201 protein-coding genes and 4 tRNA genes (2 of these 205 only partly in view) are annotated in these 226,064 nt (G+C 62.0%); 124 read left to right on the plus strand and 81 right to left on the minus strand.

Annotated features, from left to right (window positions below):
* The 4 genes from Q0X18_RS06665 to Q0X18_RS06680 form a co-directional block, all read left to right on the plus strand.
* Window positions 1–1,183, plus strand: the 3' portion of a protein-coding gene (locus Q0X18_RS06665) for a DEAD/DEAH box helicase (RefSeq protein ID WP_297560084.1). 1,124 nt of this gene lie to the left of the window's left edge; 1,183 of the gene's 2,307 nt are visible here — the last part of the coding sequence; its start codon lies off the left edge, out of view; it ends in the stop codon at window positions 1,181–1,183.
* Window positions 1,184–1,259: 76 nt separating this feature from the next.
* Entirely contained in the window at window positions 1,260–2,573 is a 1,314-nt protein-coding gene (gene mnmE, locus Q0X18_RS06670) for a tRNA uridine-5-carboxymethylaminomethyl(34) synthesis GTPase MnmE (protein WP_297560087.1), read from the plus strand.
* A 69-nt stretch (window positions 2,574–2,642) separates the two neighbouring features.
* A complete protein-coding gene (locus Q0X18_RS06675; RefSeq protein WP_297560089.1) occupies window positions 2,643–3,158 on the plus strand; it encodes an amino acid ABC transporter permease in 516 nt (171 codons plus the stop codon).
* Window positions 3,159–3,216: 58 nt separating this feature from the next.
* On the plus strand, window positions 3,217–4,794 hold the full coding sequence (locus tag Q0X18_RS06680; protein ID WP_297560092.1) for a cation:proton antiporter family protein: 1,578 nt from the start codon (window positions 3,217–3,219) through the stop codon (window positions 4,792–4,794).
* Between the two features lie 2 nt (window positions 4,795–4,796).
* Here the strand turns inward: Q0X18_RS06680 and mnmD are convergent, their stop codons facing one another.
* Window positions 4,797–5,474, minus strand: a complete 678-nt coding sequence (mnmD, locus tag Q0X18_RS06685) for a tRNA (5-methylaminomethyl-2-thiouridine)(34)-methyltransferase MnmD (protein WP_297560096.1) — start codon at window positions 5,472–5,474, stop codon at window positions 4,797–4,799.
* Window positions 5,464–6,888 carry a pyridoxal-dependent decarboxylase gene (locus tag Q0X18_RS06690; RefSeq protein ID WP_297560099.1) on the minus strand — a complete coding sequence of 475 codons (1,425 nt, stop codon included), beginning with the start codon at window positions 6,886–6,888 and terminating at the stop codon, window positions 5,464–5,466. The genes mnmD and Q0X18_RS06690 overlap by 11 nt, the downstream gene beginning before the upstream one ends.
* Window positions 6,889–7,068: 180 nt before the next feature.
* Here Q0X18_RS06690 and Q0X18_RS06695 point away from each other — a divergent pair, with 180 nt between their 5' ends.
* The 6 genes from Q0X18_RS06695 (at window position 7,069) to Q0X18_RS06720 (ending at window position 13,995) form a co-directional block, all read left to right on the plus strand.
* Window positions 7,069–8,709: a S8 family serine peptidase gene (locus Q0X18_RS06695; protein ID WP_297560102.1), complete on the plus strand. Its 1,641-nt coding sequence runs from the start codon at window positions 7,069–7,071 to the stop codon at window positions 8,707–8,709.
* Window positions 8,710–8,725: 16 nt separating this feature from the next.
* Window positions 8,726–9,442, plus strand: a complete 717-nt coding sequence (locus Q0X18_RS06700) for a bifunctional 2-polyprenyl-6-hydroxyphenol methylase/3-demethylubiquinol 3-O-methyltransferase UbiG (protein WP_297560105.1) — start codon at window positions 8,726–8,728, stop codon at window positions 9,440–9,442.
* Between the two features lie 93 nt (window positions 9,443–9,535).
* Window positions 9,536–10,651 carry an o-succinylbenzoate synthase gene (gene menC, locus Q0X18_RS06705; RefSeq protein ID WP_297560107.1) on the plus strand — a complete coding sequence of 372 codons (1,116 nt, stop codon included), beginning with the start codon at window positions 9,536–9,538 and terminating at the stop codon, window positions 10,649–10,651.
* A gap of 5 nt (window positions 10,652–10,656) precedes the next feature.
* Entirely contained in the window at window positions 10,657–11,457 is an 801-nt protein-coding gene (locus Q0X18_RS06710) for a GNAT family N-acetyltransferase (RefSeq protein ID WP_297560110.1), read from the plus strand.
* 118 nt (window positions 11,458–11,575) lie between these two features.
* A complete protein-coding gene (locus Q0X18_RS06715; RefSeq protein WP_297563031.1) occupies window positions 11,576–12,625 on the plus strand; it encodes an amidohydrolase family protein in 1,050 nt (349 codons plus the stop codon).
* A 38-nt stretch (window positions 12,626–12,663) separates the two neighbouring features.
* On the plus strand, window positions 12,664–13,995 hold the full coding sequence (locus tag Q0X18_RS06720; RefSeq protein WP_374707525.1) for a chloride channel protein: 1,332 nt from the start codon (window positions 12,664–12,666) through the stop codon (window positions 13,993–13,995).
* Here the strand turns inward: Q0X18_RS06720 and Q0X18_RS06725 are convergent.
* The gene (locus Q0X18_RS06725) at window positions 13,898–14,563 is read right to left on the minus strand and encodes a PIG-L deacetylase family protein (protein ID WP_297560115.1); all 666 of its coding nucleotides are present in this window, start codon (window positions 14,561–14,563) and stop codon (window positions 13,898–13,900) included. The genes Q0X18_RS06720 and Q0X18_RS06725 overlap by 98 nt on opposite strands.
* 83 nt (window positions 14,564–14,646) lie before the next feature.
* Between Q0X18_RS06725 and Q0X18_RS06730 the strand changes: the two genes are divergently transcribed.
* Window positions 14,647–14,737, plus strand: a tRNA-Ser gene (locus tag Q0X18_RS06730).
* A 149-nt stretch (window positions 14,738–14,886) separates the two neighbouring features.
* Here the strand turns inward: Q0X18_RS06730 and Q0X18_RS06735 are convergent.
* The 4 genes from Q0X18_RS06735 to Q0X18_RS06750 are packed head-to-tail and all read right to left on the minus strand — an operon-like array spanning window position 14,887 to window position 18,930.
* Window positions 14,887–16,116, minus strand: coding sequence for an aminotransferase class V-fold PLP-dependent enzyme (locus tag Q0X18_RS06735; RefSeq protein WP_297560117.1), 1,230 nt, complete (start codon window positions 16,114–16,116; stop codon window positions 14,887–14,889).
* A 41-nt stretch (window positions 16,117–16,157) separates the two neighbouring features.
* Window positions 16,158–16,649, minus strand: a complete 492-nt coding sequence (locus Q0X18_RS06740) for a heme-degrading domain-containing protein (RefSeq protein WP_297560120.1) — start codon at window positions 16,647–16,649, stop codon at window positions 16,158–16,160.
* Window positions 16,646–17,686 (minus strand): oxidoreductase, encoded by a 1,041-nt coding sequence (locus Q0X18_RS06745; RefSeq protein WP_297560123.1) that lies wholly within the window; start codon window positions 17,684–17,686, stop codon window positions 16,646–16,648. The genes Q0X18_RS06740 and Q0X18_RS06745 overlap by 4 nt, the downstream gene beginning before the upstream one ends.
* Before the next feature lie 32 nt (window positions 17,687–17,718).
* A complete protein-coding gene (locus tag Q0X18_RS06750) occupies window positions 17,719–18,930 on the minus strand; it encodes a vanadium-dependent haloperoxidase (protein ID WP_297560125.1) in 1,212 nt (403 codons plus the stop codon).
* 113 nt (window positions 18,931–19,043) lie between these two features.
* Here Q0X18_RS06750 and Q0X18_RS06755 point away from each other — a divergent pair, with 113 nt between their 5' ends.
* The 6 genes from Q0X18_RS06755 (at window position 19,044) to Q0X18_RS06780 (ending at window position 27,474) form a co-directional block, all read left to right on the plus strand.
* On the plus strand, window positions 19,044–20,633 hold the full coding sequence (locus Q0X18_RS06755; RefSeq protein ID WP_297560126.1) for a CRTAC1 family protein: 1,590 nt from the start codon (window positions 19,044–19,046) through the stop codon (window positions 20,631–20,633).
* A gap of 96 nt (window positions 20,634–20,729) precedes the next feature.
* Window positions 20,730–21,767: a D-xylose ABC transporter substrate-binding protein gene (gene xylF, locus Q0X18_RS06760; protein ID WP_297560129.1), complete on the plus strand. Its 1,038-nt coding sequence runs from the start codon at window positions 20,730–20,732 to the stop codon at window positions 21,765–21,767.
* 111 nt (window positions 21,768–21,878) lie between these two features.
* Window positions 21,879–23,099, plus strand: coding sequence for a sugar ABC transporter permease (locus tag Q0X18_RS06765; protein ID WP_297560132.1), 1,221 nt, complete (start codon window positions 21,879–21,881; stop codon window positions 23,097–23,099).
* A gap of 2 nt (window positions 23,100–23,101) precedes the next feature.
* The gene (locus Q0X18_RS06770; RefSeq protein ID WP_297560135.1) at window positions 23,102–23,875 is read left to right on the plus strand and encodes an ATP-binding cassette domain-containing protein; all 774 of its coding nucleotides are present in this window, start codon (window positions 23,102–23,104) and stop codon (window positions 23,873–23,875) included.
* A gap of 121 nt (window positions 23,876–23,996) precedes the next feature.
* A complete protein-coding gene (locus Q0X18_RS06775; RefSeq protein ID WP_297560138.1) occupies window positions 23,997–25,040 on the plus strand; it encodes a Gfo/Idh/MocA family protein in 1,044 nt (347 codons plus the stop codon).
* A 58-nt stretch (window positions 25,041–25,098) separates the two neighbouring features.
* Entirely contained in the window at window positions 25,099–27,474 is a 2,376-nt protein-coding gene (locus Q0X18_RS06780; RefSeq protein ID WP_297560142.1) for a glutamine--tRNA ligase/YqeY domain fusion protein, read from the plus strand.
* 32 nt (window positions 27,475–27,506) lie between these two features.
* Here Q0X18_RS06780 and Q0X18_RS06785 read toward each other — a convergent pair whose 3' ends face one another.
* The gene (locus Q0X18_RS06785; RefSeq protein ID WP_297560145.1) at window positions 27,507–28,721 is read right to left on the minus strand and encodes a sorbosone dehydrogenase family protein; all 1,215 of its coding nucleotides are present in this window, start codon (window positions 28,719–28,721) and stop codon (window positions 27,507–27,509) included.
* A gap of 128 nt (window positions 28,722–28,849) precedes the next feature.
* Here Q0X18_RS06785 and Q0X18_RS06790 point away from each other — a divergent pair, with 128 nt between their 5' ends.
* Window positions 28,850–29,506, plus strand: a complete 657-nt coding sequence (locus tag Q0X18_RS06790; protein WP_297560148.1) for a hemolysin III family protein — start codon at window positions 28,850–28,852, stop codon at window positions 29,504–29,506.
* Between the two features lie 291 nt (window positions 29,507–29,797).
* On the opposite strand, the gene Q0X18_RS06795 is transcribed toward Q0X18_RS06790, so the two are convergent.
* Window positions 29,798–30,007, minus strand: a complete 210-nt coding sequence (locus Q0X18_RS06795; RefSeq protein WP_297560151.1) for a hypothetical protein — start codon at window positions 30,005–30,007, stop codon at window positions 29,798–29,800.
* Window positions 30,008–30,034: 27 nt separating this feature from the next.
* Window positions 30,035–30,583, minus strand: coding sequence for a hypothetical protein (locus tag Q0X18_RS06800; RefSeq protein WP_297560154.1), 549 nt, complete (start codon window positions 30,581–30,583; stop codon window positions 30,035–30,037).
* Between the two features lie 121 nt (window positions 30,584–30,704).
* On the opposite strand from Q0X18_RS06800, the gene Q0X18_RS06805 reads away from it, so the two are divergent.
* From Q0X18_RS06805 to Q0X18_RS06820, 4 genes are all read left to right on the plus strand, one after another.
* Window positions 30,705–31,472 carry a metallophosphoesterase gene (locus tag Q0X18_RS06805; protein WP_297560165.1) on the plus strand — a complete coding sequence of 256 codons (768 nt, stop codon included), beginning with the start codon at window positions 30,705–30,707 and terminating at the stop codon, window positions 31,470–31,472.
* 67 nt (window positions 31,473–31,539) lie between these two features.
* A complete protein-coding gene (locus Q0X18_RS06810) occupies window positions 31,540–32,421 on the plus strand; it encodes a hypothetical protein (RefSeq protein ID WP_297560168.1) in 882 nt (293 codons plus the stop codon).
* A 325-nt stretch (window positions 32,422–32,746) separates the two neighbouring features.
* The gene (locus Q0X18_RS06815; protein ID WP_297560170.1) at window positions 32,747–33,526 is read left to right on the plus strand and encodes a regulatory iron-sulfur-containing complex subunit RicT; all 780 of its coding nucleotides are present in this window, start codon (window positions 32,747–32,749) and stop codon (window positions 33,524–33,526) included.
* A gap of 170 nt (window positions 33,527–33,696) precedes the next feature.
* Complete coding sequence (locus tag Q0X18_RS06820) at window positions 33,697–34,194, plus strand: hypothetical protein (RefSeq protein WP_297560174.1); 498 nt, start codon at window positions 33,697–33,699, stop codon at window positions 34,192–34,194.
* Between the two features lie 15 nt (window positions 34,195–34,209).
* On the opposite strand, the gene Q0X18_RS06825 is transcribed toward Q0X18_RS06820, so the two are convergent.
* Together Q0X18_RS06825 and Q0X18_RS06830 are read right to left on the minus strand one after the other, a co-directional pair.
* A complete protein-coding gene (locus tag Q0X18_RS06825; protein WP_297560176.1) occupies window positions 34,210–35,121 on the minus strand; it encodes an ABC transporter permease in 912 nt (303 codons plus the stop codon).
* A 3-nt stretch (window positions 35,122–35,124) separates the two neighbouring features.
* Window positions 35,125–36,999, minus strand: a complete 1,875-nt coding sequence (locus tag Q0X18_RS06830; RefSeq protein WP_297560180.1) for an ABC transporter permease — start codon at window positions 36,997–36,999, stop codon at window positions 35,125–35,127.
* Window positions 37,000–37,182: 183 nt separating this feature from the next.
* On the opposite strand from Q0X18_RS06830, the gene ubiE reads away from it, so the two are divergent.
* Together ubiE and Q0X18_RS06840 are read left to right on the plus strand one after the other, a co-directional pair.
* A complete protein-coding gene (gene ubiE, locus Q0X18_RS06835) occupies window positions 37,183–37,893 on the plus strand; it encodes a bifunctional demethylmenaquinone methyltransferase/2-methoxy-6-polyprenyl-1,4-benzoquinol methylase UbiE (RefSeq protein WP_374707526.1) in 711 nt (236 codons plus the stop codon).
* Window positions 37,894–37,902: 9 nt separating this feature from the next.
* A complete protein-coding gene (locus tag Q0X18_RS06840) occupies window positions 37,903–38,448 on the plus strand; it encodes a hypothetical protein (RefSeq protein ID WP_297560184.1) in 546 nt (181 codons plus the stop codon).
* 85 nt (window positions 38,449–38,533) lie between these two features.
* Here Q0X18_RS06840 and Q0X18_RS06845 read toward each other — a convergent pair whose 3' ends face one another.
* Window positions 38,534–39,004 (minus strand): peptidylprolyl isomerase, encoded by a 471-nt coding sequence (locus tag Q0X18_RS06845; protein WP_297560187.1) that lies wholly within the window; start codon window positions 39,002–39,004, stop codon window positions 38,534–38,536.
* 129 nt (window positions 39,005–39,133) lie between these two features.
* Here Q0X18_RS06845 and cysK point away from each other — a divergent pair, with 129 nt between their 5' ends.
* From cysK to Q0X18_RS06865, 4 genes are all read left to right on the plus strand, one after another.
* Window positions 39,134–40,069, plus strand: coding sequence for a cysteine synthase A (gene cysK / locus Q0X18_RS06850; protein ID WP_297560189.1), 936 nt, complete (start codon window positions 39,134–39,136; stop codon window positions 40,067–40,069).
* Between the two features lie 53 nt (window positions 40,070–40,122).
* A complete protein-coding gene (gene radA / locus Q0X18_RS06855) occupies window positions 40,123–41,439 on the plus strand; it encodes a DNA repair protein RadA (RefSeq protein ID WP_297560191.1) in 1,317 nt (438 codons plus the stop codon).
* Entirely contained in the window at window positions 41,436–42,503 is a 1,068-nt protein-coding gene (locus Q0X18_RS06860) for a PIN/TRAM domain-containing protein (RefSeq protein ID WP_297560193.1), read from the plus strand. Before radA ends, Q0X18_RS06860 begins: the two co-directional genes overlap by 4 nt.
* Window positions 42,504–42,600: 97 nt before the next feature.
* Window positions 42,601–45,213: a hypothetical protein gene (locus Q0X18_RS06865; RefSeq protein WP_297560196.1), complete on the plus strand. Its 2,613-nt coding sequence runs from the start codon at window positions 42,601–42,603 to the stop codon at window positions 45,211–45,213.
* A gap of 566 nt (window positions 45,214–45,779) precedes the next feature.
* Here Q0X18_RS06865 and Q0X18_RS06870 read toward each other — a convergent pair.
* Together Q0X18_RS06870 and nifJ are read right to left on the minus strand one after the other, a co-directional pair.
* Window positions 45,780–46,805, minus strand: a complete 1,026-nt coding sequence (locus tag Q0X18_RS06870) for a dihydroorotate dehydrogenase-like protein (RefSeq protein ID WP_297560199.1) — start codon at window positions 46,803–46,805, stop codon at window positions 45,780–45,782.
* On the minus strand, window positions 46,802–50,398 hold the full coding sequence (nifJ, locus tag Q0X18_RS06875; RefSeq protein WP_297560201.1) for a pyruvate:ferredoxin (flavodoxin) oxidoreductase: 3,597 nt from the start codon (window positions 50,396–50,398) through the stop codon (window positions 46,802–46,804). The genes Q0X18_RS06870 and nifJ overlap by 4 nt, the downstream gene beginning before the upstream one ends.
* A 132-nt stretch (window positions 50,399–50,530) precedes the next feature.
* Here nifJ and Q0X18_RS06880 point away from each other — a divergent pair, with 132 nt between their 5' ends.
* Together Q0X18_RS06880 and Q0X18_RS06885 are read left to right on the plus strand one after the other, a co-directional pair.
* Window positions 50,531–50,899, plus strand: a complete 369-nt coding sequence (locus tag Q0X18_RS06880) for a hypothetical protein (RefSeq protein WP_297560203.1) — start codon at window positions 50,531–50,533, stop codon at window positions 50,897–50,899.
* Window positions 50,889–51,644 (plus strand): hypothetical protein, encoded by a 756-nt coding sequence (locus tag Q0X18_RS06885; RefSeq protein ID WP_297560206.1) that lies wholly within the window; start codon window positions 50,889–50,891, stop codon window positions 51,642–51,644. The genes Q0X18_RS06880 and Q0X18_RS06885 overlap by 11 nt, the downstream gene beginning before the upstream one ends.
* Before the next feature lie 217 nt (window positions 51,645–51,861).
* Here Q0X18_RS06885 and Q0X18_RS06890 read toward each other — a convergent pair whose 3' ends face one another.
* From Q0X18_RS06890 to Q0X18_RS06900, 3 genes are all read right to left on the minus strand, one after another.
* Window positions 51,862–52,944 carry an ABC transporter permease gene (locus Q0X18_RS06890; RefSeq protein WP_297560210.1) on the minus strand — a complete coding sequence of 361 codons (1,083 nt, stop codon included), beginning with the start codon at window positions 52,942–52,944 and terminating at the stop codon, window positions 51,862–51,864.
* A gap of 4 nt (window positions 52,945–52,948) precedes the next feature.
* A complete protein-coding gene (locus tag Q0X18_RS06895; RefSeq protein ID WP_297560212.1) occupies window positions 52,949–53,917 on the minus strand; it encodes an ABC transporter permease in 969 nt (322 codons plus the stop codon).
* Between the two features lie 75 nt (window positions 53,918–53,992).
* Window positions 53,993–55,729: an ABC transporter substrate-binding protein gene (locus tag Q0X18_RS06900; RefSeq protein WP_297560215.1), complete on the minus strand. Its 1,737-nt coding sequence runs from the start codon at window positions 55,727–55,729 to the stop codon at window positions 53,993–53,995.
* A 109-nt stretch (window positions 55,730–55,838) separates the two neighbouring features.
* On the opposite strand from Q0X18_RS06900, the gene Q0X18_RS06905 reads away from it, so the two are divergent.
* The 4 genes from Q0X18_RS06905 (at window position 55,839) to Q0X18_RS06920 (ending at window position 59,241) form a co-directional block, all read left to right on the plus strand.
* Window positions 55,839–56,567 carry a GntR family transcriptional regulator gene (locus Q0X18_RS06905; protein ID WP_297560218.1) on the plus strand — a complete coding sequence of 243 codons (729 nt, stop codon included), beginning with the start codon at window positions 55,839–55,841 and terminating at the stop codon, window positions 56,565–56,567.
* Between the two features lie 195 nt (window positions 56,568–56,762).
* Entirely contained in the window at window positions 56,763–57,332 is a 570-nt protein-coding gene (locus Q0X18_RS06910) for a hypothetical protein (protein ID WP_297560221.1), read from the plus strand.
* The gene (locus Q0X18_RS06915; RefSeq protein WP_297560223.1) at window positions 57,329–58,243 is read left to right on the plus strand and encodes an LptA/OstA family protein; all 915 of its coding nucleotides are present in this window, start codon (window positions 57,329–57,331) and stop codon (window positions 58,241–58,243) included. The genes Q0X18_RS06910 and Q0X18_RS06915 overlap by 4 nt, the downstream gene beginning before the upstream one ends.
* Before the next feature lie 8 nt (window positions 58,244–58,251).
* On the plus strand, window positions 58,252–59,241 hold the full coding sequence (locus Q0X18_RS06920; protein WP_297560225.1) for a DUF5666 domain-containing protein: 990 nt from the start codon (window positions 58,252–58,254) through the stop codon (window positions 59,239–59,241).
* Here Q0X18_RS06920 and Q0X18_RS06925 read toward each other — a convergent pair.
* Complete coding sequence (locus Q0X18_RS06925) at window positions 59,229–60,791, minus strand: ABC transporter ATP-binding protein (protein WP_297560228.1); 1,563 nt, start codon at window positions 60,789–60,791, stop codon at window positions 59,229–59,231. The genes Q0X18_RS06920 and Q0X18_RS06925 overlap by 13 nt on opposite strands.
* Window positions 60,792–60,879: 88 nt before the next feature.
* A complete protein-coding gene (locus tag Q0X18_RS06930) occupies window positions 60,880–62,013 on the minus strand; it encodes a BMP family protein (protein ID WP_297560231.1) in 1,134 nt (377 codons plus the stop codon).
* Window positions 62,014–62,196: 183 nt separating this feature from the next.
* Here Q0X18_RS06930 and ligA point away from each other — a divergent pair, with 183 nt between their 5' ends.
* The gene (gene ligA, locus Q0X18_RS06935) at window positions 62,197–64,197 is read left to right on the plus strand and encodes an NAD-dependent DNA ligase LigA (RefSeq protein ID WP_297560233.1); all 2,001 of its coding nucleotides are present in this window, start codon (window positions 62,197–62,199) and stop codon (window positions 64,195–64,197) included.
* 14 nt (window positions 64,198–64,211) lie between these two features.
* Here the strand turns inward: ligA and hpaR are convergent, their stop codons facing one another.
* A complete protein-coding gene (gene hpaR / locus Q0X18_RS06940; protein WP_297560236.1) occupies window positions 64,212–64,691 on the minus strand; it encodes a homoprotocatechuate degradation operon regulator HpaR in 480 nt (159 codons plus the stop codon).
* Window positions 64,692–64,808: 117 nt separating this feature from the next.
* Between hpaR and hpaI the strand changes: the two genes are divergently transcribed.
* The 17 genes from hpaI to Q0X18_RS07025 all read left to right on the plus strand — a co-directional run bounded on the left by hpaI (window position 64,809) and on the right by Q0X18_RS07025 (window position 82,447).
* A complete protein-coding gene (gene hpaI, locus Q0X18_RS06945) occupies window positions 64,809–65,750 on the plus strand; it encodes a 2,4-dihydroxyhept-2-ene-1,7-dioic acid aldolase (RefSeq protein ID WP_297560239.1) in 942 nt (313 codons plus the stop codon).
* A 23-nt stretch (window positions 65,751–65,773) separates the two neighbouring features.
* A complete protein-coding gene (locus Q0X18_RS06950; RefSeq protein ID WP_297560241.1) occupies window positions 65,774–66,568 on the plus strand; it encodes a fumarylacetoacetate hydrolase family protein in 795 nt (264 codons plus the stop codon).
* A complete protein-coding gene (hpaE, locus tag Q0X18_RS06955; RefSeq protein ID WP_297560243.1) occupies window positions 66,565–68,082 on the plus strand; it encodes a 5-carboxymethyl-2-hydroxymuconate semialdehyde dehydrogenase in 1,518 nt (505 codons plus the stop codon). The genes Q0X18_RS06950 and hpaE overlap by 4 nt, the downstream gene beginning before the upstream one ends.
* 11 nt (window positions 68,083–68,093) lie before the next feature.
* The gene (hpaB, locus tag Q0X18_RS06960) at window positions 68,094–69,551 is read left to right on the plus strand and encodes a 4-hydroxyphenylacetate 3-monooxygenase, oxygenase component (protein ID WP_297560245.1); all 1,458 of its coding nucleotides are present in this window, start codon (window positions 68,094–68,096) and stop codon (window positions 69,549–69,551) included.
* 39 nt (window positions 69,552–69,590) lie between these two features.
* Complete coding sequence (hpaC, locus tag Q0X18_RS06965; RefSeq protein WP_297563033.1) at window positions 69,591–70,043, plus strand: 4-hydroxyphenylacetate 3-monooxygenase reductase subunit; 453 nt, start codon at window positions 69,591–69,593, stop codon at window positions 70,041–70,043.
* Between the two features lie 12 nt (window positions 70,044–70,055).
* Complete coding sequence (hpaD, locus tag Q0X18_RS06970) at window positions 70,056–71,027, plus strand: 3,4-dihydroxyphenylacetate 2,3-dioxygenase (protein WP_297560248.1); 972 nt, start codon at window positions 70,056–70,058, stop codon at window positions 71,025–71,027.
* A 156-nt stretch (window positions 71,028–71,183) separates the two neighbouring features.
* On the plus strand, window positions 71,184–72,761 hold the full coding sequence (locus tag Q0X18_RS06975; RefSeq protein ID WP_297560250.1) for a 3-hydroxyacyl-CoA dehydrogenase NAD-binding domain-containing protein: 1,578 nt from the start codon (window positions 71,184–71,186) through the stop codon (window positions 72,759–72,761).
* A complete protein-coding gene (locus Q0X18_RS06980; RefSeq protein ID WP_297560252.1) occupies window positions 72,758–73,951 on the plus strand; it encodes an ABC transporter substrate-binding protein in 1,194 nt (397 codons plus the stop codon). The genes Q0X18_RS06975 and Q0X18_RS06980 overlap by 4 nt, the downstream gene beginning before the upstream one ends.
* A 59-nt stretch (window positions 73,952–74,010) precedes the next feature.
* Complete coding sequence (locus Q0X18_RS06985) at window positions 74,011–75,042, plus strand: branched-chain amino acid ABC transporter permease (protein ID WP_297560254.1); 1,032 nt, start codon at window positions 74,011–74,013, stop codon at window positions 75,040–75,042.
* Entirely contained in the window at window positions 75,042–76,814 is a 1,773-nt protein-coding gene (locus Q0X18_RS06990) for an ATP-binding cassette domain-containing protein (RefSeq protein WP_297560256.1), read from the plus strand. The genes Q0X18_RS06985 and Q0X18_RS06990 overlap by 1 nt, the downstream gene beginning before the upstream one ends.
* Complete coding sequence (locus Q0X18_RS06995; protein WP_297560258.1) at window positions 76,811–77,542, plus strand: ABC transporter ATP-binding protein; 732 nt, start codon at window positions 76,811–76,813, stop codon at window positions 77,540–77,542. The genes Q0X18_RS06990 and Q0X18_RS06995 overlap by 4 nt, the downstream gene beginning before the upstream one ends.
* Before the next feature lie 2 nt (window positions 77,543–77,544).
* On the plus strand, window positions 77,545–77,919 hold the full coding sequence (gene paaI / locus Q0X18_RS07000; RefSeq protein WP_297560261.1) for a hydroxyphenylacetyl-CoA thioesterase PaaI: 375 nt from the start codon (window positions 77,545–77,547) through the stop codon (window positions 77,917–77,919).
* A gap of 52 nt (window positions 77,920–77,971) precedes the next feature.
* Window positions 77,972–79,180 (plus strand): 3-oxoadipyl-CoA thiolase, encoded by a 1,209-nt coding sequence (gene pcaF / locus Q0X18_RS07005; RefSeq protein ID WP_297560263.1) that lies wholly within the window; start codon window positions 77,972–77,974, stop codon window positions 79,178–79,180.
* Complete coding sequence (locus Q0X18_RS07010) at window positions 79,177–79,926, plus strand: SDR family oxidoreductase (RefSeq protein WP_297560265.1); 750 nt, start codon at window positions 79,177–79,179, stop codon at window positions 79,924–79,926. The genes pcaF and Q0X18_RS07010 overlap by 4 nt, the downstream gene beginning before the upstream one ends.
* 94 nt (window positions 79,927–80,020) lie before the next feature.
* Window positions 80,021–81,361, plus strand: coding sequence for a phenylacetate--CoA ligase family protein (locus tag Q0X18_RS07015; RefSeq protein WP_297563034.1), 1,341 nt, complete (start codon window positions 80,021–80,023; stop codon window positions 81,359–81,361).
* Window positions 81,358–81,792 (plus strand): thioesterase family protein, encoded by a 435-nt coding sequence (locus Q0X18_RS07020; RefSeq protein WP_297560267.1) that lies wholly within the window; start codon window positions 81,358–81,360, stop codon window positions 81,790–81,792. The genes Q0X18_RS07015 and Q0X18_RS07020 overlap by 4 nt, the downstream gene beginning before the upstream one ends.
* A gap of 46 nt (window positions 81,793–81,838) precedes the next feature.
* Window positions 81,839–82,447: an LON peptidase substrate-binding domain-containing protein gene (locus Q0X18_RS07025; RefSeq protein WP_297560269.1), complete on the plus strand. Its 609-nt coding sequence runs from the start codon at window positions 81,839–81,841 to the stop codon at window positions 82,445–82,447.
* A gap of 1 nt (window position 82,448) precedes the next feature.
* On the opposite strand, the gene Q0X18_RS07030 is transcribed toward Q0X18_RS07025, so the two are convergent.
* The 10 genes from Q0X18_RS07030 to Q0X18_RS07075 all read right to left on the minus strand — a co-directional run bounded on the left by Q0X18_RS07030 (window position 82,449) and on the right by Q0X18_RS07075 (window position 93,756).
* Complete coding sequence (locus Q0X18_RS07030; RefSeq protein ID WP_297560271.1) at window positions 82,449–83,408, minus strand: VWA domain-containing protein; 960 nt, start codon at window positions 83,406–83,408, stop codon at window positions 82,449–82,451.
* The gene (locus Q0X18_RS07035; protein WP_297560274.1) at window positions 83,409–84,305 is read right to left on the minus strand and encodes a VWA domain-containing protein; all 897 of its coding nucleotides are present in this window, start codon (window positions 84,303–84,305) and stop codon (window positions 83,409–83,411) included. It abuts the gene before it with no gap.
* 13 nt (window positions 84,306–84,318) lie between these two features.
* Entirely contained in the window at window positions 84,319–85,380 is a 1,062-nt protein-coding gene (locus Q0X18_RS07040) for a VWA domain-containing protein (RefSeq protein WP_297560276.1), read from the minus strand.
* Complete coding sequence (locus Q0X18_RS07045) at window positions 85,377–86,384, minus strand: DUF58 domain-containing protein (RefSeq protein WP_297560278.1); 1,008 nt, start codon at window positions 86,382–86,384, stop codon at window positions 85,377–85,379. Before Q0X18_RS07045 ends, Q0X18_RS07040 begins: the two co-directional genes overlap by 4 nt.
* Before the next feature lie 12 nt (window positions 86,385–86,396).
* Entirely contained in the window at window positions 86,397–87,407 is a 1,011-nt protein-coding gene (locus Q0X18_RS07050) for an AAA family ATPase (protein ID WP_374707527.1), read from the minus strand.
* 82 nt (window positions 87,408–87,489) lie between these two features.
* The gene (locus Q0X18_RS07055; protein WP_297560282.1) at window positions 87,490–87,993 is read right to left on the minus strand and encodes a hypothetical protein; all 504 of its coding nucleotides are present in this window, start codon (window positions 87,991–87,993) and stop codon (window positions 87,490–87,492) included.
* An 88-nt stretch (window positions 87,994–88,081) separates the two neighbouring features.
* Entirely contained in the window at window positions 88,082–88,954 is an 873-nt protein-coding gene (locus Q0X18_RS07060) for an NAD(P)-dependent oxidoreductase (protein WP_297560285.1), read from the minus strand.
* A gap of 249 nt (window positions 88,955–89,203) precedes the next feature.
* Window positions 89,204–90,262 carry a glycoside hydrolase family 26 protein gene (locus tag Q0X18_RS07065; protein WP_297560288.1) on the minus strand — a complete coding sequence of 353 codons (1,059 nt, stop codon included), beginning with the start codon at window positions 90,260–90,262 and terminating at the stop codon, window positions 89,204–89,206.
* Window positions 90,263–90,271: 9 nt separating this feature from the next.
* Window positions 90,272–92,083 (minus strand): polysaccharide deacetylase family protein, encoded by a 1,812-nt coding sequence (locus Q0X18_RS07070; RefSeq protein ID WP_297560290.1) that lies wholly within the window; start codon window positions 92,081–92,083, stop codon window positions 90,272–90,274.
* Between the two features lie 38 nt (window positions 92,084–92,121).
* Complete coding sequence (locus tag Q0X18_RS07075) at window positions 92,122–93,756, minus strand: glycosyl transferase family protein (RefSeq protein ID WP_297560293.1); 1,635 nt, start codon at window positions 93,754–93,756, stop codon at window positions 92,122–92,124.
* A 486-nt stretch (window positions 93,757–94,242) separates the two neighbouring features.
* Between Q0X18_RS07075 and Q0X18_RS07080 the strand changes: the two genes are divergently transcribed.
* Window positions 94,243–94,328: transfer RNA gene (locus Q0X18_RS07080), tRNA-Leu, on the plus strand.
* A 17-nt stretch (window positions 94,329–94,345) separates the two neighbouring features.
* Here Q0X18_RS07080 and acpS read toward each other — a convergent pair.
* Entirely contained in the window at window positions 94,346–94,729 is a 384-nt protein-coding gene (acpS, locus tag Q0X18_RS07085) for a holo-ACP synthase (RefSeq protein WP_297560296.1), read from the minus strand.
* A gap of 20 nt (window positions 94,730–94,749) precedes the next feature.
* Between acpS and rsmF the strand changes: the two genes are divergently transcribed.
* Complete coding sequence (gene rsmF, locus Q0X18_RS07090) at window positions 94,750–96,123, plus strand: 16S rRNA (cytosine(1407)-C(5))-methyltransferase RsmF (protein ID WP_297560298.1); 1,374 nt, start codon at window positions 94,750–94,752, stop codon at window positions 96,121–96,123.
* Between the two features lie 8 nt (window positions 96,124–96,131).
* On the opposite strand, the gene Q0X18_RS07095 is transcribed toward rsmF, so the two are convergent.
* Window positions 96,132–96,353: a transcriptional regulator gene (locus tag Q0X18_RS07095; RefSeq protein ID WP_297560301.1), complete on the minus strand. Its 222-nt coding sequence runs from the start codon at window positions 96,351–96,353 to the stop codon at window positions 96,132–96,134.
* Between the two features lie 162 nt (window positions 96,354–96,515).
* Here Q0X18_RS07095 and murA point away from each other — a divergent pair, with 162 nt between their 5' ends.
* The gene (murA, locus tag Q0X18_RS07100; protein WP_297560304.1) at window positions 96,516–97,799 is read left to right on the plus strand and encodes a UDP-N-acetylglucosamine 1-carboxyvinyltransferase; all 1,284 of its coding nucleotides are present in this window, start codon (window positions 96,516–96,518) and stop codon (window positions 97,797–97,799) included.
* A gap of 192 nt (window positions 97,800–97,991) precedes the next feature.
* Here murA and Q0X18_RS07105 read toward each other — a convergent pair whose 3' ends face one another.
* Window positions 97,992–98,777: a hypothetical protein gene (locus tag Q0X18_RS07105; protein WP_297560307.1), complete on the minus strand. Its 786-nt coding sequence runs from the start codon at window positions 98,775–98,777 to the stop codon at window positions 97,992–97,994.
* A gap of 85 nt (window positions 98,778–98,862) precedes the next feature.
* On the opposite strand from Q0X18_RS07105, the gene Q0X18_RS07110 reads away from it, so the two are divergent.
* Genes Q0X18_RS07110 through Q0X18_RS07120 form a run of 3 tightly spaced genes read left to right on the plus strand, consistent with a single transcriptional unit; the run spans window position 98,863 to window position 101,314 of the window.
* Window positions 98,863–99,906 carry a Xaa-Pro peptidase family protein gene (locus tag Q0X18_RS07110; protein WP_297560310.1) on the plus strand — a complete coding sequence of 348 codons (1,044 nt, stop codon included), beginning with the start codon at window positions 98,863–98,865 and terminating at the stop codon, window positions 99,904–99,906.
* Window positions 99,903–100,502 carry a septal ring lytic transglycosylase RlpA family protein gene (locus Q0X18_RS07115; protein WP_297560312.1) on the plus strand — a complete coding sequence of 200 codons (600 nt, stop codon included), beginning with the start codon at window positions 99,903–99,905 and terminating at the stop codon, window positions 100,500–100,502. The genes Q0X18_RS07110 and Q0X18_RS07115 overlap by 4 nt, the downstream gene beginning before the upstream one ends.
* Window positions 100,499–101,314 carry a deoxyribonuclease IV gene (locus Q0X18_RS07120; RefSeq protein ID WP_297560315.1) on the plus strand — a complete coding sequence of 272 codons (816 nt, stop codon included), beginning with the start codon at window positions 100,499–100,501 and terminating at the stop codon, window positions 101,312–101,314. Before Q0X18_RS07115 ends, Q0X18_RS07120 begins: the two co-directional genes overlap by 4 nt.
* On the opposite strand, the gene miaA is transcribed toward Q0X18_RS07120, so the two are convergent.
* Window positions 101,311–102,240 carry a tRNA (adenosine(37)-N6)-dimethylallyltransferase MiaA gene (miaA, locus tag Q0X18_RS07125; protein WP_297563035.1) on the minus strand — a complete coding sequence of 310 codons (930 nt, stop codon included), beginning with the start codon at window positions 102,238–102,240 and terminating at the stop codon, window positions 101,311–101,313. The genes Q0X18_RS07120 and miaA overlap by 4 nt on opposite strands.
* A 50-nt stretch (window positions 102,241–102,290) precedes the next feature.
* Here miaA and Q0X18_RS07130 point away from each other — a divergent pair, with 50 nt between their 5' ends.
* Window positions 102,291–102,695 (plus strand): Hsp20/alpha crystallin family protein, encoded by a 405-nt coding sequence (locus Q0X18_RS07130; protein WP_297560318.1) that lies wholly within the window; start codon window positions 102,291–102,293, stop codon window positions 102,693–102,695.
* 73 nt (window positions 102,696–102,768) lie between these two features.
* Here the strand turns inward: Q0X18_RS07130 and Q0X18_RS07135 are convergent, their stop codons facing one another.
* Together Q0X18_RS07135 and rpmE are read right to left on the minus strand one after the other, a co-directional pair.
* A complete protein-coding gene (locus Q0X18_RS07135; protein WP_374707505.1) occupies window positions 102,769–103,377 on the minus strand; it encodes a thymidine kinase in 609 nt (202 codons plus the stop codon).
* Window positions 103,378–103,538: 161 nt separating this feature from the next.
* Window positions 103,539–103,763, minus strand: a complete 225-nt coding sequence (rpmE, locus tag Q0X18_RS07140) for a 50S ribosomal protein L31 (protein WP_297560320.1) — start codon at window positions 103,761–103,763, stop codon at window positions 103,539–103,541.
* A 95-nt stretch (window positions 103,764–103,858) separates the two neighbouring features.
* On the opposite strand from rpmE, the gene aroH reads away from it, so the two are divergent.
* Window positions 103,859–104,227, plus strand: a complete 369-nt coding sequence (aroH, locus tag Q0X18_RS07145) for a chorismate mutase (RefSeq protein ID WP_297560322.1) — start codon at window positions 103,859–103,861, stop codon at window positions 104,225–104,227.
* A gap of 9 nt (window positions 104,228–104,236) precedes the next feature.
* On the opposite strand, the gene metG is transcribed toward aroH, so the two are convergent.
* The 6 genes from metG to proC form a co-directional block, all read right to left on the minus strand.
* Entirely contained in the window at window positions 104,237–106,132 is a 1,896-nt protein-coding gene (gene metG, locus Q0X18_RS07150) for a methionine--tRNA ligase (protein ID WP_297560325.1), read from the minus strand.
* A gap of 219 nt (window positions 106,133–106,351) precedes the next feature.
* On the minus strand, window positions 106,352–107,038 hold the full coding sequence (gene rpiA / locus Q0X18_RS07155) for a ribose-5-phosphate isomerase RpiA (protein WP_297560327.1): 687 nt from the start codon (window positions 107,036–107,038) through the stop codon (window positions 106,352–106,354).
* A gap of 149 nt (window positions 107,039–107,187) precedes the next feature.
* On the minus strand, window positions 107,188–107,664 hold the full coding sequence (gene bcp / locus Q0X18_RS07160; protein WP_297560329.1) for a thioredoxin-dependent thiol peroxidase: 477 nt from the start codon (window positions 107,662–107,664) through the stop codon (window positions 107,188–107,190).
* 235 nt (window positions 107,665–107,899) lie between these two features.
* On the minus strand, window positions 107,900–108,388 hold the full coding sequence (locus tag Q0X18_RS07165; protein ID WP_297560332.1) for an adenosine-specific kinase: 489 nt from the start codon (window positions 108,386–108,388) through the stop codon (window positions 107,900–107,902).
* A 3-nt stretch (window positions 108,389–108,391) separates the two neighbouring features.
* Entirely contained in the window at window positions 108,392–108,940 is a 549-nt protein-coding gene (locus Q0X18_RS07170; RefSeq protein WP_297560334.1) for a hypothetical protein, read from the minus strand.
* A 68-nt stretch (window positions 108,941–109,008) separates the two neighbouring features.
* Window positions 109,009–109,791 (minus strand): pyrroline-5-carboxylate reductase, encoded by a 783-nt coding sequence (gene proC, locus Q0X18_RS07175; RefSeq protein WP_297560336.1) that lies wholly within the window; start codon window positions 109,789–109,791, stop codon window positions 109,009–109,011.
* 73 nt (window positions 109,792–109,864) lie between these two features.
* Here proC and tsaB point away from each other — a divergent pair, with 73 nt between their 5' ends.
* Together tsaB and Q0X18_RS07185 are read left to right on the plus strand one after the other, a co-directional pair.
* Complete coding sequence (gene tsaB, locus Q0X18_RS07180; RefSeq protein ID WP_297560339.1) at window positions 109,865–110,395, plus strand: tRNA (adenosine(37)-N6)-threonylcarbamoyltransferase complex dimerization subunit type 1 TsaB; 531 nt, start codon at window positions 109,865–109,867, stop codon at window positions 110,393–110,395.
* Entirely contained in the window at window positions 110,392–111,492 is a 1,101-nt protein-coding gene (locus Q0X18_RS07185; RefSeq protein ID WP_297560343.1) for a methyltransferase, read from the plus strand. Before tsaB ends, Q0X18_RS07185 begins: the two co-directional genes overlap by 4 nt.
* Before the next feature lie 162 nt (window positions 111,493–111,654).
* Here the strand turns inward: Q0X18_RS07185 and Q0X18_RS07190 are convergent, their stop codons facing one another.
* Entirely contained in the window at window positions 111,655–111,855 is a 201-nt protein-coding gene (locus tag Q0X18_RS07190) for a hypothetical protein (protein WP_297560346.1), read from the minus strand.
* On the opposite strand from Q0X18_RS07190, the gene rpoD reads away from it, so the two are divergent.
* The 4 genes from rpoD (at window position 111,848) to Q0X18_RS07210 (ending at window position 115,138) form a co-directional block, all read left to right on the plus strand.
* Window positions 111,848–113,392 carry an RNA polymerase sigma factor RpoD gene (gene rpoD, locus Q0X18_RS07195; protein ID WP_297560350.1) on the plus strand — a complete coding sequence of 515 codons (1,545 nt, stop codon included), beginning with the start codon at window positions 111,848–111,850 and terminating at the stop codon, window positions 113,390–113,392. The two genes, Q0X18_RS07190 and rpoD, sit on opposite strands and share 8 nt — an antisense overlap.
* Window positions 113,393–113,659: 267 nt before the next feature.
* Window positions 113,660–114,337, plus strand: coding sequence for a hypothetical protein (locus Q0X18_RS07200; protein ID WP_297560359.1), 678 nt, complete (start codon window positions 113,660–113,662; stop codon window positions 114,335–114,337).
* A gap of 40 nt (window positions 114,338–114,377) precedes the next feature.
* On the plus strand, window positions 114,378–114,641 hold the full coding sequence (locus Q0X18_RS07205; RefSeq protein ID WP_297560361.1) for a DUF1871 domain-containing protein: 264 nt from the start codon (window positions 114,378–114,380) through the stop codon (window positions 114,639–114,641).
* A 59-nt stretch (window positions 114,642–114,700) separates the two neighbouring features.
* Window positions 114,701–115,138, plus strand: coding sequence for a SufE family protein (locus tag Q0X18_RS07210; protein ID WP_297560363.1), 438 nt, complete (start codon window positions 114,701–114,703; stop codon window positions 115,136–115,138).
* Between the two features lie 3 nt (window positions 115,139–115,141).
* Here the strand turns inward: Q0X18_RS07210 and Q0X18_RS07215 are convergent, their stop codons facing one another.
* The gene (locus Q0X18_RS07215; RefSeq protein ID WP_297560364.1) at window positions 115,142–117,217 is read right to left on the minus strand and encodes an ABC-F family ATP-binding cassette domain-containing protein; all 2,076 of its coding nucleotides are present in this window, start codon (window positions 117,215–117,217) and stop codon (window positions 115,142–115,144) included.
* Between the two features lie 165 nt (window positions 117,218–117,382).
* On the opposite strand from Q0X18_RS07215, the gene Q0X18_RS07220 reads away from it, so the two are divergent.
* The 11 genes from Q0X18_RS07220 (at window position 117,383) to Q0X18_RS07270 (ending at window position 127,259) form a co-directional block, all read left to right on the plus strand.
* Window positions 117,383–117,958, plus strand: a complete 576-nt coding sequence (locus Q0X18_RS07220; protein ID WP_297560366.1) for a GNAT family N-acetyltransferase — start codon at window positions 117,383–117,385, stop codon at window positions 117,956–117,958.
* Window positions 117,959–118,281: 323 nt separating this feature from the next.
* On the plus strand, window positions 118,282–119,295 hold the full coding sequence (locus tag Q0X18_RS07225; RefSeq protein WP_297560368.1) for a 3-oxoacyl-ACP synthase: 1,014 nt from the start codon (window positions 118,282–118,284) through the stop codon (window positions 119,293–119,295).
* Window positions 119,286–120,761 (plus strand): class I adenylate-forming enzyme family protein, encoded by a 1,476-nt coding sequence (locus Q0X18_RS07230; RefSeq protein WP_297560371.1) that lies wholly within the window; start codon window positions 119,286–119,288, stop codon window positions 120,759–120,761. Before Q0X18_RS07225 ends, Q0X18_RS07230 begins: the two co-directional genes overlap by 10 nt.
* Window positions 120,754–121,557, plus strand: a complete 804-nt coding sequence (locus Q0X18_RS07235; protein WP_297560374.1) for an alpha/beta fold hydrolase — start codon at window positions 120,754–120,756, stop codon at window positions 121,555–121,557. The genes Q0X18_RS07230 and Q0X18_RS07235 overlap by 8 nt, the downstream gene beginning before the upstream one ends.
* Window positions 121,554–121,958: a MaoC family dehydratase gene (locus Q0X18_RS07240; protein ID WP_297560376.1), complete on the plus strand. Its 405-nt coding sequence runs from the start codon at window positions 121,554–121,556 to the stop codon at window positions 121,956–121,958. Before Q0X18_RS07235 ends, Q0X18_RS07240 begins: the two co-directional genes overlap by 4 nt.
* Before the next feature lie 19 nt (window positions 121,959–121,977).
* Window positions 121,978–123,141 carry an ABC transporter substrate-binding protein gene (locus Q0X18_RS07245; RefSeq protein ID WP_297560378.1) on the plus strand — a complete coding sequence of 388 codons (1,164 nt, stop codon included), beginning with the start codon at window positions 121,978–121,980 and terminating at the stop codon, window positions 123,139–123,141.
* Window positions 123,142–123,302: 161 nt separating this feature from the next.
* The gene (locus Q0X18_RS07250) at window positions 123,303–124,160 is read left to right on the plus strand and encodes a branched-chain amino acid ABC transporter permease (RefSeq protein WP_297560380.1); all 858 of its coding nucleotides are present in this window, start codon (window positions 123,303–123,305) and stop codon (window positions 124,158–124,160) included.
* Window positions 124,157–125,065, plus strand: a complete 909-nt coding sequence (locus Q0X18_RS07255; RefSeq protein WP_297560383.1) for a branched-chain amino acid ABC transporter permease — start codon at window positions 124,157–124,159, stop codon at window positions 125,063–125,065. Before Q0X18_RS07250 ends, Q0X18_RS07255 begins: the two co-directional genes overlap by 4 nt.
* On the plus strand, window positions 125,058–125,774 hold the full coding sequence (locus Q0X18_RS07260) for an ABC transporter ATP-binding protein (RefSeq protein ID WP_297560385.1): 717 nt from the start codon (window positions 125,058–125,060) through the stop codon (window positions 125,772–125,774). The genes Q0X18_RS07255 and Q0X18_RS07260 overlap by 8 nt, the downstream gene beginning before the upstream one ends.
* Window positions 125,771–126,475, plus strand: coding sequence for an ABC transporter ATP-binding protein (locus tag Q0X18_RS07265; RefSeq protein WP_297560388.1), 705 nt, complete (start codon window positions 125,771–125,773; stop codon window positions 126,473–126,475). The genes Q0X18_RS07260 and Q0X18_RS07265 overlap by 4 nt, the downstream gene beginning before the upstream one ends.
* 25 nt (window positions 126,476–126,500) lie before the next feature.
* Window positions 126,501–127,259, plus strand: coding sequence for a 3-hydroxybutyrate dehydrogenase (locus Q0X18_RS07270; RefSeq protein WP_297560390.1), 759 nt, complete (start codon window positions 126,501–126,503; stop codon window positions 127,257–127,259).
* Here the strand turns inward: Q0X18_RS07270 and dnaG are convergent.
* The 5 genes from dnaG to Q0X18_RS07295 all read right to left on the minus strand — a co-directional run bounded on the left by dnaG (window position 127,256) and on the right by Q0X18_RS07295 (window position 144,552).
* Window positions 127,256–129,034, minus strand: coding sequence for a DNA primase (gene dnaG, locus Q0X18_RS07275; protein WP_297560392.1), 1,779 nt, complete (start codon window positions 129,032–129,034; stop codon window positions 127,256–127,258). The two genes, Q0X18_RS07270 and dnaG, sit on opposite strands and share 4 nt — an antisense overlap.
* A gap of 282 nt (window positions 129,035–129,316) precedes the next feature.
* Complete coding sequence (locus tag Q0X18_RS07280; protein ID WP_297560394.1) at window positions 129,317–132,361, minus strand: adenylate/guanylate cyclase domain-containing protein; 3,045 nt, start codon at window positions 132,359–132,361, stop codon at window positions 129,317–129,319.
* 352 nt (window positions 132,362–132,713) lie between these two features.
* Window positions 132,714–133,178, minus strand: coding sequence for a hypothetical protein (locus Q0X18_RS07285; RefSeq protein WP_297560396.1), 465 nt, complete (start codon window positions 133,176–133,178; stop codon window positions 132,714–132,716).
* 251 nt (window positions 133,179–133,429) lie between these two features.
* A complete protein-coding gene (locus tag Q0X18_RS07290) occupies window positions 133,430–136,006 on the minus strand; it encodes an outer membrane protein assembly factor (protein WP_297560398.1) in 2,577 nt (858 codons plus the stop codon).
* 149 nt (window positions 136,007–136,155) lie between these two features.
* Window positions 136,156–144,552 carry a translocation/assembly module TamB domain-containing protein gene (locus Q0X18_RS07295; protein WP_297560400.1) on the minus strand — a complete coding sequence of 2,799 codons (8,397 nt, stop codon included), beginning with the start codon at window positions 144,550–144,552 and terminating at the stop codon, window positions 136,156–136,158.
* Window positions 144,553–144,838: 286 nt separating this feature from the next.
* Between Q0X18_RS07295 and Q0X18_RS07300 the strand changes: the two genes are divergently transcribed.
* Window positions 144,839–145,105, plus strand: a complete 267-nt coding sequence (locus Q0X18_RS07300) for an acylphosphatase (protein ID WP_297560403.1) — start codon at window positions 144,839–144,841, stop codon at window positions 145,103–145,105.
* Between the two features lie 7 nt (window positions 145,106–145,112).
* Here the strand turns inward: Q0X18_RS07300 and hflX are convergent, their stop codons facing one another.
* A complete protein-coding gene (gene hflX, locus Q0X18_RS07305) occupies window positions 145,113–146,795 on the minus strand; it encodes a GTPase HflX (RefSeq protein WP_297560405.1) in 1,683 nt (560 codons plus the stop codon).
* A 191-nt stretch (window positions 146,796–146,986) separates the two neighbouring features.
* On the opposite strand from hflX, the gene Q0X18_RS07310 reads away from it, so the two are divergent.
* Together Q0X18_RS07310 and Q0X18_RS07315 are read left to right on the plus strand one after the other, a co-directional pair.
* Window positions 146,987–147,568, plus strand: a complete 582-nt coding sequence (locus Q0X18_RS07310) for an HAD family hydrolase (RefSeq protein ID WP_297560408.1) — start codon at window positions 146,987–146,989, stop codon at window positions 147,566–147,568.
* A 5-nt stretch (window positions 147,569–147,573) separates the two neighbouring features.
* On the plus strand, window positions 147,574–148,104 hold the full coding sequence (locus tag Q0X18_RS07315; RefSeq protein ID WP_297560410.1) for a YdcF family protein: 531 nt from the start codon (window positions 147,574–147,576) through the stop codon (window positions 148,102–148,104).
* Between the two features lie 76 nt (window positions 148,105–148,180).
* Here the strand turns inward: Q0X18_RS07315 and Q0X18_RS07320 are convergent, their stop codons facing one another.
* From Q0X18_RS07320 to Q0X18_RS07335, 4 genes are all read right to left on the minus strand, one after another.
* Window positions 148,181–148,663, minus strand: coding sequence for a DivIVA domain-containing protein (locus Q0X18_RS07320; RefSeq protein WP_297563037.1), 483 nt, complete (start codon window positions 148,661–148,663; stop codon window positions 148,181–148,183).
* Between the two features lie 135 nt (window positions 148,664–148,798).
* On the minus strand, window positions 148,799–149,443 hold the full coding sequence (locus tag Q0X18_RS07325; protein ID WP_297560412.1) for a YggS family pyridoxal phosphate-dependent enzyme: 645 nt from the start codon (window positions 149,441–149,443) through the stop codon (window positions 148,799–148,801).
* Between the two features lie 104 nt (window positions 149,444–149,547).
* Window positions 149,548–150,369: a purine-nucleoside phosphorylase gene (locus Q0X18_RS07330; RefSeq protein WP_297560414.1), complete on the minus strand. Its 822-nt coding sequence runs from the start codon at window positions 150,367–150,369 to the stop codon at window positions 149,548–149,550.
* 1,177 nt (window positions 150,370–151,546) lie between these two features.
* Window positions 151,547–152,725, minus strand: coding sequence for an IS256 family transposase (locus Q0X18_RS07335; protein ID WP_297559156.1), 1,179 nt, complete (start codon window positions 152,723–152,725; stop codon window positions 151,547–151,549).
* Window positions 152,726–152,743: 18 nt separating this feature from the next.
* On the opposite strand from Q0X18_RS07335, the gene Q0X18_RS16170 reads away from it, so the two are divergent.
* The 10 genes from Q0X18_RS16170 (at window position 152,744) to Q0X18_RS07380 (ending at window position 159,469) form a co-directional block, all read left to right on the plus strand.
* Window positions 152,744–152,962: a helix-turn-helix domain-containing protein gene (locus Q0X18_RS16170; protein WP_374707506.1), complete on the plus strand. Its 219-nt coding sequence runs from the start codon at window positions 152,744–152,746 to the stop codon at window positions 152,960–152,962.
* A gap of 10 nt (window positions 152,963–152,972) precedes the next feature.
* Window positions 152,973–153,428, plus strand: a complete 456-nt coding sequence (locus Q0X18_RS07340) for a hypothetical protein (protein WP_297560416.1) — start codon at window positions 152,973–152,975, stop codon at window positions 153,426–153,428.
* A complete protein-coding gene (locus Q0X18_RS07345; RefSeq protein ID WP_297560418.1) occupies window positions 153,421–154,359 on the plus strand; it encodes a DNA primase in 939 nt (312 codons plus the stop codon). The genes Q0X18_RS07340 and Q0X18_RS07345 overlap by 8 nt, the downstream gene beginning before the upstream one ends.
* Entirely contained in the window at window positions 154,356–156,080 is a 1,725-nt protein-coding gene (locus Q0X18_RS07350; protein WP_297560420.1) for a hypothetical protein, read from the plus strand. Before Q0X18_RS07345 ends, Q0X18_RS07350 begins: the two co-directional genes overlap by 4 nt.
* A 225-nt stretch (window positions 156,081–156,305) precedes the next feature.
* Window positions 156,306–156,842 (plus strand): hypothetical protein, encoded by a 537-nt coding sequence (locus tag Q0X18_RS07355; protein ID WP_297560423.1) that lies wholly within the window; start codon window positions 156,306–156,308, stop codon window positions 156,840–156,842.
* Window positions 156,839–157,402 (plus strand): hypothetical protein, encoded by a 564-nt coding sequence (locus tag Q0X18_RS07360; protein ID WP_297560425.1) that lies wholly within the window; start codon window positions 156,839–156,841, stop codon window positions 157,400–157,402. Before Q0X18_RS07355 ends, Q0X18_RS07360 begins: the two co-directional genes overlap by 4 nt.
* A complete protein-coding gene (locus Q0X18_RS07365) occupies window positions 157,389–157,772 on the plus strand; it encodes a hypothetical protein (protein WP_013015020.1) in 384 nt (127 codons plus the stop codon). The genes Q0X18_RS07360 and Q0X18_RS07365 overlap by 14 nt, the downstream gene beginning before the upstream one ends.
* Complete coding sequence (locus tag Q0X18_RS07370; RefSeq protein ID WP_297560435.1) at window positions 157,751–158,014, plus strand: hypothetical protein; 264 nt, start codon at window positions 157,751–157,753, stop codon at window positions 158,012–158,014. The genes Q0X18_RS07365 and Q0X18_RS07370 overlap by 22 nt, the downstream gene beginning before the upstream one ends.
* 107 nt (window positions 158,015–158,121) lie before the next feature.
* A complete protein-coding gene (locus Q0X18_RS07375) occupies window positions 158,122–158,334 on the plus strand; it encodes a hypothetical protein (protein ID WP_297560437.1) in 213 nt (70 codons plus the stop codon).
* Window positions 158,315–159,469 (plus strand): site-specific integrase, encoded by a 1,155-nt coding sequence (locus tag Q0X18_RS07380; RefSeq protein WP_297560440.1) that lies wholly within the window; start codon window positions 158,315–158,317, stop codon window positions 159,467–159,469. The genes Q0X18_RS07375 and Q0X18_RS07380 overlap by 20 nt, the downstream gene beginning before the upstream one ends.
* Window positions 159,470–159,553: 84 nt before the next feature.
* Here the strand turns inward: Q0X18_RS07380 and Q0X18_RS07385 are convergent.
* The 3 genes from Q0X18_RS07385 to Q0X18_RS07395 form a co-directional block, all read right to left on the minus strand.
* A tRNA-Met gene (locus Q0X18_RS07385) sits at window positions 159,554–159,630 on the minus strand.
* Between the two features lies 1 nt (window position 159,631).
* Window positions 159,632–159,708 (minus strand) — tRNA-Met (locus Q0X18_RS07390).
* A gap of 72 nt (window positions 159,709–159,780) precedes the next feature.
* Complete coding sequence (locus Q0X18_RS07395; RefSeq protein WP_297560443.1) at window positions 159,781–160,869, minus strand: XdhC family protein; 1,089 nt, start codon at window positions 160,867–160,869, stop codon at window positions 159,781–159,783.
* 447 nt (window positions 160,870–161,316) lie between these two features.
* Between Q0X18_RS07395 and Q0X18_RS07400 the strand changes: the two genes are divergently transcribed.
* The 6 genes from Q0X18_RS07400 (at window position 161,317) to Q0X18_RS07425 (ending at window position 168,359) form a co-directional block, all read left to right on the plus strand.
* A complete protein-coding gene (locus Q0X18_RS07400; RefSeq protein WP_297560446.1) occupies window positions 161,317–161,817 on the plus strand; it encodes a (2Fe-2S)-binding protein in 501 nt (166 codons plus the stop codon).
* A 46-nt stretch (window positions 161,818–161,863) separates the two neighbouring features.
* Window positions 161,864–164,230: a xanthine dehydrogenase family protein molybdopterin-binding subunit gene (locus Q0X18_RS07405; RefSeq protein WP_297560448.1), complete on the plus strand. Its 2,367-nt coding sequence runs from the start codon at window positions 161,864–161,866 to the stop codon at window positions 164,228–164,230.
* 22 nt (window positions 164,231–164,252) lie between these two features.
* Entirely contained in the window at window positions 164,253–165,110 is an 858-nt protein-coding gene (locus tag Q0X18_RS07410) for a xanthine dehydrogenase family protein subunit M (RefSeq protein ID WP_297560451.1), read from the plus strand.
* Window positions 165,111–165,174: 64 nt separating this feature from the next.
* Complete coding sequence (locus Q0X18_RS07415; protein ID WP_297560453.1) at window positions 165,175–166,074, plus strand: MoxR family ATPase; 900 nt, start codon at window positions 165,175–165,177, stop codon at window positions 166,072–166,074.
* Window positions 166,071–167,243 carry a VWA domain-containing protein gene (locus Q0X18_RS07420; RefSeq protein WP_297560455.1) on the plus strand — a complete coding sequence of 391 codons (1,173 nt, stop codon included), beginning with the start codon at window positions 166,071–166,073 and terminating at the stop codon, window positions 167,241–167,243. Before Q0X18_RS07415 ends, Q0X18_RS07420 begins: the two co-directional genes overlap by 4 nt.
* Before the next feature lie 244 nt (window positions 167,244–167,487).
* A protein-coding gene (locus Q0X18_RS07425; protein ID WP_297560458.1) for an IS5 family transposase occupies window positions 167,488–168,359 on the plus strand; the annotation gives its coding sequence in 2 pieces (ribosomal slippage) (window positions 167,488–167,836 and window positions 167,836–168,359; 873 coding nt in all).
* A gap of 19 nt (window positions 168,360–168,378) precedes the next feature.
* Here the strand turns inward: Q0X18_RS07425 and Q0X18_RS07430 are convergent.
* Both Q0X18_RS07430 and Q0X18_RS07435 read right to left on the minus strand, forming a co-directional pair.
* Window positions 168,379–169,590 (minus strand): S8 family peptidase, encoded by a 1,212-nt coding sequence (locus tag Q0X18_RS07430; protein ID WP_297560461.1) that lies wholly within the window; start codon window positions 169,588–169,590, stop codon window positions 168,379–168,381.
* A 199-nt stretch (window positions 169,591–169,789) separates the two neighbouring features.
* Window positions 169,790–171,451 carry an acyl-CoA carboxylase subunit beta gene (locus Q0X18_RS07435; RefSeq protein WP_297560465.1) on the minus strand — a complete coding sequence of 554 codons (1,662 nt, stop codon included), beginning with the start codon at window positions 171,449–171,451 and terminating at the stop codon, window positions 169,790–169,792.
* 107 nt (window positions 171,452–171,558) lie between these two features.
* Here Q0X18_RS07435 and tpiA point away from each other — a divergent pair, with 107 nt between their 5' ends.
* The 5 genes from tpiA (at window position 171,559) to Q0X18_RS07460 (ending at window position 175,903) form a co-directional block, all read left to right on the plus strand.
* Window positions 171,559–172,305 carry a triose-phosphate isomerase gene (tpiA, locus tag Q0X18_RS07440; protein WP_297560468.1) on the plus strand — a complete coding sequence of 249 codons (747 nt, stop codon included), beginning with the start codon at window positions 171,559–171,561 and terminating at the stop codon, window positions 172,303–172,305.
* 10 nt (window positions 172,306–172,315) lie between these two features.
* Window positions 172,316–172,636: an MliC family protein gene (locus tag Q0X18_RS07445; RefSeq protein WP_297560474.1), complete on the plus strand. Its 321-nt coding sequence runs from the start codon at window positions 172,316–172,318 to the stop codon at window positions 172,634–172,636.
* Window positions 172,637–172,707: 71 nt separating this feature from the next.
* Window positions 172,708–173,829, plus strand: coding sequence for a pyridoxal phosphate-dependent aminotransferase (locus Q0X18_RS07450; RefSeq protein WP_297560480.1), 1,122 nt, complete (start codon window positions 172,708–172,710; stop codon window positions 173,827–173,829).
* Between the two features lie 38 nt (window positions 173,830–173,867).
* Complete coding sequence (gene pdhA / locus Q0X18_RS07455) at window positions 173,868–174,908, plus strand: pyruvate dehydrogenase (acetyl-transferring) E1 component subunit alpha (RefSeq protein WP_297560483.1); 1,041 nt, start codon at window positions 173,868–173,870, stop codon at window positions 174,906–174,908.
* Window positions 174,905–175,903 (plus strand): alpha-ketoacid dehydrogenase subunit beta, encoded by a 999-nt coding sequence (locus Q0X18_RS07460; RefSeq protein WP_297560485.1) that lies wholly within the window; start codon window positions 174,905–174,907, stop codon window positions 175,901–175,903. Before pdhA ends, Q0X18_RS07460 begins: the two co-directional genes overlap by 4 nt.
* 112 nt (window positions 175,904–176,015) lie before the next feature.
* On the opposite strand, the gene Q0X18_RS07465 is transcribed toward Q0X18_RS07460, so the two are convergent.
* Entirely contained in the window at window positions 176,016–176,564 is a 549-nt protein-coding gene (locus Q0X18_RS07465; protein ID WP_297560488.1) for a Uma2 family endonuclease, read from the minus strand.
* Window positions 176,565–176,675: 111 nt separating this feature from the next.
* On the opposite strand from Q0X18_RS07465, the gene Q0X18_RS07470 reads away from it, so the two are divergent.
* The 4 genes from Q0X18_RS07470 to Q0X18_RS07485 all read left to right on the plus strand — a co-directional run bounded on the left by Q0X18_RS07470 (window position 176,676) and on the right by Q0X18_RS07485 (window position 181,178).
* Window positions 176,676–176,849 carry a hypothetical protein gene (locus Q0X18_RS07470; protein WP_297560497.1) on the plus strand — a complete coding sequence of 58 codons (174 nt, stop codon included), beginning with the start codon at window positions 176,676–176,678 and terminating at the stop codon, window positions 176,847–176,849.
* Window positions 176,850–176,906: 57 nt separating this feature from the next.
* Window positions 176,907–178,433 carry a glycine--tRNA ligase gene (locus Q0X18_RS07475; RefSeq protein WP_297560500.1) on the plus strand — a complete coding sequence of 509 codons (1,527 nt, stop codon included), beginning with the start codon at window positions 176,907–176,909 and terminating at the stop codon, window positions 178,431–178,433.
* Window positions 178,433–178,696, plus strand: coding sequence for a hypothetical protein (locus Q0X18_RS07480; RefSeq protein ID WP_297560503.1), 264 nt, complete (start codon window positions 178,433–178,435; stop codon window positions 178,694–178,696). The genes Q0X18_RS07475 and Q0X18_RS07480 overlap by 1 nt, the downstream gene beginning before the upstream one ends.
* A 94-nt stretch (window positions 178,697–178,790) precedes the next feature.
* Entirely contained in the window at window positions 178,791–181,178 is a 2,388-nt protein-coding gene (locus Q0X18_RS07485) for a chromosome condensation regulator RCC1 (protein WP_297560508.1), read from the plus strand.
* 406 nt (window positions 181,179–181,584) lie between these two features.
* Here Q0X18_RS07485 and Q0X18_RS07490 read toward each other — a convergent pair.
* The 11 genes from Q0X18_RS07490 to Q0X18_RS07540 form a co-directional block, all read right to left on the minus strand.
* A protein-coding gene (locus Q0X18_RS07490; RefSeq protein WP_297560511.1) for an IS5 family transposase occupies window positions 181,585–182,456 on the minus strand; the annotation gives its coding sequence in 2 pieces (ribosomal slippage) (window positions 181,585–182,108 and window positions 182,108–182,456; 873 coding nt in all).
* A gap of 133 nt (window positions 182,457–182,589) precedes the next feature.
* Entirely contained in the window at window positions 182,590–183,957 is a 1,368-nt protein-coding gene (gene hemG, locus Q0X18_RS07495; RefSeq protein WP_297560514.1) for a protoporphyrinogen oxidase, read from the minus strand.
* Window positions 183,950–184,936: a ferrochelatase gene (gene hemH, locus Q0X18_RS07500; RefSeq protein WP_297560517.1), complete on the minus strand. Its 987-nt coding sequence runs from the start codon at window positions 184,934–184,936 to the stop codon at window positions 183,950–183,952. The genes hemG and hemH overlap by 8 nt, the downstream gene beginning before the upstream one ends.
* 23 nt (window positions 184,937–184,959) lie before the next feature.
* Window positions 184,960–185,742 (minus strand): chlorite dismutase family protein, encoded by a 783-nt coding sequence (locus Q0X18_RS07505; protein WP_297560520.1) that lies wholly within the window; start codon window positions 185,740–185,742, stop codon window positions 184,960–184,962.
* The gene (gene hemE / locus Q0X18_RS07510) at window positions 185,739–186,797 is read right to left on the minus strand and encodes a uroporphyrinogen decarboxylase (RefSeq protein WP_297560523.1); all 1,059 of its coding nucleotides are present in this window, start codon (window positions 186,795–186,797) and stop codon (window positions 185,739–185,741) included. The genes Q0X18_RS07505 and hemE overlap by 4 nt, the downstream gene beginning before the upstream one ends.
* The gene (locus Q0X18_RS07515) at window positions 186,794–187,513 is read right to left on the minus strand and encodes a response regulator transcription factor (RefSeq protein WP_297560525.1); all 720 of its coding nucleotides are present in this window, start codon (window positions 187,511–187,513) and stop codon (window positions 186,794–186,796) included. Before Q0X18_RS07515 ends, hemE begins: the two co-directional genes overlap by 4 nt.
* Window positions 187,510–188,649 (minus strand): sensor histidine kinase KdpD, encoded by a 1,140-nt coding sequence (locus Q0X18_RS07520; protein WP_297560527.1) that lies wholly within the window; start codon window positions 188,647–188,649, stop codon window positions 187,510–187,512. The genes Q0X18_RS07515 and Q0X18_RS07520 overlap by 4 nt, the downstream gene beginning before the upstream one ends.
* Window positions 188,650–188,659: 10 nt before the next feature.
* Complete coding sequence (gene hemB, locus Q0X18_RS07525) at window positions 188,660–189,682, minus strand: porphobilinogen synthase (RefSeq protein ID WP_297560530.1); 1,023 nt, start codon at window positions 189,680–189,682, stop codon at window positions 188,660–188,662.
* Window positions 189,670–190,350, minus strand: coding sequence for a uroporphyrinogen-III synthase (locus tag Q0X18_RS07530; RefSeq protein ID WP_297560532.1), 681 nt, complete (start codon window positions 190,348–190,350; stop codon window positions 189,670–189,672). The genes hemB and Q0X18_RS07530 overlap by 13 nt, the downstream gene beginning before the upstream one ends.
* Complete coding sequence (gene hemC / locus Q0X18_RS07535; RefSeq protein WP_297560534.1) at window positions 190,335–191,237, minus strand: hydroxymethylbilane synthase; 903 nt, start codon at window positions 191,235–191,237, stop codon at window positions 190,335–190,337. Before hemC ends, Q0X18_RS07530 begins: the two co-directional genes overlap by 16 nt.
* Window positions 191,230–192,399: a glutamyl-tRNA reductase gene (locus Q0X18_RS07540; protein WP_297560537.1), complete on the minus strand. Its 1,170-nt coding sequence runs from the start codon at window positions 192,397–192,399 to the stop codon at window positions 191,230–191,232. Before Q0X18_RS07540 ends, hemC begins: the two co-directional genes overlap by 8 nt.
* A gap of 169 nt (window positions 192,400–192,568) precedes the next feature.
* On the opposite strand from Q0X18_RS07540, the gene hemL reads away from it, so the two are divergent.
* From hemL to Q0X18_RS07595, 11 genes are all read left to right on the plus strand, one after another.
* Window positions 192,569–193,891, plus strand: a complete 1,323-nt coding sequence (gene hemL, locus Q0X18_RS07545) for a glutamate-1-semialdehyde 2,1-aminomutase (protein ID WP_297560540.1) — start codon at window positions 192,569–192,571, stop codon at window positions 193,889–193,891.
* Between the two features lie 186 nt (window positions 193,892–194,077).
* On the plus strand, window positions 194,078–195,097 hold the full coding sequence (locus Q0X18_RS07550) for an ABC transporter substrate-binding protein (RefSeq protein ID WP_297560541.1): 1,020 nt from the start codon (window positions 194,078–194,080) through the stop codon (window positions 195,095–195,097).
* Between the two features lie 54 nt (window positions 195,098–195,151).
* Entirely contained in the window at window positions 195,152–195,955 is an 804-nt protein-coding gene (locus Q0X18_RS07555; protein WP_297560544.1) for an ABC transporter ATP-binding protein, read from the plus strand.
* On the plus strand, window positions 195,952–196,716 hold the full coding sequence (locus Q0X18_RS07560) for an ABC transporter permease (protein WP_297560546.1): 765 nt from the start codon (window positions 195,952–195,954) through the stop codon (window positions 196,714–196,716). Before Q0X18_RS07555 ends, Q0X18_RS07560 begins: the two co-directional genes overlap by 4 nt.
* A 2-nt stretch (window positions 196,717–196,718) precedes the next feature.
* Entirely contained in the window at window positions 196,719–197,216 is a 498-nt protein-coding gene (gene uraD, locus Q0X18_RS07565) for a 2-oxo-4-hydroxy-4-carboxy-5-ureidoimidazoline decarboxylase (protein ID WP_297560549.1), read from the plus strand.
* 55 nt (window positions 197,217–197,271) lie between these two features.
* Window positions 197,272–198,588: a urate hydroxylase PuuD gene (locus Q0X18_RS07570; RefSeq protein WP_297560551.1), complete on the plus strand. Its 1,317-nt coding sequence runs from the start codon at window positions 197,272–197,274 to the stop codon at window positions 198,586–198,588.
* 9 nt (window positions 198,589–198,597) lie between these two features.
* A complete protein-coding gene (uraH, locus tag Q0X18_RS07575) occupies window positions 198,598–198,954 on the plus strand; it encodes a hydroxyisourate hydrolase (protein ID WP_297560553.1) in 357 nt (118 codons plus the stop codon).
* A gap of 142 nt (window positions 198,955–199,096) precedes the next feature.
* Window positions 199,097–200,344 carry an allantoate amidohydrolase gene (locus tag Q0X18_RS07580; protein ID WP_297560556.1) on the plus strand — a complete coding sequence of 416 codons (1,248 nt, stop codon included), beginning with the start codon at window positions 199,097–199,099 and terminating at the stop codon, window positions 200,342–200,344.
* 9 nt (window positions 200,345–200,353) lie between these two features.
* Complete coding sequence (locus tag Q0X18_RS07585; protein ID WP_297560559.1) at window positions 200,354–201,718, plus strand: allantoinase; 1,365 nt, start codon at window positions 200,354–200,356, stop codon at window positions 201,716–201,718.
* Window positions 201,719–201,743: 25 nt separating this feature from the next.
* Complete coding sequence (gene allE / locus Q0X18_RS07590) at window positions 201,744–202,493, plus strand: (S)-ureidoglycine aminohydrolase (protein ID WP_297560562.1); 750 nt, start codon at window positions 201,744–201,746, stop codon at window positions 202,491–202,493.
* A gap of 124 nt (window positions 202,494–202,617) precedes the next feature.
* Window positions 202,618–203,910, plus strand: coding sequence for a M20 family metallo-hydrolase (locus tag Q0X18_RS07595; protein ID WP_297560564.1), 1,293 nt, complete (start codon window positions 202,618–202,620; stop codon window positions 203,908–203,910).
* A gap of 436 nt (window positions 203,911–204,346) precedes the next feature.
* On the opposite strand, the gene rplT is transcribed toward Q0X18_RS07595, so the two are convergent.
* The 6 genes from rplT to Q0X18_RS07625 form a co-directional block, all read right to left on the minus strand.
* A complete protein-coding gene (rplT, locus tag Q0X18_RS07600) occupies window positions 204,347–204,694 on the minus strand; it encodes a 50S ribosomal protein L20 (protein ID WP_119339499.1) in 348 nt (115 codons plus the stop codon).
* A gap of 16 nt (window positions 204,695–204,710) precedes the next feature.
* Complete coding sequence (gene rpmI / locus Q0X18_RS07605) at window positions 204,711–204,911, minus strand: 50S ribosomal protein L35 (protein ID WP_297560567.1); 201 nt, start codon at window positions 204,909–204,911, stop codon at window positions 204,711–204,713.
* Between the two features lie 94 nt (window positions 204,912–205,005).
* Entirely contained in the window at window positions 205,006–206,142 is a 1,137-nt protein-coding gene (locus tag Q0X18_RS07610) for an FAD-binding oxidoreductase (RefSeq protein WP_297560569.1), read from the minus strand.
* A 52-nt stretch (window positions 206,143–206,194) separates the two neighbouring features.
* Window positions 206,195–207,262, minus strand: a complete 1,068-nt coding sequence (locus Q0X18_RS07615; RefSeq protein ID WP_297560571.1) for an ABC transporter ATP-binding protein — start codon at window positions 207,260–207,262, stop codon at window positions 206,195–206,197.
* A 7-nt stretch (window positions 207,263–207,269) separates the two neighbouring features.
* A complete protein-coding gene (locus Q0X18_RS07620; RefSeq protein WP_297560573.1) occupies window positions 207,270–209,492 on the minus strand; it encodes an iron ABC transporter permease in 2,223 nt (740 codons plus the stop codon).
* A gap of 107 nt (window positions 209,493–209,599) precedes the next feature.
* Entirely contained in the window at window positions 209,600–210,589 is a 990-nt protein-coding gene (locus Q0X18_RS07625) for an ABC transporter substrate-binding protein (RefSeq protein ID WP_297560576.1), read from the minus strand.
* A 278-nt stretch (window positions 210,590–210,867) separates the two neighbouring features.
* Between Q0X18_RS07625 and Q0X18_RS07630 the strand changes: the two genes are divergently transcribed.
* A complete protein-coding gene (locus Q0X18_RS07630; protein ID WP_297560578.1) occupies window positions 210,868–212,460 on the plus strand; it encodes a Na/Pi cotransporter family protein in 1,593 nt (530 codons plus the stop codon).
* Between the two features lie 243 nt (window positions 212,461–212,703).
* On the opposite strand, the gene Q0X18_RS07635 is transcribed toward Q0X18_RS07630, so the two are convergent.
* Window positions 212,704–215,340: an HD domain-containing phosphohydrolase gene (locus Q0X18_RS07635; protein ID WP_374707507.1), complete on the minus strand. Its 2,637-nt coding sequence runs from the start codon at window positions 215,338–215,340 to the stop codon at window positions 212,704–212,706.
* A 502-nt stretch (window positions 215,341–215,842) separates the two neighbouring features.
* Complete coding sequence (locus Q0X18_RS07640) at window positions 215,843–216,733, minus strand: nucleotidyltransferase family protein (protein ID WP_297560581.1); 891 nt, start codon at window positions 216,731–216,733, stop codon at window positions 215,843–215,845.
* A gap of 113 nt (window positions 216,734–216,846) precedes the next feature.
* On the opposite strand from Q0X18_RS07640, the gene Q0X18_RS07645 reads away from it, so the two are divergent.
* The 7 genes from Q0X18_RS07645 to Q0X18_RS07675 all read left to right on the plus strand — a co-directional run bounded on the left by Q0X18_RS07645 (window position 216,847) and on the right by Q0X18_RS07675 (window position 224,728).
* Window positions 216,847–217,725 (plus strand): xanthine dehydrogenase family protein subunit M, encoded by an 879-nt coding sequence (locus tag Q0X18_RS07645; RefSeq protein ID WP_297560584.1) that lies wholly within the window; start codon window positions 216,847–216,849, stop codon window positions 217,723–217,725.
* 29 nt (window positions 217,726–217,754) lie between these two features.
* Window positions 217,755–218,243 carry a (2Fe-2S)-binding protein gene (locus Q0X18_RS07650; RefSeq protein ID WP_297560586.1) on the plus strand — a complete coding sequence of 163 codons (489 nt, stop codon included), beginning with the start codon at window positions 217,755–217,757 and terminating at the stop codon, window positions 218,241–218,243.
* 64 nt (window positions 218,244–218,307) lie between these two features.
* Entirely contained in the window at window positions 218,308–220,707 is a 2,400-nt protein-coding gene (locus Q0X18_RS07655; protein ID WP_297560588.1) for an aerobic carbon-monoxide dehydrogenase large subunit, read from the plus strand.
* Between the two features lie 216 nt (window positions 220,708–220,923).
* Entirely contained in the window at window positions 220,924–221,373 is a 450-nt protein-coding gene (locus tag Q0X18_RS07660; RefSeq protein WP_297560590.1) for a carbon monoxide dehydrogenase subunit G, read from the plus strand.
* 159 nt (window positions 221,374–221,532) lie between these two features.
* Window positions 221,533–222,597 carry an XdhC family protein gene (locus Q0X18_RS07665; RefSeq protein ID WP_297560592.1) on the plus strand — a complete coding sequence of 355 codons (1,065 nt, stop codon included), beginning with the start codon at window positions 221,533–221,535 and terminating at the stop codon, window positions 222,595–222,597.
* Window positions 222,594–223,490 (plus strand): MoxR family ATPase, encoded by an 897-nt coding sequence (locus Q0X18_RS07670; RefSeq protein WP_297560594.1) that lies wholly within the window; start codon window positions 222,594–222,596, stop codon window positions 223,488–223,490. The genes Q0X18_RS07665 and Q0X18_RS07670 overlap by 4 nt, the downstream gene beginning before the upstream one ends.
* A gap of 32 nt (window positions 223,491–223,522) precedes the next feature.
* Complete coding sequence (locus tag Q0X18_RS07675; RefSeq protein WP_297560597.1) at window positions 223,523–224,728, plus strand: VWA domain-containing protein; 1,206 nt, start codon at window positions 223,523–223,525, stop codon at window positions 224,726–224,728.
* A 3-nt stretch (window positions 224,729–224,731) separates the two neighbouring features.
* Here Q0X18_RS07675 and Q0X18_RS07680 read toward each other — a convergent pair whose 3' ends face one another.
* Window positions 224,732–226,064, minus strand: the 3' portion of a protein-coding gene (locus Q0X18_RS07680) for an aldehyde dehydrogenase family protein (RefSeq protein ID WP_297560600.1). It continues 257 nt past the right edge of the window; only the last 1,333 of its 1,590 coding nucleotides appear in the window; the start codon falls outside the window, past its right edge — the gene reads right to left on this strand; it ends in the stop codon at window positions 224,732–224,734.

A 226,064-nucleotide genomic window follows, 5' to 3' on the forward strand; every position in this document is an offset into this window, starting at 1 on the left:
TCGGGCCGGGCGCGGACGACAGCGTTCGCTGGTGCTCTGGATACCCCGCGAAGACCCCATGGACGCCTACTTCGAGCAGCACCCCGAGCTGCTCCTGACCAGCGCCCCGGAGTCGGCCATCGCCGACCCCGATAACCCCACACTCTTCCCGCTGCACGCCCACTGCGCCGCGCGGGAGCTGCCCATCGCCTTACCTGCGGAAACCAGGAACCAGCCCCTCGACCCCTTTTACAAGCCCTGGCACAACATCCAACCCCCCCTCATCGAAAAGCACCGGCGGCTTTTCTCCATCGTGCGCAACCCCCACCAGGCCCTGATCCTGCGCGGCTTTGGCAAAACCTTTAGCCTGCGCGACAACACCGGGAAACTGCTGGGCACCCTGGACGAACGCCAGGCCTACTGGGAGACCCATCCGGGCGCGGTCTATCTGCACCAGGGCGAGAGTTATCTGGTGCGCAACCTCGACCCCGAGCGGCGGGAAATTGTGCTGTTGCCGGGCCTCGAGGACTACTACACCCAGCCCCGGGCCGAGACCGAGATCGAGGTGTTGCAAGGTGAGGAAGTGCTTGAAGGGGTCTGGGTGGGGTCGGTGCTGCTGCGCGAGCGGGTGATTGGGTACGTCAAAAAGCGCTTCGTGAGTGAGGTGGTGCTGGAGGAAGTCCCGCTCCTGATGCCGGAGCTCACCTTCCAGACCGAGGCCGTCTGGTTCCACCCCTGCCTGGGCCTGGCGGTATTGCCAACAGCGGAGACCGGCAACCCGGTGGAGCCACGCTGGCCCGACCAGACCCCCCTCACCGAGGCCCTGGTGCCCTCGGCCATCCACGCCCTCGAGCACACCCTGATTGGCCTACTGCCCCTCTTCGTGCTGGCCGAACGGCAGGACATTGGAGGGGTCTCGTACCCCTTTTACCCCCGGCCCCTGCCCTCGGGCAGCGGCCCCACCATCTTCATCTACGACGGCTATCCGGGGGGGGTGGGGTATGTTCGCGCGGCGGCGCGGCAGTTTCCCCGCTGGATACGGGCCGCCCGCGACCTGCTACAGCACTGCCCATGCGAGGAGGGCTGTCCGCGTTGCATCCTCTCGCCCAAGTGCGGCAACGGCAACCAGTTTTTGCACAAACAAAGCGCGCTGTGGCTGGCGGAGGCCCTCAGCACGCGCTACCATATCGGGGAACCCAACTGACCTGGGCTTTGGCTGTCACAGAAAAACTGCCCTAACCCCCATTGACCCGGCCCTGCCCTGCCTAAACTAAATGCCTGTGGGTCTGCCTTCGCTCAACGACGTAATTGCGGCCATCGCCACACCGCCCGGTAAAGGTGCGGTGGGAATTGTGCGGGTCTCGGGCAACGGTGCGCTGGAGCTGGTCTCGAGGCTCTGGAAGGGCAAAAACCCCAGCAAACTGCCAGGTGGGCGCTTTACCTACGGAAAAATCTGCGACCCAGACACCCAGGAAGTGCTGGACGAGGCGCTCTTGCTGGTGTTTCGCAGGCCCCACTCCTACACCGGTCAGGACAGCGCCGAGCTACACACCCACGGCTCGCCGGCGGTGCTGCGCAGGGTGTTGCAAGTTTTGCTCGAGCAGGGGGCCCGCCCCGCCCAGCCCGGCGAGTTCACGCTGCGCGCCTACCTGAACGGGAAGATAGATCTGGCCCAGGCCGAGTCGGTGCTGAGCCTGATTGAGGCCGAGTCGGACGCGGCCCGGCGGCAGGCCCTGCGCGGCTTGAGCGCAGGTTTATCGCAAAAAATCAGTCGGCTTTCGGAGCAGCTCTTCGACCTGCTGGCCCATATTCAGGCCTGGCTCGACTACCCCGAGGAAGGGGTGGAGCCGGCTCAGATTCAGGCCGGCCTCGAGCCGGTTTTGCAGGAGATAACCCACCTGCTGGCTACCGCCCCCGCCGGGCGCATTGCCCAGAAAGGGGCCCGCATCGCCCTGGTAGGCGCGCCCAATGCGGGCAAGTCCAGCCTGCTCAACGCCCTGCTGGGCTACGAGCGGGCCATCGTCACCCCCATCCCCGGCACCACCCGCGACTACCTCGAGGCCCCCCTGGAGATTGCCGGGGTGCCCATCGTGGCGGTGGACACCGCCGGGGTTCGGGAAACCGACGACGTAATCGAGAAAAGCGGGGTGGAACGGGCCCTGGCCATTGCCCAGGAGGCCGACCTGGTGCTCTACCTGGCCGACCAGAGCCAGCCCCACCCCACCCCGCCCCCGCTGCCCTGGGAACGCACCCTGAAGGTGGCCACCAAAGCCGACCTGGCCCCGGCCTGGAGCGACGCGGCCTACCTGAGGGTCTCGAGCCAGACCGGTCTGGGCCTGCAGGAGCTGCGCCAGCAGATTCACCACCGGCTCCTGGGAGAAGCCCCCGAGGGGGAGCTTTGGATCAGCAACGAGCGCCACGTGGAGGCCCTGCGCCGCGCCCAGGCCCACCTCCAGGAAGCTCGGCAGGCCCCCGAAGACCTGGCCGCCCTCTCCATTGAGCAGGCTCTGGACGCACTGGCCGAAATACTGGGTAAAGACGTCTCGGAAGAGGTGATTGACCGGGTCTTCCGCAATTTTTGCGTAGGAAAGTAGCCCTCGAGCCAGCCCGGCGGGTGCCCGACACCCTTGTAGCGGAGGCCAGACCCACATAAACTTGCCGCCATGGAATCGCCTGCTGTCGTCTCGAAGCGCAGCGTGCAAACCTACCTGGTTGCGCTGGGGCTGATGGTTATGGGCCTGGCGCTGACGGCTTTGTGCGCTGCCGCCTGGATGCAGGGGGTGGAGCCGCGCTGGTCGGTGATTTTGTTTGGGCTGCTGGGGATCCACATGGTGCTGCTGGGGATTGACGAGGGCTGGTTGAGCGGGCTCGAGGTCACCCCCACCCACCTGCGCATTCGGAGTTTTGGCCGCTGGGAAGAGCATCCACTACCCCGCGTCGAAGCGGTGGATGGCCTGCGCGACCTGCTGGGTGGGGGGTTACAGCTCGTGCTCATCGCCGCCGAAGGCCAGGCCATCCGTGTACCGCTCCGGCGCTATGCTAACGCTGGCCCTTTAGCGCAGGCCCTGCTGGATGCACTCTGGCTCCACAACAAAGACCTGATCCTCATGCCCCGGCTTGCGCGGCGGCTGGGTCGGCCCCCTTTCGGGGTCTTCGCCACAAAGAAGCCCCGGCGCTGAGCCAAAAAAACGATTCGGGCCTGCATGAGTAGCCGGAATCGTCCCCTATTATTGAGGCATGGAGCTGGCATGGGTTGGAGCCGCCTATGGGTTGGGCTTGCTGGCAAGCCGTTTTGGACTTCCACCGCTGGTGGGCTACCTCGGGGCAGGCTTCACGCTGTGGGGCCTAGGTTACCAAAACAGCCCCCTTCTGGAGCAAATAGCCGACGTGGGCGTATTGCTGCTGCTGTTCACGGTCGGCTTGAAACTGCGTTTTGCCAGCCTGGTGCGCCTGGAGGTACTGGGCGTGGGGGGCCTTCATCTGGTGCTTTTTGGCCTGCTCTTAGGTCTTATTGGCCTCGCGCTGGGAATAAGCCCCAACGCCGCACTTTTTTTGGGGGTTGGACTGGCCTTCTCCAGTACGGTGCTGGCCGTGAAGCTGCTCGACGACCGCCGGGAGCTTTCCACCTTTCACGGGCGGGTAGCGGTTGGGATTCTGGTCTTACAAGACCTGGTCGCGGTGGGTCTGCTGGCCTACGCAGGGGTCAAAAACCCCACACCCTGGGCCCTGCTGCTGCTGGCTTTGCCCTTGCTGCGACCCTTGGTGGGCTGGATTCTGGAAAAAAGCGGTCACGACGAGTTGCTGTTGCTCTACGGCCTGGGCCTGGCCCTGGGGGGGGCCAGCCTAGCCCAAAACCTGGGGGTCTCCCCCGAACTGGGCGCTTTGCTGATAGGCGCGGCCCTGGCCGGGCATCCGCAAACCTCGGAGTTGTCGCGCACCCTGTGGGGCCTGAAAGAAGCCTTCCTGGTGGCTTTTTTCCTGCAAATTGGGCTGATGGGTCTGCCCTCCCCCTCAGCGCTCCCCTTGGCGCTGGTGTTTATACTCCTGCTCCCCCTCAAAGCCGCCCTTTTCTTTGTGTTGTTCATCCTCTTCGGCCTGCGGGCCCGCACCGCTTTCGTGACCAGCGTATCCCTGGGTAGCTACAGCGAGTTTGCCCTGATCACCAGCGTGGCCGCGGTGGAAGGAGGGCTGCTACCGGAGTCCTGGGGCCAGCTAGTAGGCCTGGTGGTGGCGGTCTCGCTGGCCCTGGCAGCTCCACTCAATCGTTCGGTGCACACCCTGTTTCAGCGCTACGAACGGTTCTTACTGCGCTTCGAGCGCAAAGGCTTGCACGCCGACGACGAGCCCACCAGCCTGGGCGGGGCCGAATGGCTGGTGGTGGGCATGGGCCGCACGGGTGGGGCGGCCTACAAGATGCTGGCCGGGCAGGGCTACCGGGTGCTGGGGCTCGATGCCGACGAGGGCAAGCTCGAGTTCCACCGGGCTAAAAAGCGCCAGGTGCGCTACGGTGATGCCGAAGACCCCGAGCTGTGGGAGCGTCTAGATCTGACAGGGCTCAGAGGCGTGCTGCTAACCCTACCCGACCTCGAGGCCAAGCTTCGGGCAGCCCGTGGCCTCAAGCAACGAGGTTTTTCAGGTGTGATTGCCGCAACCAGCTATCACCGCGAGGAGGATCCGCTCCTGCAAGAAGCCGGCGCAACCCTCATCTCGCGCCCCTTTGCCGAGGCTGGGGAACGGCTGGCCGAGCGGGCTTTGGGCATCAACCTTGTTGAGGAAGTCGAAGATCCCAAGTCGGCCGAAACTGCACCGAGCTAACGCTAGACCTCGGGGCGCTCAGCTACCGTCCAGGCCTTCTTTCCTATGCCGGAAACCCTCCTCACCACAAAGCCGGAAGCAGCCAGCGCGCGGCGAAAGCCCCCCGCCACCGAGTAAGTAGCCAGTCGCGCACCCTTGCTAGTAGCCAGAAACAGCTTTTTTAGGACGTGGGGCTGCCAGGGCTCGGGGTTTACCTTAGGGCTAAACGGATCGAAGTAGATCGCGGTGGCCCATTCAGCGGGGAAAAAAGCCTGTGTAGCATCTTCAAAGCGAACCTCGAGCCGCCCCCAAGCGCCCTCCAGGCACAAAGGCCTATGGGGCTCTGCCGGCCAGTCCCCGAGCACACCGGCCCAAATCTTCTGGGCCAAAGCCGAAAGCGGCAGCTCTACCGAGTTCAATACCTCCCTCGAGACCGGAAAAGCCTCGTAGCTTAGGTATTCTAGATACACCCCGTGCTGCAGGCAGCTCTCCAGCGTCGCCCTAAAGTTAACCCCGAGTCCAAAACCCACCTCGAGCACCCTGGGAGATGGGTGCAGGTGGGTCTGGGTCAGCTTCAGGTACAGCTCATTGGCCTGCATCCAGGCCCCATAGCGGGAACTGTAGGCTTCACCAAATGCTGGGTGTAGCAGCGTAGGCGAGCCGTCTGCGGTGGGCAGGGGCTCGAAGGATTCAGCTTTCAATTTGCACCTTCTGGGCTTCCTGTTGCATCAGGTTCCACAGGGCCTCGACATGGCTACGTTCGGTGCTTTCGGCCCCAATCGAAACCCGCGCCATCCAGCGCCCTTTGAGCTGGGCTGGGGTCAGGAAAGCCCGGCCCGACTGGTTAGTACGGGTCACCCAGTCCTGGGTATGCCGGTCGAGCTGCTCGGGCGTAAGGTGGCCTGGGTTATAGCGCACGCAGACCGTCTGGAGCGGCACCGGGGCCAGCAGCTCCCAGCCGGGAGTCTGGCGAACCTGGGCCTCGAGCCAGCGGGCGTTGGCAATGTCGCGCCGAAGACGGGCCTGCAGACCCTCCACGCCCTGATCGCGCAGGGTGAACCAGATCTTGAGAGCCCGAAAGCGGCGCCCCAAGGGAATCCCCCAGTCTTTGTAGTTCTTTACCTGACCATCCGCCGCCGAATGGAGGTAGGAGGGGTTGGTGGACATGGCCCGGATCAGGTGCTCAGGCTCCCGCACGTAGTAAAGCGAGCAGTCGAAAGCCACCCCCAGCCACTTGTGGGGGTTGATCACAATTGAATCGGCGTGCTCGATGCCATCCCACAGGCCCCGGCATTCCGGCAGGATCATGGCTGCTCCGGCCATGGCCGCGTCCACGTGCAGCCAGAGGCCATACCGCTGGCAAAGTTCGGCAATTGGGCGCACGGGATCAATAGCAGTGGTATTGGTTGTTCCTACCGCCGCCACTACTGCACAGGGCTTGCGCCCCTCGGCCAGGTCGCGCTGTATGGCGGCCTCGAGCGCGTCCAGGCGCATGGCGTGATCTTGATCGGTCTCAATAAGGCGCAGGTTCTCGCGCCCAAAACCAGCCAGTAAAACTGCCTTGGGCACCGAGCTGTGGGCCTGGTCGGAGACGTACACGGTAAGAGGCCTGGCCTCGGCTTGCAGCCCACCTCGATCCTGGGACTGGCCGGTCGCCCACTCCCGGGCGGTGAGCAGCGCCACCAGAGTACCGGTGGAAGCGGTGTCCTGAATAACCCCCTGGAAATAGTCGGGCAGGCCGAACATCTGGCGCAGCCAGTCGGTCATGACCTCCTCTACTTCGGTCAGCGCCGGGCTGGCCTGCCAGGTGATACCGGTCTGCCCCAGCCCGGTTGCTACCAGGTCGGCCAGTACCGAAGAAAGTGGGGCATTGGAGGGAAACCAGGCGAAAAAATTGGGGCTTTGCCAGTGGGTCAGGCCAGGGAAAAGGGCCTTGAGGTCTTCCTGTACTCCCTCGAACCCCATAGCCTGTGCGGGCGGAGTGGGGGGAAACAGGGCTTTGATGGCCCCAGGCTGAACCCGCGACATCACCGGCTGGGCCTCGAGGCCAGCGCGGTATTCTGCGATAAAGTCGATGAGCTGGTAACCCAAGCGTCTAAACTCTTCCGGCGACATATACCAAAGACTACTTCCAGCACAGTATGTGGTAAAGCCATCCAATCGGCCTTTTGCGGCCCGAGTCTGGCGTCGAATAGCGCTTGGCTTGGGCAAGATAAAGCCTGGCTCAATGCCAACCCCAAGATTTCTTTAGGCACTGCTCAAAAACTGGTTGGTGTGGCCATCTAGCCTGTAAACATGGTGTTTTACCGGCTGCTCATCCTGTTATTTCTTGCTTTGCTAGCCCCATCGTCGCTGGCCCAGCCCGCCATGGTCGAGGTCATTGTAGAACTCGATGAGCCACATTTGCCCAAAGGGAAAGCTCGTGCCGAGCTCACCCGGTTGCTCAAAGCCCATCTAGGACAGATGCAGGGCCGCCTAAAGGTGAGGGCCGAAAGAGGCTTCTGGGCCAGTCAGAGCTTTCTGGTGCGCCTGCCCGAGTCGCAGGTAGGGCGTCTGGCTCAGATTCCTGGCGTAAAGCGGGTCTACCCAAACCGTACGGTGCGCGTGAATCAGCCCGTGGCCTCGGCCTATTCCATCCCGGTCAATAGCGGCAGCAATTGGGCCTTGCAGCACATCGGCGCACCCGGCCTGTGGGCGACCGGGCTACGTGGCCAGGGCATCCGCATCGGACACCTGGACACCGGGGTAGATGCATCCCACCCCGATCTGCGCGGGAAAATAGTGGCTTTTGCAGAAATCAGTCCCGAGGGCACACCCCATCCCACCAACCCCTACGACTCCTCGCTACATGGAACCCACACCGCCGGTCTGCTGGTGGCAAATAACCTGGGTGTGGCTCCGGATGCGCGCCTGGTTTCGGCGCTGGTTCTGCCGGGCGGTTATGGCACGCTGGCCCAGGTGCTGGGCGGCCTGGACTGGGTACTCGAGCAGAACGTACAGATCGTTTCTATGTCGCTGGGCCTCGAGGGGAACTGGAGCGAGTTTGTACCGGTCGTCGAGCGCATGAAGCAAATGGGTATATTGCCGGTCTTTGCCGTTGGCAATTCCGGCGGGACGCCAGCCTCTCCTGGCAGTATGCCCGGTGTGCTGGGCGTGGGCGCGTCGAACCCTTCTAATCAGGTGGCAGGCTTCAGCAGCCGTGGCGAGGTACGCTGGGGCGCCCCTTACAACACCGTGGTGAGCAAGCCCGACCTGGTTGCTCCGGGGGTAGATGTGCTCTCCACCATCCCCGGTGGGCGGTACATGGCCATGAGTGGAACCTCGGTCAGCACAGCGATTGTTGCCGGTAGCGCGGCCTTGTTGATGTCCGGGGGCTTCTCAGCCGAGCAAGTACGGCAGGCCCTGCTCAACTCGACGCTGGCGCTATCCGCTGTTGGTGGTGGAAAGGGCGTTATTCGGCTGGGCGAAGCACTGGCTATGCTGAAGCTCACGCCGCCTAGCAGTCCTCAGGCTGGTCAGCCCGCTCAATCTGCATCACCCGCACAAAAAGCTGCTTTGCTGGTAGTCGAAGTCTCCAACGCAGATGCGGTCAAAAAGGCCCTGGATGGTTTGGGGTTTAACAGCGCAGTGGTGCAGGCCAGCCCCGACAAGCGGCCACAGGCTGGGACAATTTCGGAATACCCGCTGGTGGTCTGGGTTTTGCCGCCCGACTGGAGCAACCATTGGCCGGAAGTCCAGCGCAAAATGCTGCGGGCCTACGTGGAGCAAGGGGGCCGATTGATGCTTATAGCCAGCAACCCCGGTCAGCGCCCACTGGCTGAGTCCAGCACCTTTGGCAGGGGCAAGGCCAGCTTTGTTAGTGGTGATCTCGATATCATTGGCCTCGAGCAACGCACCCAGGTATTGCAGGCAGCTATCCAGCAGCTTCTGCGCTGAGGCTTATGATTCTGCAATGGATTACTCCCCTATCGCGCAGTTTTACCAGCTACAGTACGAACACTACACCGACGACCTCGAGTTCTACACCCGCCTGGCCCGCGACTACGGCGGCCCGGTGCTGGAGCTGGGGGCCGGTACCGGGCGGGTAGCCCGCGCCATTGCACGGCTGGGCGTGGAGGTGTGGGCCCTGGAACCCGCCCGGGAGATGCGGAAGCTGGGGGCCAGGCACACCCAAGGTTTGGGCGTGAAGTGGCTGGCGGGCGATATGCGTTCCCTCGAGCTGGAGCGGCAGTTCCCCCTCGTTATCGCGCCTTTCAACGCCCTCATGCACCTCTATACCCTGGACGAGCAAGACCGGGCACTCGAGGGTGTCCGGGCGCACCTGGAAAAGGGCGGACGCTTCGCCTTCGACCTCTACAACCCAGCCCACATCGGGCCGCAGGGGGTTCTACAACACGAGGGCAGCTATGGCCGCACCGATGTTTTCCTGTTTCAGGAGCACCATACCAGCGTCCAGGCCCTGCTAACCCATTACCTGGTGGATACCGTAACGCCTCGCGGCAGCCTTCGTCGCGAGCGCCACACCCTGACCCAGCGCTACTACACCCGCTATGAGCTCGAACGCTGGCTTCGGGCTTTTGGGTTCGATTACCGGTTGTTTGGCGGCTTCCACAAAGAACCCCTAACCCCCGATAGTCCGGTTTTCGTGTTCGAGGCATGGAAAAAGTGAGATATGTGCTTTATTTCACGATACACTGTTCGTGAATACTTTCTTTGGTGGAGCGCACTGGGCTTTTAACCGCTCGAGCGTTAGCATACGGGCATGAAAATTGAAGCCGCCGAGCTCCGCCTTATCTCCCTACCGCTCAAGTTTCGCTTCGAGACTTCCTTTGGGGTGCAGACCCAGCGCCACATCATCGTGCTCACCCTGTATGGCGAGGGCCTCGAGGGTTATGCCGAGACCGTGATGGAGTTCACCCCCCACTACCGGGAGGAGACCATCCCGGGGGCCTGGGCGCTTTTGGAGGAGCTTCTGATCCCCAAGGTGCTGGGCAAAGACTTTGCCAACCCCGAGCAGCTCTGGGGCGAGATTGCCGGCTTCAGGGGCAACAAGATGACCAAGGCCGCCCTCGAGATGGCCTTCTGGGATCTGTGGTGCAAAAGCCTGGGGCAGCCCCTCTGGAAGGTGCTGGGCGGGGTGCGCACGGAGATTCCGGTGGGCATCAGCCTGGGCATCGAGCCCAGCCTCGAGGCCACCCTCGAGAAGGTGGGCAAGGGGCTGGCCGATGGCTACAGGCGCATCAAGCTCAAAATCAAGCCCGGCTGGGACGTCAAGCTGGCCCTGGCGGTGCGCGAGGCCTACCCCGAGGCCAACCTCACCGTGGACGCCAACTCGGCCTACAGCCTCAACGACATCGCCACCTTTAAGGCCCTGGATGCCGCCCGGCTCGACTACATCGAACAGCCCCTGGCCTTCGACGATATCCTCGACCACGCCAAGCTACAGGCAGCCATCTCCACCTCCATCTGCCTGGACGAGTCCATCACCTCGCCCGAGGACGCCCGCAAAGCCCTGGAGATTGGGGCCGGGCGGGTGATCAACCTCAAGCCGGGGCGGGTGGGGGGCATTCTGGCCAGCCGCAAAATTCACGACATCACCCAGAGCTACGGCCTGCCGGTCTGGATGGGCGGGATGCTGGAGGCCGGCATTGGCCGGGCCGCCAACATCCACGTAGCCACCCTGCCCATGTTTATCAAGCCCGGCGATACCAGCAGCGCCAGCCGCTACTGGCAGGAGGACATCATCGAAGAGCTGCTCGAGGCCACCAGCGGTCTGATGCCCGTACCGCAGGGGCCCGGCCTGGGTGTGACCCTCAAGCGCGACCTGATTCAGAACCTGACCGAGAAATCGGCGTATCTATCGGCCAACCGTTCGTAGTGGGTATGAAGATCGTCATCCGTGAACTGCACGAACCCGAGGAAATCATGCAAATTCCCCGGCTCGAGCAGGCCATCTGGAACGACCCCAACGACACCATCCGCAGCGGCACCCTGATGGCCCTGGTGCATGAGGGGGCCTTGCTGGCGGGGGCCTATCTCCAGGAGCCCAACGCCCCCGAACGGCTGGTGGGCTTTATCTTCGGCTTTCCCACCGACCGCCCCACCGACCACCACTCGCACATGGCCGGGGTGTTGCCGGAGTTCCAGGGCAGCCAGATTGGGCTGCTGCTAAAGCGGTACCAGCGCGACTGGGCCCTCAGCAAGGGCTACGAGCGGGTGGTCTGGACCTTCGACCCGCTCCGGGGCCTCAACGCCCATTTCAACCTGCGCAAACTGGGGGCCACCTTCCATCGCTACATCCCCAACTGCTATGGCCCTATGGGCGGCATCAACGCCGGGGCCCCCTCCGACCGGGCCTATGCGGTGTGGGAGTTGCGCGCCCCCAGGGTGTTTCAGCGGATCTATGCCCCCGCGCCCATCCCGGAGGTAGCGGGCCTTCCACTCGCCAACCGCCTCGAGCAGCAGGTGCCCGTGGAGGTTCATCGGGGCCTGAGTGACCCAAGAATCCTGGTGCAGATCCCCGAAGACTGGGGCCATATTTTGCAGACCGACCCCGCGCTGGCCCAGGCGTGGCGGATGCACAGCCGTGAAGTTTTCGGGCATTACTTTGCCCAGGGCTACCGCGCCGTAGACTTTGTGCGCAGCCCCAACCGCTACCTGCTGGAGCGGGTGGAGGGCCAATGACCCAAGGCGACGAAAAGACCCTGCAGAAGCCCGCCGGGCGCTTTACTGGGAGGCAACCCTGACCCTTAAACCGGAAATCTGGACAGCCGATGTGGTGTATGTGGGTTTTGGCACCCCCATGCTCGAGGGGGGCCTGGTGGTGGTGGGCGGCCACGTGACCGCTGTAGGCCCCCTAGCAGAGTTGCAGCAGAGCTATCCCGATGCGCCGCTTGTGCACAAAGGCAAAGCCCTCACACCCCCGGTGGTCAATGCCCACACCCACCTGGACTTATCCACGGTTCCCTACTTTCGCGGGGCCTACCCCAACTTCATCCAGCACGTGATTGAGCATGGCCCCTGGCGCACCGTGGAGGCGGCTGCACGGGGCCTGGATGAGCTTCGGGCGCTGGGGGTGGGTGGCTTTGGGGATATCGCCTACAAGCCGGAGGTTGTGGAGTGGCTGGTGGCGCATAGCTCCCTGCCGGGGGTGGTGTATCTGGAGGTGATCAACCGCAACCCCGATCAGGCCGACCCGCTGGCGAGCAAGATAGCCGCCCAGTTGTCGAGCTGGCGCGAGCGAAACAGCCTGATCCGGGTAGGCATCTCACCCCACACGCCCTACAACGTGAGCGCTGGCCTGCTCAAGAAGCTGGTCGAGATCGCCAGGCTCGAGGGCTTTCCTATGCAGATGCACGTGGCCGAGAGCCCTGAGGAAACGGTTTTGCTGACGCAGGGCAGTGGGGCGCTACAGGAAATCCCCTTGCGGTATGGCTTTCCGGCCTACCAGGAGGTTCCCGGCCTGACCCCTGTGCGCCACCTGGCCGAACTGGGGGTGCTGGGGCCGCACCTGACGATTGTGCACGGCGTGCAGGTGGACGAGGAAGAGGTGCAGATGCTGGCCCAATCGGGCACCCGCATCGTCGCCTGTCCGCGCAGCAACCAGGGGCTGGCGTGCGGCCAGATGCCCTGGGAACTGTATCTGAAGCACCGCCTCGAGCCCGCCCTGGGCACCGACTCGCGCGCCAGCAGCCCCGACTTGGACGTGCGCAACGAGGCCCTTTTCCTGTGGAACCGGATAGACCCCAGGGTGCTGGTGCGGGCCGCCACCCGCAACGGCTACCGGGTGCTGGGGCTCGAGCCGCCCCGCATCACCCGCGGAACGCCCGTTTCACAGGTACAATCCTGGTAGTGGCCCCGCCGGCCATACCGCCCAACGCGCAGTGCACTATGCAGATTGGTTCGCTCATCCTATACAGCGCCTTCGTCGGAGCACTCACCGGTGTATTCGCCGCTGGGTTCGTGTCCCTGCTAAAGCTCTTCGAACAATACTTGATGGGCGAAACCCTGGGCTACCTGCCGCCCGGCCTGCCCGGCGAGGGCGGGTTGTCGCAGGTTTTTCGCGGGCCGAGCTACTGGTGGCTGGCCTTGCTGCTGCCACTCTTGTTCGCGGCCTCGAGCTACCTGGGCTCGGGCCGGGGGCTGGGCTGGCTGCTGGCCGCATACCGCGCGGGCCAGCCGGTGCGGGCCAGCGAGTATTTTCGGGGCATCATCGGCTCCCTGGTGCAGCTTGGGGCGGGTTCTCCGCTGGGCCGCGAGGGGCCCATGGCCGCCCTGGGCCTGTGGGTAGGAGGCGCCCTGGGGCGACGCATCCCCCTGGGGGAGTCGAGCCGGTTTCTGCCATTCGCCGGGATGGCCGCCGGCTTTGCCTCGGCCTTTCACGCGCCCATGGCCGGTGCGCTTTTAGCCAGCGAGATCGTCTACCGGGGGCTGGCCCTCGAGGTCGGTGCGCTGGCCCCTGCTTTGATTGGGGCCCTGGCCGGTTTTACCGTTTATGGCCTTTTTCACGGGTACGGGCCGCTGCTCGAGCTACCCCCAGGGCCGCTGGAATGGCCGCAGCTTATCTTTGGGCTGGCCATTGGACTGGTGTGCGCTGGGGTAGGTACGCTCTGGCTCGAGGCCGAGCGGTTCTTACAGCGATGGTCGCGCCGGCTGACCTTTGGGTTTCGACACGCGCTATTTGGCCTGGTGCTGGCCGGGGTCTTGCTGCTGATGCCTGAGGCCATCGGCAATGGGCTGCCCTGGGTGCAGCTTGGCACCTCCCCCATCCTCACCCTGCCCTTTTTGGGCGGGCTCTTCCTGGTGCAGTTGGCCCTGCTAATCCTGGGCGGCGGGGTGCGGGCCTACGGCGGGCAACTCACCCCGGCCCTAACCCTGGGCGGCCTGAGCGGGCTGATTCTGGCCCAGCTTTTGGGTGAGGTGTGGCCTTCCATCGCCCCCTCGCCCCAGAGCGCTGCCCTGGTGGGCATGGCCTCGTTGCTGGCCGGTATCGCCCGTGCTCCCTTTGCGGCCGTGGTGCTGGCAGGCGAAATTGGCGGGTATAGCCTGCTGCCCCTCACCCTGATTGGGGCCTTTGCGGCCTACACCTTCACCAGCCCGCGCGGCAGCTTTGAGGTTGGGGAGATCAACCCAGATAAGAATGGGCCAGAGGAGCCTCCGACTGAAACCGCTCTGCAAACTTCGCGCCTGCCTCAGCCCCCAGCCTCGAGCGATTCGCCCTGAAGGCCTCGAGGCTGTACTCCCACTTATAAAAATCGCGGTAGAAGCTGAAGACCTTTTCGGCCACCGCCTGCCCTTCCTCGCCCACGTCCACATACACCGCCGGACGGGGAATATCGCCGCGGTGGTAGTGCAAGAGCCGCACCGACTGGCGGTGGGCCTCCCCCACCAGCTTGGGAATCCGGCAGAACTTGAGCGCCGAGAGCGTGGCCCAGTAGGAAGCCCGGTGATCGGGGTGTACATCATGGGGGTTCCAGGTGATTACCACATCCGGCTTCCAGGACGCCACCACCTGGGCGATGGCCAGGGCTTCGTCGCGTCCACCGGTGAGACTCGAGTCGGCGAAGTCCAGGAACTGCGCCTCGGCTCCAATCATCTGGGCCACGGTGTGCCCGTGTTCTTCTCGGATGCGGGCCACTTCGTCCGGGGGCATCTCGCCAAACTGGCTGGCCAGTTCGCCCCTGGTGAGCCAGAGAATTTTGGCGGCGTCACCCCGCAGCACATGCTTGGCCAAAGTACCGGAAACCCCTATTTCGTCGTCTGGATGTGGAAAGACAGCGAGTAAGCGCACGCCTTTGAGTATACGCCACCCAGCTTGACGCTCTATTTGCTGCCCTGTACACTCAACCTTGCCTGCATGGGCAGGCCAAAACTGGAGTGGTGCCCGAGTGGTTGAAGGGGCACGCCTGGAGAGCGTGTATACGGGTTCTCCGTATCGAGGGTTCGAATCCCTCCCACTCCGCCAAGAAGTCACCCGCAACCGGGTGGCTTTTTTTATCCAAAGCTCTCATACCGCTTCCGCTTGAATCCTTCACTGTGGGGCGTAGTCAAAGGTGAAGGATTCAAGCCGACCGAAGGGAGTAGAAAAGCATTTCGGCAGTATCGTTTAGGCTTTCAAAAATGAACGATACTGACGAAATGCGTATCAATGGCCTGGGCCAGGGCCTCTATGTCCTCCAGGGTGTTGTAGACCTGGGCCGAGATGCGCACCCATAAGCGGCCGCCCAGGCAGAGGATGGGGGCTTCGATGCGGTGCTGGTACAGCAGAGCGTACTGCAGGCGCACGGCGTCTTCGCGGGTGCTGCCCAGCGAGGCCGGCAGGGGCAGGGTCGCCATACAGCCCAGCATGGCCCTGGGCGCTGGCAGTTCAAATCCCCAGCGCGCGGTCAGCCAGACTGCGGCCTGCCAGGCCAGGTGGTGGTTATAGGCCTGCATGGCGTCTGGGCCCCAGGCTTGCATGAGCTCCAGCGCCGCCGGCGCGGCCAGAAAGGGGGTGGGGTCTTTGGTGCCCACCCAGTCGAACTCCTGCACAAAACCCTGCCCCAGGCCCCAGGAGATCACCGGTGGGTGCAGGCTTTGCTGCCGCTCGGGGGCCGCCCACAAAAAACCGCAGCCTTTGGGGGCCAGGGCCCACTTGTGCAGGTTGCCGGTGTAGTAGTCCACCCCCAGGCGGGGGATATCTAAGGGAATGGCCCCTGGGGCGTGGGCCCCATCTACCAGCACCGGCACCCCCGCCGCCCGGCAGCAGGCGGCCATCTCGGCCAGGGGCAGCACCAGCGCGGTCTCAGAGGTGATGTGGTCGAGGATCGCCAGGCGGGTGCGGGGGGAGAGGGCCTGGGCCAGCCGGTTCACGTAGTCCGCCGGACTGGACACCGGAAAGGGCAACTGTACCATCACCAGCCTGGCTCCAGCGGCCTGGGCTACAAAGCCCGCCGCATTCACCACCGCTCCGTAGGCCAGATTGGTAATAAGAATTTCGTCACCAGGCTGCAAATCCAGTGAGCGCAAGACAGCATTGACCCCGGTGGTGGCATTGTCCACAAAAACCAGATCCTGCCCTTCGGCCCCCATAAACCGGGCCACCGCCTGGGCCGCCTCCCGCAGCCGGGGCAGGGCGCGGTCGGAAGGGCCCGAGAGGGCCGAAAGCTCCCGCAGTAAAAAGCGGGCCGGCTGCTGCTCCATTTCCTCACGCAGGGCCTGCTGTGCGGCCAGCACCTGCTTTGGGGTGGCGCCAACCGTCCCGTGGTTCAGGTAGATGATGGTGGGGTCGAGGAGCCAGTGGGCGCGCATGGCCCGGCCAAAGGGGCCCGGCTCGAGCGCTTTGGTGTCCTGGTCAAAATCCATCTCGGGCTCCGCTATCCACACGCCGGGATACCGCGCGCTGTTCAGGGATCCAGGGCCAGCTCCTCGTAGGGCAGGCCCAGGTAGCCTGCCAGCACCTCCACCACCAGCTCGTGGTCTTCGCGCTGGGGCAGCCCCGAGACCGTGATGGCCCCAATGCACCCCACCCCCTGCACGAAGATGGGGAAACTCCCTCCGTGGGCCGCGTAGTCCTGGAGGTTCAGACCCCGCGCCTCCAGGCTGCTCTCCTTTTGCTTGAGCATCAGGCCCACCGCATAGGAGCTGCGGTGAAAACGCTGCACCACGTTGCGCTTGCGCCGGATCCAGTCGGCGTTGTCGGGGGTGGCGCCGGGCATTGCGTAGAAGAAGAGCGCCTGCCCAAACAGGCTAATATCCATGGAAATGGCGCTGTGCAGGCCCTCGGCAGCCTCTTTGAGCCGGGCGCCCAGCTCCCAGGCCACGGCGGCATCGAAGCGCTCAAAGCGCAGGCGGGCCTCCTGCTCGGCAATCACCTTCAGGTCTTGTTCGGTGTTCATGTCTCACCCCCTAAAGCAATCTCGCGGCGCTCGAGCGCGCTCTTCTGGGCGGCCTCGAGCAGCTCCATCAGCCGCACCGCCTGCTCGGGTGGCACCGGGTTGGGCCCCTTGCCCTGGATGGCATCCCGCACCCCCTCGTAAAAGCGCCGGTAGTCGCCCGGCGCCACCACAACGGGCTCGGGGGCCTGTTCGGGCCGGTGCAGCCAGGCTTCGCATGGGTCTGGATTCCAGTTGGGCTCCCCCGGACGCAAGCCCACCCGCAGGGCTTTTTCCTGGGTATCCAGGCCAAAGTGCACCAGGCTGGCCTGGGTTCCATGCACCACAAAGCGCGGGCTGCCCCCCGGCACCAGGGCGCTGGCATGCAGCACCACCCGGAGCCGGGGATAGCGCAGCAGCACGTGAAAGTAATCGTCGGCCTGGGCGCCGTACCGCTGCATCCCGATATCGGCGTAGAGGGCCTGAGGCCAGCCAAAAAGCAGCAGGGCCTGGTCGGCCAGGTGGGGGCCCAGGTCGTACCAGAGGCCGCTGCCAGGGCCGGGCTGCTCGCGCCAGCGGTTCTGCACCACCGGGCGGTAGCGGTCGAAGTGCGACTCGAAGTAGATTACCTCCCCCAGGGTGCCGGCCTCCACAATTTTTTGCAGGGTCATGAAGTCGCCGTCCCAGCGCCGGTTCTGGAAGACCGCGAGCACCCGCCCCTGGGCCTGGGCCAGCGCCTGGAGCGCCCGGGCTTCGTGGGCAAAAAGCGTGAAGGGTTTGTCCACCACCACGTGTTTGCCGGCCTCCAGGGCCCGCCGGGCCAGCTCGTAGTGGGTGGGGTTGGGGGTGGCGATCACCACCAGGTCAATCTGGGGGCTCTCGATCACCTCCTCGAAGGTGGTGCTCACCCAGACCTCAGGCCAGTCTGAGTGCACCTTCTGGGGCTGGCTGCTCTGGATGGTCACCAGGTGCAGGCCCGGCACCGCCTGAATAACGGGGGCGTGAAAGACTTTTCCGGCCATGCCATAGCCGATCAGTGCAACGTGAATGGGTAGGGTCACAAGGCCTCCTGGAATGCAAGGCTACCAATAGTCTAGGGTTTTTGCAGCGCTTCCAGCACCTGACGGGCGACCTGGCGGCCCTGCTCGAGCCCGCCGCTGCCATCCACAAACCAGTGAATCCCGGCGATGACCCTCGAGTACGAGGCTTCCCTGGCCAGGGCCTCCCAGGTCGGGGCCTCCTCGGGGAAGAAGTGCGTCAGTACCGTTGCCGCCGCCCCGCTCATGACCGAGTGGCCCGAGGGGTAGGAAGGGTGCTTGGGGGTGCGCAGGTAGGGCTGCCAGCGCCGGTCGAAGCTCCGTACCCACTGCTCGGGCCGGGCTACGTAGTAGGTGAACTTATCGCGCCAGCAAGCGATGTTGGCGTTGTGCATGGCGATATTGAGCACGGCCAGTATCGCAACGGCTTGTGTGGCCTCGAGCCGGCGCTGGCGCAGAATCTCCAGGGCCGCCTCCTGCCAGAGGCCCGCCGGGGTGACGGTGCCAGGGTCACCGGCCCACTTATCGGCAATCTGCCGCCCAGCCTCGTCTAGTTTGGCCTGCTCCTCCCAGAACAGAGCCCGCTCACGGGCGAACGCGGGCGAGTCCCAGGCCGGGGGCGGCGGGGCTTTGGCCAGGGCCTCGGGGGCCACCCCAATGGGCCGCACCCCACCCCAGCCCGGCTCCACCGCAGGCCGGCCCAGGGGCAGCACCCAGACCCCAGGGGCCGGGGCCGGGTAGGTTGGGATAATCTGGCGGGCGGCCCCATCCTGGCGGCCCCAGGCCACCACCTGCAACCCCACCTGGCGGCCCAGGGCCTGGCTGATCTTGAGGTTGGGTTCCGGCCAGCCCTGGGCCTGGGCCTGGCGGTAGATGGCCTGGGCGGTCTGGCGCACGGCATCCTTGAGGTTGGGAAAGGTGGGGTGCAGGTAGAGCATCACCTCCTGGGCGGCATAAGCCGCCAGCACGTTGGCCTCGACAGGCCGACCCTGGGTTAGGTAAAGCGCATCGTGGATGGCTACGGTGAGCAAGGCCAGCGCCCGGGCGGTGCGCAGGGGGGAGAACATCTGGGTCTGGATGCCCAGAAGCTCGAGGCGCTGCAGCTCGTCCAAAGTCTCCCAGCTCAGTGAATTCGCCGGCTGGCCCTCCACCGGCTTGAGTTGCTCCAGCAGCCCGCGCAGGGCCGGGGTAGGGGTCGCAATCCAGGCCCTGGACTGGCCCAGGCCCCAGCAGCCCACCAGCACCAGTACCCAAAGCAGTATGCGCATACTTTCAGTCTATCGCTGCGTGCACAAATTTATCGAGGAGGCGCAGGCCCAATCGCGCCGGACTGCGAAGCGGTCTGGCTTCTTTTCTGCAAAAGCACTCTATACTGCAATTCATGCCCTGGATATACCGGGTGTGGGCTTTACTGGGTATCTGGCTGGGCTCGTGGGCGCTGGCCCAGGTAACGCCCATTTTTGCCGAGGAAACCCAGAGCTCTGGCCTGCAAAGCCGCTTCGAGGGCGACTATGTGGTGGGGGGCGGGCTGGCTGCTTTCGACTGCAACGGCGATGGCCTGCCCGAACTGGTGCTGGCGGGGGGCGCGCAACGGGCCAAGCTCTACCTGAACCAGAGCCCTGTGGGAGGGCCGCTGCGCTTTCGGGAAGCGAGCGCGGGGGTGGAGCTCGAGGGGGTGATGGGGGCTTACCCCCTCGACATTGACAGCGACGGCCTCCCCGACCTGGCCCTGCTGCGCGACGGCGAGGACGTTTTGCTGCGCGGGCTGGGCAATTGCCGCTTCGAGAACGCCAACCGTCGGTGGGGCTTCCAGGGGGGGAGCACCTGGACAACCGCTTTTTCGGCAACCTGGGAACAGGGCCAACTCTGGCCCACCCTGGCCACGGGCGCTTACGTCAAGCGCAACACCACCTTCCCCTGGGGCACCTGCCGGGGCAACGCGCTGTACCGGCCTGCCCCAGGGGGTAAGGGCTTCGCACCCCCCTGGCCGCTCGAGCCCAGCTACTGCGCGCTCTCCATGTTGTTTTCCGACTGGAACCGCTCGGGCCGCCCGGCCCTGCGGGTCTCCAACGACCGCGAGTACTACCAGGGCAAAGGCCAGGAGCAGCTCTGGCAGCTCAGCCCCGGCCAGCCCCCACGGCTCTATACCGAGGCCGAGGGCTGGAAGCGCCTGCAAATCTGGGGCATGGGCATCGCCAGCTACGACCTCACGGGCTCGGGCTACCCGGTCTACTACCTCACCAGCATGGGCGACAACAAGCTGCAGATGCTCGAGTCGCCCGAGAGGCCCAGCTACGTGGACATCGCCTTCCGCCGCAACGCCACCGCCCACCGCCCCTACACCGGCGGCGATGTGCATATGTCCACCGCCTGGCACGCCCAGTTCGAGGATGTCAACAACGACGGCCTGATTGATCTGTTTGTCAGCAAGGGCAACGTGGGTTTCATGCGCGAGGCGGCAGCCCGCGACCCCAACAACCTGATGCTCGGCAGGCCGGACGGCACCTTTGTCGAAGTGGGGGACAAGGCCGGGATGGCCAGCTTTTTGCGGGGGCGGGGGGCCCAGGTGGTGGATCTGAACGCCGACGGCCGCCTGGACATCGTGGTGGTCAACCGGCTCGACCGGGCCCAGGTCTGGCGCAACCTGGGGGGGGCCAGCGGCCAGCCCCTGGGCAACTGGCTGCAGGTAAAGCTCCAGCAGCCGGGCCCCAACCCCGATGCCGTGGGGGCCTGGCTCGAGGTCGAGCTACCCGGCCGAGTCCTGCGGCGCGAGCTAACGGTGGGCGGCGGCCACCTGAGCGGCAGCCTGGGCTTCGTGCACTTTGGGCTGGGCCCGGCCGAGCGGGTGCGCCTGCGGGTGCGCTGGCCCGACGGCCAGCAGGGGGACTGGCTCGAGGCCCCCAGCAACCGCTTCGTGGTGCTGACCCGAAACCAGGAACTCCGCAGCTACACACCGGGCGGCGGTTATTGACATGTCTCTTGCACAGTGGTACTTTTTTTTGAGTCGAAAAAACCAGGGTCTTTCTATGCTCCTTTGGTCCATCGGCTCAGCTTAGGAGGAGGAAACATGAAGCCATTCACCAAAGTGATGGTGTTGTTGTGGTTTGCACTGGCTGTACCAGCTTTTGCCCAGCAGATCATCGTGGGGGTGAGCTGGGCCAACTTCCAGGAGGAACGCTGGAAGATTGACGAGCGGGCCATCCGCGAGCAGTTGGGCCGCATGGGCGCGACCTATATCAGCGCCGACGCCCAAAGCTCGTCCGAGAAGCAGCTCAACGACATTGACGCCCTGATTGCGCGCGGGGCCAAGGCCCTGATCATCCTGGCCTGGGACAAAGACGCCATCCTGCCCGCCATTGACAAAGCCAAGGCCGCGGGCATCCCGGTGGTGGCCTACGACCGCCTCATCGAAAACGACTACGCCTACTACATCACCTTCGACAACGTGGAGGTAGGCCGCATGCAGGCCCGCGAGGTCTATAAGGTTCGGCCCAAGGGCAATTACGCCTTCATCCTGGGGGCCAACACCGACCCCAACGCCGACTTCCTGCATAAGGGGCAGCTCGAGGTGCTCGATGCCGCCATCAAGCGCGGCGACATCAAGGTGGTGGGCAAGCAGTACACCGAAGGCTGGAAGCCCGAGGTAGCCCAGCGCAACATGGAGCAGATCCTCACCGCCAACGGCAACAAAGTGGACGCCGTGGTGGCCTCCAACGACGGCACCGCCGGGGGTGTGGTGGCCGCACTGGCCGCGGTAGGTCTGGCCGGCAAGGTGCCGGTCTCGGGCCAGGACGGCGACCAGGCCGCCCTCAACCGGGTGGCGCGTGGGCTGCAAACCGTTAGCGTCTGGAAGGACGCCCGCGAGCTGGGCCGCCGTGCTGCCGAGGCCGCAGTGCTCATGGCCCGTGGCACCCCCATGGACAAACTGCCGGGCCGCACCATTTTTGCCGATGGGCCCAACAAAGTCCGCATGAACGCCCTGCTGCTCAAACCCATCCCCATCACCCGCCAGAACCTGGATGTGGTGCTGCGGGCCGGCTGGATCACCAAGCAAGCCCTCTGCCAGGGGGTGAGCGGCGCCAGCGCCCCGGCGGCCTGCCGGTAGCACGAGTTGTCTGTTAAGGGTGGGCGTGTTGCCCACCCTTTTTATAAGCCAAACAAGCCTTGAATTGCACGGTATAATCGGGTTCAACAAAAAAAGAGCGGAGGACTTTTCATGCAGATGCAAAGCACAGCAAGGGCCCGCACAAGCCTGGTGCAAAGCCTGGGGGTGGATGGCCGTATCCTGACCATGCTCATCGTGCTGGCAGTGGTCTGGACGGTATTCCAGCTTCTCACCATGCAGCAGCCGGGCCAGTTTTTGAGTCCGCAGAACCTCTGGAACCTCTCGGTGCAGACCGCGGTGGTGGGCATCATGGTGGGGGGTATGGTCATGGTGATCGTAACCCGCCAGATCGACCTTTCGGTGGGCTCAATTCTGGGCTTCACCGGGATGATCATGGCCCTCATCCAGACCGTTCCCCCGCTGGGCTGGGGCGGCCACTGGCTCCTGGCGCTGCTGGCCGGGCTGGTGCTGGGCGCGCTGATTGGGGCCTTTCAGGGCTACTGGGTGGCCTACTGGGGGGTGCCGGCCTTCGTGGTCACCCTGGCTGGGCTGCTCATCTTTCGCAACGCCACCTTTATCGTAGCCAGCGGGCGCACCATCGGCCCCTTAGACGACAACTTTAAGGTGCTGGGTGGCGGGCTCAACGGCTCCATCGGGGAGTTCTGGACCTGGGTGGTAGGGCTGGTGGTCATGGCTTTTGTGGTTTATCAGGCCCTCTCCAACCGCAGCCGCCGCCTCAAAAACGGCCTGCCGGTGCGCCCGGTCTGGGCCGAGGGGCTGGTCACCGGCACCCTGCTAGTCCTGATTCTGGCTTTCGTGCTGGTCATGAACGCCTTCCCCTACCCCGGCACCAATGTCCCTCGAGGCATGCCGGTACCGGTGCTGATTACCCTGGTGGTGCTGTTCGTGCTCAACTGGGTAGCCCTCAACACCCGCTTCGGCCGCTACGTCTTTGCCATTGGGGGCAACCCCGAGGCCGCGCTGCTAGCCGGCATCAACGTCAAGCGCATGCTGGTGGCGGTTTTTGCCCTGATGGGCATGCTGGCAGCCCTGGCCGGCGCGGTGCAGGCGGCCCGGCTCAACTTTGTGACCAACAGCATGGGCAACCTGCTCGAGCTCGACGTGATCGCCGCGGCGGTCATCGGCGGCACCGCCCTCTCCGGCGGCAGCGGCACCATCGTGGGGGCAGCCCTGGGGGCCCTGCTGATGTCTTCCCTGCGCAGCGGGATGGTGCTGATGGGCCTCCCGACCGAGTGGCAGAACGTGGTGCTGGGCCTGGTGCTGCTGGCCGCAGTCATCTGGAACACGGTCTACCTGAGGAACCGGAGGTAAGCATGACCCCGCTGGTCGAAATGCGCAACATCAGCCTGCGCTTTGGGGGCAACCAGGCGCTGGACAACGTGTCGGTCAACCTCTACCCCGGCGAGGTGGTGGGCCTGCTGGGCCACAACGGGGCGGGCAAGTCCACCCTGATCAAGGTGCTCTCGGGGGCCTACCAGGCCGACGCGGGCCAGATTTTCGTGAACGGGCAGGAGGTCACCATCCGCACCCCCCAGGACGCCCAGGCCCTGGGCATCGAGACCATCTACCAGACCCTGGCCCTGGCCGACAACCTCGACGCCGTAGCCAACGTTTTTCTGGGGCGCGAGAAGGTGCGGGGCGTGGTGCTGGACGAAGACTTCATGGAGCTCGAGGCCCGCAAAACCCTGGATCGGCTCAAGGTCAAGATTCCCTCCTTGCGGCTGCCGGTAGCCCAGATGTCCGGCGGCCAGCGCCAGACCGTGGCCATTGGCCGGGCCATCTACTTCAAGGCCCGCTGCCTGATTATGGACGAGCCCACCGCCGCGCTGGGGCCGGAGGAAACCGCCAAGGTGGGCGAGCTGATCAAAGCCCTCAAGGCCGAGGGGGTGGGCATCTTCCTGATTAGCCACGACCTGCACGACGTCTTCGACCTGGCCGACCGCCTCACGGTGATGAAAAACGGGCGGGTGGTGGGCACCGTCTACACCCAGGACGTGAGCCACGACGACGTACTGGGCATGATTATCGGCGGGGTGATGCCCAAAAACGCCCGGCCCGCCCAGGTACCCTTGCCCCAAAGGGAGTAGTGCGTTGGCCGTCCCGTGTCGTTCAAGGGCTATTGGACAGAAAGGTGCCGGCTAAGGGAGAGCCACGATTCTCAAGACATCCCTAGTCTCTTTAGTAGAGCTTCCTTAGAAAGGAATCCATATGCGAATCGGAATCGTAGGTGCAGGCTGGTGGGCCGGGTTTGCCCACCTGCCCGCTTTCAAGGAGGCCGGGGCCCAGATCGCCGGCATTTACAGCCGCACCCCGGCCCATGCGCAAAAACTGGCCAGCGCCCACGGAACCCAGGCCTTCGAGCGGTACGAAGACCTGCTGCAACACTGCGACGCCGTGGCCATCTCCACCACCGACGACACCCACGCCCCCCTGGGCCTGATGGCCCTGCAGGCCGGCAAGCACCTCTTCATGGACAAGCCCCTGGCCCGCACCCTGGCCGAAGCCCAGGCCCTGGTCGAGGCCGCCCGGCAGCAAGGGCGCATCGGCCTGACCGCCTTCACCAGCCGGGGCGACCTGGCCGCCGAGACCGCCCAGGCCCTGGTGCGCGCGGGCGAGATTGGGGAGGTGCTCTACCTGCGGGGCTCCTTCCATGGCGGCTACATGGGCGACCCGGCCGGCCCCACCACCTGGCGGGCCAAAGCCGAGACCGGCGGGGCCGGGGGTGCGGTGGCCGACCTGGGGGCCCACCTTTTCGACCTGGTGCGCATGGTCACGGGCCTCGAGTTCACCCAGGTGATGGCCCAGGCCCGGATTCACCTGCAGCGGCCCGACCCGGTCACCAACTACGACGAAGGCGCGGTGCTGGCCCGGCTGGGCGGCGCAACCGGGGCTTTCTCGCTCTCGAGGGTGCACATCGGCGCCGACCAGCGGCTCGAGCTGGAAATTCAGGGCAGCAAAGGTGCCCTCAAGCTCTCCCCGGCCCTGTGGGGCCAGGGCAAAAGCGCACAGCTCTGGCTGGCCCCGCGCCCCGGCTTTTACCGGCCCGTCCCCCCCGACCCGGGCTTCCTGCGGGGGCGCAACCCCGAGACCACCTGGGGGCATTTCCAGTTCACCGAGCTGGCCCGGCGCTTCCTCGAGGGCATCGCCCAGAACCGCCTGCCCACCCCGAGCCTCGAGGACGGCCTCGCCACCCAGCGGGTCATCGAGGCCGCGGTCGTAAGCAGCCAGCAAAACGCCTGGGTCTCGGTCTAGAACCCGGCCCCCACCCTTGGGCCTTATACGGGATGCGGTGTATTCTTTGCATATTGGCATGAGCACCTCAACGCCCAAACCCCGTCTGGTAAGTCCCAACTTCATCACCGAGATCATTGATGAAGACCTGAAGGCCGGTCGTTACAAAAAGATCGTGACCCGCTTCCCCCCCGAGCCCAACGGCTACGCCCACCTGGGGCACGCCATCGCCAGCTACATAGACTTTGGCATCGCCCACGACTACGGCGGGGAGTGCCGGCTGCGCATGGACGACACCAACCCCGAGGCCGAGAAAGCCGAGTACGCCGAAGCTCTGATTGCCGATATGCGCTGGCTGGGCTGGGACTGGGGGCCCAGGGTTCGCTACGCCTCCGACTACTTCGAGCTTTTGTACCAGATGGCCGAGCGCCTCATCCAGAAGGGCCTGGCCTACGTGGACAGCGTCTCGCCCGAGGAGATGGCCCGGCTGCGCGGCACAGTGGACCAGCCCGGCACCCCCAGCCCCTACCGCGAGCGCAGCGTGGAAGAAAACCTGGATCTGTTCCGGCGCATGCGGGCCGGGGAGTTCCCCAATGGCGCCCACGTGCTGCGGGCCAAAATTGACCTTGCAAGCCCCAACATGAAGCTGCGCGACCCGGTGCTCTACCGCATCGTGCACGCCGAGCACTACCGCACCGGCCAAAAGTGGTGCATCTACCCCTCCTACGACTTCGCCCAGGCCACCACCGACGCCCTGGACGGGGTCACGCACAGCCTGTGCAGCCTCGAGTTCGTGGACAACCGGGCCATCTACGACTGGCTGATGGATCATCTATGGGGCGAACCCCCCCTCGACCAGACCCCCCGCCCCCACCAGTACGAGTTTGGCCGCCGGAGCCTGGAGTACACCGTGGTCTCCAAGCGCAAACTTCGCAAGCTGGTGGAAGGGGGCTATGTGCGGGGCTGGGACGACCCCCGCATGCCCACCCTGGCCGGCCAGCGGCGCCGGGGGGTGCGGCCCGAGGCCATCCGCCGGTTTGCGGGCCAGGTCGGCATCTCGCGCACCAACCGCACGGTGGACATCGCCCTGCTGGAAGGGGCCATCCGCGACGACCTGAACACCACCGCCCCCCGGGTAATGGCGGTGCTGCGACCCCTCAAGGTGGTGCTCACCAACCTCAGCGAACCCCGAACCGTGACCCTCCCCTACTGGCCCCACGACGTAATCCGGGAGTCCCCCGACGGCCTGGTGCCCCTGCCCGATGGGCGGCGGGTAAAGCCCGAGCAGGCGGTGCGCCCGGTGACCCTTACCCGCGAACTCTACATCGAGCAGGACGACTTCGCCCTGAACCCGCCCAAAGGCTTCAAGCGGCTGACCCCGGGCGGCACCGTGCGCCTGAAAATGGCCGGGGTGATCCGCTGCGATGGCTACCAAACCGACGCCCAGGGCCGGGTGACCGAGCTCCACTGCACCCTGCTGCCCGAGGAGGCCCGGGCCGCCGGGGTGATTCACTGGGTGAGCGCCAGCGAGGCCGTGCCCGCCGAGTTTCGCCTTTATGACCGGCTTTTTACCGTACCCCACCCCGAGGCCGAGGCCAGGGAGCTGGAAGATGAGGAGACCCCCGACGACCACGACTTCCTCCGCTTTGTGAATCCCAAGAGCCTCGAGGTCGTGCAGGGCTACATCGAGCCCAGCGTGCTGGCCGACCCCAAGGAAACCCGCTACCAGCTCGAGCGCAACGGTTACTTCTGGCAAGACCCCCTCGACTCCCGGCCCGGGGCGCTGGTCTTCAACCGTATCGTGACGCTCAAGGACACCTGGGCGCGCACCGCCCAGGAAAGCGAGCCGGAGGCCCGGCGCGCCGCTCCCAAAGCTAAAACTAACGAAGGCTCAATCAAAACCCAGGGGGCCCCGTCCGAACCCCCGCTCACCCCCGAGCAGCAGGCCCAGCTCGAGCACTTTTTAGCCCAGGGCATCCACGAAGCCGAGGCCCGGGTGCTGGCCCGCGAGCCCCGGCTGGCCGAGTTTCTCATGCAGGCCGCGCAAAAAGCCCCCATGGCCCTGCTCGCCAACTGGGTCGTCAACGACCTGGGCGCCGCCCTCCGCTCCGGCCAAGCCAAAATTACGCCCGCCGGGCTGGCCGGGCTGGTGCGGCTTCTGGAGGCCGGGGAGATCAGCACCCGCATCGCCAAAGATGTGCTGGCCGAGGCTCTGCAAACCGGCCAGGATCCCGCAGCAATCGTGCGCGAGAAGGGCTTGAAGCAGGTCAGCGACGCGGGGGCCCTCGAGCCCATCGTAGAGCGCATCCTGGCCGAGCACCCCGACAAAGTAGCGGCCTACCGCGCCGGCAAAACCGGTCTGCTGGGCTTCTTTGTGGGCCAGGTCATGCGCGAAACCCAGGGGCAGGCCAACCCACAACGGGTGCAGGAGCTGGTAAGGCAGAAGCTGGGCTAGCTCGCAGCAACAAACGCTCTGGTGTTCAGCGTCTACCGGCCCCGGTACCAGATGCGGTAAACGCGCCCCCCCTGGGCATCCGAGACATACATCGCCCCATCGGCCCCAATCACCAGCCCCACCGGGCGGCCCCAGGCATCGCGGCACATCTGCCCGGGCAATCGCCAGCCGGTGGCAAACGTTTCCGAGCGTACCGGCAGGCCGTTTTGCATTACGAAGCGCTCAATCTTGCAGTCGCGGTACTTGGCCGGATCTTGCACGCCCAACGAGCCGTGGTAGGCAATATACAGGCTATCGCGGTAGGCCGGTGGGAAATGGCTGTTACGGGCCCAGGTCATGCCCAGAGGGGCCGAATGGGCCGGGGCCGTGAAGAGGGCCGGAACGGCTTTTCGGCAGTCGAAGCCCTGGGTGCGGGGGTCGGGCACCTCGCTGCGTTCGGCCTTCAGGTTCAGACCCAAACCCGGCGTGTAGCAGTAGGGCCAGCCATGAAAACCTCCGGGTTGCACCGCTACAATCACCTCTTCTGGGGGAAGGTCGTCGCCGAGGTGATCGGTGCCGTTGTGGGTGGCCCAGAGTTCGCCCCTGGGCGTCCAGGTAAAGTCCACGCTGTTCTTGAGGCCCTCCGCCCAGATCACCCGGCGGCGGGGGTCGGGGTCGCTGGCAAAGGGGTTATCTTCGGGCAGACTGCCGTCGGGGTTAAAACGCAGGATGGCCGCGCGGCGGGGGTCGCGTTCAGGGCCGAAGTTGGTCTCGGAGCCCACCGAAACATAAAGCTTGCCATCCGGCCCGAAGTGCAGCGTGCGGGTGAAATGCCCCGAGGGGCCGGGGATGTCGGTGAGAACGGTTTCCCGTTCCCACCCGCTTCGCCCTGGCCGCAATCGAATCACTGCCGTACTTACAGCCACATACAGCCAGCCCCGGTGCCACTCGAGGCCGTGCGGCAGTTCCAGGCCGTCCGCCACCACCTCCACCCGGTCGGCCCGGCCATCGCGGTTGTGGTCGGGTAGCCGCGCTAGCTGGCCTCCATACATCAGGGTTACGTAGAGCTGTCCGTCGGGCCCTACGCTCATCATGCGGGGGGCGCCCTCGAGGTTCTCGGCAAAAATTCGAACAGCAAAACCCGGCGGTAGCTGAATGCGACGGCTGGCCTCGTCGGTTGTGGGTGGCGGTGATGGTTGGGGCGCAAACCAAATAGCTCCAGCCACAGCCAGCACAACCAACAAACCCACCCTGCCCAGGTTGTCCATCTGATGCCCAGGCTAGCAAAGTATCCGCAGGTTCAATGTGAGTCTTTCCTGCTCAAAATTACCCTTGTGGCCTGCACACATCTCATCACCTGGGTGCTACACTTTATTCGGGCGCTATACCCAAAGCTATGAAAAACACCTCCCTTGTACTCCGCATTGCTGTTCGCGAGCCCTTTAATACCTATTCCCACGCCATTGGGGTAATTCTGGGCCTCATCGGAACAGTCGCGCTGCTAATTTTTTCCCAGGGCAACCCGGCCAAAATCGCAGGCGCGCTGGTATTCGGCCTGACCATGACCTTGATGTACGCCTCCTCGGCGCTGTATCACGCCCTTCAGGTTTCGGAGCGGGCCCTGCTCTGGCTACGCAAGCTCGATCACGCCGCCATTTTTCTCTTTATTGCCGGAACCTATACCCCCGTACTCATACAGGCATTAGAGCCTAGCTGGCGACCTTGGGCGCTTGGGTTGGTCTGGACGCTCGCCGCCCTAGGGGTCGGTCTCAAACTTGTTACACTCAAAGCCCCGCGCTGGCTTTACACCGCCACCTACCTGGGCATGGGCTGGCTTGCGGTATTTTTCCTGCCCAAGCTGGCTCTAAATCCCTGGGCGCTGGGCTTCCTAATTGCAGGTGGGGTAGCCTATAGTCTGGGTGCAGTAATCTATGCTGCCAAGTGGCCCAACCTGCTGCCCGAGCGGGTAGGTTTTCATGGCATCTGGCATGTCTTCGTATTACTGGGCAGCCTGGGCATGTACTTTGCAGTTTTTTCTTTGTATCTCAACTGACCCCAGCTTTTTTGCACATTGCAAACCAGATTCGGTTGATTCACCACCAAGCAATGGGAGTGATGGCGAGCTAACCCGGTAGAAGTGATCCGCATAGCGGAGGGCGGCAGCGCCCCTTGGGAAGTGATACGCTTTCTTTGCCGGGCTGGACGAGGGGTATGCCACCAGGCTCAGCAGTCGCGAGATTCAAAAAGATAGCCTCTTGAGGTTTTTGTGGCTATCTTTTGGAGTCCGGTATGACTCTGCCCAGTACAACAGCCTAGGTCGTACTGGGCAGGACGGGGTGTTGCGCTAAAAACTAATATTGACCTTATCTAGCTTGCCCAAAATCAACATGGCAGCTACGGTCGTCGCGGTCAGGATGATGAGTATCAGGGCCATCCCGATGTAGCGGAGGTCGGCCGCTTCGCTCTCAACCTCGAGGGTGCGAGGGCGCAGGGCCAGGTACAAAAGCCAGGTGACCAGAATCGAGCCGATGGTGAACAAGATCGCAAACAGCACTTTCCTACCTCCTATACCACCTACCGGTTAGCACATACGCCATACTTCCAGTAGGGTTTGCAAACTCCTATCTAAGCCTACCAAACCTAAGCCATATGTGGGTATACCTTGCTGCCAGCCCACGGCCCCCACAGCCGGCCCCTCAATTGTGGGGAGCGGTGCCGGGGCCGGGACGTTCCAGGGTGCGTAAGCTCTGTGCTCGAGGTAGCTAAACTCCGGCCTGGGTACGACCTCGAGCTGTCGAGCCTCACGGGGGTCATCCCAGGACACCCATTCCCCCTCGGCCACCTCTTTTCGACCAGGGTAGGCCAGACCCAACCCTTCTCCTGGACTAATCACCAAGGCCCATCGGGGGTTAGCCCAATACAGAGCCCGCGCAAACGGCGCAGCGTAGCCCTCAGAGGCATCCAGGCCCAGCACGATACGGCCTTTAAATTGCCTGGGGAGCTGGGGCAATACCTCTTCCAACCAGGTGCTTTTCATCCACAGCAGCAGCGTACCGCCACCATATGAACCCTCGAGCCAAGCATAAAAACTACCAAACTCGTCCACCAATGTCCGGGTGCGTTCTGCCAACAAAGGCTCCAACCAAGGGGTACTCGAGGTTAGGGTCTGCACGGTAGTAGAATAACGTTTTTGCTTGCAAATTATGCGTTAACAAGACTTATCCATGCTGGCTGAGTATGATAGGGGGGCTGTGCGCTATCTGATTGTTTCGGATCTTCATGGTAACTGGCCCGCCCTCGAGGCTGTCCTCAAGGAGGCTAGGGGCTACGACCAGGTGCTCTTCCTGGGCGATGCCGTAGGCTATTACCCCGATGCCAACCGAGTCTTGGACTGGCTACGCTCGGTAAACGCCCGGGGCGTGATGGGCAACCACGACATCTGGTTGCTAGAAATCAATGCCATGCAAATTGACGGGCCAGTATTGGAAATTTTGTCCTGGCAAGCCGAGCGGATCAGTCCCGAGAACCGGGCGTATCTATCGGGCCTACCCTGGACCCTCGAGGTCGAAGGGGCTCTGTTGGTGCACGGCAGTCCCCTCGATCCGCTGGCCTATCTGGAAGAAATTGAGCAGGCCCGTGAAGTGTTTGACAAGGTTAAGCACCGCTGGATTTTTCACGGGCATACCCACCTGGCCGGAAGCTATCTTACCCTTGAAGCCCCCTCTGGACGGGGCCAGGCCACCCTCGAGGGAAGCGCTCAAGGGCGCTGGGTGCGCTACAACCGCTACGCCAATGGCGGCGAGCTGATCGTTGCCCCTAAGGCTCGGGCAATTGTAAACCCAGGCTCTACCGGCCAGCCCCGAGACGGGGTGGTTGGCGCTGCCTACGCTATCTGGGACTCCGATGAAGACACCGTGGAGTTTTACCGGGCCAAATATAACCTCGAGCACGTGCTGGCCCGCCTGCACCACGAGCAGTTTCCCATGTGGCTCTACGAACGACTGGTGTTGGGAAAGTAGCTCATAAGTTATCCGGCCATGTATAGCTGGGGGTTATCTTGGTCGTTTAGAGTCGCAAGTCAGCGTTATGCAAATACTCGGACACGAAAGAATCCTCGAGCTCTTACCCAGGCTACAGGCCCAGGCTTTTTTGTTCACCGGGCCTGAAAGTGTGGGCCGCCGGCAGGTGGCCCGCTGGTTTACTGCCGGCCTTAACTGTGAAAAGGGGTTCCCTCCTTGTGGCCAGTGCGCTTCGTGCCGGCCAGAAGCACACCCAGATTATCTGGAGATCGCGCCAGAGTACGAGACCAAAACCGGCAGAAAAGCCCGCGCACCCCAGATTCGCCTCGAGCAAATTGCGCCACGCGACGGCACCGAGACCCAGAGCCTGCTGGACTGGATTGTCACCTATCCTCGTTTCAAGTCCAAGGTGGCCGTGATCGACGGGGCGCACTTCCTGGGAGAAGCCGCTGCCAACGCTCTGCTGAAGGTGCTGGAAGAACCGCCCTCCTTTGCCCGTATCATCCTGATAGCCCCCAGCCGCGAACTGGTTCTGCCTACCCTGGTAAGCCGCAGCCTCGAGGTAAGCTTCGCGCCCGTCCCGCAGGCTTTATTACAGACACTCACCACCGATCCCGAGGTGCTGGCGTTTGCTCAGGGGGCTCCGGGCAAGGTACGCTGGGCCCTGGAACACCCTGCCGAGTTTGGTCGGTTGGTTGGCCGTACCCAGGGTGTGCTGGAAGCCCTGCAGTCCGGGCCCGCTCAAACCCTCGAGGCCCTCAAGCTGCTCGGCGAATTGGAGGAGGCCCTTCCCTACCTGGGTCGACAACTCAAGCAGCGCTTTGCTGTAGATAGCCCAGCCTATAAAGCTGCCCTCGAGGCCATTACTCGTGCGCAAGAAGCTCATGCAGCCTATGTGGGTGAGGATCTGGTGCAAACCTGGCTGGCCCTTAAACTCTCCCAACTCTAGATTTCCCACTACACTTTGCTTTAGGCTTAGGTAGGGTTGTAAGCTTTTACAATCCCTGCTATGTGGGTTTTGGTTGTGTCTACACCATCGGGTAAGTTTTCCAGCCAAAGTTACCCGCGTAGCGGAGGACGATACCGCCCTATAGAAAGCGAAAGCTTTCTTGGAGGAGTAAAGCAAAGGGTGTCCTCCAGGATTCAACTGGTTGGCCGCCTGGCGTTTTTGTTTAGCAACTATCTGTTGAGTCCGGTACTGTCCGCTTCGCTTTCGATAAGCTTTGCGCCTCGGCAAGATGGGAGAACTCCCTGCGCTATTTTAGGAGGTTTACATGGTGTGCGTAGGCGTGCGATTTGTGCATAGCCCTAAAATTTACGACTATCGGTTCAGCAACCAGGCTCCACCTGTAGATAGCTGGGTGGTGGTTAGAACGGCGCGTGGGCTGGAGTTAGCTAAAGTACGTACCGAGCCTCGTCCGGGCAGTGCGGTCGGCGAGGTGGTACGCATAGCTACCCCGGAGGATCTAGATCAACACAGCAAGCTCAAAAATCGAGCTGAGGAAATCCACTGGTGGCTCAAAGCACGCTTGCGGCGGGAGGGTGTGCGGGCCAAGGTCTTGGGCTGCGAATTTACCCTGGATGGCAATCACATCGCAGTGCATTACTCTGCCGAACAGCGCATCGACCTGCGCCGCTGGGTCAGCGAGTTAAGTAAGCTGGCCGGGGCTCGAGTGGAGTTCGTAGCCCTGGGCCCCCGCGACCAGACCGCCTTCCTGGGGGCTCTTGGGGCCTGCGGTATGGAGTCATGTTGCTCAAAGTGGCTGCAGGACTTTGCTCAGGTCTCTATCAAAATGGCTCGAGACCAGCAGCTTCCTCTCTCGCCCGAAAAAATATCCGGCCCATGTGGACGTCTGCTGTGTTGCTTGCAGTACGAGCACGAGCAGTACCAGGAGCTCCTGGCCGAACTTCCCCGCAAAAACAGCAAGGCCTGCAGTATTCAGGGTACCTGTGGGAAGGTAACCAAGCTTAATCCTCTAGCTGGAACGGTGGAGTTGGCGACCGAGGAAGGCAGTACCGTAACGGTACACAAAAGTGAGCTTCGGTGGGATTAAATGCTCGCTATTCTTGTGGATCCGTCGATAGTTCTCTTTGCCGGGAGTAACGGGTGCTGAACATTGTTCAGGTTCTTAGCCGAAGCGTTGGTTTATTGGCACAACATCCTGTCGGCATCGTCTGGTTACTGGTTCAAGCGCTCCTGGTTAGCGTATTTACCCTGGGCCTCATGGCCGGGCCTATGCAGGTTGGCATCTATACAGTTCTGGTTCGCTATGCCCGCACCGGACTCTGGAACCCCGAGGCCCTTTGGGGCCACACCAATGCCCACAACATTGGGGCCGGCATCGTATTTGTAGCCAGTACCCTGGCCGCATTTGTGGTAGGCTTACCCATTGCGGTACCCAATACCTTGCTAGCTGCCGTACTTAGCTACCTTGGCCTGGCTGCTATCAATCTGCTCTGGTTTTACACCTTCCAGATCATGGTAGATGACGATCAGGCCTGGCCCGGGGCCATCCGTAAAGGGTGGGACTTAATGCAGCAGGGTGGGCTGTTAAACCACCTCGTACTGATTGCCATTCTGGAGTCGCTGGTACTGGTCTCAACCCTCTCCACCTGGATTCCATTTCAGATAGTGGTGTACTTGCTTTTGCTAGGGTTCTCCACAGTAGCCCGGGCCGTTGCCTATACGCAGCTGGTTCCCACTCGAGCCTTTGAGCCATAGACCAGCGCGCTGCACTTACTTGTCATAGGGCTTACCAACCGCCGCAGGTGGACGGCTGCGTCCAATAAAGCCAGCCAGCACCAGCATGGTAAGAACAAAGGGCAATGCTTGCACGATGGTTGCAGGCAAAATGTCTCCGCCCTGGAGCTGGATAGCCAGCGCCTGGGCAAACCCAAACAGCAGGGTGGCCCCCAGCACCCCAAACGGATGCCATTTGCCAAAAATGAGCGCAGCCAGGGCAATAAAGCCTGCCCCGGCGCTCATCGCCCGGATGAACTGGTTGAGGAAGCCAATTGAAAGATACGCACCCGCGATACCTGCTAGCACGCCCGACAAAATAACCGCGGTGTAGCGCATGCGTATCACATTCACACCCATGGTCTCGGCAGCCTGAGGGTGCTCCCCCACCGCTCGCAGGCGCAGACCCCAGGGGGTTTGGAACAGAACCCACCAGACCACGGGCACCAAAAGGAAAGCCCCCAGCACCAGGACAGAGACCTCGCCAAAACCAAAGGATATCAACGGCAATCGGTTCTTGACCTCCTGCGAGGTAGAGGTATTGTTGTACAGCACCTGCAACAAAATGGAGGGAGCGCCCAGCGCAGCGATGTTGATGGCCGTACCCGAAACAATTTGATCGGCACGGTATTTGATGGAGGCAATCGCGTGTATCAAACCCACCAGCCCACCCACCAGAGCGCCAACCAGCACACCCACCCAAGGAATCCAGAGGGCCTCGAGGCCCCCGCTAGCTACCTCGATTCGGTTCACGGTAATCGCTGCCGCCGCCGCACCGAACAGAATCATGCCCTCGAGGGCGATATTAACTACCCCGCTTCGCTCGGAGAACAATCCACCCAGTGCGGTGAGCAACAATGGCGCGGCCTGGCGCAGCGTTGAAAAAAAGAGCGCAACGACAATCTCCATAGGCTAATCTCCTGCCGCCGGCGAAGACTTGGCCTGGCGGGCTTCTTGCTCGGCTTTAGCTTCGGTCTCGACCTGGGCCGCACGAAGCGGGTCGGTAAAGTAGCGCGGCAAAAAGCCGCCTACTGCAATAAACAAAATGATCAGGGCTTGCAAAACCTGGATGATTTGGTTGCTGATGCCGAGTTGGGCATTAAGCGAGACCCCACCCGCCAGCAGCACGCCAAAGAGGGTTGCCGAGAGGAAAATGCCCAGAGGCATGTTCTGACCCATCAGAGCTACCGCAATCCCATCGAAGCCGACGCTCGAGGGAATAGAGGTTTTGAGTCGGTAGGTGCCGTCCATACCAGCCCCTAAGACATAATGGGTTGCGGCCAGCCCCGCCAGAGCCCCTGAGATAATCATGGCCATAATCATTTTTCGCTTGAGGTTGACCCCCGCGTACTCCGCCGCCTTAGGCGCCAGACCGGTTGCCCGCAGCTCGTAGCCTCCTGCCGTGCGAAAAAGGTAAAAGTTATAAAAAAGCAAAGCCAACACGGCTACCAGAAAAGAACCGTTCAGAAGCTGCGAGGACAGGGCCGAACTGATGGTAACCGGGATACCCGGCACTAAGCCCCCCAGCACAAACCCCGCTACCATGGCCCCGAGGGCAGCCAACAGGCGCTTCCCCAGCTCGAGCCGCCGCAAAGCGTAATACACCCCCAGAGCCGCCACTACCGCTAGAGGTAGCGCCCAGGAAAAAGTGCTGTTGGGAGCGAGGATATCGATCATGTGGGGGATCCGGGCCTCCTCCTGCATCTCCTCGCTACGCCCCTCGAAGCCCTCAGCCTTGAAGGGCAAGGTCACTTTGTTTCCGAAAAAACTGTATTCGTTGGCGGCCAGCATAAAAAGCAGCACCGAGGCGGCGATGTAGTTCATCATGATGGTGTTGATCACCTCATTGGCCCCAAAGCGGGCCTTGAGCCAACCCACAATGCCACCCCACAAAGCCCCTCCCAAAGCGGCGGCCAGTATGGCTGTAGGCAGCAGCAGCCAGCCCGGCAGGGGTAGATATACCCCGACCAGCATGGCAAACAACGCACCAATGGTAAGCTGCCCCGGTGCTCCAATGTTGAACAAACCCGCCCGAAAACCGAAGGCCACGGCCAATCCGGTGAAAATAAGTGGGGTAGCAAAACTTAGGCTGTTAAAGATACCGGCCAGGCTGAGAATAGGGCTAAACAAAATTTGAAAGGTATAGGTGACCAGGTCGAGCTTTCCAGCAATTAGCTCGCGCAAGCCCAAGTCCTCGACCCCTTGGGTGCCAAGCCCCGGTCGCAAAACAGCCACCACCCCGGCCCCAACCACCACTGCCAGCAAGAGTGAAACGACCGGAACGACCACCCCGCGCAGACGTACCAGAAAAGCCAGACCACCCGGCAGTTGCATTCGAGCCAAAAGCAATAACCCCAAGGCGTAAAACAGCCCTGCATACGCCCCAAGGGATAGTGCGAAACGGCGTAGCGGGGGCCGACGGGCGCCTGCTGCCAGCGCGGCATCGTTGGCGGCTGCAATGGCCTGGTAGAACAAATAGGCCTCGAGGGCAAACAACAACACACCTACCCCACCCAGCACATAAAGTACTCTGGCGCGCATCTGGGCACCCGGTAAAAACATAACCAGGCTGGCAGTCAGCAACAGCACCGCCCAAAGCCCAAAAAAAAGCCCAAGCCAGCCAAAGCTTAGCCCCTCGGGCAAAGCAAGACCTTTGGGGTTCATGGCGCCCAGCGGGTTTAGCAGGTAGCCAGTACCGTCGAACTCTCGCATCGGCACAGCCCAAGGGGACAAGATCATCAAGACCAACGTGATCGCCCCCGCAATTAAAAACAGGTACCTACCCATAAGTTCCTCAGAGCGGATTCTACACTGCGAAGCCATTTTGCGTACTCCGAACCGGCTATTATACCCATGCGCCTTCTTGCTGGTGCCCCCAGCCCGGGATCCCCTCCTGTCTTGCAACAAACAGAGTGGTAAACTTGCTCCGTGCAAGATTCGACGGAGACCCGAGCAAAGGTTATTCAACAAATGTTCTCGGAGATAGCACCCCGCTACGACTTGCTAAATCGGGTGCTGTCTGCAGGTGTGGATCGTGTTTGGCGTGTAGCGGCTGTCAAAGCCGCATTGGAGAAAAAACCTTCTCGTATCCTCGACCTAGCCACCGGTACCGGCGACATCGCGCTGTTGCTCAAGAAGATAGCCCCAGAAGTTGAGGTTATCGGTGGTGATTTTGCACCCCCCATGCTCGAGCTAGCCCGTCAAAAAGCCCAGCGGGCCGGGCTCGAGATCCCCTTTGTTGAAGCGGACGCCCTAAACCTGCCCTTCCCTGATCAGCACTTCGATGCAGTAATCATCGCTTTCGGATTTCGCAATTTTGCCGACTACAACAAGGCCCTGGACGAGCTTTATAGGGTAATTGCACCAGGCGGACGGTTGTGCATTCTGGAGTTTCCCCCTCCACCCCGCGGTGGCCTGGGCCGGCTATACCGCTTCTATTTCACCCGTATTCTGCCCCTAATCGGGGGGTTGATTTCCGGCAACGCCTCGGCCTACCGCTATCTTCCCGATTCGGTGGAGCGCTTCCCAGATCCAATCACACTCGTTACCATGATGAGCCTGGCAGGCTTTAGCACCCGGTATCAGCTTTTTACCGGCGGCATTGCTGCCCTTCACGTTGGCGACAAACCCGAGCTTGCCCAGCCAATCCAAGCCCTCCGAACCGGAGAGTTCGAATCCTAAACAACCCCCATGAACCGCCCCGACCCAACCATCGAAGTTGACCCGCAACGATTGCTGCTGGAGAGCATGGAAACTGGTGCACCACCCGACCTGAGACCGCTCGAGCTCGCGCGCGAGTATGCCCAGGAGCTAGCCCAGGGCAACGCCGGCGAAAACGAAATCGTGCGCTGGTGGCATAGCCCAACCGGGTTTTATTACGAGTTTAAGCAGTTTCCTGCCGCTTTTTATGGGCGTTCGGGCCTGGTGCACGGTCAGTATCTCACGCCGCAAGAAGCACAGGAGCTGGTCTGGGACGCCCTAACTCGAGCTGAAAAAGAGCAGGCCGACCTCACTCTTTTCTACACTGCCAACCTGATGCAAAGCGACCAGGATTTCTTCATGATCTACTCCCTTGGAGAAACGCGTATCGAGCGGGGTGAGGCTCGCTACGCCCTTCCGCTATTCATGCGCCTGAAGCTGCCACAATACCTGCTAGTAATGTTTCGCTCAAAGGGTGAGTACCTGGTGTTTAGGCTTCCCCAAGGACAGCCGGTGCTATCCGAGATACTGGCTTAGTCATCGCCTCAACAAAATCAACCGTCTTCGCAGCAACATAAAAAGGCAGGGGATCGATCCCCTGCCCATGCAGCTCTAAAGGGGCTTAGTGGCTGTGTTCTCGCGCGCTGTGGACATGACCGTGCTCGAGCTCTTCCGGCGTTGCAGGACGAACATCCGTAACGGTGACTTCGAAGTTGAGGGTCTCGCCCGCCAGAGCGTGATTGAAGTCGATGGTCACTTCCTTGTCGTCTACGTTGAGAACCGTAAACGGCATGGGGTTACCCTGGGAATCTTCGGCATAAAACATGGCCCCTTCCACAACCTCGGCGTCTGCCGGGAAGGCCGCACGATCTACCACCTGCACGCCTTCGGGGTCGTAAAGGCCGTAGCCCTTTTCCGGGGGCACGGAAACCACCACCTGCTCACCAGCAGCCTTGCCCTCGAGGGCTTCTTCCAGGCCGGGCACAATGTTACGATGGCCGTGCAGGTAATCCAGCTCACCCTGGTCAATCAGCTCGTTTTCAACGTGCAGGGTATACCGAATGGAAACCACATTGTCTTTGCTTACTGTCATAACTACTCCTCTCCATTCACAGAAACCTTCTGTTGTTTCCGCGAGACATCCGAGTATAAAACATGCAGATGAAACAATCGTAAACCAAAACCGGTTATTCCAACAATGCCATGCCCTATGCTGGTAGCCATGAATGTGGAAGACGTGATTGGGAAGACCCCGGTGGTTCGCCTGAAGCGCATAGTAGCGCCAGATATGGCGGAGGTTTGGGTGAAGCTCGAAGGCAACAACCCCGGTGGCTCCATCAAAGATCGCACCGCCTGGTATCTGATCAAGGACGCTGAAGAGCGCGGCATTTTGAAGCCAGGCTCGGGCCAGCTCATCGTAGAGCCAACCAGCGGTAATACCGGCATTGGGCTGGCCATGGTAGCGGCCAGTCGGGGTTATAAACTGATTCTGACCATGCCCGCTCAGATGTCGGAAGAGCGTAAGCGCATCCTCCGAGCTTATGGAGCCGAGTTGGTGCTAACCGATCCCAGCCGCCGCATGTTGGCTGCCATCGAGGAGGCTAACCGTATCGTGGCCGAGCGAGGCGCTTTTATGCCCAACCAGTTCGACAACCCAGCCAATCCCAGGGCCCATTACGAGACCACCGGCCCGGAAATTTTCGAGCAAATGAAGGGTCGCCTTGATGCCTTTGTGTACGGTTCGGGCACCGGGGGCACCATCATGGGCGTTGGCCGGTACCTGCGCGAGCGCCTGCCCGATATCCAGATAATTGCCTGCGAACCCCGCCGAAGCAATGTGCTCTCGGGCGGCCAGATGGGTTCGCACCAGTTCCAGGGCATGGGGCCAGGGTTCATTCCGCCCAACCTCGATGTAAAGATGCTGGATCGGGTGATTCAGGTGCTGGAGGAAGACGCTTTCCCCCTGGCCAAGCCGCTGGCCCGCGAAGAAGGGCTTTTTGTTGGAATGAGTGCCTGCGGAATGATCTGGGCCGCCCTGCAAGTAGCCCGTGAACTCGGGCCTGGCAAAAGGGTTCTAACCATCGCCTGCGACTCGGGTATGAAGTACCTCTCGACCCAACTGTTTGCGGATGCCCAGGCTGAAACCAGCACGCTTTGAAGGTGCGTCAACACCTGTAGTTTGCACGATTTGTAGGCTAAACTTGCTCTCAGATGGCTAGGGCGTCTATCCAGTTTCGCTGTACCGAGTGCGGATACAAGTCGGTCAAGGCACTCGGGCGCTGCCCCAACTGTGGGGCATGGGACAGCTTCGAAGAAGAAGCGCCTTCGCTTAAATCTGTGGGCACTGGTAAGGCCGGGGTAGTGAGGCCCCGCCCCGTGCCCAATCCAGCGGCGTTGACCCGCCTCGAGGATGTGCCGGAAGGCGGCGAGGTGCGGTTCTCGAGTCGGATCGGGGAGCTTGACCGGGTGCTGGGCGGGGGGTTTGTGCCAGGCGAGGTGCTGTTGCTGGGTGGGGAGCCAGGGGTCGGTAAGAGCACCCTTCTGCTGCAGGTAGCCCAGCAGATGCTGGAAGCGGGCAGGCGCGTGGTTTATCTGGCCGGGGAGGAGTCGCCTGGGCAAATTCGCCTGCGGGCTAAGCGGCTGGGTATTTCGGGGGGGCTCGAGCTGCTCCGGGAAACCGAGCTGGGGGCTATGCTGGCTACCCTCGAGGCCGCCCCCCCCGAGTTTCTGGTAGTAGACTCCATTCAAACCATTGAAACCACCGCCTCGCCAGGCTCGTTGGTAGCTGTGCGTGACGCCACCGCGGCCCTAACCCGCTTTGCCAAGCATCATCAGGTCACCACCGTGTTGGTTGGGCATGTGACCAAAGAGGGCTTCGTGGCCGGGCCTAAGGTGATTGAGCACGTAGTAGACGCTACTTTGTACCTGGAAACCGCCGGCAACTTTAGAGTGCTGCGTTCCAGCAAAAACCGCTTCGGGCCGGTAGGCGAAATGGGCGTTTTTAGCATGTTGCACGAGGGAATGGAGGAAGTGGCTAACCCATCGGCAGCGTTTCTGGCTGAGCGGCCGTTGGGAGCGCCGGGTTCGGTGGTGGCCTTGAGCCTTTCAGGCGAGCGCGCACTGGCCCTGGAGGTGCAGGCCCTGGCAGCCCGCACGCCTTTCCCGGCCCCTCGCCGGGTTTCGCAGGGACTGGACAGCCGCCGGGTAGACGTGGTGCTGGCGGTGCTGGAGCGAAGGCTCAACCTGCCCCTGGGCAATCTGGATATCTACGTCAATCTGGCCGGTGGGCTGCGGGTTTTCGATCCGGGGTTGGATCTGGCCGTGGGGCTGGCGGTGTATTCTGCTGTGGTAGGCCGTCCGCTTCCCCAAGATGTGGCGGTAGTGGGCGAGGTAGGGTTGGCCGGGGAGTTGCGCAGCGTGGAGGGCCTCGAGCGCCGCCTGCGGGAAGGCCAGCGGGCAGGTTTTGAACGTCTGGTGCACCCACCCCAGTTCAAAAGCCTCGAGGCCGCGGTAAGCAAGTTTTTATGAGCATGACTCGGTGGATTCTGTACGGACTATTTGCCTATCTGGGCTACCAGGCAGGGGTCTGGCTCGAGGCCAACGGTCTTATCGGAAGCAGCCCCCTGGGCAGTCTGACCAGCCTCAACCGCCTATACCTGGGTGTGGTGGGCTTGCTGGTGGGCTTCCTGCTGGTACCTCGTCTGATGGATTGGGCTCTGCAGCGCTGGGAGCACGCCCAGCACTGGCTCAAGCAGCTCCCACCCGAGATTCCGGTAGCCATCACCACGGCTTCCGGTCTAGGGCTTTTGCTGGCGGTACTGCTGACCAACTTGCTCAATCAAATTCCTGGCTTCTCTGCGATTCACTCTCTAGTCATCGCAGCAGTGCTGGTTACATCACTCTCGGCTTTTGCCATCGCCAACCGCGAGTATTTTCGCCCGTCCCGTCCTGCGGCACATCCCAGCAAACCCAGGGGGGGTAAGGTGCTCGATACCTCGGTGTTGATCGATGGGCGCATTGGGGATGTCGCCGAAATGGGTTTTCTAGAAGGTCCCCTTTTTGTACCACGGCAGGTATTGCGTGAGTTGCAACAGTTCGCCGATTCTTCCGATGCCCAAAAACGCGCCAAAGGGCGCCGGGGTCTGGATACCCTCGAGCGGCTCAAGCTGAGTGTGGAGCTTGAGGTGCTCGATAGCTTCGAAAGCGACGAGCCTGTGGACGACCAGATACTGGCTGAAGCCAAGCGGATGGGCTCGGCCTTGGTCACCAACGATCACGCCTTAGCCCAGCTTTCCCGTATTTACGGGGTCAAAACCCTCTCTATTCAGGCTTTAGCCTCGGCCCTGCGATCCCCGCTACAGCAAGGCGATACCCTGAGCATCACCATCGTCAAAGAGGGCAAAGAGCCCGGCCAAGGCGTTGGCTACCTGGAAGACGGCACCATGGTTGTAGTGGACGACGCCATCCCTTTCAAAGGTAAAGAAGTGGGGGTGGTCATCACCCAGGCCATTCAGACCCAGGTGGGTCGTTTGCTGTTTGGAAAGCTCCAGGCCGAGCCAGTCGACCGCCCGGCTTATAAAGCCGAGCGATAGTCGCCTTTTTTGTTATCGAAGCCGCAATAACACGCTTAACAGGCTCGAGAAGAAATCTTGTAAGAGAGCACGGCCAGGGCACGATAAACTATAGCCAATGCCCTACCGTGTGGCCAAAAGCCGCCTCTTACCTCCACGCACGGCGCGGGAGGTAGAGCGTTTGCGACTTTTGGAGCGGCTGCGGCTAGGTTTTGCCAAAAGCCCGGTGCTGGTACTGGCTGCGGGGGCCGGGTATGGCAAATCCACCCTGCTCTCGAGCCTTCCGTCCTTGTGGCTTACCCTGGGCGAGGACTGCTCCGACCCGGTGGTGCTGGGCTGGCACCTGGTCGAGATCTACCGGCCCCGCCTGGGAAATAAGCTGGATGGCGTGGTCGGTGCGCTCGAGCGGGGTGCCTGGGCCGTAGCCGGTGATCTCTTGCTCGAGCAATTAGCTAGCCAACCCGCCCATACCCTGGTGCTCGACGAGGCACAGCGGGTTACAAGTCGCGAGGCTGTGGTGCTATTGCGTACCCTGAGCCAGGTACCGGGTTTACATATGGCCGTGCTGACCCGCCGGGCTGCACCATGGGAGGTTTTGGGCCAGGTACTCGGCGAAAGCGAGTTGGCCTTCGATTCTGCCGAGGCTCTACAGCTCGGCCAGGCTATCGCCCCTGAGTTGAGCGCTTTTGAAGTAGAGCAGGCCCATAGTCTGGTGCGGGGCTGGCCTTTAGGGCTGCGCCTTTTGCTCCGGGCTATGCGGCGTGGGGCCAAGCCAGAGGAAGCTTTCTACGCACACCCTGACCCGGCAGGCTTGCTGGTCTATCTACTCCCCGCCTTACCCGATGCGGTGCTCAGTCTGGCGGCGCGGGCCAGCGTGCTGGGCGAGGTTGGGCCCGAGGAGGCCGCCTGGGTAGGTGGACTGGAAATACTACAGCCCTATGCACCAGACCTGCTGTTAGAGCAAGTAGGAGGACGCATCCGCTTCCACCCCCTGGTGCGGGCCGCCCTGATGAGCCTGCTCGAGCCCAGCGAGGTGCGGGGACTGCTGACCAAGGCTGCAGATTTGGCTTTGCAGCGGGGAGAAGAGGTACAGGCAGCAGGCTATCTGTTGGAAGCCGGGCGGCTGGGGCACGCGGCCGACCTGCTTCAGCGCCAGGGCCAGGCCTGGCTGGCTCGAGGGCTTACTTACACCGTGCTGGCCCTGCTCGAACGCCTACCCGAAACCATGCGGGCCACCCGACCCGATCTGCGCTTCCTGCATGGAGAAGCTCTGCGCCAGGCTGGGCGCTACACCGAGGCCGAGGCAGTATATCAGCAAGCCCTGGACGCCGGTGCAGATCAGGCCCTGCTGGGCCTATCGAGGTTGTATCTCGACACGGTGGAGCCAGCCAAGGCCCAGGGCTATCTGCTGGCGGCCCGTATGCGCTTTCCCATCGAGGTTGAAAGGCTTTGGGCCGAGAACCTGCTCAACTCGGGGCGAATCGAGGAAGCCATGGCGCTTGGTCTGGAGGGCCCCCGGGTCTGGCTGCGCAGCGGCCAGCCCGAGCGGGCGCTGGCTGAACTGCGCCGGTTGGAAGGGGATGCCACCGCACGCGCCCCGCAAAACCACCGCGAGGGAACCCTGCTGCTGGCCCTGCTGGAGGCCATCGCTGGCGACGCGTTGGTGGCCGAGCAGGCCGCCCACCGGGGCCGCCGCGAGGGCGAGACGCTGGGCAGCCCCTTTGTGGTGGCGCTGGCCGAGGCCCGGCTTGGGCATGCCTTGCTGGCCCAAAACCGCTGGGCCGAGGCCGGCGAAGCCTACCGAAGGGCGCTTTCCCTCTCGCAGGGTGGGCCGGCTCGCTTGCGGGTGGAGCCCCTCGGAGGGCTGGCCGCGCTTGGCGAAGCCCGCGCCTTTGAAGAGGTGGTGCGTCAAGCTCGCGAAGCCGGGGATGCCTGGGTCGAGGCCTTCATGACCCTGGTGGCTGCCCAGGCCCACCTGCGGCGGGGCTTGCCCTTCAACCTGCCCGCACTGCCAGGGCTGCAAGACCCATTTTTGCGCGCACTGGCTGCCAGCTACCCCTGGGCCGCCGACCCGGAGGGTATGCTGGCGCGCTATCCCTTCCTCAGCCAGCCTACCCTCTTTGCCCCGCCTTTGCACCGCAGCCGCCGGCTTTTGTGGGAGGCTGGAAAGCTGGACGTAGCCTATCATCCCGGTGTGAGCGTTGAAATTCGCGCTCGAGGCCCGTTTCAGGTCTGGGTCAATCACCAGGAAGTGCGCTTTAAGCGCGAGAAAACCCGCACCCTGCTGGCCTTGCTGCTCATCAAGGACTGGAATAAAGAGGCCCTGGTGGAGGCCCTCGAGGTCTCCAACGGCGAGTTCAGGGTGCTGTGGTCGGAGCTGCTGGGCGCCCTCGAGCCCGGACGCCCGCCCCGCGCGCCGGGATACTTCCTCAGGCCCTACGCCCTGTGCAGGGTTCCCGAGCTTCGGGTGGATTTATGGGAAGACATCCGCAGTAAAGACGGCCCCTTCGAGGAGCTGGATCACCCGGTGCTCGAGCGCTACCGCGCGGCCTGGCTGCAGGATGTTCTGCGGGCCTGCCGCCAGAGCGATGCCCCGGAGGAATGGCTCTTTGGGCTCCGCCTCGACCCGCTAGACGAAGAGTTGCTGGCCCGCCTCGAGCACACCGAGCTGGCCGCCCTGGCCCGGCGCATTCGCCAGGAAGCCCTAGAGGAGCTCGAGCTAGAAAGCTAAATTGGGGCGCGGATAGAACCTGTGGAGACAGTCTGCGCTAGTCGCCTCATCTTGGCCGGCAGGCCGGCGGTCGGGTTTACACGGTGTGCCTGCAGCCCGCGCCACCCTGCCCTTGGTGCTTGGAAACTGGAGATGTAATACGCATTCCAGCGGTATCGTTCACTTTTGAAAGCTTAAACGATACTGCCGAAATGCTTTTCTACTCCCTTCGGTCGGCTTGAATCCTTCACCTCTGACTGCACATGGCGGTGAATGATTCAAGCGGAAACGGTATGCTACCAGATTCGGTTAGTTCGTCACCGAACGGTGGCGAACTAACCCGACCGAAGTTATCCGCGTAGCGGAGGGCGATACCGCCCCTTGGAACGGGAGTGCTCTAGGATTCAAAAAGATGGCCACTCAAAGCCTATTGTTCGATGACTATCTTTTTGAATCCGGTATGAGGGGGTGCTCTGCTTCAGCAAGACTTCGGCGTGAGCTCAGTCGAACGCTCGGAGCCGTGCTTCGACAGGCTCAGCAAACGTAGGATTCGACAGGATGGCTGCTCGAGGTTTTTTGTTGGCAGGCTATTTGATGAGCCTGCCGGTGGGGTCGGGCCGCCAGGAGCGGAGTACCTTCATGTAGTTGCCCCGCTCGAAAGCGTCGGGGTTGGCGACATGCTTCTGGCTCATGCTGCCCTGCATCTGCCGGATAGATTCGTATTCGTGCTCCTGCATCCAGGTTTGCAGGTCTTGCAAAATGGCTCCTACCCGCTCCACGCCATTTTTCAGCAACTCCGAGGCCATCATGGCCACCTTAGCCCCCGCCATCATGCCCTTGAGCACCTCGAGGTGCGAGTGTACCCCACTGGTAATGGCAAAGTCGGCCTGGATACGCCCGTACAGAATGGCGATCCAGGTCAGCGGCAGGCGCAACTCATCGGCACGGCTCAGTACCAGGTTGGGGGTTACCTCCAGATGCTCCAGGTCAAAATCCGGCTGGTAAAAGCGGTTGAAGAGCACCAGTCCCGAGGCGCCGGCCTGCACAAAACGAGCGGCCATGTGGGTAAAGTTGCTGAAGTAAGGCCCCACCTTTACCGCAATCGGGATGGTAACGCTCTGGCGGACGTCCCGCACCACATCCAGATACATTTCTTCCACCTCGAGGCCGGTCAGGGTGGGGTCGGTAGGAAGGTAATATAGGTTCAGTTCGATGGCATCGGCCCCGGCTTCTTGCATCATTCGGGCATACTCGATCCAGCCCCCCGACGAGACCCCATTCAGGCTGCCCATGATGGGAATTTGGGTGGCCTCCTTGGCTTTGCGAAGAAGCTCCAAATACTCGTGTGGCCCCACATTGAACTGGTCTGGCTGGGGAAAGTAGTCCAGCGCTTCGGCGTAGCTATGGGTGCCATATTCCAGATAGTGATGCAGCGCATGGCTTTCCTGCTCAATCTGCTCCTCGAAAAGCGAGTACATCACCACCGCTGCGACGCCTGCATCCTCGAGCCTGCGAATTCCATCCAGGGTATAAGAGAGGGGCGAGGCCGAGGCGACCAGTGGATGGGCTAGCTTAATCCCCAGGTAGCTAGTGCTCAGGTCAGGCTTGCTCATACTTCCTCCCTTGCCGCAGCCGGTGATGCAGTGGAAGGGCTCGGTTGAGTGGTTCCTTCTTCTGCCGCAACCCCGGCCATTTGTTCATAGTCCCTCCAGCGGGCCAAGATGGCCTCCTGGGCAGCCTGAAACATCTGCTCGGCCGCTTGTGGGTTGATCTGCCGCAGCATGCGGTAGCGGTTTTCATGCAGCGCGTAGTCCTTGAAGCCAATCTTGGGCGGCCTGGAGTCGAGTTGGAAGGGGTTCTTGCCCTGGGCTTTCAGGCGGGGGTCGTAGCGAAAGAGCGGCCAGTAAGCCGATTCGGCGGCCAGTTTTTGTTGTTCCATGCCTTTGGCCATATCAATGCCGTGGGCGATGCAGTGGCTATAGGCAATAATCAGGGCCGGGCCGGGGTAACTCTCGGCCTCCAAAAAAGCTTTCACGGTCTGGGCATCGTTGGCGCCCATGGCCACCTGGGCTACGTAGACATAGCCATAGCTCATGGCGATGCGCCCCAGGTCTTTCTTGGGGGTGGATTTACCACCGGAAGCAAACTTCGCCACCGCTCCCAGCGAGGTAGCCTTAGAGGACTGACCACCGGTATTGGAGTACACCTCGGTGTCGAGCACTAGGAGCTTAACGTTGCGTCCGCTGGCCAGGACATGATCCAGCCCCCCAAAGCCAATGTCGTAAGCCCAGCCATCGCCTCCTACAATCCATACCGACTTGCGCACCAGGACATCCGCCAGGCTCAGCAGATCCTTGGCCTTTGCGTCCTCCTGGCCCTCTAGTCTGGATTTCAAGAGCGCAACGCGCTCACGCTGGGCATCTATGCCGGCCTCGTCGGACTGATCGGCCTGCAGCAGCGCATCCACGAGTTCAGCGCCCAGCTTTTCCCGCATCTGGCCAAGTAGTTCCCTTGCATACTGGTTTTGTTTATCCAGGGTAAGGCGCATTCCCAGGCCAAACTCGGCGTTGTCTTCAAACAGGGAGTTGCTCCAGGCGGGGCCGCGCCCCGCGCGGTTTTTGGTCCAGGGGGTGGTGGGGAGGTTTCCCCCGTAGATGCTCGAGCAACCGGTGGCGTTGGCAATTAGACAGCGATCGCCGAAGAGCTGGCTCAAAAGTTTCAAGTAGGGGGTTTCGCCACAGCCTGCACAGGCTCCCGAGAACTCGAACAACGGTTGCAGCAGTTGTACGTTTTTGACCATGCTGAAGTTTAGGCTGTCGTGACGTGGGTAATCGGGCAGGTTCAGGAAGAACTCCCAGTGTTCGCGGCCCTGGGCCCGCAGGGGTAGTTGGGGTTCCATGTTGATGGCTTTGCGACCGACCTGGCTTTTGTTCTTGGCCGGGCAAACCTCCACACACAGCGAGCAACCCGTGCAGTCCTCCACCGCAACCTGTAGGGTGTAGCGCTGGTCTTCCAATCCCTTCCACATCGCTTTAGCCGTCTGGAAGCCTGCCGGTGCTTGAGCAAAGGCTTCGGGTGGGGCTACCTTGGCCCGAATAACCGCGTGGGGGCAGACCAGCACGCACTTACCACACTGAATGCAGACCGCGGGATCCCAGACCGGCACCTCCTGGGCAATGTTGCGCTTCTCCCACTGGCTGGTGCCGGTTGGATAGGTGCCATCTGCGGGAAGGGCGCTTACCGGAAGGGTATCGCCTTTACCGGCCAGCATGGGTGCGGTGACGGTCTGCACGAAGGCGGGGGCTTGGGGCGAGACCACCGGGGGCATCCGAAGGGTGCTGGTGGGGGCTGCGGGTACCTCGATGGGGTACAGGTGGGACAGAGCAGCGTCTACGGCGGCAAAGTTCTTGCGAACCACTGCCTCTCCGCGTTTTCCATAGGTTTTGCGGATGGCCTCCTTGATTTTCCCAATGGCCTCTTCGCGCGGCAGTACGCCAGAGAGGGCAAAGAAACAGACCTGCATCACCGTATTCATCAGGTTGCCCAGCCCCACATCCCTGGCGACCTTATAGGCGTTGATGGTGTAGACGGCCAGCTTCTTCTCGATGATTCGGGCCTGCACTTCGTAGGGCAGGTGGTTCCAGGTCTCGGCTGGGTCGTAGGGGCTGTTGATGAGCAGGGTAGCCCCCTCCCGTGCAGTTTCCAGCACGTTGTAGCGCTCGAGGAAACCGAACTGGTGCACCGCTATGAAATCGGCCTCCTGAATCAGGTAGGTGCTGCGGATGGGTTTGGGGCCAAAACGCAGGTGGCTGATGGTGCGTGCCCCCGACTTTTTGGAGTCGTAGACGAAATAGCCCTGGGCGTAGAAATCGGTCTCCTCGCCGATAATTTTGATGGAGTTTTTGTTGGCCCCCACCGTCCCATCCGACCCCAGGCCCCAGAACACCGAACGCTTGACTTCGGGGGGTTCGATGCACAGGTTGGGGTCGTAGGGCAGACTGGTATGGGATACGTCGTCGTGGATGCCCAGGGTGAAATGGTTTTTGGGGGAGGGCTTTTTCATTTCCTCGAATAGGCCGATGAGCATGGCGGGCGTAAACTCTTTTGAAGAAAGCCCGTACCGACCCCCAACAACCAGCGGACGGTTCTGGGAAAGGCCCTCGGCCACGGCGGTGACCACGTCCTGATAAAGCGGTTCGCCTGCGCCGCCGGGCTCTTTGGTGCGGTCGAGTACGGCAATAACCCGTACGCTGGACGGAAGGGCCCCGATAAAAGCCTCAACGCTGAAAGGGCGGTAGAGCCGCACCTTCACGAGCCCAACCTTTTCACCCTGGGCTTGCAGGTACTCGATTGTTTCCTGGGCGGTCTCGGCCCCCGAGCCCATGAGTACCACAACCCGTTCGGCATCGGGTGCGCCATAGTAGTCGAATAGCCTGTACTGCCGCCCGGTGCGCTCGGCAAAGTGGTTCATGTAATCTTGCACGATGCCTGGAACCCTCTGGTAATAGGGATTGACGGTCTCTCGAGCCTGAAAATACACATCCGGGTTTTGGGCGGTTCCGCGCAGCACAGGGCGGTCGGGGGAAAGGGCCCTGGCCCGGTGCGCCCGGATCAAATCTTCGTTGACCAGTGCGCGGAGGTCTTCATCGTCGAGTGCTTCAATCTTCATCACCTCGTGGGAGGTGCGGAATCCATCCATGATGTGCAAAAAGGGTATGCGGCTCTCGAGGGTGCTGGCCTGGGCAATTAGCGCGAAGTCTTGAGCTTCCTGTACCGAACCTGCAAACAGCATGGCCCAGCCGGTAGCCCGCGTGGCCATCACATCCGAGTGGTCGCCAAAGATGGAAAGCCCCTGGGCGGCGATCGAGCGAGCTGCAATGTGAAAGACCGTGCTGGTCAGCTCTCCCGCAATTTTATACATATTGGGGATCATGAGCAGCAGGCCCTGGCTGGCGGTGAAGGTGGTGGTGAGGGCTCCGGTTTGCAGGGCCCCGTGTACAGCCCCGGCAGCCCCTCCCTCGGACTGCATTTCCTGAACCAGAGGTACCGTACCCCAAAGGTTGGGGCTGCCCTGGGCGCTCCACTGGTCGGCAAACTCGCCCATGGGCGAGGAAGGGGTGATGGGGTAGATGGCAATAACTTCGTTGAGCTTATGGGCGACTCTGGCAACCGCCTCATTCCCATCTACGGTGATTACCTGGCGCATGGTGGCCTCCTGAAAAGAACCTAGTCTTAATCTAGTCTTTTCCCCAGGGACACATTGCCCTTCGATTGCTTTGGGTCAGGCTCAGAACATTTCAATGCCGGGCCCTGCCAGGGCGAGATAAACTATGTCCTAATGCCCTACCGAGTGCCCAAAAGTCGGTTGCTCCCTCCCCGCACCGCGCGGGAGGTGGAGCGGCAACGCCTGAGCGAGCTGCTGCATCGGGGCTTTGCCAAAAGCCCGCTAATGGTGCTGGCGGCAGGGGCTGGGTATGGCAAGTCCACGCTGCTCTCGGCCCGCCCCGCGGTCTGGCTTACCCTGGGGGAGGACTGCTCAGATCCGGTGGTGCTGGGCTGGCACCTGCTGGAGGCGTATAGGCCGCGGTGGGGCCAGGGCTTGGACGGGGTTTCTTCGGCCCTCGAGCGCAGGGCCTGGGCTAGCGCCGGCGAGGCCATGCTCGAGGCCCCTGAGCGCGGGGCCTCCCCACCTGCTGGTGCTGGATGAGGCGCAGCGGGCCGCTAGCCGGGAGAATGTGGCCCTGCTGCGAATGCTGATGCAGATTCCGGGTTTACACATTGCCGTGCTAACCCGTCGGGCCGCCCCCTGGGAGGTGTTGGGGCGGGTGCTGGGCGAGGGCGAGCTGGCCTTCGACGCGGCGGAGGCTTTGCAGTTGGCCGAGGCCATTGCCCCCGAGCTACCGGTTTTCGAGGTCGAGCAGGCCCACAGCCTGGTGCGGAGCTGGCCTCTGGGGTTGCGCTTGTTGTTGCGGGCCATGCAGCGGGGGGCCAAACCAGAACAAGCCTTTTATGCCCATCCCGACCCCGCGGGCCTGCTGGCCTATCTGGTGCCTGCACTGCCGGGCGAGGTGCAACAACTGGCTGCCAGGGCCAGCGTGCTGGGGGAGCTGGGGCCGGAGGAGACGGCCTGGGTAGGCGACCTGGGGTTGCTCGAGCGCTACGCAGCAAACTTACTGCTGGAAAGTGTGGGCAGCCGCATTCGCTTTCATCCTTTGGTACGCCAGGCGCTCATGGCCCTGCTTCAGCCCGAGGAGGTGCGGAACCTGCTTTCCAGGGCCGCCGATGCTGTTTTGCAGCGGGGCGAGGATGTGCGTGCGGGCGGCGGGGTATTTGCTCGAAGCCGGGCGCATGGGCCATGCCGCAGACCTGGTGCTGAGCAAAGGCCAGGCCTGGCTCTCCGAAGGGCTTACCTATACGGTGCTTGCGATGCTCGAGCGGCTACCAGAGTGTAATACGCATTCCAGCGGTATCGTTCACTTTTGAAAGCTTAAACGATACTGCCGAAATGCTTTTCTACTCCCTTCGGTCGGCTTGAATCCTTCACCTTTGGCTACGCCCCACGGTGAAGGATTCAAGCGGAAATGGTATAAGGGGTGAAAAAGGTCGGCTTGAAGCACACCCCAGCACGACCTGCCCCAAAGTCTTCCACCTTTCAAACTTCGTTCTTTTCTAGTCACTCGAGCGCACATCCGCGGCGTCCCGCAGCGCGTCGCCGAAAAAGTTGTAGGCCAGCACCGAGATAAATATCAGGATGCCGGGGGTTAGCAGCCAGGGATACAGGCTCAGCGACTGGAAGTTTTGCGCGTCCTTCAAGAGCAGGCCCCAGCTAGCCATGGGTTCCTTAATGCCCAGCCCCAAAAACGACAGCGCCGACTCGCCGATGATGTAACCGGGCAGGGCCAGGGTTGCGGTCACGATCAGGTAGCTGCTCAGGTTGGGCACGATGTGCCGCAGAATGATGCGCAGGTTGGACGCCCCCTGGGCCACCGCGGCGGTCACGTAGTCCACCTCGCGCAGGGCCAGCACCTGCCCCCGCACCACCCTTGCCAGCCCCGCCCAGCCGATAAACGAGAGCACCGCAATAATCCCCAGATACACGTAGGTGCTGGGCCAACTGGCCGGAATCACCGTGGAGAGAGTCATCAGGATGGGCAGCCGGGGAATCGAGAGCAGCACCTCGGTGATGCGCTGGATGAGGGTATCCACCCAGCCACCAAAGTAGCCCGAGATGCCCCCCAACAAAATCCCGATGACAAAGGAGATCAGCACCCCGACCACCCCCACCGTGAGCGAGACCTGCGACCCTACCAGGATGCGCGAGAAGAGGCAGCGGCCAAACTGGTCGGTGCCCAGAGGGAAAAAGTACCCCTCGCGCTCGGCCACCCCAAACAGGTGCCAGTTGGTTTTGAACCCCAAAAAGCGGTAGGGCTCGCCCTGGGCGATCAAAAAGCGGATGGGGGTGGGCCGGGTGCGGTCTTCCCTGTAGGTGCTGATGAAGGTAACCGGGTCGCGCTCGCGCTTGAGCTGGTACACGTAGGGCCGCACGGGCCGGCCATCGCGGAAGAAGTAGACCCGCTGGGGGGGTTGGTAGATGGCATCGGGGTGTTGCACGGTCAGGTTGTTGGGGGCCAGGAAGCCGGCCAGGAAGGCCACCAGGTACAGCACCAGCAGAACTACGCCGCTGATGACCCCCGGCTTGGAGCGCAAAAAGCGCCGCCAGGCCAGGTAGAGGGGGTTATTGCGCTTGTCCATGGGCCTACTCGTAACGGATGCGGGGGTCTACCCGGGCCAGCAACACGTCGGCCAGCAGGTTGCCCACCATCAGCAGTACCGCCGAAAGCATCAAGAGGGCCATCACCACGTACTGGTCTTTGTTTAAGAGGGAGTCGTACAGGAAGGGCCCAATGGTGGGCAGACTCAGCACGATGGAGGCGATGATGGTGCTCGAGATCAGGGTGGGGAGCTGTAATCCGGCCAGGCTGATGAGCGGGTTAATGGCGTTTCGCACCGCGTGCTTCCAGAGCACCACCCGCTCGGCCAGCCCCTTGGCGCGGGCGGTGCGGATATAGTCCTGCGAGAGCACGTCCAGCAGGTTGGCCCGCATCTGCCGCATGATGGTCGCGGTGCCGTCCAGGCCAATCACAATCAGGGGAATCCAGAGGTGGGCCAGCATGTCCTGGAACTTAGCCCAGCTCCAGGGCGCATCAATGTACTGTGGGCTGAAAAGGCCCCCCACGGCAGTTCCACCGCTTTGCAGCACCAGGAAGATGAGCAGAAGGGCCACCAGAAAGTCCGGCGTAGCCAGCCCAAAGTAGCCCACAAAGTTGAGTGCTGTGGATGTGGGGCCGTAGCGGTTGAGGGCGGTGTAGATGCCGAGGGGAATGGCAATCACCCAGGTAGCCAAGATGGTCAGAGCGGCCAGGAAAACCGTCCAGCCCATGCGCTCCCAGATTAGCTCCGAGACGGGGCGGCTGTTGAGGAAGGAGTAGCCAAAATCTCCGCGTACGATACCCCCCAGCCAGTGGAGGTACTGCACCCAGACCGGCTGGTCGAGCAGGTACTGCCGCCGGATGTTCTCTACGGTCTCGTGGCTAACGCGGGGGTCTTCCAGCAGGTTCTCCAGGAAGCCCCCTGGCTGGAGCTGGATGACGGCAAACACCAGTACTGAGATCAGCAGCAGGGTGGGGATGGCCACCAGAATGCGGCGCAGAAGATAGCTGCCCATTCTTTCCTCCAAGCAACGTGTGGAACTCCCTGCCGGTTTCCGGTTATGGCCACCCCCAGGGTAAGCTGCTGACCCTTACCGCTGGAACATCAGTGGCATGGGGTTGAAGCCAGGGATCACGCCCAGGCTGTAGATGTAGTTGCCGTAGCGGTTGGAGACTGCCCCTACCGCATACTCTTTGGCAATCATAATGACCTGGGCTTCACGGGCCACGATGGCCTGCCAGCGGTCGTAGAGGGCTTTGCGCTGGGTGAAGTTGGTGGTGCTGGCCGCCCGCTCCCACAGGTCGTAGATTTCACGTTCCCAGGGCAGGAAGTTGTTGAACTGGGGCTGGCCGGTGGGGGTGGTGGGTTGGGTGGCCTGGTGCCAGTAGTACAGGGCCCCGCCCGGCTTCCAGATGGGGGTGCGCAGCTCGGGGTCGGGCTGGTCGCCCAGAGCCAGCAGGATGGCCTCCCAATCGGCGCCCCGGCCTGTACCCAGCAGGTTGGCGGCCAGGATGCCTTGCAGGTTGACCTTGACCCCTACCCGCTGGAAGTCGCTTTGCAGGATGGTGGCGATGGCGGTAAAGACTGCGGAGTTGGAGCCATAGGTGAGGGTGAACTCGAGCGGCCTTCCACTGGGCAGGCGCCGGATGCCGTTCGGGCCCCGTTGCAGTCCCAGCCGATCCAGAGCGGCGTTGGCCGCATTCAGGTCAAACCGGCCTTGCAGACGGGCCACTTCCGGGTAGTACCACTCGGAAAGCGGGGCCACCCCATAGCTGGCTCGTTCGGCCAGACCGTTGTACACATCCTCGATGATGCGCTCACGGTTGACGGCGAACTGTAGCGCACGACGGAAGTCGCTGTTTTTGAACAGGTTTGCCAGCTCGGCGTTCTTGGCATTGTAGTTGAAGCCGATGTGCGGCGGCGAGCCAAACAGCGCGCGAAACTGCACTACCCGGAACGGGGCCCCCTGGGTTTCGCGCCGTTTGAGGTCGGGGAACTCGGCCCCGGTGATGTTGATCTGACCGATGTTACCCGCTAAAAACTGGGCCACCCGCGCCTGGGAGTCGGTGATGATCAGGTACTGCAACTGATCGAGGTAAGGCAGGGGGTTGCCAGCGGCATCGCGCTTCCAGTAGTTGGGGTTCTTGACCAGGGTAACCTGCTGCCCGGCAGTGTAGCTGCGCAGGCGGAAGGGGCCGGTGCCCACCACTTCCTCGGGGTTGACGTTGGTGGGCCAGGCCGTGTTGATTTCGGCGCGGGACTTGCCCCCTTCCTGGCTGAAGGGTAACAGCTTGTGCTTGGGCATGATGGGCAGGCGCATGTAGTGAATAAAAGCAGGTGCCGGTTTGGGCAGGGTAAAGCGCACCCGGAAATCGCCCAGCTTTTCAATTTTCACGCCCTCAAAGTTGGCCGCGTCGCCGCCACGGGCCTCGGGGTTGGCCACAATCTGGGTGTAGGTAAAAACCACATCGTCGGCGGTGAAGGGGCGGCCATCGTGCCAGCGCACATCCCGGCGCAGGTCGAAGGTGTAAACCCGGCTATTGGTGATAGTCCACCGCGTGGCCAGGGCCGGTTCGATCTGGTAATTGGCCAGGTTGTACTCGATCAGGCCGTCGAACATCTGGTTGGCCAGGTTCTGGATGGCCGAATCGATTGCTCCGTAGTAAAAAAACGTCTGCGGGGCGCTGGCCAGCGACAAGGTGAGGCTCCCCCCAGCTTTGCCAGTTGTCACACCCAAACTGGTATAGGCCGGCAGTACCTTGGGCTGAGCAAAGCCCAGACCCGAAATCAGCAAAACCACAGCTATAAGCCAAAAACGTCTTTTCATCTTAACTCCTCCATCTGGTGCCTTAGCCCCTGGGCCCCACACGCATTGGTTCGGCTGAAGTATACGTCAGACGTTATTGGTATTCAAGTGGTATAATATCTGGCAATCTATGGAATCCAAGCTGGATCCTCACTCCACCACCCCGCTTTATTTGCAACTCGAGGCCCTCTTGCGGGAAGCCCTGGCCTCCAACACCTGGAAAGCCGGCGAAGCCCTGCCCCCTGAGCGAACCCTGGCAGAGCAGTTCGGGGTCTCGAGGCTCACACTCCGCAAGGCCCTCGAGCGCCTCGAGGCGCAGGGCCTGGTACAGCGCCGTCAGGGGTCGGGCACCTATGTGGCTCCCCGCCTCGAGCAGCCCCTCTCGGCGCTAACCAGCTTCAGCGAGGACATGCGGGCCCGTGGCCTCGAGCCCAGCACGCGCTGGCTCAAGCGGGGGTTGTTCACCGCCTCCCCCGAGGAGGTGCTGGCCCTATCGCTCTCACCTGGCGAGAAAGTGGCCCGGCTCGAGCGCGTGCGCAGCGCCCAGGGTGAACCAATGGCTGTCGAACGGGCAGCTTTGCCGGCCCACCTGCTCCCCCACCCCGAGCAGGTCAAAGAATCCCTGTACGCCTATCTGGAAAGCAAAGGCTTACGGCCGGTTCGGGCTCTACAACGCCTGCGCTCGGTTGCTGCCAGCCGCCAGGAAGCCGAGCTTTTGGGTCTTCGGGCAGGCGAGCCGGTACTGTACATCGAGCGGCTTAGCTACCTGGCCGATGGCAGCGTGCTGGAATTTACCCGCAGCCACTACCGGGGCGATCGCTACGATTTTGTAGCCGAGTTACGCAGCAATGCTGGCTAATAAGTGGATCAACTGTTGTGAAACATCGGGGCTGCTGTCCAGGTGCCCCATGGGAAACTTCGCCCCCTGGCCCATCAATGCAAGCCGCGTATATGCACTTCCCATGAGCCAGGATGAGGAAAAATCGGTGGTAGCGCACTCGGTGTTTAGCCCAAAGTTCACGCTTCTAAGCTACCTTGCTTCTAACCTCGAGCTGTGGTTCGAACCGCACTCGTCGCTCTAGTGGCCATTGTTGTACTTTCGGTTTTTTTAGTCACCCGTCCCACGCCAAGTCCGGCCACGCCCAATCGGGGGGTGAGGCTCGAGGACGTCCACCTGACCCTCTACCCAGAGCAAGACCCCAAGGCCCGTTGGGAGTTTGCTGCAATTCAGGTCGAACAAGACCCCAGTACACGAGAAGCCAGAGTTATCGGCCTGCAATCAGGCGAGCGCTATGTGGAAGGTCAGTTAGACCTGCGGCTCTTCGCTCCCGAAGTAGTCATCGATCGCGTCGATAACCTTCGGCTTCCCTACGCCAGAGTGGAAATTCTTAAGGGCTGCTACACGGTCAACCTTGGCAAGCCCGGTGAAATGCCGGTTACCATAGACCAGCGCGAGGGGTTCCGGGCCCCCAGCGTTCACATTACCGCGCCCAGTTTGGAGGTGCAGGGCAAGGATTTCAGAAGCGATTTTGGTATCGAGAATCCCAGCTGGCGGGATCCCATCGAGAAATTTATCTCTGGCGGAGAACAGCCGCCCTGTCCCATCGAAGGTGGTAGCTCATGAAACGTTTAGCATGGCTTTTTCTTCTTCTGGCACTGGTTGTACTGGCCCAAGGCAAAGAGCAGCGCATCATCACCATCGAGGCACCCGGTGGGCAGCGTTCGGGCAACTTGCGCAATGGCCCCTGGGTCTACGAAGCAGGTAAGCCTGGCGGGGTTATTGGTAAAGTTAAGGACTTGGAAATCAATGCAACCCGTGCAACCTTAGAAGCACCCCAGGGCAAAACCATGCAGGAAGCCGAAGGCGAGCGGGTGGCCTCTTTCGAGGGCAGCGTAGTGGTCAAGCGCGACCGAATGACCGCTACCGGCCCCAGGCTGATTTACCGCGAGTCCAGTGGACGTGGCACCCTCGAGGGCAATGCCCGCATGCGCCAGGAACCCAAAGATAAAAATAGCGATCCAGTAGAGGTGTTGGCTCCACGTATGACTTTTGAGGTCGACACCAACATCTCTACCAGCGAAGGTGGCGTCACTCTAAAGAATGGCCGCCAAGAAGGGCGCTCCGATGCGGTCTATTACGAGGAAGATAGAGGGCTGGCGGTTTTCAGCGACGCCAAGGAGGTTGTGCTGCTGCGCAAGCGCGAGGGCAAGGGCGATCTGGTAATCCGCGCTAAGGAAGTACGTAGTCTGACCGACGAAAAGCGTTTGCTGGCAACCGGCGGGGTAACCCTGGTGGACGGTGACATTACCACTACCGGGGCCAGCCTGATCTACAACGACAATACCGGTGAGGCCACCATCGTGGCAGGCAGGGTAGGAAATCAAAACGTGCCTGCCCGGAGCGTGAACGCCAAGGAGCGGGCCACTTTGTCGGGCAACTCGCTGCTGCACAACGTTAATCGTTCGCAGGTGCGGGTGCTGGCCCAGGCACCCCGGCTACCGGTCAGCGATTTTCGCAAATTGAGTGAGCAATAATAAGCGCCATGCGCTGGTTTTGGTTGCTTCTGGGGCTGTTGCTGGTAGCCATAGCCCAGCAGGAGCCCGAGCCCTCGTTTCAGACCACTGCCGAGATCGAGCGGCGGGGCAAGAAAATTGTGGTGGTCAAAACCGGGCCGGATAATCCCCCGGCCATCATCGAGCTGCGCGACCTGTATGGCGGGGTTATCACAGCATTGGACGCCGAAAAGAAGTCCCTTCGCCTGGGCGCGCGAGAATTTACCACTGATACACTGACCCGTTTCTGGCTCGAGGGTAAACCGGTACAGTTTACCGACTTGAAGGTGGGCCAGCAGGTTCGACTCGAGGCTGCCGAGCAGAACGATGGCAGCCTCAGGGCCTTTGACGTGCAGATTGGCGGTAAGCCCGAAGGCCCCTCCCTTAGCCGTTCGCTTTTTGCCGATCCACCCCCCTATCGTGTCCAGATTACCTTTGGTGAGGATGCCAGGGCCTTCGGGGCCATTGCCCGAGTGGAGCAAATCCGCGAAGTGAACGATTTTGTGTTCATGACCGGGGGCACTGCTAGGTACATCGAGGAAGAGGATCGCCTCGAGCTTGAGCTCAAACCAGCACCGAGGGCGGTTGAAGTTCAGCAAGGCAAGAGCAAGGCCTGGGGCAGCCGCCTCGACTACGATAATCAGAGCGGCGACGCGCGAGTAACGGGGCCTATCGAGCTCGAGCGTACCGGAGAAAAGCCCTTGCAGGGCAGCGCCCAACGCATGATCTATAACGTAGACGACGAAATTCTGCGCCTATTCGGCGAGATTAAGCTGGTGCAGGATGGCCGCACCTCCACAGCAGAAAGCGCGGTGGTACGTGAGAAAGATCGTATCGCCTACCTGTACGGTAGGAAGGACAAGCCGGTACGCAGCCAGAATAAGGATGGCTTCGTGCAGGGCACCAAAGTTCTGTACCACCTTGATAGCGGCGATGTGGTGGTGCTAGAGGGGGTGCAGGGGGAGTTTCAGGAACCTTGAGCGGCGCTAAGGGTGATGCCTGCCATCAAAAGCCCTAATTTTTCTTCTGTAGCTTCAGTGGGCTTAAGTTCACCCATGATGCGCCCTTCGAACATCACCAAAATGCGGTCGGAAAGCGAGCGCACCTCGTTGAGGTCGGCGGAGACCAGTAGAACGGCCATACCCGCATCCCTGGCTTTTACAATGTTCTCGTGAATAAACTCAATGGCCCCAATGTCCACCCCGCGGGTAGGTTGAGCAGCAACCAACACCTTGGGCTTTCGGCTTAGCTCTCGCCCCACGATAATTTTCTGCGCATTACCCCCCGAGTAGCGACGGGCCGCCAACTCGGTACTGCGGGGCCGGACATCGTAGGTCTCGACCACCTCCTGTGCATGGGCTTCCATTTGATCCGCATTCAGAAAACCCAGAAAACCTGCGTAGGGCGGTCGGTAATGGTCACCCAGAATCAGGTTCTCGCGGGTGGTGAAGTCCAGCACCAGCCCTCTGGCGTTGCGGTCTTCGGGGATATGCGAGACCCCCCATTCGCGTACTGTGCGGGCACTGGGCTTGAGGGCCTGGCCGTGGTACAGGATGGTTCCCTCGAAGGGTCGAAGTCCAGTAATAGCCTCTACTAGCTCGGTCTGGCCGTTGCCCTCAACGCCCGCAATGCCCACAATCTCACCCGCCCGCACCTGAAATGACACCCCGTTAAGCCGGTGTTTTTTGTCTTTTCCGGGGATTCGTAGGTCGCTGACCTCCAGCACAGCCTCGGCAGGCTTAGCCTCCGACTTGTCTACCGAAAGAATAACCTCGCGACCTACCATCATACGGGCCAGCTCGTTTACGCTGGTTTCGGGTGTATTCACAGTACCCACCACCCTCCCGTCGCGAATGACCGTCACACGGTGGGAGAGCTTGATGACCTCGGCAAGCTTGTGGCTGATAAAAATTACCGCATTGCCTTGCTCCACGTAGCGGTGCAGGAAGTCGAACAGTTCATCGGCCTCCTGCGGGGTTAGTACGGCGGTTGGCTCGTCCAGAATAAGAATTTTGGCCTTGCGGTAAAGCGCCTTGAGGATCTCTACCCGTTGCTGCAAGCCCACTGGCAGCTCCTCTACCGGCGTATCTAGCGGCAGATCGAACTCGAGGTCCCTCATCAAAGCCTCGACCTCGGCCCGGGCCTGAGCCAGGTTGAGCTGTCCCCCCTGCGTGGGCTCAGAACCCAGAATCACATTCTCCAGCACTGTAAAGGGGTCTACCAGCATAAAGTGCTGGTGCACCATCCCGATCCCCTGGGCAATGGCATCGCCCGGCTCGGTAATGTTTACCTTCTGGCCGTTGATCCATATCTCACCCTGGTCGGGCTTGACCAGACCATACACAATTTTCATCAGGGTAGACTTCCCCGCCCCGTTCTCCCCTACCACTGCCAACACCTCACCCCAGCGAACATCGAGGGAAATACGGTCATTTGCTAACACCAGGGGATAGCGTTTGGTGATGTTCTTGAGCTCGAGAGCCACCGCACCCTTTGCGGAGGTCTTAGAGTCGGAAACAGAAATATCCATGCTCACAATCATACAAGCTATAACCCCAACACCTCGAGCAAAATAGCGCCCAAAGGAAAACCCCTGGGCGCTTGTAGAAAAGCAGAGCTTAACGCTTATCGGGCACCTTGATGGCGCCGGAGATGATCTGGCTGCGCAAAACCGCCAGTCGGTTGATAACGGCCTGCGGGATCAGGGCCTTATTGTACTCGTCGAGGGCAAAGCCCACACCGTTGTTGTTCAGGCCAAACTCGCGCACCCCACCCTTGAAGGTGCCATCCTTGACCGACTTGATGACATCGTAGGTAGCAACATCTACGCGCTTGAGCATGGAGGTGAGCACGTGGTTGAGGGTGTTGGGGTTGTTGTCAGTGTCACCCAGGTAGTTTTGGTTGGCATCCACGCCAATCATGAACATGGGGCGGGTGGTCGCTGCCGGGCAGGACTGGTTGTAAGCGGCATAGCGCGGCACATTAGAACCGTTATTGGAGATAAAGCGCACGCCCGAGGGCAGCTCGTTTTGCTTCAAGCACTTCTGCTGCTTGACATAGTCCAGCACGCCCAGGCCCGATGCACCAGCAGCGGCATAGATGATGTCGGCGCCCTGTTTAGCCTGTGCGGTGGCAATTTCCTTGGCTTTACCGGGATCGTTCCAGGCAGCAGGGGTGTTACCCACGTAGTTGATGAGCACGCGGGGGTTGGAGATGCCCCGCTCACGCATACCTGCAATCGCCCCGGCCCGGTAGCCCTGCTCAAACTTGTGAATCAGAGGGATGTCCATGCCCCCCACAAAGCCCACAACACCAGTGTTGGTCATGCGGCCTGCAATGTAGCCAACCAGGTAGCTGCCCTCGTGCTCCCGGAAAACCAGGCCCACTGCATTGGGGCACTTGCCCTCGCAAGGCACCGAGTCAATTACAGCAAACTTAACGTCTTTGAACTCCTGGGCATTCTTGGTAATTGAGGGTTCGTTGGCAAAGCCCACACCCACAATTAGGTCAAAACCTTCCTCCGCAAAGCGGCGGATACCCTGGCCCACCTGACCGGGGTCGCCGGGCTCAAAGTCGAAGACCTTTACGCCAAGCTCCTTGGCTGCCCGTTGGGCCCCTTCGAACGTGGACTGGTTGAAGCTGCGGTCGTTCTTACCACCTGCATCGAAAGCCATGCCCACGCGAATCTCCTGGGCCAGGCCCAGGCCTAGCGCGGTCGCTACGGCAACACCGAGCACTACGAGTTTCTTCATGTGATTCGCCTCCATTTCACTTGTGCGCACCACAAGTGCTTAACTGGCTGTTAGCCTCAGGCATTATAGAGCACAAGACATGAGGCTTGAAAGGGGCTTGACAAAAGGATGAAGCATCCTTAAGGCCAACCGAGCAGGCGAAAAGTGGTTTGCAGTCGACCCCTTAGCTGTTAGCATCTTGGCATGTCTACACCCAAGCAGCGAATCGCGGAATTGCGGGAGCTGATTCGTTACCACAATTACCGTTACTACGTGCTGGACAAACCCGAGATTTCCGATGCCGAGTACGACCGATTGATGCGCGAGCTAAAAGAGCTGGAGGAGGCCCATCCCGAACTCGTTACCCCCGATTCGCCCACACAAACCGTGGGAAGCGCCATCCTCGAGACCCCCTTCACCCCTGTACCCCACCCCACCCGCATGTACTCGCTGGGGAATGCCTTTTCCAAAACCGATATCGCCGACTTCGAGGCCAGCATCAACCGCTTCCTAGGCCGTGAAGAGTCGCATGAATATGTGCTCGAGTACAAGATTGATGGGCTGTCAGTCAACCTCATCTACGAAGATGGGGTGTTTCGCCAGGGGCTCACCCGTGGTGACGGACAGACTGGCGAGGACGTAACACCAAATCTGCTGGCGATTCCCGACATCCCCAGGCGGCTACCGAAACCCCTCGACCTCGAGGTGCGGGGGGAGATTTACCTACCCATCCAGACTTTTTTAGAGTTGAACGCGCAGCTCGAGGAGGAAGGAGAGCCACCCTTCAAAAACCCACGCAATGCCGCAGCGGGCAGCCTGCGACAAAAAGACCCCAGAATCAGTGCCAGCCGGGGGTTGCGGGGTTTGTTTTACGGTCTGGGAAAACCGGAAAACCTGGGGGTAAAAACCCAGCTGGAGTTACTACAAAAGCTGGGCCAGCTTGGTTTCTCAGTAGAGCCGCATTACCGGGTTGTGCAGGGGGTGGAAGGCATCGAGCAAGGTTATCAGGCCATGCTGGCAGAGCGCAGAACCCTGCCATTTGAAGCCGATGGTGTGACGGTCAAACTTAATAATCTGTCCCTATGGAACGAACTAGGCTACACCGCAAAAACCCCTCGCTTTGCCATTGCCTACAAGTTCCCCGCCGAAGAGAAGACGACACGTGTGCTGCAGGTGATCTTTCAGGTAGGGCGCACCGGCCGGATCACGCCGGTGGCCGAGCTCGAGCCGGTCTCCCTGGACGGATCTACCGTGAGCAGGGTCACCCTGCACAACGAAAGTTACGTGCAGGAGTTGGGCCTGCGCATCGGGGATACCGTGCTGGTGCACAAGTCGGGCGGGGTGATTCCCGAGGTGTTGCGGGTGGTCACCGAGGCCCCCAGGGGTGATGCACCTGTAGAGTGGCCCAGCCACTGCCCCGAGTGTGGTACAGCCCTCGAGCTATCGGGCAAAATTCACCTCTGCCCCAACCCCCTATGCCCGGCTAAAGCCTTTGAGTCCATCCGGCATTTTGCCAGCCGTAGGGCCATGGATATCCAGGGCCTGGGCGAGAAGCTGATTGAGCAACTCCTGGAAGCCGGTCTGGTGCGGGATGCTGCCGACCTGTACAACCTAAAAAAGGAGGACATCGCCAGACTCGAGCGCATGGGGGACAAAAGTGCCCAAAACCTTATCGAGCAGATAGAGGCCAGCAAAAGCCGGGGCTTGGAGCGATTGCTCTTTGCCTTGGGCATTCCACAGGTGGGCGAGGCCACAGCCCGTGCCCTGGCCAAGCGTTTTGGGCACCTCGACAATATCCTCAAGGCCACAGTAGAAGACCTGGATGCTGTGCCGGACATTGCCGAGACCACCGCCCAGGCCATCCACCAGGCCCTAGCCAGGCCACAGATGCGCCGCTTCATCGAGCGCCTGCGGGCCGCGGGTGTAGTGTTCGAGGCCAGGGAAAAGCAGCAAAGCCACGCCCTCGAGGGCCTCACTTTCGTGCTAACCGGCGAGCTGTCCTTACCCAGAGAAGAAGTGGCGCGGCGGCTCGAGGCCCACGGGGGCAAAATTTCGGGCTCTGTAAGCAAGAAAACCAGCTACGTGGTGGCCGGGCCGGGTGCAGGCTCCAAGCTAACGAAAGCCAAGGAGCTAGGCGTCCCCATTCTGGACGAGGTCGGGCTTAAGGCGTTACTGGAACAAAAGGTGGGAACAGGCGTGCTTTAGTCCAGTTCACGGCGCTATGTTGTGTCTTTGCCCTCGAGCAATCCAGCTTCCAGCTCCTCGAGCAGGGCGTAGAGCTGTTCCAGCTTGCCCTTACCCAGAATGCGCTCAATCTCGGCGTAAACCCCCACCACCTCGGGCTTGATCTCTTCCACCAGGGCCTGCGCGGTCTCGGTCAGGCGCACCCGAATGCTGCGGCCATCGGCCTGGTTGGCATAGCGGCGCACCAGGCCCCGCTGTTCCATGCGCCGCAAGATGCCGGTCATGCTGGGCAAAAGAATCCGGCACTGCTCGGCCAGCAGGGATATCTCCAGCCCTTCGTGCCCATCCAGCGCCCGCAAAATACGCCACTGTTGCTCGGTGAGGCCATGCCGGCTGAGTACGGTGCGGAACCGCTGCACCACCGCCTCGCGGGTGCGTAACAGGGCCATAGGCAGCGAGTGGGTAAGGTCGCGCAGCAGCCGATTGGAGGGGTCTTTGGGTGCGGGAAGCGACATATCTTTACTCGGGACAATTGTACCTTGGGTTTCAAAGTACAATTGTGGTTTTACTTAATATATTAACTAACTCAGACGCTTTTTATAGCCTGGCTCACATATCAGTAAAGGAGCGCAATGGTCGAGTTCAAAGGCAGCATCGTACCCCTGGTGACACCGTTCAAGAACGGTGCAATAGACGAAGCCGCGCTCGAGCGGCTCATCGAGCGGCAGATCGAAGCGGGCTCCCACGCCCTGAGCGTGGGCGGCACCACCGGCGAGCCGGGCACCCTCAGCGTAGAGGAGCGCAAGTACCTGATCGAGCTGGCCCTGCGGTTTATACGGGGGCGTGTGCCCCTGCTGGCTGGAACCGGAACCCTGCGGCTCGACGAAACCCTGGAGATCACCCAGGCGGCCTACAAGATGGGGGCGCAGGGGGCGCTGGTCATCACGCCTTACTACATCAAGCCCAACCAGGAGGGGCTCTACCGGTTTTTCGGCCAGGTGGCCCAGGCCGTGCCGGAGATGCCCATCGTGCTCTACAACATTCCAGGCCGGGCCGGGGTCGAGATTAAGGTCGAGACGGTGGCCCGCCTGCGGCGGGACTTCAAGAACGTGGTGGGCCTCAAGCACTCCTCCAAGGACGTGGAGTACGTCTCGGAGCTGCTTCGCAGGGTGGGGCGGGACTTTAACGTGTACTGCGGCCTCGAGGCCCTCACCTTCCCCATGATGTGCGTGGGGGCGGTGGGCACCATCGCCGCCACGGCCAACTGGCTGCCCAAGGAGACCGCCCGGATGTGCCAGCTCACCCTGGACGGCCGGTTTAAGGAGGCGCTCGAGCTGCACTACTACGGCCTCGAGGCCAACGACGCGGTCTTCTGGGACACCAACCCCATCCCCCTCAAAACCGTGCTGTCCTGGATGGGCCTGTGCGAAAAGGAGTGGCGCGAACCCCTGGGCCCCACCACCCCCGAGGTCGAGGCCCGGCTGCGCCGCATGGCCGAGTCGTATGGCCTGATCGCCTCGGAGCAAAAAGGCCGTGAAGTGCTGCCCGATCCATCGGGCAAGCAGTACGTGTGAGCCTACTGTTGCTGTGGTGATTCATGAAACGCGCACGCTTTATCTCCAAAGGCCGCACCCTGGAAGGGTATCTCCAGGACGGGATGCTGCTCGACCACGCCGGTGAGGCCCACCACCCCGATGCGGTGCAGTGGTTGCTCCCGGTTGAGCCCGGCAAGGTGATCGCCCTGGCCCTGAACTTTGCCGAACACGCCGACGAGTTTGGCCTCAAGCGCCCTAGCGAGCCGGCTTTGTTCTGGAAGCCCAACACCAGCCTGCTGCCCCACAAGGGCACGGTCATCTACCCCCAGGGGGCCCGGTTCATGCACTTCGAGTGCGAGCTGGCGGTGATTATGGGACGCCACGCCCGCCGGGTCAAGGCCAAAGACGCCCTGGACTACGTGGGGGGCTATACCATCGCCAACGACCTGGTGGTGCGCGACTACGTGACCAACACCTTCCGCCCGCCCATCCGGGGCAAGGGCTGGGACACCTTCGGCCCGCTGGGGCCCTTCTACGTCACCGCCGACGAAATTCCCGACCCCCACAACCTGCGCATGCGGGCCTATGTCAACAACGAGCTGCGCCAGGAGGCCACCACCCAGGGCATGATTTTCTCTATACCGGAGATTATCGAGTTCATCAGCCGCTTCATGACCCTGGAGCCGGGCGACGTGCTGCTCACCGGCACGCCCAAGGGCATCTCCCAGGTGCACCCCGGCGACCTCATGCGCATGGAGATTGAAGGGCTGGGGGCGCTGGAAAACCCCATCGAGTGGGAGACCGAGGAGGCCGAGCCGATTATTTCGCAGGAAGGGGACAGGTCGGTGGTGCTATGAAGGTATCGGAAAAAACCCAGGCCATCCGCCCTGAGTTTATCGCGCAGGTGCGGAACAAAATTGCCACCCACACCGTAACGCACTTCATCAACGGGGTTTTTGTGCCGGGGGTGCGGGGCGAGCTGTTCGAAAGCCTCGAGCCCTCCAACAACCAGGTGCTGGCCTACGCCTATAAGGGCCACGCCGAGGACGTGGACAAGGCCGCCAAAGCCGCCAAGGCGGCGTTTCCCCGGTGGAAACAGAGCGCCAAAACCCGCAAGAAATACCTGCTCAAGATTGCCGAGGTGCTGGAGAAGCACGGCGACGAGCTGGCGGTGATGGAGTGCCTGGACGCCGGGCAGGCCCTGCGGATTGTGCGGGCCCAGGTGGCGCGGGCCGCCGAGAACTTTAGCTTTTACGCCGAGTACGCCGAGCGGGCCATGGACGGGCGCAGCTACCCGGTGGACGGCGAGTGGCTCAACTACAGCATCCGCGTACCGGTCGGGGTTTGCGGCATCATCACCCCCTGGAACGCCCCCATGATGCTCTCCACCTGGCGCATTGCCCCGGCCCTGGCTTTCGGCAACACGGTGGTCTTGAAGCCCGCCGAGTGGTCGCCCCTGACCGCCTGGAAGCTGGCGGAAATCATGCAGGAAGCCGACCTGCCGCCGGGGGTCTTCAATGTGGTACAGGGCTTCGGCGAGGAGGCCGGCGACGCGGTGGTGCGCCACCCAGACATCCCCCTAATCGCCTTCACCGGGGAGACCACCACCGGCAGCCTCATCACCCGCAACAGCGCGGAGCACCTCAAGCGGCTCTCCCTCGAGCTCGGCGGAAAATCCCCCGCCATCATCTTCGAGGACGCCGACCTCGAGCGGGCCCTGGACGCTACCGTCTTCCAGATTTACAGCTTCAACGGCGAGCGCTGCACCGCCAACTCGCGGGCGCTGGTGCAGGAAAGCATCTTCGAAGAGTTCGTGCAACGGGTGGCCGAACGGGCCGCCCGGATTAAGGTGGGGCACCCCCTCGAGCCCGACACCGAGGTGGGCCCCCTGATCCACCCCGAGCACCTGCAGCGCGTGCTGGGCTACGTGGAAATTGGCAAGCAGGAGTCCCAGCACATCTTCGGCGGTGAGCGGGTGGGCACCGAGGGCAACTATGTGCGACCCGGCCTGTTTGTGGCCGAAAACCACCACCGCATCGCCCAGGAGGAGATTTTTGGCCCCATCCTGACCGTCATCCCCTTCAAGGACGAGGCCGACGCCCTGCAAAAGGCCAACGACTCCAAGTACGGCCTGGCCTCCTACGTCTGGACGCGGGACGTGGCCCAGGCGCACCGCCTGGCCCTGCACCTGGAGGCCGGTATGACCTGGATCAACTCGCACAACGTGCGGCACCTGCCCACCCCCTTTGGCGGGGTCAAGATGAGCGGCACCCACCGCGAGGGCGGCGAGCACAGCCTGGAGTTCTACACCGAGCTGAAGCACATCGCCCTGCCGCTCACCGAGCACGCAATTCCGAAGTTTGGGAAGTGAAGGAGGCACCCATGGCACGCAGCGGCAAGGAGTATCTACAAGCCCTCAGAGAGAACCCGCCCAACCTCTGGTACAAGGGCCAGAAGGTTGAAGACCCCACCACCCACCCGGTCTTCAAGGGCATCACCCACGCCCTGGCCGAGCTGTACGACATGCAGCACGACCCGCGCTACCGCGACATCCTGACCTATGAAGAGGGCGGTAAGCGCTACGCCATGAGCCTGCTACCGGCCCGAACCAGGGAAGACCTGGCCCGGCGCAGCGCGGCCTACAAGCTCTGGGCCGATGTCAACCTGGGCATGATGGGGCGCTGCCCGGACTACCTGAATGCGGTGCTGATGGCTTTCGAGCAGAGCGCCGAGTTTTTTGGGGCCTATGCCGACAACGTGCGCCGCTACGTGCAGTACGTGCGCGAAAACGACCTCGCCACCACCCACTGCCTTACCAACCCCCAGGTCAACCGGGCCAAGAGCAACCTCGAGCAGCCCGACCCCTACATCCCTTTGGGGGTGGTGAGCGAAAACGAAAAAGGCATCGTGGTGCGGGGGGCCCGCATGCTCTCCACCCTGCCCACCGCCGATGAGCTGCTGGTCTTCCCTTCCACCCTGCTCAAGGAAGGGCCGGGGGCCGACAAGTACGCGGTGGCTTTTGCCATCCCCACCAACACCCCAGGGCTGCACTTCATCAGCCGCGAAAGCATGGCCGTGGGGGACTCGAGCTTCGACTACCCCCTCGGCAGCCGGCTGGAGGAGATGGACTGCCTCACGGTCTTCGACGATGTGTTTGTGCCGTGGGAGCGGGTCTTCATCTACAAAGACCTGCAGCGCTGCAACACCGCCTACGCCGAGACCGGGGCCCTGATGCACATGGCCCATCAGGTGGTGGTGCTCAAAAACGCCAAAACCGAGGCCTTTTTGGGGCTGGTTTCCCTGATAGGTGAGGCCATCGGGGCCGACACCTTCCCCCACGTGCAGGAAAAAATCGCCGAGATTATCGTGTATCTGGAGGCCATGAAGGGTTTCTGGGCCCGGGCCGAGCGGGACGCCCGAGCCAACAAATACGGCCTGGTCTGCCCCGATCGGGGGGCCCTGGATGGGGCGCGCAACCTGTATCCCCGGCTTTATCCCCGCATCAACGAGATCGTCCAGCAGATAGCAGCCTCGGGCCTGATCACCCTACCCTCCGAACACGATTTCAACTCCCCCCTGGCCCCTTACCTGGAAAAGTTCCTGCAATCGGCCACCCTGCCGGCCAGAGAGCGCGTGCAGCTCTTCCGCCTGGCCTGGGACATGACCACCAGCGGCTTTGGCGCGCGCCAGACCCTCTACGAGCGCTTCTTCTTCGGCGACCCGGTGCGCATGTACCAGACCCTCTACGCGGTCTACGACAAAGAGCCCTTCAAAGAGCGCATCCGGCAGTATCTGGGCTGGAAAACCCAGGCCCAGCCGGAGGTGGTCGCGGGCGACTAAGGCCGCCCCCTTTCAGCTATGGAAACCACCCAACCCACCCTGCAAGACCAGCTCCGCCAGGTCATGCGCTACTGGCCCAGTGGGGTCACGGTGATTGCCGCCCGCTTTGAGGGGGAGGCTCGAGGCATGACCGCCAGCAGCTTTACCAGCGTGAGCCTGGAGCCGCCCCTCATCCTGGTCTGCATCAACCAGACGGCCCAGCTCTGGCCCGTTCTGGAGCGCGCGGGGCAGTTTTCCGTGAACCTCCTGCCCGAGGGGCACGAACACATCTCCGACCACTTTGCCGGGCGCCCCATCGAGGGCTACGAACCCCTCACCGCCGAAGACCCCCCGGCCCTCGAGGGGGCTCTGGCTACGCTCTTCTGCCGAACCTGGGCGGTCTATCCGGGGGGAACTCACAAGATTGTGGTGGGGCAGGTGGAACGCGTGACACTGGGCAGCGGGGCCCGGCCCTTGCTGTACTGGAACCGGGGCTACCGGCAACTGCCCTGAAGCGAGGTGACTATGACCCAGACTCCCAACATCATCCGCATCGGCCACGGGGTGTTCTACGTGACCGATCTGGAGCGTTCGCGCCACTTCTACGTAGATTTACTTGGCCTGAACGTGCTGCACGAAAGCCAGAGCGCTCTGTACCTGCGCGGTACCGAGGACCGCGAGTGGACCCTCAAGCTCGAGCTGGCCCCCGAACCCGGCGTCAAGCATCTGGGCTACCGGGTGGCCGGCGAACTGGATTTGCAACTCCTGGCCGAGCTGGCCCAGGCCCTGGGCCTCCCCCACCGCTGGGAGAGCGAGCAGGATCGGCCCAGAATGCTGCGCCTGCAAGACCCCTTTGGGGTTCCGGTGGCCTTCTATGCCGAAAGCCAGAAGTACCCCTGGCTCCTGCAACGCTACGACCTGCACAAAGGCCCCGGCATCCAGCGCATTGACCACATCAACGTGATGACGCCGCAGGTGGAGGCCATGACCCGCTGGTACATGGATAAGCTGGCCTTCCGCCTCTCGGAGTACACCGAGGGCGACGACGGCCGAATCTGGGCGGCCTGGATTCACCGCAAGGGCAACGTACACGACCTGGCCCTCACCAACGGCACCGGCCCCCGGCTGCACCACTTCGCCTACTGGATGCCCGACGCCATGAGCATCATCCGGGCCTGCGACATTCTGGCCGGGGCCCGAGAAACCGAGGCCATCGAGCGCGGGCCGGGACGCCACGGCGTCTCCAACGCCTTCTTCCTGTACCTGCGCGACCCCGACGGCCACCGCATCGAGCTGTATACCTCCGACTACAGCACGGTAGACCCCGATTTCGAGCCCATCCGCTGGAGCCTGAACGACCCCCGCCGCCAGACCCTGTGGGGGGCCAAAACCCCCAAGAGCTGGTTCCTTGAGGGCTCGCTTTTAGAGGCCTTCGAGGGGGGTTGGGTGCAGCCGCAGGAGTCGGAGTTACAGGGGCTACCGCAGCACGTCATCTGAAGAGGCCCACCCTCGCCCAACCGGCTGACCTGAAATAGCCCAAATGGTGGAACTCAGGCCCGATTCAACGTTCTTGACAGCAAGAAAGCCTGCGTTTAGACTGACGCCCAACACAAAGGTAAACAAACAAGTGTTTGTTTGGTAAAGGGAGGCTTGGTGAAGGAAACTGTGGCGATTCTGGGGGCAGGTACGATGGGCCGGGGCATCGCCGAGGTAGCGGCTTTGGCCGGCCACGCTGTCTGGCTCTACGACCCCCTCGTTGCCGCCCTCGAGCGCGCCCTGGCCGAAATTCGCACCGACCTGCAAAAGCTGGCCGAGAAAGGCAGCCTGGTAGGTACGGTGGACGAGGTTCTGGCCCGCATACAGCCCACCCAGTCGCTGGAGGACTGCGCGAAGGCCGCCTGGGTTATCGAAGCAGCGCCGGAGCAGCTCGAACTCAAGCAAGAGCTGCTGGGCAAACTGGGCGAACTCAACCCCAACAACACCCTGGCCAGCAACACCTCGACCTTTTCCATCTCGGCCATCGCCGCCAGGGTCAAGCACCCCGAGCGGGTGCTGGGGCTGCATTTCTTCAACCCCGCCCAGCGCATGAAGCTGGTGGAGGTGGTGGGGGGGCTACAGACCGCTCCGACACTGCTGGAGCGCGCGCTGGAGCTGATGCAAAGCTGGGGCAAGGAGCCCGTACAGGTGGTGGATGCCCCCGGCTTCCTGGTGAACCGGGTGGCCCGGCCCTTTTACGGCGAGGCCCTGAGGCTGCACGGCGAGGGTATCGCTAAAGAGCACATAGACTGGATTCTGCGCGGCCTGGGCTTCCCCATGGGGCCCTTCGAGCTAATGGACTTAATCGGGCTCGATGTCAACTATGCCGCCTCCACCTCGGTCTATCAGGCTTTCTACGGCGAACCCCGCTACCGGCCCCACCCTTTGCAGTACCAGCGGGTGGCCGCGGGCATGCTGGGCCGTAAAACCGGCCAGGGCTGGTACACCTACCCCCCCGGCCCGCCCAAGCCGCCCGCCCCGCCCCCGGTGCAAACCCAGGACACCCCCCTTCCCCTGATTGTGGGGCCCAACCCGCTGGCCCAGGAGCTTCGGGCCCGCTTCCGACACACCGAAAATGCCGCTGAGGCGCGGTTTGTGCTGGACTGCCGGGTCAAGCTCGAGCGCAAACACGACTTTTTCGAGAATCTGCCGGTGGTCTCGCTGGTCTGGGGACACTCGGCCAGCAGCGTGCAGGCCGAGTTCCGGGGGCGCCCGGTGGCAGGTTTCAGCCTGGTGCCGCCCATCGGGGAACAGGCCATCGTTGAACTCTTTGCGCCCCTGAGCGGAGCCAACCAGGCCCTCGAGCTGGCCCAAACCTACTTCCGCGCCCACGGACACCACACCCTACTTCTGCCCGACCAGCCCGGCGGGGTAGGATTCCGCATCCTGGCCCTGCTCATCAACGAGGCCGTCTCGGCCCTGGCCGAAGGGGTGGCCAGCCCCGCCGACCTGAACCGCGCCATGCGGCTGGGCACGGGCTACCCGCTGGGGCCCCTGGAGTGGGCCGAGCGGCTCTGGCTTAAGCCGGTGCTGCGGGCCCTGGAAGGGCTCCAGGCTGAGCTGGGCGAGGATCGCTACCGTCCACACCCCTTGCTGCGCCGGATGGTGGCCGCAGGTCTGGAAACTTTCGGAAATCTATCCTTGGCCCCACATGCCAAGGGAGATTTGCAAACCCGCGAGGAGGAGGCAGTATGAAGCGAGTTTTGGTAGGACTACTGGCCCTTGGACTGGGGCTGGGCTTAGCCCAGCAAGCCCCCCTGAAGATTGGGGTGGTGGTCTCGGCCACCGGCCCCGCCGCCAGCCTGGGCATCCCCGAGCGTAACACCCTGGTGCTCCTGGAAGAGCAGGTCAACCGCCGGGGCGGGGTGGCAGGCCGTCCGGTGCAGTTCGTGATTATTGACGACGCCTCGGACACCACCCAGGCAGTGCGGGCTGTCCGGCGGCTGATCCAGGAAGAGCAGGTGTTGGCCATTATTGGCACCACAACCACCCCGGCCAGCCTGGGCATGATTGACCCCGTGGCCGAGGCCGGTGTGCCCAAAATTTCCCTGGCGGCCAACCTCGAGATCGTCTTCCCGGTGGATGAAAAGCGGCGCTGGGTGTTCAAAACCCCCCAGACCGAGCAGCAGATGAGCCAGCCCATCGTGCGGGACATGGCCGCTTCCGGGGTCAAGACCGCAGCCTACATCGGCTTTAACGACGCCTACGGCGAGGGCTGGGCCCGGGCCTTCGAGGCAGCAGCCCGCGAGGCCGGCATCCAGGTGGTGGCCTCCGAGCGCTTCGCCCGCACCGACACCTCGGTGGCCGGTCAGGTGCTGCGCATCCTGTCCCGCAACCCCGATGCAGTTCTGATCGGCGGCTCGGGCACCGCGCCGGTGCTGCCCCAGCGCACCCTGCGCGAGCGCGGCTACCGGGGCCTCATCTACCAGACCCACGGCGTGGCCAACCCCGACTTCCTGCGGGTGGGCGGCGATGTGGTGGTAGGTACCCGCCTGCCCGCCGGCCCGGTGCTGGTCTTCGATCAGCTCCCCCCCAACTTCCCCAACCGGCAGGTAGCCACCAGCTATGTGCAGCAATACGAAGCCCGCTTCGGCATCGGCAGCTACTCCACCTTTGGCGGCCACGCCTACGATGCCTGGGCCATTTTGCGCCCGGCCCTCGAGCGCGCCCTGCGCCGCGAGCAGACCACCAACCTAGCCGCCTTCCGGCGGGTGCTGCGCGACGAGCTCGAGGCCACCCGCAACGTGGTGGGTACCCACGGTATCTTCAACATGTCCCCCACCGACCACCTGGGCCTGCGCTTCAACGAGGCCGCGGTGATGGTCGAGGTCGTTAAGACGCCTGCCGGCAAGCTAGACTGGAAGCTTCTGCGCACCTTCAGGTAATGGGCCTGGGGGTGGGGAGGATTTCGATACCTCCCCACCCCCTCCCCCGCTCTTTTCTTATGGATTGGACCATCCTATCTTTCCTCACCGCCGACGCACTGCAAAACGGCACCATCTACGCGCTGCTGGCGCTCTCGCTGGTGCTGGTTTTTGCGGTAACAAGGGTCATCCTTGTGCCGTTGGGCGAGTTTTTGGTCTATGCCCCACTCACCTATGTGTGGTTTTTGCCTGCCGAGGTGAGCGGGCTTAACCTGCAGGGCCAGATCCCTGGAACAGCCTGGCTGGCGGCAGCCATGCTGCTCTGGTGGGCCATTTTAGATCGTACAAATCTCAGACGTGCCGGTTTGTTGGCTTTGATTGCGCTGGGGGTGTTGGGTCTGGCCTGGTGGGGGGCCCAGGGGGTACCGCTGTGGCTGGGCTGGTTGCTGGCAATCCTGGTGGTGCTGCCCATTGGCCCGGCCTCCTATCGGCTGTTTTTTGAGCCGGCCAAGAACGCCAGCGTGCTTACCTATCTGATTATTGCGGTGGGCCTGCACTTTGCCTTTATGGGCCTGGGGCTGGTGTTTTTTGGCCCCGAGCAGTTCCGCCTGCCCGCCATCCTGGGGGGGCAGACCACCATTGGGCTGGTGCCGGTGAACAACCAGGCCTTCCTGGTCTACGGCTTCGCGCTTCTGGCCATGGTGGGCCTGTTTCTGTTTTTCACTAAAAGCATCTACGGCAAAGCCCTGCGGGCCTGTGCGGTCAACCGCTACGGAGCCCGGCTCCTGGGCATCAGCCCCAGCCAGGCTGGCTATGTTTCGTTTGGCATTGCCACCCTCATCGCCTGTGTGAGCGGGATGCTGCTGGCCCCCCTTATCTCCCCGGCCTACTTCCAGGGTTTCTTGCTGGGGCTCAAGGGCTTTGTGGCCGGAATTCTGGGCGGCCTTATCAGCTATCCGCTGGCGGTGGTGGGGGCCCTGCTGGTGGGGGCCATGGAGTCCTGGGCCTCGTTTCAGGCCAGCGCCTATAAGGACGCCATCGTGTTCGCTCTGCTGCTGCCCATCCTCTTGTGGCGCAGCCTGCAAAGCCACGAGCTGGGGGAGGAGGACTGATGCGGCTTCAGCTATCCCCCATCACCCTGGTGGCCGTGGGGCTGCTGCTGTTGCTGCCGCTCTTGCTACCCCCATCCTCGTTTTATCTGACGGTGGGCAACTACATCGCCTTTGGCGCCCTGGTTACGCTGGGGCTGTACCTGCTCACCGGCCTATCGGGCATGACCAGTTTCGGCCAGGCGGCCTTCATGGGGCTGGCCGCTTACACCAGCGCCCTCCTGACCATCGGTCAGGGCTTGAGCCCCTGGCTGACCCTGCCGCTGGGGGTGCTGGCTGCAGTGGTGGGCGCGGTGGTGCTGGGCGGCATCACCGCCCGGCTCAAGGGCCACTACCTGCCCCTTTCCACCATCGCCTGGTGTATGGCCCTGTACATCGTGATGGGGAGCTGGATCGGCCTCACTGGCGGGCACACAGGCCTGCGCGGGGTTCCATCAATTTCAGTGTTGGACTGGAGCCTGAACGACAGCAGAAGCTACTTTTACCTGGCCTGGCTTTTTGTGCTGCTGGGCGCCTGGACAGCCTGGAACCTGACCAACAGCCGCGTTGGGCGGGCCATGCGGGCTTCCAAAGGAGATGCCGTGGCAGCGGCCAGCTTTGGGGTAAACCCGGCGGTGCTCAAGTTGCAGGTCTTCGTACTCTCGGCCATCTACGCCGGCGTGGCCGGCTGGCTCTACGTGCACTATCAGAAGTTTATCAACCCCACGCCCTTCAGCCTGGACGCCTCCATTAAGTACCTGATTGCGGCGGTGGCCGGGGGCGTGGGCAGCATTCCGGGGGTCATTCTGGGCTCGGGGTTGGTGACGGGCCTCGAGGAGGTGCTTAAGGGCCTGCTGCCGCGCATTTTCGGCCGCACCGGCAACTACGAGATCATCGCCTATGGCCTGATTCTGGTGCTCATTCTGATGTTCGCCCCCAAGGGGCTGTGGCCCTTCCTCGAGCGCTACCTACCCAAAGCCCGCCCGCAAAACCCCACTGGCAGCGGCCTGCCGGGCCGGCTGGCTGCGGGCAAGCCCGGTGAGGTGGTGCTCGAGGTTGAAAATCTGAGCAAAAGCTTTGGCGGTCTGCTGGCGGTCAACGGCATCAGCTTCCAGCTTCGGCGGGGCGAGATTCTGGCCCTGATCGGCCCCAACGGGGCGGGCAAGTCCACCTGCTTCAACATGATTACCTCGGTCTATGCGCCCAGCAAAGGCACAGTGCGCTTCAAAGGCCAGCCCATCGCAGGCCGGATGCCCTACGAGGTGCACCGGCTGGGCATTGCCCGTACCTTTCAGCACCCCCACCTCTTCCCCGAGATGACCGTGCTGGAAAACGCCGCCCTGGGCACCTACGCCCGCACCCAGCGGGGCCTGCTGGCCTCCATGCTGGGGCTCAACCGGGCCGAGGAGGCGGCGGCCCTGGCCGAGGCCTACCGGGCGCTGGAGCGGGTGGGTCTGGCCCATCTGGCCCACCAGAAAGCCGATGGGCTGGCCATCGGTCAGCTCAGGCTGCTGGAGATTGCCCGCGCCCTGGCCTCGGGGCCCGAGGTACTGCTCCTGGACGAGCCGGCGGCAGGGTTACGGGCAGGGGAAAAGCGCCAGTTTGCCGCCCTGATTCGCAAGCTGGTGAACGAAGGAGTAACGGTGCTTCTGGTAGACCACGACATGGATCTGGTGATGGGGCTGGTAGACCGGGTGGTGGTGATGCATTATGGGGAAAAGCTGGCCGAAGGCACCCCCGCCGAAGTACAGCGCAATCCCAGGGTGATCGAGGCCTACCTGGGGGAGGCCGCATGAGCGTGCTGGAAGTGCAAAACCTCACCGTGCGCTACGGGGCCGTGGAGGCCGTGCGCAACCTGTCCCTCACCGTAGGGACGGGCGAGGCCATCACCCTCATCGGCCCCAACGGGGCCGGCAAGAGCAGCACCCTCAAGGGGATTGTGGGGCTGGTAAGCGCCAGCGGCACGGTGCGCTACCAGGGGCAGGCCCAGGGCCAGCGCAGCCCGGAAGCCCTGGCCGCCCAGGGCCTGGTGATGGTGCCCGAGAAGCGGGAACTCTTCGCCTCGATGGAGGTAGAGGACAACCTGCTGCTGGGGGCCTTTACCCGCTTCCAGCGCCGCGAGAAAGGCATCCGGGAAGACCTCGAGCGCGTCTATACCCTCTTCCCCCGCCTGCGTGAGCGCCGCAAGCAACTGGCCGGCACTATGTCCGGGGGTGAGCAGCAGATGCTGGCGATTGGGCGGGCCCTGATGGCCCGCCCCAAGCTGCTGCTGCTCGACGAGCCCAGCCTGGGGCTGGCCCCCCTGATTGTGCAGGAGATTTTTCACATCCTGGGCGAACTCAAAGCCCAGGGCACCCCCATCCTGGTAGTGGAGCAGAACGCCCGCATGGCCCTCAAGCTGGCCGACCGGGGGTACGTGCTCGAGGCTGGCGAGCTGGTGATGGAAGGCCGCGGCCAGGACCTGCTGCACGACCCGCGGGTCATCGAGTCGTACCTGGGCATCCGCACCAAGACCGAAGCCTGACCATGCACGCCCTCACCGACCCTTATATGCAGCTTTTGGGCCTGGAAACCCGGCTGGTGGAGCCCGGCCGGGCCGTGGTGGCCGCCCAGGTCAAGCCCGAGCACCTCAACATCCACGGGGCCTGCCACGGCGGCTTCCTGTACAGCCTGGCCGATGCGGCTTTTGCCCTGGCCTCCAACTCGCACGGCACCGCCGCGGTGGCCCTCACCACCCAGATGCAGTACTTCAAGGCCGTGCAGGCCGGTGAGCACCTCGAGGCCCACGCCAGCGAGGAGAACCTGGGCCGGCGCACCGCCACCTACCGCATCGAGGTTCGCAGCAATGGGCGCGTGGTAGCCCTCTTTACCGGCACGGTCTTCCGCTTTGCCGAAGGCTAGCCTGTTCGCAAAAGGCGCTTGTGGATACGACCCCGATAGGATAAAACACCTTATGACCATGGAAGCCTACATTCTGGACGCTGTTCGCACACCGGTTGGCAAGCATGGGGGCGCCCTTTCCTCGGTGCGCCCCGACGATCTGGGAGCCATCCCGCTCAAGGCCCTGCTGGAGCGCACCGGCATCCCCGGTAGCGACGTAGAGGACGTGTATATGGGCTGTGCCAACCAGGCCGGCGAGGACAACCGCAACGTGGCCCGCATGTCCTTGCTGCTGGCCGGGCTGCCCATCAGCGTGGGCGGCTCCACCATCAACCGCCTGTGCGGGAGCGGGCTGGACGCTGTAGCCAGCGCCGCCCGGGCCATCTGGGCTGGGGAGGGCCAGGTGTACCTGGGGGGTGGGGTGGAAAGCATGAGCCGCGCGCCCTGGGTGATGCCCAAGGCCGAAAAGGGCTTCGCCACCGGCAACGTCACCCTCTACGACACCACCCTGGGCTGGCGGCTGGTGAACCCCCGGATGAAGGAGCTCTACGGCACCGACTCGATGGGCGAGACCGCCGAAAACCTGGCCGAGCAGTACAAAATTAGCCGCGAGGCCCAGGACAGGTTTGCCCTGCACTCGCACCAAAAGGCCATCCGGGCCCAGCAGAGCGGGGCCTACGCCAGCCAGTTGGTGCCGGTGGAGGTCAAAGACCGCAAAGGCCACGCCACCCTGGTGCAAACCGACGAGGGCCCCCGGGCCGACACCAGCCTCGAGGCCCTGGCCCAGCTCAAACCGGTCTTCCGGGCCGGGGGCAGCGTGACCGCCGGTAACTCTTCTTCGCTCAACGACGGGGCCGCAGCCGTTTTGCTGGTGGCCGACGCCTACGCCAAGGCCCACGGACTCAAGCCCATGGCCCGGGTGCGGGCCATCGCGGTGGCGGGGGTGGAGCCGCGCATTATGGGCATCGGGCCGGTGCCCGCAACCCAGAAAGCCCTGCAACGGGCCGGCCTCACCCTGCAAGACATCGGCCTGATTGAGCTAAACGAGGCCTTTGCCGCCCAGAGCCTGGCCGTGCTGCAGGAGTGGGGCCTCGAGCCCGAGGACGAGCGGCTGAACGTCAACGGCGGGGCCATCGCCATCGGCCACCCCCTGGGCTGCTCGGGGGCCCGCATCCTGACCAACCTGGTGCACGAGATGCAGCGCCGCCAGGTGCAGTTTGGGCTGGCTACCATGTGCATTGGGGTGGGACAGGGCATCGCCATGGTGGTGGAGCGGGTATGAAGGTGCTCGAGCAGTTCAACCTGAATGGCAAAACCGCCCTGGTGACCGGGGGCTCGAGGGGCCTGGGCCTGGAGATTGCCTGCGGCTTGCGCGAGGCCGGGGCCCGGGTGGCCCTGCTGGCCCGGCGCGAAAGCTTCTTTGCGGAGGCCCTGAAGCTCATCCCCGATGCGATACCCATTGTGGGCAACGTGCAGGACGAAGCGAGCCTCGAGGCCGCTTTTGCCCGGGTGGGCCCGGTGGACATCCTGGTCAACGCCGCCGGGGTGACCTGGGGCCAGGACGCCCTGGAAGTGCCGGTGGAGAAGATCCGCGAGGTGCTGGACATCAACGTAACCGGGGCTTTTCTGGCCTCGAGGATCGCCGCCCGCGGCATGAAGGCCCGCGGCTACGGCAAAATCCTCAACATCGCCTCGGTCGCGGGCCTGGCCGGCAGCCCCAGTGAGGTGATGGACGCCGCTGCCTACTCGGCCTCTAAAGGTGCGCTCATCGCTCTGACGCGCGACCTGGCGGTCAAGTGGGGGCCCTTTGGTATCCGCGTGAACGCCCTGGCGCCGGGGTTCTTCCCTACCCGCATGACCGAAAAACTGCTGGCCCGCACCGAGCAGCTCGTGCGCGAGCGCACACCGCTGGGTCGCATCGGAAAAACCGGCGAGCTGGCCGCTGCCGCCCTGTACCTGTGCAGCCCGGCCTCGGACTACGTAACCGGGCAGGTGCTGGCGGTGGATGGGGGGATGACCGCGCTATGAGCGTAGCTTCGATCCGCCGGTGCAGCAAAACACAACCCTACCACAGGTGTAAACTGTCGTTCTGAAGCCAATAGACCTCGAGGTGCCTATGCCCATGTTCCAGCCCGAACTCGAGACCCTTCCCCGCCCTAAGCTCACCGAACTGCAAAACCAGCGCTTGCGCGAGCAGGTCGCCTATGTGTATGAGCGGGTGCCCTTCTACCGGCAGGCCCTGGACGAGAAGGGGCTCAAACCCAGTGACATCCGGAGTGTAGAGGATCTGCATAAGCTCCCCTTTACCAAAAAGAAAGACCTGCGCGACACCTACCCCTTCGGGATGTTTGCTGTACCCCGCCAGGAGCTCGCCCGCATCCACGCCTCCAGCGGCACCACCGGCAAGCCTACCGTGGTGGGTTATACCAAAGGCGACCTGGAGATTTTTGCCGAGGTGGTGGCCCGCTCGCTGGCGGCAGCAGGAGGCCGGCCCGGCATGATGCTACACAACGCCTACGGCTACGGGCTTTTTACCGGCGGGCTGGGCCTGCACGGCGGCGCGGAGAAACTGGGTATGGTGGTGGTGCCCATCTCGGGCGGCATGACCGATCGGCAGATTATGCTCATCCAGGACTTCAAGCCCGAGATGATCGCCTGCACCCCCTCCTATGCCCAGACCCTGGCCGAGGAGTTCAAAAGGCGCGGCATTGCACCCGAGGAGATCAGCCTGCAGTACGCCATCCTGGGGGCCGAGCCCTGGACCGAGGCCATCCGTAAAAGCGTGGACGAGGGGCTGGGGGTCAGGGCCACCAACATCTATGGCCTCTCGGAGATCATCGGGCCGGGGGTTTCCAACGAGGACGTGAACGAGCGCGAAGGGCTCAGCTACATCTGGGAAGACCATTTCTACCCCGAGGTAGTAGACCCCGAGACCGGCGATCCCCTGCCCGACGGCGAGGTGGGGGTGCTGGTCTTCACCACCCTGACCAAGAAGGCCATGCCCATCTTGCGCTACTGGACGGGCGACCTGACCTACATCACCCGTGAACCCGGCCCCTCGGGGCGTACCCACGCCCGCATGGCCCAGATCCGGGGCCGCACCGACGACATGCTGATCGTGCGGGGGGTGAACGTCTATCCCACCCAGATCGAGGCGGTGCTGAAGGAGATTCCCGAGGTGGTGCCGCACTATCAGATTGTGCTTACCCGCGAGGGCCCCATGGACGAGGTGGAGCTGAAGCTCGAGGTTGCCGAGCCTTTCTTCCGTGAAATCGGGCAGAAGGTGCTTTCCGACGAGGTTATTGAAGCCGACCACCGGCTGGCCCACCTGCGCGAGAAAGTGGCCCGGAAAATCAAGGATAACGTGGGCATCTCGGTGAAGGTCTCGCTCATCAACCCCGGCACGGCCCCCCGCAGCGAGGGCGGCAAGCTCAAGCGGGTGGCCGACCTGCGTAAACTATGAAGCCCATACCCCCCGGCTACCAGGCCAGCTTCGAAACGGTGGTCACCGACGAGATGACCGTGGACTTCGAGCACCCCGACGACCCCCAACTGGGCAAGCTGCACCCGGTCTACGCCACCTACTGGATGGCCAAGCACATGGAACTGGCCGGGCGCAAGATCATCCTGCCTTTCCTGGAAGAGGGCGAGGAGGGCATTGGCTCCAAGGTGAGCGTGGATCACCTGGCCTCGGCCCTGCCCGGCATGAAGGTGCGCATTGTGGCTGAGCACCTGCGCACCGAAGGCAACCGGGTGCACGCCCAGTGCACCGCCTGGAACGAGCTGGGCGACCAGATTGGCGTGGGCTACACCGAGCAGGTGATCCTGCCCAGGGCCAGGCTGCTACGAATTTTCGAGAAACTCCAGGAGCGCTGGCAGGAACAGCGCAAGTGAAACAGCACCTTTGCACACCGCCGTCTGTACCCCTTAACCTGATACCGTGAAGCGCCTCCCCCTCTTCCCCCTGCCCGAGACCGTGGTTTTTCCAGGGCTGCTGATTCCGCTGTACATCTTCGAGGAACGCTACAAGCAGATGGTGCGGGACTTGCTGGCCCAGAGCGAAGACCAGCGGCGGTTTGTGATTACCCTGGCCACCGCGCAGGGCTTCCGGGAGGTGGGGGGGTATGTGGACTTACTGGCGGCCTCGGAAAACCCGGACGGCACCTTCAACATTGTCTGCCGGGGTGGGGAGCGCTGCCGGGTGGAGGGGGTGGGGGTTTTTGAAAAGAACCTGTACCAGACCACCCTGGACATCCCCTGGCCCCTCGAGCGCAGCGCCCGCAGCGAGGAAATCGTGGCAGCCTGGGATGCCATGGAGGTTTTCCGCAGCTACATGGCCGGAGTCGCCGACCCCAGCGCCCTGGAAGAGGCCATCGCCAACCTGCCCGACGACCCCCTTTACCAGGCCTCTTTTCTGTGCGTGAACCTGCGGGTCTCGGCGCTGGATCGGCAGGCTTTGCTCGAGGCCCCCTCCCTTATTGCCCGGCTCGAGCTGGCCCAGACCCTCATGCGACAGGGTTCAATGGCCGGCAGCGGCGCCGAGGCCTGATTCATACCACTCGGCGCCGCAACTGGCCTATCCCCAGACTGAGCACCAGCGCCAGGGCCGACAGCAAAGCAAACACCGCCGATACCTCGTCCTGGCGCACGCGCCAGGTCATCTGACGGGACAGCTTGCGGTAGGCCTCCTTGAGCTTAGCCGCCGAGTCTACAAAGTAGTACTGGCCATCGCCCATCCTGGCAATCTCTTTGAGGGTCTCCTCATCGAACTGAGCCGCCAGGGCATACTGCTCGGGCAGGCCCGGCACCGGGCCATCCGAGGCTCGGCCAATGCCAATAGCGTGCACCCGAACTTGCAGACGGGCCGCCTCCTTCACGGCCTCTACCGGGTCTACCCCGCCCAGGCTGCGTCCATCGGTGAGCAGAATGATGGTGGCAAGGCTCTTGGGATCGGGGGCTTCGGCGCGTTCGGAAAGGGGGGGTAAGGCCTCAATACTCTCCAGGATAGCATCGCCGATGGCCGTACCCAGGTTGAGCTCTAAAAAGTCTACCGCCTCCAACAAGCGCCCCCGGTCGGTGGTGAGGGGCACCACCAGGTGTGCGTCGCGGGAAAAGGTCACCAGGGCCACCCGGATACCTTCTGGCAGTTCGCGGATGAAGGTGCGCAGGGCCGCCCGGGCCGCCTCGAAGCGGCTGGGCTTTACATCGGTGGCCCGCATCGAAAGGCTGATGTCCACCGTCAGCACCACCGCTGCCTTGGGGTCGGCCTGCAAGACTGGCAGGGTGGGCCGGGCCAGGGCCAGTACTGCCCCTACCAAGGCCAGCAGATATAGCCCTGCCGAAAGGTGCTGCCGCCAGGTGTTGTTTCGCCTCAAGGCCCGCGCCAGCACCGCAATCTCGGGGTATAGCACCACCGACTCGGCGGGCGGTCGCAGGTTGCGCCGGTACAGCCAAATGAGCAGTGGAACTAAGAGCAAGAAGCCCAGCGCCCAGGGCCACAGAAACGCCATTCAGATCACCCGTCGCCGCAAAGCCGACCAGCCCATGCTAAAGCCCAGCACTAGCGCTGCCAGCAGGCTCAAAATACCGCTTATCTCGGTGGTCTGGGGGCGCCAGGCCAGCACCCGTCCCAGGTCGGTATGGACTTTGCTCAGATCGCTGGCCGAGAAGATGGGGTAGTAGCGGCCCCCAGTTCGGTCGGCCACCTTTTTGAGCATCTCCTCGTCGAAGTTGTGGCCGTGGGTGCCTACCCCAATGGCGTGCACCTTGATACCCCGCCTGCGCGCTTCTTCGGCAATTTTGAGCGGGTCGTTGCCGGAGACGTCGTGGCCGTGCGAGAAGAGCACAATCACCCCAGGGCTCATGCCCTCGGGCGGGCTTTCCGGGAGGGCTTCCAGGGCGGCCAGCAGCCCGTAAGTAAAGGAGAACCCTCCACCCAGGTCGAGGCTGTCAATGGCTGATCGAAACGCCGCGCGGTCGGTGGTAGGCGGTAGCAGCAAGGTTCCGTAACCGGAAAAGGTTGCAACGCCCACCTTGATGTGCTTGGGGAGCTTCTCCACCAGCGCCTTGGCGGCCATCTGGGTGGCCACCATGCGGTTGGGCGTGATATCGGTCTGGCGCATCGACCAGCCGTTTTCGATAGCCAGAATCACCCCGGCCAAGTTCTCGGGCATCATCAGCCGGAGGGTGGGGCGGGCCGTGGCGATGAGGGCGGCCACCAGGGCCAGAAAAAAGCCAATGGCAGGCAGGTAAACCCAGATGGAATTTTGCACCACATGACCCATCGGGCCTATCCCCGGATACCAGACATAACTGCTGGAGCGCCCGCTTTGCATGCGCCAGTACAGCACAGCCAGCAGCACCAGAACTAGCAGGCTTAGCAGGTTCCAGGGCGCGAGAAAACCCATGGTCTGGCCCCCTTTACGGCACCCGTCGCTGCCAGCGCAGGCTCAGCCCAGCCGCCATAATCATCAACACGGCGGCCAGGGCCGAAAGCAGCGAGGAAATCTCGGTCTTGGTGCCCTCCCAGCGGATCACCACGCCCAGCTCCTGTACAATCGCCCGCAGGGCTTCCTCGGTAGGGGGGTAGGTATTCTTGCCGCCGGTAGCTTGGGCAAGCTGCTCGAGGTTCCGGGACTCGAAGGGGATGTAGTAGTTCCGGCCCTCGATCTGGGCTACTGCGCCGCCGGGCTGGCCCATGGGAAAGGTGTAAAGCCGGACGTTGGCGTTATTGGCAAACCGCGCCGCAATCTCGAGGCTGTTGCGGGTGGGCAGGCCGGGGTTGGTGCTCACGTTGGAAGCCCCGTCCGACAGGATTACCACGCTACCGGGCAGCAGGTCCTGGGGGGGCTGGGTCTGGGGGGTGGGGAGATCGGGCACCCCCTGCAAGGGATCGGGCTGCTGCAAACCGGGCGGCTGGAGCTCGGCGGGGGGTTTGAGGTTTTTGCGCCCCGGCAGCATCCGCACCCCGGTGATGATGGCGTTCTCGATGGAGGTGTTCTGGGCCGGTTTAAGCCGCTCGATGGCCTCCAGAAGTTTCTGGCGGTCGGTGGTGGGCATCACCAGGGCCGAGGCCGAGTCGGAAAAGCTCACCAGGCCAATCTGGGTGGTGGGCGGGGCCAGCTCGATAAACTTGCGGGCCGTGGCCTTGGCGGCTTCCAGGCGGCTGGGGTTCAGGTCGGCGGCCAGCATCGAGCGCGAGGTATCCACCGCCAGCACCACCGCCGCTTTGTTGGTGGGTAAGGGTGGGCTGGCCACCGGGCGGGCCGCCGCCAGCAAGAGCAGAAACAGGGCCAGCAGTTGCAAAGCCAGCGGCCAGCGCACGTGGGCTTTGGGCGGCTGGTGTACTACCACCCTGCGCAAACGCTCATCGGCAAAAGCCTCGGCAGTGCGCTCGCGCCGTCTTTTAGCCCAGACCAAAAACCCTAGCAGCAGCGGTAATAGCAGCAGCAACCATAAGAAAACCGGCCAGGTAAAGCTCATCTTCGCCCCCTTCTGCGTAGGGTGAACTTGAGGAGTGGCTCCACAATTTCCTGTGCGGTGGACAGGCTGAGCACATCCACCTGAGCAGCCCGCAGGGTACGTTCTAGCATTGCTTCGCGGGCCTGCACCAAGGCCGCGTAGGCCCGACGTACCCTGGGGTCGCTGGTATCTATCCAGATTTCCTCACCGCTCTCGGGGTCGCGCAGGCGCAGCTCACCCGCGTTGGGCAGCTCTTTTTCCGCGGGATCGAAGATGCGCACAGCCACCACATCGTGCCGGTAAGCCAGCCGCCGGAGCCCCTGGGCCCATGGGGGCTCTTGCTCGGGCTGGGGATTGAGAAAGTCGGAGACCACAAACAGGAGGGCCCGGCGCTTGAGGGTTTTGGCCACGTGCTCGAGGGCATCTTCCAGCGAGCCTGTCTCCACAGGTTTCGACCGCGGTTTTGTGACTGGAACAGCCTCGCTCTGTGACGCCATAAGCCCGTACAGCTCGTGCAGAATCCGCAGCGCCTGCCTGCGGCCGGTACCCGGCGGTATCACCCGCATCCCGGCCTCGGAAAACCCGATTGCGCCCACCTTGTCGCCGTGCCGCCCTACTATGGCCGCCGCCGTGCCCACAAACTCCAGGGCCTCCTCGAGCTTGAGCACCCGCCGGGTGCCAAAGCGCATCGAGGCGGAGAGATCCACCATCAGCCAGACCGTGACCTCTTTTTCTTCGCGGTACTGTCGGATGTGGATCTTGCCGGTGCGGGCGGTTACGTTCCAGTCAATGCGGCGCACCTCGTCGCCAGGCTGGTACTCCCGCACCTCGGCCAGATCCAGGCTGGGGCCGTAGAAAAAGCCGGTGTAGTCGCCAAACAAAAACCCGTCCAGCCGCTTCAAGACCCTGAACTCGAGCCTGCGCAACAGCTCGGCAGGCAGCTCGCGCGGGCGGGGTGGGGCCGCCTTGGGCTCGGCCTCGAGGGCCACCTCTATCTGGCTTTTGCGTGATCGTCGCAGCAGCATAGGTGGTTCTGCTCAGGCCGAGGGGTTCTCGGCGGGGGGGCGGGTGTCGCGGTAGGGATCGCCGATGTGCACCTTGGGCAGGGGGGTGGCGGCAATGATCTTCTGCACCACCTCCTCGAGCTTCACCTCGTCGGCCAGGGCCTCGTAGGACAGGATGATGCGGTGGCGCAGCACCTCCGGGGCCAGGTCGCGCACGTCCTCGGGCAGGGCGTACTCGCGGCCCCGCACGATGGCCAGGGCTTTGGCTCCCAGAATCAGGTTGACGCTGGCGCGCGGGCTGCCCCCAAAGCTGATGTACTTCTTCAGGTTCGAAAGACCCACCTCGCCGGGGTCGCGGGTGGCACGGGCCAGCCGCACCGCGTACTCGGTGACGGCCTGGTGCACGTGCACCTTGTCGGCCATAGCCTGCAAGTAGCGCAGCTCGTCGCCCGAGAGCACCTCGGCCACCCGCTCGAACTTGGTAGAGACCCGGTCTACCACCGTCATCTCCTCGTAGAAGGCAGGGTAGTCAATCCAGACCTTAAACATGAAGCGGTCTACCTGGGCCTCGGGCAGGAAGTAGGTGCCCTCCGACTCGATGGGGTTCTGCGTAGCCAGCACCAGGAAGGGGTCGGGCAGCTTGAAGGTCTCGTGGCCGATGGTGACCTGGCGCTCCTGCATGGCCTCGAGCAGGGCCGACTGGATCTTGGCCGGGGCCCGGTTTATCTCGTCGGCCAGAATCAGGTTGGCAAAGATGGGGCCAAGCTCCACCTCGAAGCTGGCCTCTTTGGGGTTGTAGATGCGGGTGCCTACCAGGTCGGCGGGCACCAGGTCGGGGGTGAACTGGATGCGCTTGAAGCTGGCCCCGATGGCCTCGGCCATGGTCTTGATGGCCAGGGTTTTAGCCAGGCCCGGCACCCCCTCAATCAGGATGTGGCCCCGCGCCAGCAGCGCAACCAGCATACGCTCCAGCATCAGATCCTGCCCCACAATCACCTTCTTGACTTCCAGCAGCAGGCTTCGCAGCTTGGCGGCAGCGTCCATTACGGCCTGGGGCTCGAGGGTAGGTTTCGGCGCTTCGTTCATAACAACCTCTCTTATGGCGGGATGCAAGGGGTTGACGGGTTCAGATACTCTGGTCGGGGTTGCTGTCGGGAGGGGTGGGTGCAGGCGCAGGGGTGGGTTGCGAGGGAGGGCTGGGCAACGCGGGTGCGTTGGGGTCGAGCGGGATCAGCTCCGGCGAGCCCCCCGGCATCCCAGGCCCCGGCAGCGGGCCTCCGGGCCCCGGTAGGGGTTGTCCGGGCAGGTCGAAGCGGAACAACTGGCCATCCTGGTAAATCAGAAGGGGGCACTCCTCCCCCTGTCCCTGTCCAGGCTGCGGCTGGCCAGGCCCCTGACCTGGGCCTGGCTGTAGTGGGATAAGCTCGCGCGGGTCGGGCGCAGGTGTGGGCTGCTGTTGCTGATCGAACTGCACCAACTCAAACTGCCCTGTGTGCTGCCCTGAGCCCACCGACCCCTGGATACCCGATACCGAGCGCAGGCCTGCCCAATAGCCAGCGCCAAAGGTCGCCAGTACCAGCAAGGCCATTACAGCCGGTTTGCGCAGCCAATTCAGCCTGAGCTGTTCCATGCCTTACTTTATGACGCAATACTGGGTTCAATCTGAGAATGTCCTACGTTTAGGCCCACAATCTCTCATCCCTGCCGAGGAATGTTTCTTATTTGATTTCGACACCCGACCAGCGCTCGAGCAGCCGGGCTACCGCGGTGTGATCGACCTCGGTATTGCCTACCTCGCGCTTGGCAACCTCGAAGAACTCCCGCACCTGCCGCAGCATGGGGGCCGGGGTTCCGGCGGCCTCGAGCACCTTGGCACAGATGCCCACATCTTTAGCCAGCAGTCCCAGGGCAAAGGTATTGGGGAATTGGCGCGAAACCACCCGCTGACCAAACAGATTCTCGCTCACGTTGGAACGCCCCGAAGAGGCGTTGATGACCTCGAGGGCCAGCCTAGCATCCACTCCTTGCTTGACCAGGGCCACCATCCCTTCGCTCAGGGCCCACAGGTTGACCGCCAGCAGGGCGTTGTTCACCGCTTTGACCGCATGCCCCGAGCCCAGCGGCCCCACGTGCACAATCTTGGCAGCATAAACCTCCATCACCGGCCTGGCACGGGCAAAGTCCTCGGCTGAACCTCCGGCCATCACGGTGGCCCTGGCCTGCACCGCGCCAGCCACACCGCCGGATAAACAAGCATCGAGGTAGGAAACCCCTTTCTCTTGAAGCATCCGGGCGGTCTTCCGGGCCAGCTCGGGCTCGCCCGAGGTGTGATCCACCCAGAGCGTACCGGGGCGCAGGTAGGGCAGCAGCTTATGGGCGATCTCGTCCACCTCGAGGGAGGTGGGCAGGCAGGTGAACAGAATATCGGCCTGCGCCACCTCGGGCAGCTCCACGGCCCTCGAGCCAAACTCTTTGGCATGGGCTTCGGCCTTGGCAAAGGTACGATTCCAGACCAGGGTCTCGTGGTGTTGTGCCAGGTGACCGGCAATCGGATACCCCATCGCGCCAAGTCCGATAAAGGCAACTTTCATGCCCAAATAATAACCGATGTTTATCGGCTAATTTGTCTATAGAGGCCATAATACCAGCTTCGGTCAGTTCGCCACCGAGCGGTAGCAAGCTAACCCAGCCGAAGTTATCCGCGTGGCGGAGGGCAATACCCGTCTCTTGGAACGGGATGCGCTTTCTTCGCTAAGCAGAGCGAGGGATGTACTCAAGAATTCAAAAAGATAATCTCACAAGGTTTATGTTCTAGCTTTTTTGAATCCGACATCGACCGTTCAAAGTGGATGATCCACTATCTGCGGTGAAGCCAGTTTCTGGCGAAATACTTCTTTGAGGCCCGGTATGGCTTGAACCCGCATCTCTGTCTGGTCAAAAGCCTCATTCCACCATGCAAATCCGCGAACTTGCGGCCACCGGTTAGATAGAATCTCGGCAAGAGCGGCCTCGGCCCACTTCACCGCACTCACTCCGGGATTGCCCGCGGTAACGCCAAATTCTGCCACTACCACGGGCTTGGTTGGGGCCAGTTGTGCCAGGCGGAGCATAACTGCATTCATTCCATCGGCAAAGGTCTGGGGATTGTTCTCAGTGGGTTCCTGGGCCCCATAAACAGAAACACCAATCCAGTCCACCACGTCGTCACCCGGGTAGTAATTTTCCAGGCGGTTCCACTCAGTAGCGGGGTCGTCGTAGGCATCGACGTGCCAAACCCAGGTCAGGTTGTCTGCCCCGCTCGATCGAATGGTCTGAACAATATGGCGGTAAGTGTCGCGAAAGCGCTTGGGGCCCAGGACTGAGCCTCCGTTCCACTTGCCATTCCAGGAGAACCATTGGCCGTTAGCCTCTGTACCCCATTCAACCAGCACCGGTGTACCAAAAGCCTTGGCAGCCTGACCCCAGGCTCTGAGATCAGCGTCAAAATCGCCTCGCAGAATGGCCTCGAGGCTATACAACGGCTCGGTCACGTATGTCTCGCTACTGCTGCGCAGCATTAGCCGGATATACGGAACTGCACCTTTGGCGCGTATCCATTCTGCAGTTGCCTTGGGGAAGGCCCGGCTGGCAAACCAATCGTTGGAGAAGTATACCCAAGCCACCTTGCGCCCAACTGCTTCTGTATACGCATCCAGCGCAGCCGGTGTAACCTGGTACTCTTCCAGATTTTTTTGCCCAGGGTAGACCCCATGGTAATACGAGCCTGGGGGAGGAATCCCTATCTGTTTAGCCAATGGTGGGCTGGGGTCAACCGGTGGTACTGGGAAGGTAAAATCTTGACACCCTCCCAGCATCAGCACCACCAGCAAGAAACTTTTATGGGGCATAGCGTAGCGCATCTACTGGGTCTACTGGGTTGAAACCGTAGTGGGGTCTACGTAAGTATAGCCCAGGGTATTGCGAACATAGCGCAAAAAGCCCTCGAATTGTGCTGCCGAGTAAGCATTGGGGCCATCGTACTGGGGGTTAATCGTGTAAGCGTGGAAAAAGTGGCCTGCCCAAGGACAGCGCAGCACTCGGTTGGCTCGAGCCGCCTCTTCTACCATAGGCAATAAATAATTAGGCTGCACGCTGCCCAGGTTTTCAGGCAACATTAAGGTACCATTTACATCCCGCACTGGATAAGGGAAGAACTGGCCTGCAATTACCGAGCCTACTCGGTAAATGCGTCGCTCCATAACCCGGCTGTAAGTCTGGTTGAAGGTAGCATAGTAGCTGGGATCGGCCTCGTAGTGGGGCGTTGTCCAGCCTACAGGCGTGAGGTTGGCGGTGGACGTGCTCAGGTTTACCAGGATTGAGCGCCCAGTCAGAATGCGTTGCAGCGCGCTGCTGGCTGTCATCCCAGGGATTGGTGTGCTGGTAATGCGGTTACCGTTAGAATCCAGCTCGACCCGCCAGAATTCCCAGTCATCGCCCGAAATACCCGAGGGATTTTTCAGGTTTTCAAATTGGTGGGTGTAACCATGCTGGAAGATTTTGCCACGGATTCTGGGGATGCGGCGAAGCTGGGTGAGGGCTCCGCTGTTTTGCGTCCATTGAATCTGGGTAACCGGAACGGTATTGTTGTCCACGTACAGCGGTATTGCGGTCGCAAGGAACGGAATCCCCACCTTATTGATGATGTCCAGCATCCGCTTGAGGTCTGCTCCTGCATCATTGGGGCTCAAGTCCTCCATCCGGGCCAGCGCCCTGGGGGTGCAGGTCACATCCCGACCCATCATGGGCGCAATCAGGTCTGCAAAAATCAGATAGCGATCCTGCTCGTGAATATATGTGAAGGGATTGTCAGCTATATACCAGAAGTTGCCGCTTTGTAGGGCATAAGGAATCTGCCGTCCTGCACTATTTTTAGCCCAGGCGTGCACCACAACGCTCGGGGCGTCTGCAGCAACTTCAATCATTTCGATCGGCACTTCCAGCAACCCTGGTATGTATTTCTTGAAGGTATAGCCCCGGTAGTCGATTTTGTTGAAGCCTGTCGCAAACTCGGATGGCTGGTACTCTGGGTACAGCGCCACATAGCGCAGACCCAGTTGGCTCAGGCTGGCTCCGATGGCCGTGTTGTCCAGACGCCAGATGTTGTAGTTGAGCCAAGTCACCTTGGCTCCAGCCATAATGTCGGTGATAAAAGCTGGGGGAATGGGATCTTCGTAGGTGCTGCCAATATAAAAGGTACGGTAGTACTGGTTGGCCTCCCCGGGCGTATAGGCAGATATTGGCTTGCGGGTTACGGTTACATCGGCATAGCGACCCAGCAAGTTGGTAAGCATGATGGCATAAATCTGAGCTGCATCGGGATAAGAGAAAGCTTGAGCCTGGATCTCGCCCAGTGCTTGCGCCCCGGCCTGGTCGCCCTTGCCTTTGCCTCCTTTTTTGGGTTTTGTCGAATCGTCGTAGGCTAGGCCCGGTTTGAGTTGTATAGAACCAATTTTGGATTTTCCTTGCAAAGAAACCCCGTCGGATTCAGCAAATGTACCCGGCCCATCAGGATAAAGAATCAGTACCGCGGTAACGGCTTGCGCATTGACACCGTTGCCCTGATTGTCTTGCACGCCTGGGTTTGGAGAGCTACCACAAGCTGCAAAAATTAGTACCCCAACCAATAAGAGCAGAATCTTGCTGAAGTTGTTAACCGCCTCGAGCCACTTTGTTACGTTCATACGACCACCTCTTTGACCAACTAAGCGCAATAAGCCATTTAATCGCTGTAATCCACAGCTAAGGCCGATACTTTGGGTTCGTTCTGTAGGCGTTCTTGGGTTTCGGTAATGCGCAGCCTGAGGCGATCGGGATCAAGAGTTTGGTTGCGCAATAAAATTTCACCCAATGGCACCCCTGAAGGCTTTGTGCGCAGGGCTAAAGCCAGCTCTTGGGGGCTGACATCACCGTAAAAGAGCAGCACATCCCCCAAGCGGCGGCGGACGGACTCGAGCACCTCAGTAGGCACATAGCTCTTCCGCTCGGTTTTATCCCAGACCGGGGCCGTACCTTTGCGGGCTCCTCGAGCGGGCCAGAAGTACATGCGCCAGGCCCTCGCAGTAGCCAAAGCATTAATGATGTTTCCTACAAACCACCTCAAGGGAAACAATGGCAGCACCAAAGTTGCCTGTAGCGCTTCGGCTACCCCATATACAGACTTGATTGCAGCAAAGCGCATCAGGAGGCGCTCGAGGGTGATCAGCATAACACCCCCACTGAGCACCAGCATTAACCTGGGATCTGCATGAGGCCAGCCAAGAAAGTAGGCCAGCACGGAGTACAAGGCCAGCGGATAACCCACAAAATGAATCAGGTTGGTGTATTTCCCTTTCCGGTCGCGCCAGAGCACCAATCGATCTTTTAAGGAGAGCCTTTTTGGTTTGATCTCCTTGGGGCTCTGCATGGTAATTCCGTAAATCCAGCGAGCCTTTTGCTTTACAGCAGTCCGTATTTCAGAAGGAAAGTACTCCTTAATTCCCACCACCTCGTTGCAAACCCGACCCCGATCATCTATGCGCTTAAGACGCTGCACGTGGAAGTGTACCCGAAAGCCTTTTTGCCACAGCCGCAAAGACATGTCGTAGTCCTCTGTCAGGCTTCCCTCACGAAAAACCGGGCCTTCGGCTGCCAAAAAGCTCACCACTTCTCGCCGCAAAGCGAAGCCCGTACCAGCGCTGGGCACAAACAAGCCAAACGACTCGCGTACCAGCATGTGATGAAGGTGGCTCTCTGCAAACTCGTCGGCATAAGTACCAGCAACGATGCGATTTAGCCACCGCCACCGAGGCAGCTTGGGAAACATGGCAATCACTGGCAACTGCACCATGTCTTTGCGACTGAGTAAGGCACTGTAGAAGCGGAATGCATAAGGGTGAATCACATCCTCTGCGTCATGTATGGCGATAACATCGAACACCTGATTCCGGATATTCTCGAGGTCTTGAATAAAAGCAAAAACTTCATTAAGGTTCTGGCTCTTACTTGTTGGCCCCGGTCTTTGATTAACCACGCAGTGTACACGAGGGTTGCTCTTGGACAGCTCGCGCACTTCACGCAATGTGGCCTCATCGTTGGGGTATACCCCAATAAAGAACTCGACCCGATCCTCCGGATAGCGCATTAAACGATACGTGGCCTTAACCATCTCGGCCACGACCCCAGCTTCCTGCCAGGCTGCCACCATAACTGCGATACGTTTGGGGCTGTCGCTTTCGAGTTCCTCCTTCGAGAGACCAGTCTGCCGAAAACGGCCTCTTCGAAATAGATAGGTCAAGTCGAAAATCAAGTCGTCGAAGATGGCAACGAGGTACCCAAAGCAGACCAGCACCAACATTGCTCCAATAAATTCGGACATATTTCTCCCTCCTTAGGGGAATGTCGAGTGAAAGGTTTTATCCGGGTTAATTACGTTAATTACCAAGGGCCGCCAACACCGCATCGAGGGTTCGTGGCCGCTAGCCAAGCCAACAGGTTATTATTGGGGAGACCAGCAGTATTTATTTGGTTTATTGTTTGAAAGCTACTGCGAGCAGACCAACCACCTAGGTAGGGTGGTTCGGCCCCAAAGGTAGAGCAAGATACGCTGGTTCAAGCTTCGCCAGTTTGCCCCTTGAAAGAATCCTCTTTTCACTGCATTCCAATAGTGCATAAATTTTCCCCCCGCTTCATTTGGCATTAATGTTTTTTTATGATAATACGCTAATTGCTCTCGCGAATGAGTAACGCGTGAGTATCAGCTGAGGTAACAAGCTGCATTAGAACCCAAAGCAGTATTCACCGCTGTATCGCTGCGTTTTATCTTGCCAGATTGCGTATAACGGCTAAACTAAGGGACGGGTCTGCCGGGATGGCGGAATGGTAGACGCTACGGACTTAAAATCCGTTGCCCGCAAGGGCGTGTGGGTTCGAGTCCCATTCCCGGCACCATCTTGAACAAGCTGTGCCTATTGCTCACCGAGAAGTACAGCTCTCTCCAGAAGCACTATGGCCAAGGCGTAGTGTCTCTCGTGAGAAAGCGACAGGTGGGCTCTTAATCGGCCTGCTTCCATCTGGGTTTGGAGCTTTGGGCCAAAGTTCAGTATGGGTTTGCGACCCTCTATCTCCACCCAGACCTCGAGCCAGCCAAAACTATCTGGCCAGCATTTCTGGAAAGCCTCCTTAGCCGCAAAGCGTACCGCCAGCGAAGGCAACGGATCGGACTTGGCCAGACAGTACTCAATCTCGGCAGGCACAAAGTGGCGCTCCAAAAAACGCCGAGGGTGCCGTTCCCACACCCGGCGTAGGCGTGCAAGTTCTACGATATCGGTTCCAATGGCTACAACAGACATCGGTTAGCATTGTAAGCGCTGTGTTGCCTAAAGCCTTCCTGAACCGAATGTCCGACCTGCTCGGCGAGGCCTTTCCCCATTTTTTGCAGGCTCTTACTACAGCCGACCGGAGCTATGGCCTGCGGGTGAACACCCTCAAGCTGAGCCCCGAGCAATTCCGGCAGATTAGCCCCTGGGAACTAGAGCCCATCCCCTGGTCGCCCGAGGGCTTCTACTACCCAAGCGCGGCCCGCCCCGGCCCACATCCCTACTTCTACGCTGGGCTCTACTACATCCAGGAACCCTCGGCCCAGGCGGTAGGGGTGCTGGCCGACCCCCAGCCGGGCGAGCGGGTGCTGGATCTGGCCGCTGCACCGGGCGGCAAAACCACCCACCTGGCCGCCCGAATGAAGAGCCAGGGCTTGCTGGTCTCCAACGAAATTGATGGAAAGCGGATGCGGGGACTCCTGGAGAATGTGGAGCGCTGGGGGGCCAATCTGGCGGTGGTATCGGCTTCCATCGAGAAACTGGCCCGTCGGTGGGGAGCTTACTTCGACCGGGTGGTGCTGGACGCACCCTGCTCGGGCGAGGGGATGTTTCGCAAAGATCCCGAGGTGGTAGCGCACTGGGGGCCAAGCGCACCGGCCCGTGCCGCTCGAGTGCAGAAGTCGCTTATTGCTGCTGCTGCCGAGCTGGTACGCCCTGGAGGGGTGTTGGTTTACTCGACCTGTACCTTTGCCCCAGAAGAAAACGAGCAAGTTATTGCGGAGTTCTTGCGCAATCCAGGCTGGGAGATTATAGATGCTCACATCTCCCCTCTTTTTGCCGCTGGGGTTCCGGCCTGGGGGGACGGCAACCCGGCCCTGGCCCAAACTGCCCGGCTATGGCCCCACAAACTGCGCGGGGAGGGGCATTTCCTGGCCAGGCTGCGCAAAACCGACGGGGAGGAGCATCATCCCACCCTCGAGCATATCCCTCCGCTATCCCGTGAGACTCGGGCGTTGTGGCAGGCCTGGTGCGAGGAGCACTTGCAGATAAATCTCGATGGGCAGATCCTTGAACGCGCCGGGCATCTCTATCTGCTACCCCCAAGGCTGCCCAGCCTCGAGGGCATCAAAGCGCCCGCACCCGGCCTCTACCTGGGCGAAACCAGAACTGGTCATCGCAAGGACTCCGGGCGCTTTCTGCCGGGTAAACCCCTGGCACACTACCTGCGACCTAGCCAGGCACAGCACGTCCTCCCCTTACAGGCCGAAGACCCCCATACCCTGGCCTTTGCCATGGGGCAGCCCATCCCCGCCGAGGGAACCGACGGCTGGAAGCTGGTTGCACTAGAAACCGCCGTTGGTTCGTTTAGCCTGGGTTGGGGCAGACTGAAGGGGGGCATTCTGCGGCCAGGGAAAACCGGGCTTTGAGGCAAGCCTTACTCTTCTTCGGCCTCGAGCCGCTTCAAAAGCGCCTTTAATTCGTCCTTCTGCTGGCCTTCTTCCATCCCATCGGCCAGCTTCTCGATGGCCAGGCGCACCACCTCCGACTTGGAAACCAGTTGCTCGGGGCTGGAAAGCTCGTAAGCCAGTTTGGTCAGGAGGGCGTCCTGGTCGTCACTGATGACAACTTGAAGGCGTTTCTTTTCCTTTTTGGGCATATCCGATAGGGTAACGCGAAAAACTCGCTTGCGTTTCTGACTACAGATTATCACGTTACATTTGTGCTTGACAATACGATTTCTACTTATTATGCTCAAGGTAAGTATGATGTGTAACATGCACAAGCATACTCAGAACTGCCCAGGAGATGAGTCCTGACTATGAATAGAACCCTGATCATTCGCGGTGGTGTCCCACTGAGCGGTGAACTACGCATTTTTCCAGCCAAAAATTCGGCCCTCAAACTCATGGCTGCTAGCATTTTAACGGCGGAGCCCGTAACCCTCACAGAGGTTCCCCGCCTGCGCGATATCGATGTTTTGCTCGAGCTCCTGGGCCACCTGGGCACCCGCCACGCCTGGGAGGGCCGTACCCTGCACCTCCATACCCCCGAAATTCGCTCCACCCAGGCCCCTTTCGAGCTGGTTAGCAAAATGCGGGCCAGCTTCAACGTTTTGGGCGCTTTGGCTGCTCGAGCTGGCGAAGGTACTGTTCCCCTACCGGGAGGCTGCAATTTCGCCGAACGTCCGGTTGATCAGCACATCAAGGCCTTGCGCAGCCTGGGCTTCGAGGTCACCACCGAAATTACTGAGCAGGGGGTCGCCTATACCGCCCGCCGCCACAAGCCCGCCGCTGGCCGGGTGGTCTACGACCTCCCAACCCTGGGCGGCACCGAGCAAGCCCTGATGGCCGCAGCCCTGGGGGGCGAAGCCGTATTGGTAAACACCCCGCAGGAACCCGAGATTGTTGATTTGTGCAACTTCCTGACCATGATGGGGGCCGAGATTAAGGGCATTGGAAGCAGCATCCTGCACATCAAGGGCAAGCCCAGCCTGCGCGGCGGACGCTACAGCGTCATCCCCGACCGCATCGAGGCCGGCACCTACCTGTTTGCTACCGCCGCTACCAAAGGCTCCATTACCCTGACCAACGTGGAGCCGTTCCACATGGATGCCGTACTTGACAAGCTCATCCAGTCGGGCCACCACATTACCACCGGTAAAGACTGGATCCGCCTGGAAGCCACCCCCAACCCCCAGCCCTTCAACCTCGAGGCCCGCGAATACCCCGGCTTCGTCACCGACCTGCAGCCCCCGGCCACAGCCTACCTGGCCACCGTACACGGCACCTCGCTGGTCTCGGATCGGGTCTACCCCGATCGCTTTACCCACGCCAGCGAACTTGCCCGTATGGGGGCCGATGTCACCCTGAAAGATCGCACCCTGGTAATCCAGGGCCGCCAGTTAACCGGGGCTGCCGTCGAGGCCCGCGATATACGTGCCGGTGGAGGTTTGATTATCGCCGCTCTGGCCGCTGAGGGCGAGAGTCACATCAGCGGAATGCAGTACATCGAGCGCGGCTACGACGACATCGAGAATCGCCTACGAAGCCTGGGGGCCCAGGTCGGGATACAGCACCCTGAGCTGGCTCTGGCCGCCGACTAATACCAGATTCGGTTTGTTGATCACCGAATGGTGACCAACAAACCTGATCAATGGAAATGCTCTAGGAATTAAAAAGATAGCCTCTTGAGGTTTGATGACTATCTTTTTGAATCCGGTATAACCCAGCCTTCCACCAGCAAACAGGCCCGTAGGGGCTCTGTCTCGAGGAGGGTCGTCGGGCCAAACCCAGCGCTAGCGGACGGGTTTGAAAAAGTCGGTGTCGGTAAAAATGGGGTTAATTTCCACTTCGATCACTTCGCCCCGCGCAGCGAGTACGCCGCCCACGAAGTTTTCCCACTTTTGCGGTAGCCGCACTCCCTGTACCACTCGGTAATTGGAGAAAAAGGTGATGCTCTCCCCTATCCCTGGGATGTTAAGGCGCTCACCTAGCAACAAGCCATCGGCGTTGAACAAATAGGTGCTCACCCAGCCCTGGGTGCTAACCGTAAGGAGCTGTCCGGTCTGATTGCGCAGACTGCCCTGTGCAACGTTGGCCCGCTCTCGGTTACTGCTACCGTATTTCAGCCCCAACCAGCCCGTATAGAGGCTCGAGCGTAGGATCTCCCGCTGATCTTTTGGCAGAGGGCGTAAAGAAGTTTCACGGCTCCAAAAAAAGCTTTCCTGAGGGCTATACTGCTGCAGCGCCAGAGGAATGGGGTTGGAACCATTCACGCTTTCGGGGTCGTAGAGTTCAAGTCTTACACGGCTGTTAGCAAAATCTATGAGCAGTAAGGTTACGATGCGACTTTCTTCTTTACCATCGGGCAGGTAGTAGATGTTGGTGGTTACCTCGCGGTAGGTTTTGAGGTTAGTAAGGGCCGGCCCGCCCAGCACATTTCTCGCACGCTCGAGGAGCTGGGCCGCCTCAGTCGAAACCTGGGCCCAGCCCCAACCAACACAAGTCATCAAGCACAACGAAGCAACCGTACGCACAATCATCCTGGGGATGACCTTAGCACGGGCAGGTTGTGATTCCATGAGCCCTAGTGTAGATTTTCACGATGTAACTTTTTGTGAAGAAAATACCCGCTAGAAGTTGGGTCGATAAGGTAAAGTTCCTCACGTGGACTTTGCACGCTTGCTTGACGAGTACAACCTCGATGCGCTTTTTGTCTCCAATCCCCACAACGTTCGCTATCTATCCGGTTTCGTTGAGGGCAAAGACGCCCGAATTGTCATTACCAGGAACGGCCCTACGCTCATCACCGATGGTCGTTACCTGGTAGAAGCCGCCCAGCAGCGCTTCCCATATCGCATCCTGCTTAACCGCACCGAGACGAACAAGCTTTTGGCCGAGTTTTTTCGGGGCCGGGTGGGCATCGAAGCCGAGCACCTGAGCGTTGCCGCTCTTGAGGGCTTTCAACAGGACTTTCCGAATCTCGAGTTTGTCTCTACCAGGGGTATTTTCGAGAAGCTGCGCCGCAAGAAAAGCCCGGAGGAAATTGCACTCATCCGGCGAGCGGCCGAGTTAGCCGATCAGGGCTTTAGGCACATCCTGTCTTTCATAAAGCCGGGTGTGCGGGAGATCGAGGTGGCCCTCGAGCTGGAGTATTTCCTGCGGAAAAACGGCTCGGAGGGGCTGGCCTTTAGTACCACGGTGGCTTCAGGCGAACGCAGCGCCATGCCCCACGGGGGTGCCAGCAACCGCACGATACAAGCAGGAGAATTGGTCACGCTGGATTTTGGCTGTGTGGTGGGGGGCTACTGCTCTGATATGACCCGTACGGTGGCAGTGGGCCAGGTTTCAGGTGAGCTACGAAGCATCTATCAGGCCGTGCTGGAGGCCCAGACCCTGGCACTGGAAGCCGTTGCGCCTGGCAAAACCGGTCGCGAACTGGATACGCTGGCTCGAGACCACCTTACCCGCCTTGGCTACGGCGCGCACTTTACCCACGGGCTGGGGCATGGGGTGGGCTTGTTTATTCACGAAGCGCCCAGTCTGAGTCAGGCTTCTGAGGATATTCTCGAGGCCAGCAATGTGGTAACTATCGAGCCCGGTGTCTACATTCCAAACCTCGGCGGCTGCCGCATCGAAGACCTGGTTTTAGTAACCGAACAGGGGCATGAGGTACTGTCCCACAGCCCTAAGCATCTGATTGAGCTATGAAGCGTTGGCTATCGCTGCTGCTTTTCTGTTCACTGGCCGGGGCCCAGGGCTACGTAGTGCAGCCGGGCGATACCCTCGAGCGCATCGCGCGGCTTTTTCAGGTTAGTGTCTCCGATATCATGCTGCTCAACGGCCTCATGGAAGACCCTTTGCCAGCAGGTCTACAGATAGCAATTCCCCCCTCAGACTGGGATCCCATGAACCTGGAGGTGCTACCCTTAGCTGAGTCTGCCGAAGAGCCTCCAGCCTGGGTCTTTATTCGGCCCCCCTTAGCCCCGCCGGAGCCACAAAAACCACCTGTGCAAGTGTATCAGCAGGGCCTGGCCTCCTGGTACGGGGCCCGGTTTCATGGGCGCCGCACGGCCAATGGTGAGCGCTTTAACAAGCATTATTTAACCGCTGCCCATCGTAGCCTGCCCTTTAACACCCGAGTGCGGGTAACCAATCTGAAAAACGGTAAGAGCGTGGTGGTTCGGATCAACGACCGAGGCCCGTATATTCGTGGCCGTATAATCGATTTGTCGTTTGCTGCTGCGCAAATGCTTGGAATGCACCCCCATGGGGTAGTGATGGTGAAATTGGAGCTGCTCAAGTGAAGTACGGCTTTCACATGTCCATTGCGGGCAAGCTCGGAATCGCCGGAGCCGCAGAGGAAGCCGAGCTACTCGGGTTGAGCGCCATCCAAATTTTCGCCAAAAGCCCGCGCAGTTGGAAAACCCGTGGCCTCAAAGCGGGAGAAGTGGAAGAGTTCAGGGCTCGGAAGGAAAACCTGGGGGGCCTGCCTACGGTGATTCATGCGTCGTACTTGGTTAACCTGGCCGCCGAAGGCGAGCTTAGAGAGAAAAGCATCTTTAGTCTGGCCGACGACTTAGCCAAGGCGCAGGTGCTGGGCATTGAGTACGTGGTGGTGCACCCAGGTTCAGGGCCTGCAGAAAAGGCCAGGACGGCTGCCCTCAAAGCCCTCGAGCTCGCCAAGCTGGGCAAAAATGGGCCCAGGTTGCTCTTGGAAAACACTGCAGGGGGTGGTGAAAAACTGGGGGCCAACCTCCATACTCTGGCCGAGCTGATCGAGGATACCCGGCTGGGGGTGTGTTTCGACACCTGCCATGCTTTTGCAGCGGGATACAGGCTCGAGCAGGCCCTGGACGAACTCGAGCAGACCATTGGCCTGGATCGGGTTCCGGTTATTCACCTCAACGACTCCATGGGTGAAAGGGGTTCGCAGATCGATCATCACACCAACCTGATGGAGGGTCAAATAGGTGCGGAACTTAAGCGCTTCGTCCTTGATACTCGTGTGCGCAATAAGATTTTTATCATGGAAACCCCCCGCAGCACCCAGGACGATGCCCACAACCTGCGGGTTTTGCGGGAATGGCTGAACCAGCCCCAGGGCAGCACCTTTTAGCCCTCCCCAGGGGCTAAGGAATGCTCAAACCAACCACGCACGCCGATCCAGGCTTCATCACCACCCTGTGGCAAGAAGGTAACTGCCCCAGGTTCCTTGCGAAACCAGGTGTACTGTCGTCTGGCGTAAGCCCGCGTAGCCCTAACAATGGTTTGTCGCGCCACCTCCAGGCTATACTCGCCCTTCAGATAGCCAGCAATTTCTTTATAGCCAATGCTCTGCAAGGCTGTGGGCATCTGAGGATACCTCGCCAGCAAGGATTCAACCTCCTGCACCAAGCCCTGCTCGAGCATACGCGTTACTCGGCGTTCCAGGCGGGGCTCGAGCCAGTCCCAGGGGGGCCACAAAATGAGCTTTCGGTAGCTAAAGCGCGGCGTACGCTTGGGAAACCTGGCTGGGGGCAGTCCAGTGCGACGCAAGACCTCTAGGGCCCGCACAATACGCCGGGGGTTGCGTTGCACCCGACGGGCATCCTCGGGGCTGGCAGCCTCGAGTTCTCCTAGCAAAGATTCAAGCCCTTGCAACTCCAGCGTTTTCCAAAGCTCCGCCTGTAGATTCAAATCGGGCTCGGGAAGCTCGTGAATACCCTCCGTTAGGGCGCGGATATAGTAACCAGTACCCCCCACCACCAATGGAATTTTGCCCTGCGTCAGGGTTTCTTGAATGGCTGCTTCAGCCAGCCCACAATACTCCGAAACGCTAAAGCTTTGGCTGGGCCACACCACATCGATTAGATAGTGTTTGACCTGTTGTCGCTCGACCAGGCTGGGTTTGGCAGTCCCGATGTCCATGCCCCGGTACACCATGCTGGCATCGGCCGAGACCACCGCTATAGGGAATATCCGGCCCAAGCGCAAGGCCAGCTCGGTTTTACCGGTTGCAGTTGGCCCGGTTAGTACGGGAATTACCGGTTTTTGCGCATCCACATCATCCACAGTCGCTAGCCCTCTTTGTCATTCATGATATTCTCGAGACCATGACCATTGAACGCTTCGATGCGATTGAACGCTTGCAAACCATCCGCCAGCAACTCGATGAACTCTCGAGACGCTTTGCTTCCCAAGAGGCCCTGGGCGAGTGGGTACCAGCAGTGGATGTGATCGACGAAGGCACTCGGTTTCGCATTCTGGTGGATGTACCTGGCGTAAAGAACGAGGACCTCGAGCTCAAAGAGGAGGGCCAGACCATCATTCTGGCGGGGATACGGCATCCGCAACAGGGCGCATTTTATCGCCAAGAGCGGCCCACTGGACTGTTTCGTCGTGCCTTCACCCTACCCGAGGCTATCGTTCCAGGCAGCGCCCAAGCCTCGTTGAAGGGAGGCGTGCTCGAGCTGATATTGCAAAAAGCCCGCAAAACTTCCCGCAGAGGCAAAAAGTAGGGGTCGGGCCACGATTCCCCAGAACTTTTGACCCTGCTTCACAGCTTTGAGGTGCGTGGCTTTACAGGCGAGGCTAAAGAATCTCCTGTACCTCTTTGGTCACTACTGTGTGGCACTTGCGGCAGCGCGGCTCGTAGGCTTCGCTGGCGCCCACCAGTATCACCGGGTCGTCGTAGCGGGCTGGCTTTCCGTTTACGAAACGCTGGGTGCGGGTAGCCGGCGCACCGCATACCGGGCAAACCGCGTAGAGCTTCTCCACATACTCGGCCCGGGCCAGCAGTTGGGGCATGATACCAAAGGGCTCTCCGCGGAAATCCATGTCCAGTCCGGCGCAAATCACCCGCACGCCTCTATCGGCCAGCTCGAGCACCAGCTTTACAAGACCTTCATCGAAAAACTGGGCCTCGTCCACGGCTACCACATCGGGCAGAGGGTTGGATAGATGCGTCTCGAGTTCTGCAGCGTCGCGCACTGCAATAGCTTCAGCCCGTCTGCCGTCATGGCTAAACACATCGGTGACATGGTAGCGATCATCCAACAGAGGCTTGAATACCAGCACCCGCTGGCGGGCAATTAGCGCCCGCTTGATGCGCCGTATTAGCTCATCCGACTTTCCAGAGAACATCGGCCCTACCACTACTTCAATCCAACCCTGGTGATGCGGAAGATGGGGCAAACTCATAGCCGGTGCTAGCATAACACCAGATTTGGTTGATCCATCATCCATGGTTAGCAGTCTAGTCCGCCCAGGGGTGGGCGCTGCTGGAGTATCCCATCCACCTTTGGCCGGGAAGCAGCAAAAAACAGGTGAGCGGCTGCCCACCTGTTCGGCCTCGAGGCAAGCTACTGCTTTTTGGCCTTCTTGCCGTAGGTGCCACCAAACTTCTTTTGGAATTTCTCGACCCGACCCTCAGTGTCTACAAAGCGCTGCTGGCCTGTCCAGAACGGGTGGTTGCCACTCCAGACTTCGACATGGATCTCGGGCTTGGTGCTGTAGGTCTGCATGACCACCTCACCGTTGCAGATGATCTTGCAGGGAACCAGCTTGGGGTGAATCTTCTCTTTCATATTCTCTCCTGGGCACGGATTTTGCCGTGCTGTCAACTGAATAAATATAGCAGGTCTAGGCGAGAAGGGCAAGCTGCGATAAAATCGCGCACACCATGATGCGAGGGGTTCGTGGCGCCATTACTGTTGACGAGGATAGCCGGGAAGCCATTCTGAGTGCGACCCGCGAGCTATTAGAAAAGATGCTCGAGGTCAACCAGATCACTGACTTTGACAGCATAGGAGCCATGTTCTTCACCTTGACTGACGACCTGCGGGCTGCCTTTCCTGCAGAAGCCGCACGACAGCTGGGAATGCAGATGGTTCCTCTTATCAACTCTCGAGAGATCCCGGTTCCAGGTGCGCTACCCAGGGTCATCCGGGTAATGATGCTTTGGAATACCGATCTGCCCCAAAAGCAAGTTAAGCACGTTTATCTACGCGAGGCTGTACGCCTGCGCCCCGACCTTGAGAGCGCGCAGTAGAGCAACGCTTCACCGCACTTTTGCACCCGGAGGTAGGTCTTGCTCGGGTGTGACCACCACAATTCTGCCCTGTGCGTCTTCGCCAGCCAGAATCATGCCCTGCGACTCCACTCCACGCAACACTGCAGGCTTGAGGTTAGCCACCAACACCAGCTTTTTGCCCACCAGGCTTTCAGGCGTGTAGTACTGCGCAATGCCCGAGACCACCTGCCGCGTGTGGTCGCCCACATTGAGCGTTAGCACCAGAAGCTTATCGGCCTTCGGGTGTTTTTCTGCTTTGATCACCTCGGCTACCCTAAAGTCCACTTTGGCAAACTCGTCGATAGTAATCAGACTGTTGGCGGGCGCAGGCCCCGCATTGGGCTTGACGCTTTCGGCTTTGGACTCGAGCACCTCGAGCTTAGGGAAGAGAATTGGGGCCTCCTCAGGTATGCGCGTACCGGCGGGGGAAAACCCCCAGGTTTCGGTTTGCTCGATGGTGTAGTCACCCAGCCCCAGGGCAGCCCGCAGCTCCCTCGCCTTGGTTGGAAGTGCCGGCTCCAAGAGCACACTGGCGATCCGCAGCCCCTCCACTGCGGTATACAGGACATCTTCCAGCTCTTTTTTCTTGCCAGGGTCGCGAGCCAGCTCCCAGGGTTTGGTATCGTTGATGAACTTATTCAGGCTCCGAACGTATTGCAGCACTTCCTCCAGGGCCAGGTGAATCCGCAGGGCATCCACCTCTTTGCGCACCTTGTTGGCCAGAGCCACCCCAGCTTTGGCAATTTCAGACTCAGGCGACGAAGCCGCTGGGATAATCCCTTCGCAGTACTTCAGCAGCATGGTACGTACCCTCGAGAGCAGATTGCCCAGATCGTTGGCGAGGTCGGAGTTAAGGCGCTGCGCCACCACCTCTTCACCAAAGGGACTATCCGAGCCCAGGGTGGTGTCGCGCAATAAGGCGTAGTGCACTGCATCCACGCCAAACTTATCCAACAAGGCTAGGGGGTCAATGGCATTGCCCAGGCTCTTGCCCATCTTGCGGCCATCCATGGCCAGGATGTGCCCATGCACCACCAGGCGTTTGTAGATAGGCAAGCCCGCACTTTTGAGCATGGTGGGCCAGAAAACGGCGTGGGGTTTGAGAATGTCCTTGCCAATGACATGCCAGGCGAAGGGCCAGTACTTCTCGAAAAGGCCCCGGCTGGCCAGCGAAGAAACATAAGCCAGCAGCGCATCAAACCAAACGTAGGTGACGTGGTTCTCATCCCAAGGAATGGGAATGCCCCAGGGCACGCGGTCTTTGGGACGGGAAATAGAAAGGTCGCCAATGGGCTCCTTGAGCATCTCCAGCACTTCGTTGCGGTAGGCTTGGGGCTGAATCAGGTCGGGGTGCTCGGCCAGGTACTCGAGCAGCCACGGGCGGTATTTCTCCATGCGGAAGAAGTAGTTGGCTTCTTTTCGCAGAATAGGCGGCTCCGAGTCACCCGGTAGAATGCCGTTAACAAGTTCTTTTTCCGTTACAAAGCGTTCGGAACCCACTGAGTAAAGCCCTTCGTATTCGGCATAGTAAATATCGCCAGCCTCGTAGACCTTACGCAGAATTTCCTGCACGTAGCGCTTGTGGCGCTCCGAGGTGGTGCGGATGTAATCGTCGTAGCTGATGAGCAGGCGTTGATAAGCTGGCTGGAATAGCTGCTCGGAAACATAGTCTACAAAAGCCTGGGGCTCCTGGCCCGCATTTTTAGCTGCTCGAGCAATTTTCTCCCCGTGTTCGTCGGTTCCGGTCACGAAATTGGTATCGTAGCCATCCAGACGATGGAAGCGGGCCAGAAAGTCGCAGATAATTTTCTCGTACACGTGGCCTATGTGGGGGGCCGCGTTGGCGTAGTCAATTGCGGCGGTTTCGTAGAAAACTTTGCTCACAGGTAACTCCTTGGCGCTTGATGTTTGGTTTTAGACTGAGTTTCCAAAAAAAGGGGCGCAAACGCGCCCCGACGATAGCCTCACCACTGCTATCGTCGGGACATTCGCATCATTCGGGCAAACCAGCCCCCTACCATAAGGCATATTTTATACCAGGTGCGACCCATCCGTCACGGCCCGAAACCCACGCGTTGAAAGGGCTGGCCGGCCAGGATATAACTACCGGGGGGACGCGCTCAGGTGCTCCAACCCCTCTGGGCCTGCCACAATAGCCAGAGAAGCCAGGCCCACAAATAGCCCGCTTTCCACCACGCCCGGAATGCGCTTGAGATCCAGCTCGAGCTGCTCAGGGTTCGTAATGGGGCCAAAGTTGACATCGGCAATCAGGTTGCCCCCATCGCTATAGAAGAAATCTTCTCCGTCCATGCGCAAGGCAGGCTCCCCCATCTGTCCCAGCGCATGCAGGGTGGCACGGTATCCAAAGCGAACAATCTCTACCGGAACCACCCCGCGCCCCAATTGGCTTACTTTTTTGGTATGGTCGGCAATTACGATAAACTGCTTGGCGCTGGCCTCGACAATTTTTTCGCGCAGCAAGGCCCCACCCAAACCTTTGATGAGGCTAAGGTCAGGGGCGATTTCGTCGGCCCCGTCTATGGCTAGATCAACCCCCTGAGGCCCCAGTTCCACCAAAGGAATTCCCATCTCATGGGCCAGCATGGCCGTGGCCTCCGAGGTAGGCACAGCCACCACATTGGAAAGCGCACCCTCTCGTAAACGGCGGCCCAGCTCCAGCACCGCATACCTGGCAGTTGAACCAGTACCCAGACCCACCACCATGCCCGATTGTACGTACTTGACGGCCTCGAGAGCTGCTTGTTGTTTGAAGTTATCCAGGTTGTTCATAAAAGGAGCCCCACTACCGGGCTCCTTTTAGCTTACTGAATTTATGCTTCCATATTTATGCTTCCATCTGCGTTATGCCAAATAAACACTGTGCTGCCATAAAAAAGTTTTATGGCAGGTTTGAAGGTTCGCTTCGTAAAGTATGGGCGTTATGCCGTCTGCCGCTGCAACTCGATCAGCGTCTCCGCCACCTCGTGTGCGTGCTCGTCGGGCTTTACTTTATCCCACGCCCTGGCCACCCGCCCCTCGGGGTCAATCAGATAGGTGTAGCGAAAGACCCCCTCATACTCCTTGCCATACATAGTTTTTGTGCCCCAGGCACCATAAGCCCGAATCATGTCTTTTTCGGGGTCGGACAGGAGGGGAAAGTTAAGACCATACTTGCTGTGAAACTTCCCGTGGCTGCTCACGTCGTCCGCTGAGACCCCTAAAACCACCGCCCCCAGCTCTTCCAGGCGACCTTTCTCATCGCGAAAGTTGCAGGCTTCTTTGGTGCACCCAGGCGTGTCGTCCTTGGGATAGAAATAGAGCACCACCCACTTGCCGCGGTAGTCCTCTAAGGTATGCAGCTTGCCTTCCTGATCAGGAAGGGTGAAGTTTGGGGCAGTATCGCCAACTTTCAGCATAGCAATCGGATAATAACCCATACGCTCGCAGGCTAATGTTGCCTGTGTTGCAAGCTCGAGCCAGCAAATTTGCTACAAGACAGTCTCCTGAGAGACTGCCCATACCGACCAAGGGAGCGATTCATCTCAACACCAGCAGGTACATTTCCATAGCCAATCACAGCAATGGATACGGGGGTTTTGCCCTGCTTTGACTCTAGGGGTATCTGTTTGAAGCCGCCATCAGGCATAGCCGTTAACCGACTTTATAGCCAAACCTGCGCAAAATGTCCTTGCGCCAATGAATATCTTCCTCGGCCTCAACTCCCAGTGGCTTGTATCCGTCCAGAACCCCTAAAATTCCACGCTGATCGTCTTCTTCAGCCACGATTACCGAGAGCGGGTTAGCGGTTGCGGCAAAAATTCGAACCACCTCGGGGCAGGCCTTGACGGCATGTAGCACATTAATGGGGAAATAGCCCTCACCCAGCACAATCAGAAAGGAGTGACCCGCCCCGATGGCCTGGGCATTTTTGACCGCCAAATCCACCAGCTCGTCGGCGGTTCCGGTCTTGCGTATCAGGCGTTTACCTGAAGCCTCGCAAAAAGCCAGTCCAAACTTGATTCCTGGAACTGCCGTGACCAGGGCTTCGTGCACATCCTCGACGGTTTTGATGAAGTGGCTTTGGCCCAGGATTACATTCAGGTTTTCTGGTTTCTCCACTTTGACAATTTGAAGTTCCATACCCTATTTAGGCACACTAAACTTCACTAGGTCAACCGCCGCACCATCCGGGGTGGCGTAACGAACAATCCCCACCCCGGGGACAAAGTAAATCTCCATCACCTGGCTACCACCGGTACTGGTCACGGTAGAGGTGCGAATCACATAGGCATTGAAGCGCCCTGCCGGAACGCTAACACCCTCGATGCGCAAAACCTTTCCCAGCAAAGCCACGCTTTGTCCGCCAAAAGTGCTGCGTCCACCCCATTCCTGACCCAGCACCAAGGGCGGTGCCGGGTATAGCTGAAGAGGAGGGTTATACCGCTGCACCACCTGCCCTATAATCAAGCCCTCAAGAAACACGCCATTATCGCTATAGCGAAGCAGATCAGCGCTTACTGGCTGCTTTGCCAGCCGCCGCTCAAACACCAGCAGGCCGTTTTGTTCGCGGGTAAACACCTGTTCCATGCCAGAGGAATATGTCCAGGAGTATCCGATACCGTTGGGGTAGTAGGCCGTGGGCGCGGCCAGCACGAAAGCGGTCAGCAAACCAAGGGTTAAGTAGCGCTTCATCGGTTTTATGCTACGCCCTTATTGAAGAATTCAAGGTGCATTAAGGCGCTCAACTGTTGCCGGGCAAATCACTCATCTTTCCCCAGCTCATGTCCCCTCTGGGTAGCGGCTTCTACAGCCTCAATTAGGGCGGCGCGAACCCCACGGGCCTCGAGGGCAGCCAGACCATGGATGGTGGTTCCGCCAGGGCTGCTAACCTCATCTTTCAGCACCGCAGGGTGTTTTCTTCGCAGAAGCTCGCCAGTTGCAATAAGCACATCAGCAGCCAGTTGCAAGGCCTGGCCCCGCGGAATACCCTGCTTGACCCCCCCATCGGCCAGGGCCTCTGCTACCACCGCCACATAGGCCGGAGCGGAGGCCGACATTCCAGTAAAGGCATCGAACAGCCGCTCCGGCAAGTCGTAGACATCCCCGACTGTTGCAAACAACGCCCGCGCAAACTCCAGGTCGCCGGCCTCATCGGCTTCGCGAGGGCCGGTAATTGCAGTAGAACTTTTGCCAATGGTAGCCGCCAGGTTGGGCATGCAGCGTACCACCCGGCGGGTGCCCAGTCGTCGGGACAACACCGCTGTAGATACTCCGGCCATGATGGAAATATAGCCTACGTTGGGGTGGGCAATCTGGGGGGCCAGGGTGGCCAGGTCTTTGGGCTGTACGCTGAGCAAAATTCGCCCATATCGGCGCAGATCCTCTAAGCGCAAGGGGTTGACTCCGGTCTCCTGGGCCACCTCCTGGGTTCGCGCTGGAGTATCGAGGATGCCAATATCGCTGGGCTCGAGCATCTCGGCCCGCAGTAGCCCTTCCAAAATGCTTTTACCCATCTTTCCCACACCCACAATGGCCAATTTCATGGCCATAAGTTTAGCAGCAGGCCGGTGTCAGGGAAACCGACCTCGAGCCCACCTCAGTTGCTATACTCCTGTGGTGTTGGTTCTTGCCCTGGACACCGCCACCTCTTACCTGGTACTGGGATTACCCCACACCGAGCACGCAGTGCGGCTGGAGCGCCGCCATGCCGAAGTGCTGTGGTCGGAGCTCGAGGCCTTCTTGCAGCAAGCAGGTGTAGAGCTACAGGCCCTCGAGGGGATAGCCGTAGGACGCGGCCCCGGCTCGTATACCGGATTGCGGGTGGGCATCGCAGCCGGGCTGGGGCTGGCCCGGGGGCTGGGCGTACCGATAACCGGCATTGACACCCTGGAGGCTGTAGCCTTGCGCTACCAGGGACTGGTAACAGTCGTACATCGTACCCGCAACGAGCTTTGCTATACCGCCTGCTATGCCGTCGAGGGAGAGCAGGCCCAGATTGTGCACCCCCCCCAACGGGCCCGGCTTGCCGAGGTGCAGCCAAAGGGCCTTGTAACGATAGACGAACCTCCTTCGGGCCGTGCCCTAGCGGCCTTGGGCTGGGCTGCACTCAAAGCCCGTCGCGCCGAGGTGGAGCCCCTGTATCTATGAGCCTCGAGACCTACCATACCTTGCGCAAAACCCCTGTAAAAGGTGGCTTCCTGTATACCAAACCCGGCGCACGGGGCCTTAATAACCCAGCCTACGAGTTGCTGGCGGAAGCACTTGAGCCGCATGGTCAAGAAGCAGTCGACCTCAACCCCGGTATCGGGCTGGTTGCCCACAGCCTGCACCAGCACGGGCTGAACGTGCGGGCCATAGAGACCTCGAGGGCATCGCTACGCTGCTTGGAGGCCAGTTTCGGCTCGGCGGTGCGGGTTGCTCGAGGGTTACCATGGGAAACCGAGCCCGACTCGGTGGATCTAGTCGCTATGGTGTTGCCAGCTAGCCGAGGCACGCGCTACGTAGAACTTTCGTTGCTAGGCGCAGCCAGAGCCTTGCGCGTTGGTGGGCGCTTGTGGATTGCTGGCAGCAAGGATAAGGGCTTTGAGCATTACTTCAAGATGGCTCAGAGCCTGCTCGGCTACGGCGTACTCGTGCGCCGGAACGGCGCATTCCGGGTAGCTGTATTGGAAAAAGAGCAACCTGCACCCGAAGTACCCCCGGTCTGGCAGTCTTTCGACTGGGAATTCTCGGGTGAAGCCCTACACTTTTCTTACTTACCTGGTGTTTTTTCAGGCGGTCAGCTCGACCCCGGAAGCGCCATGCTGCTGCTCGAACTCCCCCACGACCTGGGCCGCGTGCTGGACATCGGCGGGGGATATGGGGCACTCAGCCGCCCTCTAGTAGGTCGGGCCCAAAGTCTGACCCTATTGGAAGACGATTGGGTCAGCGTACTGTCTGCTCAAAAGAATCTGGGCGAGCTGGCTACCGTTCTGCACTCGGATGTAGACGAAGCCTTGACAGAAGGCCAGACCTTCACTACCATTGTATCGAACCCCCCGTTTCACGTGGGGGGCCTTGTCGTGTTAGAAACCGCCACCGCTTTTATCGAAGCCGCCTACGCCCGCCTGGAGAGGGGCGGGAAATTTTATCTTGTGGCAAACCGTTTTCTCCCCTATGAGCCCCTTCTGGAAGCGCGTTTTGCCACCGTACGCACCGTAGCCGTGAAGAGCCACAAAGTTCTGATGGCCCAAAAGCTGGGCTGACCCGGCTTCGCCAAGGGCCCTGGATTACTGGGAGGTGAGCAGCTTGAGCAAGAGCAAAAGTGCCGCAAGTACCAAAGGAAAAGCGCTTTCGAAAAGTGCACCCAAAGAAAAACGCACCACTCAGACGGCAACACAAGCTGCAACAACCAAAAGCAAAAAGCCTCAGGTCAAGGAGGAGTCATCTGTAAACACCCCAAAGTCTGGGTCTTCCAGCAGCAAAAAGTCTAGCCAGTCAGCCTCCTCTGTTAGCGAGTCGGCTACCAAGGAAACCGCCAAGGCCCGGCCTTCTAAGCTCGAGAAGTCGAGCCCGCATACCAAAGCCCCTTCGTCTACCACCCAACCCGTAAAGCAATCTATGGCCAAAAAAACCTCACAGTCCACCCACTCGAACAAAGCCGCTCAAACGCCTGAACCCCAGGGGAAAACCACCACCAAAACCCAAGAGGCACCAAAACAGCCCTCCAAACCTGCGCGCAAGGAGATAGCCAGGAAGACATCTTCGGAAGCCAAGGCTGCTAGCAAAGCCAGCACAAAAACTCAGTCCAAGGGTACCGCAGTGCTGGAGCAGGACGAGACGCTTCTGGACAAAGAGCTGGCCGTTGGCGCCGATGAGCTCGAAGCCCCCGATTTAGAAGATCTGGACGTCGAGCCCGATCTCGACGATCTGACTGCTCCTCCTCGCAAAGGCGGTGCGCTGGCCGTGGTGCCCCTAGCCGATGAAGATATCAGCGAGGAAATTCTCGAAGCCGACCTCGAGGATATCGAGATCCTGGAGCCAGACTTCGAGCTGGGCACCCTGCCCATCGAAGAGGTGGAAGAAGAGGTAGAAGAAGACCTACCCCTTCCCCGAATCTCTACTTCCGACCCGGTTCGGCAATACCTGCACGAGATTGGGCAGGTGCCCCTCCTGACCCTGGAAGAAGAGATTGACCTGGCCCGTCGGGTCGAGGAAGGTGTAGCAGCCGCCCAGCGTCTAGCCGAGGAAACCGGTTTGGACGCCGAACTGATTCGCCATGTACTGCGAAGCCAGGTGCAAGGCAGCAGCCGGGTCACCAACATTCCCGGCACCGAGCTGCGCATTGACCCCGAAACCATCGCGGCGGTGGACACCCGACTGCGGGCCCTGCCCCGCGAGGCCAAGCGCTACTTGCACATTGCACGCGACGGTGAGATTTGCCGCCAGCACCTGATTGAGGCCAACCTGCGCCTGGTGGTGAGCATCGCCAAGAAATATACCGGTCGCGGCCTTAGCTTCCTGGATCTCATCCAGGAAGGCAACCAGGGCCTGATCCGGGCGGTGGAGAAGTTCGAGTTCAAGCGCCGCTTTAAGTTTTCCACCTACGCCACCTGGTGGATTCGCCAGGCCATCAACCGGGCCATCGCCGACCAGGCCCGCACCATTCGCATTCCGGTGCACATGGTGGAGACCATCAACAAGCTGACCCGCACCGCCCGCCAGATGCAGCAGGAGCTGGGCCGCGAACCCTCCTACGAGGAGATCGCCGAGGCCATGGGGCCAGGCTGGGACGCCAAAAAGGTAGAGGAAACCTTCAAAATCGCCCAGGAGCCGGTAAGCCTGGAAACCCCCATCGGCGACGAGAAGGACAGCTTCTACGGCGACTTCATCCCCGACGAGCACATGGCCTCGCCGGTGGACTCCGCCGCCCAGAGCATGCTCTCGGAGGAGCTGGAAAAAGCCCTGGGCAAGCTCTCCGAGCGCGAGGCCATGGTGCTCAAGCTGCGTAAGGGCCTGATTGACGGGCGCGAGCACACCTTAGAAGAGGTGGGCGCCTACTTCGGGGTGACCCGCGAGCGCATCCGCCAGATCGAGAACAAGGCCCTGCGCAAGCTCAAGTACCACGAGTCGCGCACCCGCAAGCTGCGGGACTTCCTGGACTAAAGTCGGAGCCCAGGGGCCGCCGAACACCCAACCGATTGGTTGGGTGTTTTTACTACAAGGCCTCGAGCCTGGATACAGCCCCCGGCATGTGCAGGAGCACCAGCACAGGCCAGTACCCCATGTGGCCCCAACAGCCACCGGATCAAGATTTCCAAGCACAGCCTGCCAAAGCCAAGCAAAACCGCTACCTGAATCTGAACGGTGAAATGAGCGCTTTGTTGAACAGCTCTCACATTCTTGTTTTAGTCTACGGGCTCGAGGTGACGAGTGAAACACTATCTGTTCGCCGCAATCGCAATGCTGGGTCTCTTGGGTGGGTGCTCGAGCCCGCCCCAAGCCAAACTTCAGGCCTCTATCGGAACCTACAACGCCACCACCGCCGGGCGGTCGTACGTGCTGGTGCTGCGCCCCCAGCAGCAGCCCAACAGCATTACGGTAAATGTAAGCGGGCCGGGTGGCTACAGCGAGAGCATCACCCTGCAGAGCGCCTCCTCCCGCACCCCCTCGGGGGTGTGGTGGCAGGTGGGCTGGGATGCTGGCCCCAGCCTGAGCAGCGGCACCTATACCTTCTCGGCGCTCATAGACGGCCAGACCGAGCAGGTCTCGGTGGAGGTAGACGCCAGCAGCACCCTGACCCAGCCCACCGTCAGCATCGGGAACAATCCCACCACCCGTTCGGTTACGGCCTCCTGGAACCAAATACCGGGCGCTCGGGCATTCCTGGTACGGCTGGTCAACCGCACCACCGGTAGCGTGGTCGCCAGCGCGCGGGTCACTGCGTTCACCGCCACCTTTGGTAGCCTGAACCTCAACACCAGCGACCAGTACGCAGTGGAGGTGTACGCTGCCAGCAGCAACATCGCCAACGATCCGCCCATCGTTGCGGGCCAGTTCAATATGTCGCTGGGTGAGAGCGCCAGCTTCACCGTGAGTCCAGCGCCGTAAGGCCGGAAGAACCCCGTGGTTCGCCCGGTATGCTGTTGATATGCAAGACCTGGCCGCACAGGTGCAAACCTACCTGCAAATCTACGACCCCCTGGGCATGGGCGAGCTGGCCCCCCCAGAGCAGCTTTATGGGCCGGTGGTGGCGGAAATCATCGAGCGGTTGGCGCTCGTCCATAGCGCCGAGGAGGCCGCCCAGGCCATCCACCGCGTGCTGTACCTGACCTACGGCAACCAGGCCGGCCCTGTGCGCAACTACGCCGACCTGGGCCGGGATCTATTCAGGCTGGTACAGCAGGGCACATGAACCCTGCATGGTGCCCGAAGCCCTAGACCCCCATCCCCTCCGCCATTACCCTGATGCTTATGACTACTGAAGAACGCCTGGCCCAGCTACCCCCCAGACTGCAAAGCGTGGTGAAAACCCTTGGGAGCGCACCCAAGGTCATCAAGACCGAGATGCTGCTGGAGTTTGCCAAGAAGATGCCCCCTCTGCCCGAGGGTATGCAGGGCAGGCTCGAGCAGGTACACGAATGTACCACGCCCTTTTTCGTGCACGCCGAGCTCGAGAATAACCAGGTGCGCCTGTTTTTCGACGCCCCCAAAGAAGCCCCCACTGTGCGGGCTTTTGCCGGGCTGCTGGCCGAGGGGCTGGAAGGCGAAACGCCCGAGGCCGTGCTGGGCGTACCGGAGGACTTCTATACCCTCGCCAAGCTGGAAGAAATCATCACCCCCCTGCGGCTCAGGGGCCTGCAGGCCGTACTGGCCCGCATCAAGCGCCAGGTGCGCGAGGCGCAGGGGTAAAAATCAGGGTTTGGACGACGAGCGCTTGTCGCTAGCCGGCGCAGCCCCTGCAAACTGCTTCAGGTAGCTGCTGCGGCCGTAGCTTTGCCGGCCCACGCGCACCACCTGGACGCCCTCGAGTTCAAAGGCAACCCGCAAAACCGCCCGCAAGAGCCTGGGGCTGTGTGGGTCTTCCAGCACCAGCACCCCACCGGCGAGCTGCCCCCAGCACGTCTCTTCGCGGCTCCAGAACTGCCACAGGCCCAGCTCTTCCTCGGCAAACACCTCGAGGCCCTCCTGCCGCACCCGGTGGCGGTAGGGGTGGGGCCGGAAAAACTCATGGGCATACTGCCGGTACAGCGCCTCTTCCAGCGCCAGCAGGTCGGCGCGCAGCCGCAGGCGGGCGCGGTCGGTCTGGTGGGGTTCGTATAAGCGCTCGAGCAGGGCCATGCGCAGGGCCTCGAGATCCTGTGCTTCGTCGGGGGGTTCTTCTTCCAGGGCCACCTCGCCGTAGGGGTCAAGCCGCAAGGCCGGTTTGCCCAGCAGGGCGGCCTCGGCCTCGGCGTAGGTGGGGTATTCCACCAGCACCCCGTCCTCCAGGCCCCAGAAACGGGTCGCCACCTTTTTAACCAGCTCCCGGTCGTGGGAGACGAACAGCAAGGTGCCGGGGTAGTCGGCCAGGGCCCGCTCGAGGGCCTCCAGCAGCTCGAGTTCGATATGGTTGGTGGGCTCGTCCATCACCAGCAGACCGGCCCTCAGGGCCCCCAGCAAGGCCAGCCCGGCCCGGGCCCGCTCACCCCCGGAAAAGTGGCGGGGGGGATCGTTCCAGTGGGGGGGCCTGAAGCCCATTCGGCCCAGCAGGGCCGCCGCGCGGGCCTCGCCAAAGCGGGCGGCGAACTGGGCAAAGAGGGGCAGGTCGGGCTCGAGGCCGTGGTAGTGCTGGTCGAGGTAGGCCGTGCTCACCCCGTAGCCCAGGGTACGCTCCCCGGCGTCGGGTAGCTCCCTGGACAAAAGCAGGCGCAGCAGGGTAGTCTTGCCCGCCCCATTGGGGCCGAGAAGGGCAATCCGGTCGCCCCGGAAGATGCGCAGGGTGGCCTGGCGGATCACCTGCCGCGCTTCCTGACCCGCACCGCTCGGGTAGGCCTTTGCCAGCTCTTTGGCCTCGAGCACCAGTCTGGGCGTCCCCTCGGCGGCCATCTCCAGGCTCCAGCGGCGCTCGGGAGGGGGCGGGTCGGGCACCTGGATGCGCTCGGCCCGGGTTTGCAGCAGGGCCTTCTCGCTCTTGCGGCGATCCAGGCCGGGCCGCCTGCGGTCGGGCAGGGCTTGCGTCAGCCGCTCCCGCTCCTTGAGCGCTTCCAGGCGGGCTTTTTCCAGGGTTCGGCGGATGCGTTCGCGCTCTTGCAAGTACGTTGCGTAGCCGCCCGGTACGCGAAACAACCGACCGGCCTCCAGGTGATAGACCGTGGTAGCCACCCGGCGCACCAGCGCGCGGTCGTGGGAAATCAGGCCAACAGCCCCAGGGTAGACCAGCAGCAGCTCTTCCAGCCGCAGGCGCATCCGCAGATCCAGGTGGGTGGTGGGCTCGTCCAGAAGCAGCACCTCTGCCCCGGAAAGAAAGGCCATCGCCAGGCCCAGCCGCACCCCCTCGCCCCCCGAGAGCTTTTCGGCGGGCTGTTCCCACAAGGCACCCAGGCCAAAACCGGCCAGGGTACGGGTGACCTGGCCTTTCCAGAACGACAGCTCGCGGATGCGCGACCACACCTCGCCCGCGTTTTCGGGGGGGGTGTTGCGTAGCTCGAGTTCCGCCCGGTGCAAAGGGGTGACGGCATAGGCCAGCCCGTAAACGGTGCCCCCGCTCGGGCGGAAATCCTGTGGCAGATAGAAAACCCGCACACCGGATGGGCGCGCCAGGCGGCCCTGGTCGAGGGGCTTTTCCCCACAAAGCACCCGAAACAGGGTGCTTTTGCCGGCCCCGTTGGGCCCCATCAGGGCTGCCCGCTCCCCGGCCTCGAGCCAGAAATCGGCCTGCCTGAACAAAACCCGCTCGCCAAAGGACTTTTCGGCCTGGCTCAAGCGCAGCAGTACTCGAGGTCGCGACACAGCCCTTCAAGCCTAGCGCGGCGCGGGCCCTGGGTCAAAGCTCGCGTAGTCAACGTTTCTTGAGGTCGGCCATCTGCGTAACCTAAGCGTAAAACCCGGCGAACCGGCGTGAATGATACCGAACTTCACCCTGCGCTGGCCGGGAGAGGTGTTAAGGTAACAGATATGACCGAAGTGCACCTGCGCCCACTGGTTCTGAGCGACCTACCCCGTGTGCTCGAGTGGAGCCGCGATGAGGCCTTCTGCCTGGCCAACGGCTGGCCGGTGGGACTGCCCGCCGAGCAGTTGCAGGACTGGTTTGTGCGCCTGCTCAACAATCCCCCAGTGGACCTGGTACGTAAAGGCATTGTGGTCAACACACCAGAGTACCCCGAGGGTCTCCTGGTGGGGTTTGTGGATCTGCGCGACGTTAATTTGCTGGAGAAGCGGGCCCGCTTGCGGATCGCCATTGGCGACGAGACCCACCGGGGGCAGGGGGTGGGGTATGCCGCAGGCCTGCAGATGCTCGAGCACGGCTTTGGCGAGCTGGGCTTGGAGCGCATCACCGCCGAAGTCCACAGCTCTAACAGCCGGATGCTGGCCCTCCTGGAAAAGCTGGGTTTTCAGCGCGAGGGGGTCTTGCGCCAGCACGAGACCCGGCAGGGCATCAAGGAAGACATCCATCTGTTCGGGATGCTACGCGAGGAGTTCGAGCCCCCCAGCAGCCAAGCTTGGCTCAGGGCCCTTACGTCGCGGCCATAAAGTGTCTTCCATATCGGATTCGGGCTCGAGGCTTGCAGATCGCGCAAAAACTATAAATGGCACCTCATACCGGGACCAGGCGAAGCCAGGGTCTTCACGAGAGGAACTTGGTGAGGTTGGCCTAGCCCTGCGCGTATTTTGACACAGACGCTGTGGCATTTTCCCATCTTCAAGTCTTGCACAATGCTGTAAAGGCTTGCGAAGTGCGGTGTGCGTTGATTGCATGGGCCGTTTATATCGAGATTGGGTGAATAGGAGCTGTGTGTAACAAGGTTGTAACAACCCCCGGATAAACTCATCTCAATCAATTTTTGAGGTTCGAGATGGCATACCTTCGGGGCCTGGGCATCTATCTACCCACACCGCGCATGCATAGCAGCGAGATTGCTGCGGCCAGCCAGCTACCGGAATGGGTGGTACGGGAGAAACTGGGCATTCACCAGAAACCCATTCCCGGCCCCAACGACCATCCGGCCCATATGGGGGGCTGGGCTGCTCAGGCTGCGCTCGAGGAGGCGGGCCTCGAGGGGGCTGCGCTGGATGTGGTCATCAGCATCACCGATGAACACAAGGACTACCCGGTCTGGTGCAGCGCACCCCTCATCGCCCAGATGGTGGGGGCCCGCCGGGCCTGGGCCTTCGATCTGAACCAAAAGTGCGCCAGCTTTATCAGCGCTCTGGCAGTCGCCGAGGGGCTTTTGGCGAGCCAGCCCGACCTGCAGCACATCCTGATAGCGGGCGGCTATCGCAACGGCGACCTGATTGACTACACCGACCCGGCTGTGCGCTTCATGTACGACCTGGCCGCGGGCGGCGGAGCTGCGCTGATAGGGCGGGAAGGGCCGGGATTCAGGCTGCTGGCCGCGCAGCTCAAAACCGACCCCAGCCTGGCTACCAGCGTGCGGGTGCCGGTAGGGGGCACGGTAGAGCCCCTAACTCCAGCCAATGTAGATCGGTACAGGCTGCGGGTGGCCGAGCCCGAGCTGATGAAAGCCCGCCTCGAGCAGGTCTCACTGCCCGGTTTCCTGGAGGTCATTCAAGGTGCCCTGGGACGGGCTGGGTACACCGCTGCCGATCTGGACTACCTGGCCCTGCTGCACATGAAACCCTCGGCCCACCAGGCGGTGCTGGCCGGACTGGGGCTATCGGAAGAGCGCGCCATTTACCTGTCTGACTACGGTCACCTGGGCCAGCTCGACCCCATTCTTTCGCTCAAGCTGGCGGTGGATGCAGGCAAGCTGGGCCCCGGAAGCCTGGTGGCCCTGGCTGCGGCTGGGGTGGGCTACCACTGGGGGGCCGCGGTTCTTCGCCTGGAGGAGGGGCGCCAATGGAGCTAAACGCCAACTGGCTGGCGCGGCTGGCCGCCTATCATCCCGAGCGGCCAGCGGTCTACTGGCGTGGGGGTTGGCTTAGCTACGCAGACCTGTACCAGCGGGCCCAGCGGGCCGCGGCCTCGCTGGCCGGCCTTGGGGTCGCCCGGGGGGATCGGGTCGCGGTGCTGGGGCCCAACCACCTGGGCTACCTCGAGCTCTACTTTGCCGCGCCCTTGCTGGGCTTTATTCCCACCCTGCTCAACCACCGCCTGAGCGAGGCCGAGCTTAAGGGGCTGCTCGAGTACACCCGGCCCAGAGTCCTTTTCTACACCGAAGACTTCGCGGTGCCGGCCCAGCAACTGCACCCCCAGGCGCATCCTCTGGAGGCCCTGCAAACCCTGCCCGAAAAAGAAATTCCAGGTTTTACCCCCAGCTTAGAGGATCCGGCCCTGCTGCTCTTTACCGGCGGCACCACCGGGCTGCCCAAAGGGGCCCTCATCCCCTACCGCCAGCTTCTGGTCAATGCCATCCAGACCTGCATGAGCTGGGGGCTTTCCCCCAATGATCGCTACATCGTAGCCACCCCCATGTTCCATGCGGCCCTGAACGCCCTGACCACGCCCCTGCTCTACCTGGGCGGCCAGGTGCTTATACAGGAAAGGTTCGACCCCGCTTTGTACCTGGCCTGGGTTCGGGAACACCGGGTGAGCCTGCTGTTTTTGGTGCCCACCATGTACCAGATGCTGGCCCAGCACCCCGACTTTGCCCAGGCCGACCTGCGCACGGTGCGCTGGGCCATCTCCGGCGGGGCCCCCTGTCCGCACCCGGTGCGGGCCGCCTTCAAGGCCAGGGGTGTGCGCTTCAAGCAGGGCTATGGCCTGACCGAGTGCGGTGTCAACTGCTTTACCCAGAGCCTCGAGGAGGCCGAAGCTTTCCCCGAATCGGTGGGCCGCCCCATGCCCCACCTCTGGGCCCGGCTGGTCGGGGCCGGGGGCCAGGAGGCGCTCGAGGAGGGTGAACTCTGGCTCTCCGGGCCGGTGGTGATGTCGGGCTACTTTGAGCGCCCCACCGAGACCGCTCAGGCCCTGGTTGTGCAGAATGGCCGCACCTGGCTGCGCACCGGCGACCTGGCCCGGCGCGACGCCGAAGGGCGCTACTACATCGTGGGGCGGGTCAAGGAGATGTTCATCTCGGGGGGAGAGAACGTCTACCCCATCGAGGTGGAACGGGCCCTTTACGATCATCCCGCGGTGCTCGAGTGCGCGGTGCTGGGGGTTCCCGACGCCCGCTGGGGCGAGGTGGGCCTGGCTGCGGTCGTACTCAAATCGCCGATTGGCGAGGAAGAGCTGAAGCGTTTTCTGAGGGCCCGGCTGGCCGGCTATAAGGTGCCCAAACATTTCCTTTTCCTCCCCGAGCTACCCAAAAGCGGCCCCGGCAAGATTTTGAAAAGTGCGCTGTATCAGAAGTTTATGGAGGAATTCCATGCCTGAGCAAGCCGTCAATGGAACCCGCCTTTTCTACCGGCTGGATGGCCCCGAAGAAGCGCCGTGCCTGGTGCTGCTCAATGGCATCTTTCAGCGCACCGAGGCCTGGGAGCCCCTCATGCCCTACCTGAAGAATTTCCGGGTGCTGCGCTACGACATGCGCGGCCAGGGGCAAAGCGCCGTACCCCCGGGGCCCTACCCCCCCGAACAGCACGCCAGCGACCTGGCCGCCCTCCTGGAGGCTCTAAAGATCCCGCGCTACCACCTGCTGGGCCTGTCCAACGGCGGGGTGGTGGCCCAGGTATACGCCGCACAACAACCCGCCGGCCTGGAAAAGCTCATCCTGCTGTGCACCACCCCCCGCCTCGACCCGCTTCTACGAGCCAAAGTAGCAAGCTGGCGGCAGGCCCTGGCCTGGGGCGGCACCCGTGGACGCTTGCAGGTTGCCCTGCCCTGGATCTGGGGCCGGGCCTATCTGGAAGCCCACCCGGAGATCGCCGACGGGGCTTCACTGTCACAGATGGAGCAGGCCGCCCCAACCCCAGAGGCCCAGCAAAACTTACTGGATGGCTTTATGGCTATGGAAGACCTGCGCCCCCGCCTGAAGCGGGTCAAAGCCCCTACGCTGGTGCTCTCGGGTGCGGACGATTTGCTCTTCCCGCCCTGCTACGGCCAGGAGATTGCGGCCGCCATCCCCCAGGCCACCCATCGGGTGCTATCCCAGGTGGGCCACGTGGCCCCAGTTGAGGACACCGCCGGGCTGGCCGGGGCCATCCTGAGGTTTTTGGAGGTACAGGCATGAAGTTCCAGATAGGAGACAGCGCTTCTTACACCCAGACCATCAGCGAGGCGCATGTGGCCCTGTTCATCGGGGCGGTGGGCGATACCAATCCGTTGCATGTGGACAGCGAGTACGCCCAAAAAAGCCGTTTTGGGGCCCGCATCGCCCAGGGCATTCTGGTGGCCGGCCTCATATCCACCGCCATCGGCACCAGGCTGCCGGGGCCGGGGGCCATCTACCTGGGCCAGAGCCTGCGCTTTCTGAAGCCCACCTACCTGGGCGACACCATCACGGCCACTGTAACGGTGCGGGCCATCCGCCCGGATAAACCCATCCTGAGCCTCGAGACCGTCTGCACCAACCAAAAAGGTGAGCGGGTCATCGAGGGTGAGGCAACGGTGCTCTACGAGGAGGTTTTGTGAAACCTAATAGGAGGCAGGCATGAAAAAAGTTTGGATGGTTCTTTTGGCAGTTTTGGGTCTGGCTGGGCTGGCCCTGGCCCAGACCACGGTGCGGGTGGGCGTGCTCCTGCCCATCTCGACCGTAGCGGGCAAGGCCGCTCTGAACGGAGTACAGCTCGGCGTGGATCAGGTTAACGCAGGCGGGAAGGTAAAGATTGAGCTGGTGGTGGTGGACGACGGCAACACCCCGGCCACCGCGGTGCCGGCCCTCACCAAGCTGATGACCGTAGATCGGGTGGACATCGTGATCGGCGGGCTGGCCTCGGGGGTTACCTTTGCCCTCTCGGGGCCGGTGAAGCAATACCAGCCGCTTTTCCTCTGTATCGGAGCGGCCAGCAGTGTGGTGGAGCAGGCTTTTAGCGACTACAATCGTTTCTTCCACTACCACCCCTGGGATTACCACAACGTGGCGGCGGCCCTCGAGTTCTTCAAGTACCTCTACGACAGCGGGGCCCGGCGGGTAGCCATCCTCTACGAAGATGGGCCTTTTGGCTCGGCGGGCATCCAGACCTACCGGCAGCAGCTCGAGCGCCAGGGTTACACTGTGCAGGCCGAGCCTTTCAAGTCGGGTTCGGGTAGCTTTACCGCCATTCTGACCCGCCTCAAGGGCTTCCGGCCCGACATTCTGTACTGGATCGGCTACGACGTGGACGCCCTGCCCATCGCAGCGCAAGCCCGGCAGGTGGGGCTCGAGCCCAAACTGATCTACGGGGCCCCCCCGGCCTGGCCGACTGGCTTTGAGAAAAACAAACTTTCCAACGACATAGCCGGCATGACCGCCTGGCTGCCCTCGGTAGCCAACAACGAAAGCCGCCGCTTCGTGAACCTTTACCGGCGCAAGTTCGGCGAAGTCACCGACGAGTACATGGCCCCCATGGGCTACGTGATCGCCCTGAGCCTGGGTAAAGCGCTCGAGGCCGCGGGCTCCACCGATAAAGACCGGGTCGCAGCCGAGCTGGCCAAGGTTCAGATGGATACCCCCTTCGGCCCCCTATCCTTCAAGCCCTCCGATACCGGGCGTACCCGCTACCAGGGCTTCAATCAGAGCATCTGGCTGCAATTCCAGTATCTGGAGGGCTCACGCCGGCCAGTCTTCCCGCCCAGCCGCTCCGCTCGGCCCCTGCGCTTCCCTGGTAACTACTAAGCCTGGGCCTGGCACTCAGCTCTGATGAACCCCAACGGCCCCCGTTGGGGTTCCGTCCCAGGCCGAGTACAAATTGCACCAATCTCGTTGCGGTTCGGGTTGAATAAATGCTGCCTACTCGCTGGGTGTCAAACTAAACGGAGCCAATCCCGACAAACTTTATGGAATTGCTACTGCAAACCCTCATCAACGGCATCCTGGCCGCCGGCATATACGCGCTGGTAGCCAGCGGACTTGCCCTCGCGGTAGGCGTGGTAGGCATCGTCAACTTTGCCCACGGCGAGTTCACCATGATCGGGGCGTTCGTCGCTTATCTGCTCTTTGTAAGCACCGGTCTGGATCCTTTCCTCTCCCTAGGATTGGCTGCCCTAGTGCTCTTTTTGGTAGGAGCCATTACCTATCTAGGGCTAATTCAACCGGTTTTGGCCGCACCCGAGCTCAACCAGATGCTGCTTACCTTTGGTCTTTCGGTAGCCTTGCAAAACATCGCCCTGTTAGTCTTTGGCGCCGATACCCGGGTGGTCTCTACCAGTTACCAGGGGGCTACCCTGAGCCTGGGGAGCCTTTCGTTTGGCGTACCACCCTTACTCGCTTTTGGGCTTTCGGTAGGTATCTTGGGTGCGCTTTACGGCTTCCTAGATCGCACCCGGCTGGGTCTGGCCGTACGAGCCGTAGCGCAAAACCGGCTGGCGCCGGGGCTTCTGGGCATCGAGACCCAGCAGGTTTACCTGCTGGCTTTTGGGCTTTCGGCTGCCCTGGCTGGAGTAGCAGGGGTAATGCTCTCGGTCATGCTTTACGCCTCCCCTACCGTGGGCTTTGCCTACACCCTCAAGGCTTTTGCCATCATCGTAATGGCCGGGCTGGGCAACCTGCGAGGGGTAGTACCTGCTGCTGTTATCTTGGCCATGGCCGAAGCCCTGGTCAGCACCTATGTACCAGGTGGAGGTGGGTGGGTGGAGGCCGTCTTTTTTCTGGTCATCTTCGTGGCCCTTACCTGGCGTAGCTGGAGGGCCGCATGATACTGGTGGGACTACTTTTATTAGTAGCACTGGTACTGCCAGGACTACCGTTGGGTGAGTGGCGGGCCTTTTTGCTGGATACAGCCCAGTTTGCATTCTTGATAAGCGCTTTAGCCCTGGCCTGGGACTTGCTGGCCCGCACCGGGCAGCTCTCGCTGGCCCACGGGGCCTTCTTCGGCCTGGGGGCTTACGCTGCCGCGCTCGCGGCCCCCGCCCTGGGCACCCTTCCCGCTCTGCTGGTCGGGGGGGTGGTAGCTGGAGCCTCGAGCCTGTTTCTGGGCCTGGCCACCTTGCGGTTGCATGGGATGTATTTTGCCATCGCCACCCTGGCTTTCAGCGAGGTTATGCGTACCCTGGTACTCAAAGCAGCGTTTACCGGTGGAGCCATCGGCTTACCGGTTCAACCCGCTTTCGGTGGAGCTTTCCCCCTGGGGGGCTACTATCTAGCAGTTCTGGTACTGGCCCTGGCTGCGGGGGTGAGCCTACGCCTGGGTAGAAGCCGCCTGCACTATGCCATGGCCGCTACCCGGCAGGGCGAGGCTGTGGCGCGGGTGCTGGGGGTACCGGTGGTACGGGTTAAGCTCCAGGCTTTTATGATTTCGGCCTTTCTGGCAGGGCTAGCGGGTGGGGTCTACGCAATGAAGACGCTGTTTCTCTCCCCTTACGATGCTTTTGGTCTGGGCCGCGCGGTGGAGGCCCTGGTAATTCCCATTTTCGGTGGGCTATATACCACCACCGGGCCGTTGCTGGGTGGGCTGATCATCGTGGGCCTCGAGACCTGGCTACGGCTACGGATTGGCGAGGGCTACCTGGTGGTGTATGGGGTGATATTGGTGTTGACCATCCTATTTTTACCCAAAGGGCTGGTGAGCCTCTTTCGCCGCAAGGAGGTGAGGCGTGCTTAGTATCCAGGGCCTTTCCAAGCGCTTTGGCGGGGTGCTCGCGGCCAACTCGGTCAATCTCCGGGTAGAGGCCGGTGAAATTCTGGCGGTGATTGGCCCCAACGGCGCAGGCAAAAGCACTCTCCTGAACCTGATCTCAGGTCTTTTGCGGCCCGACGAGGGTCGGATCGAGTTTTTGGGTGAAGCCATTACCCAGGCCCCCCCCGAGGCGCGCACCTGGAAGGGGCTGGGGCGGGCTTTTCAGATCGTGCAGCCGTTCCCCGAGATGACCGTGTGGGAAAATCTTCTGGTCGGGGCCCTGTACGGCAAACCCAACACCCCGCTCAAAGTGGCCGAACGCGTGGTGGAGGAGGTCATCCAACTAACCGGGCTGGCCCCCAAAGCCCAGACCTCAGCTGGAGAACTCACGCTTTTAGAAGATAAACGGCTGGAGCTGGCTCGAGCCCTTTGCACCAGACCCAAGCTCTTGCTCCTGGATGAGGTAATGGCCGGGCTGCGCCCTTCGGAGGCTTTGGAGGCGGTGGAGCTGGTACGGCGTATTCGCGATAGCGGTGTAACTGTGCTTTTCATCGAGCATCTCATGCCGGTCGTGCGGGCCCTGGCCGACAGGGTGGTGGTAATGGATTACGGCCAGGTAATAGCGGAAGGCCCCTACGACCTGGTAGCCACCAACCCCAAGGTGCGCGAGGCCTATCTAGGGAGGGCTTCGTGAGGCTCAGCGTAACCAATCTAACAACCGGCTACGGCAAAGCCCAGGTGCTGTTTGGACTCACACTCGAGGTAGCCACAGGCGAGCTGGTGGCCCTTCTGGGGGCCAACGGGGCCGGCAAGACCACAGCCTTGCGCAGCATCTCCGGCCTGCTACGGCCCTGGGGCGGCGAGGTGCGATTGGATGAGTCCAGCCTGTTGAGCCTCTCGGCAGCCCAGCGGGCCCGCCGGGGCCTGGGGCACGTACCCGAGGGACGGCAGCTTTTCCCCCTGATGAGCGTTGAGGAAAACCTGCTTCTGGGTTCAGCTTTTCTGGCCTGGCCCCAGCGGCAGGAACAGTTGGAACGCATCTACACCCTCTTCCCCCGCCTAGCCGAGCGGCGGGGCCAGATGGCCGGCACCCTTTCTGGGGGTGAGCAGCAGATGCTGGCAATCGGGCGGGCCCTGATGGGCCGGCCCAGAATTCTGATGGTAGACGAACCCAGCCTGGGGCTTTCCCCTAAGCTGGCCGAGGAGGTGCTGACCACCCTGGCCCAGGTGAAGGCCGAAGGGGTGGGGGTGCTGCTGGTCGAACAGAACGTGGCGCTGTCGCTGGAGGTGGCCGACCGGGGCTATGTGGTGGAGCAAGGGAAGGTGGTTCTGAGCGGTAGCGCCAAAGAGCTTTTGAGCAATCAGGGGGTACAGAAGGCCTACCTGGCTTTGTGAGCCTCGAGCAAGATAGCATAGAACTATGCAGCTAGATGGAAAAACAGCCCTCATCACCGGCGCTGGTAGTGGCATTGGCAAGGCCATCGCCGAAGTGTTCGTCAGGGAAGGGGCCAAGGTAATCCTGAACGACCTGTCCCCCGCAGCGGGAGAAGTCGCCGCAGCCGTGGGGGGCAGCTTTATTCAGGCCGATCTCTCCGATCAGCGGGCGGTGAAAGACCTGGCCCGGCAGGCGCTTGAGCTAGGCCCTATCGACATCCTGGTCAACAACGCAGGCCTACAACGCATCCATCCGGTGGATGAGTTTCCCCTGGAAACCTGGAACCTCATGCTCCAGGTGCTGCTCACTGCTCCCTTTCAGCTCATTCAATACATCCTGCCCACCATGAAGCAAAAGCGTTGGGGCCGGATCATCAACATCGCTTCGTTGCACGGATTGGTCGCCAGCCCTTATAAATCGGCTTACATTTCGGCCAAGCACGGTCTGTTGGGCCTGACCAAAACTGTGGCCCTCGAGGTTGGCGAGTACGGCATCACCTGCAACGCCATCTGCCCGGCCTACGTGCGCACCCCCTTGGTAGAGTCACAAATTGCCGACCAGGCCCGTACTCTGGGCATCCCCGAAGCCGCGGTCGTTGGGCAAGTGATGCTGGCTCCCGCCGCCATCAAACGCTTGATTGAGCCCGTGGAAGTAGCTGAGTACGCGCTCTTCCTGGCCTCCGACAGGGCTGGGGCCATTACGGGTTCGGCCCAGGTGATGGATCTGGGCTGGACGGCCCGTTAGCGCTTATACACCCGCCGCTCCGCTTCGATGGCCTGCAGCACCTCTTGGATCTCTTTAGTTAGAGTACGAGTCTCGTCGAGGTCGGTGGTACTTTTGAGTTGGGCCTTTAGTTTGTCTAGGCGCATTTCGTAGTACACCTCGCGTACCCGGGCCAAGGCTACGTTCAGGTGGGCCTCGAGGCTCTTTCGATCGAAGCTGGGGCTTTTCATCAGAACATCCATCAAGCGGGCCCCTTCGCCGCGTTGTTCAAAGTGCTTCAGGATACGGCTCTTGCCCTGCTCGGAACGGGCGGCCTGCATAAATTCGGCCAGTAGGCTCCCCTCCGGCGGCCAGGTGTGGTCTTCGACATAAAGCGCCCACTGCAAAAACTCTTCCTCGGGCACCGAGTATAAAAGAGCAATAACGTCCAGCTCGCGCAAAAGGCGTTTTTCCGTGAGATCAGGCCGGCTTAGACCAATGCCCTGGGTTCGATCGGGGGCAGAAGAGGCCTTTCGCTTGGGGGTACGGGCCCGGGCCAGATAATCTTCCAGCGCGCGTGGGGTCAGCTCCAGCGCACCGATGACCTTGGCCTTTAGCTTTTCGACCACCGGATCGAAGGGTTCGCTGGAGATTAGGCGGGGTTTGAGGGCCTCGAGGATTTTTTGCTTGTGTTCCGGCTTTTTGAGGTCGAGCCCCGCCGAAGCCACTTCGAAGCGGTACTCCACCTCGGGCAGCGCACTCTCCAGTGCAGTATCGAAACGGTCTTTACCATCTGGAACAAGCAGCAAGTCGCCAGGGTCTTTGCCGCCCTCGAGCAGCACTGCATACACCACAAAGCTGCGAGCAATCTCCAGGTTCAGGCTTTGCAAGGTAGCCTTGCGCCCGGCCTCGTCGGCATCGAACGCGAGATAAAGCTCGGTAGCATCGGCCCGTCTCAATAGGTGGGCCTGCTCAACCGAGAGCGATGAGCCCAGCACCGCCACAGTCTCAGGAAAACCCATCTGGTGCAGGGCTATTACATCGAATAGTCCCTCCACCACCACCGCCCGTCCGCGCTCACGAATGGCCGCGCGGGCCTGAGGGTAGCCGTACAGCAACTGGCTCTTCTTGAACAGGGCCGTCTCTGGAGAGTTAAGGTATTTGGGATTATCGTCTTTTTCCAGGGCTCGAGCCGTAAAAGCCACGATGCGGCCCAGCGGATCCAGGATAGGAAAGGTCACGCGGTGGCGGAAACGGTCGAAGTAGCGCCCTTCGCGCTCCATGAGCACTCCCGCTTCCAGGCCTTCCTGTGGACTTACACCGTGTTCATGGAGGTACTTGACCAGGCCATCCCAGCTTTTGGGAGCATAGCCCAGGCCAAACTGCTCGATGGAGGCCGGGGTCAAACCACGCGCTTGCAGGTATTGCAGGGCCGGGCCTGGCAGGTGGGAGCGGAAATAGGCCTGGGTGAGCTCGAGGACTTGCAGAGCCTCCTTGCGCCCGGCAGAACGCCCCTTATACTGCGGCAGCTCTACTCCGGTCTCCTGAGCCAGGCGCTCCAGGGCTTCACGAAACTCGATGCCCTCGATTTTTTGCAGAAAAGCAAAGATGTCCCCTCCGCTCTTGCAGCCAAAGCAGTAGCAGAGTCCTTTGTTCTCGTCTACCTGAAAAGAGGGGGTTTTTTCCTGATGAAAAGGGCATAAACCCTTCCAGGTGCCCCGGCCGCTCGGTTTAAGCACCACGTACCGGCCCACCAGCTCTCGGATGGACATCCGGGAGCGGATAAGTTCGATGGCTTGGGCGCTTTGAGCATCCATATACAGTGCGGGTGTCAGACCGTTGGCCTGATGAAATTTAGAACCCTATTCTAACTCGCCATAGCAATTTGGAGGCCAAACCTAAAGGCTCCTGAAAATTGGGACTCCGGCGCCAGCTGTGGTGGGAAACGCAAAGTCCCAAGGCCCCGGTAGAGGGTCATATACATTTCGGCAGTATCGTTTAGCCTTGCCAAAGTGAAGGATACTGCCGAAATGCACCCCTTTGATTACACCCAAAGGTGAAGGGTTCAAGCAGAAATGGTATCAAAGGGCTAAGCCAACCTACTCGAGCTGTTCCGAACGCGGCTCCAGATGCCTGGCGGGCTGCTGGAGATACCATCGTGCCAAAACGCCCAAGATTCCGTATCCACGAAGACTATGGGCTCTTATGGGGGGTTTTTCACCTCTGAGCTGCCCCAGCAGCAGGGTTTTCCATAGGTGGGCCAGTGGGGTCTTGGCCTCGAGTTCCAGCAGGCTGGAAGGGTCGCGTCCAGAAGCCAGTAGAAGTTGTGCACGGAACAAACGAGCATAGTCATGCTGCACCACAAAGCCCGTAGCTGCAGTCTGACGCAACAGATAGCCCGAGATGGCCAGCGCCTTTTTGGGGTTGCGGTCTTGCTGCATAAAACCAAGCACAAGAAGCGCATAGAAGAAGAGGGTGGGATTACGGCTCCGCTTTGCCAGCAACACCGCATTACGAGCATGGACAACCCCGCCCTGCCCCTGGTATTCAGTACGGATACCCCTCGCCAGTTCACAAGCTGCCTGTAGCTCCGGATCTCCCTGGTCGTCCAGACCTTTGAGCAGTCGCTCAAACATCTGGTGGTTATGCTGTCCCGGGGCAAAAGCATAGGCCAGGGCTAGAAGGGCCAACAGACCTGGAGAGGGCATCCGGGTCACCGCCGACTCCCCAAAGTACAGCGCGTCGTCTAGCTGGCCCGACTCTAGCAAATAGCGCAAGCGGACACGGCTTACCCACTCAATCACCCAGGGGGGTGCACCCTCGAGCAGCAGCAAGCTTTCCTCCAGCAAAGCACCCGCTTCTTCCAACCGACCCAGGTCGAGCTCGAGTGCAGCCAGGTTGCTGTTATATAGGCTAGTAAACCAAGAAGGCAGTACCTCACCCGGCGGAGGGCCCAGGGCGCTTATGGCATCGCTGGGCCTGAACTGCCTCCAGAGTGCCTCGGAAAGAAGCTGACGCGCCTCGAAACTTTCAACTGGGCTATGGGTATAGGCGCTGAGACAGGCTTCGCACTCAGCCTGGGCCAGATCAAACCGCCCCATGCTCAGCCAGCCTCGAGCGCGAACCAGCATAGCGGCCCCTTCGAGGTATGCGGGGAGGCCTTCCAGCAAGTTTTGTGCTTCGTCGATGGGCAGCGTACGGGCCAGCGCCAGCACCAGGCGAGGTTCAACAATTTCCTGGGCTCTGGGCAGCTCCACCCGGCCCGCTCGAGCCGACAAGGCGCTGACCGGCTCCGAAGGCCGGCCATACGGGCGCTCAAGAGCCAGGCTGGCCTCGAGTCGAATCGCCCAGGCCCGCTGATGCACGGTTTGAGGGAGTTCCTGGGCCTCCAGTGGAAGGTGTGCGAGCTCGAGGGCTTCCGCATAGCGGCCCAAGGCCAGGTGGGCTTCGGCTGCCTCGAGCGCCGCCTGCCAGCGCACATTACCCTCGGCCAGACGCAGAGCCTCGAGGTAGCCCAAGATGGCCGCCGAGTAACGCTCCTCTGCCCAGGTCTGCTGTGCAACCACCCGCCACATACGGTAGGCCGTGGCGGTGTCACCCGCCGCTTCCAGGTGGGTTGCAGCCTCGGCCAGGCGGCCCTGGCGCTGATACCAGCGCGCCGCCTGCTGGTGCCAGTTTTGCACCTGCTGCCCGCCTACCTGGCCCAGAATTGCCTCGCGCAACCAGGGAATAGCAAATCGGAGCTGGCCGCGGTCGTCGGCCTCGAGATAACCCTCCCCCACCAGCCGGGTTAGATCGGCCTCCTCACCTACCAGGTGCCTTACCAGCTCGGGCGGAACTGTAGAACCCAGCACTGCCGCTGCCTGCAGGGCCACCCGGGCCAGTCGGGGCAGGCTATCCAGCCTGGGTTGAAACAGCGGAATGGGTTCAGGCTCGCCATTTGAGGTCAGGCTCAGGGCTTGCACCGCCAGGGGGAACCCCCCGCTTGCCTCGGCCAGATGAAGGCTGGTGGCCGGGCCCAGGTCGGGCCGAATCCGCAAAATCAGGCGCTGGGTATCCTCCAGTGAGAGGGGCTCGAGCAAAAGGGGTTCTAAGTCGTCGGCGGCCTCCCAGCGGTTCTGGCGCGCCACCAATAGCAGCATGACCCCAGGGGGCGCAGGCTGTCGGGTGAACTCCAGCACGGTTGGGTCGGCATTATGCATATCTTCCAGCACCACCACAAGCGGCCCCCACTGGGCTACTCGTGCCAAAAGTGTTCTCCAGGTCTCAATCAGCAGGCGATCGAGTTCACCAGTGGGCAGGCCTGGATGGGCTTCGATACCTATGCTGAAATCCAGGATTGTACGCAGGTGCTCAGGCAGCTCGAGCTGCCTTAGTTGGGGAAGACCGCCGGGTAGTAGCTTTTGCAGAGCCTGCTGCAAAGCATAGCGCATGGTCACGCCCGTGGTTAGCCGCGGAGCCATCACGCTACGCACGCCATCCGGAAGGGTCTCGACAAAGTGGCGGGCCAGATAGGACTTTCCTACCCCCATCGGGCCATACAACACCACCCGCCGACCCGTACCTGCCCGAACCGCCTCAAGCGCCCGGCGTAAAGCGCCTATCTCCTGCTCCCGGCCCAGTACCTCCGGCGGATCCGTACGCAATCCCAAAAACCGAAACGGCGTCAAAGGTTCTGCGTAGCCTTTGAGGGGTTGGGGCGGCAGCGCCTCGGTGATCGCGCTTGGAACGAGACGCATGGTGGTTGCATCACACCAAACCTCACCTGGAGGAGCAGCCTGCGATAATCGTTGTGAAAGGTTGATGGCCGGCCCCAGCACGGTCTGATCGCCCACCAATCCCCCGCCCAGCGGTGTCCGCAAAACCAGTCCGCTGGCTACTCCAGCCCGCCCAGGCAGGGTACTCGAGGCCACCATAGCCTGTGCCGCCTCCAAAGCCGCCCGAGCATCTGATTCCTGGCTGCGGGGCACCCCAAACACTGCCAAGAAACCGTCGCCAAAAAACTTATCGATGTGACCCCCGTAGAGCCGCACATGACTCGCAGCCATCTGCAGGGCAGTATTGGCAGCCTCCCAGGTATCCTCCAGTGGGTGGGCCAGCGCATACTCGGTGAACCTCGAGAGGTCAAAAAAAACTGCGCTCACCCACCGCCGTTCCTGTACAAAAGACCCCCCAGGCAACAAAGTATTTCCACAGCGAACGCAAAGTTCTTCACCTTCAGTATTGGTGTGACCGCAGCGGGGACAAATCATAGGGCAAAACCACGTTTAGGAATGCTGCTCGATGCGATGAAGGGTGTAAGAAGTTTACACCATGTACCGCTGGGATACTTCCTTCATTAGGAAATTATGAAGTCTTTATCTCGGCCCAGCTCAAAACCGTAGACGTGTTAAGTAAAGCTACGGATGGGATACATATTACAGGGGCAGGTATAGTCTCTGGCAAGACGCTTTCCAAGCCAAATACAAACCCCACATTTGGGTTTGGTGCGAACTGCTACCGCAATTGCACATCTGAGCGGAAAACCATCAGCGGTGGGGCCAGGTGAACCTTAATTAGCATTCCTGGGCTTGGTGAATTTGCAGCAGCCAGGACGATTTGCAGATTTTTTTCGTTGCTTGCGTCATCTAGCTCCAATACAAAATAATGGGCATCCAGAACTTTTTCGACCCGGCCAGTTACTTTATAGCGTCCTCCACCAAGGTGCTCAACAGAGGGAGCATCTGAAGTCGGTTCCCAGTGTAGGGCCTGTCCATGCACAATGAACAAGGCTTCTTCGCCGGAAAAAGGCGTCAGAGTTCGGTCAAAAACAAACAGAGGGCCCCAGGGGGTAAGAACCTCGAGCAAAGGACTCCCCATCGGTTCAGGGCTTACAGGCCAGGTTTGGGCGTAGTTGGAAAATCGCTCCCAGAAGGATTCGGGGCTGTCCTCGAGGGCCACACGTCGGATCGTTGCATTCATCACCACTCATGATAACGCCCACTCAATCCCGAAAGTCAGGGCAGCACGATCCACGTCGGGTTCTCCAACCCAACAAATTAGCCGATTTACCAGGAGGGCACCCCGGCTCTGCTCGTCGAAGCAGCCGCCTATCTTCCAAGGGGCAATGCCGCCCTCCACTATACGGACAACTTCGGTCGGGTTGATTCGCTAGCCTTCGAAGACGAACGAATCGAATCTGGCATTATGCACTATTCGGCCCCAACGTGGTATTAGAACCCAAGCCCCAAACGCAGCGCAAAGCGGCCCGAGGGATTGCGCTGGCTAAAGCCATAGTCCAGGCGTATGGGCGGCAGGATAGCCCCCAGCAAATCGAGATTAACCTGCAGGCCGATACCAGCACCCAGGAAAAAGGCATCTAGATCGCCCGAGGCAGGCCAGAGGCGGCCAAAGTCGGTGAATACAAAGCCGTAGACGTTGGTTCCACCCGTCGGGCTTAGTCCAAAATCGTAGCCGTACTCGATGGAGCCGTTCAATACGGTAGTACCTTTATCGAGGAAGCGGGGGTCATAACCGCGCAAGGTAGTGATATCGGTGCTGTTACCCCCCAGGCTAAACTTTTGACTGTCTTGGGCGGTTCCTAGAATGGTGCCAAGCGAGAGCCTTAGCCCCAGAGCCTGACGTGCCGCCTGATCTAGCTGGAAGTAAGTTCTACCCGTCACCACTACCGGTACATACTGTGTGGGATCCTGGCCTTTGGGGAAGGTAATACCATAGCCGGTGCTGAGGTTGACCGAGAAGCCTTGGGTGGGAAAGGTTGGGCTATTAAGTGTGGTGTAGGTCGCACCAAGCGTGAGGTTCAGAGCCTGGAATTCACGCACGTTCTGGTCAAATTTGTTTTGGGCATCCTGCAGCAGGGCTTCGCTGCACGCTGCATCCTCTGCCACAGGCGGATTGGCGGTGTTGCTCGAGTCCGGCACCTTGACCAAACAACGGGGCCGGTTGGCATCGTTGACTTCCAGTATCGGGATGTTCCATTCCCAGCCCAGCCCTGCCGAAATCCGCAAATTGGGCAAATCGGCACTCAAGGGCCTTGAAATAGAGAAGTTGATACCTGTTTTGCGCTCGGTGTACTGCCATTGCGATGTTCTGTCCTTTTCATCAATGACGCCATCGCCGTTAAGATCGGGGGTGTTGCCGTTGTAGAGTTGCTCGAGGGGAAAGTTAATGTTGGCCTGGGGCTGGCTGTAGACATTGACTCCAAATGAGGTGCGTACCTGTTTGAAGTCGGCGAAATCGATGTATAGCCAGGGAATCCGGTACGAAGCGCTAAAGGTTAGGTACTGGCCCGCATCGTTCGGGTTAATGCCCAAAGTGACGTTGTACTGATGAGCCAATCCCCACAGATTCGTGTCGCTAATGCTAATGTTGCCTTCCCAACCAGTCAGGCTACTCCAGGAAATTCCAGGTATGAAACTGCCGGTTTGGGCCTCGCGAAAGCTAAGCACCAAAATCACATCCTCGGGCTTATCACCCTGCTGGGGTCGTACCCCTGGCGGCTCGCGCAGCAAGCCGGTACGCAGGATGTTGGTAATGCCCTGCCGCAAAGCACCGATCGAAAACAGGCTGCCAACCGGCGGCATCTCGCGCAAAAACACGCTGGGGTCGGTACGGGTTAGTGCGGGTTCGATGCGATAGCCTGCGATGCGCAGTTCGCGTAGCCGCTGCACATAAACCCCGTCGCGAAAACTAATTTCAGGCTGCCCAACCAGGTCGTAGCCGGCGTCGCGGTATTCCCGCAGAATTCGAGCAAAGTCTTCATTAGCTAGAGCCGGGTTATATTCATCGCCGGGCTTGAGCCGTATTTTTGCCAAAAGTGATTCTGTAGGAATGGCCGTATTGCCTTCTATACGTACTTCACGAATCGCCCCGAAACGCTGCTCACCGGCTTGAAAAACCAGGCGAACCCCTTCCTGGCTCACCCGTTCGGGCCTGAAGTCGATGACCCGGCTAATGCTGCGGGATAAAGCATTAACCCCGTCCAGAATCTGGTCGAGGTTGAAGGGATCTCCCACCTTAAGACCCAGTGCGCTTATATCCACCCCTCGAGCGCTGATTTCCACAATTTTGAGTTCGCTAAAAGCCACCTTGAGCACGCCATCGGCCAGGGTGGTACGGGTCAGGTCAACCCCACTACCCCTAAAACCCGCCGCCGCGTATACATCGGCCGTACGCCCTACTGCATCGCGGAAGCGTTCGAATGAGAAGCGCCCGTTCTCGATCACCGGTTGAAAGAGCGGCTCGAGGCGCTCCTTGGGAACATAGGTGGCCGCTCCCACCTCCACCGACTTAACTTCTGGGCTCTCATCGATATTGAAGAAAAGCTCTACCCCACCCGCCACGTCCTTGGTCTCGGGAGTTACCTTGGGTTCAAACGGGAATCCCTCGCTGCGATATATACGCGCCAGTGCCTGGGCAGCCTCAGTGGCTTTTTTGGGATTGAATACCGAGCCCACTCCAATGGCTTGCTCGGTTTCCAGGTAGCGAAGCACGTTGGCTTCGGGAAAAGCCTTGGCCGAGGTTGCCACCTTGGTAATGGTGGGGTTGGTTACCACCTCAACTACCAGCTTGCCGCCCTCGAGGCGCACTCTTGCCTCTCGGAAATAACCGGTATCCAGAACCGCCGCCCGGGCCTGCTCGAGGTCACCCGGCTCATCCCCTACGCCAAAAGGCAGGGAGATACGTACCAAGGCCGCCAAAACGGCGTCCGTACCCCGTACCTCCACCTCCTGTATGGGGGCTGCCAGGGCCAAGCTAAACAACACCATCAAGGTGAACAGTCGCTTCATGCTGCCAACCATATGCGAAAGGCGTGAAGTGCGTGTGAGAGGCGCTGTAAATCCTTTCGCGCTAACGGAGAATCCAAACGGGTAGAGGCCTCTGAGATTAATAACACGGCTTCTGTGATTACCCTGCACTTCCAGCTTCTGATGTGGACTCAATAGCGGAAGGTAAAGCCAATTCCAAACCGTATGCCGTCGCTACGGAACCCATCGCCCACACCCGTAGCCAGCTCAAGGGTCAGATCGGCCCCAATGGGACGAATTGTCCAGCCAAAAGAAATCTCTGGCCTTGGCTGCGGAAAGACCTCCGTGCTAAAGCGCAAGCGATAGTCCCCCTGCAAGTATTCAGCAAAAACCGTTTGGTAGCCGCGCAGGTCAACAGAATACGCAAAGAACAGCTCGGGCGAGAGGTAGCGGCCTATTGTAAAGCGGGTTTCCTCAATAGTGCCGCCATTTAGGGCAGGGATTTCCACGCGCACCTGATCGAGTCCCAAAACCTTGGCCAGTTCGCGCTCGAGCTGCCCGACAATAAAGTTCTGTATCGCCGCCTGTAACCCGGTTTGGGCAATATCAGCAGGCAGGGCCGACAGATCGGAACGACCGAGCAGCAGCAAGGCGTAAATTTCGGCTTCGGTGTAGGGCTGGCCGTCGGATTTGCGGGCTATTTCGTTGTTGTAGATGGCTTCAAAGGTCGGGGTCAGATTAACCTTAATCCGCCCGTTTTGCCGCAGAAATTCCCCTTTGAGGGTAAGGTAAATCTGAATTCGCCGGTTATCCTGGCCTCGATCCTGCACCTGGGTATCGGCCACAATCTGCAGTTCGGGCAAAATTCCAGCCGCCGGGCTGAACCTCGCATAGCTGCGCTGGTCGGAACCACGATCTCGAATGGTAAAGTCGCGATCCCACAGCCTGAAGCTACCGCGCAAGGGCACCACTTCCCCAGAAAGAAAGGGGTTGGAAAAGTCGCCGTTGAGGAAAATCTCGCCTGCAAGCTCGCCCTGGGCCAGCGATTCCTGGATGATGGTGCCCCGGTCGGCCTTGAGCTGGATATTGGCGAATTCCACAGGTACGACGTTGGCTGGGCGGGGGGCGCCGGGCTCGGGGGGCGTACTAATGGTCAGTTCGCGCTGCCCCTCGGGGAAGCCCAGGCGAGCCCGTATCACATCGGCTGCACCCTGAACAATGTAGGCTCCCCGCTGGTAGCGCAAAATAAGGTTGGCCTCGAGCAGGCCCTCGAGCAAATAGTACTGGGGATAACTGACCGGCACCTGACCTTGAAGGGTCAGGATGAGCTGAGGAAAGAGCGTGCCATACAGGCGTGCATCTTGCTTTTGCAGCTTGGCATCTACGGTGTAGGCCGGGTAGTTGAAGCTGAGGTCAAAGGGTTCATTAGGGCTCAGGAGGGGCAGATTGGCCGAGCCCGTGGCCCGCACGGTGAAGTTGCTGAGATCGCCTTCGCCAGAAAGCTGGGCCTCGGCGGGGTAGGGTGCAGTCAGTTTGATGCGCCCTTCAGCACTGGCCGTGTTACCCACCCGCAACACCGCCCGGGGGGTTTCGGCCCGTACCGGGCCTAGCTTGAAGTTAAAGTTCTCCAGTGTGAGGTCGAATGACGCCCCGTTGGAGGTCAGGCGGAGCGTGCCCCCCCCCTCGGGGGCCAGAGGCTTGAGGTTCGGTATAACCTGCAGCACCGGGGTAAAACTGGTGTTCTCCAAACTGAGGCGAAGGTTGCTACCCCGCCGGCCATAGTATCCCGAGCCTGTCCAGGTGCCCTTGCCCGACAGTCCGAGTTGGTCAATATACAGCCGTTCTTGTTCAAAGCGCAGTGCAGCCGTGCCGACCAGGGTATCACCCCCCCCTTGGAAGCGTAGATACTCCCCTACCCAAAGACCCCTGGAGGCCCAGGGGTTGCGGATGTTGTAGCTAAAAGTGGCCTGGCCTGTCCAAAAGGCCTGACCGGCCAGGTCACCAGCCCAGGTAGAAAAAAGCCAGTGCAAAGGGAAAGAAGCCGCCACTGCTTCTCCTGTTAGGATGCCGTTTTCCAGGCGAACTTTAGCCGTAGTACGGTTGGAACCCAGGTTACCCTCTCCCAGTCTCCCTAGCGGGCTGGTTCTCTCAAAGTTGATCTCGGCCCATAGAACACCATCGCCATAAGTACCTCTGGCTTGTGTGGCCAATGCCAGATCGTCGCCCTTGACTCTAAAGCCTGGGCTGCTGAAGTTGAACTCGAGCTGCCCCTGGTTGTACAGCACCAACCCACTGGCTCGCCCGGTCAGGAAGGGCAGGCGGCTAGTGATTTGTGGAACCTCTTCGATAGCCAAGTCTTTAAAACCCGCGCGGGCTCGCAGTCCTTCCCGGTTCAGTACCCCCTGCACCTCGAGATTCCCTACATCACCGCTTAGGAGACCCGAGGCACTCAGCTCTTCCTTCCCTTCCACCAAAAGCCTAAGACGACTCGCAAGCGGCTCGAGCGGCACATCGATTTGCAAACGCCCCTGCCAGTTACCGGGCCCTGGGTATTTGAGTTGCCCTTCAATCCAGGAGCCCTTTGCAGTAATGGTAGCCTCGAGCAAGCGCCCCTCAGCCTCAATCTGCTGTTTTTGTTCGGGATCGCGGTACAGCAGCTTCCAGCCTCCATCGAGGCCAATCTGCCCGGTTAGAGCACCACTTTTCCAGGGAAGCCACTCAGTAGCAGGGTGCACCACACGGAGGTTGGCCTGCTGCCCGACCCCCTCGAGGCTCAAGGCCAGTCCGTAGGCCGTTAAGTTGAGTTCTCCCGCAAGCTGTCCCTGCTTGAAGCTCAGCTCACCCGATCCCAGTTCGGGGGCTAAGAGACGCACAGCAAGGGTAGCCAGGTTCAGGCCGGCCACCAGGCGCCCCCCGGCGAGGGGATAGACCGCCTCGAGCTCGGGCCCCCGGCCCCGCACCTCGAGGTTGCGCACATCCAGCTCACCCGAGGCGCTGCGCTCGGAGAGATTAATCATCAGGCTGCTGGCCCGGCGGGTGCTGGCTGGGGTGGGGCTATCCAGGCTTTCGCGGTTGGGGGCCACCTGCAACATGGGGTAGCGCAGGCGCAAGGCCAAGCCCAGGATGTCGCCCTCCACCACGGGAATCCCCTTGCCGGAAAGCTCGAGACTCCCCTCGCGAAACTTCAGGTGCCCCGACCAGGCCTCCTGGTAGTTAAGAGACCCCTCCAGATCGCCCTGCAGGCTCGCTTGCAGGCGGCTTTGCTGCCAGGTAGCCTGTAAAGCCCCTTTGCGGCCAAATCCAGTCCAGTCCAGGGTGCTTTCCATAGCATTCCACGGCCCGGCAATGCGCCCGCTCAGGCGCAGGCCGCTCAGGTTGTAGTCCTGCAAACGGGCCTCGAGCCGCTCGGGGGTGAGGGTGGCTTCCAGCCCCGGTGCGCGGAGGCGCAGGCGGGCATCCTGCCCCTCGAGACCGGCGGTTTGACCGGCGATCTGGTAGCGACCCACCACCCACTGTCCCGGGTATACGCCCCGGGCCTCGAGGGTGCCCAGGCCGCGCGGCAGGGCCCCCACATACGACCAGTTAAGCTGCAAAGGGCTCAGCCGCAAGCGCCCGGTGAGGGGAGCCAGCTCGTCCAGGCCGCGCAGGTCTATCTCGTTGCCCTGGGCCAGAAGCTGCACCGCTCCCCATTCCGGCACCTGCACCTGTCCGTTGCCCCGCAAGGCTAGCGGGGCAACGTCGAGCTCAAAGCGCCCCTCCAGGCTTGCTGGGGTGTTCTGGGCCGGATAGGGGCCTTTGAGGCTGGCCTCGAGCACCCAGCGGGTGGGCTGGCCCCAGCCCTCGCGCAGCCGCCCCCTCAGGCTTCCCTGCCAGCCTTCGCGGCCCTCGAGCGCCACCCGGCCCTCGTCCAGGTGGGCCTGCCCCACCAGCCGCCCGCCGGGTAAGGGCAGGTCGAGGCGCAACAACCCGCTGGGTGCATTCCCCGCCCAGCGGGCCGTGCCGGTGGCGTAAGGGCCATCGAGTTGCAACTGCACCTGCCGGTCGTAGCGCAGGTCAAAACGCTGCTGTTCGTAGCGGCCCCGAAGCTGTACCTGTAGCCCGGCCGGGAAGGCTGTTCCGCTGGCCTCGAGGTTGGGGCCGCTCAGGGTGAGGGGCAGGCGCAGGCTCTCCCAGGGCCCCTGGCCCTGGGCCTGGAGACGGATGGGCAGGCCCAGGAAGGGCTCGAGGTCGCTGTCCATGCGGAGCTGGAGGATGCCCCGCGCCAGACGGGCCGAGAGCCCCGCCCCCTCGGCCTGGGCCCAGAGCGCCGCTGGCAGGCCTTTGGACGGCGCTGCCGCATCGGAGGATGAAGCCCAGGGAGCGCCCACCCCGTAGCCAAAGCGCAACGCCACCTCGGCCCCGCGCCCTGCCAGGCTGCCCTCGCCCTGCAAGACCGGGGCCCACAGGGTGCCGCTCAGGGCCCCACGGGCCTTGAGGGTGTTCGCGGCCAGAGTGCGGGTATAGCCGACCTGGCCACTTAGTTCGCCTTGGCGGTTGGTACGGGCTTCCAGGTAGGCCTCGTAGGCTGTTCCACGGGCCACCAGACTGGCCCCCTCGCCCCGCAGTTCCAGGGCGATCTGCTCGCCACGAGCCTGCATCTGCCCTGAGAATTCTTCGCCGGTGAGGGCCATGCTGCCCGAGAGCGCGAACAGGCGTCCCCCTATCTCAAGGTTCCCCTGCCCTGCCAGGCGCACCTGCTCGGGGTTGGCCGCCTGGCCCTGGGCTTCGAGCCGCATGGGAGCCGCCCAGGCCAGCGTCCAGCGGGCCCCTTCGCCGCCGAGCCGCAGCGCGCCGCTTTGCCGCAGGTACTGCAGGCTGGAGAGCCGCCCAGTAGCCTGATAGCGGCTCCCCACGCTCGAGAGCTCCAGGCTGGCCTGGGCATAGGGGCTTTCGAGCTGCAATTGCGCCAGCCCCTGGTTTTGCTGGAGGGCGTAGCTGCCCTGGGCCTGTAGCCGGAAGGCCAGGGCCTGGGCCTCCAGGGTGAACGCCGGACGCAGGCGCGGCCCGGTAATCTGGGCCTCCGCCTCGAGCCCTTCCACCCGGTAGGCCAGCCGGCCATTGAGCTGTTCGCCCAGCTCGAGCCGGCCCTCGAGGTTACCGAGCCCGATGACCTGGGGATGCTGGCCGGGCTCGAGCTCCACCAGAGCCCCCACCCGATAGGCCGGGAGGAAAGCCGAAAGGGAGCGGTCTTTGTAATCGAGTGCCACCTGCTGGCCGTATACCTGCAACACCCCTTCCAGCTCGCCTTCAGGTGCAGGGATGGCCCCACCACTCCGGGATAAAACCTCCGCCAGGTCGAGGCGGCCCCGTAGCCGACCCTGCACCTCGGCGTTCCACAGGCGGGCCAGGGGGGCGGTCTCGAGGTCGAAGACCGCCTGCTTTTGGGCGAGCTGCACCCGACCTTCCGGCAGCTCGAGGGTGGCCTGCAACTTCTCCAGGTCGGCGCCTTCGGCCTGTACGGTAGCGCTTACGGGCAGACCCGCGTAGGTGGTGCGCAGGCTACCCTGTACTGCCAGGCTTTCCCCCTCTACGCTGCCCTGCAAAACACCCTTGCGCTCCAGTAGTTGGTACAGCCAGTTCACCCGGCCCACGTAGGAAAGGCCCTTGCCCTCGAGCTCCAGCGGCCCTTCCAGCTTCCAGGTTTGGGCCAGCACGTCCGCGCTCAGGCGCCAGTTCTGCGGCTCCAGGTAGGGCAGGTTGTAGCGCCCCTGCCCTTGGGCCTCCAGGTTATTCCAGGGCCCCGAGACCGCCACCGTGCCGCTCACATAGGGCAGGCGCAGGCTCCCGCGCAAGGCAATGGCCTCGGTGCCAACCATGCCACGCACCGTACCGTAGGGGCTCTGGGCCTCGAGGTTGGCCGGCCCCAGCAGGCTCGAGCCGCTTAGCTGGGCCTGCCCGTAGGGGGTGCTCAGGCTCAGGCGGCCCCCGCGCTCCGACCAGTTGCCCTTGAGGGTTCCGGGCAGCCCCCAGCGGCTCAGGTCGTAGTCGCTGGCGATGGCCCGCAGGCGCAGCCCTTCCAGCGGTTTTCCGGCCACCCACCGATAATCTCCGGCAAAGGTAAGGCGGCTGTTCTGCAAGCGCCCGGCGTAGCTCAGGCTGGTGCTGCGACCCCTGAACTCCAGCGCCCCCTCCAGCCTGGGCACCTGTAAGCGCCCCTGGTAGGCCAGGCCAAAGAGGTCGGCCTGCCCCTGTAGCTGGCCTGCAAACCCGGCATAGTTCAGGCTGCCCCGCACCGCCAGGTTGCGCCAGGATCCCGCCCCGTTCAAGGTTCCAAAGGGGGTGCGCAGCAGCAGGCTGCCGCGCTCGAGGTTGCCCCGGGCCTCCAGGCTGCTGGCCTCGCGGTTGACCAAAAGCGGCAAGGTGCCCTCGAAGGGAAAACCCGCCCGCAGCGCCACCCGCCCCCCCGGCCAGCGCACCTCGGTGCGGCTCACCTCGAGGGGCACCGCAGGCACCTCCACCAACCCCGATACGGGCAGGGTCAGGCGGCCCCTGAGCGCAGTGGTGGGCCAGATGGGGCCAGCGAGCTGGGCATAGCCATCGGCAATGGCCCACAGCACCGAACCGCGCCCCTCCAGCCGCCCGCTCAACCAGGGGCTGTCGAAGCGCACCTGGCCTTTGTAAAGCGAGCCCTGCAAACCCAGGTCGGCCTCGAGGCGGATCTGCGGGCCGAGCTCGAGCGGCCCCCGCAGGCGCAGCCCTTCAGGGCCGTTGGCGGTGATGCGAAGGGTATCGAGCTGGGCCTGGAGCCCCGTGCTATCGGCGGTTCCGCTCAGGGGCAGCACCCGCAAGGGGGTGCGCACCTCCCCCCGGTAGCGGGTGGCCAGATCGAAGAGTTCGCCCTCTAAGCCCAGCCGCTCCCCCTGCAGGTTCCAGTTACCCGAGAGCCTGCCCTGGGCGTAGCGCACCTCGCCGGAGAGCTTCAGGGCCTCCAGAACCTGTAAAGGCAGGTCGCGCACCCCCAGGGTAAACACCCCGCCACGGTACAGCCCGCTGGCCCAGCGGTTGGATAGCCGCCAGGTTTGTCCGTCCTGCTGCACCGAAATGGGAAAGCGGGTGTAGGGTGAGTCGTAGTTCAGGTTTGCGCTAAAGCGCCCGGCCTTGAGGGCGGCCTGGCCCGTGAGCTGGCCCACCAGAAGCTCGAGGCCCGAAAGCTGCATCTGCAGGTTGTCCCAGGTACCGCCAAAGCTCACCGGCCCCAGCCGGCCCTCTACACTCGCTCCTTGTCCCTGCAAGCTGCCCGAGAGGCCAAAGGGTTTGGCGGTGGGGAGGCCCACGTTCTCCGACTGCACGCGCAGGTTCCAGCGCGGCCCGCGGCTCTCAAAGCGCAGCCCGGCCTCTCCCAGCAAAGGACGCGGCCAGACCAGGGTGCCCTCGGCCTGGGTATTGGGGCCCTTGCCGGTCAGGCGCAGGTTGCTCTGGAAGGAGTCGCGCAGCCGGACGGTGTACTCGTCGGTGTTGCGCAGGGCCACCGTGGCCTGAAAGGTGCGGTCGAACAAGGCCCCATCCACCACCGTGTCGAGCCGAAACTTTTTATCGAAGGCCAGCGTGCCCTCGTAGGTCAGGGGTTCGCCCAGCAGGCGGCCTTCGCCGCTGTAGCGTCCGTCTATCACGATGTTCTGCCAGCCCCGGCCCAAAAGCACCAGAGGCCCGCCCCCGCTCACCGGCAGCCGCAGGCCGAAGTGTGCGGCCAGGGCGGGTAGGGTGGGGTTGCCCTCGACCCGGAAGCGGTACTCCTGGCCCGGCAGATCCACCGTGGCCGAGCCCTTGAGGGGGCCGTCCAGGCCGCGTCCGACCAGGTTGGCGGTCACGGTCTGCCCATCGAAGTCCACCGCCCCGAAGATCTCGGTCAGGGTAAAGCCCACAATTTTGACGGCGGCGTTTTTGATCTGGTTCTTGCCCAGGATGCCGTTCTTGACCCTGGGGCCAATGGTCCAGGTGCCCTCGAGCTCCCCCGCCTCGAAGCCATCGAACCAGTAGCGGGCCGCCCGCAGCTCGCCCCTGGCCTCGATCTGCCAGGCCTCAAACTCGCGCCCGGTGCGGCGAACCGTGCCCCAGAGCTTCCCATCGGGCAGCGCCACCGCCACCTGATAGGGGCCGCTGCCGCGGATGGTGGCCCGCAGGGTAGGCAAAAAAAACTTCTGGCTTTGCTCGATCTGCACGCTCACGCGGTTCAGCACCAGCTCATCTACCCGCAACTGAAAGGGCGCAGGGGCCCCTGGCTGGTGCTGCTCGGGGATGAGGGTGTCCCAGCGCAGGAACACCTCGCCCTCCTCGGCCAGGATGCGCAGGGGCAGTTCGCGCCGTTGCAGGCTCAGCAGGTTGTACCCGATGCGTAGCCGCTGGGCCTCGAGCCGGAGCCCGTTGCCTTCCAGCTCCACCCCCCGCAGCTCGAGCCCCCCCAGCAGGTATCCCCCCACCGCCTGCCACCGACCGGTGAAATTGGCCGCTTTAAGGCCTTCCTGCAGGGCGTAGCTGATGAGCGGGGGAAAGGCCGGAAGCCCCACCAGAAGGAGGAGCAGAATTGCCGGAACCCAGCGCCAAAACCGCACCCATTTAGTCTAGCCCAGAACTCTGAGGGGAATCTAGGAAAAAAACCCATCCAGAGCCAATCAAATCTGACTTTTGCTCAAAGGAACTTGATCCGAGTCCAAAACCAGCCGACCCCGGTCTAGGTTTTGTATCAGCATTACAAAACAGCTCCTGTGTGAAAGCGCGCCAGCGCCGACACTACTCTTTACACAGATGGTGCGCGAAACGCTTCACGCTGTCCAGACGGGCTCGACGACCTCTATGGTATGACGGAGACCACTACCCAGAGTGTTGTAGATTGATGGCGTGCTTCGAATTACGGTACTGGTCAGCGGGCGGGTGCAGGGTGTCGGCTACCGCTACTTCACCCGTAAAAAAGCCCTCGAGCTAGGCCTTTCCGGCTATGCCGAGAACCTATCGGACGGTCGGGTGGAGGTGGTAGCCGAAGGTGAAAAAGCCGATCTGGAGCTCCTGATTCATCACCTGCGCCAGGGGCCCAGGGGCGCTTCAGTCCTTCAGCTCGACGTACAGTGGAGCGAGGCTGCCGGCCTGAAGGGATTTCAAACTTTCTGAGGCAGCATCAATCGGTGAGGGCAGCAGCCACCCCCGACTCTCTCGGCACGTAAGCCCAGGCCGCCGGACGCACCCCCTGCGCCAGCAAGGCCCCGGCCACGGCCTGCTTGAGCTCGCTCAGGCCCTGCCCCCGCACCGCCGAAACCGGCAAACCACCCAGCCGCTCCTTGAGGAACTCGAGGTCGTAGCCCCCGGCAGCATCGGCCTTGGAGAGCACCAGCACCCGCGGCGACTCCACGCCCAGTTCGGCCAGCAGGTCTTCCACCACCTGATAGCGCTCCAGCGCCCCTTCCTGCGAGGCGTCTAGCACGTGCAAAAGCACATCGGCGTCGCGCAGCTCCTCCAGGGTGGAGCGGAAAGCCTCCAGCAAGTCGCCCGGCATGTGCCGTATGAAGCCCACCGTGTCGGTGAACAGCACCTCACCTATACCCGTCAGAAAACCCCGGCGGGTCAGCGGGCGCAGGGTGGCGAACAGTTTGTTCTCCCCTTCATCGCCTTTTTTAGCCAGGGCGTGCATCAGGGTGGTCTTGCCGGCGTTGGTATAACCCACCACCCCCACAATGGGCAGGCCCGATTTGTCCCGCTGGCGGCGGGTCTCCTGGCGCCGCCCGGCAATTTCTTGCAGCTTGCGGGTGAGTTCGGCGATGCGGTCTTGCAGGCGGCGGCGGTCGACCTCGAGCTTGGTCTCCCCCGGCCCCCGGGTTCCGATACCACCCCCCAGACGCGACAGCTCTTTACCCTTACCTACCAGCCGGGGCAGCAGGTATTTGAGCTGGGCCAGCTCAACCTGCACCTTGGCCTCGGGGGTGCGGGCGTGCTGGGCGAAGATGTCCAGAATGAGCTGGGTGCGATCCAGCACCTTGAGGCCAGTAATGGTTTCCAGTTCGCGGGCCTGGGCTGCGCTCAGGTCAATTCCGAAGATGAGGGTGCCGGCGTTCTGGTGGTAAGCGTGGGAAACCAGCTCCTCCACCTTACCGCGCCCCACCGCATAGCGCGGGTCGAGGCTGGGGCGGAAGACCAGCTCTTTGTGGGCCACCACCGCCCCCGCGGTGCGGGCCAGCTCGGCCAGCTCGGCCAGATCTACCTCGGCCTGCACCCCCTCGCCCTGGTCTACCCCCACCAGCACCGCCCGCTCCCCCGAGCCATCGCGCAGGTCAAGGCCGCGGGCCTGGCGTGAAAGCTCCTCTTCCAGCGCTGCCACCGAGGCCGCCAGATCCCACTCGAGGTACTCGTGATAGGGCTTGGAGGGGAAAATTTGCCAGTCTTCTTCATCGGCCTTGGGCGGCGAGAGCTGGGCCAGGTGCAGCCGGCCGGGGTGGCCCTGCTCGACCTCGAGGGCCGCCATGGCATCCAGGCGGTGCAGGAAGAGCACGGAGAGATCCGGGCGTGAAAGCCCCCCCGAGCCCAGGTGGGTGTGCAGGATGCGATACCCGGAGAGCCGGGTCTCCACCAGGGCCCTCTCAGGCACTGGCAGCTCTTTGGCATCCCCCACCGCCACCCGCATCACCCGTCCGCCCCGATCCAGGAGCAGGCTGATGGGCTTACCCAGCTCGCCCGACAAAGTCGCCAGGGTTCGGGCCAGCTCGGCGGTGAGCAGGCGGTTGGCCCCCACGCGGCGGTTGTACAGGTTGGCAAGGCGCTTCTTCTCGCTGGGTTTCAGACCATTGGTGCGACCGAAGATTTTCTCCACTAATTCATCACCTAAGCCGAGCAAAAAGACAAACCCGCTCCTTCCACCTTTCAGGCTTCTGGGAGCGCGGTTCGTAGTCTCAACTTGCTAAGAGTATAGCACCTGTTTTGTCAGGGAAAGATGATAAAGGTCACAGCAGCAGGGCCGCCTGGGCTTTTGTTTATCATTCGTCTTCCTGATAGGCTGGCGCTGTGGGAAGACCCAGGGCTGTGTTCTTCGATTTAGACGATACCGTACTGGCCCCGCGGGCTTCCAACCCCTGGGCCACCTTCAAGCAAGACCACCGGCTTCCAACCCATCTGCTCATCCTGGACGGCATCGCTCTGCGCCCACCCCACGAGCAGGCCAAGCTGCACCAGCGGCTGCTGGCCTACGAACAGGCCCTGGCTGCCAGTTCAAAGGTGCGTGAAGGTATGCCGGAGTTGCTCGAGGCGCTGGCCGCTTTGGGGCTGCCCACCGCCCTGCTCACCAACAACCACCGGGCCGCCACCCAGATGGCCCTGCAAAAACACGGCCTGGCTTTTGCCCTGGTGCTCACCCGCGAGGAGGCCCCGCCCAAGCCCAGCCCGGCCCTCTTAGAGCGGGCCCTGGAGCATTTTGGCTTGCAACCCCACGAAGCCCTGTACATCGGGGACTCGGAGGGCGACTGGCAGGCAGCACAGGCCATCGGTCTGCCGGTGTGGTTTCTGGCCACGCCGCACAACTCGACCTTGCAGCCCCGTTTCGAGTATCCTTTAGAGTTGTTGCAGTCGCTCCTGCAACAGGAGGGGTAAAGGATATGCGCGGGTGGTGGGCCTTGGTGTTTCTGGCGGTGGGGCTGGCCTTTTTCAGCCCCAAAGCCTCGTCCAGTCCGCTGCAAAAAGCCGACTGGATTGTGGTGCTGGGAGCTGCCCAGTACAACGGTGAGCCTTCGGTTATCTTCCGTAATCGGCTCGAGGCTGCCCTGCGCCTTTACCGGCAGGGCTACGCCCCCCGCATCGCCGTCACCGGGGGCCGCGCGCCCGGCGACCGCTACAGCGAAGGTGAGGTGGGCTGCTCGTATCTAAAAACCCGAGGGGTTCCACCCTCGGCCCTCTACTGCGAGCAACAAAGCCGGCGCACCATTGAGAACCTGACCAACATCGCCCCGGTAGTCGGCAAATCCCAGGTCATCATCGTTACTGACGAGCCGCATCTACCCCGCGCTCTCATCCTGGCCGAGCAGCTCGGCCTGCGGGCCAGCGGTTTCGCTGTGCATGGGAATTTCAAGGAATCCTACTGGCAGCGCGAAAGCTGGCTGGCCCTTCTGGCCCGGCTGGGGGTGCGCTAAGTACACGAGAAGCTTCGCCTTGCTGTTTGTACTTCCCGCAGAGGCCCCAGGATGGGAAGAATTGGTGGTGGGGCGCTCAGCGTTTGAAGCGATCCAGCGAGGCCAGGTAGCCCTCGAGCAGGGCGCGAAACTGGCCCACAAACAGGTCGCGCTCGCTGCGCACCTGTTCAATGTCGTTTTTGATCCGCTTCATCTGCTCGATGAGCTCCTGTAGCGCAGCCTGGCGCTCGGACTCGGTCTCCCGTTTGATGAGTTCGGCCTCTCGCTCGGCCTGGGCCTTAATTTCGCGGGCGATTCGCTCGGCGGCCACCACGGCCCGCTTCAGCTCGGCCTCGCCCTCTTTGGCCTTGGCTAGCTCGGCCTCGAGGTCGCGGATGTAGCTGCGCAAGCGCTCGTTTTCTTCGATGAGGGCGGTCTGGGCATCGGCCACCCGGCCCAGATACTCCCGCACCTCGGCCACCGAATAGCCGCGCAAGCCCTGGCGAAACTCCTGGTAGCGGATGTCCAAGGGGGTTAGGTCGCTGCGTTCGCTGCGCTCGATGCGAAACTCACCGGTCATGCGCTCTTCCACGGCTTTAGACTACTACAGCCCTTATTTGAATAGCGATAACTTTCCGCACTTGCAAACTCGCAGCACTAAGCGGCATTTGGTTTTTGGAGTCAGGTCACTCAGACTTACCAGCGGCACACCAGATCACGCCCCTGGCTCAAAAATAGCCCGCCCCACCCGCACCAGCGTGGCCCCCTCCTCCACCGCCACCTCGAGGTCGCCCGACATCCCCATGCTGCGCTCGGTTAGCCCATAGCGGTCGGCCAGGCGGGAGAGCTGGGCAAATATGGGCCGCACCGTCTCGGGGTTGTCGGTGTAGGGGGCCACGGTCATCAGGCCCTCCACCCGCAGCCCTTCCAGGGCCTGGATCTGGGCCATGGCCTGGGGCAGTTCTTCTTCCAGAAAACCGTGCTTCTGGGGTTCGCGCCCCAGGTTGAGTTCCAGAAGCACCCGCTGCACCTTGCCCTGCTCGAGCGCCTTGCGGGCCACCGCCTCGGCCAGGCGCAGCGAGTCTATGGAGTGGATTAGCTCGAAGCGCACCGCAAACTTGGCCTTGTTGCGCTGCAAGGGCCCGATAAAGTGCCACTCGGCCGAAAGCGCCTCCATCTTGGGCAGGGCCTCCTGAATGCGCGACTCCCCCAGAGGGAAGCGACCGTAGCGCAGCACCTGTTCCTGAATCTCGGCTACCGAGTGTTCCTTGGTAACCGCCACCAGCCGGACACCCTTCGGATCGCGACTCGCACGGCTACAGGCTTTTTCTATGCGCTGCAAAACGTCAGGAAGACTCATAGCTCAGGCTGGCAGTGCAGTTATGAAATTTTTCTCTTGAGAAACCTTACTTCCATTGCCTCGCTCAGAACAGGATTGCCCCCTGCAAATGAGCTGGGAGGCAGCTACAAGGCCGCCAGAATCCCTCTGACAAACCTGCGGAACAGCGCCCCACTCCGGGCCGCGGTAGCCAGCACCTCCTGCTCGGTGGCGTGGTGGTCACGCTCAGGCACGGCCATATCGGTAATGGTGGAAAGGCCCAGCACCCGGGCCCCCAGGTGGCGCAGGGCAATCACCTCGGGCACGGTGGACATCCCAATGGCATCGGCCCCCAGGGTGCGCAGCAGTTTAAGCTCGGCCCGGCTGGCAAACTGCGGCCCCGGCCACCAGGCATACACGCCCTCGCGCAGGTGGAAGTCCTGGGCTCGAGCCACCTTATGGGCCAGCGCCCGAAGATCCGGGTCGTAGGCGTCAAAGGTTACAGGGAAGCGCGGCCCCAGGCGCTCGTCGTTGGGGCCGGTAAGGGGCGAGAGGGGTGCGTAGTTGATGTAGTCGTTGTGCAGCATCAGTTCCCCCGCGTGCCAGTTGGGGTTGAGCCCCCCGGCCGCCGAGGTGATGAAAAAGGTTTTTGCCCCCAGAAAAAAACCCACCCGCACGGGAAACGCGACCTGCGCTGCGGTGTAGCCCTCATAGCAGTGCACCCGGCCCTTGTAGGCCAGTACGTTTTTGCCCTCGAGCCGCCCCAGAATAAGCTTCCCCTCGTGCCCCGGTGCGGTGGACTGGGGGAAGTTGGGCAGTGCCGCATACGGAAAGCTCGCCACCGTCTCGATCTCGTCGCCCAGCGGGCCCAGCCCCGAACCCAACACAATGCCCACCTCGGGTACAAAGTCGGTCTGGGCGCGAATGTGGTTTACGGTCTCTTGAATCTGGTCGTAGATCGAACTCATAAACCCAAATCTACCGTAAACCAGGCGCACGGAGAAGTACGGCGCAATTACGATGCTTGTTACACACTTGATATAGGTTCACGGATGGCGGTCAAAACGCAAACCCGAGGATTAGCATCCTCGGGTTAATTGCGTTCTGGTGTGGTGGCTATGGGCGGACTTGAACCGCCGACACCACGATTATGAGGTGACTTCATGCCAATACAAGGCCACACACTAACTCACAAAAAAGCTGTCCTGAAAACGATTCTCCACACTTCCACATACAATAGAACACTTCCGGTTTTGGGTCATTTTTTGGGGTCACTGGATTTTATTGGGGTCAGGTTTGGGGTCAAAACTAGGGTCAAGACCGGGTTCGATGGGCGCTACATGTAGCGGTTCGCTTTGAATCATCTACAATATGTGGTATGATGTCTGTATGAGAGGCGGTAGAGCGTTTCAGCACTGGTGCAAAGTGCAGGATGCACGTTGCTCGGTGCGTGCCGCCTATGTACGTGCCGCCAGTGTGGATTTGATCTTTGAAAGGCAGATCCTGAAAAGGCAGTTAACTCAAGCGCTTTTCACGCTTGGGGGATTCGCCAAACTCCCCCTTCTCTGGCGCTGGCGTTTGCTGAGGACTTTGATTCTTTCGTGGTTGCTCCCCGCGAGCTACGTTATGCCTCTCCTAAAAGCCTCAGTGCGGGGTCTTCTAAGAACCGGCTACTTGGGCTATCTGCCCGTGATGATTCGAACTACTAGAACTCTCTTGCTGGCGCTTTGGCCCTTTTATCCCCTCGGGTTTGCGGCAAGAAGGGCCATCTATGAGTGCATGCACGAGGATCTCGCGGAAAATCTCCATGAGAAACTGCGCGCTTTAGCCACCCGCGTGGCAACCCTGAGCTGGATAGTAATTGCATTTCTAGCCACCCGAATCCACAGCTTGGTGGTGGGCACCTCCCTGTACTACCGCTCGCGTGAGCGCTTTTTCTATCCCCCACCTGAACCGCTAGTCCTAATCCCAACAATCCAACCTAACGCACCCTCGGCCTAGTGCTGTAGGCGACAGGCTTTGTCCTGTCACGGCTACAGACTCTAGGCCGGATTTTCCGGCCTCCGTAAACACGGAGGTTTTCTAATGGAAAACAACAAAAAACTTGCCTACTCCCGCAAGGAAGTGGCAGAGCTTCTGGTCGTGTCAAGATTTATGTGTAGCAGTCTGTGTAGAGGGGAAGTACCGCTCCTTCAGCATCTGTTCTAGCATCTCCTTTGCCTCGGCAAAGCCTCTGAGTGTACGCTCTGTCCATTTGCCCTCCTGCCTTTCGCTCTCCAGATACAGCACTTTGAACACCGCCTCCGTTGTAGGAAACTTGTGATCCCGTACCTTGGTACTGCGTCTTATCTCCCGGATAAACCGTTCCATCGGATTGGTGCTCCGAAGGTAGGGCCACAGCACCTTGGGATAGCCATAGAACCGCAGCAGCGCCGCGGAGTCCTCCCACCAACCGCTCACCAGCCGCGGGTACCTCGACCCCCAGGTTCGCCGCAGCCGCTCCAGGCCTTCCAGGGCTTCCTGTCGGCTTTCCGCCCGGTACACCCCGCGTAGATGCTCGGCCACCGCCCCCCGATCCCGTGCACGCACCTGTGCCAGGCTGGAGCGCACCATGTGCACCACGCAGCGCTGCCATTCGGCGCCGGGGTAGACCCTTTGGATGGCCGCCTCCATGCCGGGAAGGCCATCGGTCACGAAGAGCAAGACCCGCCGTAGGCCCCTTTGCCACAAGCCCTTCAACACCTCCTCCCAGGCCAGAGCGCTCTCTGCGGGCAGGAGCCAGAAGCCCAGCACCTGCCGCTCCCCGCTGGGGGTGATGCCCAGCGCCACATACACCGCCTCTTGCTGAACCCCCAGGTCGTCCCGCATGACCCTCAGAAACAGACCGTCCAGGTAGACCACGGCCAGTTCCTCCGGCAAAGGCCGCTGGCGGTACTGCTCCGCCGCCCGCAAGACCTGGTCGGTCAGGCTGCTAAGGGTCTCGTGGGTATAGCGGTGCCCCAGCAACAGGCTCAGCACCTCCGCCGCTTTGCGCTGCGTCACCCCGGCGGCATACAGGGCCACGGCCACCTCCCCCACGTCCACCAGGCGCCGGGCATAAGGTTCCAGGAAGCTGGGATAGTAGCACCCCTCGCGATCCCTGGGCATCTGGAGGTTCACTGAACCAAAGCGGGTCGAAAGCCGCCTGGGGTAGTAGCCGTTTTTGCGTCCTCCGTGTTCCCGCAAGAAGGCCTCCCGGTCGGCGTCCAGCAGAATCTGCAAGACCTCGGTGGCTGTTTCCCTTACCGCTTCGCGCAAAATCATCTGTAGGGTATCCTGATCCATGGGGTACCTCCTTGTTGATTGCGGTACCCCCTCTTTTTACACAAACCCCTACACATAATTCCTTACACGACCGAGCTTCTTGGTATACACCTCAACTCTGTTGACCGCTACATCAAACAAGGTGCGATCCCCGCACGTAAACTCGGCTCTCGCTGGCTGATCCCCGCTAGCGCTTTACGCGCCTGGCTCGAGGGTAAGGATGAACAGAACCCCGCCATGCAGGGCGGGGCTGAGTAGGAGGGTGGCTATGCTTCCCGAAAACATTCTACAAGACAAGCTGGCCTTCCTCTCGCACTTCCCCCACAACCAACGGAGCGCCGCCAACAACATCCTGCTCGAGGCTGTCCGCGCCGGCTGCAACGAGCCTAACCAGGTGGTGGGCTACGCCCTCGAAACGGCGTGCCGCCGTTGCCACCTCGAGGCCGCGCAAACCCTGCGGTTGCTCTCTGAACTGGACTTCGAGGCCCTGTTAGCCGGGGCTCGCTGGGCCTTGTGGTGGGAGAGTCTGTCCCCCGAGGAGAAGCGCCGTTTTCGGGAGGGGCGGGCTGAGGAAGCCATAGAGCGCTGGATGGAGCAAAACCCACCCACAGACAGGCAACTCGCCTATTTGAACCGCCTGGGCTACCGTGGCCCGACACCCGCTAATCGGCTCGAGGCCTCCCGGCTGATTGACGAGCTTGTGAAGGGGGTGCGCCATGCCTAGCCCCCTACAAGCCGCTAGCATCCCTCCCACTTTGCGCCCGCTGAAGCAGTGGGTGCTCTGGCGCTACAAGGTGCGGAATGGCAAGCGCACCAAGATCCCTTACCAGCCCTCCGGCGTGGAAGCCAAGAGCAACGACCCTGCCACATGGGTTGATTTTGAAAGCGCTGTGAAGGCCTTTGAGCGGGGCGGCTTCGATGGGGTGGGCTTCGTCTTCGCCAAGGATGGCGGCGTGGTGGGGGTTGATTTGGACTGGAAAGGCTGGGCCGGGGAGGGCGTGCCCCTCGAGGTTCAGACCATCGTAGATCGGCTGAACTCTTACACCGAGTGGAGCCCGAGCCGGAAGGGCTGCCACATCCTGCTAAGGGGCAAGCTGCCAGCCGGGATTGGCAAAAAAGAGCATCTAGCGCCCGGTGTACACCTCGAGGTGTACGACTCTGGGCGCTTCTTCACCGTGACCGGGGAGAGCTGGGACGGCTACCCCGCTGACCTCGAGGAGCGCCAAGCCGAACTCGAGGCCCTGTTAGCTGAACTCTTCCCCCCACGAGAGAGAAAGCGCCCGCTGCCCGAGCCCCCACCCCCACCACCGAGGGAGGTCAGGATAGGGGGCTCTCCCAGGAGGCTCACCGCGCTGCTAGGCGCTTACGCAGAGGCGGTGAGAACGGCTCAACAGGGTACCCGGCACAATACCTTGATTGGTTACGCCCGTGCCGCCGGTGGATTGGTGCCGCACGGATTAGACCCCCAGGAAGCGGAAGAGGCCCTGGTAGCCGCTGCCCTCGAGGCCGGACTACCCGAGGCCGAGGCCCGAGCAGCGGTGCGGTGGGGGCTCGAGGTGGGCCGCTCCCATCCCCTTTACCTGGAGGACGCTCACGCTTACCAACCCTCTACCTACCGGGCCCGTGTCTACAAACGGCTGAGGAGGTGGGTATGACCTTCCCCGACCTGCTCAAGAAGGTGGAAGGGGCCCGAGCGGAGACCCTGCCCGCGCTGCTGCCCGAACTGTTCAAGGGCATGTACGAGGCCGCGCTGCTGGACACCGAGACGGAAGCCCTATTCCAGGCCGTCAAGAAGAAGACCGGGGTTAGTGTCGGTGCGTTGCGTAAAGACTGGGCCCGCTACCGCACCACGTGGGAGGAGAAGGCCCGGCAAGAGACCGCCCCTAGCCTCACCCCCGAGGCCTTTGAGGCCGCACAGGAGCTCTCGAAAGACCCCGCGCTACTCCACAAAGCGATTGAGACCATAGGGGGGTTAGGGGTAGTGGGAGAGCAGGAAAACCGGGGCCTGCTTTATCTGGCCCTGCTATCCGCTAAGTCTCAGACTCCTATCTCGGTGCTGGTCAAAGGCCGGAGTTCGTCGGGCAAGTCTTTTCTCGTCTCAAACGCGCTGAAGCTAATCCCCCCCAGGGGTTACTACGAGCTCTCATCCATGAGCAGCAAGGCCCTGGTGTACACCGACCTCGACTTTTCCCACCGCCACCTGGTGTTGTACGAGGAAGACGGCTTGCAGTCTGAGGACGTGCTCTACTTGATCCGCAGCCTGCTGTCAGAAGGGCAAATCCGCTATCTCACCGTGGAGAAAAACGGTAGTGGGAAACTCGTAGCCCGAGAAATAACCCGACCAGGCCCTACAGGACTCATCACAACGATGACCAAAGGGCTGACGAAAGAGGACAACGAGACCCGCACCTTCTCCCTCTACATGGACGACAGCAAAGAGCACACCCTTCGGGTGGTGGCCGCCCTAGCCGAGCGGGAAGCCCTGGGTACCCGCTCCGAGGTAGACCTACGCCCCTGGCACGCGCTCTACGAGGCCCTGCCCCAAGCCGAGGTGATAGTGCCCTTTGCCCCCCACATCACCCGGCTGCTTGAGTCCAAAGACCTGCCTGAGGACTTGACCCGGCTCCGTAGGGATTTTGTACGCTACCTGACGCTGGTAAAAGTGATAACCCGGCTACACCACGCCCGGAGGGAGACCCAGGGGGATTGCCTAGTGGCTACCCTCGAGGACTACGCCCTGGCCTACCACCTGGCTGCTCGCCCGATGGCCCGGAGTGTGCACACCATCAGCCCCCAGGCCCTGGCGTTGGCTCGAGCCGTGGGCGAGGTGCACGCTCTGAAGGTGGAAAAGGCGCAAGAGAAAGGCGGTTCTGAGGAGTCGGTGGTGGTTTACGCCAAAGAACTGGCTAAGCACCTACGCTGGGCGAAACGGACGGTGCACAAGTGGCTAGACCAGGCCGAGGCGGCTGAGCTAATAGACATAAACAAGGACGGTAACCGGCTAGCCATCCGACCCCTGGAAGGGGCCCGCCTGGAAGAAGAATCCTTCCGGCTTCTTCCCGAGCCTGAAAAGCTGGCCCAGGAGTTAGGAGAGGGGGGTAGCTACATCCACCCCATCACCGGAAAAAGCTGCGTGCTCTATCCTTCCGAAACAGCGTGCACGTTTTCCCCAAAAACCCCAACAAATAACGTCCAGAACGATGGAAACCATCGTGCACGCTATGTGCACGAACGTGCACGGGAGGAGGAGAAAAGCCCTCTGGAAGAGGAAAAAACCCGTGCACAAGGGGAAGCGCCTTCTTTATCGCAAAAAACCGAGGAGCGCGCACGCACCGTGCACCCCCCCCGTGCACGCTCGGGGTGGAGGGAGGTATAGCGTGCCCACCCCCCGTACACAAAACACCGCGAATGCCGTCCTGGACGTAAAGAGGAATGTGCACGCTGTTTGCCCCGTCCTGGACGGTGTTTCTCCTGGGGGTGTGCACATCCGTGCACATGGCGTGCACGATGGTTTTTACTGTCCTGGACGGCATTACCACCCGATTTTGAGTGAATCGTGCACGCACTTTGGGGAAGAAAGAGGCACGCAAAGGAGGAGCCCATGACCCGACTGGATCTCCTGGCCGCCCTGCGGGCCCTTGAGGCCCTGCCCCTGGCCCGGGAGGGGGGGAGGCTCCTCCTCCCCGAGGAGACCCCGGAAGAGGTTTTCCAGGCCATCCGCCCCCACAAGGCCCGCCTCCTCCGGGCCCTGGAGGACGGGGAGGAGGTGCCCGCCCGCGCCCTCCTGGAAGACCCCCGCCGCCGGGCCCTCCTCCTTTTGCCCGAAGAGGGGGAAGAGAAGGGTGTGAGCCTTACCCGCGACCCCGACCCCTCAGGCTGCCCTACCCACTGGCAGAGGGTGCCCGAACTACCCCCTCGAGGCTCGAGGGTGGCTATGGTAGACGAGGCGGGGTTTGGGAGGCTATACCGCTTCAAGGTCAAAGGGGTGTGGTACTTGCTGAAGTTTCTACCCCCCTTTGACGGTAGGGTGTCCCTGACCGACCAGCAAGGAAAAGTACGGGTGCTGGCTTCCCTGGATGAGGCCGCTGCCTTCCTGGCCCTGGTGACAGAGGACGAGGAGGATGTGTTGGTGATATGAGCCGCTACCCCCACCTACCCGCTGCCCTGCTGGGGCTGCTCGAGGCTGGCCCCTGGGAAGGAACCCCCACCGAGCTTTACATCGCCCTCGAGCCCTACCGGGTAGAGCCCTGGCCCGCTAACCCCGTGAGCCTGAGTCTGTGGCTCAAACACCACGCTGAGGCGCACGGTATCCAGGTGGAAGCCCATCACACCGGCGAGCGCCGGGTGTTGTGTCTGGCACGGGTGGCTAACGGGTTGAAGGGTGCAAGCGAACCGGAACATAGCGGCACGATTCCGCCGCATACCGCCGCGTTTTGGAGCTTCCCCACCTGGGGGGCTTTACGTGAAGGCCTTCCGGAGGTGTTTGACTCCCACCCCTCTGAAATGACCTTTACCCTCGCTTACCGTTACCCGAACTGGCAAAGCGCGAGGGTGGTCAAGCGCTTCTTTCTCGAATCTGAAGCAGCGGAGGATTCCTTACGCTACCCCCAAGTGTGTGAGGTGCGTATCTACGCCGGTGAGGTGGATATAGCCACCGTGTGGCCTATGGAGAATAGGATTGAGTATGCCGAGCTTTGACTACGAACGCGCCGCCACCATCCTGGCCGAGGCCGCATTCTCGGACGACCAGAGTGTGTGTCAGCGTCACGGAATCACGGATAGGACGCTGCGCCGCTATCGTGCGCGGCTGCTGTCCGACCCGCGTCTGTCCGCTTTCGTCCAGGAGCGGCAAGCGCGGCTTGCTGAGCAGTGGGCACACGAGCTGGCACCCGCTATCGGTGCGGCTGTTCGGTTTCTCCGGCAAGCCGCACAAAGCGCTGACCCCACCAACCCCGCCGCAATCCGCGCTGTGGCCGAGGCCCTGAAAGCGTTGGCCGAGATAGACATGACCCGCGATATGCTTCGCTCTCGAGTTGGAGGTGACACGTGGGACTTTGGGAAAAACTAAGGCGACTTGAACGGATACAACAAACTGGTGAACGCAGCATCACGCTTCACCGTTCGTACGCGCTGAATAGCGAGCTACACCCGACCCCGGAGCAGCTACGGAAAGCCGAGGCGCTGTGCGAGCAGGCCCGCCGCGAACACCCACGCGCGGTGCTGATTGTTCGTTTTGGCCCCGAGGGGGAGGTCACAGTCACACCCGCAAGGTTGTTTTTGGGAAAAGACGTGCGCCTAAGCGAGTTCTAAAACACCCCCTCTTGACCCTCGGGAGGGGGTTATTGCTCAAAACAAAAGCGTACTTATACGTCTAAGTGCGCTTTTGACTATCGCACCACCTGTTATACAATGCCCTTATGCCAAGAGGCCAACACCTGGATCGGGCTCGGCTACCCAAAGAAGAGCGCTTGCGGCTTCTCAACCGGGAGCCGCTTGAGCCGGATGAGGTATCGGTATCCATCCGAATACGCATCAGAAAAGACCAGTTACCCGCCGTGCTGGGGCTGAGCGCAAAAGAGCGCGGGGTGCTGCTGGCTAAGGGGGTGCAGGATGCCAAGACTGACGAATAAACCACGTAGACGCAAAGATGGACGCTTCGAGGTGCGCCTGACCATCCAGGAAGGGGGTAAGTCGGTAAGGGTCTCCGTGTTTGGCAAGACTGCTGCTGAAGCTGAGCGCAAAGCCCGCGACCTGAAGACCAAGGCCGAGCGGGGCCTGTACACCCGCGATAAGACCACCGTGGCGGGGTATGCCCTGGGTTGGCTTGAGCGCAAGCGCAAAGAGGTAAGACCCCGCACGGCTGAACTGTACCGGCTCGAGCTAGGCTACGCCCTGCCCTCAATCCAAGACCCCGAGGCCAAAGACCCGCTGGGCTCCAAACCTTTACAGGACGTGAAGCCTGCCCACATCCGCGAGGTGTTGGGTGAACTCGCAGAGCGCTATTCTATCCGCACCGTCAAGATGGTGCGGCAACGCCTGTGGCAGGTGTTCCGGGATGCTTTGGATATGGAGCTCGTCTTTCGTAACCCGGTGGAGCCGGTGCGGATCAAGACCCCTAGGGGTCAGAGCCAGAAGGCCGGTAGAGCCCTTGAGGTGCACGAGATAGCCGCCTTGCTGGCCGCACTGGATAGCCACAAAGACCCCCGTACTGCTATGGCCCTTCGGCTGATGCTGGCCTGTGGGTTGCGTAGGGGTGAGGCGCTGGGGTTGCAGTGGCAGGACGTAGACCTCGAGGCCGGGGTGCTCACCATCCGCCGGGCCTGGACAGATGACGGTAAGGCCGGGGTGGTGACCCTACCCAAGACCGGGACTAGCCACCGCACCCTTCCCATCCCGCACAGCACCCTCGAGCGGTTGAAGCATTACTCCATCTGGTACGCCGGGCTGTTTGGCAACCCCAACCCCGAGGGCTGGCTGTTCCCAGGTAACGACACCACCAAACCGCTCAACCCACACGCGCCGAACTGGGCCTTGAAGCGCATTACCGAGCGGCTGGGGATACCGCCGGTGCGGGTGCATGACCTGCGCCATAGCTACGGTAGCCACATGCTGGCAAACGGTGCACCGCTGGAGCTTGTGGCTGAGCGCATGGGACACGCCAACCCCAACATTACGCTAGGGGTTTACCGGCATGTGTTGGAGCAAGAGCGCAAGGGCTGGGTATTCGACCCTGAAGACCTGCTGAAGCCCAGGGCCAAGGCATAGGGGGTCAAAAGTTTATTGGGGTCAAAGTGTGGGGTCAAAGCTAAAACCGGGGTTCAGACGACCCCGGTTTTTTGCGTCCTGGACTGGTGGCTATGGGCGGACTTGAACCGCCGACACCACGATTATGAGTCGTGTGCTCTAACCAGCTGAGCTACATAGCCATGGTTGCAGGGACAGGATTTGAACCTGTGACCTTCGGGTTATGAGCCCGACGAGCTACCAGACTGCTCCACCCTGCGTCGTTCGGATGGGGGGTCGTCCCCAAGCCGCAAACTCAATCTTAGGCGGGAAATCCTCTACCGTCAAGGCGCTCAGGTAAGCAACGGCACTGTGGCCGCCTCGTGAATCCCAGCTTTCTTATCGTTCAAAAAACCACCCTGGAAGCCCCTTTGCAAGGCCACTATCTCGGCTATGGCTGCCACTGCGATCTCTTCCGGGCTTTCGGCGCCGATGTCCAGCCCGATGGGGTTGCGCAGGCGGGCCATTTGCTCCGGGCTGGGCACGAAGCCTTCGTTTTTGAGCGCATCCAGGATTTTTTCCAGCCGGTTGCGCGGGCCCAGCATACCCACATACCGTGCCGGGGACTCGAGGGCAAAGCGCAGGGCCTGGCGGTCAATGTCGAGGTGGTGGTTCATGATAATCACGTGCTGGCGGGGGGTCAGGCTGATTTTCTGGGCGTATTCGTCGTGTGCGGCCTGAATGGTCTGGCAGCCCTCGAAACCCTGCAGCAACTCGGGGCGGGCATCCACCACCGTCACCTTGAAGCCCAGCACCAGGGCCTGGTTCGCCATGGGCTTGGCGTCGTGGCCGGCGCCAAACAAAACCAGCTCGGGGATGGGGCTGCTCACGTCGAAGAACACCTCGGCCTCCTGCACGTAGCGGGTGGTGGGACGGGAGGTGCCCCCCTGCATCTGCCGGGCGATTCGAACTACCTGTTCGTGCAGTTCGGGAGGGGTAATCTGGCCCTCGAGCGCCCCGTTGGGCTTGAGCCAGACCCGCCCTTCCCCACCCTCAATCACCGTAGCCAGCACCGAAGGCTCCGAGTCCGTGGCCTCCTGCAGCCAGCGGTGGAGCATGCCCTGGGGCTCGACCGGCTCCACCCAGACCTCCACCGTGCCACCGCAGCCCGGCCACCAGGTTTTCTCTTCGTTGTAGTCGAAGATGGTACGTTCGGCACGGCCCCGGGCCAGGATCTGCATGGCAATTTCGATCATCTCTTGCTCCAGGCAGCCCCCGGAGATCATGCAGGCCGAGCCGCCGTCTTCCCGCACCAGCATTTTGGCCCCTTCACGACGGTAGGCCGAGCCAATCACCCGCACCACCGTAGCCAGCGCGGTCTGTTTACCCTCGGCCCAGGCGGCCTCGAGGGCCGCTAAAAGCATGGGAATCTCGTTGGCCATACACTGTTCCTCTTTTTCTAAGTTACACCCACAACAACCTCACAACTCTGTTGGCAGCACACATTTAACCGGTTTCCTGCTATATGCAAATCCAGCTACTTCTTGCCACTCTCATCTTTAGGGTTATATAGTTATGCCTAAAGATTTCAGTTACGGGTGTGCCTGCTCGATTGGTTTGGTGTACCTGGAATCGTTTTCAATAGCTCTGGCCTCGAGGTGCTGCATTGCTTAGACTTCCTTTCACCCCTCGGTTTCACCCCAAAGCCTGGCGCTCAGGTGTGGGTAAAGGCGTGCAAAGGCCGGTTTTTATCTGGGCACCCAATCAGGGCAACCATACAGCCATCAACCGTCTACCTGGTTTACAAGGCGGCAACCAGGGCCCACCCCCCGTCTGATACTTCGGCGTTACGTTTCGAATCTACCCATCCATACATCTAAGGAGGAGGCATGGCAGAGAAAGTACACATCAAGATTGTGGTCAACGGCGTCGAACACCACAGCGAGGTCGAGCCGAGGCTTTTGCTGGTTCACTATCTACGGGAAACCCTGGGGCTCACCGGCACGCACGTGGGCTGCGATACCAGCCAGTGCGGGGCCTGCACGGTGCACCTCGACGGCCAGGCGGTAAAGTCGTGCACGCTCTTCGCCGTGCAGGCCGACGGCAGCAGCATTACCACCATTGAGGGCCTGGGCAGCGTGGACAAGCTCCACCCTGTGCAGGAGGGTTTCTGGGAAATGCACGGGCTACAGTGCGGCTTCTGCACCCCCGGCATGATTATGGCGGCAGCCGACTTGCTCAACAAAAACCCGCAGCCTACCGAGGAAGAAATCCGGCATGCCCTGGAGGGCAATCTGTGCCGCTGCACCGGCTACCACAACATCGTGCGAGCCGTACAGTATGCCGCCGACAAGATGGCCGGCAAGGTTGGAACGGCAGCGGACGACTAATCCCAAACGCGGGGCCAAAACCTTGAGCTAAACGAGGGAGAGCACAATGGCAGAAAAACTATTTGGTAAGGCCATGAAACGGGTCGAAGACCCCCGCTTCATTACCGGTACCGGCAACTATACCGACGACATGACCCTGCCCGGCATGGTGCACGCGGCCATGGTACGTTCGCCGTACGCCCACGCCCGCATCAAGAGGATTGACACCTCCAAAGCCCAGGCGCACCCTGGCGTGCTGGCAGTGATTACCGGGCAGGAGATGAAGGACGCAGGCATCAATGGCATTCCCACCGGCTGGCTGCACCCCGGCATCAAAACCCCACCCCATTACGCCATCACCTTCGATAAGGCCCGGCACGTGGGCGACATCGTGGCCGCGGTCATTGCCGAGACCCGCCAGATCGCCGAGGACGCCGCACAGCTCGTGGAAGTAGACTACGAGCCCCTACCAGCGGTCTCGCTGGGCAGCGAGGCGCTCAAACCCGGCGCGCCCGCCGTCCACGACGACGTGTCCGATAACGTCTGCTTCACCTGGAGCATTGGTGACAAGGAAGCGGTAGACAAAGCCTTTGCCAGCGCCTACAAAACCGTCAAGCTCAAGTTGCGCAACAACCGCCTGGTGCCCAACGCCATGGAGCCGCGGGCCTCGCTGGCCCAGTACCTCAAGGCCAGCGACGAGTACACCCTCTGGACCACCAGCCAGAACCCCCACATCCACCGCCTCCTGATCGCGGCTTTTATCATGGGCATCCCCGAGCACAAGCTACGGGTGATTGCCCCGGATGTGGGCGGGGGCTTTGGCAGCAAGATTTACCAGTACCCCGAAGAGATTATCGTGCTGTACGCGGCCAAAAAGCTGGGCCGCCCGGTCAAATGGACGGCCCGCCGCTCGGAGAGCTTCGTGACCGACTCCCACGGACGCGACCACGAGACCGTGGCCGAGATGGCGGTAGACCAGAACGGCAAAATTACCGCCGTGCGGGTGGACACCATCGCCAATATGGGGGCCTACCTGACCACCTTTGCCCCGGCGGTGCCCACCTACCTGTACGGCTGCTTGCTGGCTGGCACCTACACCACCCCCCACATCTACTGCCACGTGACCGCGCCCTTCACCCACACCACGCCAGTGGACGCCTATCGGGGCGCTGGGAGGCCCGAGGCCACGTATCTGCTCGAGCGCCTGGTGGACGTGATGGCCCACGAGCTGGGCATGGATCCGGTGGAGTTCCGCCGCAAAAACCTGATTCCCCCCGATGCCTTCCCCTACCAGACCCCGGTGGCCCTGCAGTACGACTCCGGCAACTACGAGGCCAACCTGGACAAGGCCCTGGAGATGGTGGGTTACAAGCAACTCCGCCAGCAGCAAGCGGAGTGGCGTAAGCAGGGCCGGTACATGGGGATTGGCGTGGTGACCTACATCGAGGCCTGCGGGCTGGCCCCTTCGGCCCTGGTGGGTAGCCTGGGCGCCCAGGCCGGGCAGTGGGAAAGCGCGCTGGTGCGGGTGATGCCCACCGGCAAGGTGGAGGTCTTTACCGGCACCCACAGCCACGGTCAGGGCCACGAGACGGCCTTCGCCCAGGTGGTGGCCGACGAGTTGCAGATTCCGGTGGAGGACGTGGTGCTGGTACACGGCGACACTGGGCGGATGCCCTACGGCTGGGGCTCCTATGGCTCGCGTTCGGCGCCCACCGGCCTTTCGGCCATCGTGCTGGCGACCCGGAAGATCATTGACAAGTCCAAAAAGATTGCCGCCCATCTGCTGGAGGCCGCCCCCGAAGACATTGTTCACGAGGGCGGCAAGTTCATGGTCAAGGGGGTACCCGACAAGGCCAAGACCTTCTTCGAGATCGCCCTGCAAGCCCACTTGGCCCACAACTACCCCGCCGACCTCGAGCCGGGCCTCGAGGCCACCCACTTCTACGACCCCAAAAACTTCGTCTACCCCTTCGGTACCCACGTCGCAGTGGTGGAGGTAGACCCCGAGACCGGCAAGATTAGGCTCCTGCGCTACCTCTCGGTGGACGACTGCGGCCCGGTGATCAACCCGCTCATCGCCGAGGGGCAGGTGCACGGCGGCATCGCCCAGGGCCTGGGGCAGGCCCTCCTGGAGGAAGCCGTCTACGACCCGGAAGGCCAGATTCTCTCGGGGAACTTCCTCGAGTACACCCTGCCCCGCGCCGACGACCTGGTGCAGATCGAGCACGACCATACCGTAACCCCCTGCCCGCACAACCCCTTGGGTGTCAAGGGCATTGGTGAGGCAGGCACCATCGCCTCCACCGCAGCGGTGGCCAATGCGGTGATGGATGCCCTGCGGCCCTTTGGCATCGTGCACCTCGATATGCCCTACACCCCAGAAAAGATCTGGCGGGCCATTCAGCATAGCCGCCCAGCCCAGGCTGCCGATTAGCCTTAATCCTGCGGAGGACGAGATGTACACAGCACCGTTCAGCTACAAGAAAGTAACCAACCTCTCCGAGGCGCTATCGCTGCTCCAACAAAATCCCGAAGCCAAGCTGCTGGCCGGTGGCCACAGCCTGATTCCAGCTATGAAGCTGCGCCTGGCTGCACCGCCCATGCTGATTGATATCTCTAAAGTGGCCGAGCTGCGGGGCATCCGCCGCGACGGCGACACCCTGGTGATCGGGGCCATGACCACCTACCGCGAGCTGGAAACCTCCGACCTGCTCAAGGAACTCTGCCCGATTATTCCCCAGGCAGTGAGCCTGATTGGCGACCCCATGGTGCGGGCCAAGGGCACCATCGGCGGTTCGCTGGCCCACGCCGACCCCGCCGCCGACCTACCCGCCACGATGCTGGCCTTGGATGCCAAAATCAAAATCCAGGGGGCCGGGGGAGCCAGGGTAGTGGATATTGACCACTTCTTCACCGGCATGTTCTCCACTGCCGTCGGGCCAGGGGAAATCCTGGCCGAAGTGCACATTCCCATCGGTGGCTCTGCCCACGCACCTGCCCCAGCTCGCCGAATGGCTTATGCCAAGTTCCCTCACCCGGCCAGCCGCTATGCGGTTGTGGGGGTGGCGGTGGTGATTGGACCCAGTGGCCTACGGGCTGCAGTAACGGGCGCGGGAGAGCATGCCATGCGGCTCACCAAGCTCGAGCAGGCCCTTTCCGGCCAGGCCCTCACCGCCGAAAACATCGCCGCGGCCTGCCAGGGGCTTCTACCCGCCGACAACCTCAACCACGACCTGGCCGCCTCAAAAGAGTACCGCGCGCACCTGGTGGACGTGATGGCCAAACGGGCCTTGATGCAGGCCGCCGGGCTGTAGTACCCAAACCAATTGTGAGGGGCTGAGGCAATTCGGCCCCTCGGTTTTGTGTGAAGATAAAAGCATGTTTCCGACATCTGTAGAGGAGACCCAGAAAGCCCTCGAGGCCCACCGCTACATTGCCGATAAGGGGCTTTCGGTGGCGGTGTTTCTGGCCCTCAAGCTGGGCCGCCCCCTGCTCCTGGAAGGCGAGCCGGGAGTGGGCAAAACCGAGATTGTCAAGGTGCTCTCCGAGGTGCTCTCCACCCGCCTGATTCGTTTGCAGTGCTATGAAGGGCTGGACATCAGCAGCGCGGTGTATGAGTGGGACTACGCCCGTCAGATGATGCAGATACGGCTCCTGGAAGCCAGCGGCGAGCGCGACCAGGAAAAAGTGCGCCACGAGGTGTTCAGCCAGGAGTTCTTGCTCAAGCGCCCCTTGCTGCAAGCCCTGGAGAGCACCAACGGCAAAGCCCCGGTGCTGCTCATTGACGAGCTGGATCGGGCCGACGAGGAGTTTGAAGCCTTTTTGCTCGAGTTCCTTTCGGACTGGCAGATTACCGTGCCAGAGGTGGGCACCCTCAAAGCCCAGCAGCCGCCGGTGGTGGTGATTACCTCCAACCGCACCCGCGAGATTCACGATGCCCTGAAGCGCCGCTGCATGTACTACTGGATTGATTACCCCAGCTTCGAGAAAGAATACCGCATCGTGCAGGAAAAAGTGCCCGGCGTACCGGAAAAGCTGGCCCAGCAGGCGGTGGCTTTCGTGCAGGCCCTGCGCCAGCAAGACCTCTACAAAGCCCCCGGTGTGGCCGAGACCCTGGACTGGGCCTCCTCGCTGCTGGCTTTGGGCCAGACCGAGCTTTCTCTCGAGGTCGTGCAAGAAACCCTGGGCGTGCTGCTCAAGTATCAGGACGATGTGGTCAAGGCCAAACAGCAGGCCCACGACCTGCTGGCCCGGGCCCAGATGTCCAGTGCGCTATGACGGTATCCACCAGCCAGCTACTCAGCCACGTGGTGGCCTTTGCCCGGAGCCTGCGACACGAAGGCATCGTGGTTACACCGGGGCAGACCGCCACTTTTGCCAGGGCCCTGGGGGAGATTTCCATCTTCGACCCGGAGGCTTTTTTTTACGCGGCCCAGAGCACCCTTCTAACCCGGCAGGAAGACCGGGCCAGGTTTGCTGAAGCCTTTCGTAAATTCTGGCAACACCTGGGCTTAGAGCGTTTTCCGGCAGAGCTGCTCAACCAAACCCCACTCCCCCCCAAAAAAGACCCCAAGGCCCGGCCCGGCGAGGTGGGGCGCGAACCGCGTTCCTCCCAGCCAAGCAGCAACCAGCCCCAGCCGATGGTGGATCGGGCCCTGACCTTCTCCGAGACCGAGGTACTCAAGCAAAAACGCTTCGACCAGATGAGCGAGGCTGAGCTCGAGGCTGCCCGCAGGCTGCTGTACGGCCTGGTCTGGAACCCCCCCCAAAGGCGCACCCGCCGCCTCAAGGCCGGCGGCAAGGAACTGCTCGACCTGCGCAAAAGCTTCCGGCGCTCCCTCAAGCACCAGGGCGAGCTGGTGGTGCTAGAGCAGCGTTCCCGCAAATACAAACCGCGCCCCATCGTAGTTCTGGCCGATGTCTCGGGCTCCATGGAGCGCTACGCCCGGATGCTGCTGCACTTTTTACACGCCTTTTCACTGGTGCAAACCCGCCAGGGGGTGCGGCAGATTGAAAGCTTCACCTTTGGCACCCGCCTGACCCGCATCACCCGCCTCTTGAAGCACCGCAGCGTGGACACTGCTCTGGCCCAGGTGGGCCAGCAGGTCAAGGACTGGTCGGGCGGCACCCGCATTGGGGCCTGCCTGCACAGCTTCAACCAGAGCTGGGCCAAACGGGTCTTGGGGCGGGGCGCCATCGTGCTGGTTATCTCCGACGGCTGGGATCAGGGCGAACCCGAACTGCTGGCCTTCGAGATGGAGCGCCTGCAGAAGTCCTGCCACCGCCTGATCTGGCTCAACCCACTCCTGGGCACCCCCGGCTACCAGCCCCTGACCCGCGGCCTGGTGGCCGCCATGCCCTTCATTGACGACTTTCTGCCGGTACACAACCTTAGTAGCCTCGAGATGCTGGCCCTGGCCTTGACCGGCCTCGAGCGACAGCGCTAGGAGCATTCAATGCAAAACGCCTGTCTGTGCCGACAGGCGTTTGAAGGGATGACCTAACAGCGCTTTATACGCATTTCGGTAGTATCGTTCACTTTGACAAGCCTAAACGATACTACCGAAATGCTTTTCTACTCCCTTCGGTCGGCTTGAATCCTCCACCTCTGACTGCGTCCAACGGTGAAGGATTCAAGCGGAAAGGGTATTAGAGACTGTCTTAATAGCCTCCCTCATGCTATAGTCACGCATGGAACTCAGACAAAGCCGCTACCCCAGCGATCTGACCGACCAGGAGTGGGCTATTCTGGCACCCCTGATGCCCCAGCCCTCCGCCGCCCCCCATCGCCCCCGGGAGAATCCCTGGCGGGAAATCCTGAACGGCATCTTCTACATCACCCGCGCCGGCTGCGCCTGGCGCATGATGCCCTATGACCTGCCCCACTGGAAAACCGTCTATCACTACTTCCGTTTGTGGCGCAAATCGGGTTTTCTGGAACAGATACATACCACCCTGCGCGAGAAAACCCGCCGTAAAGCAGGACGCCTGCCCGAACCCAGCGCGGGGATTCTGGATAGCCAGAGCGTGAAGACCTCGGGAAAAGGGGGGTCAGGGGGTATGACGCGGGCAAGAAGGTAAAGGGGCGCAAACGGCATCTGCTGGTGGATACACAAGGGCTGGTGTTGGGAGTCAAGGTGCTGCCCGCCCACCTCACGGATGCGGAGGGCGGGCGAGAGCTGCTGGAGGGGGCCAGGGGGCTGTCGAAGCGGTTGTCGCATCTGTTTGTGGATGGGGGGTACAAGCGCAGGTTTGAGGAATGGGTTCGGCGCACCTTGGGCTGGACGGTGGAGGTGGTGCGCAGGCCGGATGCCAACTTCCGGGGTATTTGGTGGCCTAAAGACCAGCCTCTTCCGGAGGACTTGGAGGAGGAAGTGCGGAAGAGGACGCGGGGGCATCGGGGGTTTGTGGTGATTCCCCGCAGATGGGTGGTGGAGCGGACGTTTGCCTGGCTGAGCTTCAATCGGAGGCTGAACCGGGACTATGAGCTTCTACCTGAGAGCTCAGAGACCTTCATCCACACAGCGATGATCCGGCTTATGGTCAGAAGATTGGCCTCCTAGAAAGTATTAAGACAGTCTCTTAGTAGTTGCTGTACAGCAACAGGTTGGGCGAACGCCGCCCCGCGTTGCCCACCACACCCGAGGTGGCGTTGCCCACGATGGCGTTGCGCACGGTAGCCGGGCTGGCTGCGGGGTTGCTTTGCAGGTACAAAGCGGCGACTCCGGCCACATGGGGGGTAGCCATCGAGGTTCCGCTGATGGTATTGGTCGAGGTGTCGCTGCTAATCCAGGCCGAGGTAATGGAGGAGCCGGGCGCGAAGAGATCCAGGCAGCTCCCATAGTTGGAGTAGGAGGCCCTGGCGTCGGTGGAGGTGGTGGCCCCCACGGTAATGCCCGCCGCTACCCGCGCAGGCGAGAACTGGCAGGCATCGCGGTTGCTGTTCCCAGCCGCCAGCGCAAAGGTAATCCCCGCGTTGATGGCGTTATTGACCGCGGTATCGAGGGCGCTCGAGGCCCCCCCACCCAGGCTCATGTTGGCTACCGCTGGCTTCTGGGCGTTCTGCCGCACCCAGTCCACCCCGGCAATTACGCCCGAGTTGGTGCCTGAGCCGCTACAGTTGAGCACCCGCACCGCATAGAGACGCACACTTTTGGCCACACCGTACACCGCGCCCCCTACCGTGCCCGCCACGTGGGTGCCGTGGCCGTTGCAGTCGTTGCCGTTCTGACCATCCCCAATGGCATCGAAGGCTACTGCAGCCCGGCCCCCAAACTCGCTGTGGCTTACCCGGATACCGGTATCTATGATGTAGGCGTTCACGCCGCTACCCGTATTGCTATAGGTGAAGGTGCCGCTGAGGGGCAGGGTGCGCTGGTCAATGCGATCCAGTCCCCAGGTCGCGCCGGTCTGGGTCGCGCTGATGCTCATAACCTGGTCGGCCTCGATGTAGGCCACCCTGGGGTCTTGGCGCAAGGCCGCTAAGTTCTCGGGGGAAAGTCTGGCCGCAAGCCCCTGCAAAGCAGCGGTGTAAACCTGCTGGACGCTGGCATCGGGCCCCAGGCCCAGGCTTTCCAGCTCCCGCTGAAGGGATACACCCCCGCGCAAACTCGCTTTAAGGCTTTGCAGCGAGGCCAGTACGTTGGCGTCGTCCTTGTAAACCACAATGTACTGTCCCTGAATAACGTTGGGGTTATCCAGCCCCAGCACCGGGGCCAGGTTATCGGGGGTCACACGGCTTCCACAGGCCGTCAGCGCCATCAACAAAACGATCCAGGCCAAACGAAGATACATCGCTACGAACCTCCAGGCACTAACTTTTGGGTCTGATACCCGCAGAAAGTATACCCCGTGCGGTTTAAAAAGGAAGCCTAGATTAACAACCCTCAGAAAAAAAACGCCTCGAGCGGGGTCGTGCGGTTCGCTGGCAAGCAAGCGGATTCTACCCCGTTTTCGACTACCCGGGATTTCCGGGTTCTTTTCGCAAACTGCCCTAGACTTGAAACACCCCGATTTGCATCGCCTCACGCACTGGGTTGAGGGCGCAGACCTCGAGGCTCCGGATCAGGCGCTCGCGGGTCTCGTGCGGGAAGATCACCTCGTCCACCCAGAGCCGGGCCGCGGCATAGCGTGGGTCGAGGGTCTCCTCGTAGCGGGCCTTGATGCGCTCGTAGAGTTCGACCAGGTCTTCCTCGGTGGGTTTGCGTCCTTCGCGCTCGAGCTTGGCGAGTTCAATTTCCATCAGGGTCTTGGCCGCGGCGTTGCCGCTCATCACCGCGTACTTGGCCGAAGGCCAGGCGTAGATAAAGCGGGGGGCATAGGCCTTGCCGGCCATGGCGTAGTTGCCCGCGCCAAAGGAACCCCCGGTGATGAGGGTAATTTTGGGCACCACCGAGTTGGAGACCGCATTAACCAGCTTGGCCCCGCGCCGGATGATGCCCTGCTGCTCCGACTCCTTGCCCACCATAAAACCGGTTACGTCCATCAGGAACAGAAGAGGAATGAAGCGCTGGTTGACCTCGAGGATGAACCGGGCGGCCTTGTCGGCGGCTTCGGCGTAGATCACGCCCCCCACCTCGATCTTGCCGGGCTTTTTGATCACGAGCCGCTGGTTAGCCACGATCCCCACCGGGAAGCCGCCCAGCCGGGCATACCCGCACACCAGGGTCTGGCCGTAGCCAGCTTTGTACTCGTGGAACTCCGAACCGTCCACCAGCCGGGCGATCACCTCGTTCACGTCGTAGGGCTTGCTGCCGTCGGGCGATACCAGCCCGTACAGGTCTTCCGGCGGGTGAAAGGGCTCCACCTCGCTTTTGCGCTCCGCGGCCCAGAGGGCCAGGGTCGGCTGGGCATACATCGCGGCCAGGGCGCGTATGCGGGCAATGGCCGCTTCGTCGTCGGGTTCGTAGAAGTCCACCGTGCCCGAGACCTCGGCGTGCATGCGCGCGCCGCCCAGCGCCTCCGAGTCCACCTCCTGCCCGATGGCCGCCTTGACCAGGGCCGGCCCGGCCAGGTACAGCCCCGAGCCCTCGGTCATGATCAGCACGTCGGTCATGAGCGGCAGGTAGGCCCCCCCCGCCACGCAGTTGCCCATAATGGCCGAAATTTGCGGGATGCCCAGCCCGCTCATCCGGGCATTGAGGTAAAAAATGCGGCCAAAGTCGTCCTGGTCGGGGAATACTTCGTCTTGCAAGGGCAGGAAAACCCCCGCCGAGTCCACCAGATACACCGTGGGCAGGTGGTTCTCGAGGGCGATAGTCTGCGCCCTTATCACCTTTTTAGCGGTGATGGGGAAAAAGGCCCCGGCTTTCACGGTGGCATCGTTGGCGATGATCATCCAGTCCCGACCGGCAATTTTGCCGATGGCGGTCACCACCCCGCCGCCCGGCGCACCCCCCCAGTCGGCGTACATCTGCCAGCCCGCATAGCCCAGGATTTCCTCGAGCTCGCTTCCCGGGTCAATCAGGCGCGCAATCCGCTCGCGGGCTGTGAGGCGCCCTTTGGCGTGCTGCCGCTCCGCCGCTTTGGGCCCTCCACCCTGACGCACCTGTTCCAGCGAGGTGCGAAAATCGGCAATTAGCCGCACCCAGGCATCTTTGTTTTGCTTGAAGAAGGATGATTCGCGCTCTTTAGGGCTGATGTGGCTTTGAATCATAACAGAAGTCTACCGTTTTTTTGTCGGTAGGTTGCAATTCCGTTATGTTTATATGGCCGGGGTCGAAAGAAAAATATAGCCTTGCGTACCGTATGATTGGGTCACCTATGCGCAAGCGACTTGTAGCCGGCAACTGGAAAATGCACAAAACCCCCTCCGAGGCCCGGATGTGGTTCCGCGACCTGATCGATAAACTGCCCCAAACCCAGGCCGAACCGGCCCTGCTGGTACCCTTTACCCATCTGCCCTATGCTGCGGAAATCCTCGAGGGCCACGGTGTGTACTGGGGCGCGCAGGATGTCTCGGCCCATGTCGAAGGGGCCTACACCGGCGAGGTTTCGGCAAAAATGCTGGCCGACCTGGCCTGCCAATACACCATCGTGGGCCACTCCGAACGGCGCAGCTACCATGCCGAAACGGATGCGCTGGTATCCGAAAAAGCCAGGCGTCTATTGGAGCAGGGTATCACCCCCATCCTGTGCGTGGGCGAGCCGCTGGAAATCCGCGAGGCTGGAGGCCAGGTCGAGTACACCCTGCGGCAGCTCGAGGGCAGCCTGCAAGGGGTCAACCCGGCCTCGCCACAGAGCCTGGTGATTGCCTACGAGCCGGTCTGGGCCATTGGCACCGGCAAAACCGCCACCCCCGAGGATGCCGAGGCCATGCACCAGGCCATTCGTGGCTGGCTGGAAGGCCGCTACGGTTCGGACTTTTCCGAGCAGATGCGCATCCTTTACGGCGGCTCGGTCAAGCCCGAGAACGCCGCGGCCCTCTTCGGCCAGCCCAACATTGATGGGGGACTGGTCGGGGGGGCCAGCCTGAAGCTCGAGGACTACATAAAGCTGCTCACGGCCTAATGGAGGGCATATGCGCAGATGGATCTTGCCGGTTTGGTTTGTCGGCCTTGTAGGTCTGGCCCAGTCTACCGATGTGGTGCAGCGTATCTACCGCTGCGCCGGGGGTGTCCAGGTTCGGGCGGTTTATCAGAATAGCTTCGACCGGGTGGGGGTGGTGTTCAATGGTCAGACCTACGGCCCGCTGTTCCAGGTCGAGGCCGCCTCGGGGGTCAAGTACTCCGATGGACGGGCTTCCTGGTGGGTCAAAGGCTCAGGCGCCGCCGAGGAAGCCCTGCTGATGAGCGAGCGCACCGGGAAGGTTCTGGTCAGGGCTTGTAAGCCCATTCGATAAGACTTTGGTTCCAGACCAAGGACAGCCCTCCTGTAAGGGAAGGCAGTGATACGGTAGACTTTTTTTCACCCATGGCCCACCTTCACCCCCGCACCCAGCTTTCCAAGGAGAGCATCTTCGCCCAGATGAGCCGCCTGGCCGTGCAGCATGGGGCCATCAACCTGGGGCAGGGCTTTCCCTCCAACCCCCCGCCCGATTTTCTCCTAGAGGCTGCCCGGCGGGCCATCGGCACCGTAGACCAGTACACCCCGCCCATCGGCCTGCCGCGCTTGCGCGAGGCCGTTGCCGAAGACCTGGGGGTTTCGCCCGAGGACGTGGTCATCACCGCAGGGGGCACCGAGGCCCTGCACGCGCTGGCCGAGTCGCTGTACGGCCCGGACGACGAGGTGGTGATGCTCGAGCCCTACTTCGACGTCTACATCCCCCAGGCCCGCATCGCCGGGGCCGAGCCGGTGATGGTTCCCATGCGGCTTACCGAGCGCTGGGAGGTAGATTTACCGGCGCTCGAGCGGGCCATTTCGGTACGCACCCAGGCCCTTCTGCTCACCAACCCCTACAACCCCACCGGCTCGGTCTTTTCCCGTGCCGAGGCCGAACAGATTGTGGCCCTGGCCCGCAAACACGACCTCTGGATTATCAGCGACGAGGTCTACGACGAGCTTTACTTCGGGGAGCCTCCCATCCGCCTGCGCGAACTCGCGCCCGAACGGGTTTTCACAGTGGGCTCGGCCGGTAAGCGCCTCGAGGCCACCGGCTGGCGCATCGGCTGGATTGTCACGCCGCCCGGCCTGGCCCCGCAGATCGCGGGTATGCGCCAGTGGAGCAGCTTCTGCTCGGCCGCCCCCCTCCAGGCCGCGGTGGCCGAAGCCCTGCCCATCGCCCGCAAAGAGGGCTTTTACCAGGCGCTGCGCGAGAGCTACGGCCGGCGCAAGGACTTGCTCGAGCAGGGCCTGAGGTCGCTGGGGCTCAAAACCTTCTCCCCTGCCGGTACCTACTTCCTCACCGCGCTCTTGCCGGGGCTCGAGGCCCTGAACCTGGTGCGCGAGGCCAAAGTTGCGGCCATTCCAGGTTCAGCCTTCTACATCCAAAACCCTGCCCCCGAGGGCCTGTACCGCTTTGCCTTCTGCAAAACCTGCGAGGAGATCGAAACCGCTCTATCCCGCCTGGAGGCCTACCTCAAGCAGGCAGCCTGAGGTATTCACAAACCCATCCCCGACCATCGGCTAAACTGATGGGCGTGGAAACAGTTCAGTATCTGGACGATACCGGTCAACCCCTACGGGATCTGCCCCTGAGTCATTCGGAGTTGCTGCAGGGCTACCGGGCTTTGCGCCGCGCCCGGCACTTTGACGAGCGGGCTTTGGTCTTGCAGCGGCAGGGCCGGCTGGGGGTTTACCCGCCTTTCCGCGGCCAGGAAGCGGCCCAGGTGGGGGTGGCCCTCTGCCTGCGCCCCGATTACGACTGGCTGCTGCCCAGCTACCGCGAGAGTGCGGCCGCCCTCACCTTTGGCATGCCCATCAGTAAACTCATCCTGAGCTGGCGGGCCGACCCGGCTGGCTGGGGCGCACCGCCCAACGTCAACATGGTGCAGTTTTACATCCCCATCGCTACCCAGATTCCCCAGGCCGCAGGGGTGGCCCACGCCCAGCGCCTGTTGGGTAAAGAGGCTGTTGCGGCTGTTTTTATCGGGGATGGCGGCACCTCCGAGGGCGACTTTCACGAGGGGCTCAACTTCGCTGCGGTCTTCAACGCCCCCTTGCTGGTAGTGGTGCAGAACAACGGCTGGGCCATCAGCGTGCCCACCCGCAAGCAGATGAAGGTGCAGCGCATCGCCGAAAGAGCCCACGGCTACGGGATACCTGGGGTCACGGTGGACGGCAACGACCTGGTCGCGGTCTGGAGCGTAGCCAGAGAAGCCGTGAACCGTGCCCGGGCCGGCGGCGGCCCCACCCTGATTGAGGCCCTGACCTACCGGGTAGCCCCGCACACCTCCTCCGACGACCCCAGCCGCTACCGCACCGAGGAGGAAACCGAGCGCTGGCTCAAGCGCGACCCCATTCTGCGCATGAAAAACTGCCTCCTGCACCTGGGGTTGTGGAGCGAAGACCAGGAAGCGGCGCTAAGCGAGGCGCTCGAGGCCGAGTTTTTAGCCGCCGTGGAGGAGGCCGATCAGGCCCCGGAACCCAAACCGTGGGAAATCGTGGAACAGGTTTACCAGGAGATGCAGCCCGACCAGCAAGCGGCCTGGAAGTATCTGCGGGGGGAAGCATGATTGCCGAACGTGGTACTCGAGTCCTGAACAACGTGCAGGCCATCAACGAGGCCCTGGATCTGGCTCTGGGCAGGGATGAACGGGTGGTGCTCTTTGGCGAGGATGTGGGCACCATGGGCGGGGTATTCCGGGCTTCGGACGGGCTCGCACAAAAGTACGGCGAAAAGCGGGTCTTCGATACGCCCCTGGCCGAGAGCGGGATTGTGGGCTTCGGGATTGGGCTGGCCATGGCCGGGCTGCGCCCGGTGGCCGAGATACAGTTTGCCGGGTTTTTATACCCCGCCCTCGACCAGATTCTTTCGCACCTGGGCCGGATGCGCCACCGCACCCGGGGCCGCTTTACCGTCCCCATGGTCATCCGCGCCCCTTACGGCGGCGGGGTCAAAACCCCCGAGCAGCACGCCGACAGCCCCGAGGCCATCCTGGCCCACGTACCGGGGGTCAAGGTGGTGATTCCCTCCTCGCCCGAGCGGGCCAAGGGACTGCTGCTGGCGGCCATCGAAGACCCCGACCCGGTGTTTTTCCTGGAGGCCATCAAGCTCTACCGGGGTGTAAAGGCCGAGGTACCGGAGGGCTACTACACCCTGCCCCTGGGCCAAGCCCGTGTGGTGCGGGAGGGCAACGCGGCCAGCCTGCTCTGCTACGGCGGCATGGTGGAGGTCTGCCTCAAGGCCGCCGAGGTGGCCGCGCGGGAGGGGGTGGAGCTGGAGGTGGTGGATCTCGAGACCCTGATACCCCTGGACACCCCAACCATCGTGGCCTCGGTGCAGAAAACCGGGCGGGCGGTGGTGGTTTACGAGGCCATGCGCACCGGGGGTTTTGGCGCGGAAATTGCCGCCCGCATTGCCGAGGAGGCCCTGGATTACCTACAAGCCCCCATCCTGCGGGTGGCCGGTTGGGACGCCCCCTACCCCCCTTTTAGCGCGGTGGAACACTTCTACCGCCCGGATGCCAGACGGGTTTTGGAGGCGGTGCGCCAGGTTCTAGTACACTGACCTCGAGCTGGGGTGGACGCTCAAATGAGGTTCGTCCACCCCAACCTAGCAGGTGCTTGCTTTTGCAGGAGCAAGGCCCTTTTCGGTCGGTGGTGGGCTATTCGAGCTGGAATTATTCCAGGCGAGAGTAAATATCCTCGAGGGCAATCTCCAGGTTTACGCAGGGCAGCTTGAGCGGGCCGCTTTCGATGCGCTCGTAGAACCAGCCCCCCTCGGCCCGCCGGAACACCTCGGCCCGCATGGTGTCTTGCTCGAGCAAAATGTACGTTTGCAGGCTGGGTAGGGTCTGGTAGTTGAGCCACTTTTCGCCCCGGTCTGTTTCGGCTGTGCGCTCGGAAAGCACCTCAACAACCAGGCAAGGTTTTTTGACCACGCGCAGATCCTCTTCAGGTTGGCAATAGACCATGACATCGGGGTAGTACAGGGCATTTCCGGCCTGAACGATGGTATCGGCAATTGCCACCAAACAGCTTGTTTGTTGAGCCTGGTTCTCAATTAGGCTACCCAACCGAACCGCTATGCGATTATGGCGGCGAGTCCCACCGGCCATCAGAAAAATCTGGCCCTGGACGTACTCGTGCCGCTCAGAGGAGGTGGCCTCAAAGGCGAGAAACTCCTCTACCGACACCTCGGTTTTGACAGGGGGTTTCGACCTGGGCATCCCCTACAGGATAGCAAAATCCTTGATGGGAAAGGGCCGCTGTGTTACCTTGTAGCTTGCGTTGAACCGCAGGAGTAACCCGGCGTTCCGCTACAGCGAGCCTGGGAGGGTGTGAGCCGGGCAGCCAAGAACCGGGTGAAGGGCGGCGGGGCAAACCTCAACGCAGCTCAAAGGGCCTCGAGCGACCTCGAGGAACTGGGGTGGAACCGCGGAAGAACCAACTTTCGTCCCCAGGCATGCGTGCCGGGGGTTTCTTTTTTTCCGGCACAGGCTGGCGACGGGTAGCCGGTAGCTCGAGTGCATTCAACCGCTAACCCTGAATCAGCCAAAAAGGAGAAATCTATGCCTGCTGAAACGATGGAAGAACTGGTAAGCCTGTGCAAGCGCCGGGGGTTTATCTTCCCTGGCTCGGATATCTACGGCGGCCTGCAGGGAACCTACGATTACGGCCCCCTGGGCGTTGAACTCAAGAACAACCTCAAGGCCGCCTGGTGGCGGGCCAACGTCTACGAGCGCGACGATATGGAAGGGCTGGATGCCAGCATCCTTACCCACCGGCTGGTGCTTTTTTACTCGGGCCACGAGGCCACCTTCTCAGACCCTCTGGTGGACAACCGCGTCTCCAAGAAACGCTACCGCCTCGACCACCTGCTCAAAGAGCAGAAGCCCGCCGTGCTGCAAGCCCTGTTCCAGACCATGGGCCTGCATGAGGATGAGAGCCTGGCGGCCCTGGTCTCGCGTCTGCTGGCCGAGCCCGAGAAGGCTGCCCTGGCCATGAACACTGCCCGTGTGGTAGACCCCGCCGATGGCGCACCCGGCGACTGGACGCCCCCGCGCCCTTTCAACATGATGTTCAAAACCCAGATTGGCCCTGTAGCCGACGAAGACTCCTACGGCTACCTGCGCCCCGAGACGGCCCAGGGCATCTTTATCAACTTCAAAAACGTGCTCGATGCCACCAGCCGCCGCCTGCCCTTTGGCGTGGCCCAGATTGGCAAGGCCTTCCGCAACGAAATTACCCCGCGCAACTTCATCTTCCGGGTGCGCGAGTTCGAGCAGATGGAGATCGAGTACTTTGTAAAGCCCGGTACCGACGAAGAATGGCACCAGCGCTGGCTCGAGACCCGCTTAGCCTGGTGGGAGGCGCAGGGCATTCCCCGCGAGCAGATCCGGGTGCTGGACGTGCCCAAGGAAGACCTCTCGCACTACTCCAAGCGCACCTTCGACCTGATGTACAACTTCCCCACCCTGGGCTTCGAGGAGATCGAAGGCATCGCCAACCGCAGCGACTATGACCTGGGCAGCCACACCAAGGGCCAGGCCGAGCTGAAGATTCAGGCCCGGGTGCTGGAAAACCACGACTCCACCGCCAAGCTGGCCGTACAAGACCCCGAGACCAAAGAGTGGTTCGTACCTTTTGTGATCGAGCCTTCGGCAGGGGTAGACCGGGCGGTGCTGGCGGTGCTGTCGCAGGCCTACACCCGGGAGAAGCTGGAGAGCGGTGAGGAGCGCATCGTGCTCAAGCTCAGGCCGCACCTGGCCCCCATCAAGGTAGCAGTTATTCCGCTGGCCAAAAACAAAGAGGAGATCACCAGCTACGCCCGCCGCCTCAAAGCCGATTTGCAGGCCCTGGGCTTTGGCCGGGTGCTCTACGAGGATACCGGCAACATCGGCAAGGCCTACCGCCGCCACGACGAGGTGGGCACGCCCTTCTGCGTTACGGTGGACTACGACACCATCGGAAAAAGCCAGGACGGCAGCACCACCCTGCAAGACACCGTGACGGTGCGCGACCGCGACACCATGCAGCAGGAGCGGGTAGCGGTAAAGGAGCTGCCCCAGTACCTGCTCGAGCGCCTGAAAAGCTGATGCGCCTGGCCATCTGCACCGGCTGCCACGCCCGGGAGGGCGAAAAGCACTTTGCGCGCTGGCTCGAGCTGCTCCAATCCCACCTGGGGATAGGCTACTTTGGCGGGGAGGGCCAGGGGATTGAGGTGGAGTTTGTATCGTGTCTGTCGCATTGTGAACAAGGCTTCGCGGTCTCGGTAGAGGACGAGGTGCTGGTGCTGGAGAATGCAGAAGATTTTGCGGTTCTTTTACAGCGTCTAAAGCGGGTGGCCTCGGTTGGATAGCTGGCTGTGTGTGCTTGGAACCCAGGGGATGCATTTGTCACTGGCCCTGCATCACCAAGCCTCTATGATGAAACTGATTTAGCAAGGAGGTATCGTGAAAAAGTTTCTCTTACTCCTCGCAGTGACCGCTCTGGTGCTGGCGGGCTGCGGCTCGCCGGCGCAGCCCAACCTAACCCTAACGCCGGACCAGACCACCCTGAGCGTTGCCCAGGGCAACTCGGTGCAGGTAAGCTTGACCCTAGCACCCCAAAACGGCCTTACCGGTACGGTCAACCTGGCCTTGCAGAGCCCACCCCCTGGCGTCACGCTCTCGCCGAACTCGGTAGTCTTGAGTGGCACGGCTCCGCAAAACGTGCCCCTTACCATTGCGACCACCAGCGACACCCCCATCCAGGATCACTCCCTGACCCTCCAGGCCCGCCAGGGCAGCCTACAAAAGACCACGGCCCTCACCCTCAAGGTGACAGGGTTCACGCTCTCGCTCGACCCCACCAGCGCAACGGTGAACCCCGGCCAGTCGGCCTCCACCACCCTCACCATCACCCCCCAGAACGGCTTTAGCGGCACGGTGAACCTGAGCCTGCAAAGCCCGCCCGAGGGGGTTTCGCTCAGCCAGAGCAGCGTGAATGTGACAGGGAGTGGAGCCCAGAACTTCTCCCTCGAAATCCAGACCACCAGCGCGACCCCGGTGCAGACCCACAACCTCACGCTACAGGCCAGCCAGGGGGACTTTAGCGCTTCGGCCAGCTTTGAACTCAATGTTACGGCTGTACCCCAGCCCAACTTTGAGATTGCCCTGAACCCCACAGCCCAAACAGTGGTGCAGAGCAACTCCGTTACCGCCACCCTCACCATCACCCCCCAGAACGGCTTTAGCGGCACAGTGGACCTGAGCCTGCAAAACCCCCCTGAAGGCGTTACGGTCTCACCCGCCAGTATCAGCGTGAGCGGTTCAGCCGCGCAAGACTTCACCGTCACCTTTAACACCTCCGCTAGCACCCCCACCGGCCCCAGCTCCCTTACGCTGGTTGCCGCCCAGGGCAGCCTGAGCAAAACCGTCAGCTTTGAACTAACCGTAACCTCGTTCAACATTGCCCTGACCCGCTCGAGCACCCTGCGGGCCCAGGGCCAGAGCTTCTCGGACTTCGACCTCACCCTCACGCCGGTAGCCGGGTTTAGCGGTTCGGTGATCCTGAGCCTGCAATCGCCCCCCAGTGGTATCAGCCTCAGCCCGGCCAGCCTGAGCGCCTCCGGCCCTGTTACGCTTTCAGTAGACCGCACGGTTCCAGAAGGTGTGTACAACCTCACCGTGCAGGCCAGCAGCGGCAACCTGACCCGCACCGCCCCCCTTACCCTGCGGGTGCTGCGGGCCAACACCCTGGCTGCGGGGGGCTACTTTAGCGCGGCCATCAAACCCAACGGCCAGGTCTGGTCGTGGGGCAACAACACCTACGGGCAGCTAGGCCGGGTAACCACCGGCACCAGCGATAGCAACCCTGACTGGGCCTCTCCCAGCAACGACGTGGTCTCGATATCCCTGGGCGAGTACCACGCCATTGCCCTCACCAACGATGGCCGGGTGGTAACGGTGGGAGGGGACAATTACGGGCAGTTGGGGGATGGGCCGGGGGACTCGAGCGGTACCAATGCCGCACCCAACCTGCGTGACAACATCCTGCCCGCAGGGGTCAAGGCGGTGGCTGTTCAGGCGGGCCGCTACCACTCCCTGGCTTTGACCTCCGAGGGCACCGTCTACGCCTGGGGGCGCAACGATGTGGGCCAGCTCGGTCTTGGCACAACCACTGCCTCACAGGAATCGCCCGCGCTTATTCCTGGCTTTAGCGACGTAATCGCCCTGGCCGCCGGCGACGACCATACCCTGGCCCTCAAAGCCGATGGTAGCGTCTGGGCCTGGGGCGATAATCCCAACGGCGAGCTGGGAACTGGAGACAACACGCCCTACAGCGTACCAACCGCTGTACCAAACCTAACGGGCGTAAAGGCCATCGCCGCCGGGGGCAACCACTCGGTCGCGCTGCTGGCCGACGGAACGGTGCGTACCTGGGGCTATAACAACCACGGTCAGCTTGGCAATGGCAGCAACACGAATAGCAACGCACCAGTTTCGGTCACGGGCCTTACGGACGTGGTGGGCGTTGCGGCGGGCTACGAGTTCACCCTCGCCGTTCTGAGCAATGGTTCAGTCAAGGCCTGGGGGCATGACGACAGCTTCCAGCTCGGTAACGGCGCTACTGCGGGTGACCAGACAACCCCGGTAGATGTCCTGGGCATACCCACAGGCCAGAACGTGCGGGGTCTGGCGGCAGGTATCTTCCATGCCCTGGCCTTGCTAGACAATGGCTCGGTGGTGGCCTGGGGCAGAAACGTGGAAGGTCAGTTGGGTGACGGCACCAACAACTCCTCCGAGGAAGCCACGTCGGTGTCCATTACCGGCGTGCAGGTGCCCCCCGTCGCGCCTTAGCCTTCAAGGCAAGCGAACCTGCCTGGTGCGCCCAGGCAGGTTTTTGTGGATCTTGGGATAAAGCGTTTACCACGAATACCCAGTGCAGTGCTTTTTGCTGTGCTGGGTAAATTAACGTCAGCTCGAAGTTATCCAACAAGCTGAAAAAGCTAAGCCGAATGTTGAAAACCCGTCAATCAGCCGGGCGGTATCGTAAAGTCCACCCCTACCGCGTAGGGGTGGGTAGGGCGGGGTTTGTTCCGCACCAGTCCACGCAATCACAAGATTGCATGAACGACCTCGGAACCCACCCCTCCAACCTCCCTTACAGCGTAGGGGAGGCTTTAGCGTGAGTCTGCCGTGCCACACAGGTTTATTCTGCTTTTCTATCTCCCAACTGACGTTTTAGAGACTGTCTTAATACTTTCTAGGAGGCCAATCTTCTGACCATAAGCCGAATCATCGCTGTGTGGATGAAGGTTTCTGAGCTCTCGGGTAGAAGCTCATAGTCCCGGTTCAGCCTCCGATTGAAGCTCAGCCAGGCAAACGTCCGCTCCACCACCCACCTCCGGGGAATCACCACAAACCCCCGATGCCCCCGCGTCCTCTTCCGCACTTCCTCCTCCAAGTCCTCCGGAAGAGGCTGGTCTTTAGGCCACCAAATACCCCGGAAGTTGGCATCCGGCCTGCGCACCACCTCCACCGTCCAGCCCAAGGTGCGCCGAACCCATTCCTCAAACCTGCGCTTGTACCCCCCATCCACAAACAGATGCGACAACCGCTTCGACAGCCCCCTGGCCCCCTCCAGCACCTCTCGCCCCCCCTCCGCATCCGTGAGGTGGGCGGGCAGCACCTTGACTCCCAACACCAGCCCTTGTGTATCCACCAGCAGATGCCGTTTGCGCCCCTTTACCTTCTTGCCCGCGTCATACCCCCTGACCCCCCTTTTCCCGAGGTCTTCACGCTCTGGCTATCCAGAATCCCCGCGCTGGGTTCGGGCAGGCGTCCTGCTTTACGGCGGGTTTGCTCGCGCAGGGTGGTGTGTATCTGTTCCAGAAAACCCGATTTGCGCCACAAACGGAAGTAGTGATAGACGGTTTTCCAGTGGGGCAGGTCATAAGGCATCATGCGCCAGGCGCAGCCGGCGCGGGTGATGTAGAAGATGCCGTTCAGGATTTCCCGCCAGGGATTCTCCCGGGGGCGATGGGGGGCGGCGGAGGGCTGGGGCATCAGGGGTGCCAGAATAGCCCACTCCTGGTCGGTCAGATCGCTGGGGTAGCGGCTTTGTCTGAGTTCCATGCGTGACTATAGCATGAGGGAGGGTATTAAGACAGTCTCTTATATCCCCATGGTTTATGTCTTGAAGCCAGGTAGCTTTCTCCCAAATTGGCGTTCGGAGGGCGTTTCAAGCTGTGTGTTTCGTAGCAGGCGCCTATATAGGCTGAGCCGCCGTAGCGATGTGGGCCAGCACCCGCCCGGCCACTTCCTGCCCCATCCGAATCACCTCGGGGAGCCCCACCCCCTGGTAGGCCGCGCCGGCCAGGAATAAGCCTGGAAGCTCTTGGGCTCTGAGGGCCTGGGATACGCGTTCCCGGTGGCCCACCGTGTAGCGGGGCAGGCCCTCCGGCCAGTGGAACACCCAGGTGTGCAGAGGTTCGGGCACCTGGCCCCACAGGCGGGCCAGGTCGCGCAGAGCAAGCTGGGCCAGCTCTTCTTTGCTGGCTTCCAGGCCAGAAAAATAAGCACGCACCAGGCCGTAGCCCTCGGGGGCACGGCCTGGCCACTTTTGGTCGGCCCAGGTGAAACCGCGCACGCTGAAACCGCGGTGTGCGGCCATGAGCATGCCGTGGCCCACCCGGGACGGCAGCTTCTCTTTGGCGAAGGCGAAGGTTACGGTAGAGGAGGGGCCGTAGGGGATCTGCTGCAAGGCCAAGGCAGCCTCAGGGTGAAGGGGCTCGAGCAGGCGTCCGGTAACGGGGGCCGGGGTCGCCAGCACCAGCGCGTCAGCCTGGAGGCTTCCCTGGGTGGTGTGGATGCGCCAGCTACCGGAGCGCTCCAGAGCGGTCACCGCGGTTTGGAGCCTGACCTCTACCCTACCTAGGCGGGCCTGTATAGCCTCGACCAGCCTACCCAGGCCGCCCTCGAGCGAGGCGAAGAGCTGCCCCTTTTCGCGGCTGCCCCGCACTTTGCGCTGCTGAATGGCCCCCCGGATCAGGCTGCCGTGCTGCTGCTCGAGGGCCTTGAGCTGGGGGAAGGCCGCCAGGGTGGAAAGCTCGTAGGGGTCGCCGCCGTAGATGCCACCCGAAAGCGGGGCCACCAGCCGCTCCCAGACCTGCCGGCCCAGCCTGCGCTCGATAAAGGCGCCGAAGGGTTCGTCGTCCGGCGTTCCCCTGGGCAGGAGCAGCTCGAGGGCCGCTCGAGCCTTACCCAAAGGGCTCAGGAGCGGGCTTTGGGCCAGCGCCTTCAGATCGCCGGGTATAACCATTTGCAACCCGGCGGGGATGGGCAGGGCCTCGCGCCCGTCGTGAATCAGGGCCGAGGGGTGGGCGGGCTTTGTGCCCACAATCTGGTTTTCCAGGCCGAGCTGGTGCATCAGCTCCAGGGCCCAGGGCTTGTAGCGCACCACCGCATCGGGGCCGCCCTCCAGCACGAAGCCCTGCTCGGCGACGGTGGTTATTTTGCCGCCCAGGCGGGCATCGGCCTCGAGCAGGGTGATGTGCAGATGCGGTGCGGCCCGGTGCAGGTAATAGGCCGTCGAAAGCCCCGCCGCCCCACCCCCCACCACCACCACGCTAGCCATGCTGTCCTGCCGTTTCCGCTTCGGGCAGCTCAAAAGCATTCCACTCCCGCACCACCAGGTCGCGCAGCACCTCGATGTAGTCGGGGTCGGCGTTCAGGCTGCGGGTGCGCAGCAGGCGCAGGCCCAGCCGGGCCGCGGTGTTCTGGGCCTCATAGTCGAGGTCGTAGAAGACCTCGAGGTGATCGGAGGGGAAGCCCACCGCCGTCACCACCACCTCCTGGTAGCCCTGGGCGGCGGCTTCCTCGAGCCGCTCGTTCACATCGGGCCCAATCCAGGGCTCCGGGGTGCGGCCCGCCGACTGCCAGGCGGTGTCCCAGTGCGCCAGACCCAGCTTTTGCGCCACCCGCTCGGCGGTGGTGCGCACCTGGGCCTGATAAACGCCATCCTGAGCCGATTTTTCGGGTATGGAGTGGGCCGTGAAAAGGAAAAGGGCCCGTCCTGGCTCGCGCAGCCGCCAGACCTGCTCGAGCACCCGCTGGGCCAGGGCCTGAATGTAGCCCGGATGGTCGGGGTAGGCCTCCACCAGCCGGAAGCGGAAAGGATGGCCCAGTTCGGCCAGGGCTTGTTCCACCTTCTCGCGGTACTCGGCGATGCTACGGAAGGAAAAGTGTGGCGCCGCCACAATGCCCACCGCCTGCTTGACCCCATCCTGGGCCATGGCCTGCACCGCCTCGGCGATGAAGGGGTGCCAGTGCTTGGTGCCCAGGTAGACCCGCGCGGGGGCCTGCACCCGGGGGCCAGGGGAACTCTGAAAAGGCTGTGGGTAGAGGGGCAGGGTAGCGTTCAGGGCGGCCTCGAGCCGCACCGCCTGGGCGTAGGTGATCTCGCTCAGGGGGCTGCGCCCAATCAGATGGTAGCGCTCGGCCAGCTCGGCCAGCAGCTCCGGGCTGGGGGGCCGCCCGCGTCGGATGTCGGTGTAGTAGGGCTCAATTTCTTCCTGCCGGTAAGGGGTGCCGTAGGCCATTAAGAGTACGTTCATGGGTTCTCCCAGCATTTGGGCCATCAGGCCAGATCCTCCAGCACCTCGCGGATGTCCTTTTTAATGCAGGTAAACATGGGGGTATCGCGGAGGGTGTAGAGGCTGGCCTCGGTAAAGCGCAGGCGCTGCACCAGATCGACGAACTCCTGGGGGTAGTTGGAGTCGAAGGCCACCACAAACTCCTGGTCGTCGATGCCGTAGGAGTAGGAGGTGTTCAGGGTTACGCCGGTAAAGGGGGCCGAAACGTAGATGTGTTCATCCATCATGCCCTGGCGGGCCTGGGGCGAGAGCTTGTACCAGGGCCGGGTCTTGACGAATGGATACACAAACAGGTACTGGCCCTGCCCCGGCAGGAGGTGCACCCCCTCGCCTTCGGGGTTGAAGCGATCCACGTAGATGGAGCGCTTTTGCATGGAGAGGAACGAGTAAGGCTGGCTCAGATACCCGGCCAAGGCGGTGCGGTTGAGGTCGCGCTGCATGGCCTGGAAATCGGGCACGTTAAAGCTGATACGCCAGAGCATGAAGTCCACGTCGGCCCGGGTGCCCACCAGGCTGTAGGTGCGCAGGATAAAGCCCTCGCCCCGCTGGGCCCAGCGCTCGCATACCTCGGCAAACTCGGCCTTGGCTGCCTCCACGAACTCGGGGCTCTGCCTTCTGAACTCGGGGTCGAGCTTGAAGAAGGCATAGTTCATGAACTGCCGTTTGGTCTGGTCGGGGGCTTTGCGGCTTACCAGGCCCGCAGGATCCAGATCCACCATACGCCGGGTTTCCTTCTCTTTGTACTCACGGGTTTCTTTCTCGTTCATGCAGGTTCCTCGCTGTGTCGGTTGAACTGATGCACCACCTCGACCAAGTGGGCCACGTGTTCGGGGGGTGTAGTGCGAATCACCCCGTGGCCCAGGTTGAAGATATGGGGGCCACCCAGACCAGCCCTGAGCACTTTGTGGGCTTCCTGGGTAATGGCCTCGAGCGGGGCCAGCAAGACCGCCGGGTCGAGGTTGCCTTGCAGGGTGTGGGCCGGGAAGAAGGGGCGCACCTGGGCCAGGCTCAGGCGCCAGTCCACGCTCACCGCCTCGCAGGGCAGCAGGGCCAGCAAGGGGTAGAGGTGCGAGGCCCCCACCGCCAGGTAGATGCGCGGCACGCCCAGGCCAGCCAGGGCCGACAGGACGCGCTGGTTGTAGGGCAGGCCAAAGGTGCGGTAGGTATCCGGGTCGTGCAGACCGACCCAGGAGTCGAAAAGCTGAATGGCCTCGGCCCCGGCCTCGATCTGCATCCGCAGGTAGCGGATGGTTAGCTCGGTGAGCTTTTGTAAGAGTTGGTGGGCCAGGTGGGGCTCCTGGCGAAGAAAGGCCCGGAATTCTTCGTAGTCCTTGGAGCCGCTCCCCTGCACCAGGTAGGTAGCCAGGGTCAGGGGGGCCCCGGCAAAGCCGATGAGGGCCACGGGCTTACCGGCCAGCTCGCGCCGCACCAGCCGGATGGCCTCGGCCACGTAAGGGGCGATCTCCTGGGCTTCGGGCAGGCGCAGGGCCTCGAGCTGGGCCTGGGTGCGCAGCGGCTCGGCCACCACCGGCCCCGGGTTGAAGTCGATCTGCACCCCCATGGCCGGCAAGGGGGTCATGATGTCGCTGAAGAGGATGGCCGCGTCCAGCGGAAAGCGGCGCAGGGGCTGTAGGGTGATCTCGGCGGCCAGCTCGGGGGTTCTTACCATCTCCCAGAAGCTGGCCCGGGCCTTGATGGCGCGGTACTCGGGCAGGTAGCGCCCGGCCTGCCGCATCAGCCAGAGGGGGGCTCTGGGGGTATCTTCCCCCCAGGCCGCCCGCAGGAAGAGGGCGCTTTGGGTCTGGGTATTCGGGGCATTCATGCTTGCTCCTTGGTGGCTTCGGACTTGAGTTCGGGCCAGGGGGTGAAGCGGTAGCCCACCCCCCAGACCGTGTGAAAGTGCACCGGGTGGGCCGGGTCGGGCTCGAACAGGCGGCGCAGGCGCACCACGAAGTTGTCAATGGTGCGGCTGCTGGGAAACACCTCCTGCCCCCAGACCCGGTCGAGAATCTCGTCGCGGCTCACCACCTCGCCGGCCCGCTCAATTAGCAGGCGCAGAATGGCCATCTCGCGTTCGCCCAGGGCCTCTTTGCGGCCATCCTGGAGGTAGGCCGTCCAGGCGCGAAAGTCCACGCGATGACCGGCAAACTCGTACACCACCCTTGGGGTCTCGGCCCGGCGGCGCAGGAGATTCTTAACCCGCAACAGAAACTCGGGCAGGTGGAAGGGCTTGCCCAGATAGTCGTCGCCTCCCACCCTGAGCCCCTCGACCCGCTCCTCGGGGGCCCCTCTGGCCGATAAGAACAGCACCGGGGTGGTCTGGCCCTGGGCCCGCATTTTCTGGCAGACCTGCAGGCCGTCCAGGCCCGGTAGCATCACGTCGAGCACCACCAGGTCGGGCTGCCAGGCTGCCCAACGCTCGAGGGCTGTGCGACCATCCGGGGCAATTTCCACCGCATAGCCCTCGCCCTCGAGGTTATCGGCCAGGGCCTGGGCCAGGGCGGGTTCATCTTCAACCAGCAGCACCTTGGGCTTCACGCAGGCCTCCTTTCGCCCACCACCCCCAGGGCCTCCACCAGGGGGAAGCTGAGCACAAAGCGGCTGCCCTGGGGCAGGGCCTCGGCCCAGACCCGGCCCCCCATCAGCTCGGTGATGCTCTTGACCAGATAAAGTCCCAGACCCAGCCCGCGGGTGCGGCGGGTCTGCTCATCGCCCACGCGGTAGAAGGGCTCGAAAATTTGTTGCAGCTGGCCTTTCGATAAGCCTACCCCCCGGTCTTCGACCTCCAACAACGCCTGCCCCCCTCTGCTATGAAGGCGCACCCAGATAGGTTTTTCCGGCTGTGGGCTATACTTGACCGCGTTATCCAGCAGGTTGGAGAGTACCAGGCTAAAGGCCTCGGGGTCGAGTTCGACCGGCAGCGGGGTGGGCGAGGGCTCGAGGTGCAGGGTTGCTCCACGGGCCGCCAGGGTTTGTTGTTGGCGGGCCAGACAACGGCTTACGGCCTGGTTCAGATCGTGGCGTTCAGGCTTTATCTGGCCCATGCCCTGGGCCAGCCTCGAGGTGGCCAGCAGCCGCTCGGTAAGGTCTTCCATGCGGTCAATCTCGTGGGACATGTGCTTGAGGTAGTCGAGCTGCTTTTCGCGGGGGAGTTCGCGTAGCTCCAGGGTCTGGGCCAGCAGGCGAAGGGTGCTGATGGGGGTGCGAAACTCGTGCGAGGCGGCCATCAGAAAGTTCTGCTGGCGGCGCTTGAACTCCTGCTCACTGCGCAGGCTGCGCCCGATGATGTAAAGCCCCAGGAGCATCACCAGCAAGAAAACCGGCCCCTCGTAGGCAAACATGCGCAGGTGGCGCATCTGCTCGGTGCGGTAGGCCTGCAGCCGCTCGGGGTTGACATACACCCGCTCGCCCTCGACCTCGAGGTGCGGGAAAGCCTTTTGCAGCTCGAGCCTCAGCGCCTCGCGCTTTTCGGGGGCAGTGGCCGCCCAGAGCTGCTGTACCAGCGCGGCCTCCTGCAGCCAGGCGGTCTCGGCGTACTCGATGTTTTCCTGGATGGTGTTGCGCTGGAAGACGATCCACCAGGCCACCTGGGCCAGCAAGAACACCACCACCAGACCAAAGGCCAGCCAGACCCGGCCTCGTGCAGAAAACAGTTTGTTCAAGCCGTGGCGCAAGCCTGCCTCCTCAAATCCAGCCCTGGGCCAGGGCCTCCTGGGCGTGGTAGCTGATGATCAGGTCGGCCCCGGCCCGCTTGATGGCCACCAGGGTCTCGCGCACCGCCCGGGCCTCGTCCAGCGCGCCGGCCCGAGCCGCCGCCTTGAGCATGGCGTACTCGCCGCTCACGTTGTAAGCCACCAGCGGCAGTTGGGTTTGCGGGCGCAGGCGGGCCAGAATGTCGAGGTAGGCCAGCGCGGGCTTGACCATGAGCATATCGGCCCCTTCAGCCTCGTCGAGGGCGGCTTCGCGCAGGGCCTCGCGGGCGTTGCGGATGTCCATCTGGTAGCTGGCCCGGTTGCCGAAGCTGGGGGCACTCTTGGCCGCATCGCGGAAAGGGCCGTAAAAAGCGCTGGCGTACTTGACGGCATACGAAAGGATGCCCACCCCGGTATGGCCGGCCTGATCCAGGGCACGGCGCAGGTAGCCCACCCGCCCGTCCATCATGTCGGAGGGGGCCACAAAATCGGCGCCGGCCTCGGCATGGGCCAGGGCCATGGCGGCCAGTTGCGGCAGCGAGCGGTCGTTGTCAATCCACACCCCTCGAGGAGTCTCTTTCAGTACCCCGCAGTGGCCGTGGGTGGTGTGGGCGCACAGGCAGACGTCGGTGTAGATGACCACGTCCTCGCCAAAGGCCTTGCGGGCTTCCCGGATGGCGGTAGGCACCGGGCCTTTTGCGTCGGCGGCGCTGTTGCCGTGGGGGTCTTTCCAGGTATCGGGCAGCACGCCAAAGAGCAGCAGGCTGCGCAGGCCCAGCTTCAAGGCCCGTTCGGCCTCGAGCAGGAATTGATCCACGCTGTAACGCCGGATTCCGGGCAGGGCCTCGATGGGTTCGGCCAGTCCCTGCCCTGGCATCACAAAAAACGGCACCAGAAAGTCGGTGGGGCGCAGGTGGGTTTCGGCTACGCTCTCGCGCAAGGGCGCACTGGAGCGCAGTCTGCGGGGTCGCCGGGCAAGTTCGGGCAGAATCTCGGTGCTTTTTAGGTCGAGCATGTCTCACCTCGAAGGTGCTGGATGGTTTCCACAACGGCCTCCACGCTGGGCCTGGGTACCAGGGTGTACGAGAAGCCCCGCTCGGCCAGGGCTGCTGCTGTGGTGGGGCCCAGGGCCAGCAGATGGGCGCTGCGCCCTACCCTTTCCGGCAAGCCTTCTACCCCCGACGGGCTGGCCAGTAGCACCAGCTCCGGAACCGGCAGATCGGAGGGCCAGGGCGCGGGCAGGGTCTGGTAGACCACCACACTCCGCACCGTGTAGCCCGCTTCTCGCAGCCGCTGGGCCAGCACCGGGCGCGCGCGGTCGCCCTGCGGCAGCCCCACAAAACCAAAAGGCCGCTGGGCCAGGAAGGCTTCGGCCAGGCTCTCGGCGGTCTCTTCGGGTGCTACCAGATCTACCCTACTGCCGGCCTCTTCCAGGGCCTGCTGGGTGGCCCGGCCCACCGCGCCCAGGCAGCGGCCCCTTAGGTCGGTACCCAGCTCGAGCACGGCCCGCACCGCGGCCACGCTGCTAAACAGCCACCAGCGGCAGTCGGATAGGGGTCTCAGGTCGGCGGGTAGGGTTTGGGTCTGGATGAGCGGATGGCGCAGCACCTCGAGGCCCATCGCCTCCAGGCGCTCCTGCAAGCCCATCAAACGCCCCTCGGACTGGGTTAAGACGATGCGCATACCACCTCCGGATGCTCTGCACAAATTTGGCGATACACGGCCTCGGCCACCGCCTCGGGGGTTTCGGCCAGCGCCTGGTAGCGCCTTCCCCCATACCAGGCCAGCAGCCTGAGGCCCTGCGGGGTTTCCTGGGCCCAGGCCCCCAGGGCCAGCTGACAGCCCCCGGCCAGTTTCTGCATGAGCCCCCGCTCGGCCCCCACCGTGCGGCGGGCCTGGGGGTCGTCCAGGGGTTGTAGCAGGGCTTTGAGCGGGTGGTCGTCCTGGCGGCACTCCAGGGCCAGCGCGCCCTGGGCTGGAGCCGGCACCAGCACGGTTGTGGGCAGCACCTGGGTGTAGAACTCGCTCAAGTCCAGCTCGAGCCGCTTCAAGCCGGCATAGGCCAGCAGAATAGCGTCGTACTCACCGCGCCGGAGCTTATCCACACGGGTCGGTACATTCCCACGCAGTTCCTTCAGGCTCAGGTCGGGCCTGAGCTGCCTGAGCTGGGCCTGACGCCGCACCGCGCTGGTGCCCACCTGGCCGCCCAGGCGCACGGGAAGGCCGGGTGCAGCTTCGTCCAGGGCTTCCGGGCGAACCAGCAAAATCTCGCGGGGGTCTTCTCTTTTGGGCACGGCGGCAATTTCCAAACCTGCTGGCCGGGCGCTGGGCAGGTCTTTGTACGAATGCACCGCCAGGTCGGCCTCCCTGTTCAGCACTGCGTCTTGCACGGCTTTGGTGAAAAAGCCCTGGCCTTGCATCTGGGCAAAGGGCAGGCCCTCCCGGTCGCCCTGGGTTTCCACCACCACCAGCTCCACCTGAGCCCCCTGCTGCTCGAGCTGATCCTTCACCCAGCCCGCCTGCCACAGCGCCAGGCGGCTGCCGCGGGTAGCGATGCGCACCCTATCCACGCCCCACCTCCAGCAGGCCGGCCTCTTGCAGGAAGTACTCGGCGGCCTCGGGGCCATGCCGCCGGGCCAGGCCGCGCAGGCCCTTCACCGGGAAATGCGCGAAGCGGTGGGCCAGCCGCTCGATGAGTTCGGGTTCCACCCGCTCACCCACCAGCTCGGCCAGAGTACGGCGGTAGGCCTCGCGCATCTGGGTGATGGCCGGCGCGATGGCCCGCTCGGCCCACTCGACCAGGGCCTGCTCCAACTCCTGGGCCACGATTAGCTCGGCCCTGGCCAGCTCGGCCCGCAAGCGGGCGCGGCGTTCTTCCCCCAGGCGTTCCAGCAGGTTCAGGTCGAAGAGCACCACCCCTCTGGCCGCCTCGGGAACGATGTTTCTGGGCATCCCCAGGTCTACTGCCACCTTGAGCTGGGGTTGGCCCTGAAAAAAAGTTTGGTCGAACAAACCCTCCACCGGCGTGGCCGCTACCAGGGCCTCGAGGGGCGGGGGGTTCTTCAGGAAATCGGAGAGCGACATAGCCCGAGCACCCAGCGCTTCGGCCAGGGCCAGGGCTTTCTCGGGGGTGCGGTTCACCAGCAAAAGCTCGATGCCGGGCAGGGCCGCCAGGCTGCGGGCTGCCAGGCTGCCCATCTCGCCGGTACCCACCACCGCCACCCGCGATGGGCGGGGCAGGAGAGCTTCCAGGGCCGGCCGGGCCAGGCTAAACAGTGAGGTCTGGGCCGGGGCCAGCTCCACCTCCCGGCGAACCCGCTTGGCAATCTTGAGCGCGCTCTGAAAGGCAAAGCTGGTCAGGGGCCCCACGCTACCGGCTTTTTGCGCTGCATCGAAGGCCAGGCGCACCTGCCGCATAATCTGGTCCTCGCCGGGGTTCACCGAGTCGAGCGAGGCCGCCACCCGGGCCAGGTGCTCCAGGGCAGCCTCGCCCTGGTAGGCGTAGCCCCGTGGAAGCTGGGGTGGAACCAAGGTTGCTCGAGCCTGCTCGAGCGCCACCCCTTCCTTCAGGGCCAGCACCACCTCGCTGCGGTTGCAGGTGAGGAGGGGCACCCACTCCGCGGCCAGCGCGGCCACCTCTGGAGTATGGTTTTGCCACCAGATACTCCACTGGGTCAGGGCTTCGACCCCGCCCCTCCGCTGTGAAACCCCAATCAGGGCCAACCGCTCCATACGAAACTGATTATCAATAGCAAAACGCTTAGAAAAGTGTCACAAAACTGTCACCTACCTCTTCGGCCTTTGGCAAATTTCCTGTCCCCAACGGACTCGAGACATCCTCATGGGATGTGCCGGGTAACACCGGGTTGTCCATAGGGCCAAAGGGTGCTAAGTTCTGCACATGCGCCACTCGATCACGCGGTCGGAGGAGTTATTCAAAGAAGCCCAGCAAGTGATACCCGGTGGGGTGAACTCGCCGGTGCGAGCCTTCAAGGCCGTGGGCGGCACGCCGCGCTTCATCGCGCGGGCCCAGGGGGCCTACCTCTGGGATGCCGATGGCAACCAGCTTTTGGATTACATTGGCTCCTGGGGGCCCATGATTCTGGGGCACAACCACCCGGCGGTAATTGCCGCCATCCAGCAGGCCCTGGCCGAAGGGCTGAGCTACGGGGCCCCCACCGAGCGGGAGATCCGGCTGGCCCAGCGGGTGCGGGAGGCCTACCCCAGCGCCGACCTGGTGCGTTTTGTGAGCAGCGGCACCGAGGCCACCATGAGCGCCCTGCGGCTGGCCCGGGGCTACACCGGGCGCGACCTGATCGTGAAGTTCCGGGGCAACTACCACGGCCATGCCGACAGCCTCCTGGTGCAGGCCGGCTCGGGCCTCCTTACCGGGGGCGGGGGCAGCGCCCGCAGCGCCCCCTCGAGCGCCGGGGTGCCCCAGGCCTTCGCCGAGCTGACCCTGGTGGCCGATTACAACGATCCCCAGGCCCTCGAAGACCTCTTCCAGCGCTACGGTGAGCAGATCGCCGCGGTGATCTTCGAACCGGTGGTGGGCAACGCGGGGGTGCTCATCCCCACGCCCGCGTTCCTCGAGGCCCTGCACCGACTGACCCGCCAGTACGGGGCCCTGCTGATCGCCGACGAGGTGATGACCGGCTTCCGCCTGGCCAAGGGGGGCGCGGTGGAGCTTCTGGGCCTGCAACCCGACCTGATCTGCTGGGGCAAGATTCTGGGGGGCGGGCTGCCGGTGGGGGCCTACGGGGGCCGGGCCGAAATCATGCAGCAGGTGGCGCCGCTGGGCCCGGTCTACCAGGCCGGCACCCTGAGCGGAAACCCCCTCTCCATGGCCGCCGGGCTGGCTACCCTGGAGACCCTTTTCCAGGACCCGCCCTATGCCCGGCTCGAGGCCTACGGCGCGGCGCTCGAGAAGGGCCTGCAAACCCTGTTTGCCGAGGCCGGGCTGCCGGTCGCCATCAACCGCGTAGGCTCCATGATTACGGTTTTCTTCCGCGAGGGGCCTGTACAAACCTACACCGCGGCCGTGGCCTCCGACACCGAGCGCTTCAAGGCCTTCTTCCACGGCCTGTTGCAGCGGGGCGTCTACTGGCCCCCCAGCCAGTTCGAGGCCGCCTTCTTCTCACTGGCGCATGGCCCGCAGGAGCTGGACAAAACCCTCGAGGCCGTTGCCCAGGCACTCAAAGAACCCGCAGCCTTTGCGGGATGAACCTGGGTGTGTTTATAAAAATACGAACACCCTGGGCATTTCCCATAAGCAATAAGCGGGAATACGGCCGCTCCTGTTCAAAACGTTCATCCGACCCTGGCAGCTATTGAGAGCTACCGTTGACACTGCGCCAGGCATCTACCTATACTCGGCCCAGGTGTATAAAAACACCGGGGAGGTTTGTTTATGTGGACTCGAGGTCTGCTTTTTGCCCTGTTATTCCTGACCGGCCTGGGCCTGTCTCAGTCGCGCACCAACGTGCGTTTTACCCTGGACTTTGCTTTTCAGGGGCCCACCGCGCCCTTTTTGCTGGCCCAGGACAAGGGCTACTACACCGCCGAAGGGCTGAACGTGAGCATTGACCGGGGTTTTGGCTCTGCCGATGCCATCAGCAAAATTGCCGCCGGCAACTACGACATGGGCTTTGCAGACTTCAATTCCCTGATCGAGTTCAACACCCGAAACCCCAACAACCAGCTCCTGGCGGTGTTCATGGTCTACAACACCACCCCCGCCGCGGTGTTTGCCATCAAGGGCAAAGGCATTGCCCGCCCCACCGACCTGGCGGGCAAAACCCTGGCCGCCCCCGCAGGCGACGCGGGCCGCCGGCTCTTCCCGGTGTTTGCCGAGGCGGTGGGCCTGGACGCTTCTAAAGTCAACTTCATCAACGTGGACGTGCCGCTGCGCGAGCCCACCCTGGCCCGCGGTCAGGCCGACGGCATCACCGGTTTTTACTTCACCTCCTTCCTCAACCTCAAAAACGTGGGGGTCAAGCCCGAGGATCTGGTCATCTTCAAGTACGGCGACTACACCCAGAACCTCTACGGCAACGCGGTGGTGGTGCGGCGCGACTTCGCCCAGGCCAACCCCCAGGCGGTGGCGGCCTTTTTGCGGGCTCTGGTCAAGGGCTTCAAGGATGTGATCGCCAACCCCGATGAGGGCGTGGCGGCGGTCAAGCGGCGGGACGGGCTCATCAACGAGGCCCTCGAGCGCGAGCGGCTGCTGCTGGCCCTCAACACCCACGTCCTCACCGCCGACAGCCGGGCCTTTGGGCTGGGCTCGGTGCGGCGGGAGCGGGTGGAGCGCAACATCCGCGCGGTTGCCAAAGCCTTCGACCTCAACACCACGTTGCGGGTGGAGCAGGTCTGGAGTGAGCGCTTCCTGCCCCCCATCGCCGAGCGGCGGGTGACCGGCCCGGCGCGATGAGCCTTTTTGACCATCCAACCCGAGCAGGCTAAACTCTAAGCCAAGGAACAAACCATGCCTTTCATCGAGCTTAGCAACGTAAGCCTGCGCTACGACAACGGCTACCTGGCGGTGGAGGGGGTCAACCTCTCCATCGCTCAGGGCGAATTTGTGGCGTTGGTGGGGCCTTCGGGCTGCGGGAAGTCTACGCTCTTGCGGGTAATCTCGGGGCTGCGCCCCCCCAGCAGCGGCCAGGCCACCGTGCACGGTCAGGTGGTGCGGGGGCCTATCGCCGGCATTGGGATGGCCTTCCAGAACCCCACCCTGATGCCCTGGCGCACCATCCTGCAAAACATTCTGTTGCCGCTCGAGGTCTCGGCCCAGCACAAGCAGCAGTACCGGCAGAACCCCAAGCCCTACATCGAGGCAGCCCGCGAGCTGATGGCTTCGGTGGGCCTCGCGGGTTTCGAGAACGCGCACGTCTGGGAGCTTTCGGGCGGGATGCAGCAGCGGGCCAGCCTGTGCCGGGCGCTCATCCATCAGCCCGAAATTCTGATGCTCGACGAGCCCTTCTCGGCGCTCGACGCCTTTAGCCGCGAGGATCTGTGGCAGGCCATGCAGGTGCTCTACATGAGCCGCAAGCCCACGGTAATTCTGGTTACCCACGACCTGCGCGAGGCGGTGTACCTCTCCGACACCATCTACACCATGAGCACCCGCCCCGGCAAAATCGCCTATGCCCGCCGGGTGGAGTTTCCCCGTCCCAGGGCCCTCGAGCTCACCTACGAGGACGAGTTTACCCACATCGTCAAGGAATTGCGCGAGCAGATCGGAGGCCTGCGCACCCAGATCAGCGGCCTGAAGGGGGTGGGCGCGTGAAGCCCCGCACCCGCGATACCCTGATTGCCGCCGGGGCGAGCGTGGGCTTGTTTGTGCTGTGGGAGCTCTCGGTGCGGCTCTTCAAGATTCCGCCCTTTGTGCTACCGGCCCCCTCGCAGGCCATCGCGTCGCTGCTTCCGGTCTGGGGGGTGGTGGTGGGCCACGCCTGGCAGACCCTCTGGACGACCCTGGCCGGTTTTGGGATTGCGGTGGTGGCCGGGGTGCTGCTGGGGGCAGCGGTGGGCACCTCCAAGCCCCTGAACCTGGCGTTGTATCCCATCCTGGTGGGCTTTAACAGCGTGCCCAAGGCGGCTCTGGTGCCGGTGCTGGTGCTGTGGTTTGGCATCGGCACGGTGCCAGCCATCCTGACCGCTTTTCTAATCTCGTTCTTCCCCATCGTGGTGAACGTGGCCACCGGGCTGGCCTCGGTGCCGCCGGAGCTGCGGGAGGTGCTGCGGGTGCTGGGCTCGAGCCGCCTCGAGGCCTTTACCAGGGTCTCCATTCCCTTCTCCATGCCCTACTTCTTCGCTTCGCTCAAGGTGGCCATCACCCTGGCCTTCGTGGGCGCGGTCATCTCCGAGATCGCCGCCTCGCAAAAGGGCATCGGCTACCTGATGACCTCGGCCAGCTCGCAGTTCAACGTGCCGCTGGTCTTCGGCGGGCTCTTGCTCATCGCAATCATGGGCATTGCCCTCTATGCGGTATTTGCCATTTTGGAGCGCCGCCTGGTGGGCTGGGCCTACCGCAGCCAGAACGCCTGAATATGAACCTTGAAGCAGTAAATCTTCTCTCCAAAGAAGCCTTTGTCGAACGGGTGGGCTGGGTCTTCGAGCACTCGCCCTGGATCGCCGAGCAGGCCTGGGCGCAGCGGCCCTGGGCCAGCCTCGAGGCCCTGCAGCAAAGCCTGGTGCAGGTGGTGCAGCAGGCCCCCAAGGAGGCCCAGCTCGCCCTCCTGCGGGCCCACCCCGACCTGGGCAGCCGCGCCCGCATGGCCCCCGCCTCGGTAGCAGAGCAAAAGGGGGCTGGCCTGGATGCCCTCTCCCCCGCCGAGTACGAGCGCATTCAGGCCCTGAACCGGGCCTACACCGGGAAATTCGGCTTCCCCTTCATCCTGGCGGTGCGAGGCAAAACCAAGGCCGACATCTTCCAGGCCATGGAGCAAAGGCTCCACAATTCCCCGGAGGTGGAGTTCCAGACGGCCCTGGAGGAAGTCTTCAAAATTGCCCGTTTCCGCCTGGCCGACCTGCTGCAAAGAGAATAATCTTGCGTTTGACAACCCTCCGGCCGTCTCGCCTAGAATCAGTCTGGACTACACCATGAACCCCCTGAACCAAGACCGACTGCGAATCGTCAAGTGGCCCTGGGTGCTGGCCCTCCTGGCCCTCTTCGCTGTGGCGGTGGCCCTCACCCTGGCGAACGGCTGGCAGGCCCACGCCCGGGAGTGGCTCAACCTGGTGGTGCGCTGGCTGCACATCATCTACGGCATCGCCTGGATTGGGGCCAGCTTCTACTTCATCTTTCTGGAGAACGCCCTCGAGCGCCCGGGTGTACGGGCCGAACTCTCCGGCAACATCTGGGCCATCCACGGCGGCGGCATCTACTACCTGGAGAAGTACAAAACCGCCCCCAGGGAGCTGCCCCGATACCTGCACTGGTTCAAGTGGGACGCCTACCTCACCTGGGTTACGGGCTTCTTGCTGCTCATCATCGTCTACTACGCCGACCCCCGTACCATCCTGCTGGCCCCCGGCAGCACCCTGCCGGGCTGGGCGGCCATCGCGATTGCCATCGGAAGCCTGGTAGCGGCCTGGCTCATTTACGTGGGGCTTTCCAGCACCCAACTGCTCTACCGCCCAGCTCTGTTTTTGCTGGTGGGCGGGGTGCTGGTCGCGCTGGCGGCCTATCTGCTGGGTCAGGTCTTTAGCGGGCGCGGCACTTTTATGCACATCGGGGCCATGCTGGGCACCATCATGGCCGCCAACGTGTTTTTTGTGATCATCCCCTCACAGAAAAAGCTGGTGCGGGCCGCGCAGCAGGGCGAGGCCCTCGACCCCAACTTCGTGGCCTGGGTGCAGCTTCGCTCCCGCCACAACAACTACCTCACCCTGCCGGTGCTCTTCACCATGATCGCCCACCACTTCCCCATGACCTATAACAACGGGGCAAACTGGCTCATCCTGATCCTGCTCTTTGTGGCCGGGGTGGCGGTGCGGCACTTCATCAACGTGACCGAGAAAGAGCACCACAAAACCCTGATTGAAGGCGGGGCCATGCCCTACCTGCTGGTGCTGGCGGCGGCTTTGCTCCTGGGGGCTTTCTACCTGACCGCCCCGCGCCAGAGCCTCGAGGCCCAGGGCCAGCCACCTGTGGCCTTTGCCGAGGTGCAGGCCATCATCGCGGCGCACTGCCAGATGTGCCACGCGGCCCGCCCCACCCAGCCGGGCTTTGCCTCGGCGCCGGGCGGGGTGATGCTCGAGACCCCCGAGCAGATTGTGGGGTATGCCCAGAAAATCAAGCAGGTTACGGTAGACACCCAGTACATGCCCCTGCTGGTGCCGGGGGTTCCGCCCATGACCCCCGAGCAACGGGCCAGGCTGGGGGCCTGGGTGGCCCAGGGCGCGCCGAGGCCGTAGGATTAAGACATGGCACGCCTCTCGACCCATGTGCTGGACACCGCCCACGGCCGCCCCGCGGCGGGGCTCGACCTCGAGCTCTACCGCATCGGCCCCGCGGGCGAGCGCACCTTGGTGACCACGGCCCGCACCAACGCCGATGGCCGCACCGATACCCCCTTGCTCTCGGGCGAGACCATCCCGGTGGGCCTGTACGAGCTGGTCTTCCACGTGGCCGCCTACTTCAAGGCCCAGGGCGTCCCCCTGCCCGACCCCCCCTTTCTGGACAAGGTGCCCATCCGCTTCGGCATCGCCGAGGCTCGAGGGCACTACCACGTACCGCTCCTCATCGCGCCCTATGGCTACAGCACCTACCGGGGTAGCTGAGTACCCCACGGGAAGCTTCATCCCTTGCCCCGTCCGCAGCAAACCACGTTTTACGCTTCCCGCGGGAGCCCCAGGATGGGAAAATCGGGGATACAGGGATCCAGAGCCCTACGAACAAGAACGCATCCCAACTGACCCGAACATGAATCTTTCCGATACCGACTTCTCCCAACTGGCCCAGGAAGCCCTCGAGCGCTGCCTGGCCCTGGGCCGCCTGTCCGAAGAAGCAGGCCGCCTGACCCGCACCTTCCTCTCCCCCCCCATGCGGGAGGTGCACCGGCTGCTTGCCGCCTGGATGCAGGAGCTGGGCATGGCGGTGCGGGTGGACGCGGTGGGGAACCTGATCGGGCGCTACCCCGGCCAGACCCCCGACGCCCCGGCCCTGCTGATGGGCTCCCACGTGGACACCGTGCGCGATGCGGGCCGGTACGACGGCCTTCTGGGGGTAACGCTGGCGCTGGCGGTGGTGAAAGCCCTGGAGGGCCGCAGGCTGCCCTTTGCCATCGAGGTGATTGCCTTCTCGGAAGAGGAGGGGGTGCGGTTTGGGGTACCCTTCCTGGGGAGCAAGGCCATCGTCGGGCGGTTCGAGCCGGAGCTGCTAAAGCTGCAAGATGCCGAGGGACAGACGGTCGAGGCGGCCATCCGGGCCTTTGGCTTGGAGCCCGCCCAGATTCCCCAGGCCGCCTATAACCCCGCCCAGGTCAGGGGGTTTCTGGAGTTTCACATCGAGCAGGGGCCGGTACTGGAGGCCCTGGGGTATCCGCTGGGCCTGGTGGAAGGCATCGTGGGGCAGAGCCGGCTCGAGGTGGCCTTCCGCGGCAAGGCCGGGCACGCCGGCACCGCGCCCATGCACCTGCGCAAGGACGCCCTGGCCGGGGCCGCCGAGTGGATTACCCTGGTCGAGCGCGAGGCCCGCGAGGAGCCGGGCCTGGTGGCTACGGTGGGCATGATCACCGCATTGCCTGGGGCGGCCAACGTAATTCCGGGGGAGGTGCAGATGAGCCTGGATGTGCGCCACCTCGAGGACGAGATCCGCAGCCTGGCGGTCGCCAACCTGATCACCCGGGCCCAGCAGGTGGCCCAGCGCCGGGGCCTCGAGCTCGGCTACCGCACCCTGTACGAGCAGCCCGCGGTGCCCTGCGACCCCGGCCTGAACGCGCTGCTGGCCGAGGCCCTGGAGGCCCAGGGCTACCCGGTGCACCGGATGGTCTCGGGGGCCGGGCACGACGCCATGATTATGGCGGCCCTGTGCCCCGCCACCATGCTGTTCCTGCGCAGCCCCGGCGGCCTCTCGCACCACCCGGAGGAGTCGGTCTGGCCGCAGGACGTGGAAGCCGCCCTGCGGGTGGGCCTGGACTTTTTGCACAGGCTGGCAGCCGAAGTTCTGTAGGGAGGGGTGATGCTCGATCTAATCGTGCGCGGTGGAAAGCTGGTCACCCCCGAAGGGGTGCGGCAGGCCGACCTGGCGGTCGCAGATGGGCGGATTGCCCAGATAGCCCCGGAAATTGCCGAACCGGCCCGGCAGGAGCTTCGCGCAGAGGGCTTGCACGTCTTTCCGGGCCTGATTGACGTACACGTGCACTTCAACGAGCCGGGGCAGGCCCACTGGGAAGGCATCGCCACCGGCAGCGCGGCCCTGGCCGCCGGCGGCGGCACGGCGTTTTTCGATATGCCGCTCAACTCCCTGCCCTGCACCCTCGATGCCCCTTCCTTCGACCAGAAGCTGGCAGCCATGCGGGCCTCCTCCCACACCGATTTCGCCCTGTGGGGGGGCCTCACCCCAAACACCTTGCAGCATCTACCCGACCTAGCCGAGCGGGGTGTAATCGGGTTCAAGGCTTTTATGTCAAACTCGGGCCTACCCGAGTTTCCCGCTTGCGACGATGCTTCTTTATTCGTTGGGATGCGCCTGGCGGCCCAGTTGGGCCTACCGGTAGCCGTGCACGCCGAGTCAGACGCCATGACCGCCTACCTGGCCCAGCAAAAACGCCAGCAAGGCCAGACCACCTGGCGCGACTTTCTGGACTCAAGGCCGGTTTACACCGAACTCGAGGCCATCCAGCGGGCCTTGTTGTTTGCCCAGGAAACCGGCTGTCGGCTGCACATCGTGCACATCAGCTCGGGGGCCGGGGTAGTGCTGGCCGCCGAGGCCAAAGCCAGAGGGGTGGACGTGAGCCTCGAGACCTGTCCCCACTACCTGGCCTTCACCGAGGAAGACCTCGAGCGCCTGGGGGCCGTCGGCAAGTGCGCCCCGCCCCTTCGCTCCAGCGACCAACAAACCCTGCTGTGGAGCCAGGTGTTGCAGGGGCAGATTGATATCATCGCTTCCGACCACTCCCCCAGCCCCCCCGAGATGAAGCAGGGCGACGACTTTTTTGCCCTGTGGGGCGGGATTGCTGGGGTGCAGTCCACCCTGGCTGTGCTTCTAACCGAAGGCTGGCAACGGCGCGGGCTGGCCCTGGAGCGGCTGGCCGCCCTGCTCTCGGCCAACCCGGCGCGGCGTTTTGGCCTCGTGGGCAAGGGCCGCCTGGCCGAAGGCTACGACGCCGACTTCACCCTGGTAGATCTGCAGCAGACCCACACCCTGGAGCCCCAGAACCTGCACTACCGGCATCCCATCTCGCCCTACCTGGGCCGTACCTTCGTGGGGGCTGTGCGAGAGACCTGGCTACGGGGGCAGCGGGTGTATGCCTTGGGTAAGATAGAAAAGCCCAGCGAGGTTCGATTGCTCAAGGGGTCGATCCCCTTCAGGACAGAACCCTGACGGGCCTGTTCACCTAGAGGAGTCTATGAGTCTGACCGGTTTTACCCGTACCCGTGTAGCCCCCGACCACGCCCTCTTGACCCCCGATACCTTTGTGCGGGCCCCCCTGCCCGGCTGGAAAAACACGGCCTGCATAGTGCACATCTCCCCCGAGCTGGGGGCCCGCTTCAAGATGTACACGGTGGAGATGGAAGCCGGTGGCACCGGCGAGATGACCCTGCTGGATATCCAGCGGTTTGCCTATGTGCTGGAAGGTGCGGTGGCGCTCGAGGTGGGCGGCGCCCGGCATGCCCTGGGGGCCCACCACTACGCCTACCTGCCGGCCAACACCCCGCACCGGTTCGAGGCCGCCGCCCGCGCGCGGATGGTGGTATTCGACAAGCCCTACCAGGCCCTGGCCGGGGTAGAAGTGCCCTCCGTGGTGCTCGGGCACGAGCCCGATATCCCCAGCAGCCCGCTCCTGGGCGACGAGGCCCTGCAGGTGCGCCTGCTCTTGCCGGATAACCCCTCTTTTGATATGGCCGTCAACACCATGACCTTTGCCCCCGGCGCCCACCTGTCGCTGGTGGAAACCCACGTGATGGAACACGGCCTGCTCTTCCTCGAGGGCGGGGGGGTGTACCGGCTGAGCGACCACTGGTACACCGTGCAGGCCGGCGACGTCATCTGGATGGCCTCCTACTGCCCACAGTGGTTCGGGGCGCTGGGCAAAACACCCAGCAAGTACCTGATTTACAAAGACGTCAACCGGCACTCGCTCGAGCTGCTCTCCTGATAGCGCCCCTCACGCCGCATCGGGGCGGTGGAGGCTGGTTGGCTGGGTGCGGTAAACTTCTCGTGCTGGATTTTCTACAAGTCTGACTTGAGCATATCTTCCAAAATTTTTATCGGAGTAGCCCATGATCGTACGACCCCTAATAGACCAAGAACGAATTATCCGTGAACTCGAGGCCCTGGCGGAGTTTTCCGATACCCCCAAGCCGGCCATTACCCGCATCCTGTTTACCAAGCCCGACCTGGAAGCGCGGGCCTACCTCAAGGGGCTGTGCGAGGAAGCGGGTCTCAGCCTACGGGAAGATGGGCTGGGCAACATCTTCGCCCGCTGGGAGGGCTCCGCGCCCGATCTGCCTGCGGTGGGTACCGGCTCCCACTTCGACGCCATCCCCTATGCCGGCATGTACGACGGTACGGTGGGTGTGCTGGGAGGGCTGGAGGCCATCCGCTCCCTTCAGCGCAGCGGCTTCAAGCCCTACCGCTCCATCGAACTGCTCATATTCACCGCCGAGGAGCCCACCCGTTTTGGCATTGGTTGCCTGGGGAGCCGGGCCCTGGCCGGGGTCTTGAGCCCCGATTCGCTGCGCGAGCTCAAAGACCCGGAGGGGCGTACCCTTGAGGAGGTGCGCTGGGAGGCTGGTTATATGGGCCGCCTGGAGGACGTGGCCCTCCCCGAGGGCTACTACTCGGCTTTTGTGGAGCTGCACATCGAGCAAGGACCGGTGCTCGAGCAAGAACGCGTCCCGCTGGGCATCGTGACGGCCATTGCAGCCCCGGCCTCCCTGCGGGTTAACCTGGAGGGGGTAGGAGGCCACGCCGGAACCGTTCTGATGCCCGATCGGCGCGATGCCCTGTGCGCCGCCGCCGAGATTATTCTGGGTGTGGAGGCCTTTGCTAAAAACAGCGGCAGCATCAATACCGTGGCTACCACCGGCTTTTGCGAGGTTTATCCCAACGCAGTCAATAGCGTGCCCAGCCGGGTCAGGCTCGAGGTCGACATCCGCGATATCGAACAGTCCCGCCGGGATCAGGTGATTCGCAGTGTCATTCAGGGGGTCGAGCAGGTCTGCACCAGACGTGACATCAAGTACAGCGTAGAAATTATCAACATAGACCCCCCCGCCAAGGCAGGCTCTGAGGTGTTAAAGGCCCTGGTGGCTTCGTGTGGCGAGGCCGGGGTAAAGTTCAAGTTTATGGTGAGCCGGGCTTACCACGATGCCTTGTTCATGGCCCGGATTACCCCCACCGCTATGCTGTTTATTCCATGCCGGCAAGGTGTGAGCCATCGCCCAGATGAGTATGCCGCGCCCGAAGATATTGCCAGGGGCGTCCACGTACTGGCCCTCACCCTAGCCAAGCTCTCGCTAGCCGAGGACAAAGCCGTTCCAAAGGACGACCCCGTTTTACTCGATGAGTAAGTTTTTTGGCAAAAGCTTGCAATAGCGGGTGCGTTGCCAGAAAAACCCCATAATACGAACCTGCTGAGAGGGTTCGCTGGGTTTCATGCCGGATTCAAGGAGAAGCTCATTCCAATAGACTAGCTTTTTGAACCCAAGTACATTCCCTTTGCTCGAGGTAGTTTGTCACAGTTCAGCAATATGCTGTTCAATTCTGGTTTCATCTAGGCGATCAGTACCCACGGCCGGCCATACAGAGTTTGGAGCCATAATACGCATTTCGGCAGTATCGTTCACTTCGGCAAGCCTAAACGATACTACCGAAATGCTTTTCTACTCCCTTCGGTCGGTTTGAATCCTTCACCTCTGACTGCGTCCACCGGTGAAGGATTCAAGCGGAAACGGTATAAAACAACACCCACCGCAGGGGTGGGTGTTGTGGATCGATAAAACCTACCTAGGCCCTGGCTTTGCTGACCAGTTCAGCGAAAGCTTCGGGCTGGCGTACCGCAATATCGGCAAGAATCTTGCGGTCAAGCTCGATCCCAGCCTTTTTGAGGCCGTGCATAAACACGCTGTAGCTCAGACCATGCTGACGAGCAGCAGCGTTGATACGCACAATCCACAAGCGGCGCATATCGCCCTTGCGCTTGCGGCGGTCGTTGAAGGAGCGCATGGCTCCGCTAAACAGGGTTTCGCGGGCCTTACGAACACTCTTGGAGCGCAGGGCGTAAAAGCCCTTGGCACGCTTAAGGATGGCCTTGTGTTTACGACGACGAACTACACCGGTCTTGGCGCGTGGCATTCTGTATCACCTCTCCTTATACGTCGTAGGGCATCAGACGGTGGACACGGCGCTCTTCACCTTTCGAAAAGGTAAAGTCGCGCCCTTTCTGACGGCGGCTGCTGCCCGACTTGTGCCAGTTGAGGTGGCGCTTCCCCGGCTTTTTGCCTACCACTTTGCCTGTAGCCGTGATCTTGACACGGCTTTTGGCGCCCTTATGGGTCTTCATCTTGGCCATGGTCTACTCCTATGTGGCCGCTCGAGTGCCTCCTGGGAGGGCTTCAAACTCGGCAGCCTTGCAAGTATAGCATCCCCTGGGCTACCTGCCAACCCTAAACGATATTCTTTTCAACTGTATTTTTTGCGCCAGCAAATCGTTCGTAGCGCAGTGCGTCTATATTCAAACTGCAGGCCCGACCCTCCACCACTTCCTCGGCCATCAGACGGCCTACCATAGCAGCCTGTTGCACCCCATGGCCGGAAAAGCCACAGGCGTTAACCCAGCCCTCCACACCGGGCATCCGGCCCAGGATGGGGTTGTGGTCGGGGGTCACCTCATAGTAGCCCCACCAACTGGCTTTGTGGTCGAGCTGGAACTGCTCGAGCCAGGGGAAGCGAGCCAGGCCCACCTCCAGGGTGGGCTCGAGCCAGCTCCAGTCCATACCCTCGCTAAAGCCCAGGTCATCTGGGTTGCTGCGGCCAAAGATTAACCGGTCGTGCTCGGGACGAAACCAGAAACCGCTGGACAGATCTATGGTCAGGGGGTGCCAGGCAGGATGGGGAATGGGCGCGGTGCAGAAAACCATCCGTCGGGCGGGATGCACGGGAATTTCCAGCCCGGCCCTGCGCCCCACCTCGCCCGCCCAGGCCCCAGCAGCATTGAGAATGATACGGGTCTCGAGCAATCCTTGGGAGGTCTGCACCTTCCACCCGGCCTTGGTCGGTTCGGCTGAGCAAAACTCGGTCTCGGTAAGCACCACAGCACCCAACTCCCTTGCACGCCGGAGGTAAGCCATGCAAATGCCATGGGGGTCTACAATGCCATCAGCAGGGCCATAAGTAGCCCCCAGGGTAGGTTCCAGGCCCGCGGCCAGCGGCATGAAGTCGAACCATTCCTGAGCAGCCTCGAGATCCCGCACCTCCACCGGCACTCCCAGGCTGCGCTGCAGCTCCACCCCCGCCAGGTGCTGTTCCCACTGGGAGTCCGGCACCAAAAACAAGTAGCCGATGGGCCGGTAGGCGGCTTCGGGCATCTGTTGGTACTCTTGAATGGAATACCAGGACAGAAGGATGTTGGTGGCTTCAGTAAACTGCACCCGCACACCCGCCGCGCTCTTGCCGGTCGAACCCATGGCCGGCGCCGGAGCCTGCTCAAGCACAGCTATTCGCAGGCCGCGTTCGGCCAGGCGATAGGCACAGGCCGCACCGATAATGCCCGCCCCAGCAACTAAGATATCGTACTGCATCATCGCGCCTACTGTAGCGTATCAGGCAGTTCGGTACAAAGTGGGGCGTTACAGCTCATGCCGGGAGCAAATAGGTTCCCTGCGGAGCAAACCATATCCGAACCTTCTCGCCACGGCCCGGCAGCTCGGGGGCGTCGCCTGCGACCACACCCTCGAGCCGACCCACAGCGGTGTCTACGCTGAACTCGGTAGAGGAACCCAGAAAGGACACCAGGTGCACGGTGCCCTCGAGGCCCTCCCCTTCCCTCGAGACCCGCAGGGCCTCCGGCCGCACCATCACCGTCACCCTGCCCGAGATGCCCTCCTGCTGGTGGGGCAGGCTGTAAGTTCCTACCTGGAGGAGTCCGCCGCTGTAGTACCCTTCAAAAAAGTTGGCCCGCCCGATAAAGTCGGCGGCAAAGCGGCTGATGGGCCTGGTGTAGAGGGTACGGGGGTCGCCCTGCTGCTCGATGACCCCCTTGTTCATCAGCACCACTAGGTCGGAGATGGCCATGGCCTCTTCCTGGTCGTGGGTTACGTAGAGCGAGGTGATGCCGAGTTCTTGCTGTATGTCGCGGATTTCCTCGCGCACCCGCTTGCGCAGCTTGGCGTCGAGGTTGGAGAGCGGTTCATCGAAAAGCAGCACCCGTGGCTGCATAACCAGCGAGCGGGCCAGGGCTACCCGTTGCTGCTGCCCCCCCGATAGGGCCGCTACCGGGCGCTCCTCGAGGCCCGTCAGGCCTACCTGCCGTACCACCTCGGCCACCCGCTCGCGGATTTCCTCCCTGGGGCGACGGGTCACCTCGAGGCCATAGGCGATGTTCTGATAGACGTTCATATGGGGGAAGAGGGCGTAGCTCTGGAACATCATGGTGATGTCGCGCAGATATGCCGGTAGCCGGGTGACGTCCTCCCCGCCAAAAAGAATGCGTCCCTCGGTGGGGCGCTCGAGCCCGGCTACCATGCGCAGGATGGTGGTTTTTCCACAACCCGAGGGGCCCAGTAGGGTGACGAGCTTCCCCGCCGGTAGCTCCAGGTCTACCTTTTCCACCGCGGTCACTTTGCCGAATTTCTTGACGATGCCCTCGAGCCTAACCGACACCGCCTGGTGCGCGCCCTTCAGATTGGCTACAGCTTGCTGCATATTGACCTCACACCGCGGACTCCAGCGAGGCGCCGCGTCCCAGCCGCCTCGAGGCGGCAAACAGAATCAGGATGACCGTGAGCAAACCCAGAATCATTACCGTGGCCATGGCCGCGCCCCGGCCCAGGTCGCCCTGCTCGATCCAGCGCAACATCAGCACGGTGGCCAGTGCGTTTCCGGGGCTAATCAGGAAGATAATCTGGCTGATGGCGGTCATGCCCCGCACAAAGGCGAAAACCAGCCCGGCCAGAAGCTGGGGGATAAGCAAGGGCAGCAACACCCTGCGCAGGGTGGTGCTCGAGGGCGCTCTGAGCAGGGTGGAGGCTTCCTCCAGGCTTTTATCAATCTGGGAAAGGCCCGAGATAACCCCCCGCACCGCTGCTGGCATGTTACGAAAAACCAGCGCCAGCACGATGATGATGCCGGTGCCGGTAAGCAGCCAGGGGCCGGTGTTGAAGGCCAGGATGTAGGCTACACCCATCACGGTGCCGGGGGTGGCAAAGGAGAGCATCGAACCCACTTCTAATAGCCCCCGCCCCCAGAACTGCTGCCTCGAGACCAGATAGGCAATCAGGGAGCCTACCAGGGTGGCGATAATTGCGCTGATAAAGGCCAGTTGCGCAGTTTTGAACAGTACCGGCAGGCCCAGGTTGGTCAGGTCAATGTAGTGCTTGAAGGTAAAGCTGTTGTTGATACCCCAAATTTGTACAAAGGAGCCAAAGAAAATTGAGAAGTACAACAGCACCACCGCCAGGCCCCACAAGGCCAGGATGCTTTGCAGGGTGCGCTCGAGCCAGACCGGCAAGGGCGAAAAGTTGCCCGCTCCGGGCTTGCCCGTAACCGTAACAAACGAAGTATTGCCCAGCCACACGCGCTGCAAGCCGAATATCACCAGTACCAGACACAATAGCACCGCGCCGTAGACCGCTGCCTCGTTGGGGTCGTAGCGTCCGGTCAGGGCCAGGAATACCTCGGTGGCCAGGAAGTTGCGGTCACCCCCCAGCAGCATAGGGTTGCCGAAGTCGGCCAGCGACTCGATGATGGTCAGCAAAAATGCCGCCGCCAGCCCAGGGCGCAGCAGGGGCCAAGTAATGCGGCGGAAGGTATCCCAGGGGTGGGCCCGCAGGGTGGCCGAAGCCTCCTCGAGGGCCGGGTTCAGGCCCTGCACCGAGCCGCGCAGAATCAGGAAGGCCACTGGGGTGAAAGCGAAAATTTGGGCAATGGCTACCCCGTTGATGCCAAACAAAAAACTGGTTTTGAGGCCCAGCAGGTCGCTGGTGATGATGCCGCTGCGCCCCAGCCAGTAGATGAGGGCAAACGCGAACACAAACGGTGGGGTGATGAGGGGCAGCAGGCTGACCACCCCCAGGCTGCGGCGAACCCAGTCGGCCCTCGAGCGCTGCTCCAAGAGCGCGAACACCAGTCCCAGCGCAGTGGTAATGGGGGCCACGATGAGGGCTAGGTACAGGCTGGTAGGAAATGCCCCACCCCCAAAAATGCCCGCACCCACAATCCAACCCAGCACCAGACCCGCCACCAAACCGCTGAAGACTCGAGGCCAGCGCCAACCTCCACGGGCCGCCAGCCCCGCACCCAACAGCCCAGCGACCAGGGTAACCAGGCCCACCTGCAAGCGCTCCGACTGGGCAGTGTAGGGATTCTCGATGGTGATGAACAGCGGTGAGCTGAGCACGCTTTGAATCTTGCTGAGGGTAAAGACACCCTTAACCACCACCGATTCGTGCAGCACGGTAAAAAGTGGATAGATAATGAACAGCAGCACAAACAGCGCAGACAGCAGGATACTGGTAGTGACAAAGGGGTCGTTTTGGATAATGCCTGACTCGCTCAGCCCAATGCCCACCACCGTCAGCAGGGCGACCAGCACCACCAGCGCGCCCAACCCCAGCGGCGCCGAGGTAGCCACCAGCCACCCCACACCTGCCAGAAAGCCCCCGGAACCTAGCACCACCAAGGCGTAGCCCCTATGCACCAGGGGAAGGCGGAGCAAGCTCAGGGCCGTAAGGCTGAGTGCAATGGCCAGCAGCACCGCTCCCAACACCGGGGCGGTGCTCATAGCCAGAAGGTTGGGGTTGAACTCGAGGAAACTTCGGTCGGTACGAACCCACGGCAGTAGCAAGAGGCCCAGCAGGCTTACCAGTCCGGCCATCCACGCAGAAGACCTTCCGCTGGCCATGCCCACAAGGCCGGTTTTTCCTATTACAGCCATTCAGGCTCCTTTGATAGCGTTGTAGTTATCGCCCGCATCACTTGAATGACTCCGCCGTTAGGCGGAGTCATTCAGCAAATCAACCAATCATCACTTCCAGCATGGGTTTAGCGGCGCGGCAACGGGAATACCTCTCTTGTCCAGCGGGCAATCAGCCGCTGGCGCAGATCGGGGTCGCCGTACTTCTTGGCGTCGTAGTTGATGAGCTTGAAGTCTTTGGGGTTGGGAATGCCTTCGATTAGAGGGGTTTTGGTGTTGGAAGGCAACGAGAAAATGCCTGCCCGGAAGCCCACCTGCTGGCCCTCGGGAGAAGTAGCCCAGTCCATGAAGGCCTGGCCGTTGGCTTTGTTCTTAGCCCCGCGCACCAGGCTCAGGCCGCCGATTTCGTAGCCTGTACCCTCACAGGGAGCCACAATCTCGATGGGGAAGCCTTGCTTCTTGAACTCCACCAGGTCGTGCATGAACTGAATCCCAATGCCAATCTCACCGCGCCCCAGCGCAATGCGCGGGGCCACGCCCGAGCGGGTGTATTCGGCCACGTTGCGGTGATAGCTCTTCATCAGATCGAACGCTTCATCCTCGCCGAACAACTGCACCAAGGTGGCAATCTGGGTGTAGGCGGTTCCGGAGGTGTTGGGGTTAGAGACCTGAATCAGACCCCGGTAAGCTGGGTTGGCGAGATCCTTCCAGCAGCGAGGAATGGGTGCGCCGCGATCCTGGAGCACCTTGGGGTTAATGCCAAAGCCCAGAATCCCCTGGTAAAGCGGGGTGTAGGTCGTACCGATGGCCTGCTTCATGGTAGGAGACAAATCGTTGTAGGACTTGACCCGATACCATTCGGTGATGGCATCTTTGAAGGCTTCGTAGTGTGGATCGCCTGTGCCCCCAAACCACACATCAAAGGTGGGGTTGTTGCGCTCGGCCCGTAAGCGGGCCAGGGCCTCGTTGGTCGAGACGCTCACGATGCGCACCTCAATGCCCGTCGCCTGTTTGAAGGCCGGCCCCAAGGCCTCACACCAGTTTTGCGTGACGCTACAGATCACATTGACAACCCGCTGCTGGGCAAAGCCCATGCTTGTTGCTAGCAGTGCGAACACAAGAGCCCACCAACGGAGATTCCGCTTCAAAAAAGACATATTTTTGCCTCCTCGGTTGAATCATACGGCTTGTCGGAAAAATGTCAAGATTCAACTGCCCTACACGACAGAAAATAATTTATTGAACACCTGCAAAGTAGAGCAGGGCTATAGGCTCGAAAGAAGGCCTCGAGCTTTGCGCTATATGAATTTACGGCTTTTCTAGGTTCGAATTTGCTGGACTCTAGCAGTTATTGCGCCTATACTTGCAGCAGATTGAGCGGTCAGGGGAAAGTCAAGTGTTAGAAGCCTTGGGCGGTCTGGCGTTGCTGGTAAAGGGGCTATCCTTCCTGTCCCAGGCCCTGGCAGTTGCAGTAGGTGGGCCCGCACGCCGGGTTTTGACCTGGGCTACGGCTCGCTCGAGGCGGGCCTGGCTGGCTGGAGTCCTGGTAGGTGCTTTGACCCTTAATAGTACTGCACTGGGCCTCACAGCGATCAGGCTGGCCGAATCGGGCATTGCCAGCTTCGGGTCGGCGCTGGTGCTGGGCCTGGCCGCCAAAGGGGGCGCCACGGTGGCGCTGCAACTGGCAGCCACCCCCATCAGCGCGATGGCCCTGCCGATTGTAGGGGTTGGGTTCGTACTATCGTTGTTCAAGCGGATCCAGGTCTGGGGTGAAGGAATCCTGGGGCTGGGAATGCTGCTGTTGGGAATTTCACTGATGGTACAGGGGCTACTGCCCATGACCAGCTCGGAGCTTTTTATCCTGATACGCCAGAGCCTGGAATCTTCTCCACTGGGCCTGTGGTTGCTGGGTTTTGCCCTGGCCTCGTTGCTGGGCTCGGCCAATGCAGTGGCTGCGCTGGCCCTGGCGCTGGCGGCCTCGAGCGCCTTCAGTCTGTCGTCTGCGCTTCTGCTCACCCTGGGTGGGGGGGCTGGATCGGGGATGATTCTGCTGCTCAGCACCTGGGATAGCACCCCGGCGGCCCGTCGGATTGCGGCGGCTCACCTGGGCTGGAAAATACTGCTTTCCATTCCCTTTGTGCTGTTTTTACCGGCTTTCGCCCGCTTCAGTGGCGAGCTGGCACAGCAGCTTGGCCTGGGTTCTTCGGCTGCAGTAGCCCAGGGGCACCTGCTATATCACGTGCTGGCCTCGCTGCTGGTTTTGCCCGTGGTACGGCCCCTCGAAAGCGTCATGCATCGACTGATGCCCGATTCGGAGCACCGCATCAGCCCCCGATACATCTCTGAGGAGGCCCTCGAGTCACATGAATTGGCTTCCAGTCTGGCCTTGCGCGAGGTTGGGCGCATCGGCGACCAGCTCTCGGAAATGCTCACCGAGACCGTGAAGATTCTGGCCCACGGCAACGGTGATACCGCCGAGGTGGCCCGGCGGGAGGAGAAGGTAGACCAGCTGGCCCGTGCCATTGTGCTCTATCTGAGCGACTTATCGGCCCGTCATCCGGGCAACTCGCCGCTGGTGCTAATGATGGCGGCCAGCGAGATTGAGCATATGGGCGATCAGGTGCGGCGTATGCTGCGCAAGCAGGACAAGCTGTACGCCCAGAACCTAGACTTCTCCGAGGAAGGCCGTGGCGAACTGGCCGAGGCTGCCGAGAAAGTGCTCAAGCGGCTGAAACTCTCATTGGCCGCTCTATCTACTCGCAATGAGGCCCTGGCCGAGCAGGTTATTGACGAGCACGCCAACCTGGAAAGCTATCTGCACGAGCTGCGTCGCTCCCATCTACGCCGCCTAGAAAAAGGGCGTATCGAAAGCCGCGCTACCACCCTGGCTCATCTGGATCTGCTTATTGTGCTGGACGAGCTTGATCGGAGCATTACCCGTCTGGCTTCACTTTCGCTCGAGCTTCACCGACCCCTGGCCGGTATCTGATACCACCTCTGCGTGTGAGAAGGGCATTTGAGGCGGCCTTTCCCAATCTTTACATACGCATTTCGGTAGTATCGTTTACTTTGACAAGCCTAAACGATTCTACTGAAATGCTTTTCTACTCCCTTCGGTCGGCTTGAATCCTTCACCTCTGACTGCGCAGGGCGGTAAAGGATTCAAGCGGAAACGGTATCAATTCGAGGGAACTGCGGTAATCCGCCTCGCGCATACCTTCGCTCGAGGTCTTCAAGCGTCAACCCCTCGAGCCTTGCGGCGCATGAGCTTGTCTTGATACATACGCTGGTCGGAAAGTCGCACCAAATCGCCGTCGGAGCTGGCCTCCTCGGGCAGCGTAGCTATACCCCGGCTAACACTGGCATTGGGGAACCCCTGTTGTTGTGTATGACGCACTGCTGCATCTATGCGGTGCAAAATCTCGCCGTGGTGATGGGTCTCCAGATAGGGCAGAATTGCAGCAAACTCGTCACCACCTATGCGGTATACCCTTCCCACGTCCAAAAAACTCTCTTGAACTGCCTGAGCGAAGGTACGCAGCAGTGCATCTCCACGCTCGTGACCTTCGGTATCGTTGAGTTGCTTGAGGGTATCCACGTCCAGAGCCAGCACGCTCAGGGGATAGCCCACCCGGTAGGCGCGGGTAACCTCGCTCTCGAGGTCGGACTCAAAAGCCCGACGATTGCCCAAACCGGTCAGCACGTCGGTATGAGCCATTAATTCCATGCGGCGTGCCAGCATCTGGGCTTCCCGGCGGGCCTGCTCGAGTTCACGGGTACGCTCGGCCAAAAGTTGCTCAAAGTTCTGCCTAAGCTGCTCAACCTCTTTGTCGGCCCAGCCGAGCTGGGCCTTCTCGAGTTGCACCGAGAGCGAGAGGTCGGAGTCCAGGCGCTGCATATACTCTTCTACACCCACAGAGGCATCGGCAAAAACGGCCAGACAGGCTTCCACCACCGCCGGGTCGAATTGCCTTCCGCTTTGACGCCGAATCTCGGCCAGGGCCTCCCCTACCGACCAGGCGCGCTTGTAGGGCCGCTCGTGGGTGAGAGCGTCGAGCACATCGGCCACCGCGACAATGCGGCCAGAGATGGGTATGTTCTGGCCCACCAGGCCATTAGGGTAGCCGCTGCCGTCAAAGTGCTCGTGGTGGGTAAGGGCAATTTCTTCGGCTAGGCGCAGAAGTCTGGAACGCCCCCCGGACAAAATGCGCGCCCCGATGGTGGTGTGCTCTTTTACAATTTCATATTCATCTGCAGTCAGTCGGTCGCGTTTGAGCAAAATGGCATCGGGAATGCCAATCTTACCCACATCGTGAAGGCGTGCGGCCAGCCGCAGAATCTCTACTTCGCCGGAGGGCCAGCCCAGCTGCTTGGCAATCATGGCCGCATTGCGCCCTACCCGGTAAGTGTGTTCGCCAGTCGCATCGTCACGAAATTCCGCCGCTAAAGCTAGCCGGGAAACGATTTCGAGCTGGGCAAATTCGAGCTCCTGGGTACGCTGAAAAACCCTGGCCTGGGCTTCTTCGCGGGCCTGGCGTTCCAGTTGGGTTCTGAGGCGAAGCTGCTCGGCTTCGGTTCGTACATGCTCGAGCTCGAGGTGGTTGATAAGAGTCTGTCGCTTATGCTCGCTCTCTTCGTTGAACACCTCCCGCTCGAGGCGATGGTACTCTTCCAGGTGCTCAAAGGCCTTCTGGTATGCACCACCTGTGCGGTGTACCTGGGACAGCAGTCGGTGGGCCAGGTAGGCACTGCGCTTGCGGTTGGCTTGGCCTGCAAGCTCGAGAACCTCCAGGCCACAGGCCAGGGCTTGCTCGAGTTCGCCCTGGGCCAACCAGGCCTCCCCCAGACTCAGGAGAACGTCCAGGACAGTAGTGCCCCAGCCGCTCGAGCGCGCCATTTGCAGTACTTCTGATAGGGTTTGGACGGCCACTTTAGGCTGGCCCAGGGCCATCTGGGCTTTTGCCAAGCCCTCGAGGGCCGCGGCCTGTACGCGTTCCAAACCCTGTTCCTTGCTAGCCCGAAGGATGGTTTGGTAGAGTTCCTGGGCCTGTGAGAAATCCTGGCGTTTGTATGCCAGCTCGGCCATAAGTTGAATGACCTGGAGCTCAATAACCCGATCATCGGACTGGCGGGTCTCATCCAGGGCCAGCTCGTAGTATCGGTGGGCCTGATCGAAGTCGCCCATTTCCATGTAGAGATTGCCGATAGAGGCCAGGTTACCGGCACGGTTCCGAGCACTGTGCCCTTCTTGCTGGTAAAGCTGGTAGGCTTCTAAGAAGGCCTCGAGGGCCTGGGGGTACTGCCCCAGCTCGGTGCGAAGGATTCCGATGTTATTGAGGTAGCTGGCCTGGGCCGCCGGGTTGTCCAAAGTACGCACGATGCCCAAAGCTCGGGTGAGTTTGTCCAGGGCTTGGGCATACTCGGCCCTGGCGTGGTGGATACCCGCTTGGAGATTAAGGCAGTCTGCTTCGGCAGCAGGCAGACGGGCCTCCTGGGCCAGTCGAATGGCCTCCTCCAGGTACATACTGGCCTGCCCCAGCTCACCCCGTTCGCGCAAGATGTTGGCCAGAAGTCGTAAGCTCTCTAATTGCTGTTCGGGATCCTGGGCCAGCCCGAGGCCGGTTTGTGCCACCCGAAGCGACTCGACTAACTGACCCAGCCGTAAGTAGGCCCTGGCTAAGATCAAGGCAGCCCGCGCCTCATGCATCGTTTGGCCGTTCAGGTGGGCCAGGGCTTTGGCTTGCTCAGCCAAGCGAACAGCCTGCCTGGGATTACGGCTCAGATGTCCTTGGGCATCCGACAGTAGCGACTCGACGGTTGCCGGTGCAGGCGTCGAGTGTCCAGTTGCCTTATCAGTATCGCGTTGCACTCGCAAGGCCTCTCTTCAAATCAGCTACCCGCATTATTGCCATATTCAAATCGGTACGCTTCAAACAAGCACTTCCAGGGTGACTAAACAGATGGTTTCGGTAGGCTGTATCATTGCCAACCGGTAGAAAGCAAGCAAGTAATATATCCCAACCCGCTTACCGAAGAATCGATTTGTGTAGCTCCCATAATGCCACCCCTGTCTAAGAATAGGGCCTAAGGGGTATCACGGTTGTGACAAATAGCTACCGGGCAGCAGGCACAGGCCGATCGCCCCCAGTAAGTGCTCTGTTATACCGGTTCCGCTCGAACCCCTCATTTTTTGATTACACCCAAAGGTGAAGGGCTCGAGCCGACCGAAGGGAGCAGGAGTGCATTCCGGCAGTATCGTTTAGGAAAAGTGAACGATAGCCGGAATGCTATCAGAGCTGTTTGTGGTTGGTTATTCACGGTTTTATCGGAGCCAGCACAGTACAAACGCTTCCTCCGGGGCAGGATTGAGGCTATACGCCAGCAGACAAAGCTGACAAGGTGGCTCTCCGTAGCAGTTGCAGGTATTGGGCGGGGGTTCTCGAGCGTCCCACCACAATACCCCTCACACCCCGGTAGGGTGCGATCAGGTCTAGCCAGTGGGTTTCACCTTTCCCGGACAGCACCAGTAAGCCGGGGGCCAGCCAGGGCACCGCACTCGATGCCAGGGTTGCATCTACCTTCGCTTTGACCTGAGCCGCGGAGACACAGGCATGGGGAATGGGAGCAAAAGGCTCCTTTGCCCACCCCATCCGATAGGCGAGATAACGGTAGGTCGGCCAGTCGTCAATATCGGAGCACCAAAGCCCATCGCCCCACTCGAGCAGTTCGATCTGCTTTTGGCGGGTACTCAAGATGGCCCTTGCCCCCTGGTCACCCTTGAGCCGAAGCACTTCCGGGAAAAGCCTCGCGGATAAATATACAGGGGGGCGTATCTGGCCCTCTACACTGGCCGCTACCGCGAGTATCTGAGGGGTTTTGGTCTCTATAGCTTCTCGCATTTGTTCGAGTCTAGTCGGCTCAATTGCTGGCATATCGGCCAGAAGTACCAGTGCACCCGAAGCGCCCGAAAGCATGCGAATACCGGCCTTTAGCGAGGTGCTCTGTCCATACCGATAGTTGTGGTTAAGCACAGTTTTCACCCTCGAGTCCACACCTGGGGTGGTCTCTACCCAGCGCTCCACCACGTAGCGGGCCACCTTTGCTGCACGCCCCAAAACCACAACTATGCGCCCATCTAACGCAAAAGCGGCCCGCTCGAGCACCCGAGTCAGCAGCACATGACCCTCGCCTGCTGGCAGCAAAAACTTTGGCACTCCGAACCTCGAGGCCCGCCCTGCCGATAGCACAATGGCATCCACCATAGCCCAGCAGCTTACAGAAATATGATTCAAACTGTAAGCTTAAACATTCTTGCCAGATAGGTTTAGGCCATAGATTATTCTGGCTTGCAAAAGCAAAAAGGAGGCAGGACTGCATGATACCCGCGGCCTTTGAGTATAAACGTCCGATGTCCCTCGAGGAGGCCCTGAGCCATCTGGCCCAGTACGGCTCTGATGCCCGTGTGCTGGCCGGAGGGCAGAGCTTGATTCCGGCCATGCGCTATCGCCTGGCCCAGCCTGCAGTGCTGGTAGATATCAACAAGCTACCCAACCTGGGCTATATGAAAGAAGAAAACGGGATGCTCCGCATCGGAGCGCTGGTGCGCGACACCGATGTAGAGTTCAGCCGGGATATACAAACCAGATACCACCTAATTAGCGACGTTTCGATGGTAGTAGCCGACCCCATCGTGCGCTACCGGGGTACGGTGGTGGGTTCCCTCTGCCACAACGACCCCTCCGGCGACTGGGCGGCAGCGGCCATTGCGGCGCGGGCGCAGATGGTCATTCAGAACCAGGGCGGGGCTCGAGTGGAGGCCATTGACCAGTTTTTGGTGGATAGCTTCGCGACCTCAATTGGCGAGGGCGAGATGGCTGTGGAGGTGCGGCTCCCAGTCCCCGGCGCGCTCACCTCTGGCGCCTACGAAAAAATCGAGCGGAAGGTGGGCGACTACGCTACCGCCGCCGCCGCTGTACAGATTGAGCTCAACCCCGACGGTACCATCAAGGAAGCCGGCATCGGCATCACCGCCGTAGCCCACATGGCCCTGCGGGTTGAAGAGGCCGAGAAAATCTTGCGGGGTCAGAAACCTACGCTCGAGCTAATCCGGGCCGCCGCCGAAGAGGCCCGCAAAATTGCCGACCCCAATCCAGATGCGCGCGGCTCCGCCGAGTACAAAAAGGACATGGCCCGGGTACTGGTAGGGCGGGGCCTGATTAAAGCCCTGAAGCGCCTGAACGTGGTGGTGGCCTAAAGCCGCTCTCTTACAGGTAGGAGCTCAGCATGGAAATCACGCTAAAAATCAACGGCTCAGAGAAAAAACTTAATGTGGAGCCCCGCACCCTGCTGGTGCATGCCATCCGCGATGCCGGTCTTACCGGAACCCATATCGGCTGTGACAGCTCTTCGTGTGGGGTTTGCACGGTGGTGCTCGATGGTAAAACCGCGGTTAAAAGCTGCACCATGTTTGCAGTCCAGGCCGAGGGTCACGAAATTACCACCATCGAGGGCATGGCCCAGGGTGGCAAGCTGCACCCATTGCAGCAGGCCTTCCACGACCAGCACGGCCTGCAGTGCGGCTACTGTACGCCCGGCATGATTATGGCCGCGCACGTACTCTTGCAGCACAACCCCAACCCCACCGAGGAAGAGATTCGCTTTGGTCTCTCGGGCAACCTCTGCCGCTGCACCGGCTACCAGAACATCGTAAAAGCCGTTCAGCAGGCCGCTCAGATGTTGCAGCAACCCGCAGGCGCAGCCGCCGACGACTAGTGATCCAACCCCAGGCTACTGGCTTGTTGCTTCCAGCGATTTACCCAAGCAAAAAGGAGCACCCATGGCAGTCCAGACCCCCAACCTCGAGCCCAAGGGCATCCAAGGACTCGGCAAGGCCATCAAGCGCAAGGAAGACGCTCGCTTTATCGTGGGCAAGGGCAACTACCTCGACGATATCAACCTTCCAGGCATGCTCTACATGGCCCTGGTGCATAGCCCCTACGCCCACGCTAAAATTCTGAACATCGATACCAGCGAGGCCCTGAAAATTCCCGGTGTCAAGGCCGTCATCACCGCCAAAGACTTAGCCGCCGCAGGGCTTTCCTGGATTCCGACCCTGGCCGGAGATAAGCAGATGGTGCTGGCCGACGGTAAAGTGCTGTACCAGCACCAGGAGGTAGCCGCCGTCTACGCCGAGACCCGTCAGGCCGCCGCTGACGGGGCTGCTGCAGTCCAGGTCGAGTACGAACCCCTACCGGTAGTGGTGGATCCCTACAAAGCCACCGCCCCCGATGCGCCGGTCTTGCGTGAAGACATTAAGGGCAATATGACCGGCGCTCACGGGCCTCGACGTCACGAAAACCACATCTGGACCTGGGACGTGGGCTCCAAGGACGAAACCGAAAAGGCCCTGGCCCAGTCTGAGGTGCGCATCAAGCAGCACATGATCTACCCCCGCAGCCACCCGGCCCCCCTGGAGCCCTGTGGCTGTATTGGCGACATGAACACAGCCACCGGACGCCTTACGGTCTACATGACCACCCAGGCGCCCCACGCCATCCGCACGGTGCTATCGCTGGTAACTAAAATTCCCGAGAACAACATCCGGGTCATCTCGCCCGACATCGGCGGGGGCTTTGGCAACAAGGTGCCGGTCTACCCCGGCTACGTGTGCGCCATCGTGGGTAGCATCGTGCTGGGCGCCCCGGTCAAGTGGGTCGAGACCCGTACCGAGAACCTCACCACTACCGGCTTCGCCCGCGATTTCCACATGGACATCGAGATTGGGGCCACCAAAGACGGCAAGGTCACGGCCATGAAGGTCTATACCCTGGCCGACCACGGGGCCTTTGACGCCGCCGCCGACCCCAGCAAGTACCCGGCGGGCCTGTTCAGCATCTGCACCGGATCCTACGACTTCCAGAAGGCCTACGCCCAGGTGGAGGCGGTCTACACCAACAAGGCCCCCGGCGGGGTGGCCTACCGCTGCTCCTTCCGCGTGACCGAGGCCAGCTACCTGATCGAGCGCAGCATGGACGTGCTGGCCCACGAGCTCAAGATGGACCCTGCCGAGCTGCGCCTCAAGAACTTCATCCAGCCCCACCAGTTCCCCTACCCCTCGGCCCTGGGCTGGACCTACGACTCCGGCGACTACGAGAAAACCCTGAAAGTGGCGCTCGAGAAAATCGGCTACGCCGAGTTGCGCAAAGAGCAGGCCGAGAAACGGGCCCGGGGCGAGCTGATGGGCATTGGCATCTCCACCTTTACCGAGATTGTGGGGGCCGGGCCCAGTAAGGACTTCGACATCCTGGGCATCAAGATGTTCGACGGGGCCGAGATTCGGGTACACCCCACGGGCTCCGCCATCGTGCGGGCCGGCACGCGCCACCAGGGCCAGGGCCACGAGACCACCTGGGCCCAGATCGTCTCGGAAGAGCTGGGCCTGGACGTGGACAAAATTATTGTGGAGGAAGGCGATACCGACACCGCCCCCTATGGCCTGGGCACCTACGCCAGCCGCAGCACCCCCACCGCTGGCGGGGCCATGGCCCTGGCCGCCCGCCGCATCCGCGAGAAGGCCAAAAAGATCGCCGCCCACCTCCTCGAAGTGGGTGAAAACGACGTGGAGTGGGTGGATAAGAAGTTCCAGGTCAAGGGCGTACCCGGCAAGAGCGTGACCATGAACGAGGTGGCTTTTGCCGCCTACACCAACCTGCCCCCTGGCCTGGAGCCTGGACTGGAAACCACCTACTACTACGACCCCCCCAACCTGACCTTCCCCCACGGGGCCTACGTCTGCGTGGTGGACATTGACAAAGGCACCGGCGAGGTCAAGGTGCGCCGCTTCGTGGCCATTGACGACTGCGGCACCATCATCAACCCCATGATTGTGGAAGGACAGGTGCACGGCGGCCTGACCGAAGGCTTCGCCATGGCCTTCATGCAGGAGATCGCCTTCGATGAACAGGGCAACCACCTGGCCTCCAACTTCACCGATTACCTGCTGCCCACCGCCCTCGAGACCCCCAAATGGGAGACCGGCCACACCGTTACCCCCAGCCCCCACCACCCCATTGGGGCCAAAGGGGTGGGCGAGTCGCCCACGGTGGGCAGCCCGGCCGCCTTTGTGAACGCCGTGGTGGACGCCCTGGCTCACCTGGGTGTGCGCCACATCGACATGCCCATCACCCGCGAAAAGGTCTGGAAGATTTTGCGGCAGGCCGGAGTGGACGCTTTCTAGCCAGAACTGATATCCCAAGCGCCTGCGACCTGTCGCGAACTGCATTGGGCTTCTGTTAATCGTCGTTCGTTGCAGCAAGAATGGGGTGGACAGTCTCCGTTCTGTAGTAAGCTGCCCACCCCATCGCTGCGCGCCCACCGGGCCTGGCATGTTGTGCGCCAATGTGTTGGAAGACTGGCTTTTGGGCCAATTCAGGCCATTTGTGAGGTGTGAGATATGAAACTCGAGTACAAAGGTCAAGAAAACGTTCAAGCCAACCCCGAAAAAGTTTGGAGCTTTATCCAGGATCCCCAAAAAGTAGCCTCCTGCCTGCCCGACCTCAAGAGTGTGGAGATCAAGGACGATAAGCACATGGTTGCCACCGTAGGGGTGGCGGTGGGGCCTGTGCGGGGTACATTCAAGTTCAACATTGAGCTTGACCCTCGTCCAGACGAAAACAAGGTGATGGTGCGTATCCGCGGCGGTGGACTGGGTAGTGCCGTGGATCTTACCGCCAGCGCCGACATCAAAGGCCAGGACAACCAGACCACCCTGCTCGACTGGCAGGGCCAGGCCACGGTGAGCGGCCCCGCCGCTACAGTGGGGGGGCGGGTGCTGGATGCCCAGGCCAAGCGGCTCATCGAGACGGTGTTTGCCAACATGGGCCAAAAAATGAGCGAAGTATAGTTGATCCTAGGGGCTAAGCGTCGGTGAATATAGCGACTGCTAACCTCGGAAGTGCGCAGGCCTCCCTCGAGTGCTGGCTTGGACGCCCGATGGTTTAATGCCCGTTTTGTGATTAGCGGTTGATTTTCCAGTTTAATCTGGCTTTACGCTTGAATACAAATGGACATCTACAGCAGAATCGCTGAACTCAGGCAAACCGGCCAGTCGTTTGCGCTGGCTACGGTGGTCTCGCGGCAGGCCCCGGTCTCCTCGCATTTGGGCGACAAAGCCATCATCTTTGAAGATGGGTGCTTTGAAGGGTATGTGGGGGGTGCTTGTTCACGGGAAATTGTGCGCAAACAGGCCCTCGAGGCCCTGCGCCTGGGCAAGCCCCGGCTGGTCAGGATTACCCCGGAGGCGGCGGCTAAGGTGGTGCTCGAGCACGCCGACGAGGTGGTCATTCCCATGACCTGCGCCAGCGAGGGCGCGGTGGACGTCTACATCGAGCCCCTGATTGGCAAATCCTGCTTGCTGGTGGTGGGGGGTTCGCAAATCGCCCTCACCACCGCACAGATAGCTGCCCGCATGAACTACACCGTCACGCTGGCCTGCGATAAGCCCGAGCTGGCCGGGGTGAGCCTCGAGTCCGAGATTCAGGTGCTGGACTGGCGCGAGCTGGGGGGCTGGCTCGACGCGCAAAACCCCGCCAAAACCCATATCGTAATCGCCTCGCAGGGCCACTACGACGAAGACGCCCTGGTGCTCATCGCCCAGCACATGCCCCGCCCGGCCTACCTGGGGCTGGTGGCGAGCCGAAAGCGCGGGGCTGCAGTGCTGGACAATCTGGAAATTCTGGGGGTGCCCAGAACCACCTTCCCCCAGCTCAAATACCCCGCCGGCCTCGACCTGGGGGGGCGCGGGCGCGACGAGGTAGCCGTCTCGATCCTGGCCGAGATCATCTCGCTCAAGCACCAAAAGAACGCCCGGGAAGTAGTCGTAGAGGCCTCCCCAAACCCCTTGCAGGCGCTCGATCAGGTTCAAGCCATCGCAGCCGATACCCCGGTGGTTTCAGCGCCCACCAGCGTCCCTAGCGGTATGGCTATAGACCCCACCAGCGGCGAGATGGTTGAAATCGCCAAAGCCGTCAGCGCCGAGTACCAGGGCCAGACCTACTACTTTAGCTGCCCCAATTGCCGCGCCAAGTTCCTGAAGAACCCCGAAAAGTACCTGAAGGGCAGGGCATGAACCCGGCTGAGCAGAATTCCCTTCTACAAAGCGTCGAGGGCATCCAGGCCATCCTGCGCGAGCGCAACTACATCGCCGACCTGCCCATGGCCACCGCCCTGCGGCTGGTGATGGCTCTGCGCAAGCCGCTGCTGGTCGAGGGCCCCGCCGGGGTGGGCAAAACCCAGCTCGCCAAAACCCTGGCCGAGGTGCTGGATACCCGGCTGATTCGGCTGCAGTGCTACGAAGGCCTCGACACTGCCCAGGCCCTGTACGAGTGGAACTACCCCAAGCAGATGCTGCACATCCGCCTGACCGAGAATTCGGGCGAGAGCGTGGCCCAGCGCGAGGCCGAGATTTTCAGTGAGGCCTACCTGCTGCGCCGCCCGCTGCTCGAGGCCATCTCGCAGGATAAACCCCCGGTGCTGCTGATTGACGAGATAGACCGCACCGACGAGGAGTTCGAGGCTTTTTTGCTCGAGCTTTTAGCCGAGTTTCAGGTCACCATCCCCGAGCTGGGCACCCTCAAGGCCCGGCACCGGCCCTACGTGATCCTGACCTCCAACCGCAGCCGCGAGCTGTCGGACGCCCTCCGGCGGCGCTGTTTGTACCTGTGGCAAAACTACCCCAGCTTTGAAAAAGAGGTCGAGATCATCCGGGCCAGGCTACCGGGCATCAACGAGCGGCTGGCGCAAAAGATTGCAACGGTGGTGGCCCACCTGCGCGAGCTGCCCCTGAACAAGGCCCCCGGCGTGGCCGAGAGCCTGGACTGGGCCGAGGCCCTGGTCTCGCTGCACAAGGAGTCCCTCGATATGAGCATCCTCGAGCAGACCTGGGGCGTAATCATCAAGGACAAAGACGACCTGGCCCTGGTGGAAGCCCATAAAGCCCGCATCGCCGAGCTGGTCGTCTGAGCAGATCAAGCTGGCTGTTGGAGACGCTACCCATGCCGCCCAACGCTTTTCCTCATGGCAACCTGCTCGAGAACCTGGTGGCCTTTGGCGAGCACCTGCGCCGCACCACCCAGCAGTTCAATGTCGGGCCACAGGAAGTACAGGATGGCTTGCTCGCGCTCGAGGCCGTGCACCTGGGCAACCTGCAGGAGGTTCGACAGGCCCTCAAGCTGGTCATGTGCAGCAGCCTCGAGCAGGAGCGGGTGTTCGACGACCTGTTCTTTCAGTTTTTCCTCTCGGGGAGGCAGCGTCCGGCAGCCCCCAACCACCCCCCCAAAGCCACCCCCGGCGGCCCGGAGGAAGGCCACGAGCAGATACCGGCCCGTCGGTCTTCTTCTCCCGAACACCCGGAGGGCGCAGGTGACCTGAGTGGTAAGGGCCGGCCACATCCCCACGAAGATACCCCGGCCGACTGGGCCGCCCCCCTGCTCAAAGCCATGTTCAGCCGTATCGAAGGGGCCGAGGCCCCGGAAGTGGAGATACCCCAACAAGACCTCGAGGCCATGTTGCAGGCAGCTACCCAGATGGTCAACCAGGTGCGCCTGGGGCGCAGCCGCCGCTGGACACTGGCCAGCAAAGGGCCGCGCTTTCACCTGCGGCGCACCCTGCGCAAATCCCTGCACACCGGCGGCGACCCCCTCTACCCCGCCTGGCAGCACCACCCCAAACGCCAGCCCCGCTTTATATTCGTGCTCGACGGGAGCCGCTCGATGCAGGACTACGCCGACCGGCTGTTGCAGTTTGCCTATGCCCTGCGGATGCGCTGCAACCGGGTGGAGGTTTTTGTTTTCTCTACCCAGATGGAGCGCATAACCCGGCAGCTCGAAAAAGCCAAAAGCCTTTCCGAGCGGCCCCGGCTCCACCGGCTGGGCCGGGCCTGGGGCGGCGGCACCAGCATTGGGGAAAACCTGTTGCGGCTCGAGCAGCAGTACGGCGGCCTGATTCGCGGCGACAGCATTGTGATTGTAGCCAGCGACGGGCTGGATACCGGGGCAACAGAAATCCTGGAAATGGCCCTGCGCAAAATACGCCAGCGCTGCGCCGCCCTGATCTGGCTCAATCCCCTGCTCAACCAGAAGGGCTACGACCCTCGAGCCAACTGCATGAACACAGCCCTGCCCTACCTCGACCGGTTCTGCACCGCCGAAGACCCCGAGGCCTTCGCCCGGCTTACCCAGCGGCTCAGGTTCCGAAAATAGCCGCTATCCCAAAAGTTCGGCCCAGTTGGTCGGCGTGCGGGGCTGGGTGTAGTCGGTGTCCATCTGGGCGAGCTGTAGCCTGCCGGAGTACTCCTCGTTCACCGCCTGCCAGTAGGTGTATTCTTCGATGACCCAGACGCCGCTTTCACGCGCACCGTTGCCGCTGCCCCGGATACCCCCAAACGGCAGGTGGGCTTCGGCCCCTACGGTGGAGTTGTTGATGCTGGTCATGCCGGCCTTAATCTCGGTTTTGAAGCGGTAGGCCCAGTCGCGGCGGTTGGTGTAGACCGCACTCGAGAGCCCGTAGGGGTGGGCGTTGGCCGCCTGGATGGCCTCGTCCAGCCCATCCACCCGCACCAGGTTGATGGTCGGGCCGAAGATTTCCTGTTCAAACTGCCGCATCCCCGGCCGGGCTTCCCAGACCGTAGGCCAGCCGAACAGGCCGGCCTCGGGGTCGCCCTTGAAGCGGGGGTAGGGGTTCGAGGCGGTTATGCGGGCTTTGCCAAAAAGCAGCGTAGCACCGTCGGCCTGGCCCCAGCTATAGTGCTCGATCCAGCGCTCGTACAGGCGGGCGTTGATAAAAGGCCCATAGGTGACCTCGGGGTGCTCGAGCGGGTTCCCCACCACCGTAGACTCGGTTTTCTCCAGGAAGCGCTTTTTGAACTCGTCGTAGATGGGGGCCTCCACGATGATGTTGCCGGCGCTGGTGCAGCGCTGGCCGCCGGTGGCGAAAGCGCTCCACCAGGCCCCTTCCACGGCCAGCTCGAGGTCGCTGTCGCGCAGCACCACCAATGGGTTTTTGCCACCGAGCTCGAGGGTCGGGCGCAGCAGGTTGCGGCCCGCCACCTCGCCAATCCAGCGCCCCACCGCGGTGCTTCCGGTAAAGGCAAACTTGTTCAGGAGCCCCTCGTCCATCAGCTCCACCAGCCACTGGCCCGTGGAGTCCTTGCCCCCCCCAAACACCACGTTGATCACCCCAGGGGGCAGGCCCGCCTCTTCAAATAGCTTCACCAGCACATACGACAGCGCGGGCGAGTCGTCGGAGGGCTTCCAGACCACGGTGTTGCCGGTCAGAACGGCCGGAATCAGCTTCCAGGAGGGCACCGCGATGGGGAAGTTGCCCGCCGTAATCATCCCCACCACCCCGACGGGCCGGCGGAAGGTGAAGAGTTCTTTGTTCTTCATCTCGCTGGGCACGGTCTGGCCGTAGAGCCGGCGGCCTTCCGAGGCGAAAAAGATAGCGGTGTCAATGGCCTCCTGCACATCCCCGCCGGCTTCTTTGAAGGTCTTGCCTACCTCGCGCACCATCAGCCGCACCAGGGTGGCTTTTTCGCGG

This window comes from Meiothermus sp., from assembly GCF_026004075.1.
Taxonomy (GTDB): domain Bacteria; phylum Deinococcota; class Deinococci; order Deinococcales; family Thermaceae; genus Meiothermus.

What these genes read in the sequence shown, in the direction of transcription:
- Q0X18_RS06860 (WP_297560193.1), top strand. Translation starts at nt 41,436, where the DNA reads ATGAGCATGACTCGGTGGATTCTGTACGGACTATTTGCCTATCTGGGC.
- xylF (WP_297560129.1), top strand. Translation starts at nt 20,730, where the DNA reads ATGAAGCCATTCACCAAAGTGATGGTGTTGTTGTGGTTTGCACTGGCT.
- Q0X18_RS07020 (WP_297560267.1), top strand. Translation starts at nt 81,358, where the DNA reads ATGAAGCCCATACCCCCCGGCTACCAGGCCAGCTTCGAAACGGTGGTC.
- rpmE (WP_297560320.1), bottom strand. Translation starts at nt 103,763, where the DNA reads ATGAAAGAGAAGATTCACCCCAAGCTGGTTCCCTGCAAGATCATCTGC.
- Q0X18_RS07010 (WP_297560265.1), top strand. Translation starts at nt 79,177, where the DNA reads ATGAAGGTGCTCGAGCAGTTCAACCTGAATGGCAAAACCGCCCTGGTG.
- Q0X18_RS07650 (WP_297560586.1), top strand. Translation starts at nt 217,755, where the DNA reads ATGGAAATCACGCTAAAAATCAACGGCTCAGAGAAAAAACTTAATGTG.
- Q0X18_RS06915 (WP_297560223.1), top strand. Translation starts at nt 57,329, where the DNA reads ATGAAACGTTTAGCATGGCTTTTTCTTCTTCTGGCACTGGTTGTACTG.
- Q0X18_RS07040 (WP_297560276.1), bottom strand. Translation starts at nt 85,380, where the DNA reads ATGAGCTTTACCTGGCCGGTTTTCTTATGGTTGCTGCTGCTATTACCG.
- Q0X18_RS06720 (WP_374707525.1), top strand. Translation starts at nt 12,664, where the DNA reads ATGCAGATTGGTTCGCTCATCCTATACAGCGCCTTCGTCGGAGCACTC.
- Q0X18_RS06980 (WP_297560252.1), top strand. Translation starts at nt 72,758, where the DNA reads ATGAAGCGAGTTTTGGTAGGACTACTGGCCCTTGGACTGGGGCTGGGC.
- Q0X18_RS07350 (WP_297560420.1), top strand. Translation starts at nt 154,356, where the DNA reads ATGACCTTCCCCGACCTGCTCAAGAAGGTGGAAGGGGCCCGAGCGGAG.
- Q0X18_RS06870 (WP_297560199.1), bottom strand. Translation starts at nt 46,805, where the DNA reads ATGAGCAAGCCTGACCTGAGCACTAGCTACCTGGGGATTAAGCTAGCC.
- Q0X18_RS07325 (WP_297560412.1), bottom strand. Translation starts at nt 149,443, where the DNA reads ATGAGTCTTCCTGACGTTTTGCAGCGCATAGAAAAAGCCTGTAGCCGT.
- Q0X18_RS07115 (WP_297560312.1), top strand. Translation starts at nt 99,903, where the DNA reads ATGAAGCGTTGGCTATCGCTGCTGCTTTTCTGTTCACTGGCCGGGGCC.
- Q0X18_RS06710 (WP_297560110.1), top strand. Translation starts at nt 10,657, where the DNA reads ATGAAGATCGTCATCCGTGAACTGCACGAACCCGAGGAAATCATGCAA.
- Q0X18_RS06815 (WP_297560170.1), top strand. Translation starts at nt 32,747, where the DNA reads ATGGTGTGCGTAGGCGTGCGATTTGTGCATAGCCCTAAAATTTACGAC.
- Q0X18_RS07210 (WP_297560363.1), top strand. Translation starts at nt 114,701, where the DNA reads ATGACTACTGAAGAACGCCTGGCCCAGCTACCCCCCAGACTGCAAAGC.
- Q0X18_RS07285 (WP_297560396.1), bottom strand. Translation starts at nt 133,178, where the DNA reads ATGAATGCAACGATCCGACGTGTGGCCCTCGAGGACAGCCCCGAATCC.
- Q0X18_RS06990 (WP_297560256.1), top strand. Translation starts at nt 75,042, where the DNA reads ATGCGGCTTCAGCTATCCCCCATCACCCTGGTGGCCGTGGGGCTGCTG.
- Q0X18_RS07435 (WP_297560465.1), bottom strand. Translation starts at nt 171,451, where the DNA reads ATGATTCAAAGCCACATCAGCCCTAAAGAGCGCGAATCATCCTTCTTC.
- Q0X18_RS07235 (WP_297560374.1), top strand. Translation starts at nt 120,754, where the DNA reads ATGCCTGAGCAAGCCGTCAATGGAACCCGCCTTTTCTACCGGCTGGAT.
- Q0X18_RS06880 (WP_297560203.1), top strand. Translation starts at nt 50,531, where the DNA reads ATGCCCTACCGAGTGCCCAAAAGTCGGTTGCTCCCTCCCCGCACCGCG.
- Q0X18_RS07220 (WP_297560366.1), top strand. Translation starts at nt 117,383, where the DNA reads ATGACCGAAGTGCACCTGCGCCCACTGGTTCTGAGCGACCTACCCCGT.
- Q0X18_RS06750 (WP_297560125.1), bottom strand. Translation starts at nt 18,930, where the DNA reads ATGCGCATACTGCTTTGGGTACTGGTGCTGGTGGGCTGCTGGGGCCTG.
- rpiA (WP_297560327.1), bottom strand. Translation starts at nt 107,038, where the DNA reads ATGAACAACCTGGATAACTTCAAACAACAAGCAGCTCTCGAGGCCGTC.
- Q0X18_RS07550 (WP_297560541.1), top strand. Translation starts at nt 194,078, where the DNA reads ATGTGGACTCGAGGTCTGCTTTTTGCCCTGTTATTCCTGACCGGCCTG.
- pcaF (WP_297560263.1), top strand. Translation starts at nt 77,972, where the DNA reads ATGACCATGGAAGCCTACATTCTGGACGCTGTTCGCACACCGGTTGGC.
- Q0X18_RS07595 (WP_297560564.1), top strand. Translation starts at nt 202,618, where the DNA reads ATGATCGTACGACCCCTAATAGACCAAGAACGAATTATCCGTGAACTC.
- Q0X18_RS07610 (WP_297560569.1), bottom strand. Translation starts at nt 206,142, where the DNA reads ATGATGCAGTACGATATCTTAGTTGCTGGGGCGGGCATTATCGGTGCG.
- Q0X18_RS06755 (WP_297560126.1), top strand. Translation starts at nt 19,044, where the DNA reads ATGCCCTGGATATACCGGGTGTGGGCTTTACTGGGTATCTGGCTGGGC.
- Q0X18_RS07675 (WP_297560597.1), top strand. Translation starts at nt 223,523, where the DNA reads ATGCCGCCCAACGCTTTTCCTCATGGCAACCTGCTCGAGAACCTGGTG.
- ubiE (WP_374707526.1), top strand. Translation starts at nt 37,183, where the DNA reads ATGTTCTCGGAGATAGCACCCCGCTACGACTTGCTAAATCGGGTGCTG.
- hemG (WP_297560514.1), bottom strand. Translation starts at nt 183,957, where the DNA reads ATGGCTAGCGTGGTGGTGGTGGGGGGTGGGGCGGCGGGGCTTTCGACG.
- Q0X18_RS06735 (WP_297560117.1), bottom strand. Translation starts at nt 16,116, where the DNA reads ATGGATTTTGACCAGGACACCAAAGCGCTCGAGCCGGGCCCCTTTGGC.
- Q0X18_RS06985 (WP_297560254.1), top strand. Translation starts at nt 74,011, where the DNA reads ATGGATTGGACCATCCTATCTTTCCTCACCGCCGACGCACTGCAAAAC.
- Q0X18_RS06690 (WP_297560099.1), bottom strand. Translation starts at nt 6,888, where the DNA reads ATGTCGCCGGAAGAGTTTAGACGCTTGGGTTACCAGCTCATCGACTTT.
- Q0X18_RS07555 (WP_297560544.1), top strand. Translation starts at nt 195,152, where the DNA reads ATGCCTTTCATCGAGCTTAGCAACGTAAGCCTGCGCTACGACAACGGC.
- Q0X18_RS07345 (WP_297560418.1), top strand. Translation starts at nt 153,421, where the DNA reads ATGCCTAGCCCCCTACAAGCCGCTAGCATCCCTCCCACTTTGCGCCCG.
- rplT (WP_119339499.1), bottom strand. Translation starts at nt 204,694, where the DNA reads ATGCCACGCGCCAAGACCGGTGTAGTTCGTCGTCGTAAACACAAGGCC.
- Q0X18_RS06920 (WP_297560225.1), top strand. Translation starts at nt 58,252, where the DNA reads ATGCGCTGGTTTTGGTTGCTTCTGGGGCTGTTGCTGGTAGCCATAGCC.
- Q0X18_RS07670 (WP_297560594.1), top strand. Translation starts at nt 222,594, where the DNA reads ATGAACCCGGCTGAGCAGAATTCCCTTCTACAAAGCGTCGAGGGCATC.
- Q0X18_RS06700 (WP_297560105.1), top strand. Translation starts at nt 8,726, where the DNA reads ATGGATTACTCCCCTATCGCGCAGTTTTACCAGCTACAGTACGAACAC.
- Q0X18_RS07410 (WP_297560451.1), top strand. Translation starts at nt 164,253, where the DNA reads ATGTACACAGCACCGTTCAGCTACAAGAAAGTAACCAACCTCTCCGAG.
- Q0X18_RS07230 (WP_297560371.1), top strand. Translation starts at nt 119,286, where the DNA reads ATGGAGCTAAACGCCAACTGGCTGGCGCGGCTGGCCGCCTATCATCCC.
- Q0X18_RS07580 (WP_297560556.1), top strand. Translation starts at nt 199,097, where the DNA reads ATGAATCTTTCCGATACCGACTTCTCCCAACTGGCCCAGGAAGCCCTC.
- Q0X18_RS07070 (WP_297560290.1), bottom strand. Translation starts at nt 92,083, where the DNA reads ATGAACGTAACAAAGTGGCTCGAGGCGGTTAACAACTTCAGCAAGATT.
- hemL (WP_297560540.1), top strand. Translation starts at nt 192,569, where the DNA reads ATGCGCCACTCGATCACGCGGTCGGAGGAGTTATTCAAAGAAGCCCAG.
- radA (WP_297560191.1), top strand. Translation starts at nt 40,123, where the DNA reads ATGGCTAGGGCGTCTATCCAGTTTCGCTGTACCGAGTGCGGATACAAG.
- Q0X18_RS07030 (WP_297560271.1), bottom strand. Translation starts at nt 83,408, where the DNA reads ATGGCGTTTCTGTGGCCCTGGGCGCTGGGCTTCTTGCTCTTAGTTCCA.
- Q0X18_RS07170 (WP_297560334.1), bottom strand. Translation starts at nt 108,940, where the DNA reads ATGAAGCGCTACTTAACCCTTGGTTTGCTGACCGCTTTCGTGCTGGCC.
- Q0X18_RS06740 (WP_297560120.1), bottom strand. Translation starts at nt 16,649, where the DNA reads ATGAACACCGAACAAGACCTGAAGGTGATTGCCGAGCAGGAGGCCCGC.
- Q0X18_RS06865 (WP_297560196.1), top strand. Translation starts at nt 42,601, where the DNA reads ATGCCCTACCGTGTGGCCAAAAGCCGCCTCTTACCTCCACGCACGGCG.
- Q0X18_RS07660 (WP_297560590.1), top strand. Translation starts at nt 220,924, where the DNA reads ATGAAACTCGAGTACAAAGGTCAAGAAAACGTTCAAGCCAACCCCGAA.
- hpaD (WP_297560248.1), top strand. Translation starts at nt 70,056, where the DNA reads ATGACCCAGACTCCCAACATCATCCGCATCGGCCACGGGGTGTTCTAC.
- Q0X18_RS07375 (WP_297560437.1), top strand. Translation starts at nt 158,122, where the DNA reads ATGCCAAGAGGCCAACACCTGGATCGGGCTCGGCTACCCAAAGAAGAG.
- Q0X18_RS07250 (WP_297560380.1), top strand. Translation starts at nt 123,303, where the DNA reads ATGGAATTGCTACTGCAAACCCTCATCAACGGCATCCTGGCCGCCGGC.
- Q0X18_RS06675 (WP_297560089.1), top strand. Translation starts at nt 2,643, where the DNA reads ATGGAATCGCCTGCTGTCGTCTCGAAGCGCAGCGTGCAAACCTACCTG.
- Q0X18_RS06765 (WP_297560132.1), top strand. Translation starts at nt 21,879, where the DNA reads ATGCAGATGCAAAGCACAGCAAGGGCCCGCACAAGCCTGGTGCAAAGC.
- Q0X18_RS07340 (WP_297560416.1), top strand. Translation starts at nt 152,973, where the DNA reads ATGCTTCCCGAAAACATTCTACAAGACAAGCTGGCCTTCCTCTCGCAC.
- murA (WP_297560304.1), top strand. Translation starts at nt 96,516, where the DNA reads ATGAATAGAACCCTGATCATTCGCGGTGGTGTCCCACTGAGCGGTGAA.
- hemE (WP_297560523.1), bottom strand. Translation starts at nt 186,797, where the DNA reads ATGAATGCCCCGAATACCCAGACCCAAAGCGCCCTCTTCCTGCGGGCG.
- Q0X18_RS06830 (WP_297560180.1), bottom strand. Translation starts at nt 36,999, where the DNA reads ATGGGTAGGTACCTGTTTTTAATTGCGGGGGCGATCACGTTGGTCTTG.
- Q0X18_RS06790 (WP_297560148.1), top strand. Translation starts at nt 28,850, where the DNA reads ATGAAAAACACCTCCCTTGTACTCCGCATTGCTGTTCGCGAGCCCTTT.
- Q0X18_RS07075 (WP_297560293.1), bottom strand. Translation starts at nt 93,756, where the DNA reads ATGTCCGAATTTATTGGAGCAATGTTGGTGCTGGTCTGCTTTGGGTAC.
- allE (WP_297560562.1), top strand. Translation starts at nt 201,744, where the DNA reads ATGAGTCTGACCGGTTTTACCCGTACCCGTGTAGCCCCCGACCACGCC.
- Q0X18_RS07055 (WP_297560282.1), bottom strand. Translation starts at nt 87,993, where the DNA reads ATGGAACAGCTCAGGCTGAATTGGCTGCGCAAACCGGCTGTAATGGCC.
- Q0X18_RS07050 (WP_374707527.1), bottom strand. Translation starts at nt 87,407, where the DNA reads ATGGACGCTGCCGCCAAGCTGCGAAGCCTGCTGCTGGAAGTCAAGAAG.
- Q0X18_RS07330 (WP_297560414.1), bottom strand. Translation starts at nt 150,369, where the DNA reads ATGAGTTCGATCTACGACCAGATTCAAGAGACCGTAAACCACATTCGC.
- Q0X18_RS07270 (WP_297560390.1), top strand. Translation starts at nt 126,501, where the DNA reads ATGCAGCTAGATGGAAAAACAGCCCTCATCACCGGCGCTGGTAGTGGC.
- Q0X18_RS07430 (WP_297560461.1), bottom strand. Translation starts at nt 169,590, where the DNA reads ATGTATCTTCGTTTGGCCTGGATCGTTTTGTTGATGGCGCTGACGGCC.
- Q0X18_RS07105 (WP_297560307.1), bottom strand. Translation starts at nt 98,777, where the DNA reads ATGGAATCACAACCTGCCCGTGCTAAGGTCATCCCCAGGATGATTGTG.
- proC (WP_297560336.1), bottom strand. Translation starts at nt 109,791, where the DNA reads ATGAAATTGGCCATTGTGGGTGTGGGAAAGATGGGTAAAAGCATTTTG.
- Q0X18_RS07335 (WP_297559156.1), bottom strand. Translation starts at nt 152,725, where the DNA reads ATGGATCAGGATACCCTACAGATGATTTTGCGCGAAGCGGTAAGGGAA.
- rpmI (WP_297560567.1), bottom strand. Translation starts at nt 204,911, where the DNA reads ATGGCCAAGATGAAGACCCATAAGGGCGCCAAAAGCCGTGTCAAGATC.
- Q0X18_RS07570 (WP_297560551.1), top strand. Translation starts at nt 197,272, where the DNA reads ATGAACCCCCTGAACCAAGACCGACTGCGAATCGTCAAGTGGCCCTGG.
- Q0X18_RS07240 (WP_297560376.1), top strand. Translation starts at nt 121,554, where the DNA reads ATGAAGTTCCAGATAGGAGACAGCGCTTCTTACACCCAGACCATCAGC.
- uraH (WP_297560553.1), top strand. Translation starts at nt 198,598, where the DNA reads ATGGCACGCCTCTCGACCCATGTGCTGGACACCGCCCACGGCCGCCCC.
- Q0X18_RS07135 (WP_374707505.1), bottom strand. Translation starts at nt 103,377, where the DNA reads ATGAGTTTGCCCCATCTTCCGCATCACCAGGGTTGGATTGAAGTAGTG.
- Q0X18_RS06845 (WP_297560187.1), bottom strand. Translation starts at nt 39,004, where the DNA reads ATGACAGTAAGCAAAGACAATGTGGTTTCCATTCGGTATACCCTGCAC.
- Q0X18_RS07245 (WP_297560378.1), top strand. Translation starts at nt 121,978, where the DNA reads ATGAAAAAAGTTTGGATGGTTCTTTTGGCAGTTTTGGGTCTGGCTGGG.
- Q0X18_RS07395 (WP_297560443.1), bottom strand. Translation starts at nt 160,869, where the DNA reads ATGGCCAACGAGATTCCCATGCTTTTAGCGGCCCTCGAGGCCGCCTGG.
- Q0X18_RS07290 (WP_297560398.1), bottom strand. Translation starts at nt 136,006, where the DNA reads ATGAAGCGACTGTTCACCTTGATGGTGTTGTTTAGCTTGGCCCTGGCA.
- nifJ (WP_297560201.1), bottom strand. Translation starts at nt 50,398, where the DNA reads ATGCGCCAGGTAATCACCGTAGATGGGAATGAGGCGGTTGCCAGAGTC.
- Q0X18_RS07530 (WP_297560532.1), bottom strand. Translation starts at nt 190,350, where the DNA reads ATGCGCATCGTCTTAACCCAGTCCGAGGGGCGTTTGATGGGCTTGCAG.
- Q0X18_RS07065 (WP_297560288.1), bottom strand. Translation starts at nt 90,262, where the DNA reads ATGCGCTACGCTATGCCCCATAAAAGTTTCTTGCTGGTGGTGCTGATG.
- Q0X18_RS07185 (WP_297560343.1), top strand. Translation starts at nt 110,392, where the DNA reads ATGAGCCTCGAGACCTACCATACCTTGCGCAAAACCCCTGTAAAAGGT.
- Q0X18_RS06680 (WP_297560092.1), top strand. Translation starts at nt 3,217, where the DNA reads ATGGAGCTGGCATGGGTTGGAGCCGCCTATGGGTTGGGCTTGCTGGCA.
- cysK (WP_297560189.1), top strand. Translation starts at nt 39,134, where the DNA reads ATGAATGTGGAAGACGTGATTGGGAAGACCCCGGTGGTTCGCCTGAAG.
- Q0X18_RS06825 (WP_297560176.1), bottom strand. Translation starts at nt 35,121, where the DNA reads ATGGAGATTGTCGTTGCGCTCTTTTTTTCAACGCTGCGCCAGGCCGCG.
- hpaR (WP_297560236.1), bottom strand. Translation starts at nt 64,691, where the DNA reads ATGTCGCTTCCCGCACCCAAAGACCCCTCCAATCGGCTGCTGCGCGAC.
- menC (WP_297560107.1), top strand. Translation starts at nt 9,536, where the DNA reads ATGAAAATTGAAGCCGCCGAGCTCCGCCTTATCTCCCTACCGCTCAAG.
- Q0X18_RS07320 (WP_297563037.1), bottom strand. Translation starts at nt 148,663, where the DNA reads ATGACCGGTGAGTTTCGCATCGAGCGCAGCGAACGCAGCGACCTAACC.
- Q0X18_RS06895 (WP_297560212.1), bottom strand. Translation starts at nt 53,917, where the DNA reads ATGGGCAGCTATCTTCTGCGCCGCATTCTGGTGGCCATCCCCACCCTG.
- Q0X18_RS06695 (WP_297560102.1), top strand. Translation starts at nt 7,069, where the DNA reads ATGGTGTTTTACCGGCTGCTCATCCTGTTATTTCTTGCTTTGCTAGCC.
- Q0X18_RS06840 (WP_297560184.1), top strand. Translation starts at nt 37,903, where the DNA reads ATGAACCGCCCCGACCCAACCATCGAAGTTGACCCGCAACGATTGCTG.
- Q0X18_RS06780 (WP_297560142.1), top strand. Translation starts at nt 25,099, where the DNA reads ATGAGCACCTCAACGCCCAAACCCCGTCTGGTAAGTCCCAACTTCATC.
- Q0X18_RS07420 (WP_297560455.1), top strand. Translation starts at nt 166,071, where the DNA reads ATGACGGTATCCACCAGCCAGCTACTCAGCCACGTGGTGGCCTTTGCC.
- Q0X18_RS06785 (WP_297560145.1), bottom strand. Translation starts at nt 28,721, where the DNA reads ATGGACAACCTGGGCAGGGTGGGTTTGTTGGTTGTGCTGGCTGTGGCT.
- Q0X18_RS06775 (WP_297560138.1), top strand. Translation starts at nt 23,997, where the DNA reads ATGCGAATCGGAATCGTAGGTGCAGGCTGGTGGGCCGGGTTTGCCCAC.
- Q0X18_RS07045 (WP_297560278.1), bottom strand. Translation starts at nt 86,384, where the DNA reads ATGCTGCTGCGACGATCACGCAAAAGCCAGATAGAGGTGGCCCTCGAG.
- Q0X18_RS07380 (WP_297560440.1), top strand. Translation starts at nt 158,315, where the DNA reads ATGCCAAGACTGACGAATAAACCACGTAGACGCAAAGATGGACGCTTC.
- aroH (WP_297560322.1), top strand. Translation starts at nt 103,859, where the DNA reads ATGATGCGAGGGGTTCGTGGCGCCATTACTGTTGACGAGGATAGCCGG.
- Q0X18_RS07465 (WP_297560488.1), bottom strand. Translation starts at nt 176,564, where the DNA reads ATGCCCAGGTCGAAACCCCCTGTCAAAACCGAGGTGTCGGTAGAGGAG.
- paaI (WP_297560261.1), top strand. Translation starts at nt 77,545, where the DNA reads ATGCACGCCCTCACCGACCCTTATATGCAGCTTTTGGGCCTGGAAACC.
- Q0X18_RS07640 (WP_297560581.1), bottom strand. Translation starts at nt 216,733, where the DNA reads ATGGTGGATGCCATTGTGCTATCGGCAGGGCGGGCCTCGAGGTTCGGA.
- Q0X18_RS06950 (WP_297560241.1), top strand. Translation starts at nt 65,774, where the DNA reads ATGAAACGCGCACGCTTTATCTCCAAAGGCCGCACCCTGGAAGGGTAT.
- Q0X18_RS07480 (WP_297560503.1), top strand. Translation starts at nt 178,433, where the DNA reads ATGCGCCTGGCCATCTGCACCGGCTGCCACGCCCGGGAGGGCGAAAAG.
- uraD (WP_297560549.1), top strand. Translation starts at nt 196,719, where the DNA reads ATGAACCTTGAAGCAGTAAATCTTCTCTCCAAAGAAGCCTTTGTCGAA.
- Q0X18_RS07130 (WP_297560318.1), top strand. Translation starts at nt 102,291, where the DNA reads ATGACCATTGAACGCTTCGATGCGATTGAACGCTTGCAAACCATCCGC.
- hpaE (WP_297560243.1), top strand. Translation starts at nt 66,565, where the DNA reads ATGAAGGTATCGGAAAAAACCCAGGCCATCCGCCCTGAGTTTATCGCG.
- Q0X18_RS07060 (WP_297560285.1), bottom strand. Translation starts at nt 88,954, where the DNA reads ATGAAAGTTGCCTTTATCGGACTTGGCGCGATGGGGTATCCGATTGCC.
- Q0X18_RS07505 (WP_297560520.1), bottom strand. Translation starts at nt 185,742, where the DNA reads ATGAACGAGAAAGAAACCCGTGAGTACAAAGAGAAGGAAACCCGGCGT.
- Q0X18_RS07615 (WP_297560571.1), bottom strand. Translation starts at nt 207,262, where the DNA reads ATGCAGCAAGCTGTAGCCAATCTGAAGGGCGCGCACCAGGCGGTGTCG.
- Q0X18_RS06995 (WP_297560258.1), top strand. Translation starts at nt 76,811, where the DNA reads ATGAGCGTGCTGGAAGTGCAAAACCTCACCGTGCGCTACGGGGCCGTG.
- hemB (WP_297560530.1), bottom strand. Translation starts at nt 189,682, where the DNA reads ATGCTCGACCTAAAAAGCACCGAGATTCTGCCCGAACTTGCCCGGCGA.
- hpaB (WP_297560245.1), top strand. Translation starts at nt 68,094, where the DNA reads ATGGCACGCAGCGGCAAGGAGTATCTACAAGCCCTCAGAGAGAACCCG.
- Q0X18_RS07655 (WP_297560588.1), top strand. Translation starts at nt 218,308, where the DNA reads ATGGCAGTCCAGACCCCCAACCTCGAGCCCAAGGGCATCCAAGGACTC.
- hpaI (WP_297560239.1), top strand. Translation starts at nt 64,809, where the DNA reads ATGGTCGAGTTCAAAGGCAGCATCGTACCCCTGGTGACACCGTTCAAG.
- hemH (WP_297560517.1), bottom strand. Translation starts at nt 184,936, where the DNA reads ATGAACGTACTCTTAATGGCCTACGGCACCCCTTACCGGCAGGAAGAA.
- ligA (WP_297560233.1), top strand. Translation starts at nt 62,197, where the DNA reads ATGTCTACACCCAAGCAGCGAATCGCGGAATTGCGGGAGCTGATTCGT.
- Q0X18_RS06905 (WP_297560218.1), top strand. Translation starts at nt 55,839, where the DNA reads ATGGAATCCAAGCTGGATCCTCACTCCACCACCCCGCTTTATTTGCAA.
- Q0X18_RS07445 (WP_297560474.1), top strand. Translation starts at nt 172,316, where the DNA reads ATGCGCAGATGGATCTTGCCGGTTTGGTTTGTCGGCCTTGTAGGTCTG.
- bcp (WP_297560329.1), bottom strand. Translation starts at nt 107,664, where the DNA reads ATGCTGAAAGTTGGCGATACTGCCCCAAACTTCACCCTTCCTGATCAG.
- Q0X18_RS07540 (WP_297560537.1), bottom strand. Translation starts at nt 192,399, where the DNA reads ATGGAGCGGTTGGCCCTGATTGGGGTTTCACAGCGGAGGGGCGGGGTC.
- tpiA (WP_297560468.1), top strand. Translation starts at nt 171,559, where the DNA reads ATGCGCAAGCGACTTGTAGCCGGCAACTGGAAAATGCACAAAACCCCC.
- Q0X18_RS07585 (WP_297560559.1), top strand. Translation starts at nt 200,354, where the DNA reads ATGCTCGATCTAATCGTGCGCGGTGGAAAGCTGGTCACCCCCGAAGGG.
- Q0X18_RS06770 (WP_297560135.1), top strand. Translation starts at nt 23,102, where the DNA reads ATGACCCCGCTGGTCGAAATGCGCAACATCAGCCTGCGCTTTGGGGGC.
- Q0X18_RS06925 (WP_297560228.1), bottom strand. Translation starts at nt 60,791, where the DNA reads ATGGATATTTCTGTTTCCGACTCTAAGACCTCCGCAAAGGGTGCGGTG.
- Q0X18_RS06930 (WP_297560231.1), bottom strand. Translation starts at nt 62,013, where the DNA reads ATGAAGAAACTCGTAGTGCTCGGTGTTGCCGTAGCGACCGCGCTAGGC.
- Q0X18_RS07255 (WP_297560383.1), top strand. Translation starts at nt 124,157, where the DNA reads ATGATACTGGTGGGACTACTTTTATTAGTAGCACTGGTACTGCCAGGA.
- Q0X18_RS07095 (WP_297560301.1), bottom strand. Translation starts at nt 96,353, where the DNA reads ATGCCCAAAAAGGAAAAGAAACGCCTTCAAGTTGTCATCAGTGACGAC.
- Q0X18_RS06820 (WP_297560174.1), top strand. Translation starts at nt 33,697, where the DNA reads ATGGCCGGGCCTATGCAGGTTGGCATCTATACAGTTCTGGTTCGCTAT.
- Q0X18_RS06810 (WP_297560168.1), top strand. Translation starts at nt 31,540, where the DNA reads ATGCAAATACTCGGACACGAAAGAATCCTCGAGCTCTTACCCAGGCTA.
- Q0X18_RS07620 (WP_297560573.1), bottom strand. Translation starts at nt 209,492, where the DNA reads ATGGCTGTAATAGGAAAAACCGGCCTTGTGGGCATGGCCAGCGGAAGG.
- Q0X18_RS07315 (WP_297560410.1), top strand. Translation starts at nt 147,574, where the DNA reads ATGCGCGGGTGGTGGGCCTTGGTGTTTCTGGCGGTGGGGCTGGCCTTT.
- Q0X18_RS07365 (WP_013015020.1), top strand. Translation starts at nt 157,389, where the DNA reads ATGCCGAGCTTTGACTACGAACGCGCCGCCACCATCCTGGCCGAGGCC.
- Q0X18_RS07355 (WP_297560423.1), top strand. Translation starts at nt 156,306, where the DNA reads ATGACCCGACTGGATCTCCTGGCCGCCCTGCGGGCCCTTGAGGCCCTG.
- pdhA (WP_297560483.1), top strand. Translation starts at nt 173,868, where the DNA reads ATGGGCGTGGAAACAGTTCAGTATCTGGACGATACCGGTCAACCCCTA.
- Q0X18_RS07645 (WP_297560584.1), top strand. Translation starts at nt 216,847, where the DNA reads ATGATACCCGCGGCCTTTGAGTATAAACGTCCGATGTCCCTCGAGGAG.
- Q0X18_RS07225 (WP_297560368.1), top strand. Translation starts at nt 118,282, where the DNA reads ATGGCATACCTTCGGGGCCTGGGCATCTATCTACCCACACCGCGCATG.
- Q0X18_RS07460 (WP_297560485.1), top strand. Translation starts at nt 174,905, where the DNA reads ATGATTGCCGAACGTGGTACTCGAGTCCTGAACAACGTGCAGGCCATC.
- Q0X18_RS07415 (WP_297560453.1), top strand. Translation starts at nt 165,175, where the DNA reads ATGTTTCCGACATCTGTAGAGGAGACCCAGAAAGCCCTCGAGGCCCAC.
- Q0X18_RS07360 (WP_297560425.1), top strand. Translation starts at nt 156,839, where the DNA reads ATGAGCCGCTACCCCCACCTACCCGCTGCCCTGCTGGGGCTGCTCGAG.
- Q0X18_RS06715 (WP_297563031.1), top strand. Translation starts at nt 11,576, where the DNA reads ATGCTCGAGGGGGGCCTGGTGGTGGTGGGCGGCCACGTGACCGCTGTA.
- dnaG (WP_297560392.1), bottom strand. Translation starts at nt 129,034, where the DNA reads ATGGATGCTCAAAGCGCCCAAGCCATCGAACTTATCCGCTCCCGGATG.
- Q0X18_RS07165 (WP_297560332.1), bottom strand. Translation starts at nt 108,388, where the DNA reads ATGGAACTTCAAATTGTCAAAGTGGAGAAACCAGAAAACCTGAATGTA.
- Q0X18_RS07035 (WP_297560274.1), bottom strand. Translation starts at nt 84,305, where the DNA reads ATGGGTTTTCTCGCGCCCTGGAACCTGCTAAGCCTGCTAGTTCTGGTG.
- Q0X18_RS07405 (WP_297560448.1), top strand. Translation starts at nt 161,864, where the DNA reads ATGGCAGAAAAACTATTTGGTAAGGCCATGAAACGGGTCGAAGACCCC.
- Q0X18_RS07475 (WP_297560500.1), top strand. Translation starts at nt 176,907, where the DNA reads ATGCCTGCTGAAACGATGGAAGAACTGGTAAGCCTGTGCAAGCGCCGG.
- Q0X18_RS07665 (WP_297560592.1), top strand. Translation starts at nt 221,533, where the DNA reads ATGGACATCTACAGCAGAATCGCTGAACTCAGGCAAACCGGCCAGTCG.
- acpS (WP_297560296.1), bottom strand. Translation starts at nt 94,729, where the DNA reads ATGTCTGTTGTAGCCATTGGAACCGATATCGTAGAACTTGCACGCCTA.
- Q0X18_RS07015 (WP_297563034.1), top strand. Translation starts at nt 80,021, where the DNA reads ATGTTCCAGCCCGAACTCGAGACCCTTCCCCGCCCTAAGCTCACCGAA.
- Q0X18_RS07450 (WP_297560480.1), top strand. Translation starts at nt 172,708, where the DNA reads ATGGCCCACCTTCACCCCCGCACCCAGCTTTCCAAGGAGAGCATCTTC.
- Q0X18_RS07400 (WP_297560446.1), top strand. Translation starts at nt 161,317, where the DNA reads ATGGCAGAGAAAGTACACATCAAGATTGTGGTCAACGGCGTCGAACAC.
- Q0X18_RS06900 (WP_297560215.1), bottom strand. Translation starts at nt 55,729, where the DNA reads ATGAAAAGACGTTTTTGGCTTATAGCTGTGGTTTTGCTGATTTCGGGT.
- rpoD (WP_297560350.1), top strand. Translation starts at nt 111,848, where the DNA reads ATGGCCAAAAAAACCTCACAGTCCACCCACTCGAACAAAGCCGCTCAA.
- Q0X18_RS06890 (WP_297560210.1), bottom strand. Translation starts at nt 52,944, where the DNA reads ATGGACAAGCGCAATAACCCCCTCTACCTGGCCTGGCGGCGCTTTTTG.
- Q0X18_RS07205 (WP_297560361.1), top strand. Translation starts at nt 114,378, where the DNA reads ATGCAAGACCTGGCCGCACAGGTGCAAACCTACCTGCAAATCTACGAC.